The sequence below is a fragment of the Thauera sp. WB-2 genome (assembly GCF_027594845.1).
Classification (GTDB): domain Bacteria; phylum Pseudomonadota; class Gammaproteobacteria; order Burkholderiales; family Rhodocyclaceae; genus Thauera; species Thauera mechernichensis.
The window spans coordinates 3,019,569-3,244,676 of record NZ_CP088935.1 but is presented as its reverse complement, the minus strand read 5'-3'; the positions used below and the strand labels follow the sequence as shown (position 1 = coordinate 3,244,676).

The 225,108-nt window shown below is 65.7% G+C and carries 208 protein-coding genes, 4 tRNA genes, 2 other RNA genes, 1 pseudogene and 1 riboswitch (2 of these 216 running past the window's edge); of the genes and pseudogenes, 109 read left to right on the top strand and 106 right to left on the bottom strand.

Going from position 1 to position 225,108, the window contains the following annotated elements; genetic code table 11:
• The 11 genes from hisS to LQF09_RS14805 all read left to right on the top strand — a co-directional run.
• Window positions 1-1,228, top strand: partial view of a histidine--tRNA ligase gene (gene hisS, locus LQF09_RS14855; RefSeq protein WP_270068322.1) — the 3' portion only. Its footprint begins 71 nt before the window's first position; the window shows 1,228 of its 1,299 coding nt (coding positions 72-1,299); its start codon lies beyond the left edge, outside the window; its stop codon occupies window positions 1,226-1,228.
• Window positions 1,228-1,872 (top strand): tetratricopeptide repeat protein, encoded by a 645-nt coding sequence (locus LQF09_RS14850; RefSeq protein WP_002924774.1) that lies wholly within the window; start codon window positions 1,228-1,230, stop codon window positions 1,870-1,872. The genes hisS and LQF09_RS14850 overlap by 1 nt, the downstream gene beginning before the upstream one ends.
• A gap of 3 nt (window positions 1,873-1,875) precedes the next feature.
• Complete coding sequence (gene bamB / locus LQF09_RS14845) at window positions 1,876-3,018, top strand: outer membrane protein assembly factor BamB (RefSeq protein WP_270068321.1); 1,143 nt, start codon at window positions 1,876-1,878, stop codon at window positions 3,016-3,018.
• A 12-nt stretch (window positions 3,019-3,030) separates the two neighbouring features.
• Window positions 3,031-4,359 (top strand): ribosome biogenesis GTPase Der, encoded by a 1,329-nt coding sequence (der, locus tag LQF09_RS14840; protein WP_002924771.1) that lies wholly within the window; start codon window positions 3,031-3,033, stop codon window positions 4,357-4,359.
• Between the two features lie 113 nt (window positions 4,360-4,472).
• A complete protein-coding gene (gene hfq, locus LQF09_RS14835; RefSeq protein WP_002924769.1) occupies window positions 4,473-4,709 on the top strand; it encodes an RNA chaperone Hfq in 237 nt (78 codons plus the stop codon).
• Window positions 4,710-4,760: 51 nt separating this feature from the next.
• On the top strand, window positions 4,761-5,906 hold the full coding sequence (hflX, locus tag LQF09_RS14830) for a ribosome rescue GTPase HflX (protein ID WP_002924768.1): 1,146 nt from the start codon (window positions 4,761-4,763) through the stop codon (window positions 5,904-5,906).
• Between the two features lie 14 nt (window positions 5,907-5,920).
• Complete coding sequence (gene hflK, locus LQF09_RS14825) at window positions 5,921-7,219, top strand: FtsH protease activity modulator HflK (protein WP_270068320.1); 1,299 nt, start codon at window positions 5,921-5,923, stop codon at window positions 7,217-7,219.
• Window positions 7,219-8,100, top strand: coding sequence for a protease modulator HflC (hflC, locus tag LQF09_RS14820; protein WP_270068319.1), 882 nt, complete (start codon window positions 7,219-7,221; stop codon window positions 8,098-8,100). Before hflK ends, hflC begins: the two co-directional genes overlap by 1 nt.
• Before the next feature lie 6 nt (window positions 8,101-8,106).
• The gene (locus LQF09_RS14815; protein WP_002924765.1) at window positions 8,107-8,292 is read left to right on the top strand and encodes a DUF2065 domain-containing protein; all 186 of its coding nucleotides are present in this window, start codon (window positions 8,107-8,109) and stop codon (window positions 8,290-8,292) included.
• Between the two features lie 7 nt (window positions 8,293-8,299).
• Window positions 8,300-9,457: an ATP phosphoribosyltransferase regulatory subunit gene (locus tag LQF09_RS14810; RefSeq protein WP_002924764.1), complete on the top strand. Its 1,158-nt coding sequence runs from the start codon at window positions 8,300-8,302 to the stop codon at window positions 9,455-9,457.
• A 4-nt stretch (window positions 9,458-9,461) separates the two neighbouring features.
• Window positions 9,462-10,772 (top strand): adenylosuccinate synthase, encoded by a 1,311-nt coding sequence (locus LQF09_RS14805; RefSeq protein WP_002924754.1) that lies wholly within the window; start codon window positions 9,462-9,464, stop codon window positions 10,770-10,772.
• A 155-nt stretch (window positions 10,773-10,927) separates the two neighbouring features.
• On the opposite strand, the gene LQF09_RS14800 is transcribed toward LQF09_RS14805, so the two are convergent.
• Both LQF09_RS14800 and LQF09_RS14795 read right to left on the bottom strand, forming a co-directional pair.
• Window positions 10,928-11,012: transfer RNA gene (locus LQF09_RS14800), tRNA-Leu, on the bottom strand.
• A gap of 180 nt (window positions 11,013-11,192) precedes the next feature.
• Window positions 11,193-11,277: transfer RNA gene (locus LQF09_RS14795), tRNA-Leu, on the bottom strand.
• Window positions 11,278-11,538: 261 nt separating this feature from the next.
• Between LQF09_RS14795 and rnr the strand changes: the two genes are divergently transcribed.
• The gene (gene rnr, locus LQF09_RS14790; protein WP_270068318.1) at window positions 11,539-14,385 is read left to right on the top strand and encodes a ribonuclease R; all 2,847 of its coding nucleotides are present in this window, start codon (window positions 11,539-11,541) and stop codon (window positions 14,383-14,385) included.
• Window positions 14,378-15,130, top strand: coding sequence for a 23S rRNA (guanosine(2251)-2'-O)-methyltransferase RlmB (rlmB, locus tag LQF09_RS14785; protein WP_270068317.1), 753 nt, complete (start codon window positions 14,378-14,380; stop codon window positions 15,128-15,130). Before rnr ends, rlmB begins: the two co-directional genes overlap by 8 nt.
• Window positions 15,131-15,137: 7 nt before the next feature.
• On the opposite strand, the gene nirD is transcribed toward rlmB, so the two are convergent.
• Both nirD and nirB read right to left on the bottom strand, forming a co-directional pair.
• Window positions 15,138-15,476: a nitrite reductase small subunit NirD gene (nirD, locus tag LQF09_RS14780; protein ID WP_002924747.1), complete on the bottom strand. Its 339-nt coding sequence runs from the start codon at window positions 15,474-15,476 to the stop codon at window positions 15,138-15,140.
• A gap of 20 nt (window positions 15,477-15,496) precedes the next feature.
• Window positions 15,497-18,028, bottom strand: a complete 2,532-nt coding sequence (gene nirB, locus LQF09_RS14775; RefSeq protein ID WP_270068316.1) for a nitrite reductase large subunit NirB — start codon at window positions 18,026-18,028, stop codon at window positions 15,497-15,499.
• A gap of 450 nt (window positions 18,029-18,478) precedes the next feature.
• Window positions 18,479-18,671, top strand: a riboswitch (cobalamin riboswitch).
• A gap of 49 nt (window positions 18,672-18,720) precedes the next feature.
• Here nirB and bluB point away from each other — a divergent pair.
• From bluB to LQF09_RS14705, 15 genes and pseudogenes are all read left to right on the top strand, one after another.
• Window positions 18,721-19,488, top strand: a complete 768-nt coding sequence (gene bluB, locus LQF09_RS14770; protein WP_270068315.1) for a 5,6-dimethylbenzimidazole synthase — start codon at window positions 18,721-18,723, stop codon at window positions 19,486-19,488.
• A 117-nt stretch (window positions 19,489-19,605) separates the two neighbouring features.
• A complete protein-coding gene (gene pqqA / locus LQF09_RS19690) occupies window positions 19,606-19,743 on the top strand; it encodes a pyrroloquinoline quinone precursor peptide PqqA (RefSeq protein ID WP_198291826.1) in 138 nt (45 codons plus the stop codon).
• 63 nt (window positions 19,744-19,806) lie between these two features.
• Window positions 19,807-20,106: a pyrroloquinoline quinone biosynthesis peptide chaperone PqqD gene (gene pqqD, locus LQF09_RS14765; protein WP_002924738.1), complete on the top strand. Its 300-nt coding sequence runs from the start codon at window positions 19,807-19,809 to the stop codon at window positions 20,104-20,106.
• The gene (gene pqqE, locus LQF09_RS14760) at window positions 20,075-21,292 is read left to right on the top strand and encodes a pyrroloquinoline quinone biosynthesis protein PqqE (protein ID WP_270068314.1); all 1,218 of its coding nucleotides are present in this window, start codon (window positions 20,075-20,077) and stop codon (window positions 21,290-21,292) included. The genes pqqD and pqqE overlap by 32 nt, the downstream gene beginning before the upstream one ends.
• Window positions 21,293-21,400: 108 nt before the next feature.
• Entirely contained in the window at window positions 21,401-21,904 is a 504-nt protein-coding gene (locus LQF09_RS14755) for a hypothetical protein (protein WP_002943017.1), read from the top strand.
• Window positions 21,882-23,111 (top strand): 3-phosphoserine/phosphohydroxythreonine transaminase, encoded by a 1,230-nt coding sequence (serC, locus tag LQF09_RS14750; protein WP_270068313.1) that lies wholly within the window; start codon window positions 21,882-21,884, stop codon window positions 23,109-23,111. The genes LQF09_RS14755 and serC overlap by 23 nt, the downstream gene beginning before the upstream one ends.
• Window positions 23,112-23,122: 11 nt before the next feature.
• On the top strand, window positions 23,123-24,073 hold the full coding sequence (locus LQF09_RS14745) for a dihydroorotate dehydrogenase (protein WP_270068312.1): 951 nt from the start codon (window positions 23,123-23,125) through the stop codon (window positions 24,071-24,073).
• A gap of 116 nt (window positions 24,074-24,189) precedes the next feature.
• On the top strand, window positions 24,190-25,461 hold the full coding sequence (locus tag LQF09_RS14740; RefSeq protein ID WP_002924727.1) for a nitrate regulatory protein: 1,272 nt from the start codon (window positions 24,190-24,192) through the stop codon (window positions 25,459-25,461).
• A gap of 349 nt (window positions 25,462-25,810) precedes the next feature.
• On the top strand, window positions 25,811-27,118 hold the full coding sequence (locus tag LQF09_RS14735; RefSeq protein WP_270068311.1) for a CmpA/NrtA family ABC transporter substrate-binding protein: 1,308 nt from the start codon (window positions 25,811-25,813) through the stop codon (window positions 27,116-27,118).
• 51 nt (window positions 27,119-27,169) lie between these two features.
• Complete coding sequence (ntrB, locus tag LQF09_RS14730) at window positions 27,170-28,030, top strand: nitrate ABC transporter permease (protein WP_002924725.1); 861 nt, start codon at window positions 27,170-27,172, stop codon at window positions 28,028-28,030.
• Window positions 28,031-28,037: 7 nt separating this feature from the next.
• Window positions 28,038-28,898: an ABC transporter ATP-binding protein gene (locus LQF09_RS14725; protein WP_270068310.1), complete on the top strand. Its 861-nt coding sequence runs from the start codon at window positions 28,038-28,040 to the stop codon at window positions 28,896-28,898.
• Between the two features lie 13 nt (window positions 28,899-28,911).
• Window positions 28,912-30,141, top strand: a pseudogene (locus LQF09_RS14720) (NAD(P)/FAD-dependent oxidoreductase); the annotation flags it as partial.
• A gap of 276 nt (window positions 30,142-30,417) precedes the next feature.
• A complete protein-coding gene (locus tag LQF09_RS14715) occupies window positions 30,418-31,632 on the top strand; it encodes a nitrate/nitrite transporter (RefSeq protein WP_270068309.1) in 1,215 nt (404 codons plus the stop codon).
• Window positions 31,633-31,668: 36 nt separating this feature from the next.
• Complete coding sequence (locus LQF09_RS14710; protein ID WP_270068308.1) at window positions 31,669-33,417, top strand: bifunctional protein-serine/threonine kinase/phosphatase; 1,749 nt, start codon at window positions 31,669-31,671, stop codon at window positions 33,415-33,417.
• 70 nt (window positions 33,418-33,487) lie between these two features.
• Window positions 33,488-36,199, top strand: coding sequence for a nitrate reductase (locus LQF09_RS14705; protein WP_270068307.1), 2,712 nt, complete (start codon window positions 33,488-33,490; stop codon window positions 36,197-36,199).
• Here the strand turns inward: LQF09_RS14705 and cls are convergent.
• From cls to LQF09_RS14685, 4 genes are all read right to left on the bottom strand, one after another.
• Window positions 36,180-37,613: a cardiolipin synthase gene (gene cls / locus LQF09_RS14700; protein ID WP_002924711.1), complete on the bottom strand. Its 1,434-nt coding sequence runs from the start codon at window positions 37,611-37,613 to the stop codon at window positions 36,180-36,182. The genes LQF09_RS14705 and cls overlap by 20 nt on opposite strands.
• Window positions 37,614-37,794: 181 nt before the next feature.
• The gene (locus LQF09_RS14695) at window positions 37,795-40,503 is read right to left on the bottom strand and encodes a cation-translocating P-type ATPase (protein WP_270068306.1); all 2,709 of its coding nucleotides are present in this window, start codon (window positions 40,501-40,503) and stop codon (window positions 37,795-37,797) included.
• A 123-nt stretch (window positions 40,504-40,626) separates the two neighbouring features.
• Window positions 40,627-42,042, bottom strand: a complete 1,416-nt coding sequence (locus tag LQF09_RS14690; RefSeq protein WP_002924706.1) for a hypothetical protein — start codon at window positions 42,040-42,042, stop codon at window positions 40,627-40,629.
• A 29-nt stretch (window positions 42,043-42,071) separates the two neighbouring features.
• The gene (locus LQF09_RS14685; protein WP_270068305.1) at window positions 42,072-42,914 is read right to left on the bottom strand and encodes a nitroreductase family protein; all 843 of its coding nucleotides are present in this window, start codon (window positions 42,912-42,914) and stop codon (window positions 42,072-42,074) included.
• 280 nt (window positions 42,915-43,194) lie between these two features.
• Here LQF09_RS14685 and LQF09_RS14680 point away from each other — a divergent pair, with 280 nt between their 5' ends.
• Window positions 43,195-44,886 carry an AMP-binding protein gene (locus LQF09_RS14680; protein WP_270068304.1) on the top strand — a complete coding sequence of 564 codons (1,692 nt, stop codon included), beginning with the start codon at window positions 43,195-43,197 and terminating at the stop codon, window positions 44,884-44,886.
• Window positions 44,887-45,093: 207 nt separating this feature from the next.
• An RNA gene (gene ffs, locus LQF09_RS14675) (signal recognition particle sRNA small type) lies at window positions 45,094-45,192 on the top strand.
• A gap of 61 nt (window positions 45,193-45,253) precedes the next feature.
• On the opposite strand, the gene LQF09_RS14670 is transcribed toward ffs, so the two are convergent.
• On the bottom strand, window positions 45,254-46,156 hold the full coding sequence (locus LQF09_RS14670) for a ZIP family metal transporter (RefSeq protein ID WP_270068303.1): 903 nt from the start codon (window positions 46,154-46,156) through the stop codon (window positions 45,254-45,256).
• Between the two features lie 212 nt (window positions 46,157-46,368).
• Here LQF09_RS14670 and argB point away from each other — a divergent pair, with 212 nt between their 5' ends.
• The gene (argB, locus tag LQF09_RS14665) at window positions 46,369-47,271 is read left to right on the top strand and encodes an acetylglutamate kinase (protein WP_002924686.1); all 903 of its coding nucleotides are present in this window, start codon (window positions 46,369-46,371) and stop codon (window positions 47,269-47,271) included.
• A gap of 72 nt (window positions 47,272-47,343) precedes the next feature.
• Here the strand turns inward: argB and LQF09_RS14660 are convergent, their stop codons facing one another.
• On the bottom strand, window positions 47,344-47,781 hold the full coding sequence (locus LQF09_RS14660) for an Hsp20/alpha crystallin family protein (protein ID WP_002924685.1): 438 nt from the start codon (window positions 47,779-47,781) through the stop codon (window positions 47,344-47,346).
• 20 nt (window positions 47,782-47,801) lie between these two features.
• Between LQF09_RS14660 and LQF09_RS19650 the strand changes: the two genes are divergently transcribed.
• Entirely contained in the window at window positions 47,802-48,155 is a 354-nt protein-coding gene (locus LQF09_RS19650) for a cysteine-rich CWC family protein (RefSeq protein ID WP_333482870.1), read from the top strand.
• Here the strand turns inward: LQF09_RS19650 and LQF09_RS14650 are convergent.
• The 11 genes from LQF09_RS14650 to LQF09_RS14600 all read right to left on the bottom strand — a co-directional run bounded on the left by LQF09_RS14650 (window position 48,094) and on the right by LQF09_RS14600 (window position 59,747).
• The gene (locus tag LQF09_RS14650; protein ID WP_270068302.1) at window positions 48,094-48,480 is read right to left on the bottom strand and encodes a barstar family protein; all 387 of its coding nucleotides are present in this window, start codon (window positions 48,478-48,480) and stop codon (window positions 48,094-48,096) included. The genes LQF09_RS19650 and LQF09_RS14650 overlap by 62 nt on opposite strands.
• Window positions 48,477-48,839, bottom strand: coding sequence for a ribonuclease domain-containing protein (locus tag LQF09_RS14645; protein WP_002924683.1), 363 nt, complete (start codon window positions 48,837-48,839; stop codon window positions 48,477-48,479). Before LQF09_RS14645 ends, LQF09_RS14650 begins: the two co-directional genes overlap by 4 nt.
• A gap of 56 nt (window positions 48,840-48,895) precedes the next feature.
• The gene (locus LQF09_RS14640) at window positions 48,896-50,542 is read right to left on the bottom strand and encodes a tetratricopeptide repeat-containing response regulator (protein WP_270068301.1); all 1,647 of its coding nucleotides are present in this window, start codon (window positions 50,540-50,542) and stop codon (window positions 48,896-48,898) included.
• 150 nt (window positions 50,543-50,692) lie between these two features.
• Window positions 50,693-52,492 (bottom strand): aspartate--tRNA ligase, encoded by a 1,800-nt coding sequence (gene aspS / locus LQF09_RS14635; protein WP_002924681.1) that lies wholly within the window; start codon window positions 52,490-52,492, stop codon window positions 50,693-50,695.
• Between the two features lie 92 nt (window positions 52,493-52,584).
• Window positions 52,585-53,211 carry a DUF502 domain-containing protein gene (locus tag LQF09_RS14630; RefSeq protein WP_270068300.1) on the bottom strand — a complete coding sequence of 209 codons (627 nt, stop codon included), beginning with the start codon at window positions 53,209-53,211 and terminating at the stop codon, window positions 52,585-52,587.
• Window positions 53,212-53,251: 40 nt separating this feature from the next.
• Window positions 53,252-53,515: an FmdB family zinc ribbon protein gene (locus tag LQF09_RS14625; RefSeq protein ID WP_002942990.1), complete on the bottom strand. Its 264-nt coding sequence runs from the start codon at window positions 53,513-53,515 to the stop codon at window positions 53,252-53,254.
• A gap of 129 nt (window positions 53,516-53,644) precedes the next feature.
• Window positions 53,645-54,496, bottom strand: coding sequence for a prepilin peptidase (locus LQF09_RS14620; protein WP_002942988.1), 852 nt, complete (start codon window positions 54,494-54,496; stop codon window positions 53,645-53,647).
• Window positions 54,497-55,729, bottom strand: coding sequence for a type II secretion system F family protein (locus LQF09_RS14615; protein WP_002942986.1), 1,233 nt, complete (start codon window positions 55,727-55,729; stop codon window positions 54,497-54,499).
• A 19-nt stretch (window positions 55,730-55,748) separates the two neighbouring features.
• Complete coding sequence (gene pilB / locus LQF09_RS14610; RefSeq protein WP_002942984.1) at window positions 55,749-57,467, bottom strand: type IV-A pilus assembly ATPase PilB; 1,719 nt, start codon at window positions 57,465-57,467, stop codon at window positions 55,749-55,751.
• Window positions 57,468-57,543: 76 nt separating this feature from the next.
• Window positions 57,544-58,836: an HlyC/CorC family transporter gene (locus LQF09_RS14605; protein WP_270068299.1), complete on the bottom strand. Its 1,293-nt coding sequence runs from the start codon at window positions 58,834-58,836 to the stop codon at window positions 57,544-57,546.
• Between the two features lie 77 nt (window positions 58,837-58,913).
• A complete protein-coding gene (locus tag LQF09_RS14600; protein ID WP_002924665.1) occupies window positions 58,914-59,747 on the bottom strand; it encodes a cytochrome C assembly family protein in 834 nt (277 codons plus the stop codon).
• A 48-nt stretch (window positions 59,748-59,795) separates the two neighbouring features.
• Between LQF09_RS14600 and ffh the strand changes: the two genes are divergently transcribed.
• From ffh to gloA, 5 genes are read left to right on the top strand one after another with little or no spacing between them, the layout of a single operon-like run.
• Complete coding sequence (gene ffh, locus LQF09_RS14595) at window positions 59,796-61,166, top strand: signal recognition particle protein (protein ID WP_002924663.1); 1,371 nt, start codon at window positions 59,796-59,798, stop codon at window positions 61,164-61,166.
• Window positions 61,167-61,177: 11 nt separating this feature from the next.
• Window positions 61,178-61,963 (top strand): EI24 domain-containing protein, encoded by a 786-nt coding sequence (locus tag LQF09_RS14590; protein ID WP_002924661.1) that lies wholly within the window; start codon window positions 61,178-61,180, stop codon window positions 61,961-61,963.
• Complete coding sequence (locus LQF09_RS14585; protein ID WP_002924659.1) at window positions 61,960-62,709, top strand: competence/damage-inducible protein A; 750 nt, start codon at window positions 61,960-61,962, stop codon at window positions 62,707-62,709. The genes LQF09_RS14590 and LQF09_RS14585 overlap by 4 nt, the downstream gene beginning before the upstream one ends.
• A gap of 8 nt (window positions 62,710-62,717) precedes the next feature.
• Window positions 62,718-63,497, top strand: a complete 780-nt coding sequence (locus tag LQF09_RS14580; protein WP_002924657.1) for a M48 family metallopeptidase — start codon at window positions 62,718-62,720, stop codon at window positions 63,495-63,497.
• Window positions 63,498-63,526: 29 nt separating this feature from the next.
• Window positions 63,527-63,913, top strand: a complete 387-nt coding sequence (gene gloA / locus LQF09_RS14575) for a lactoylglutathione lyase (protein WP_002924655.1) — start codon at window positions 63,527-63,529, stop codon at window positions 63,911-63,913.
• 31 nt (window positions 63,914-63,944) lie between these two features.
• On the opposite strand, the gene LQF09_RS14570 is transcribed toward gloA, so the two are convergent.
• Window positions 63,945-65,024, bottom strand: coding sequence for an HD domain-containing phosphohydrolase (locus tag LQF09_RS14570; RefSeq protein ID WP_002942966.1), 1,080 nt, complete (start codon window positions 65,022-65,024; stop codon window positions 63,945-63,947).
• An 86-nt stretch (window positions 65,025-65,110) separates the two neighbouring features.
• Window positions 65,111-66,355: a nitronate monooxygenase gene (locus tag LQF09_RS14565; RefSeq protein ID WP_270068298.1), complete on the bottom strand. Its 1,245-nt coding sequence runs from the start codon at window positions 66,353-66,355 to the stop codon at window positions 65,111-65,113.
• A gap of 180 nt (window positions 66,356-66,535) precedes the next feature.
• Here LQF09_RS14565 and ssrA point away from each other — a divergent pair.
• Window positions 66,536-66,863, top strand: a transfer-messenger RNA (tmRNA) gene (gene ssrA, locus LQF09_RS14560).
• 211 nt (window positions 66,864-67,074) lie between these two features.
• On the opposite strand, the gene LQF09_RS14555 is transcribed toward ssrA, so the two are convergent.
• The 4 genes from LQF09_RS14555 to rpsU form a co-directional block, all read right to left on the bottom strand.
• Window positions 67,075-67,153, bottom strand: a tRNA-Ile gene (locus tag LQF09_RS14555).
• Between the two features lie 16 nt (window positions 67,154-67,169).
• Complete coding sequence (gene rpoD / locus LQF09_RS14550; protein ID WP_002924650.1) at window positions 67,170-69,167, bottom strand: RNA polymerase sigma factor RpoD; 1,998 nt, start codon at window positions 69,165-69,167, stop codon at window positions 67,170-67,172.
• Window positions 69,168-69,215: 48 nt separating this feature from the next.
• Window positions 69,216-71,081, bottom strand: a complete 1,866-nt coding sequence (dnaG, locus tag LQF09_RS14545) for a DNA primase (protein ID WP_002924648.1) — start codon at window positions 71,079-71,081, stop codon at window positions 69,216-69,218.
• A 136-nt stretch (window positions 71,082-71,217) separates the two neighbouring features.
• Window positions 71,218-71,430, bottom strand: a complete 213-nt coding sequence (rpsU, locus tag LQF09_RS14540) for a 30S ribosomal protein S21 (protein WP_002924646.1) — start codon at window positions 71,428-71,430, stop codon at window positions 71,218-71,220.
• 135 nt (window positions 71,431-71,565) lie between these two features.
• Here rpsU and tsaD point away from each other — a divergent pair, with 135 nt between their 5' ends.
• The gene (gene tsaD, locus LQF09_RS14535) at window positions 71,566-72,600 is read left to right on the top strand and encodes a tRNA (adenosine(37)-N6)-threonylcarbamoyltransferase complex transferase subunit TsaD (RefSeq protein WP_002924643.1); all 1,035 of its coding nucleotides are present in this window, start codon (window positions 71,566-71,568) and stop codon (window positions 72,598-72,600) included.
• 29 nt (window positions 72,601-72,629) lie between these two features.
• Here tsaD and plsY read toward each other — a convergent pair whose 3' ends face one another.
• The gene (gene plsY, locus LQF09_RS14530; RefSeq protein WP_198291757.1) at window positions 72,630-73,241 is read right to left on the bottom strand and encodes a glycerol-3-phosphate 1-O-acyltransferase PlsY; all 612 of its coding nucleotides are present in this window, start codon (window positions 73,239-73,241) and stop codon (window positions 72,630-72,632) included.
• Window positions 73,242-73,392: 151 nt separating this feature from the next.
• On the opposite strand from plsY, the gene LQF09_RS14525 reads away from it, so the two are divergent.
• Window positions 73,393-73,767, top strand: a complete 375-nt coding sequence (locus LQF09_RS14525) for a dihydroneopterin aldolase (protein ID WP_002924639.1) — start codon at window positions 73,393-73,395, stop codon at window positions 73,765-73,767.
• 217 nt (window positions 73,768-73,984) lie between these two features.
• On the opposite strand, the gene LQF09_RS14520 is transcribed toward LQF09_RS14525, so the two are convergent.
• The 9 genes from LQF09_RS14520 to LQF09_RS14480 form a co-directional block, all read right to left on the bottom strand.
• Window positions 73,985-74,347 (bottom strand): H-NS histone family protein, encoded by a 363-nt coding sequence (locus LQF09_RS14520; protein ID WP_002924637.1) that lies wholly within the window; start codon window positions 74,345-74,347, stop codon window positions 73,985-73,987.
• Between the two features lie 196 nt (window positions 74,348-74,543).
• Window positions 74,544-75,032 carry a Cys-tRNA(Pro) deacylase gene (gene ybaK, locus LQF09_RS14515; protein WP_002924635.1) on the bottom strand — a complete coding sequence of 163 codons (489 nt, stop codon included), beginning with the start codon at window positions 75,030-75,032 and terminating at the stop codon, window positions 74,544-74,546.
• Between the two features lie 75 nt (window positions 75,033-75,107).
• A complete protein-coding gene (gene xerD / locus LQF09_RS14510) occupies window positions 75,108-76,037 on the bottom strand; it encodes a site-specific tyrosine recombinase XerD (protein ID WP_002924631.1) in 930 nt (309 codons plus the stop codon).
• Window positions 76,034-76,540 (bottom strand): methylated-DNA--[protein]-cysteine S-methyltransferase, encoded by a 507-nt coding sequence (locus LQF09_RS14505; RefSeq protein WP_002924629.1) that lies wholly within the window; start codon window positions 76,538-76,540, stop codon window positions 76,034-76,036. The genes xerD and LQF09_RS14505 overlap by 4 nt, the downstream gene beginning before the upstream one ends.
• A 32-nt stretch (window positions 76,541-76,572) precedes the next feature.
• Entirely contained in the window at window positions 76,573-77,850 is a 1,278-nt protein-coding gene (locus tag LQF09_RS14500) for a glutamate-5-semialdehyde dehydrogenase (protein ID WP_002924622.1), read from the bottom strand.
• A gap of 99 nt (window positions 77,851-77,949) precedes the next feature.
• Complete coding sequence (holA, locus tag LQF09_RS14495; RefSeq protein ID WP_002924619.1) at window positions 77,950-78,960, bottom strand: DNA polymerase III subunit delta; 1,011 nt, start codon at window positions 78,958-78,960, stop codon at window positions 77,950-77,952.
• Window positions 78,961-78,985: 25 nt separating this feature from the next.
• A complete protein-coding gene (locus LQF09_RS14490; RefSeq protein WP_002924617.1) occupies window positions 78,986-79,546 on the bottom strand; it encodes an LPS-assembly lipoprotein LptE in 561 nt (186 codons plus the stop codon).
• A 12-nt stretch (window positions 79,547-79,558) separates the two neighbouring features.
• A complete protein-coding gene (gene leuS, locus LQF09_RS14485; RefSeq protein WP_270068297.1) occupies window positions 79,559-82,186 on the bottom strand; it encodes a leucine--tRNA ligase in 2,628 nt (875 codons plus the stop codon).
• 219 nt (window positions 82,187-82,405) lie between these two features.
• The gene (locus LQF09_RS14480) at window positions 82,406-82,747 is read right to left on the bottom strand and encodes a hypothetical protein (RefSeq protein ID WP_002924614.1); all 342 of its coding nucleotides are present in this window, start codon (window positions 82,745-82,747) and stop codon (window positions 82,406-82,408) included.
• Window positions 82,748-83,064: 317 nt separating this feature from the next.
• Between LQF09_RS14480 and LQF09_RS14475 the strand changes: the two genes are divergently transcribed.
• Window positions 83,065-85,287, top strand: coding sequence for a UvrD-helicase domain-containing protein (locus LQF09_RS14475; protein ID WP_270068296.1), 2,223 nt, complete (start codon window positions 83,065-83,067; stop codon window positions 85,285-85,287).
• Between the two features lie 55 nt (window positions 85,288-85,342).
• Here the strand turns inward: LQF09_RS14475 and LQF09_RS14470 are convergent, their stop codons facing one another.
• Together LQF09_RS14470 and LQF09_RS14465 are read right to left on the bottom strand one after the other, a co-directional pair.
• Window positions 85,343-86,212, bottom strand: coding sequence for an HDOD domain-containing protein (locus LQF09_RS14470; RefSeq protein WP_002924612.1), 870 nt, complete (start codon window positions 86,210-86,212; stop codon window positions 85,343-85,345).
• Between the two features lie 93 nt (window positions 86,213-86,305).
• The gene (locus LQF09_RS14465) at window positions 86,306-87,703 is read right to left on the bottom strand and encodes a phosphomannomutase/phosphoglucomutase (RefSeq protein WP_002924611.1); all 1,398 of its coding nucleotides are present in this window, start codon (window positions 87,701-87,703) and stop codon (window positions 86,306-86,308) included.
• 124 nt (window positions 87,704-87,827) lie between these two features.
• Between LQF09_RS14465 and rfbA the strand changes: the two genes are divergently transcribed.
• On the top strand, window positions 87,828-88,712 hold the full coding sequence (rfbA, locus tag LQF09_RS14460; protein WP_002924609.1) for a glucose-1-phosphate thymidylyltransferase RfbA: 885 nt from the start codon (window positions 87,828-87,830) through the stop codon (window positions 88,710-88,712).
• Window positions 88,712-89,257: a dTDP-4-dehydrorhamnose 3,5-epimerase gene (rfbC, locus tag LQF09_RS14455; RefSeq protein ID WP_002924608.1), complete on the top strand. Its 546-nt coding sequence runs from the start codon at window positions 88,712-88,714 to the stop codon at window positions 89,255-89,257. The genes rfbA and rfbC overlap by 1 nt, the downstream gene beginning before the upstream one ends.
• Here rfbC and LQF09_RS14450 read toward each other — a convergent pair.
• The 4 genes from LQF09_RS14450 to LQF09_RS14435 form a co-directional block, all read right to left on the bottom strand.
• A complete protein-coding gene (locus LQF09_RS14450) occupies window positions 89,248-90,291 on the bottom strand; it encodes a hydrolase (protein ID WP_270068295.1) in 1,044 nt (347 codons plus the stop codon). The genes rfbC and LQF09_RS14450 overlap by 10 nt on opposite strands.
• Window positions 90,288-90,716, bottom strand: a complete 429-nt coding sequence (locus LQF09_RS14445; protein WP_002938306.1) for a YybH family protein — start codon at window positions 90,714-90,716, stop codon at window positions 90,288-90,290. The genes LQF09_RS14450 and LQF09_RS14445 overlap by 4 nt, the downstream gene beginning before the upstream one ends.
• A 161-nt stretch (window positions 90,717-90,877) precedes the next feature.
• The gene (locus LQF09_RS14440; RefSeq protein WP_002924602.1) at window positions 90,878-91,078 is read right to left on the bottom strand and encodes a zinc-finger domain-containing protein; all 201 of its coding nucleotides are present in this window, start codon (window positions 91,076-91,078) and stop codon (window positions 90,878-90,880) included.
• Between the two features lie 23 nt (window positions 91,079-91,101).
• A complete protein-coding gene (locus LQF09_RS14435; protein WP_270068294.1) occupies window positions 91,102-92,022 on the bottom strand; it encodes a branched-chain amino acid transaminase in 921 nt (306 codons plus the stop codon).
• A 172-nt stretch (window positions 92,023-92,194) separates the two neighbouring features.
• Here LQF09_RS14435 and LQF09_RS14430 point away from each other — a divergent pair, with 172 nt between their 5' ends.
• The 3 genes from LQF09_RS14430 to mnmA all read left to right on the top strand — a co-directional run bounded on the left by LQF09_RS14430 (window position 92,195) and on the right by mnmA (window position 94,492).
• Window positions 92,195-92,647: an NUDIX hydrolase gene (locus tag LQF09_RS14430; protein ID WP_002924598.1), complete on the top strand. Its 453-nt coding sequence runs from the start codon at window positions 92,195-92,197 to the stop codon at window positions 92,645-92,647.
• An 83-nt stretch (window positions 92,648-92,730) separates the two neighbouring features.
• A complete protein-coding gene (locus LQF09_RS14425; protein WP_443081783.1) occupies window positions 92,731-93,381 on the top strand; it encodes a hypothetical protein in 651 nt (216 codons plus the stop codon).
• A gap of 13 nt (window positions 93,382-93,394) precedes the next feature.
• Complete coding sequence (gene mnmA, locus LQF09_RS14420) at window positions 93,395-94,492, top strand: tRNA 2-thiouridine(34) synthase MnmA (protein ID WP_002924594.1); 1,098 nt, start codon at window positions 93,395-93,397, stop codon at window positions 94,490-94,492.
• Here the strand turns inward: mnmA and LQF09_RS14415 are convergent.
• From LQF09_RS14415 to glnE, 5 genes are all read right to left on the bottom strand, one after another.
• The gene (locus LQF09_RS14415; RefSeq protein WP_002924592.1) at window positions 94,482-95,462 is read right to left on the bottom strand and encodes a hypothetical protein; all 981 of its coding nucleotides are present in this window, start codon (window positions 95,460-95,462) and stop codon (window positions 94,482-94,484) included. The two genes, mnmA and LQF09_RS14415, sit on opposite strands and share 11 nt — an antisense overlap.
• Window positions 95,463-95,514: 52 nt before the next feature.
• Complete coding sequence (locus LQF09_RS14410) at window positions 95,515-96,090, bottom strand: DUF2062 domain-containing protein (RefSeq protein WP_002924588.1); 576 nt, start codon at window positions 96,088-96,090, stop codon at window positions 95,515-95,517.
• Window positions 96,091-96,277: 187 nt separating this feature from the next.
• The gene (locus LQF09_RS14405; protein ID WP_002938286.1) at window positions 96,278-96,730 is read right to left on the bottom strand and encodes a SixA phosphatase family protein; all 453 of its coding nucleotides are present in this window, start codon (window positions 96,728-96,730) and stop codon (window positions 96,278-96,280) included.
• Window positions 96,731-96,836: 106 nt separating this feature from the next.
• Complete coding sequence (locus tag LQF09_RS14400) at window positions 96,837-98,366, bottom strand: CYTH and CHAD domain-containing protein (protein WP_270068292.1); 1,530 nt, start codon at window positions 98,364-98,366, stop codon at window positions 96,837-96,839.
• A 140-nt stretch (window positions 98,367-98,506) separates the two neighbouring features.
• The gene (gene glnE, locus LQF09_RS14395) at window positions 98,507-101,212 is read right to left on the bottom strand and encodes a bifunctional [glutamate--ammonia ligase]-adenylyl-L-tyrosine phosphorylase/[glutamate--ammonia-ligase] adenylyltransferase (protein WP_270068291.1); all 2,706 of its coding nucleotides are present in this window, start codon (window positions 101,210-101,212) and stop codon (window positions 98,507-98,509) included.
• 127 nt (window positions 101,213-101,339) lie between these two features.
• Between glnE and LQF09_RS14390 the strand changes: the two genes are divergently transcribed.
• From LQF09_RS14390 to tldD, 3 genes are all read left to right on the top strand, one after another.
• Entirely contained in the window at window positions 101,340-105,260 is a 3,921-nt protein-coding gene (locus tag LQF09_RS14390; RefSeq protein ID WP_270068290.1) for a YhdP family protein, read from the top strand.
• Window positions 105,261-105,309: 49 nt separating this feature from the next.
• Window positions 105,310-106,161, top strand: a complete 852-nt coding sequence (locus LQF09_RS14385; protein ID WP_270068289.1) for a carbon-nitrogen hydrolase family protein — start codon at window positions 105,310-105,312, stop codon at window positions 106,159-106,161.
• A gap of 76 nt (window positions 106,162-106,237) precedes the next feature.
• Complete coding sequence (gene tldD, locus LQF09_RS14380; RefSeq protein WP_270068288.1) at window positions 106,238-107,683, top strand: metalloprotease TldD; 1,446 nt, start codon at window positions 106,238-106,240, stop codon at window positions 107,681-107,683.
• 25 nt (window positions 107,684-107,708) lie between these two features.
• On the opposite strand, the gene LQF09_RS14375 is transcribed toward tldD, so the two are convergent.
• The 4 genes from LQF09_RS14375 to LQF09_RS14360 all read right to left on the bottom strand — a co-directional run bounded on the left by LQF09_RS14375 (window position 107,709) and on the right by LQF09_RS14360 (window position 111,226).
• Window positions 107,709-107,891 carry a hypothetical protein gene (locus tag LQF09_RS14375; RefSeq protein ID WP_002924553.1) on the bottom strand — a complete coding sequence of 61 codons (183 nt, stop codon included), beginning with the start codon at window positions 107,889-107,891 and terminating at the stop codon, window positions 107,709-107,711.
• Complete coding sequence (locus tag LQF09_RS14370; protein WP_270068287.1) at window positions 107,888-109,309, bottom strand: sigma 54-interacting transcriptional regulator; 1,422 nt, start codon at window positions 109,307-109,309, stop codon at window positions 107,888-107,890. Before LQF09_RS14370 ends, LQF09_RS14375 begins: the two co-directional genes overlap by 4 nt.
• On the bottom strand, window positions 109,306-109,653 hold the full coding sequence (locus tag LQF09_RS14365) for a hypothetical protein (RefSeq protein ID WP_002924549.1): 348 nt from the start codon (window positions 109,651-109,653) through the stop codon (window positions 109,306-109,308). The genes LQF09_RS14370 and LQF09_RS14365 overlap by 4 nt, the downstream gene beginning before the upstream one ends.
• Window positions 109,654-109,810: 157 nt before the next feature.
• Window positions 109,811-111,226: a sensor histidine kinase gene (locus LQF09_RS14360; RefSeq protein ID WP_002924547.1), complete on the bottom strand. Its 1,416-nt coding sequence runs from the start codon at window positions 111,224-111,226 to the stop codon at window positions 109,811-109,813.
• A gap of 371 nt (window positions 111,227-111,597) precedes the next feature.
• Here LQF09_RS14360 and LQF09_RS14355 point away from each other — a divergent pair, with 371 nt between their 5' ends.
• Complete coding sequence (locus LQF09_RS14355) at window positions 111,598-112,194, top strand: bactofilin family protein (protein ID WP_002924546.1); 597 nt, start codon at window positions 111,598-111,600, stop codon at window positions 112,192-112,194.
• A 28-nt stretch (window positions 112,195-112,222) separates the two neighbouring features.
• Here LQF09_RS14355 and LQF09_RS14350 read toward each other — a convergent pair whose 3' ends face one another.
• On the bottom strand, window positions 112,223-112,879 hold the full coding sequence (locus LQF09_RS14350; RefSeq protein ID WP_002938261.1) for a lytic transglycosylase domain-containing protein: 657 nt from the start codon (window positions 112,877-112,879) through the stop codon (window positions 112,223-112,225).
• 17 nt (window positions 112,880-112,896) lie between these two features.
• Complete coding sequence (locus tag LQF09_RS14345) at window positions 112,897-114,645, bottom strand: proline--tRNA ligase (protein ID WP_002938258.1); 1,749 nt, start codon at window positions 114,643-114,645, stop codon at window positions 112,897-112,899.
• Between the two features lie 170 nt (window positions 114,646-114,815).
• Between LQF09_RS14345 and LQF09_RS14340 the strand changes: the two genes are divergently transcribed.
• From LQF09_RS14340 to coq7, 3 genes are all read left to right on the top strand, one after another.
• On the top strand, window positions 114,816-115,382 hold the full coding sequence (locus tag LQF09_RS14340; protein WP_002924543.1) for an RNA pyrophosphohydrolase: 567 nt from the start codon (window positions 114,816-114,818) through the stop codon (window positions 115,380-115,382).
• A 101-nt stretch (window positions 115,383-115,483) separates the two neighbouring features.
• Window positions 115,484-116,014 carry a CNP1-like family protein gene (locus LQF09_RS14335; RefSeq protein WP_270068286.1) on the top strand — a complete coding sequence of 177 codons (531 nt, stop codon included), beginning with the start codon at window positions 115,484-115,486 and terminating at the stop codon, window positions 116,012-116,014.
• A complete protein-coding gene (coq7, locus tag LQF09_RS14330) occupies window positions 116,014-116,634 on the top strand; it encodes a 2-polyprenyl-3-methyl-6-methoxy-1,4-benzoquinone monooxygenase (RefSeq protein ID WP_002938253.1) in 621 nt (206 codons plus the stop codon). The genes LQF09_RS14335 and coq7 overlap by 1 nt, the downstream gene beginning before the upstream one ends.
• Window positions 116,635-116,674: 40 nt before the next feature.
• Here coq7 and LQF09_RS14325 read toward each other — a convergent pair whose 3' ends face one another.
• Window positions 116,675-117,094, bottom strand: a complete 420-nt coding sequence (locus LQF09_RS14325; protein WP_270068285.1) for an OsmC family protein — start codon at window positions 117,092-117,094, stop codon at window positions 116,675-116,677.
• A gap of 626 nt (window positions 117,095-117,720) precedes the next feature.
• On the opposite strand from LQF09_RS14325, the gene rplM reads away from it, so the two are divergent.
• From rplM to erpA, 4 genes are all read left to right on the top strand, one after another.
• Window positions 117,721-118,149 carry a 50S ribosomal protein L13 gene (gene rplM, locus LQF09_RS14320; protein WP_002924531.1) on the top strand — a complete coding sequence of 143 codons (429 nt, stop codon included), beginning with the start codon at window positions 117,721-117,723 and terminating at the stop codon, window positions 118,147-118,149.
• 11 nt (window positions 118,150-118,160) lie between these two features.
• Window positions 118,161-118,553 (top strand): 30S ribosomal protein S9, encoded by a 393-nt coding sequence (rpsI, locus tag LQF09_RS14315; RefSeq protein ID WP_002924528.1) that lies wholly within the window; start codon window positions 118,161-118,163, stop codon window positions 118,551-118,553.
• Window positions 118,554-118,749: 196 nt separating this feature from the next.
• Window positions 118,750-119,787: an N-acetyl-gamma-glutamyl-phosphate reductase gene (argC, locus tag LQF09_RS14310; RefSeq protein ID WP_002938252.1), complete on the top strand. Its 1,038-nt coding sequence runs from the start codon at window positions 118,750-118,752 to the stop codon at window positions 119,785-119,787.
• 93 nt (window positions 119,788-119,880) lie between these two features.
• The gene (erpA, locus tag LQF09_RS14305) at window positions 119,881-120,231 is read left to right on the top strand and encodes an iron-sulfur cluster insertion protein ErpA (RefSeq protein WP_002924524.1); all 351 of its coding nucleotides are present in this window, start codon (window positions 119,881-119,883) and stop codon (window positions 120,229-120,231) included.
• Between the two features lie 81 nt (window positions 120,232-120,312).
• Here erpA and LQF09_RS14300 read toward each other — a convergent pair whose 3' ends face one another.
• Complete coding sequence (locus LQF09_RS14300) at window positions 120,313-121,635, bottom strand: M23 family metallopeptidase (protein ID WP_002938251.1); 1,323 nt, start codon at window positions 121,633-121,635, stop codon at window positions 120,313-120,315.
• 90 nt (window positions 121,636-121,725) lie between these two features.
• Here LQF09_RS14300 and tyrS point away from each other — a divergent pair, with 90 nt between their 5' ends.
• Both tyrS and murI read left to right on the top strand, forming a co-directional pair.
• Window positions 121,726-122,925 carry a tyrosine--tRNA ligase gene (tyrS, locus tag LQF09_RS14295; RefSeq protein ID WP_002938250.1) on the top strand — a complete coding sequence of 400 codons (1,200 nt, stop codon included), beginning with the start codon at window positions 121,726-121,728 and terminating at the stop codon, window positions 122,923-122,925.
• 40 nt (window positions 122,926-122,965) lie between these two features.
• Entirely contained in the window at window positions 122,966-123,778 is an 813-nt protein-coding gene (murI, locus tag LQF09_RS14290) for a glutamate racemase (RefSeq protein ID WP_270068284.1), read from the top strand.
• A 42-nt stretch (window positions 123,779-123,820) separates the two neighbouring features.
• On the opposite strand, the gene LQF09_RS14285 is transcribed toward murI, so the two are convergent.
• The 3 genes from LQF09_RS14285 to LQF09_RS14275 form a co-directional block, all read right to left on the bottom strand.
• On the bottom strand, window positions 123,821-124,675 hold the full coding sequence (locus LQF09_RS14285; RefSeq protein WP_198291866.1) for a sulfurtransferase: 855 nt from the start codon (window positions 124,673-124,675) through the stop codon (window positions 123,821-123,823).
• 10 nt (window positions 124,676-124,685) lie between these two features.
• Window positions 124,686-125,054, bottom strand: coding sequence for an STAS/SEC14 domain-containing protein (locus tag LQF09_RS14280; RefSeq protein WP_002924517.1), 369 nt, complete (start codon window positions 125,052-125,054; stop codon window positions 124,686-124,688).
• A 108-nt stretch (window positions 125,055-125,162) separates the two neighbouring features.
• Complete coding sequence (locus LQF09_RS14275; RefSeq protein WP_002924516.1) at window positions 125,163-126,005, bottom strand: DMT family transporter; 843 nt, start codon at window positions 126,003-126,005, stop codon at window positions 125,163-125,165.
• Window positions 126,006-126,136: 131 nt separating this feature from the next.
• On the opposite strand from LQF09_RS14275, the gene glpK reads away from it, so the two are divergent.
• Together glpK and LQF09_RS14265 are read left to right on the top strand one after the other, a co-directional pair.
• The gene (gene glpK / locus LQF09_RS14270; protein ID WP_270068283.1) at window positions 126,137-127,633 is read left to right on the top strand and encodes a glycerol kinase GlpK; all 1,497 of its coding nucleotides are present in this window, start codon (window positions 126,137-126,139) and stop codon (window positions 127,631-127,633) included.
• On the top strand, window positions 127,606-129,222 hold the full coding sequence (locus LQF09_RS14265; protein WP_270068282.1) for a glycerol-3-phosphate dehydrogenase/oxidase: 1,617 nt from the start codon (window positions 127,606-127,608) through the stop codon (window positions 129,220-129,222). The genes glpK and LQF09_RS14265 overlap by 28 nt, the downstream gene beginning before the upstream one ends.
• Here LQF09_RS14265 and LQF09_RS14260 read toward each other — a convergent pair.
• Together LQF09_RS14260 and LQF09_RS14255 are read right to left on the bottom strand one after the other, a co-directional pair.
• Window positions 129,174-130,505 (bottom strand): ATP-binding protein, encoded by a 1,332-nt coding sequence (locus tag LQF09_RS14260; protein ID WP_270068281.1) that lies wholly within the window; start codon window positions 130,503-130,505, stop codon window positions 129,174-129,176. The genes LQF09_RS14265 and LQF09_RS14260 overlap by 49 nt on opposite strands.
• Complete coding sequence (locus LQF09_RS14255; protein ID WP_002938237.1) at window positions 130,502-131,266, bottom strand: response regulator; 765 nt, start codon at window positions 131,264-131,266, stop codon at window positions 130,502-130,504. Before LQF09_RS14255 ends, LQF09_RS14260 begins: the two co-directional genes overlap by 4 nt.
• Before the next feature lie 211 nt (window positions 131,267-131,477).
• Between LQF09_RS14255 and LQF09_RS14250 the strand changes: the two genes are divergently transcribed.
• Complete coding sequence (locus LQF09_RS14250) at window positions 131,478-132,035, top strand: Spy/CpxP family protein refolding chaperone (RefSeq protein WP_270068280.1); 558 nt, start codon at window positions 131,478-131,480, stop codon at window positions 132,033-132,035.
• 104 nt (window positions 132,036-132,139) lie between these two features.
• On the opposite strand, the gene aceA is transcribed toward LQF09_RS14250, so the two are convergent.
• From aceA to clpS, 4 genes are all read right to left on the bottom strand, one after another.
• Window positions 132,140-133,453 carry an isocitrate lyase gene (aceA, locus tag LQF09_RS14245; RefSeq protein ID WP_002924505.1) on the bottom strand — a complete coding sequence of 438 codons (1,314 nt, stop codon included), beginning with the start codon at window positions 133,451-133,453 and terminating at the stop codon, window positions 132,140-132,142.
• A gap of 328 nt (window positions 133,454-133,781) precedes the next feature.
• Window positions 133,782-134,261, bottom strand: a complete 480-nt coding sequence (gene rraA, locus LQF09_RS14240) for a ribonuclease E activity regulator RraA (RefSeq protein WP_270068279.1) — start codon at window positions 134,259-134,261, stop codon at window positions 133,782-133,784.
• 135 nt (window positions 134,262-134,396) lie between these two features.
• A complete protein-coding gene (gene clpA / locus LQF09_RS14235) occupies window positions 134,397-136,670 on the bottom strand; it encodes an ATP-dependent Clp protease ATP-binding subunit ClpA (RefSeq protein WP_002924499.1) in 2,274 nt (757 codons plus the stop codon).
• Window positions 136,671-136,979: an ATP-dependent Clp protease adapter ClpS gene (gene clpS / locus LQF09_RS19645; RefSeq protein WP_002924497.1), complete on the bottom strand. Its 309-nt coding sequence runs from the start codon at window positions 136,977-136,979 to the stop codon at window positions 136,671-136,673.
• A gap of 391 nt (window positions 136,980-137,370) precedes the next feature.
• Here clpS and LQF09_RS14225 point away from each other — a divergent pair, with 391 nt between their 5' ends.
• Window positions 137,371-137,574, top strand: coding sequence for a cold-shock protein (locus tag LQF09_RS14225; protein WP_002924494.1), 204 nt, complete (start codon window positions 137,371-137,373; stop codon window positions 137,572-137,574).
• A gap of 214 nt (window positions 137,575-137,788) precedes the next feature.
• Here the strand turns inward: LQF09_RS14225 and rpmG are convergent, their stop codons facing one another.
• The 3 genes from rpmG to radC form a co-directional block, all read right to left on the bottom strand.
• The gene (gene rpmG / locus LQF09_RS14220; RefSeq protein ID WP_002924480.1) at window positions 137,789-137,956 is read right to left on the bottom strand and encodes a 50S ribosomal protein L33; all 168 of its coding nucleotides are present in this window, start codon (window positions 137,954-137,956) and stop codon (window positions 137,789-137,791) included.
• 25 nt (window positions 137,957-137,981) lie between these two features.
• Window positions 137,982-138,218, bottom strand: a complete 237-nt coding sequence (gene rpmB / locus LQF09_RS14215) for a 50S ribosomal protein L28 (RefSeq protein WP_002924478.1) — start codon at window positions 138,216-138,218, stop codon at window positions 137,982-137,984.
• 128 nt (window positions 138,219-138,346) lie between these two features.
• The gene (gene radC / locus LQF09_RS14210) at window positions 138,347-139,024 is read right to left on the bottom strand and encodes a RadC family protein (protein ID WP_002924476.1); all 678 of its coding nucleotides are present in this window, start codon (window positions 139,022-139,024) and stop codon (window positions 138,347-138,349) included.
• Window positions 139,025-139,090: 66 nt separating this feature from the next.
• On the opposite strand from radC, the gene coaBC reads away from it, so the two are divergent.
• The 4 genes from coaBC to LQF09_RS14190 all read left to right on the top strand — a co-directional run bounded on the left by coaBC (window position 139,091) and on the right by LQF09_RS14190 (window position 142,008).
• Window positions 139,091-140,293, top strand: coding sequence for a bifunctional phosphopantothenoylcysteine decarboxylase/phosphopantothenate--cysteine ligase CoaBC (gene coaBC, locus LQF09_RS14205; RefSeq protein ID WP_002924475.1), 1,203 nt, complete (start codon window positions 139,091-139,093; stop codon window positions 140,291-140,293).
• 84 nt (window positions 140,294-140,377) lie between these two features.
• Window positions 140,378-140,827, top strand: coding sequence for a dUTP diphosphatase (dut, locus tag LQF09_RS14200; RefSeq protein ID WP_002924474.1), 450 nt, complete (start codon window positions 140,378-140,380; stop codon window positions 140,825-140,827).
• Complete coding sequence (locus LQF09_RS14195; protein ID WP_002924472.1) at window positions 140,827-141,255, top strand: NUDIX hydrolase; 429 nt, start codon at window positions 140,827-140,829, stop codon at window positions 141,253-141,255. The genes dut and LQF09_RS14195 overlap by 1 nt, the downstream gene beginning before the upstream one ends.
• Window positions 141,256-141,387: 132 nt before the next feature.
• Window positions 141,388-142,008: a c-type cytochrome gene (locus tag LQF09_RS14190; protein ID WP_270068278.1), complete on the top strand. Its 621-nt coding sequence runs from the start codon at window positions 141,388-141,390 to the stop codon at window positions 142,006-142,008.
• A gap of 114 nt (window positions 142,009-142,122) precedes the next feature.
• Here LQF09_RS14190 and LQF09_RS14185 read toward each other — a convergent pair whose 3' ends face one another.
• Window positions 142,123-143,400, bottom strand: coding sequence for an NAD(P)/FAD-dependent oxidoreductase (locus tag LQF09_RS14185; protein WP_002924467.1), 1,278 nt, complete (start codon window positions 143,398-143,400; stop codon window positions 142,123-142,125).
• A gap of 19 nt (window positions 143,401-143,419) precedes the next feature.
• A complete protein-coding gene (locus tag LQF09_RS14180; protein WP_002924465.1) occupies window positions 143,420-143,725 on the bottom strand; it encodes a c-type cytochrome in 306 nt (101 codons plus the stop codon).
• Window positions 143,726-143,920: 195 nt separating this feature from the next.
• Between LQF09_RS14180 and soxY the strand changes: the two genes are divergently transcribed.
• From soxY to LQF09_RS14155, 5 genes are all read left to right on the top strand, one after another.
• The gene (soxY, locus tag LQF09_RS14175; RefSeq protein ID WP_002924459.1) at window positions 143,921-144,388 is read left to right on the top strand and encodes a thiosulfate oxidation carrier protein SoxY; all 468 of its coding nucleotides are present in this window, start codon (window positions 143,921-143,923) and stop codon (window positions 144,386-144,388) included.
• A gap of 28 nt (window positions 144,389-144,416) precedes the next feature.
• Window positions 144,417-144,728, top strand: a complete 312-nt coding sequence (soxZ, locus tag LQF09_RS14170; protein ID WP_002924457.1) for a thiosulfate oxidation carrier complex protein SoxZ — start codon at window positions 144,417-144,419, stop codon at window positions 144,726-144,728.
• A gap of 140 nt (window positions 144,729-144,868) precedes the next feature.
• Window positions 144,869-145,123 carry a DUF4212 domain-containing protein gene (locus tag LQF09_RS14165; protein WP_002924454.1) on the top strand — a complete coding sequence of 85 codons (255 nt, stop codon included), beginning with the start codon at window positions 144,869-144,871 and terminating at the stop codon, window positions 145,121-145,123.
• Between the two features lie 12 nt (window positions 145,124-145,135).
• Window positions 145,136-146,941, top strand: a complete 1,806-nt coding sequence (locus tag LQF09_RS14160; protein WP_270068277.1) for a sodium:solute symporter family protein — start codon at window positions 145,136-145,138, stop codon at window positions 146,939-146,941.
• A gap of 138 nt (window positions 146,942-147,079) precedes the next feature.
• Window positions 147,080-147,469, top strand: a complete 390-nt coding sequence (locus LQF09_RS14155; RefSeq protein ID WP_002924449.1) for a hypothetical protein — start codon at window positions 147,080-147,082, stop codon at window positions 147,467-147,469.
• A gap of 33 nt (window positions 147,470-147,502) precedes the next feature.
• On the opposite strand, the gene LQF09_RS14150 is transcribed toward LQF09_RS14155, so the two are convergent.
• The 7 genes from LQF09_RS14150 to LQF09_RS14120 all read right to left on the bottom strand — a co-directional run bounded on the left by LQF09_RS14150 (window position 147,503) and on the right by LQF09_RS14120 (window position 154,575).
• Window positions 147,503-147,754, bottom strand: a complete 252-nt coding sequence (locus LQF09_RS14150) for a DUF4212 domain-containing protein (RefSeq protein WP_002924445.1) — start codon at window positions 147,752-147,754, stop codon at window positions 147,503-147,505.
• A gap of 44 nt (window positions 147,755-147,798) precedes the next feature.
• The gene (gene fusA / locus LQF09_RS14145; protein WP_270068276.1) at window positions 147,799-149,856 is read right to left on the bottom strand and encodes an elongation factor G; all 2,058 of its coding nucleotides are present in this window, start codon (window positions 149,854-149,856) and stop codon (window positions 147,799-147,801) included.
• Window positions 149,857-149,963: 107 nt separating this feature from the next.
• Entirely contained in the window at window positions 149,964-151,589 is a 1,626-nt protein-coding gene (locus LQF09_RS14140; protein WP_270069891.1) for a hypothetical protein, read from the bottom strand.
• 63 nt (window positions 151,590-151,652) lie between these two features.
• A complete protein-coding gene (locus LQF09_RS14135) occupies window positions 151,653-152,387 on the bottom strand; it encodes an LrgB family protein (protein ID WP_002924443.1) in 735 nt (244 codons plus the stop codon).
• Entirely contained in the window at window positions 152,384-152,749 is a 366-nt protein-coding gene (locus tag LQF09_RS14130; protein ID WP_002924442.1) for a CidA/LrgA family protein, read from the bottom strand. The genes LQF09_RS14135 and LQF09_RS14130 overlap by 4 nt, the downstream gene beginning before the upstream one ends.
• 58 nt (window positions 152,750-152,807) lie before the next feature.
• Window positions 152,808-153,743, bottom strand: a complete 936-nt coding sequence (locus tag LQF09_RS14125) for a hypothetical protein (protein ID WP_002924435.1) — start codon at window positions 153,741-153,743, stop codon at window positions 152,808-152,810.
• Window positions 153,744-153,792: 49 nt separating this feature from the next.
• Complete coding sequence (locus LQF09_RS14120; protein WP_002924434.1) at window positions 153,793-154,575, bottom strand: sulfite exporter TauE/SafE family protein; 783 nt, start codon at window positions 154,573-154,575, stop codon at window positions 153,793-153,795.
• A gap of 320 nt (window positions 154,576-154,895) precedes the next feature.
• Here LQF09_RS14120 and LQF09_RS14115 point away from each other — a divergent pair.
• Window positions 154,896-154,971: transfer RNA gene (locus LQF09_RS14115), tRNA-Thr, on the top strand.
• A 69-nt stretch (window positions 154,972-155,040) separates the two neighbouring features.
• On the opposite strand, the gene LQF09_RS14110 is transcribed toward LQF09_RS14115, so the two are convergent.
• Entirely contained in the window at window positions 155,041-155,277 is a 237-nt protein-coding gene (locus LQF09_RS14110) for a hypothetical protein (protein WP_002924413.1), read from the bottom strand.
• Between the two features lie 168 nt (window positions 155,278-155,445).
• Between LQF09_RS14110 and LQF09_RS14105 the strand changes: the two genes are divergently transcribed.
• The 12 genes from LQF09_RS14105 (at window position 155,446) to LQF09_RS14050 (ending at window position 167,101) form a co-directional block, all read left to right on the top strand.
• Window positions 155,446-155,985 carry a glycine cleavage system protein R gene (locus LQF09_RS14105; RefSeq protein WP_333482869.1) on the top strand — a complete coding sequence of 180 codons (540 nt, stop codon included), beginning with the start codon at window positions 155,446-155,448 and terminating at the stop codon, window positions 155,983-155,985.
• Between the two features lie 147 nt (window positions 155,986-156,132).
• Window positions 156,133-156,900, top strand: a complete 768-nt coding sequence (locus tag LQF09_RS14100; protein ID WP_002938190.1) for a 3-hydroxyacyl-CoA dehydrogenase — start codon at window positions 156,133-156,135, stop codon at window positions 156,898-156,900.
• Between the two features lie 168 nt (window positions 156,901-157,068).
• A complete protein-coding gene (locus LQF09_RS14095; RefSeq protein ID WP_270068274.1) occupies window positions 157,069-159,558 on the top strand; it encodes a heavy metal translocating P-type ATPase in 2,490 nt (829 codons plus the stop codon).
• A gap of 21 nt (window positions 159,559-159,579) precedes the next feature.
• Window positions 159,580-159,798, top strand: a complete 219-nt coding sequence (ccoS, locus tag LQF09_RS14090) for a cbb3-type cytochrome oxidase assembly protein CcoS (protein ID WP_002924408.1) — start codon at window positions 159,580-159,582, stop codon at window positions 159,796-159,798.
• A gap of 530 nt (window positions 159,799-160,328) precedes the next feature.
• Window positions 160,329-161,759 (top strand): cytochrome-c oxidase, cbb3-type subunit I, encoded by a 1,431-nt coding sequence (ccoN, locus tag LQF09_RS14085; RefSeq protein ID WP_002924407.1) that lies wholly within the window; start codon window positions 160,329-160,331, stop codon window positions 161,757-161,759.
• Window positions 161,760-161,774: 15 nt separating this feature from the next.
• Window positions 161,775-162,410: a cytochrome-c oxidase, cbb3-type subunit II gene (ccoO, locus tag LQF09_RS14080; protein WP_002924405.1), complete on the top strand. Its 636-nt coding sequence runs from the start codon at window positions 161,775-161,777 to the stop codon at window positions 162,408-162,410.
• 15 nt (window positions 162,411-162,425) lie between these two features.
• Window positions 162,426-162,614 (top strand): CcoQ/FixQ family Cbb3-type cytochrome c oxidase assembly chaperone, encoded by a 189-nt coding sequence (locus tag LQF09_RS14075; RefSeq protein ID WP_002924399.1) that lies wholly within the window; start codon window positions 162,426-162,428, stop codon window positions 162,612-162,614.
• Window positions 162,607-163,497: a cytochrome-c oxidase, cbb3-type subunit III gene (gene ccoP / locus LQF09_RS14070; protein ID WP_270068273.1), complete on the top strand. Its 891-nt coding sequence runs from the start codon at window positions 162,607-162,609 to the stop codon at window positions 163,495-163,497. Before LQF09_RS14075 ends, ccoP begins: the two co-directional genes overlap by 8 nt.
• Before the next feature lie 98 nt (window positions 163,498-163,595).
• A complete protein-coding gene (gene ccoG, locus LQF09_RS14065; RefSeq protein ID WP_002938185.1) occupies window positions 163,596-165,026 on the top strand; it encodes a cytochrome c oxidase accessory protein CcoG in 1,431 nt (476 codons plus the stop codon).
• A gap of 1 nt (window position 165,027) precedes the next feature.
• Window positions 165,028-165,543: a FixH family protein gene (locus LQF09_RS14060; RefSeq protein WP_002924395.1), complete on the top strand. Its 516-nt coding sequence runs from the start codon at window positions 165,028-165,030 to the stop codon at window positions 165,541-165,543.
• Between the two features lie 99 nt (window positions 165,544-165,642).
• Complete coding sequence (locus tag LQF09_RS14055; protein ID WP_270068272.1) at window positions 165,643-166,728, top strand: IS5 family transposase; 1,086 nt, start codon at window positions 165,643-165,645, stop codon at window positions 166,726-166,728.
• 226 nt (window positions 166,729-166,954) lie between these two features.
• Window positions 166,955-167,101 (top strand): DUF3149 domain-containing protein, encoded by a 147-nt coding sequence (locus LQF09_RS14050; RefSeq protein WP_002924391.1) that lies wholly within the window; start codon window positions 166,955-166,957, stop codon window positions 167,099-167,101.
• Window positions 167,102-167,170: 69 nt separating this feature from the next.
• Here LQF09_RS14050 and LQF09_RS14045 read toward each other — a convergent pair whose 3' ends face one another.
• The gene (locus LQF09_RS14045; protein WP_002924389.1) at window positions 167,171-167,614 is read right to left on the bottom strand and encodes a universal stress protein; all 444 of its coding nucleotides are present in this window, start codon (window positions 167,612-167,614) and stop codon (window positions 167,171-167,173) included.
• Window positions 167,615-167,782: 168 nt separating this feature from the next.
• Between LQF09_RS14045 and LQF09_RS14040 the strand changes: the two genes are divergently transcribed.
• Together LQF09_RS14040 and LQF09_RS14035 are read left to right on the top strand one after the other, a co-directional pair.
• A complete protein-coding gene (locus tag LQF09_RS14040) occupies window positions 167,783-169,186 on the top strand; it encodes an MBL fold metallo-hydrolase RNA specificity domain-containing protein (protein WP_270068271.1) in 1,404 nt (467 codons plus the stop codon).
• A gap of 144 nt (window positions 169,187-169,330) precedes the next feature.
• The gene (locus tag LQF09_RS14035) at window positions 169,331-170,968 is read left to right on the top strand and encodes a PHA/PHB synthase family protein (protein WP_232431577.1); all 1,638 of its coding nucleotides are present in this window, start codon (window positions 169,331-169,333) and stop codon (window positions 170,966-170,968) included.
• Window positions 170,969-170,991: 23 nt separating this feature from the next.
• Here LQF09_RS14035 and LQF09_RS14030 read toward each other — a convergent pair whose 3' ends face one another.
• Window positions 170,992-171,675: a Crp/Fnr family transcriptional regulator gene (locus LQF09_RS14030; RefSeq protein WP_270068270.1), complete on the bottom strand. Its 684-nt coding sequence runs from the start codon at window positions 171,673-171,675 to the stop codon at window positions 170,992-170,994.
• A gap of 98 nt (window positions 171,676-171,773) precedes the next feature.
• Between LQF09_RS14030 and LQF09_RS14025 the strand changes: the two genes are divergently transcribed.
• Entirely contained in the window at window positions 171,774-172,154 is a 381-nt protein-coding gene (locus tag LQF09_RS14025; protein ID WP_002924382.1) for a SirB2 family protein, read from the top strand.
• 33 nt (window positions 172,155-172,187) lie between these two features.
• Here the strand turns inward: LQF09_RS14025 and fnr are convergent, their stop codons facing one another.
• Window positions 172,188-172,928 carry a fumarate/nitrate reduction transcriptional regulator Fnr gene (gene fnr, locus LQF09_RS14020; RefSeq protein WP_002924380.1) on the bottom strand — a complete coding sequence of 247 codons (741 nt, stop codon included), beginning with the start codon at window positions 172,926-172,928 and terminating at the stop codon, window positions 172,188-172,190.
• Window positions 172,929-173,077: 149 nt separating this feature from the next.
• On the opposite strand from fnr, the gene hemN reads away from it, so the two are divergent.
• From hemN to ppa, 4 genes are all read left to right on the top strand, one after another.
• Window positions 173,078-174,469 carry an oxygen-independent coproporphyrinogen III oxidase gene (gene hemN, locus LQF09_RS14015; RefSeq protein WP_270068269.1) on the top strand — a complete coding sequence of 464 codons (1,392 nt, stop codon included), beginning with the start codon at window positions 173,078-173,080 and terminating at the stop codon, window positions 174,467-174,469.
• A 102-nt stretch (window positions 174,470-174,571) separates the two neighbouring features.
• Window positions 174,572-175,282, top strand: a complete 711-nt coding sequence (locus tag LQF09_RS14010) for a sulfite exporter TauE/SafE family protein (RefSeq protein ID WP_270068268.1) — start codon at window positions 174,572-174,574, stop codon at window positions 175,280-175,282.
• A 47-nt stretch (window positions 175,283-175,329) separates the two neighbouring features.
• On the top strand, window positions 175,330-175,539 hold the full coding sequence (locus tag LQF09_RS14005) for a heavy-metal-associated domain-containing protein (protein WP_002924377.1): 210 nt from the start codon (window positions 175,330-175,332) through the stop codon (window positions 175,537-175,539).
• 83 nt (window positions 175,540-175,622) lie between these two features.
• A complete protein-coding gene (ppa, locus tag LQF09_RS14000; RefSeq protein WP_002924376.1) occupies window positions 175,623-176,150 on the top strand; it encodes an inorganic diphosphatase in 528 nt (175 codons plus the stop codon).
• A 67-nt stretch (window positions 176,151-176,217) separates the two neighbouring features.
• Here the strand turns inward: ppa and pyk are convergent, their stop codons facing one another.
• The 6 genes from pyk to gcl form a co-directional block, all read right to left on the bottom strand.
• On the bottom strand, window positions 176,218-177,636 hold the full coding sequence (pyk, locus tag LQF09_RS13995) for a pyruvate kinase (protein WP_270068267.1): 1,419 nt from the start codon (window positions 177,634-177,636) through the stop codon (window positions 176,218-176,220).
• Complete coding sequence (locus tag LQF09_RS13990; protein WP_270068266.1) at window positions 177,633-178,067, bottom strand: GlcG/HbpS family heme-binding protein; 435 nt, start codon at window positions 178,065-178,067, stop codon at window positions 177,633-177,635. Before LQF09_RS13990 ends, pyk begins: the two co-directional genes overlap by 4 nt.
• 82 nt (window positions 178,068-178,149) lie before the next feature.
• Window positions 178,150-178,572 (bottom strand): DUF3830 family protein, encoded by a 423-nt coding sequence (locus tag LQF09_RS13985; protein ID WP_002924371.1) that lies wholly within the window; start codon window positions 178,570-178,572, stop codon window positions 178,150-178,152.
• 121 nt (window positions 178,573-178,693) lie between these two features.
• Complete coding sequence (locus tag LQF09_RS13980) at window positions 178,694-179,578, bottom strand: 2-hydroxy-3-oxopropionate reductase (protein WP_002938164.1); 885 nt, start codon at window positions 179,576-179,578, stop codon at window positions 178,694-178,696.
• Window positions 179,579-179,648: 70 nt separating this feature from the next.
• Window positions 179,649-180,428 (bottom strand): hydroxypyruvate isomerase, encoded by a 780-nt coding sequence (gene hyi, locus LQF09_RS13975; protein WP_002924366.1) that lies wholly within the window; start codon window positions 180,426-180,428, stop codon window positions 179,649-179,651.
• Between the two features lie 58 nt (window positions 180,429-180,486).
• On the bottom strand, window positions 180,487-182,262 hold the full coding sequence (gcl, locus tag LQF09_RS13970) for a glyoxylate carboligase (protein ID WP_002924363.1): 1,776 nt from the start codon (window positions 182,260-182,262) through the stop codon (window positions 180,487-180,489).
• 240 nt (window positions 182,263-182,502) lie between these two features.
• On the opposite strand from gcl, the gene LQF09_RS13965 reads away from it, so the two are divergent.
• Window positions 182,503-183,453, top strand: coding sequence for a LysR family transcriptional regulator (locus LQF09_RS13965; RefSeq protein WP_270068265.1), 951 nt, complete (start codon window positions 182,503-182,505; stop codon window positions 183,451-183,453).
• On the opposite strand, the gene LQF09_RS13960 is transcribed toward LQF09_RS13965, so the two are convergent.
• The 9 genes from LQF09_RS13960 to alc form a co-directional block, all read right to left on the bottom strand.
• Window positions 183,450-183,965 carry an AmiS/UreI family transporter gene (locus LQF09_RS13960; RefSeq protein ID WP_002938162.1) on the bottom strand — a complete coding sequence of 172 codons (516 nt, stop codon included), beginning with the start codon at window positions 183,963-183,965 and terminating at the stop codon, window positions 183,450-183,452. The genes LQF09_RS13965 and LQF09_RS13960 overlap by 4 nt on opposite strands.
• Window positions 183,966-184,101: 136 nt before the next feature.
• Window positions 184,102-184,902: a GntR family transcriptional regulator gene (locus LQF09_RS13955; protein ID WP_270068264.1), complete on the bottom strand. Its 801-nt coding sequence runs from the start codon at window positions 184,900-184,902 to the stop codon at window positions 184,102-184,104.
• 114 nt (window positions 184,903-185,016) lie between these two features.
• Window positions 185,017-185,991 (bottom strand): ABC transporter ATP-binding protein, encoded by a 975-nt coding sequence (locus LQF09_RS13950; RefSeq protein WP_270068263.1) that lies wholly within the window; start codon window positions 185,989-185,991, stop codon window positions 185,017-185,019.
• Window positions 185,988-187,022: an ABC transporter ATP-binding protein gene (locus LQF09_RS13945; RefSeq protein WP_270068262.1), complete on the bottom strand. Its 1,035-nt coding sequence runs from the start codon at window positions 187,020-187,022 to the stop codon at window positions 185,988-185,990. The genes LQF09_RS13950 and LQF09_RS13945 overlap by 4 nt, the downstream gene beginning before the upstream one ends.
• A 5-nt stretch (window positions 187,023-187,027) precedes the next feature.
• Window positions 187,028-187,936, bottom strand: a complete 909-nt coding sequence (locus LQF09_RS13940; protein ID WP_270068261.1) for an ABC transporter permease — start codon at window positions 187,934-187,936, stop codon at window positions 187,028-187,030.
• A 3-nt stretch (window positions 187,937-187,939) separates the two neighbouring features.
• Complete coding sequence (locus tag LQF09_RS13935) at window positions 187,940-188,893, bottom strand: ABC transporter permease (RefSeq protein WP_270068260.1); 954 nt, start codon at window positions 188,891-188,893, stop codon at window positions 187,940-187,942.
• A 123-nt stretch (window positions 188,894-189,016) separates the two neighbouring features.
• On the bottom strand, window positions 189,017-190,660 hold the full coding sequence (locus tag LQF09_RS13930; RefSeq protein WP_270068259.1) for an ABC transporter substrate-binding protein: 1,644 nt from the start codon (window positions 190,658-190,660) through the stop codon (window positions 189,017-189,019).
• Window positions 190,661-190,896: 236 nt separating this feature from the next.
• Window positions 190,897-191,409, bottom strand: a complete 513-nt coding sequence (locus LQF09_RS13925; protein ID WP_002924345.1) for an ureidoglycolate lyase — start codon at window positions 191,407-191,409, stop codon at window positions 190,897-190,899.
• Window positions 191,410-191,491: 82 nt separating this feature from the next.
• Complete coding sequence (gene alc, locus LQF09_RS13920) at window positions 191,492-192,541, bottom strand: allantoicase (RefSeq protein ID WP_270068258.1); 1,050 nt, start codon at window positions 192,539-192,541, stop codon at window positions 191,492-191,494.
• A 374-nt stretch (window positions 192,542-192,915) separates the two neighbouring features.
• Between alc and LQF09_RS13915 the strand changes: the two genes are divergently transcribed.
• From LQF09_RS13915 to LQF09_RS13895, 5 genes are all read left to right on the top strand, one after another.
• Window positions 192,916-193,686, top strand: coding sequence for an aspartate/glutamate racemase family protein (locus LQF09_RS13915; RefSeq protein WP_270068257.1), 771 nt, complete (start codon window positions 192,916-192,918; stop codon window positions 193,684-193,686).
• Window positions 193,687-193,855: 169 nt separating this feature from the next.
• Window positions 193,856-195,250 (top strand): NCS1 family transporter, encoded by a 1,395-nt coding sequence (locus tag LQF09_RS13910; protein WP_232433198.1) that lies wholly within the window; start codon window positions 193,856-193,858, stop codon window positions 195,248-195,250.
• A 7-nt stretch (window positions 195,251-195,257) separates the two neighbouring features.
• Window positions 195,258-196,196: an allantoinase PuuE gene (gene puuE / locus LQF09_RS13905; RefSeq protein WP_270068256.1), complete on the top strand. Its 939-nt coding sequence runs from the start codon at window positions 195,258-195,260 to the stop codon at window positions 196,194-196,196.
• Window positions 196,197-196,483: 287 nt separating this feature from the next.
• Complete coding sequence (locus LQF09_RS13900) at window positions 196,484-197,947, top strand: NCS1 family nucleobase:cation symporter-1 (protein WP_002933448.1); 1,464 nt, start codon at window positions 196,484-196,486, stop codon at window positions 197,945-197,947.
• Between the two features lie 178 nt (window positions 197,948-198,125).
• On the top strand, window positions 198,126-199,064 hold the full coding sequence (locus tag LQF09_RS13895; RefSeq protein WP_232433319.1) for a DMT family transporter: 939 nt from the start codon (window positions 198,126-198,128) through the stop codon (window positions 199,062-199,064).
• Window position 199,065: 1 nt separating this feature from the next.
• Here the strand turns inward: LQF09_RS13895 and guaD are convergent, their stop codons facing one another.
• Genes guaD through xdhA form a run of 4 tightly spaced genes read right to left on the bottom strand, consistent with a single transcriptional unit; the run spans window position 199,066 to window position 205,336 of the window.
• Window positions 199,066-200,376 (bottom strand): guanine deaminase, encoded by a 1,311-nt coding sequence (guaD, locus tag LQF09_RS13890; RefSeq protein ID WP_270068255.1) that lies wholly within the window; start codon window positions 200,374-200,376, stop codon window positions 199,066-199,068.
• A gap of 49 nt (window positions 200,377-200,425) precedes the next feature.
• A complete protein-coding gene (gene xdhC / locus LQF09_RS13885) occupies window positions 200,426-201,478 on the bottom strand; it encodes a xanthine dehydrogenase accessory protein XdhC (RefSeq protein WP_270068254.1) in 1,053 nt (350 codons plus the stop codon).
• Window positions 201,475-203,826, bottom strand: a complete 2,352-nt coding sequence (xdhB, locus tag LQF09_RS13880; RefSeq protein WP_270068253.1) for a xanthine dehydrogenase molybdopterin binding subunit — start codon at window positions 203,824-203,826, stop codon at window positions 201,475-201,477. Before xdhB ends, xdhC begins: the two co-directional genes overlap by 4 nt.
• Window positions 203,827-203,836: 10 nt before the next feature.
• A complete protein-coding gene (gene xdhA / locus LQF09_RS13875; protein ID WP_270068252.1) occupies window positions 203,837-205,336 on the bottom strand; it encodes a xanthine dehydrogenase small subunit in 1,500 nt (499 codons plus the stop codon).
• Between the two features lie 377 nt (window positions 205,337-205,713).
• Here xdhA and LQF09_RS13870 point away from each other — a divergent pair, with 377 nt between their 5' ends.
• The 4 genes from LQF09_RS13870 (at window position 205,714) to leuE (ending at window position 210,303) form a co-directional block, all read left to right on the top strand.
• Window positions 205,714-206,481, top strand: a complete 768-nt coding sequence (locus tag LQF09_RS13870; protein ID WP_270068251.1) for a GntR family transcriptional regulator — start codon at window positions 205,714-205,716, stop codon at window positions 206,479-206,481.
• Between the two features lie 250 nt (window positions 206,482-206,731).
• A complete protein-coding gene (locus tag LQF09_RS13865; protein ID WP_002933467.1) occupies window positions 206,732-208,084 on the top strand; it encodes an NCS2 family permease in 1,353 nt (450 codons plus the stop codon).
• A 68-nt stretch (window positions 208,085-208,152) separates the two neighbouring features.
• Window positions 208,153-209,055: a toll/interleukin-1 receptor domain-containing protein gene (locus LQF09_RS13860; protein WP_270068250.1), complete on the top strand. Its 903-nt coding sequence runs from the start codon at window positions 208,153-208,155 to the stop codon at window positions 209,053-209,055.
• A 576-nt stretch (window positions 209,056-209,631) separates the two neighbouring features.
• Complete coding sequence (gene leuE, locus LQF09_RS13855) at window positions 209,632-210,303, top strand: leucine efflux protein LeuE (protein WP_270068249.1); 672 nt, start codon at window positions 209,632-209,634, stop codon at window positions 210,301-210,303.
• Between the two features lie 31 nt (window positions 210,304-210,334).
• On the opposite strand, the gene LQF09_RS13850 is transcribed toward leuE, so the two are convergent.
• Window positions 210,335-213,361: a bifunctional diguanylate cyclase/phosphodiesterase gene (locus LQF09_RS13850; protein ID WP_333482868.1), complete on the bottom strand. Its 3,027-nt coding sequence runs from the start codon at window positions 213,359-213,361 to the stop codon at window positions 210,335-210,337.
• A gap of 199 nt (window positions 213,362-213,560) precedes the next feature.
• Between LQF09_RS13850 and LQF09_RS13845 the strand changes: the two genes are divergently transcribed.
• On the top strand, window positions 213,561-214,550 hold the full coding sequence (locus LQF09_RS13845; protein WP_270068248.1) for an ABC transporter ATP-binding protein: 990 nt from the start codon (window positions 213,561-213,563) through the stop codon (window positions 214,548-214,550).
• Window positions 214,547-215,308 (top strand): ABC transporter permease, encoded by a 762-nt coding sequence (locus LQF09_RS13840; RefSeq protein ID WP_002930261.1) that lies wholly within the window; start codon window positions 214,547-214,549, stop codon window positions 215,306-215,308. The genes LQF09_RS13845 and LQF09_RS13840 overlap by 4 nt, the downstream gene beginning before the upstream one ends.
• Before the next feature lie 137 nt (window positions 215,309-215,445).
• Here LQF09_RS13840 and LQF09_RS13835 read toward each other — a convergent pair whose 3' ends face one another.
• The 3 genes from LQF09_RS13835 to ccoG (LQF09_RS13825) are packed head-to-tail and all read right to left on the bottom strand — an operon-like array spanning window position 215,446 to window position 219,038.
• Complete coding sequence (locus LQF09_RS13835; protein ID WP_270068247.1) at window positions 215,446-215,985, bottom strand: DUF934 domain-containing protein; 540 nt, start codon at window positions 215,983-215,985, stop codon at window positions 215,446-215,448.
• Entirely contained in the window at window positions 215,957-217,627 is a 1,671-nt protein-coding gene (locus LQF09_RS13830) for a nitrite/sulfite reductase (RefSeq protein ID WP_270068246.1), read from the bottom strand. The genes LQF09_RS13835 and LQF09_RS13830 overlap by 29 nt, the downstream gene beginning before the upstream one ends.
• A 13-nt stretch (window positions 217,628-217,640) precedes the next feature.
• Window positions 217,641-219,038, bottom strand: a complete 1,398-nt coding sequence (ccoG, locus tag LQF09_RS13825) for a cytochrome c oxidase accessory protein CcoG (RefSeq protein ID WP_270068245.1) — start codon at window positions 219,036-219,038, stop codon at window positions 217,641-217,643.
• Window positions 219,039-219,206: 168 nt separating this feature from the next.
• On the opposite strand from ccoG (LQF09_RS13825), the gene LQF09_RS13820 reads away from it, so the two are divergent.
• Window positions 219,207-219,842 carry a cytochrome c oxidase subunit 3 family protein gene (locus tag LQF09_RS13820; protein WP_443081764.1) on the top strand — a complete coding sequence of 212 codons (636 nt, stop codon included), beginning with the start codon at window positions 219,207-219,209 and terminating at the stop codon, window positions 219,840-219,842.
• 2 nt (window positions 219,843-219,844) lie between these two features.
• Window positions 219,845-220,153 carry a hypothetical protein gene (locus tag LQF09_RS13815; RefSeq protein WP_002930251.1) on the top strand — a complete coding sequence of 103 codons (309 nt, stop codon included), beginning with the start codon at window positions 219,845-219,847 and terminating at the stop codon, window positions 220,151-220,153.
• Here LQF09_RS13815 and LQF09_RS13810 read toward each other — a convergent pair.
• Complete coding sequence (locus LQF09_RS13810) at window positions 220,148-221,560, bottom strand: aminotransferase-like domain-containing protein (RefSeq protein ID WP_270068244.1); 1,413 nt, start codon at window positions 221,558-221,560, stop codon at window positions 220,148-220,150. The genes LQF09_RS13815 and LQF09_RS13810 overlap by 6 nt on opposite strands.
• A gap of 261 nt (window positions 221,561-221,821) precedes the next feature.
• Between LQF09_RS13810 and acuR the strand changes: the two genes are divergently transcribed.
• Genes acuR through LQF09_RS13795 form a run of 3 tightly spaced genes read left to right on the top strand, consistent with a single transcriptional unit; the run spans window position 221,822 to window position 224,058 of the window.
• Window positions 221,822-222,397: an acrylate utilization transcriptional regulator AcuR gene (gene acuR, locus LQF09_RS13805; protein WP_002930246.1), complete on the top strand. Its 576-nt coding sequence runs from the start codon at window positions 221,822-221,824 to the stop codon at window positions 222,395-222,397.
• 49 nt (window positions 222,398-222,446) lie between these two features.
• The gene (gene acuI, locus LQF09_RS13800) at window positions 222,447-223,430 is read left to right on the top strand and encodes an acrylyl-CoA reductase (NADPH) (RefSeq protein WP_270068243.1); all 984 of its coding nucleotides are present in this window, start codon (window positions 222,447-222,449) and stop codon (window positions 223,428-223,430) included.
• A 49-nt stretch (window positions 223,431-223,479) separates the two neighbouring features.
• Window positions 223,480-224,058 carry a peroxidase-related enzyme gene (locus LQF09_RS13795; RefSeq protein WP_002941838.1) on the top strand — a complete coding sequence of 193 codons (579 nt, stop codon included), beginning with the start codon at window positions 223,480-223,482 and terminating at the stop codon, window positions 224,056-224,058.
• Window positions 224,059-224,139: 81 nt separating this feature from the next.
• Here the strand turns inward: LQF09_RS13795 and LQF09_RS13790 are convergent, their stop codons facing one another.
• Window positions 224,140-225,108, bottom strand: the 3' portion of a protein-coding gene (locus tag LQF09_RS13790; protein ID WP_270068242.1) for a sensor domain-containing diguanylate cyclase. The gene runs 279 nt beyond the window's last position; only the last 969 of its 1,248 coding nucleotides appear in the window; the start codon falls outside the window, past its right edge — the gene reads right to left on this strand; the stop codon is at window positions 224,140-224,142.

The following is a 225,108-nucleotide window of genomic DNA, read 5'->3' as shown; positions in this document are numbered from 1 at the left end:
CTTCGAGAACATCGTGCGCGACTGGCTGCAGAGCTACGGCTACCGGCCCATCCGCATGCCGCTGGTCGAGCCGACACCGCTGTTCAAGCGCGCGATCGGCGAGGTCACCGATATCGTCGAAAAGGAGATGTACTCCTTCGAGGACGCCCTGAACGGCGAGCACCTGACACTGCGCCCCGAGGGTACGGCGTCCTGCGTGCGTGCGGCCATCCAGCACAGCCTGATCGCCGCGGGCGGCCCGCAGCGTCTCTATTACTACGGCCCGATGTTCCGTCACGAGCGTCCGCAGAAGGGGCGCTACCGCCAGTTCCACCAGATCGGCGTCGAAGCGCTGGGTTTCGCCGGTGCCGACACCGATGCCGAGTTGATCCTGATGTGCGCTCGCCTGTGGGACGACCTCGGCCTGGAGGATGTCGCGCTCGAGATCAATTCGCTCGGCGCTCCCGAAGAGCGCGCGCAGCACCGCGCGGCACTCATTGCCTATCTCGAGCAGCATCAGGACAAGCTCGACGAGGATGGCAAGCGCCGCCTGCACACCAATCCGCTGCGCATCCTCGACACCAAGAACCCTGAGCTGCAGGCCATCGTCGAGGGCGCGCCCAGGCTTGCCGACTACCTGGGCGACGAATCCAAGGCGCACTTCGAGGCCGTTCAGGTCTTCCTCAAGGATGCAGGTATCCCGTTCCGCATCAACCATCGCCTGGTGCGCGGGCTGGACTACTACAACCGCACCGTCTTCGAGTGGGTGACCACGCGGCTGGGCGCGCAGGGCACGATCTGCGCCGGCGGACGGTATGATGGTCTGTTTGCGCAACTCGGTGCCAAGCCGCAGCCTGCGGCTGGCTTCGCCATCGGCATCGAGCGCCTGTTGCTGCTATGGCAGGCCTGCGGTGGCGAGAGCGAGCGTGCTGCGCCCGACGCCTATGTCGTCAGTGTCGGCGAGGCTGCGCAGCGCCTGGCGATGCGGGCGGCAGAATCCTTGCGCGAGCATGGCTTCGCGGCGCTCATGCATTGTGGCGGCGGCAGCTTCAAGTCGCAGATGAAGAAGGCCGATGCCAGTGCAGCGCCGGTCGCGGTGGTCATCGGCGAAGAGGAGGCTGCCGCAGGCGAGGTTGGCCTCAAGCCGCTGCGCGGTGGTGGTGTGCAATTGCGTGTCAGCCTCGAGGCCCTGCCCGAGGCGATGGCGGCGCTGCTGTATTCCGACGAATCAGTACAAGAGGATCAATGATGGCGGTATACGATCTCGAAGAGCAGGAGCAGATTTCCGAGCTCAAGGCGTGGTGGGCGCAGTACGGCAATCTGGTCGTCGCCCTGGCCGTGGCTGCCGCGGTGGCTTCGGTCGGCTGGCAGGGCTGGCAGTGGTACCAGAACCGCAGTGCAGTTGCCGCCGGCGGGCTTTACTACGCCGTGCAGCAGGCTGCCGAGCAGCAGGATGCGCACAAGGCGCGTGAGGCTGCGGGGCGCTTGATCGGCGAGTATCCGGGGACGGTGAGCGCGCAGCTGGGCGCCCTGTTGTCTGCCGCGCTGCAGTTCGAAGCGGGCGACCTGGTCAATGCCCGCGCGCCTCTCGAGTGGGCAGCGGACAAGGGCAAGGACCCTGCGCTGCGCGATCTCGCGCGCCTTCGACTGGCGGCCGTGCTGCTGCAACAGGGGGAACTGGACGCCGCCCTTGCCCGCCTGCAGCCGGCACCGTCAGCGGCCTACAAGGCCCGCTTCGACGACCTGCGCGGTGACATCCTGGCCGCGCAGGGCAAGCTGGTCGAGGCCCGTGCCGCCTATCAGGGCGCGATTGACGCACTTGCCGGCGACGGTGACGAAGCCGTCACGCTGCGCGAGGTCGTGCGTGTCAAGCTTGAATCCCTTGGAGTCTGATCGATGAAGCTGTCTTCGCTGCGTGTTGTTCCGCTCATCGCCGCAGTGGTCTTCGCCACCGGCTGCTCTTCGCTCAATCCCTTTGCGAGTTCGGCAGCAAAGCCCGCGCCGCTCGTCAGTCTCCAGCCGAGCGCGCAACTCGTCAGCCAGTGGCGTGCCGATATCGGTGATGCAGGCATCTACCGTTTCCAGCCTGCGGTCTGGAGCGACAGCGTCTATGCCGCAGCGCATCGTGGCGATGTCGCTCGTTTCCAGGGTGGCGCGGCGGTGTGGCGGGTGCAGGCGGACAAGCGCCTGTCTGCGGGTGTCGGTACCGATGGTCGCCAGGTTGTTGTGGTCGCGACCGACGGCACGGTGATCGCGTTCGATGCTGCCAACGGCAGCGAGCGCTGGCGTGCGGCGGTTGGTGCCGAGGTGCTCGCGCCGCCGGCAGTGGGGTTCGAGATCGTTGTCGTGCGCGCTTCGGACAACCGCCTGATTGCGCTCGACGCGCGCGATGGCAGCCGGAGGTGGGTGTACCAGCGTAGCAACCCGCCGCTGGCGCTGCGCAGCTTTTCCGGTGTGGTGCTCGAAGGGTCGGTGGTGCTCGCCGGCTTCCCCGGTGGTCGCCTGGTCGTCATCAATGCGGCCAATGGTGGTGCGATCACCGAGCTCAACGTTGCGATGCCGCGCGGCGCCACCGAGCTTGAACGCGTGGCCGACGTTGCCGGCACGCCCGTGGTCGGGCGGCGCGAGGTGTGCGCGGTGAGCTACCAGGGGCGCGCGGCCTGCTTCGACAGCACCAATGGCAACGCCCTGTGGGCGCGCGATTTCTCCAGCAGCGTGGGCATGGACCGCGACGCCCGCTTTGCCATGATCACCGACGACAACGACGCCGTGCATGCACTCGATGCCTACAGTGGCGCAAGCGTGTGGAAACAGGACGCGCTCGCTCGCCGCAAGGTGTCGCGTCCGCTCATCGTCGGCGACTATGTGGTCGTGGGCGACCTGGAGGGCTACGTCCATGCCCTCGAGCGCGAGAGCGGCCGCTTCGCCGCGCGCGAACGTGCCGGCAGCCGCCCGATCGAGGCCGATCCCGTTGCCTTTGGCCGGGGCTTCGTCGTCCAGGGCAGTGGCGGCGACATTACCGCGTACGAAGTACGCTGAGGCAAGGATTCAGTGAAACCCACCATCGTTCTGGTCGGCCGCCCCAATGTCGGCAAGTCGACCCTGTTCAACCGCCTGACGCGCACCCGCGATGCGCTGGTCGCCGACCAGCCCGGCCTGACCCGCGACCGCCATTACGGTATCGGTCGTGTCGGCGAGCGCGACTATCTTGTGGTCGATACCGCCGGCTTCGATCCCGTCGCCAAGGACGGCATCATGCACGAGATGGCGCGCCAGGCCGAGCAGGCGATTGCCGAAGCGGACGTGCTGCTGTTCCTGGTCGATGGCCGCGCCGGGCGCACGCCGCACGACGAGAACATCGCCGCGCGCCTGCGCCGTGCCGGGCGCCCGGTGCACCTGGTCGTTAATAAGGCCGAGGGGCTCGATCGCGCCATGGTCGCAGCCGATTTTCACGCGCTCGGCCTGGGTGACCCGCTGCCGGTATCCGCCGCTCATGGCGACGGCGTCAAGCAGTTGGTCGACATCGTGCTCGCCCCCTTCCCGGTGGATGAGGAAATCGAGGCGCGCGAGGATGAGGGGCCCAAGGTTGCCATCGTCGGTCGCCCCAATGTCGGCAAATCCACCCTGGTCAATACGCTGCTCGGTGAGGAGCGCGTGATCGCCTTCGATCTGCCCGGCACCACGCGCGACGCGATCGCGATCCCCTTCGAGCGCGCCGGCCGGCGCTACACCCTGATCGATACCGCAGGCCTGCGGCGCAAGGGCAGGGTGTTCGAGGCGATCGAAAAGTTCTCGGTGATCAAGACCCTGCAGGCCATCCAGGAGGCCAACGTCATCGTGTTGGTGCTCGATGCGGCGCAGGATATCTCCGACCAGGATGCGCACATCGCGGGTTTCGCTCTCGAGGCCGGGCGCGCGCTGGTGGTGGCGATCAACAAGTGGGATGCGGTCGATGAATACCGTCGCGACCGCCTCAAGGCCGATATCGCACGCAAGCTCGCCTTCCTGTCCTTTGCGCGTTTCCACCAGATTTCGGCGCTCAAGGCCGAAGGCATCAACGGCCTGTTGAAATCGGTCGATGCGGCCTATGCGGCGGCGACCGCCAACCTGGCGACGCCGCGCCTGACGCGTACCCTGCAGCAGGCCGTCGCCCGCCAGGCCCCGCCAAGGCATGGCATGGCGCGTCCAAAGATGCGCTACGCGCATCAGGGGGGCATGAACCCGCCGGTGATCGTCATTCACGGCAATGCACTCGATGACATTCCGGCGTCCTACGTGCGCTACCTCGAACGCTGCTTCCTGGAGGCGTTCAAGCTTCAGGGCACGCCCTTGCGCATCCAGTTCCGCACCACGCACAATCCGTTCGCGACGCGGTCCTGAGCATTTTTTCGATGCACTTCTGCTTTCCACACCCGGATTTCGTTGCATACTGCAATGCCGCAGTGCAACAAGAATCCCGCATTCTTATAAACACAATATAAAGAGGTTCAACGATGAGCAACAAAGGGCAACTTCTACAAGACCCCTTCCTCAATACCCTGCGCCGCGAGCACATTCCGGTGTCGATCTATCTCGTCAATGGCATCAAGCTCCAGGGCCAGGTCGAGTCCTTCGACCAGTACGTCGTTCTGCTCAAGAATACTGTGACGCAGATGGTCTACAAGCACGCCATCTCCACCGTCGTGCCTGCCCGCCCCGTGGTCATCCAGCAGGACGAGGGCAGCAACTGAGAGCCGTGTCCAAGCGCTGCGGCCGGCGCATGACGGTCGCGGGGAACATGCATGTTTGAGCGTCCGGCATCGGGCGAGCGTGCCATACTCGTCCAGCTCGACCTTGGTCAGGGTGCGATCGAAGAGCGCCTGTCGGAGCTCAAGCTGCTGGTCGGTAGCGCGGGCGCCAGCGTCGAGGGCGTGGTGCAGGGCAGGCGCGCCTCGCCCGACCCCAAACTCTTTGCCGGCAGCGGCAAGGTGCAGGAGATCGCCGAGGCCCTGCGTGCGAATGCAGGCGACATCGTGGTGTTCAATCACGCCTTGTCGCCCGCCCAGCAGCGCAATCTCGAGCGCGAACTGCAGTGCATGGTCATCGACCGTACGGCGTTGATCCTCGACATCTTCGCGCAACGCGCACGCAGCCATGAAGGCAAGCTCCAGGTCGAACTGGCTCAGCTCGAGCACCTGGCGACGCGGCTCGTGCGCGGCTGGACCCACCTCGAGCGCCAGAAGGGCGGCATCGGCCTGCGAGGCCCGGGCGAGAAACAGCTCGAGACCGACCGTCGCCTGCTCGGCAACCGCGTCAAGATGCTCAAGACGCGTCTTGCGCTGATCGAGAAGCAACGCAAGGTCAGGCGACGAGCCAGGGAACGCCGTGACGTTCTGTCTGTCTCTCTGGTCGGTTACACCAATGCGGGCAAGTCGACGCTGTTCAATGCGCTGACGAAGGCGGGGGCCTATGCGGCCGACCAACTCTTCGCCACGCTGGATACCACGTCGCGACGTCTCTACGTAGGCGGAGCGAATGTGGTGCTCTCGGACACCGTTGGCTTCATCCGCGACCTGCCTCATGCGCTGGTCGCGGCATTCCAGGCAACGCTCGAAGAGACTGCGCAGGCCGATCTGCTGCTTCACGTGGTGGATTCGGCCAGCGAGGATCGCGACGCCCAGATCGAGGCGGTGAACCAGGTCCTGGCCGAGATCGGTGCCGCCGAGGTGCCGCAGATCCTGGTCTGGAACAAGATCGACCTCACCCGAGCCGCTGCGGCGGTCGAGCGGGGCGACTGTGATAAACTCAGGCGCATTTTTTTGAGCGCCCGAACGGGGGAAGGTCTCGACCTGCTTCGCGATGCGCTCGCCGAAGTAGCCTCGCAGACCTTCGGTGACGACGCCGGCCGGGCAACCGGCGCGGCAGACGAACGGTCAGAACAATCGTGATAACAGGCATCCTCATGTCACTCAATGACCCACGCTGGGGTGGTCAGGGCGGAAGCGACGGCGATCGCGGCCGCGATGACGGCAACCGCAACGACGACAATCGCGGTGACCGCAACCGCGGCAACAATCAGGGACCGCCCGACCTCGAAGAGGTCTGGCGCGACTTCAATCAGCGCCTGACGGGCATGTTCGGTGGCAAGCGCCCGAGTCGTGGCAACGGCAATGGTGGTGGCAGCGGCGGCGGCAGTGGTCCGCAGATGCCGAGCTTGTCGCCGCGGCAGTTCGGCGGCGGCATGGTCGTACTGCTCGTGCTGGTCGCCTTGGTGTGGCTGGCGAGCGGTTTCTACACTGTCGATGCGAACCAGCGCGGCGTCGTGCTGCGCCTGGGCAAGTACGTGGAGACCACCGAACCCGGCTTGCGCTGGAGGTTGCCGGCGCCATTCGAGACGCACGAGATCGTCGACCTGACCGGGGTGCGTACCGTCGAGGTGGGCTACCGTGGCTCCGAGCGTAACAAGGTGCTGCGCGAGTCGCTGATGCTCACCGACGATGAGAACATCATCAACATCCAGTTTGCCGTGCAGTGGGTGCTGAATGCACCGGAGAACTACGTCTTCAACAACCGCTTCCCGGATGAAGCTGTCGCGCAGGCGGCCGAGACCGCGATGCGCGAGATCGTCGGCAAGAGCCGCATGGACTTCGTGCTGTACGAAGGGCGCGAGGAGATCGCCACCACGGCGCACGAGCTGATGCAGCGCATCCTCGATCGCTACCAGACCGGTATCCAGGTCAGCCGTGTGACCATGCAGAACGCCCAGCCGCCGGAGCAGGTGCAGGCCGCGTTCGACGACGCGGTCAAGGCCGGTCAGGACCGTGAGCGGCAGAAGAACGAGGGTGAGGCCTACGCCAACGACGTCGTGCCGCGTGCCCGTGGTACGGCCTCGCGACTGGTTGAGGAGGCGAATGCCTACCGCGACCGCGTCGTCGCCAACGCCGAGGGTGAAGCCAGTCGTTTCAGTCAGGTGCTGGCCGAGTACCAGCGTGCGCCCGGCGTGACCCGCGAGCGCCTGTATATCGACACCATGCAGCAGGTGTTTTCCAGCACCTCGAAGGTCATGATCGATGCCCAGGGCAATGGCAACCTGATGTTGCTGCCTCTCGATAAGCTGATGCAGCAGAGCGGTGGTCGTGCCCCTGCGGCGGCACTGCCCGATTCCCAGTCCGCGGCCGGTCTCAGTGCGAACGCACCGATGCCGTCGTCGGATCCGCGCGCCCGTGGTGGCGTACTCACTCGTGAGCGGGGAGAGCGTTGATGCGTGACAAGATGTCCCTGTTTGGCGGCGCGCTGCTGCTCGCCGTGATGATCGCCTCGATGTCGCTGTTTACCGTCGACCAGCGCCAGTATGCGATCGTGTTCCAGCTTGGTGAGGTCAAGGAGGTCATCTCCGAGCCCGGCCTCAACGTCAAGCTGCCCTTCATCCAGAACGTGCGCTACTTCGACAAGCGCATCCTCACCATGGATACGCCGGAGCCGGAGCGCTTCATCACGTCCGAGAAGAAGAACGTGCTGGTCGACCACTTCGTCAAGTGGCGTATCGTCGATCCGCGCCTCTACTACGAGTCGGTGGCGGGTGACGAAGCGCGGGCGCGTACGCGCCTGAACCAGACCGTGAATGCCGGGCTGCGCGAGGAATTCGGTCGTCGCACGGTGCATGACGTTGTTTCCGGCGAACGCGACAACATCATGGAGCAGATGCGCGAACGTGCCGACCGCGACGCCCGCACGATTGGCGTGCAGATCGTCGATGTGCGCCTGAAGCGGGTCGACCTGCCCAACGAGGTTTCCGAGTCCGTGTATCGGCGGATGGAGGCCGAGCGCAAGCGCGTCGCCAACGAGCTGCGCTCCCTCGGTGCGGCAGAGGCCGAACGCATCCGTGCCGATGCCGACCGCCAGCGCGAGGTCATCGTCGCCGAAGCCTATCGCTCCGCTCAGGAGATCATGGGTGAGGGTGATGCCCGTGCAACGTCCATCTATGCCGAGGCCTTCGGGCGCAACCCTGACTTCTATTCCTTCTATCGCAGCCTGGAGGCCTATCGGGCCAGTTTCGCCGGTCGCGAAGACGTCATGGTCGTCGATCCGAGTTCGGACTTCTTCCGCTTCATGAAGGATTCGGGAGGCGCTTCGCGCAACTGATCCCGCATGGGTAGCTCGCTATTGATCGCCTTCGCGCTGATGCTCATCATCGAAGGCATCCTTCCGTTCATCGCGCCAGCCGCCTGGCGCGAAACTTTTTTGCGTCTCGCCAGCATGGGCGACGGTCAGATCCGCTTCATCGGGCTGACCTCCATGCTGGTCGGGGTGATCCTGCTATTCATCTTCCTCTGACACGCACATGCGCTGGGTACTCCCCGACCACATCCAGGACGCCCTGCCGTCCGACGCACACCAGCTCGAGACCTTGCGTCGCAGGCTGCTCGACGCTTTCCGCGTGCGCGGCTATCAGCTGGTCATGCCGCCGTTGCTCGAGTATCTGGATTCGTTGACCACGGGGGCCGGGCAGGATCTCAAGCTGCGCACCTTCAAGCTCGTCGACCAGCTCTCCGGGCGGACGATGGGCGTGCGTGCCGACATGACGCCGCAGGTCACGCGCATCGACGCGCATCTGCTCAACCGCCAGGGCGTTTCGCGCCTGTGCTATTGCGGCAGCGTGCTGCACACCCTGCCGTCCACGCTCACCGCCACGCGCGAGCCGCTGCAACTCGGTGCCGAACTCTACGGCCACGCCGGGATCGAGGCCGATGTCGAGATCCTGCGCCTGCTGGCGGAGGTGCTGCGCCTGGCCGAGGTGCCCGCCTCGCGTATCGACATCGGTCACGTGGGCATCTTCCACGCGCTGGCGTCGCGTGCGGGCCTGGTGCCTGGGCGGGAGGAAGAGCTCTTCGATCTGCTGCAGGCCAAGGATGTGCCCGAGCTGCAGAACATGCTTGCCGACGTTGCCGAGCCGGTGCGCGGGGCGCTGCTGGCCCTGCCAACGCTTTACGGTGGCCCCGAGGTGCTTGCCGAGGCGCGTGCGCGCCTGCCGCAGGATGCGGGTATCGGCGCCTTGCTCGGCGAACTTCAGCAACTGGCCGACGCGCTTGCCGACCTGCCGATCAGCTTCGATCTCGGCGACCTGCGCGGCTATCACTATCACAGCGGTGTCGTCTTTGCCGCATACGGTGCGGATTCGCCGGCGGCGCTCGCGCTCGGCGGGCGCTACGACCGCGTGGGCGAGGCCTTTGGTCGCGCGCGGCCAGCGACCGGCTTCAGTCTTGACCTGCGCGAACTGGTGTGGCGGCTGCCGGCCGCGTCGGCGATGGCCGGCGGTGTGCTTGCGCCGTTGGAAGGCGATGCCGGGCTGGCAGAGGCAATCGCGCACTTGCGCGCGCGTGGCGAGATCGTCATGAGCGCCTTGCCTGGGCATGAAGGAACATGGAAAGAGGCCGGCTGCGACCGGCAACTGGTGAAGCGGGACGATCGCTGGGCGGTCGTGCCGTTACAGGGAGAGTAAGAAAATGGCAAAGAACGTCGTCGTCGTCGGCACCCAGTGGGGTGATGAAGGCAAGGGCAAGATCGTTGACTGGCTGACCGATCACGCCAAGGGCGTGGTCCGCTTCCAGGGTGGTCACAATGCGGGTCACACGCTGGTGATCGGCCAGAACGAGTACAAGCTCAATCTGGTGCCCTCGGGCATCGTACGGGAAGGCGTTGCCTGTTTCATCGGCAATGGTGTGGTGCTCGATGCGCATCATCTGCTGTCCGAGATCCGCACGCTCGAGGCGGGTGGTATCAAGGTTCGCGAGCGCCTGCGCATCAGCCCGGGCTGCCCGCTGATCCTGGGTTACCACAGCGCGCTCGATCGCGCGCGCGAGGCGGCCAAGTCCGCCGACGACAAGATCGGCACCACCGGCAAGGGCATCGGCCCGACCTACGAGGACAAGGTCGCTCGCCGCGCGCTGCGGGTGTACGACCTGTTCGACCGCGAGCGTTTCGCGGCCAAGCTCAAGGCCAACCTCGAGTACCACAACTTCGTCCTCACCCAGCACCTGGGTGCAGAGGCGGTGGACTTCCAGCCGGTGTACGACCAGGCCATGGCGGATGCCGAGGAGCTGCTGCCGATGGTGGCCGATGTGTCGGCCGAGCTTTACGCGATCAACAAGTCGGGTGGTTCGCTGCTGTTCGAGGGCGCGCAAGGCACGCTGCTCGACATCGACCACGGCACCTATCCCTTCGTGACCTCGAGCAACTGCGTGGCCGGCCAGGCTGCGGCCGGTTCGGGTGTGGGCCCCAGCCGCCTGCATTACGTGCTCGGCATCACCAAGGCCTACTGCACCCGCGTTGGCGGCGGCCCGTTCCCGACCGAGCTCGACATCGAGACCAAGGGCGTGCCCGGCGAGCAGATGTCGACCAAGGGGCGTGAGTTCGGTACCGTCACGGGCCGCAAGCGTCGTTGTGGCTGGCTGGATCTTGCCGCACTCAAGCGCTCGATCATCATCAATGGCGTCACTGGCTTGTGCATCACCAAGCTCGACGTCCTGGATGGTCTCGAGGAACTCAAGCTGTGCACCGGCTACATGCTCGACGGCAAGCGCATCGACCTGCTGCCGATGGGCTCGGAAGAGGTGACGCGCTGCGAGCCCATCTACGAGACCATGAAGGGGTGGAGCGGAACGACCTTCGGTGCGCAGAGCTGGGATGCGCTGCCGCAGGAAGCGCGTGCCTATCTGCACCGCATCGAGGAGATCTGCGAGATCCCGATCGATGTGATTTCGACCGGCCCCGAGCGCGACGAAACCATCTTGCGCCGTCATCCGTTTGGCGCCTGATTTCTGCGCTACCCGGCAGGGGGGCGAACTGCGCCGTCCTGCCGGCATCCTGGCTGCACGTACTGTTCTGGTGCGCGACGGGGCGATGTTCCGGGCAGGCGGTGCTGGCGCCGTGAACGAAAAAAGCCGGCTGTCAGCCGGCTTTTCCCTGCAACTGGTGCCCAGAAGAGGACTCGAACCTCCACGCCTCGCAGCGCTAGTACCTGAAACTAGTGCGTCTACCAATTCCGCCATCTGGGCAGGGAGGCGCATAATAGCAAACAGTTCGCGGCAAGGCAAACGCAAAACATCTGCAGTCTCCTTGCGGCAAGCGTTGGGCTCTCGGGCGTGTCCTCTGTCTTTCGTTGCGCCGTGTCATCGCGAGCTGCGCGGACGGCAAAAACAAAAAAGCCGCTCCGAAGAGCGGCTTTCCTGTGAAACTGGTGCCCAGAAGAGGACTCGAACCTCCACGCCTCGCGGCGCTAGTACCTGAAACTAGTGCGTCTACCAATTCCGCCATCTGGGCAAGAAGACGCGCATTATAAGCATGAAAAGAAGATTGTCAATGACTCGTAAAACGAAAAAGACCGAAAAGAAGAAGACAGCCAAGGCTGTTCCGCAGAGCGGGATGTCCAGAGCCAGTGCTGCATCAAGCAAGACGAAGGTGGCGACGAAAGCGCCCCGGCGGGGTACGGAGCCGGCTGCAGCGCCCCGCCACGACCCCGCTGGGGCGGGCAGCCCCGTCAAGGGGCCGGGGCGCAGCCGTGCGGCACGCAAGGCCGCCGCCGTGAACGCAAGTGCGGTCAGGCAGGCCGACCCCTTCTACGCCCGAGAGCTGGCGCAATACGAGCATCCGCTGCCCAGCCGTGAGTACGTGCTGCAGGTACTGGCCGAGCGAGGCGTGCCCCTGTCCTTTGCCGACCTCGTCGCCGCACTTGATGTCGCGCCTCACGAGCTCGACTTCTTTGACCGTCGCCTGCGTGCGATGGAGCGCGATGGCCAGATCATCCGCAACCGCCGCGACGCCTACCTGCTGCCAGCCAAGGTGGACCTTATCAAGGGCCGTGTGGAGGGCCATCCCGACGGCTTCGGCTTCCTGCGTCGTGACGACGGTGAGCCGGACATCTTCCTCGGTCCCAAGGAAATGCGCGAGCTGCTGCACGGCGACCGCGTCATCGTACGCATTGCCGGCCAGGATCGTCGTGGCCGGCCCGAGGGCAAGCTGGTCGAGGTGCTCGAGCGTGCCAACAAGCGCGTGGTGGGCCGTGTCATCAACGAGCACGGCGTGATGATCGTCGTGCCCGAGAACCGCCGCCTGGCGCAGGACATCCTGGTTGCGCCGGGTGGGCGCAAGAAGCCCGAGGCCGGGCAGATCGTCACCGTCGAACTGGTCGAGCAGCCCACGAAGTTCGCACAGCCGATCGGCCGCATCGTCGAGGTCCTTGGCAACTACGCCGATCCGGGGATGGAGATCGAGATCGCGCTGCGCAAGCACGACCTGCCCTTCGAGTTCTCGTCCGAAGCCAAGGCGCAGACGCGCAAGCTGCCTGATGTGGTGCGCAAGAAGGACTGGGCCGGGCGCGAGGACCTCACCAAGCTGCCGCTGGTCACCATCGACGGCGAGACCGCCAAGGACTTTGACGACGCGGTTTACTGCGAGCGCCAAGGCAAGGGCTATCGCCTGATCGTCGCCATTGCCGACGTCTCGCACTACGTCGACGCCGCCAGCGCACTCGACAAGGATGCCTTCGACCGCGGCAATTCGGTGTACTTCCCGCGTCGCGTCATCCCGATGCTGCCGGAAAAGCTCTCCAACGGCCTGTGCTCGCTCAACCCGCAGGTCGAGCGCCTGGCCATGGTGGCCGACATGAACATCTCGGCCACTGGCGAAATCAAGAACTACCGCTTCTATCGCGCGGTGATCTGGTCGCACGCGCGCCTGACCTACAACAAGGTCGCCGCCGCCCTGTACGACAAGGACCCGGCGGTGCGCGCCGAGCTGGCCGCGCTGCTGCCCCATCTCGAGAACCTCGACACGCTCTTCCGTGTGCTGCTCAAGGCGCGCGCCAAGCGCGGCGCGATCGACTTCGAGACCACCGAGACGCGGATGATCTTCGACGACAACGGCAAGATCGCCCAGATCGTGCCCGAGGTGCGCAACGATGCCCACCGCCTGATCGAGGAGTGCATGCTCGCTGCCAACGTGTGTGCGTCCGACTTCCTCGCCAGCCGCGAGCACCCGGCGCTGTACCGAGTGCACGACTCGCCCTCCGAGGACAAGCTTGCCAAGCTGCGCGAGTTCCTCAAGGAGTTCGGCCTCGGCCTGGGCGGCGGCGACGAGCCGCGCGCGAGCGACTTCGCCACGCTGCTCGAGCAGGTCAAGGACCGTCCCGACGCCCAGTTGCTGCAGACCGTGATGCTGCGCTCGCTCAAGCAGGCGATGTACAGCCCCGACAACGTCGGCCACTTCGGTCTCGCCTATGAGTCCTACACCCACTTCACCTCGCCGATCCGGCGTTATCCCGACCTGCTGATCCACCGCGGCATCAAGGCCGCGCTGGCGGGCGAGCAATACCGCCCCGGAGACTGGGAACAGATCGGCCTGCACTGCTCGATGACCGAGCGTCGCGCCGACGATGCCACCCGCGATGTCGTCGCCTTCCTCAAGTGCTACTTCATGCAGGATCGCGTCGGCGAAGAGTTCACCGGCAGTGTGTCGGCAGTCGTGCCCTTTGGCCTCTTCGTCGCCCTCGACGACATCTTCATCGAGGGCCTGCTGCACATCTCCGACCTGGGCAGCGACTACTTCCACTACGACGAGATGCGCCACGCCCTGATGGGTGAGCGCTCCGGCAAGCAGTTCCGTCTCTCGGACCGGGTCAAGGTGCAGCTCGTGCGGGTCGACATGGCGACCAACAAGATCGACTTCCGCCTCATCGAAGGCCCGCTGCCGGTCGAGGTGAAGACGCCTGTCACGCCCGCCGATGTCGTGCCTGTTGCGGTCGGCGGCGAGGCAGGAGAGAGGGTGCGCAAGCCGCGCGCGAAGAAGGGCGAGGCGGCGTCTGCGCCTGCCATCGAGATGTCGGTCGTGGCTGCGGAGACCGTCGAACCCAAGGTCCGCAGCAAGCGTGCCAAGAAACCCGCCACCGAACCAGTTGTCGAGGCCGCGCCCGTGCAGGTCGGCGAAGCGCAACCGGCGGTGACCGATCCGGCTGCGCCAAAGTCGCGTACCACGCGCGCAAAGAAGGTGGCTCCCCGCCCGGAGCCCGAGCAGGTGCCCGAGGCTGCAGCCGTGCCTCCGGCCGCCGAACCCAAGCCCCGCAGCGCGCGTGCGAAGAAGACGGCCGTCACTCCGGTTGTCGAAGCGCCCGTCACTGTGGTGGCGGTCGTCGCGCCCGCGCCCCGCAAGTCACGGGCAAGTAAGGCCGCCGCCGAGCCGGCCGCCGCCCCCGTGGCCGCGCCTGCAAGCCCGGAGCCCGTCGCACCGAAGCCGCGCAAGACGCGCGCGAAGAAGGCGGTCGCCGAACCCGCTGCCGCACCTGCAGCCGAAGCGTTAGAATCCGCGCCCCCGACTGCGGCCCCGGCGCGACGTGCCGCCCGCAAGACCACCACCAAGGGCACCGACCGTGGCTAAAGCACCTGAGAACACCCCCACCAAGCTGATCTACGGCTTCCATGCCGTCTCCGCCAAGCTGCGCCACGCGCCCGATGCGGTGCTCGAGGTCTATCTGTCGGCCGACCGCAAGGATGCGCGTGTGCGCAAGTTCCTTGCCCAGGCCGAGGCCGCCGGCGTGCGCATCAGCCAGGCCGAGGGCGACAAGCTCGACGGCCTGGTCGGCACCCGCCGCCACCAGGGCGTGGTGGCCAAGGTGGACGCCACCCGGCGCGACATCAAGCTCGCCGACGTGCTCGACAGCCTGGACGAGAACGCGCTCATCCTGGTGCTCGACGGTGTGCAGGACCCGCATAACCTCGGCGCCTGCCTGCGCGTGGCCGATGCTGCCGGGGCGCATGCGGTGGTGGCGCCCAAGGATCGCGCGGTGGGGCTGAACGCCACCGCGGTCAAGGTCGCCAGCGGTGCGGCCGACACCGTTCCCTATATCACCGTCACCAACCTCGCGCGTGCCCTGCGCGAGATGCAGGAGGCCGGCGTGTGGGTGGTCGGTGCCGCCGGCGAGGCCGACAAGACGCTCTACGACATCGACCAGAAGGTGCCGGTCGCCTGGGTGCTCGGCGCCGAAGGCGACGGCCTGCGCCGGCTCACCCGCGACACCTGCGACGAGCTCGCGCGCATCCCGATGCATGGCAGCGTCGAGAGCCTGAACGTCTCGGTGGCGAGCGGCATCTGTCTGTTCGAGGCTCGCCGCCAGCGCGGCTGAGGCCGCGTCAGGCGAGCGCGACCCACACCTCGTCGCCGCACACCCTGACGTGGTGCGCGCGCACCGAGTGCTCGGGTGCCTCCAGGCATTCGCCGGTGCGCAGGTCGAAGTGGTTCTTGTACAGCGGCGAGGCGACGACGATGTGTTCGCCGAGGTTGCCGACCAGGCCGCGCGACAGCACGCTCGCGCCCGAGCGTGGGTCGATGTTGTCGATGGCATGGACGCCGGCGTCGCCGATGCGGAAAACGGCGACGTGGCGCTCATCGACGAGCGCGCACACGCCGGTGCCGGGCAGGATGTCGCCGAGCTTGCACACGGCGGTCCAGTTCAGTTCTTCGCTGCTCATGGGGGCTGTCCTCGCGGGGCTCATGCTTCCACCTCGGCGTTCTCGATTGCGGGGCGTTCCTCGGCGCGCGCCGGGCGGATCTGTCCGCGCTCCTCGACGAAGACGATGCGCTGATCGGCACGCGGATCGTTGACGAAGGTGCGGAAGCGCTTGCGCACAGCCGGGTCGGTGATCGCCGTCTTCCATTCGCACTGGTAGGTGTCGACCACGTGCTGCATCTGGCGCTCGAGCTCGTCGCCGATGCCCAGCGAGTCGTCGATCAGTACGGCCTTCAGGTAGTCGAGGCCACCCTCCAGGTTGTCGCGCCAGGTACTGGTGCGCTGCAGGCGGTCGGCCGTGCGCACGTAGAACATCAGGAAGCGGTCGATCAGGCGCACCAGGGCGGCCTTGTCGAGGTCGGAGGCGATCAGCTCGGCATGGCGCGGCTTCATGCCGCCGTTGCCGCACACGTAGAGGTTCCAGCCGCGCTCGGTGGCGATGATGCCGACGTCCTTGCCCTGGGCCTCGGCGCATTCGCGCGTGCAGCCCGAGACGCCGAACTTGATCTTGTGCGGCGCGCGCAGCCCCTTGTAGCGGTTCTCCAGTTCGATCGCCAGCCCCACGGAGTCATCCACGCCGTAGCGGCACCAGGTGCTGCCGACGCAGCTTTTGACCGTGCGCAGCGACTTGCCGTAGGCATGGCCGGACTCGAAGCCGGCGGCGATCAGTTCTTCCCAGATCGCTGGCAACTGCTCGACGCGGGCGCCGAACAGGTCCACCCGCTGGCCACCGGTGATCTTGGTGTACAGGCCGTACTTCTTCGCCACCTGGCCGACTGCGATCAGCCCCTCCGGCGTGACCTCGCCACCGGGCATGCGCGGCACCACCGAATAGGTACCGTCCTTCTGGATGTTGCCGAGGAAGTAGTCGTTGCTGTCCTGCAGGCTGGCAAGCTCGCCCTTGAGCACGAAGTCGTTCCAGCACGAGGCGAAGATCGACGCCGCCGTCGGTTTGCAGATGTCGCAGCCCAGGCCCTGGCCGTGGTGCGCGAGCAGGTCCTCGAAACTCCTGATTTCGCCGACGCGGATCAGGTGGTAGAGCTCCTGGCGCGAGTAGGGGAAGTGCTCGCACAGGTGGTTGTTCACCGACAGGCCGAGGCGGGCCATCTCGGCCTTCATGACCTGGGTGACCAGCGGCACGCAGCCGCCACAGGTGGCGCCGGCCTTGGTGCAGGCCTTGATCTCGCCGATGGTGGTTGCGCCTTCGCCGACCGCCGCGCAGATCTGGCCCTTGCTCACGTTGTTGCAGGAGCAGATCTGCGCGCTGTCGGGCAGGGCGTCGGCGCCGAGACCGGGTTTGGCCTTGCCGTCGCTGGCGGGCAGGATCAGAAACTCGGGGTCGGCCGGCAGCGCGATGCTGTTGAGTGCCATCTGCAGCAAGGTGCCGTACTCGTCGGCGTTGCCGACCAGCACCGCGCCGAGCAGGTGCTTGCCGTCGGCGCTGACGACGATCTTCTTGTAGACCTGCTTGCATTCGTCGGCGTAACGGAAGCTGCGGCAGCCGGGCGTCCTGCCGTGGGCGTCGCCGATGCTGGCCACATCCACGCCCATCAGCTTGAGCTTGGTGCTCATGTCCGCACCGCCGAAGGCGGCCTGGGCGTCACCTGCCAGCTGGCGGGCGGCGATGCGCGCCATCTCGTAGCCCGGGGCCACCAGGCCGAAGGTCTGGTCGCGCCAGGCCGCGCACTCGCCGATGGCGAGGATCGCCGCATCGCTGGTGCGGCAGTGGTCGTCGATCGCGATGCCGCCACGGGCGCCGACGGCCAGTGCGTTCTGGCGCGCGAGCTCGTCGCGCGGACGGATGCCGGCGGAGAACACGATCATGTCGGTCTCCAGGTGGGTACCGTCGGCAAACACCATGCGGTGGCGGGCGCTGCGGCCGTCGGTGATCTCGACCGTGTTGCGCTCGGTGTGTACCTGCACGCCCAGGGCCTCGATCTTGCTGCGCAGGATGCGGCCGCCTTCGTCGTCCACCTGCACCGCCATCAGGCGGGGCGCGAATTCGACGACGTGGGTCTCGAGGCCGAGGTCGCGCAGCGCCTTGGCGCACTCCAGGCCGAGCAGGCCGCCGCCCACCACGACGCCCTTGCGCGAGATCGTGCCGGCCGCCTTCATCGCCTCGAGGTCCTCGATGGTGCGATAGACGAAGCACTGGTCGCGCTCGCTGCCCTTGACCGGCGGCACGAAGGGATAGGACCCCGTGGCCAGCACCAGCTTGTCGTAGGGCAGGGTGACGCCGTCCTGCGTCGTCACCGTGCGTGCGCGGCGGTCGATCGCCGCCGCGCGGCTGCCCAGCCGAAGCGTGAAGCCTGCCTCGGCGAAGAAGCCGGGGGCGACCAGCGAGAGGTCTTCCGCCGTCTTGCCGGCGAAGAATTCGGAGAGGTGCACACGGTCGTAGGCGACCCGCGGTTCCTCGCACAGTACGGTGACTTCCGCACCGGGGATCTGCAGTTGCCGGAGTTCCTCGAGGAACTTGTGGCTGACCATGCCATGGCCAACGAGAACGATCTTCATGCTGGTATCACTCATTCGGCCCCGCGTTGGACCTGGCGATACCTGGGCACGGGGTGAGCCCGGCTCAAGCATGACGGCCTCCGCGGGACGCGGTTCGACATCGGATGGAAATGGCCGGCGACATACGTATTCGTATCCGCCGGCCCCCACCTGCGTTGGCGGAGGCAAGCCCTGTTCGCATCCTTGCGTGCTGGGCTGGTTTGCAATAAGCACGGACCGTGCCATGCACTTCAACGCCTTGAAAACCCCGGATTGACTGGATCTGCCGCGATGGCAGATGCACCGGGCGCACTGTGTTGGTGCGCTTGTCACCAAGCTGGTGCACCGTGCCGGGCGGCGAAGGGGGGGAAGGGAGGAGTGAAGGGGGGGGAAGGGGAGGGGGGCAGGTGTAATACCGCGGCACGAGCCAGCGCACAGGTGTCGCGAGATGGAGGGCATGTGGCTAGAATCTGGCCCTCTCGACTTCGAGGTGCCTGCGCTTTGCGCGGGAGAATCGGGAAGGCGGTGCCAATCCGCCGCGCGCCCAGCGCCGTGAAGGGGATTGTCCGGGCAAGGTTCGCCCAGCCACTGGTCGTCAGGATCGGGAAGGCGTCCGGACGAGATGATCCGCAGCCGGAAGACCGGCCTCGAAGTGTTTCCTGCAGCCGTCTGGTCGGCGGCTGCCCACTGCTCGTCGACAAGGGGACTACTTCATGAGCAGCCAGACCCAGGTGCATTGCGCACCGCCGCAGGACACCCGTTTCCAGACCAACCCTCGGTTCAGCAGCGCCGAGCGCGACGCGGTGTATCGCGCCATCCACACCCGCCGTGACGTACGCGGCGAGTTCCTCCCCGACCCGATCCCGGATGACGTGCTGGCGCACGTGCTCACGGCCGCCCATCACGCGCCCTCGGTCGGCTTCATGCAGCCGTGGGATTTCATCGTCGTGCGCGCGCGCGCGGTGCGCGAGAAGATCCATGCCGATTTCCTCGCCGCCCATGCCGAGGCCGAGCAGATGTTCGAGGAGGGCAAGCGCGCCACCTACCGCAATCTCAAGCTCGAAGGCATCCTCGAGTCGCCGGTCAATATCTGCATCACCTGCGATCGCAGCCGTCACGGCCCGGTGGTGATCGGCCGCACCCACATCGGCGCCATGGACGTCTACAGCGCCGTGTGTGCAGTGCAGAACCTGTGGCTCGCGGCACGGGCCGAGAACCTCGGCGTAGGCTGGGTGAGCATCCTGCACCCGCCGGCGCTGCGTGAGGCACTCGGCATTCCGCCCGAGATCGTGCCCATCGCCTACCTGTGCATCGGCTACGTCCGCGACTTCCATGCCCGCCCCGAACTGGAGGCGGCCGGTTGGCTCAGGCGCGTGCCCTTGCCCGAACTGCTGCATTTCGATGGCTGGCAGGGCAGGGCAGATGCCGCGGGTGAGCGCTTGGTCGAGGCGATTGACCAGGTCGTGCCGGTTCTGCGTTGATCTGCATCAAAACCGGCCCCAGTGGCGGAAGAATCATGATATTCGCCAGTTCGCGCTGGTGATCGCGTCGATGGCGGGGTCGCGATCCTGCGGATCCCGCCGGCTGCTGTCACCGGGATGATGGCCCCTGAGCCGGCAAACAAGCCGGTTCAGCCACCATCATTCAAGAGGAGACACATCATGCAGTGGACCGACCCCGCTTATTGCGACATCCGTCTCGGCTTCGAAGTCACCGCCTACGTCTACGTACGCTGAAAGTCCGGCCGCCCGGCCTGCCTGCGGGCGGCCGGCCGGCGCTTGCCCGGAGCGGATGCCCGCATGAACGACTCAGCCGTCAGCCCGCCTGCCGCGGGCGAGCGCTACGCGCTCAACCCGATGTATCTCTTCCGCTGGGAGCCCACTCAGGACGCCCATGTCCTGCTCTACCCGGAAGGCATCGTCAAGCTCAACCAGACCGCCGGCGACATCATCGAGCGCTGCGACGGCAAACGCACCGTCGCCGAACTCGTCGCCGAGTTGCAGCAGCGCTACCCGGGCGACGAGGAACGCGTTGCCGAGGGCGTCTACACATTCCTGGAGGTGTTCCGTGCCAAAGGATGGATCCGTCGTCAGGCTTGATGGGCAGGGCAAGCCCCTGTGGCTGGTGCTCGAGCTCACCTACCGCTGTCCGCTGAAGTGTCCGTGGTGCAGCAATCCGGTCGATTACGCCCGCGACGAGACCGCCGAGCTGTCCACTGCCGAGTGGAAGCGCGTGCTGCGCGAAGGCCGCGAACTGGGCGCGCTGCAGCTCGGTTTTACCGGTGGCGAGCCCCTGCTGCGCGACGACCTCGAGGAACTGGTCGCCGATGCGCGCGCACTGGGCTACTACACCAACCTGATCACCTCGGGTGTCGGCCTGAGCGAGGCGCGCCTCAGCGCGCTCAAGGCCGCCGGCCTCAACCAGATCCAGCTTTCGCTGCAGTCGAGCGAGCGCGAACTCACCGACACCCTGGTTGGTGCGCGGGCGCACGACCTCAAGGTGAAGGTCGCGCACATGATCAAGGCGCATGGCTTCCCGATGGTGCTCAATGTGCCGGTGTTCCGCCAGAACATCGGCCAGGTCGAGGACATCCTGCGCCTGGCCGAGGAAATCGGCGTCGATTACCTCGAGTTCGCCAACATCCAGTACTACAACTGGGCGATGGTCAATCGCGACGAACTGCTGCCGACGCGCGAGCAGCTGCAGGCCGCCGAACGTGCGGTCCAGGCCGCGCGCGAACGTCTTGGCGACCGCATGACGATCTACTTCGTCATCCCCGACTATTACGAGGGCCGCCCCAAGGCGTGCATGAACGGCTGGGGCTCGATCCACCTCACCATTGCACCCGACGGTGTTGCCATGCCCTGCCAGGAGGCGCGCGTCATCGAGGGGCTGGAATTTCCCAGCATCCGCGACAAGAGCCTGGCGTGGCTGTGGAACGAGTCGCCGACCTTCCAGAAATTTCGCGGCGACGAGTGGATGAGCCCGACCTGCCGCAGCTGCGACGAGAAGGAGAAGGACTTCGGCGGCTGCCGCTGCCAGGCCTTCCTGCTCACCGGCGACGCAGCAAACACCGACCCCGCCTGTTCGCGCTCGCCGCACCACCACCTGATTGCCGAGGCGATCGCCAAGGCGCACGCACCCGGGCGCAGGATCCAGCCGCTCGTGCTGCGCAACGATCGCAATTCGCGCCTGCTCGGCGAAGGCAGCGGCACGGGCGGAGGTTGTGGGGCTGCCGGGCGCGCGGACCTTGCCGTTGCCGTCGTGGAGCCGTCCGATGTCTGACCTGCTGCTGCGTGCGTTCGACTCCTCGGTGGTGACGGTGGCGTATGGCGTCGTGCTCACTGCAGTGCTGACGCTGCTGCTGCGCGTGTCGGGCTAGGCGAGATGACGATGGAGATCCTGTTCGAGACGGTGGCGCGCTGGCTGCATGTGCTTGGCGCACTGGTGTGGGTCGGACACAACTACGCCACCGCGGTCACGCGCGCGCGCTACGTCCCGCTCACCGCCGCCGACCTGTCCGACCCGGACAGCCCGCGCCAGCGTGCGCTCATGCAGCGCGAGCACGGCACCTTCCGCCATGGCTCGCTGGTGGTGCTGGGAACCGGCCTGGCGATCCTGTGGGAGCGCGGCTGGTTGTTCGATGCACTCAGCCTGCAGGGCAGCCTGGCGCCGCTCGGGCTGGGCGTCTGGCTGGGGGTGATCATGGTGTGCAACCTGTGGTTCGTCTTGTGGCCGCACCAGAAGCGCGTACTCGGCTTCGTCCCCGCGCCGCTGGACGAGCGCTTGCGCTGCTCCCGCGTCACCTTCCTGTCGGCACGGGTCAACACCATGCTGTCGATCCCGGTGGTCTTCCTGATGGGGGCTGGAACGCATGGGATCGCGCTCTTCTCCTGACCCGCAGCTGTCGACATCAGCGTCCGGGCGCGTCCCCACCGGCCTTGCGGCCTGGCGTACGCGGCCCGGGTTCAGCTTTTCCGCGGCGGCGGGACCGCTGCCCACGGCGGTTGCGGACGAGGTGGCCGAGGCCTGCCGGCCGGGGCCGGGATCGATCCTGAGCCTGCCCTTCACCACATCGGCCTATCGCAGCCTGCAGGCCGAGACCGAAGCATGCCTGCGCCGGCTGCTGGCGATCCCGGATGAGTTCGTGGTCCTGTTCATGGCGGGCGGTGCGAGCACGCAGTTCGCCCTGGTGCCCATGAACCTGTACGGCGCAGACACTGGAGCGCGGGCAGTCTATATCGACAGTGGGCACTGGTCGCGGCGGGCCATTGCCGAGGCGCGGCGCCACTGCCCGGTGCATGTGTGCGCGTTGGCGGCGCTGACGGCGGCGTGGGGGGGCGGTGGCGTGCCTGAGACTGCAGCTGCGCAGGCGCGTGTCGGCATGTCCGTTCTGGAGGACGCGGTTGGCTACCGCCCCGCCTACGTCCATGTCACGCCCAACGAGACTGCCGACGGCCTGCAGTTCGCCCGGCTCCCGGTTACGCAGGCGCCGCTGGTGGCCGATCTCACGTCCGAACTGCTCACCCGCGCGATCGACTGGCAGCGGCTCGACGTCGGCTATGCAGGAACGCAGAAGACGATCGGCACACCGGGGCTCACCCTGGTGATCATCCGCCGTTCCCTGCTCGGACATGCCCGAGCAGGTACGCCGCGGGTCATGGACTACGGCGCCCAGGCCGAGGCGGAGTCCCGCCTATGTACGCCGCCGGTGCTGCCGGTCTTCGTCGCCCACCGCATGTTGCACTGGATCGAGGCGGCCGGTGGCGTGGCGGCCATGGCGGTCCGGCTCGCGCACCGCCATGCCTTGGTGACCGCGGCCATGGCCGCCGGTGAGGATGTCGGTCTCTATCGCTGGAGCGCGCCCAGCGCCTGGCGCTCGCAGGTCAATCCCTGCTTCCAGCTGCCCGACGAGGAGACCGCCCGGCGCTTCTTCGCGGCTGCGGACGCGACGGATTTGCACGACCTGGGTGGCCATCCCGAACGCGGCGGTGTACGCCTGAGCCTCTATAACGGACTTGCCGACGACGCGGTGGCGGCGCTCGCAGGCCTGCTGAGCGGATTCGCCTGCAGCGAGGCTGGCCGGTGCCACCAGGCACCTTGAGTAGCGCGTGGATGACGCTTCCGGCCCTGAGTCCACGCGCTTTGCGCACACGCTGGTCGCTACTGCGGCTGGCGCGTCATGGGGTTGAGCCGGCCGAGTGGGTTGCGCGCGCCGACGGCGTCGTGCATGGCCGAGGCATGACTGCGTCCGTGGTCGAGGTGATGGGGTTGCGGTTCGGTTCGCCGCTGCTGCTCGCGGCCGGCTTCGACCGCCATGGCGTGCTGCTGGAGAATGCGTCGCGACTCGGTCTGGGCGCCGTCGAGACGGGGAGCCTGCGGACATCGTCAGCCTGTCCGTCGCCCCGTGTGCGGGTGGCTGCGGCGCGCCGGCATGTGGCAGCGGGCGGCGGCCGGATGGGTGTCTGCCTGCATGGTCTGAGTCTGCTCGTACCGCGTCTTGAAGGGAAGGGCGACACCAGGCGCGGAGGGCACGCGCTGGAACGGCTGCAAGCCCTTTTTGCAGCCTGCCATGCCACGGCCGACTATGTCGTGCTGAACCCGGGGCGCAGTGGCGCCACCCCAGCCCAGTGCGTCGAGTTGCTGGCCGCACTGGCCAAGGTACGCGACCGCCTGGCGCGTCCCATCCGCCTCGCCCTCGTGGCCAAGCTGCCTGCGCCCTGGCTGGCTGCTGCGGGGGGCGTGCGCTGGGCACACCATATGATCGACGCGGGTGCGGATGGCCTTCTGCTGTCGGCTGAAGGGGATTCGATGCCAGCGGCGCTTCGCATCGCCAGGGTCGCTGCGGAAGTGGGCGAGCGCACGGCCCTGATCAGCGTGGGGGGTGTCGGCTCGGTGCGCGAGGCGGCTGCGCGTCTGGCTGCGGGAGCCGACCTGGTGCAGGTGCATCGCGCCCTGATCGCTGCGCCGCGACGGGCGCTGTCCCTGAGCCTGGGCATCGCCGGGCTGGGTGTGCGGCGGGGGCGTCGGCAGGGCGCCTGTACGGGGGCTTGCGCGCAAGGCTGAGGTCGGCGGCGGCTGTCGCGTGTGGGTATGGCCGGGCGTGACGCGTGCATTGCACGGTTGTTGCTTGTAGTCTCTCCGCCTTCTGGCCTGCCAACAGCCCTTTGCTGGAACCGCTCATGAACTCGACGCTTGCCTTCCTCGCCGCTGCCCGACAGTGCGAGATCCACGACCTCGAACACCTTGCCCGCAGTTGCGACCTCGTCCAGGCCGTGAGCGAACTCGTGCATCGGCTGCAGGGCGAGCGTGGCGCTTCCAACCTGTTCCTGGCTTCCGGTGGCGAGGTGTTCGTCTCCCAGCGCGAAGCCTGCGTTGCCCTCAGCGCACAAGCAGAGGCTGCACTGCGCAGCTGGCTCGCTCAGGTCGAGGGCGGTCAGGATGCGCCCATCGTGGCGGTGCCCGGTGGTGCAAGGCTGTTCACGCGGATTGCGGTGGCGCTGCATGCGCTCGACGGCTTGGCCGAACTGCGCGCGGAGGTCGCTGCCCGGCGCTGCAAGGCCGCAGATGCCACACTGCGTTTCAACCGCATGGTTGCAGCCTTGCTGGCGCTCGTGTTCGAGGCGGCCGATGTCGCGGCCGATCCGGCAGTGTCACGCTTGCTGGTGGCGCTGTTCAACCTCATGCAAGGCAAGGAGCATGCTGGTCAGGAGCGTGCAGCCGGCGCCGCGGCGTTCGCGGCTGGTGCGGCGGCTGCGAGCACGGCGGCCGCTGGCGGCCAGGACCTGCTCCACCTGATCGATGCCCAGGAGGCCTGCTTCGAGCGCTTCGAGGCCTTCTGTCCGACTGAGCTGCTCGGCACCTGGGCCCAGGCCAAGGCCGCGATGCCGATGGGCGAACTCGAACGCATGCGGCGCAGGTTGCTGGCTGCCGCCCAGGGCGCGGTGCTCGATCCCGCGCAGGCACAGGCCTGGTTCGCCTGCTGCTCGCAGCGCCTGGAGCTGATTCGTGACACCGAGGCGGCGCTTGCGCAGGGCTTGCGCGCCGCCTGCCTGCAGCGCATCGCCGCCTTGCAGGCCGATCCGGACGATCCGCAAAGCCTGTTGCGCGCACTCGCAGCGCAGCCCGAGCCGGTGTCGCCGAGCGGTGTGCTGCCCACGGAGGATGGGGTGGAGGCCCTCGGGCCGCGCCTGCGGCGTTCGATTGTAGATGCCTTGCATGCGCAGGCGCAGCGTCTGCAAGCGATGAACGACGAGCTGGCTGCGGTGCGTACTGCGCTCGACGAGCGCAAGCTCATCGAGCGCGCCAAGGGGGAGCTGATGCGGCACCAGGGCCTGGCTGAGGATGAGGCCTATCGCCTGCTGCGCCGGACCGCGATGAACCAGGGGCGGCGCCTGGTGGATGTGGCCCAGGCCGTGCTGGCGATGTCCGACCTGCTTCCGCCGCGCAGCTGAACCTGCGTGTTGCGTAAGGCGTCCGGCCTGCAGGGGTACTCGTGGTGCGCAACGCACTGCGGCTGTGCGCCATGTCCATCTGTTGCACTGCAGCAGTGCGTGGATGTATGACTCGGCACTCCAGTAGTATTGCTTCAAGTCCATGATTTAAAAAAGATAGGGGCCTTATTCAAGAGCTGGCACGAGTCCTGCAATAGCTTGATCGAGGCGAAACCAAAGGCGGTTCGAGACTCAAGGCGCAGCCCGGCGGCTGTCGCATCCCGGACAAAGGCGTCCATCCATTGCCAATACCAATTGGGCAGGGATGGGCGCCTTGTTGCTTTCAGTGGTTCATAGTCAGGAGTCGATCATGGGCAGCAAGACAATCAAGCAGGCAGCGGTCAGTCGTCGTCACTTCATCCGCGGTGCCATGGCGCTCGGCGGCGCAGCGATGATGGGCGGACTGTGGACAGGTACGGCGCGGGCTGCGGGGGGCGCGCTCGAGACAAAGAAGGCCAAGCTCGGCTTCATCGCGCTCACCGACGCCGCGCCGCTCTTCGTCGCCGACGAGAAGGGCTTCTTCGCCAAGCACGGCATGACCGAGGTCGAGGTGCTCAAGCAGTCGTCCTGGGGCACCACGCGCGACAACCTGGTGCTGGGCTCGCAGCGCAACGGCATCGACGGCGCCCACATCCTCACCCCCATGCCCTACCTGATCAGCAGCGGGGCGATGACGGCCAACAACGTGCAGGTGCCGATGTACATCCTCGCCCGCCTGAACCTGGCCGGGCAGTGCATCTCGGTGGGCAACGAGTACAAGGATCTCAAGGTCGGCACCGACACCACCGCGTTCAAGGACGCGCTCGCCGCCAAGCGCGCCAGCGGCAAGGCGGTCAATGCGGCGATGACCTTCCCCGGCGGTACCCACGATATGTGGATCCGCTACTGGCTGGCCGCAGGCGGCATCGACCCCACGCGCGACATCTCGACCATCGTCGTGCCGCCGGCGCAGATGGTGGCCAACATGAAGGTCGGCAGCATGGACACCTTCTGCGTGTGCGAGCCGTGGAACCGCCAGCTCATCAACCAGGGCATCGGCTACACCGCCAACACCACCGGCGAGTTGTGGCACAACCACCCCGAGAAGGCCTTCGCCATGCGCGCCGATTATGTCGACGCACATCCGAACTCGACCAAGGCGCTGATCAAGGCGGTGATGGAGGCGCAGATGTTCTGCGAAGACCCGGCCAACCGCGAGGAAGTGGCGCGCATCTGTGCCAAGCGGCGCTGGATCAACGCCCCCTTCGAGGACATCGTCGATCGCATGCGCGGTGACTTCGATTACGGCACCGGCCGCGTGGTCGAGAACAGCCCGCAGCAGATGCGCTACTGGAAGGACCAGGCCTCCTACCCCTTCCAGAGCCACGACCTGTGGTTCCTCACCGAGAACATCCGCTGGGGCTACCTGCCGCGTGACTTCGACATGAAGGCCTGGGTGGGCAAGGTGAACCGCGAGGACCTGTGGCGCGAAGCCGCGCAGGAGCTGGGCGTGGCGGCGAGCGACATTCCGGCATCGACCTCGCGCGGGCTGGAGACCTTCTTCGACGGCAAGGTGTTCGATCCCGAGAACCCGATGGCCTACCTCGACAGCCTCGCCATCAAGACCGTGCGCAGCTGAGACCGAACCGACCGGGCCTGGACACAGGCCTGACATCCACAGGAGCCCGTCATGGACAACACCCATTCCATCGCCGCCCCGGCGCCGGCCAGCGCGCCGCCCTCCATGCTGCGCGTGCGCGCCGGTGCGGCCTACAGCCACTTCATGAACCACGTCCTGCCGCCGCTGGTCGTCATCGGCCTGCTGTGCGCGGTGTGGGAGCTGCTGTGCTCGCGCCCCGGCGCGGCGCTGCCCGCGCCCAGCCAGGTGGTCAGCGAGACCTGGGAGCTCATCACCCAGCCCTTCTTCGACAACGGCGGCAATGACGTCGGCCTGGCCTGGCAGATCCTCGCCAGCCTCGAGCGCGTGGCCTACGGTTACCTGCTCGCGGTAGTAGCCGGGGTGAGCCTGGGCGTGCTGGTGGGGCAATCGACCTGGGCGCTGCGCGGGCTCGATCCCCTGTTCCAGGTGCTGCGCACGGTGCCGCCGCTGGCCTGGCTGCCGATCTCGCTGGCCGGTTTCCAGGACAGCAACCCGTCGGCCATCTTCGTGATCTTCATCACCGCGATCTGGCCGATCATCATCAACACCTCGGTGGGCATCAGGAACATCCCCGAGGACTACCGCAACGTCGCCCGCGTCATCCGCCTCAATGGCGTCGAGTACTTCTGGAAGATCATGCTGCCGGCGGCCGCGCCCTACATCTTTTCCGGGCTGCGCATCGGGGTTGGCCTGTCCTGGCTGGCGATCATCGCCGCCGAGATGCTGATCGGCGGCGTGGGCATCGGCTTCTTCATCTGGGATGCGTGGAACTCGTCGCTGGTCAGCGACATCATCCTCGCCCTCGTCTATGTCGGCATCGTCGGCTTCCTGCTCGACCGCATGGTCGCCTGGGTCGGCAAGCGCGTCACCCGTGGCACCAGTCCCGCTTAAGGAGCATATGATCATGAGCCAGCCCTATCTCAGCATCTCCCGCGTCGACATGGACTTCAGCCGTGGCGGCGTCACCAACCCGGTCCTCCGGGACGTCAATCTCGACGTCCAGCGCGGCGAGTACATTTCGCTGATCGGCCATTCCGGCTGCGGCAAGTCGACCGTGCTCAACATCGTCGCCGGCCTGCTGCGCGCCACCTCGGGCGGCGTCATCGTCGATGGCCGCGAGGTCAACTCGCCGGGGCCGGACCGCGCCCTGGTGTTCCAGAACCACTCGCTGCTGCCCTGGCTGACGGTGTATCAGAACGTCGAGATCGCGGTGCAGAAGATCTTCAAGGGCAAGCGCAGTGCGGCCGAGCAGCGCGACTGGATCCTGCACAACCTCGACATGGTGAGCATGAGCCACGCGCTCGACCGCCTGCCAGCGGAGATCTCCGGCGGCATGAAGCAGCGCGTGGGCATTGCCCGTGCGCTGGCGATGGAGCCCAAGGTGCTGCTGCTGGACGAACCTTTCGGCGCGCTCGATGCCCTTACCCGCGCCCACCTCCAGGACGAAGTCATGCGCATTCAGTCCGAGCTGCAGAACACGGTGATGATGATCACCCACGATGTGGACGAGGCGGTGCTGCTGTCCGACCGTATCGTGATGATGACCAACGGCCCCTCGGCCACCATCGGCCAAGTGCTCGACATCGACCTGCCGCGCCCGCGCGACCGCCTGGCGCTTGCCGACGATCCACGCTACACCCACTACCGCCACGAGGTGCTGAGCTTCCTCTACGAGAAGCAGCGCAAGGTCGAGTCCATCGCCAACGCCCGTGCGCGCGGGGCGGCGGGCACCCGCGAGGCGGCGGCCCTGCGGGCCTGAGCGGAGCAAGGCCATGGAGAAGATCAAGCTCGTCCTGGTGGGAAACGGCATGGCCGGGGTGCGCACGCTCGAGGAGTTGCTCAAGCTCGCCCCCGAGCTCTATGACGTCACGGTGTTTGGCGCCGAGCCGCAGGGCAATTACAACCGCATCCTGCTGTCACCGGTGCTTGCAGGTGAGATGGACCTGCCCGAGATCATGCTCAACGACCTCGACTGGTACCGCGACCGGGGCGTGACGCTGCATGCGGGCAAGCGGGTGGTGAAGATCGACCGCGTCGGGCGCAAGGTGGTCGCCGAGGACGGCACCGAGGCGCGCTACGACCGCCTGCTGCTGGCCACCGGTTCGACGCCCTTCATTCCGCCGATTCCGGGCAGCGCGCTGCCGGGGGTGCTCGGCTACCGCGACATCGCCGATACGGAGGCGATGATTGCGGCGGCCGGCCGCTACCGCCATGCGGTGGTGATCGGTGCCGGCGTGCTTGGCCTTGAGGCCGCCAACGGCCTGATGCGGCGCGGCATGGCGGTGACCGTCGTGCACAAGGGCGACTGGATCATGGAGCGCCAACTCGACAAGGCCGCTGCCGACATGCTCCAGGCCGAGCTCGAGGCCCGCGGCATGAAGTTCCTGCTCGCATGCCAGACCGAGGCGCTGTTGCCTGCCGCCCAGGATGGCGGCGAGGGGGGGCGTGTCGGCGCGCTACGCCTTGCCGACGGGGCGGAGATCCCTGCCGATCTGGTCGTGATCGCAGCCGGTATCCGCCCCAATGTCGCGCTCGCCGAAGCTGCCGGCCTGTACTGCGGCAGCGGTCCGGTGCGCGGTATCCACGTGTCGGACACCTTGCAGACCGTCACCGACCCGCGCATCTACGCGGTGGGCGAGTGTGTCGCCCATCGTGGCGTGGCCTATGGCCTGGTTGCACCGCTGTTCGAGCAGGCTCGGGTGTGTGCCAGCCATCTCGCCAATGTGGGGGTTGGCCGTTACACCGGCTCGGTGACCTCCACCAAACTCAAGGTGACCGGTATCGATGTGTTCTCCGCGGGCGACTTCAGCGGCGGCGAAGGGACCGAGGAGATCGTGCTGCGCGATCGCCAGGGGGGTGTCTACAAGCGAGTCGTGCTTCGCAACGACCGTATTGTCGGTTCTGTGCTGTATGGCGATACGGCGGATGGCGCCTGGCACTTCCAGCTCATGAAGGATGGTGAGGACGTCAGTGCGTTCCGCGATCATCTGCTGTTCGGACGTCCTGTTGCCGCTGCTATGGCGTAGCCCGGACCGCGGCGAATGCACCGTTGTTGTGCGCGATGACGCTTGGCGATGCCCCGAAGTCGTGCGCAAGCCGTGGTCAATGAAACCGTCAAGCTATTGAAAAGCATCTGTTTTATGTTTGGCACGATGCTTGCTTTGTGTTTTTGAAACAGCGTCTGGCCCGCCATCGAGGGCGGGCCTTCGGGCAACGGAGTCATGCGCTGGGGTTTATTGCGCCAAAGCGGCGCGTGATCAAGAACTCTGGAGCCCGAAATGGATAAGAAGTCCTTCCTGCAGGCCGGCCATACGCCGACCCTCATTGCCGCATTCCTGTACTTCGACCTCGCCTTCATGGTGTGGGTGTTGCTTGGCCCGCTGGCGGTGGGCATCTCGGCTGACCTTGGCTTGTCCCATTCCGAGAAGGGCCTGATGGTGGCGACGCCGGTGCTGGCCGGGGCGCTGCTGCGCATCGTCATGGGCGTGGCGGTTGATCGCCTGTCGCCGAAGAAGGCGGCGATCATCGGCCAGATCATCGTCATCGCCGCGCTTGCCTATGCCTGGGTTGCAGGCGTTCATTCCTTTGCCGAGGTGCTGGTGCTGGGCGTGTTCCTCGGCGTCGCCGGTGCATCGTTTGCCGCCGCGCTGCCGCTGGCTTCGCGCTGGTATCCGCCGGAGCACCAGGGCACGGCGATGGGCATCGCCGGGGCGGGCAACTCCGGCACCGCCTTTGCTGCGCTGTTCGCCCCCGGCCTGGCGATGGCCTTCGGCTGGCACAACGTCTTCGGCATTGCGCTGATCCCGCTGGTGATCGTGCTCGTCGCCTTCTGCTTCATGGCCAAGGACGCGCCGGACGCGCCGCCGCCCAAGACCTTCGCCGAGTACCTGAAGGTGCTCAAGGACAAGGACGCGTGGTGGTTCATGTTCTTCTATGCCGTCACTTTCGGTGGTTTCGTCGGCCTCGCGTCCTCGCTGGTGATCTACTTCAATACCCAGTACGGGCTGGACCCGAAGATGGCGGGCTTCTTCACCGCGGGTTGCGTGTTTGCCGGTTCGCTGGTTCGACCGATTGGCGGCAACGTGGCGGACCGCATCGGCGGAGTCAAGTCGCTCAGCGTGATGTACGTGTTTGCGGCGATCTTCCTTGCCATCGTCAGCATCGGCCTGCCCGAGGCATGGATGGCGCTGGTGGTGTTCGTGTGTGCGATGCTGGCGCTGGGCATGGGCAACGGTGCGGTGTTCCAGCTCGTGCCGCAGCGCTTCCGACGCGAGATCGGCGTCATGACCGGCCTGGTCGGAATGGCGGGCGGTGTCGGCGGTTTCTACCTGGCGTCATCCCTCGGCTACTCGAAGCAGGTCACCGGCAGCTACCAGATCGGTTTCCTGGTGTTCGCCGCGCTTGCCGTGTTCGCACTGATCGGCCTGACCGCAGTGAAGACGCGCTGGCGCACCACCTGGGGTGCAGCGCACCTGACCTCGGCAAAGATCTGAGCCCGGCCCGTCCGCCAGATCCGTAACGGAGGCATCGTGCGCACGCTCAATGCAATCACACAACCCGCCGTGGCGGGCAGCGTGTCGCCGCCGGCACGTGCTGCGTCCGCCCTGCGGGTCAGCCTGGGCCACGCCAGCGCGCAGGGGCCGCGCCCGCGCAACGAGGATTTCGTCGGTGCTGCCACGCCCGAAGGCGAGGAGCTCGAGGCCAAGGGCATGCTGCTGGCCGTGGCCGACGGTGTGGGCGGTCATGCCCACGGCCGCGAGGCCGCCGAGCAGACGGTGCGCAGCCTGCTCGCCGACTACTTTTCGACGCCGCAGACCTGGAGCGTCGACAAGTCGGTCGATACCGTGCTCGCTGCGGTCAATCGCTGGCTGCTCGGCCAGTCGGCGAAGGCGCGCGAGTATGCCGGCATGGCGACCACGCTGACGGCCGTGGTGCTGCGCGGTCGGCGCTATCACGTCGCCCACGTGGGCGATTCGCGCGCCTACCGCTGGCGGGCGGGCGAACTGCTGCGCCTGACCGAGGACCACACCTGGGCGCACCCCGAGTTCGACAACGTGCTGCGCCGTGCGATCGGTCTGGAGGCACGCCTGCTGGTCGACCACGACGATGGCGAGCTGGCTGCCGGCGACCGCTTCGTGCTGGCGACAGATGGCGTATGGACCACGCTCGGCGATGCCGGCATCGCCGCCGTACTGCAGGCGCAGCCGGATGCCCAACGGGCTGCCGATGCGCTTGCCCAGGGTGCGCTGCGCCGCGGTGCCACCGACAACGCCACTGCGCTGGTGGCCAATGTCGACGCGCTGCCTGCCGACAACCTGCGCGACCGCCTCGCCGACAGTCACCGCCTGCCCTTGCCGCCGCGGCTCAAGCCAGGGCAGGCGATCGACGGCCTGCGTGTGGAAGAGGTGCTGCACGAATCGCGCGTGACGCTGCTCTACCGGGTCACGCGCTTGAGCAGCGGTGAGGCCCTGGTACTGAAGACGCTGCGCCCGGAGGCGGACGACGACGAGGCGGTGAGCGCGCTGGTGCGCGAGGAGTGGCTGGCCCGCCGTGTCCCGGGCAAGGGCTTTCCGCGCGTGTGCGACCATGCGCGTGCGCACCTGTACTACCTGATGAGCTGGCATGAGGGCGAAACGCTGAAGGCCAGCCTTGCCCGTGGGCACCGCTATGAGGCGCATGAACTGGTCGGCATCGGCCGTGCCTTGCTGCGCAGGGTGGCGGTGCTGCACCGGCTCGGCATCGTGCACCGCGATATCAAGCCCGACAATGTCCATATCGACCGCAGTGGCGAGTTGCGCCTGCTCGACCTCGGTGTGGCCGCGACCGACGCCGAGGACCTCGCCGAGATCAACAACCCGGGCACTCCGTCCTACATGGCGCCCGAACTGTTTGCCGGCGCTCAGGCAAGCGAGTCTTCCGATCTCTACGCCTGCGGTGTCACGCTTTACGAGCTGCTGACGCGAAAGTACCCCTACGGCGAGGTGGAGCCTTTCCAGCACCCGCGCTTTGCCGCCCCGGTACCGCCGACACGTTACCGGCCCGATACACCCGAGTGGCTCGAGAGCGTCTTGCTGAAGGCCTGCGCGCGCGAGGCGCATGATCGCTTCGAGACCGCCGAGGAGTTCCTGCTCGCACTCGAACGCGGTGCGAGCCGTCCGCTTGCCACCCGCCGCCGCGTGCCCTTGCTCGAGCGCAACCCGCGCCTGGCGCTGAAGATCGTCGCCGCGCTATCGCTCGCACTCAACGTCGTGCTGCTGTACCTGCTCAGCCGCCACTAGAACCAAAGGCTCCATCATGACTTCCGATCTGCCAGCGAAGACCACAGCCCCGTCGCCATCCCCATCTCCGATGCAGACCCGCGCGGCCTGTCCCTATTGTGGCGTCGGCTGCGGTGTGTTGATCGAGCACGACGGCGAACGCATCACCGGCGTGCGCGGGGACCCCGCGCATCCGGCCAACTTCGGCCGCCTGTGCACCAAGGGTTCGACCCTGCACCTCACTGCACGGCCGCAGACACGGCTGCTGCACCCGGAGCTGCGGCGTACGCGTGGCGAGCCACGCCAGCGCGTGGGCTGGGATGAGGCCATCGCCACCGCGGCGAACCGTTTCGCCGAGGTCATCAACACCCATGGCCCGGACGCAGTGGCCTTCTACATCTCCGGCCAGTTGCTGACCGAGGACTACTATGTCTTCAACAAGGCGATGAAGGGCCTGATCGGCAGCAACAACGTCGATACCAACTCGCGGCTGTGCATGTCGAGTGCGGTCGCTGCCTACAAGCAGACCCTGGGTGCGGATGCGCCGCCTTGCGCCTACGAGGACTTCGACCACGCCGACTGCATCCTGATCGCCGGTGCCAATCCTGCCTATGCCCATCCGGTCGCCTTCCGTCGCATCGAGGATGCGAGGAAGGCGCGCCCGCACATGAAGCTGATCGTGGTCGATCCGCGCCGCACCGACACCGCCGCCAGTGCCGACCTGCACCTGGCCATCCTGCCTGGCACCGACATCTGGCTGTACAACGCGATGCTGCATGTGCTGCTGCGCGAGGGCCTGGTCGACGCCGCTTTCATCGCCGCCCATACCGAGGGCTTCGATGCGCTGCGCACGCATGTGGACACGATCACGCCGGCTGTGGCGGCCGGCGTGTGCGGCGTCGCCGAGGCCGACATCGTCACCGCTGCGCGCTGGTGGGGGCAGTCGCCGGCGGCGCTGTCGCTGTGGTGCCAGGGCCTCAACCAGTCCACCCACGGTACCCACAACGGCGCGGCGCTGATCGCGCTGTCGCTCGCTACCGGCAAGATCGGCAAGCCGGGCTGCGGACCGTTCTCGCTCACCGGCCAGCCCAACGCGATGGGCGGGCGCGAAGTGGGCGGGCTGGCCAACCTGCTGTCCGCCCATCGCGACCTGGCCAACCCGGCCCATCGCGAAGAAATCGCCCGTCTGTGGGGCGTCGATAGCGTGCCCGCCACGCCGGGGCTGACCGCGGTGGAGCTGTTCCAGGCCGTGCGCGAAGGCCGCATCAAGGCGCTGTGGATCGCGTGCACCAATCCGGCGCAGTCGATGCCCGAACTCGAGCGGGTGCGAGAGGCCTTGCAGCGCTGCGACTTCGTCGTGCTGCAGGAGGCGTTTCGCAGTACCGAGACCGCAGCCTTTGCCGATCTCATGCTGCCGGCGGCGACCTGGGGCGAGAAGGAGGGCACGGTGACCAATTCCGAGCGCCGCATCACGCATGTGAAGCGGGCCTTGCCGCCGCCCGCCGAGGCGCGGCCCGACTGGCACATCGTGTGCGACTTCGCACGTGCGCTCGGACCGTTGATCGGCAAGCCGCAGGCTGGGCGCATGTTCGCCTATGACGGCGTCGAGGCGATCTTTGCCGAGCACGTGGCGAGCACCGCCGGACGTGATCTCGACATCACCGGCCTCGACTATGCCCTGCTCGACAGCGCGGGGCCGCAGCAATGGCCGCTCACGGCCGCGATGCGCGCGGCAGGGGAGGCGGGCAGGGGGCGTCTGTATGCCGACGGGCATTTCCCGACCCCGAGCGGCCGCGCACGTTTCGTGGTGCCTGTGCAGGCGAGCACGGCGGAGCAGGTCGATGCCCGCTATCCGTTGCACCTCACCACCGGCCGCCTGCGCGATCAGTGGCACGGCATGAGCCGCACCGGCAAGGTCGCACGCCTGTACAGCCATGTGGACGAGGCCCGCATCGATCTCAACCCCGCCGACCTGCAGACGTATGGCGTGCGCAGTGGCGAGCTGCTGCGGGTGTCGAGCCGGCGCGGCGAGCTGGTGCTGCGTGCGCATGCGTCGGAGGAGGTCGGGCGCGGCCAGGCCTTCGTGGCCATGCACTGGGGGCGCAACGTACTCGACTCGGGCGGGATCAACGTACTGGTTGGTGGCGACGTGGACCCATTCTCCAGACAACCCGAGCTCAAGCACAGCGCGATTGCCATCGAGCGCGCCGAGCTGCCCTGGCAGATGCTGCTGATGCGTGTCGAGCGTGACGAATGCGCAGCCATCGAGCAAGCCGAGTCCCTGGTGCCGTGGCTCGAACGTTTCGCCTATGCCTCGCTCGCGCTTGCCGGTCGCGATACCGCTGCAGTCGTGATGCGGGTCGCGCATGACCAGCCGATCCCGCCGGCCTGGCTGGCCGAGCTCGATGCCCTGCTCGGGTTGGACGACGACTGCGTGCTGAGCTTCGAGGATCGGCGGCGGGGCATCAGCAAGCGCGCGCGGATCGACAACGAATGCCTGGTCGGCGTGCGCCTGGCTGGAGACACGGTGGCGGGCGCCTGGCTGCGCGAACTGATGGTGGAGGCGCAGTCCACCGCCGAGCTGCGGCGCTGGCTGCTGGCGCCGCTGTCGGTGCCGCCCACGGCGGCAGCCGGACGGGGTCGGATCGTGTGCAACTGCCTGAACGTGTCCGAGAACGAGATCGCCGCCGCCATCGGCGCCGGCGCCGATCTCGATGCCTTGCAGGCGAAGTTGGGCTGCGGCACGTCTTGTGGGTCCTGTGTGCCCGAGATCCGGCGCATGCTCACAGCACCGGTGCGGTGAGATGGGCAGCGCGCGAGGCGGCGCGGAACCACCACGGCTGGTCGAGCACCTCGGCCAGCGTCATCTCGCGCGAGCGCGCGAAGTCCGCCTCGAACATGGCCGCCACGTCGCGGCCGAAGCCCTCGTCCAGCACCCAGGCGGTGATCTCGAAGTTGAGGCGGAAGGAGCGGTTGTCGAGGTTGACCGTGCCCACTGCCGCGGCGCCGTCGTCGATGAGCATGGTCTTGCCATGCAGGAAGCCCGCCTGGTAGCGATGGATGTGCACGCCGGCCTCGAGCAGCGGCCCGACGAAAGCGTAGGCCGCGAGCCAGGTGAGGATGTTATCCGGACGCTCAGGGATGAGGATGCGAACGTCCACCCCGCGCAGCGCGGCGAGCTTGAGCGCGTTGAGCACCGATTCGTCAGGTACGAAGTAGGGGCTGGCGATCCAGGCGCGGTGGCGCGCCGATGCGAGCGCATGCTGCACCATCAGGCTGGCGGTCTCAAAGCGGTCGGCGGGGCCGCTCGGCAGCATCAGGACCGGCATGCCACCGTTTGCCGCCGTGGCCGGTTGCCAGTCGAAGTCCAGAATTTCGCCGCTCGCCCAGTGCCAGTCTTCGAGGAAGGACAGCTGCAGGCTGAACACGGCCGGGCCGATGAGCTTCATGTGGGTGTCGCGCCAGGGACCGATGCGGCGGTCGCGACCCAAGTACTCGTCACCGACGTTGAAGCCGCCTACCCAGCCCACGCGGCCGTCGGCGACGATGATCTTGCGGTGGTTGCGGAAGTTGAGCTGAAAGCGATTGCCTGAGCCCTGGGTGGAGTGGAAGGGGCGCACCTCGACACCCGCGGCCCGCAACTCCTGCACATAGCGCCGCGGCAGCCGGTAGCTGCCGATCTCGTCATACAGGAAATGCACCTTCACTCCCGCACGCGCTCGGGCTTCGAGGCGGCGCTTGAGTTCGCGGCCGAGGGCGTCGTCGCGCACGATGTAGAACTGCACCAGCAGATAACGCTCGGCTGCATCGATGCCGGCGAACATGCTGGCGAACGCGGCCTCACCGTCGATCAGCAACTCGGCTTCGTTGCCGCCGAGCAGTGGCAGCTTGGCCAGGCGCTCCATGACCTGCAGTTGCTGCTGGGCGTCGGGCGGCGCGATTGCGTACTGTCCCACGTGTGACATCTTCTGCGCGAGCTCACGGTAGAGCAGGCTGTCGTCCTCGCGACGGCCGATCACGTAGCCGTTGAAACGGTTCCGCCCGAAAACCCAGTAGGCCGGCACGGTGACGTAAGGGAAGGTGCTCAGCGACACGATCCAGGCCACAGCGCCGGGTGCGGTGCGGGTGGACATCAGGGCGTCGATGGAGGACAAGACGCCGAGCGTGTGGGCGACGAAGACCGCCGCAAACACGGCGCGCTTGCGGGTGATCGGCATGATGTGCTCTGCAAGGGTGGGCGCGCTTGGACTCTACTAGCGCGTGGGCCGGCATGCAAAGGTCGCCGGACCCGACCTCCTCCCCTCCCTCAGGAACGAGGGATGACACTGCACCTGAGGTTCACGAATTGGCCTGGACTCTTGTCACAAACTCGATGGCCCGGTACCCCCCGGCGGCGGCTTAACCCTGGGCGTTGAGCCGCCTGACCCAGGCCTTCTCCGCCTCGATGAGCAGGAACACCACTAGACCGATGCCGAGCGGTACCAGCCAGTGGCGCAGTTCGAGCGGCGCAGTGCCGAACCAGGTGTTCATGAACGGCAGGTACACGAAGCCCAGTTGCAGCAGCACCAGCACGCCCACCGCGAGGAGCGCGGCGCGGTTGGTGAACAGCAACTCGGCGCGCAGGCTGGAGGCGACCAGGAAACGGCTGTTGAAGAGGTAGAAGGCCTGCGCGATGACCAGGGTGTTGACCGCCATCGTGCGCGCCACGCCGAGGTCCATGTCGAGCATCAGCTCGACCTCGAACATGGCGATGGTGGCGCCGCCGATCAGAATCGACACGATCGCCACCCGCCACAGCATCACCCGGCCCATGATCGGCGCTCCCGGCTTGCGCGGCGGGCGCTGCATGACGCCGGGCTCGGCCGGCTCGAAGGCGAGCGCGAGCGCCAGGGTGACCGCCACCACCATGTTCACCCACAGGATCTGCACCGGAGTGAGCGGCAGCGTGAGGCCAAGCACCACCGCGGCGAGCATGACCAGGCCCTGGGCGCCGTTGGTGGGCAGGATGAAGAGGATGGCCTTGCGCAGGTTGTCGTAGATCGTGCGGCCTTCCTCGACCGCGCGCTCGATGGTGGAAAAATTGTCGTCGGCGAGCACGATCTCGGCGGCCTCCTTGGTGGCCTCGGTGCCCTTGATGCCCATCGCCACGCCGACGTCGGCGCGCTTGAGTGCGGGCGCGTCGTTGACGCCGTCGCCGGTCATCGCCACCACCTCGCCGCGCGCCTGCAGGGCCTTGACCAAGCGCAGCTTGTGCTCCGGGCTGGTGCGGGCAAAGATGTCGCAGTCATGGGCGATGGCCTTGAGCGCTTCGTCGCTGGCAGCCTCGATCTCGGCGCCGGTGATCACCTTGAGGCTGTCGGCCGTGCCCAGGCCCATTTCGATGCCGATCGCGCGTGCGGTGCCGGCATGGTCGCCGGTGATCATCTTTACGCGGATGCCGGCCTCGTGGCAGGACTTGATGGCGGTGATCGCCTCCGGGCGCGGCGGGTCGATGATACCGATGAGGCCGAGGAAGACCATGTCCTCCTCCAGGTCCTCGATCTCCAGCGCGAGCTTGCTGTCGGGAACGTCGCGCGCGGCAGCGGCCAGCACGCGCAGGCCTTCGGCGCTGAGCGCATCGATCTGTGCCTCCCAGAAGCTGCGGTCGAGCGGTTCGAGCTCTCCGCTGGCGCCCAGTTCGTGGTGGCAGCGCTCGAGCAGGCGGTCGGGTGCGCCCTTGAGCAGGATTCGGCGCTGGCCAGCGGGGGTGGTGTTGAGCGTGGCCATGAACTTGTTGGCCGACTCGAAGGGGATGCTGGCGTGGCGCTCGTGGGTGTCGGCGTCGAAACCGGCCTTGTGCGAAAGCGTGCGCAGCGCGCCTTCGGTCGGTTCGCCGGTAACCCGCCACTGGCCGTCTTCCTCGGCGACGTGGGTGTCGTTGGCCACTGCGACGACCTCGATCACGGCGTGCAGGTGACCGTGGCTGTCGATACTGGCGGCGCGGCCCTCGAGGGTGATCTCGCCCTCGGGGCGGTAGCCGGTGCCGCTGACGTCGTAGAAGCCGCCGCGGGTGACGACGTGGCGGGCGGTCATCTCGTTCTTGGTCAGCGTGCCGGTCTTGTCCGAGCAGATCACGGTGACCGAGCCCAGGGTCTCGACCGCGGTGAGTTTGCGCGTGATGGCGTTGCGCTGTGCCATGCGCTGCACGCCGAGGGCGAGCGTGATGGTGAGGATGGCGGGCAGGCCCTCGGGAATGGCCGCCACCGCGAAGCCGATCGCGGCCAGGAAGACCTCGGCCAGCGGGAAGTCGTGCAGGCTGACCCCGATCACCAGCATCAGCAACGCAAGGGCGACGATGACCACGGACAGGACCTTGCTGAACTGCGCCATCTGCCGGGTGAGTGGCGTCTGCAGGGTCTGCACTTCGGCAATCATGCGATTGATGCGGCCGAGTTCGGTGTTGGGGCCGGTGGCGGTGACCACGCCGATACCGCGTCCGGCGGCCACCAGGGTGCCTGAGTAAGCCATGCCGAAACGGTCGCCGACGCCGGCATCGGCGGCCACCGGCGCGGTATTCTTGTCTGCTGGCACGGACTCGCCGGTGAGGGCGGACTCCTCGATACGCAGATTGGTGGCCTCGATCAGGCGCAGGTCGGCGGGTACGCGGTCGCCCGAGCGCAGGCGCACGATGTCGCCCGGCACCAGGCCGTCGGCCTCGACCTCGGACCATTGGTCGTCACGCCGCGCGTGGGCATGCACCGACAGCATCTTGCGGATGCCTTCGAGGGCTTCCTCGGCCTTGCCTTCCTGGATGAAGCCGATGATGGCGTTGATGACCACCACGCCGAGGATGACGCCGGTGTCGATCCAGTGCCCGAGCAGCGCGGTGATGCCGGCTGCGGCGATCAGGATGTAGATGAGGATGTCGTGGAAGTGCTTGAAGAAGCGCTTGAGCAGCCCGTCCTTGGGTGGCTGGGGCAGGCGGTTGGGACCGACCTCGGCGAGGCGGCGGGCCGCCTCCGCGTTGCTCAGGCCCTTGCCTCTGGCGCCGAGCTGGTCGAGGACGGCATCGGCTTCGAGGGCGTGGGGGCGGTCGATCTGCAGTTGGACGGGGGGATTGAGGCTCATGCGCTTGCTCGCGAGTTAGCCCGTTGGGGGGCGGTGTTGATGTTGCGGCGCAATAAAGAGCATGCCGTTGTCGCGAAAGTTCCGCAAGCGCGCAGCGCGGTTGGCGTGTGCGCGGCCGCCGGGCTATTCGGTGTCGTAGCCCAGCAGTCGCGATTCGATGATGCGTTTTGCAACGCCCTCGGGCACATCGGCTTCCCACTCGCCGCGACCGCGGCGCAGGCCGGCGAGTACCTCGGCGATATCGATGTGGAGATGGCTGTCGTCACGCGGCTGCACGGCCACCAGCTTGTCGTTCGCCTTCAGGTAGGCCAGCAGGTGGCGCAGGTTCTCCGGTACCTGCACGTTGTCGAGGGTGACGGTGGCGGCGGCGTCGGTGCCGCGCGGACGCGAGGGGTAAACGTACACGTGGGTGTTGTCAGGGAAGAGCTTGCCGAAGGCCTCCAGGATGCCGCCCTCGAGACCTTCGTAGTACTTTTCGTCGAACAGGAACTGGAAGTCGCGCACGGACAGCACGATGCCGATCGGCTTCTGCGTGTAGCGTCGCAGGTAGGCGCGCAGGCGGAAGAAGCGCACGTAGTCGGAGATCATCACCGTGTAGCCCTGCGAGGCGAGCAGGTCGATGCGGGCGAGGAAGTCGGCACCGTCAACGTTATCGCCGCTGATCAGCGAGTTCATCGTCACTTCGGCCAGCGACAGGATCTCGTTCTCGTCCACCGCGGCGAGCTGGCTGAACTGGCGCAGGCCGGCGCTCATCATGTCCACGTTGACGTAGGTCACCGGTTTGAAGCTGCCGCGCATCACCATCACGGGCTTGCGGTAGAAGAGCTCGCCCGGCACCACCACCTCGCCCTGAGGGTTGAACACCACCGCCCGCGTGAGCCAGCTGCGGATCAGGTGCAGGTTCATCAGGCGGTTCTCGACTTCCTCGAAGTAGGGGCCGGAGAAGTGGATGAGGTCGACCTCGATGCGCTCGGAGCCGAGCCCGTCGGCCAGACCCTCGACGATCCACTCCGGATTCTGGTGGTGGAAGAAGGCGCCGTGGATGAGATTGACGCCAAGAATGCCGAGCGCTTCCGACTGCAGCGCGTTGTCGTTGTCGAGCATGCGCACGTGCATGATCACGTCGCTCGGCTCGGCGCCCGGGTGCAGCTGAAGGCGGATGCCGACCCAGCCGTGACATTCGTTCTTCTGCTTGAAGCTGCGCGCGGTGACGGTGGCCGCATAAGCGAAGAAGGTGGTGTTCTTGGCGCGCACGTGGGCGAGGCGGGCGACGACCTGGGTGAACTCCTTGTCCAGCATCTGCAGCAGGCGAGCGCGGCTCACGTAGCGGTCGACATGGCCGTAGATGTCGTCGCTCACCGCCATGTCGTAGGCCGACATGGTCTTGGCGATGGTGCCCGCAGCTGCGCCGACCTGGAAGAAGCGGCGCGCCACCTCCTGGCCGGCGCCGATCTCGACGATCGAGCCGTACTTGTACTTGTCGAGGTTGACTGCGAGGGCCTTCTGGTCGGTGGTCAGGGAAGTGTTGCGGCTGCGCATGGCGTTCTCCGGCGAATGCGGGCGGGGGATTACTTGAGCTTGAAGCCGAGTGCGTGCAGGGCCTCGACCAGGCGGTCGCGCCCGGAGAGGCTCTCTGGTCCCGCGATGCGCTTGGCGGAATGGACGTCCCAGGTGCCATGCACTGTCATCTGTTGTGCTTCGTAGAACCGCGCCATCGCCTGGTTGTAGGCTTCGATCCCGGCGTCCAGCGGGTCCTGGCGATAGCGTTCGTGATGCAGCACCACCGACTGCGCGGGGCGGGGCTTGACCGCTGCAGGCTTGGTGGGGTCGGGCCTGCCGACGCACATGCCGAACACTGCGAACACTTCGCTCGGTAGTCCGAGCAGCGTTGCAACCTGCTCGGGCTGGTTGCGCATGCCGCCGATATAGACGGTGCCCAGACCGAGCGACTCGGCAGCAGCCGCCGCGTTTTGCGCGGCCAGCGCGGCGTCGATCACCGCGGTCAGGAATAGCTCGGTGTAGTCGAGTCCTGCCGAGGGGCGTCCGAGCTGGGCGGCAACGTGTCTCAGGCGGGCGAGGTCCGCCAGCCACACCAGTTGCAGTGGGGCCTCGCGGACATGAACCTGGTCGCCGGCACAGTGCGCCAGCTGCGCGCGGGTGTCGGCGTCACGCACCGCCACCACCGACCACAGGTTGAGGTTGGACGAACTCGCGGCCGATTGCGCCGCGGCGATGATGGCGGCAAGTTCCGCCTCGCTGACCGGGTCGGGCAGATAGGCGCGCACCGACCGATGCGACAGGAGCTGCTCGATGAATGGGTTCAGCGCGTCGGCGGCAGGGCATGCTGTGCTGCCATAGCGCGCCTCCAGGCCTGGATGAGGTGCGCGATGGGGGCCAGGTGTGACGGACATGGGCGCTCCGCTCGAGTGGGCAAACCATGCGAGTATAGCGACTCTGCCGCGGCAGCCGAAGATTACTCGGCGCTCGTGCGCGTGCCGTGGATACGGCCGCTTGCGGTGTAGGGCAGAAATCCGGGCGCGATTTGATCTCGGTCGTTGCATTACGTTAACGTCAACGTAAAATTCCGGCCCTGGAGGCCGGCGTGACGACAGTGGATGCCCCTGGCGCAGGGGGTGACGCCGCCCCGGTCACGCAATATCGATTTCAATGACGTCCTGGAGAGGAGAGCACATGAGCGCTGTTACCGAGTTCCTGGCTGCACGCGACTTCCTGCTGCAGCATCGCAGCGACTACGCCACCGCCTATGCCGGCTTCAAGTGGCCGCAACTCAAGGAGTTCAACTGGGCGCTGGACTACTTCGACACCATGGCCAAGGGTAACGACAGCCCGGCACTGTGGATCATCGAGGAGGACGGCAGCGAGTCGAAGCTGTCCTTTGCCGAGATGTCGGCGCGCTCGAACCGCGTCGCCAACTGGCTGCGCAAGCAGGGCGTCAAGCGCGGCGAGCGCATCCTCATCATGCTCGGCAACGAAGTGCCGCTGTGGGAGACCATGCTTGCCGCGATCAAGCTCGGGGCAGTGGTGATCCCGGCGACCACGCTGCTGACCCCGGATGACCTGGTGGACCGCGTCGAGCGCGGCCAGGTCAAGCATGTGGTGATCGGCAAGGCGCACACCGACAAGTTCGAGAATCTCCCTGGCGCCTTTGGCCGCATCGCAGTGGGCGGCGCGCCCGCTGGCTGGAAGGCCTTCGAAGAGGCCGCGGCCGAATCCGACCAGTTCACCCCGGACGGCGTGACCCGCGTCGACGACCCGCTGCTGCTTTACTTCACCTCGGGTACCACCTCCAAGCCCAAGCTGGTGCTGCATACCCACCAGTCCTACCCGGTCGGCCACCTGTCGACGATGTACTGGATCGGCCTGAAGCCCAACGACCGTCACATGAACATCTCCTCGCCGGGCTGGGCCAAGCACGCCTGGAGCTGCTTCTTCGCGCCCTGGAACGCCGGTGCCTGCGTGTTCCTGTACAACTACAACCGCTTCAACGCCAAGGCCCTGCTCGACGTGCTGGTGAAGTACGAAGTCACCACCATGTGTGCGCCCCCGACCGTATGGCGCATGCTGATCCAGCAGGATCTGGCCGCGGTGAAGACCAAGCTGCGCGAACTCATCGGCGCCGGCGAGCCGCTCAACCCCGAAGTGATCGAGCAGGTGAAGAAGGCCTGGGGCATCACCATCCGCGACGGCTTCGGCCAGACCGAGACCACCGCGCAGATCGGCAACACGCCCGACCAGCCGCTCAAGCCTGGCTCCATGGGCCGCCCGCTGCCCGGCTACAGGATTGCCCTGCTCGACGCCGACAGCAAGCCTTCGGTCGAGGGCGAGGTCTCGCTGGTGATGGGCGAGCATCGTCCGGTCGGCCTGATGGTCGGCTACTCGGGTGATCCGGCCAAGACCGCCGAGGTCATGCGAGACGGCCACTACCGCACCGGCGACGTTGCCAGCATCGACGAGGAAGGCTACATCACCTACGTCGGTCGCGCAGACGATGTGTTCAAGGCCTCTGATTACCGCATCAGCCCCTTTGAACTCGAGAGCGTGCTCATCGAGCACCCGGCGGTGGCCGAAGCCGCAGTGGTGCCGAGCCCGGATCCGGTGCGCCTGGCTGTGCCCAAGGCCTTCGTGATCCTGGTCGCCGGCCAGGAGCCCAGCAAGGAGCTCGCCAAGGACATCTTCGCCTTCACCCGCGAACGCCTGGCCCCGTACAAGCGCATCCGCCGCCTGTCCTTCGCCGACCTGCCCAAGACCATCTCGGGCAAGATCCGCCGGGTGGAGTTGCGCAAGGCCGAAGAGGCGCGTGGCGAGGCGGCTCGCGGCGAGCTCGAGTTCTTCGAAGAGGACTTCCCCGAGCTCAAGGGCTGACAACGCCTGTGGCGAGCTTCCCCTAGCGCCCCCCGCGGCGCGTGCCGCCTTCAGACCCTCGCGGCTCGCGCCGCTCCCACCGGGGTAAGCGCGAGGCGAGGTGCTGTAGGAGCGGCGCGAGCCGCGAGCTGTTCAGCCGGGGAGAATCTCGCTGCCGTACATTGGCGGTCGCCCGGCGCGGCGTTGTGCTGCTACAATGCCGGCCGTGGCGGGTCTCCCCGCATTGCAGCGCGGTGAACCTGGTCAGGGCCGGAAGGCAGCAGCCACAGCCGTTTCCTGCAAGTGCCGGGGGTCAGGCTCGCCACCCTCATTTCTGAACGACGAAGGGCGCCCATTGCGGCGCCCTTCGTTTTTTTCGTGCCCGTGCTCAGCCGAGCAGCGTGTCCATCACCATCATCAGCACGAAGCCCACCATCAGCCCGGCCGTGGCGAGTGTCTCGTGGCCACGGCGGTGCGACTCCGGGATGATCTCGTGGCTGACCACGAACAGCATCGCACCTGCTGCGCCTGCCAGCCCCCAAGGCAGGATCATCGCCGACAGCGACACCATCATCGAGCCGGCGATGGCAGCAATCGGCTCGATCAGCCCGGACATCGCGGCGACGCCGAAAGCCAGCCAGCGGCTGTAGCCGGCCGAGACCAGGGCGATTGCCACGATCAGACCTTCGGGGACGTTCTGCAACGAGATCCCTGCGGCCACTGCGTCGCCCGAACCGACTCCACTGCCATTGAGGCCTGCGGCCACGCCGATGGCCAAGCCCTCGGGGATGTTGTGCACCGCGATCGCGAACACGAACAGCCACACCGCGCCGGCGCTGCGGCGGCCTTCGGGGGCATGGGTGTGGGGCAGGGCGCGGTCCATCGCCAGCAGCCCGCCAGCGCCGAGCAGCACGCCGAACGCGACCAGGGTGATGGCGCTGAGCGCCGACCCGGTTTGCGCCTGGGCAGCCTCGAAGGCAGGCAGCAGCAACGAGAAGATGCTGGCCGCAAGCATCACACCCGCCCCGAAGCCAAGCAGCATGCCCTGCACGCTCGCGCCGATGCGCCGCACCACCAGCAGCGGTGCGGCGCCGAGCGCAGTGGCGGCTGCGGCCATCGCGCCACCGGAGACGGCACCGGACACCGGGAGTTCGAAGCCTTCGATGCTGCGCACGAACTGCGCGACGATCAGGGCAAGGCCGGTGAGGGCGATGAGCCAGCCACTGAGCGCGCGCAACGCGCCGGCCGGGCTGGCTGGCTGGAAATGCAGGCGGGCAACTTTGTCGACCATGATCGGGCTCCTTCACGAGGCGGTGAACGCCCCACACAGAATCAGTATGGAATTGCTGTGTCGATAGCTCCAATTAAATGATTTCAATCTGTCGATTGCTTCAGGGTATGCGGAGGGGGGTGGCGACTCGATTTGTGCACTGCGGTTACGTGCTGCTTTCGGTTCGCACGGCGGGCCACTAGAATCCGGCTGTTCGCTCAAGGAGTTTCCCGATGACCCAGACCGCCCTCCAGCAAGACGTAACCCCCGCCCGCAAGGCCGAGATCCTGGCCGAGGCCCTGCCCTACATCAAGCGCTTCTTCGACAAGACCATCGTCATCAAGTACGGTGGCAATGCGATGACCGACCCTCACCTCAAGGACTGCTTCGCGCGCGACGTCGTGTTGCTCAAGCTGGTCGGCCTGAACCCGGTGGTGGTGCACGGGGGCGGCCCGCAGATCGAGAACCTGCTTGCCCGTGTCGGCAAGAAGGGCGAGTTCATCCAGGGCATGCGCGTGACCGATGCCGAGACCATGGAAGTGGTGGAGATGGTGTTGGGCGGTCAGGTCAACAAGGAGATCGTGAACCTGATCAACAAGCACGGTGGCAAGGCTGTGGGCCTGACTGGCAAGGACGCCGGCTTCATCCGTGCCAAGAAGCTGCTGATGCAGAAGAAGGACGCGCCCGAGGGAGATCTGATCGATGTTGGCCAGGTGGGTGAGATCACTGGCATCGATCCCAGCCTCATCGCCTTCCTGGACCAGGGCGACTTCATCCCCGTCATCGCGCCGATCGGTGTCGGTGAGGAGGGCGAGACCTACAACATCAACGCTGACGTGGTCGCGGGCAAGCTGGCCGAGATCCTCAAGGCGGAGAAACTGGTGCTGCTCACCAACACTCCCGGCGTGCTCGACAAGGCGGGCAACCTGCTCACCGGGCTGACGCCGCGCCAGATCGACGATCTGGTGGCCGACGGCACGCTGTCGGGCGGCATGTTGCCAAAGATCGGTTCGGCGCTGGATGCGGCGCGCAACGGCGTGAAGTCGGTGCACATCATCGACGGCCGCGTGGAGCATTGCCTGTTGCTCGAGATCCTGACCGACCACGGCGTCGGCACGATGATCAAGAGCAAGTAAGCGCTCGCTTCCAGGTCAGCAAGAAAAACGGCGGCCTTGGCCGCCGTTACCTTACTCGAGACGCCGTGACGCTCAGTCGATGGTCAGCCGCTTGGCCTGAGCCTCGGCCTTCTTCGGCAGCTTGAGTTCGAGCACACCATCGTTGAACCGGGCCGAAGCCTTGGCTTCGTCGATCTCCTGGCCAAGCTGGAAGCTGCGCGAGACCTTGCCGAAGTAGCGTTCGGTGCGCAGCACCTTCTCGCCGTCCTTGACTTCCTTCTCCTGCTTGCGCTCGGCACTGATCGACACCACAGGGCCGTCGATATGAACGTGGATGTCTTCCTTCTTCATTCCCGGCAGTTCGGCATGGACCTCGTAGGCGTCGGTGTTCTCCCGGACGTCGACCCGCATCTGCGGGGCGTCGGCACTCACGTTGGCGACGTTGCTGCCGCCGAAGTCGACCGGGCGAACGAAGAAGCCACGGAAGAAGTCCTCCAGCGGGTCGGGACGGCGGGTGAGGTTGTTGCTCATGGCGCGATCTCCTGTGTTCGATGTTTGCCGGTCGATCCCGGCCTCAACACGAATATAGGTGCTCGCGATCGCATTTCAAGACCGGCGAGTCCCCCAGTTGCAAGCCGCTATTCAAAGGCGCTTCGAGCATGAATTCAAAGCCTGCACTTTCGACCAACCGCTGTCCGCGCTGCGCTGCGACGTTCACCTGCGGCATGCAGGCGGGCGAGGCGGCATGCTGGTGCGCAGCCTTTCCGTCGGCATTCGCGGTGCCTTCCGTGGGCTCTGTTGATCCGGCCTTGGGGTGCTACTGCCCGCGTTGCCTTGCTGAGCTCATCGATCAGAAGCGGGCGCTGCAGGGTGGGGCGGCGCAGACTCCGGTGCAAGATCGCTGAACACCACTTCGAAGGTGATGCCTTCTTCGGCCCACCACGCGGCGGCGGTGTCGAGGACCTCCACCGCGGTCGCCAGCGTTTCGGGGTCGGCCGCACGCAGTGCCTCGGCGTGGGTGAGGACGATTCGATAGCCGGGTGCCGGCAACCATGAAAGGTCGGTCAGGCAATCTGCCAGTGCATCCCAGTTGTGACCGAACCAGTCCGGGAACTGCAGCGCGCTGGCGAGGCGTGCGAGCAGCGTTGCCTTGTCCCTGCAGTCGTTGAGGTCGATGCGGCATTCGAGGGCCGCATCGGCGGCGTTGAAGCTTGGGGCGTCGGCTGTCATGGCAGTGCTTCGATCTGGCGGAAACTGCGGTAGTGGTCGGCGGTGTAGTAGAACACTTCGGGTGGGTCGCCGCCGGTGACGATGCGGCGCGCGCCGCGATCGCGTGCGCCGGGCGTGGGGACTGTGTATTCGCGATAGTAGCCGCGTGGCTTGATGGGCAGCAGGCGCTCGCGATTCTGGAAGGTGGTGCCATCCTTGCGATACGGGAAGGGGCCGCCGCGCTGAATCAGGGCAAGCGTCTCGATTGCCTCCGCTGGCAGTCCGGCGTGCGAGGGCAGGGTGCTGCGAGAGTCGGCGGGTGAACAGGCGGTGAGCAGGCCGAGCAGGCCAAGCAGCAGGAGCAAGCGACGAATCAGCATCCGGGTTACCTGATGGGGCTGCAAAAGGGGTAAGGAAAGGGGCAAAGAAAAGTGGGTCAGGCGGTGCGCGTCTTCTGCATCACGCGCTCGGGGCGGATGCCGTAGCGCTTGATCAGTTCGTGCATGAAGGCGGTGATGGCCGCTAGGCGCGGATTCGCGGGGGACAGGCGCTGGGCACGCTGAATGAGGTTGCGGGCCTGGACGGCGAATGCATCATTCCAGCCGCGGTGCTCGATGTGGCGCAGTAGCGCGAGGGCGGCATTGAACAGCACATGCGGATTGCCCGGCATCTTGCGGGCGGCGTTCATCATCTCGCTCACCGCGCCTTCGTAATCACCAGCGTGGGCTTTTTCTGCGCCCGTGGTGACAAGCGACTTCACCTCGGCCTGTATCTGAGCCTCGATTTCACGGGAGAGCTGGTCGAGGCCACGTGCCTTCAAGGCCGCGCGCGTCGTCTCGAGCGTGCGATCATCGGCCGAGGTGCGCATCAGGTCGGCGAGCAGGGCGCTGCCCTGGTCGTCGAGCTGCTGGTCGAGGCAGGAACTGATCAGATCCTGGCGCAGTGCGACCGACAGTTCGCGAATACGGTCGCCGTGGCGCAGGGCGCTGACCATCGCCTGGCGGGCGGCGGCCTTGTCCTGCTGGTGCGCGTGCAGCAGGGCGTTGCCAACGGCGGCGCACAGCTCGCCCTTGGCCTGCCTGCCCATGTTGCGTTCGAGGTCGTTCAGCGTGCTGCGTGCATCATCCACCTTCTGCTGTGCGAGCTGGGCCTGGAGCAGGCGGATGTGATCCTCGGGGTCGCGGAACTCCGAGTACTTGCCGCGCTGAACGACCTCGGCCAGGTTGCGCTCCGCGCTTGCCGCATCACCGGTCGATAGTGCAAGGGTACCCAACTGGCGCAGGCGGCGGCTGCGGTAGGGCGACAGGCTGGTCGCCTTCTCGAGGGTCGTGCAGGCTTGTTCCGGACGGCCGGTTTCCTCGTAGAGGCGCGCGAGCAGTTCGTAGGCCTCGATGAAGCGCTCGTGACGGGCGAGAACCTCGTCGAGCACGTGCTCGGCCTCGATGTAGGCCTTCCTGAGCAGCAGCATGCGGGCGAGGCCGAGCACCGCCCAGGGGATGCTGCGTGCAGACAGGATCTCGCGGTAGCGCGATTCGGCCTCCGCGACCTGGCCGATGCTGGCGTGCAGCTCTGCCTCCAGTCGCATGAAATCCACCAGAAGCGTCGGATGTTCGTCGCGCGCGATGCGGCAGTATTCGATTGCGCCCACCGGGTCGCCGATACGCATCAGTTGCCACGCGGGCAGGAAGGCATCGCGTTTTTCGAGTGCGCGCAGCAGCCGCACGCGAAGCGTCTCCGCGTTCAGCGGCTTGAGGATGTAGTCGTTGGGTAGCAGCTCGCAGGCGCTTGTGACGCGCTCGTAGTTGCGCTCTCCGGTGATCATCACGAACAAGGTGTCGAGCGGGATGATCTCGTGCTGGCGCAGGTCTTCGAGCAGGTGCTGTCCATCCTGGCCGTCGCCCAGGTTGTACTCGCACAGGATGAGGTCGAAGCGCTGCTCGCGCAGCTTGCGCATCGCCATCGTCGCCGACACGGCGAATTGCGGTGATTCGACGCCAATGGAGTTCAGCATCGTGCGCAGCTGCGTGCGCATCGTCGCCTGGCTCTCGACGACGAGAACATCGATCTCGTGGGGCAGCAGCATGGGGTGCTCGGTCTCGCGGTCAAAGGCACGATTGAGCGTGCAATGACCATAGATTACGGCAGCCGACGCAAAGGCTGAAGCCCCTGCGGCGGGAAATCGGGGACTTCCTCGCCGCAGGGGCTTGCGGTGGTGCTGTTGCGGCCTGTCGTCTCAGTCGCGGCTGATCTCGACATCGGTCTGCACCTTCTGGCGCAGGCGGATGTGCAGTTCGCGCAGCTGCTTCTCGTCCACGCTGCTCGGCGCGTCGGTGAGCAGGCACTGGGCGCGCTGGGTCTTGGGGAAGGCGATCACGTCGCGGATGGATTCGGCGCCGGTCATCATGGTGACGATACGGTCGAGGCCGAAGGCCAGCCCGCCGTGCGGGGGCGCGCCGTACTTGAGCGCGTCGAGCAGGAAGCCGAATTTGGCCTGCTGCTCCTCGGCGCCGATGTTGAGCGCCTCGAACACGCGCGCCTGCACGTCGGCGCGGTGGATACGCACCGAGCCACCGCCGATTTCCCAGCCGTTCAACGCGAGGTCGTAGGCCTTGGCCAGGCACTCGCCAGGGTTGGACTCGAGCAGGTCGATGTGCTCGTCCTTCGGGCTGGTGAAGGGGTGGTGGCAGGCGGTCCAGCGCTTGTCGTCCTCGTCGTACTCGAACATCGGGAAGTCGACCACCCACAGCGGGCACCAGGCTTCGCCCGTCACATAAGCCTTCTCGTGGCCGAGCTTGATGCGCAGCGCACCCATGGCGTCGTTGACCACCTTGGTCTTGTCGGCGCCAAAGAAGATGAGGTCGCCCGACTGCGCACCGGTGCGCTCGAGGATGGTACGCAGCGCGGTCTCGTGCAGGTTCTTGACGATCGGTGACTGCAGGCCCTGCTCGTTGGGCTGGGTGACGTCGTTGACCTTGATGTAGGCCAGGCCGCGGGCGCCGTAGATGCCGACGAACTTGGTGTACTCGTCGATTTCGCCGCGGGTGAGGCTGTTGCCGCCGGGAACACGCATGGCCGCGACGCGGCCGCCCGAGGTGGCGGGGCCGCTGAAGACCTTGAAGGCGACGTCCTGCACCGCGTCGGTGACGTCGGTGAGCTCGAGCGTCACGCGCAGGTCGGGCTTGTCGGAGCCGTAACGGCGCATCGCCTCGGCATAGGTCATGCGCGGGAAGGGCGCGGGCAGCTCGACCGCCATCGCTTCCTTGAACACGAAGCGGATCATCTCTTCTACCAGGGCGGTGATCTCGTGCTCGTCCATGAAGGACGTCTCGAGGTCGACCTGGGTGAACTCGGGCTGGCGATCGGCGCGCAGGTCCTCGTCGCGGAAGCACTTGACGATCTGGTAGTAGCGGTCGTAACCGGCCACCATCAGCAACTGCTTGAAGAGCTGCGGCGACTGCGGCAGGGCGAAGAACTGGCCCGGGTGCACCCGCGACGGTACGAGGTAGTCGCGTGCGCCTTCCGGCGTGCTCTTGGTGAGCATCGGCGTCTCGACGTCGATGAAGCCGGCTGCGTCGAGGAAGCGGCGGAAGGCCATCGTGGTCTTGTAGCGCAGCATCAGGTTCTTCTGCATCTGCGGGCGGCGCAGGTCGATGACGCGGTTGGTCAGGCGCACCGTTTCGGACAGGTTGTCGTCATCGACCTGGAAAGGCGGCGTGGCCGCGGCGTTGAGCACCTCGATGTCGTGGCACAGCACCTCGATCTCGCCCGAAGTGAGGTTGGCGTTCTCGGTGCCGGCCGGGCGGCGACGTACCTTGCCGCTCATCTTGAGGACGAACTCGCTGCGCACCGATTCGGCAGTCTTGAACATGTCGGCGCGGTCGGGGTCGCACACGACCTGAACCAGGCCCTCGCGGTCGCGCAGGTCGATGAAGATCACGCCGCCGTGGTCGCGGCGGCGATGCACCCAACCGCAGATGGTGACGATCTGGTCGAGTTCGGCAGCGGTGACTTTGCCGCAGTAGTGAGTTCGCATGTGAAGATTCCGGGCAGGTTGTGCGGCGCAGGGCGCCGCTTCGATTCAATGGCTTGTGTTCGCTTCGGGGGGGCGGGCCTATCCCGCGCTCATCATTCGTTGAGCAGGGCGGCACGCGTCTGCGGCCTGCGCGGCGGCGGTGCGACCACCCCCATGGAGATGATGTACTTGAGCGCTTCATCCACGCTCATGTCGAGCTCGATGACGTCGGCGCGCGGCATCATCAGGAAGAAGCCCGAAGTCGGGTTGGGCGTGGTTGGAACATAGACGCTGACGTAGTCTCCGACCAGGTGCCTGGCCGCATCGCCGCCGGGCTGGCCGGTCAGGAAGGCGATCGTCCATGCGCCCTGGCGCGGGTACTGCACCAGCAAGGCCTTGCGGAAGGCCTGGCCGCTGCTGGAAAACAGCGTATCGGAGACTTGTTTGACGCTGTAGTAGATCGACTTCACCACCGGGATGCGGGCGAGCAGCGCCTCCCACAGCTTGACCAGCTTCTGGCCGAGCACGTTGGCAGCCACCAGTCCGGTGAGGAACACGATCAGCAGGCTCGCGACCACGCCGACGCCGGGGACGTCGAAGCCCATGTAGTCACGCGGCTGGAAGCCGTTGGGCAGCCAGAGCAGGATTGCGTCGAGGGTGCTGACGATCCAGGCCAGCACCATGAAGGTGATTGCTAGCGGGATCCAGATCAGCAGCCCGGTGATGAAGTATTTTTTCACGTCGTGACCGTATCGATCCCGCTGTCTTGAGCGCGTGCGCTCAGTGGCAGGCGCAGCCACCGCCGGCACAGGCCGGTGCGGCGGGGGTTTCGGTCGCGGATGTCGCTGCCGGGGCGGTGCTGCCGCCCTTGAAGTCGGTGGCGTACCAGCCCGAACCCTTGAGCTGGAAGCCGGCTGCGGAGAGCAGTTTGGCATAGCCCTGGCTGCCGCAGGACGGGCAGGTGCTCAGCGGTTGATCGCTCATTTTCTGCAGGTGTTCCTTCTGGAAACCACAGCTCGGACAACGGTATTCGTAGATGGGCATGACGAGCTCCCGAAAACAAGTGCGCAAGTCTAACGCAATGCAGCATAAGGAAAAAGCGCGCCGGGTAAGCCGCAGCGCGCTGTTGATATGGGGGTGCCCGCAGTGTCTTTCAAGCGCGCCGCGGACGCCTCAGAGCAGACCCAGATAGTGGCTGGTGAGCCGTTCGCCCCAGAACAGGGCGATCAGCCCTGCGGCTGCCAGGTAGGGGCCGAAAGGGATGGGGACGTTGCGGCCGTGGCGGGCGAACAGGATGAGCACGATACCTACCGCCGCGCCGACCAGGGAGGAGAGCAGGATGGTCAGAGGCAGTACCTGCCAGCCGAGCCAGGCACCGATCGCGCCGAGCAGCTTGAAGTCGCCATAGCCCATGCCCTCCTTGCCCGTGGCGAGCTTGAACAGCCAGAACACCGACCACAGCACCAGGTAGCCCGCCATGGCGCCCACCACGGCATCGGCAAGCTCGGTGTAGGTGCCGGCGAGGTTGAAGGCCAGGCCGAGCCAGAGCAGGGGCAGTGTGATGTCGTCGGGAAGAAGCTGGGTGTCGAGGTCGATGAAGGTGAGCGCGACCATTGCCCAGACGAAGAGCAGGGCGCCCAGCGCGGCGAGTCCGAATCCGAAGTGCCATGCCGCATAGCCCGACAGCAGCGCCGTACAGGCCTCCACGATGGGGTAGCGCTTGCTGATGCCGGCGCCGCAGTGTCGGCAGCGGCCACGCAGCAGGACGTAGCTGACCACGGGGATGTTCTCGAGTGCGCTGATCTGGTGGCCGCAATGAGGGCAGCGCGAGCGCGGCGTCGCGAGGTTGAAGCGCTCGCCTTCAGTGGCCGCCTCCCCGCGTAATTCCGCCGCCTGGGCATGCCAGTCGCGCTCCATCATCTTTGGCAGGCGGTGGATGACGACGTTGAGGAAGCTGCCCACGAACAGGCCCAGCAGTGCAGCGAGGCCTGCGAATACGAGCGGGTCTTGCAGCAGGGCCTCCATCTAGCCGACCACCGCGCCGATCTTGAAGATGGGCAGGTACATCGCGACCACCAGGCCGCCGATCACCGTGCCCAGGAATACCATGATCAACGGTTCGAGCAGTTGCGACAGGCCGGCGACGGCGTCGTCCACCTCCTGTTCGAAAAAGTCGGCGACCTTGCTCAGCATCGAATCGAGCTGGCCTGACTCTTCGCCGATCGACACCATCTGGACCACCATCGTTGGGAAGACCTCGGCGTTCTGCATGGCAATGGTCAGGCTGGTGCCGCTGCTGACCTCGGCCTGGATCTCGCGCGTCGCAACCAGATACACATGGTTGCCCGAGGCGCCGCCCACCGAATCGAGCGCCTCGACAAGCGGCACCCCCGCGGCGAACATGGTCGACAGCGTGCGCGTCCAGCGTGCGACCGTTGCCTTGCGGATGATGGGGCCGATCACCGGGAAGCGCAAAATGGCCTTGTCCAGTGCGATCTGCATGGCCGTCGAGCGTTTGTAGCTCCAGGCGATCGCCGCAATGGCTGCGAACAGGCCGCCAAAGATGAGATACCAGTAGGCAACGAAGGCATCCGAGATCGCGATCACCATCTCCGTTGGCGCCGGCAGGTCTGCACCGAAACCGGCGAACACGTTCTTGAACTCGGGAATGACGAACAGCATCATGATCGAGATCACCAGGCCGGCAACCACGACCACCGCAGCGGGGTAGAACAGCGCCGACTTGATCTTGCTCTTGATGGCGAGAATCTTTTCCTTGTAGGTCGCGATGCGGTCGAGCAGGGAGTCGAGGATGCCCGCCTGTTCGCCAGCGGCGACGAGATTGCAGAACAGCTTGTCGAAATGCTGAGGGTGCTTGGCAAAAGCCTGCGACAGGTTGGAGCCGGTCTCGACGTCGTTGCGGATATCGTTGAGCAGGCGCGAAAGCGCCGGGTTGGCCGAACCCTTCATGCCGATATCGAAGGCCTGCAGCAGCGGTACGCCGGACTTCATCATGGTGGCGAGCTGGCGGGTGAAGAGCGCGATGTCCTTGTCGCTGATGCGGCCACCACGAGACATCTTCTGCTTCTTGACCTTGCTGACCTGGATGCCCTGGCGGCGCAGCATCGCCTGGACCATGGCGTCGCCGTTGGCACGGATCTCGCCGCGAACGACCTTGCCAGTCTTGTCCTTGCCCTCCCAGGTGTACAGGTCTTCCTTGGGACCCTTGGCACGTGGTGCCCGGCTTGCTGTGGCCATGAGATCGGATGTCCTTGTTCTATTCGTTGGTCGTCGCCAGGACTTCTTCGAGCGAGGTTATACCCTGCTTGACCTTGAGAAGCCCGGACTTGCGCAGGTCGCGCACGCCTTCGCGTTCCGCCTGCGCCGCGATGTCCATCGAGTTGCCGCCGGTCATGATGATGTGGGCGATCTCCTCGCTGATCGGCATGACCTGGTAGATGCCCAGGCGCCCCTTGTAGCCACTGCCCTTGCAGCGGTCGCAACCGACCGGCCCCATGGGTTGCCAGCTGCCGTCCAGTTCCTCGGCGCTGAATCCCGCCTCGATGAGCGCCTCGAAGGGAATGTCCGCGGCCTTCTTGCACGAGCATAGCCGGCGCGCGAGGCGCTGTGCCGTGATGAGGATCACCGACGATGCAATGTTGAACGGCGCCACGCCCATGTTCTTGAGTCGCTCGAGCGTGGTGGGGGCGTCGTTCGTGTGCAGGGTCGACATCACCAGGTGGCCGGTCTGCGCCGCCTTGATCGAGATCTCCGCGGTCTCGAGGTCGCGAATTTCACCGACCATGATGATATCGGGATCCTGGCGCAGGAAGGCCCTGAGTGCGACCGAAAAGGTGAGCCCCGCCTTCTCGTTGACGTTGACCTGGTTGATGCCGGGCAGGTTGATTTCGGCCGGGTCCTCTGCCGTGGAGATATTCACGCCCGGCTTGTTGAGCAGGTTGAGGCAGGTGTAGAGCGACACGGTCTTGCCCGAGCCCGTCGGGCCGGTGACGAGGATCATGCCGTAGGGGCGCTCGACCGCTGCGAGCAGCGCCTTGCGCTGGTCGGGCTCGTAGCCGAGCGCATCGATGCCGAGCATCGCCGAGCTCGGGTCGAGGATGCGCATGACGATCTTCTCGCCATGCAGTGTCGGCAGGGTCGATACGCGAAAGTCGATGGCCTTGTTCTTTGACAAAACCAGCTTCATGCGGCCGTCCTGAGGGACGCGTCGCTCGGAGATGTCGAGGCGCGAGATCACCTTGATGCGGGCAGCGATCTTCTCCTTGAGTACCAACGGCGGCTGGGCGATGTCGCGCAGGATGCCATCGGTGCGTACGCGGATGCGATAGAACTTCTCGTAGGGCTCGAAGTGGATGTCGGAGGCCCCCTCGTTGATTGCGTCGATCAGGACCTTCTGGATGAACTTGACGACGGGGGCGTCATCGACCTCTGAGGCCTCGTCCTCGTCGCGCTGCTGCTGCGCAGGCGTGTCCTGCTGCAGCAGGTCCATGTCGAAGGCTTCACCCGTGAGGTCGCGCAGCGTGTCCGCCGCGGATTCGACCAGCGCATCGATGACGCGCTTGAGCTTGTCGGCCTCGGCGATCACGAGGTCGAGCTGCATTCCGGTCTGGAAGCGGATCTCGTCAAGCGCCCGCATGTTCGACGGATCGGCGGTAGCCAGCGTGAGGCGATTCTGGCGTTTGGCCAGAGGTGCGATCTGGTGCTTCTGTATCAGCTTGCGATCGACTGCGTCACGTGCGTACGAGGAGGCGTCGACCGCTGCGATGTCGAGCAGGGGGTAACCGAAGGTCTCGGCCGCAAAACGCGCCATGTCGGCGCACTTCATCAGGCCGCGGCTGGCGACCTCGAGGATGAATGCGTTGCTGCCCTCGTTGGCATGGGAGGAACAGGCCTGCGCATCTGCTTCCTGCAGATGTCCGTGCTGTATCAGTGCCCTGGCGAACCCGCTCAGGGTCGGTTTTGTCGCTGCCGCCATGCCATGCTCTTGTCCGGAGTGCGGCGGATGTTGCACCGCGCACCCGCCCTTGTAAAGGTTTGCGAGGTGTCGAGCGTCATGGTCCGTTCCTTTCTGCCTGTGTCGGAGCGAGGGGGCGGAACAGTCGCGCCGTGCGGATCATGCGGTCCTGGGTCTGCACGACCTCGATCGGCGTGTCGGCAATCTTCATCGATACGCCGGCTTCCGGGATGTCCTGAAGGTACTCGATGATCAGCCCGTTGAGTGTCTTGGGACCGTCAGTGGGCAGCGCCAGGTCGAGGCGGCGGTTGAGCTCGCGCAGGTTCGCCGAGCCGTCCACCAGCACGTTGCCTTCCTCGCTCCAGGCCATGCGGTTGCCGGCATCAGGGATGCTGGTGGTGAATTTGCCGATGAGTTCCTCGATGATGTCCTCCAGGGTGATCAGGCCGAGGATCTCGCCATACTCATCGACAACGAAGGCCAGGCGCTGCTGGTTTTCCTGGAAGAACTGGATCTGCGAATAGAGTGGGGTGTCGGCGGGAACGAAGTAGGGACGGATGAGCAACTCGCGGATGCGCTCGACCGAGAAGGTGTCCTGCAAGGTGCCGCTGAGCAACCGGCGCTGGTGGAGTACGCCGATCACGTGCTCGCTGTCACCGTCGTACACCGCGAGGCGGGTGTGGAAGCTGGTGGCAATCTGGCGGCGGAGCTGTTCCTCCGGGTCACTGAGGTCGATCGCCTCGATGGCGCCGCGCGGCGTCATCACGTCCTCGACCGTGATGTTCTCGAGGTCGAACAGGTTAACCAGCATGCTGCGGTGCTTGTGCGGTATGTACTGGCCGGAGTCGATGACCATGGCGCGCAGTTCATCGATTGATAACGCGCCGTTGTCGCCTTCCTTGGGCTGCAGGCGTATCGTCCATAGCAGACCGCGGGAGAACAGGTTGACGAACCACACCACGAAATAGAACGCGCGCAGCAGGCCGGCGAGCGGGTAGGCCACGATGGGTGCGAGGCGATCGGCGTAGGTTGCACCAATGACCTTGGGCGTGATCTCCGCGAAGACGAGGATGGCGAAGGTGACGAGCAGGGTGGCGACGCCGAGCGCCCAGCGCTCGTTGCCGAACAACTCGAGCGTGATCACGCTCACCAGTGTTGCGGCAGCGGTGTTTACCAGGTTGTTGAAAAGCAGGATGACGCCTAGCAGGCGGTCCGTCTTCGCCAGCAGGTCAAGCGCCAGTGTGGCGCCGGTGTTGCCCTGGCTGGCCAGGGAGCGCAGCCGGTAGCGGTTGGCTGCCATCATGACCGTCTCGGACATCGAGAAGCAGCCGGAGAGAACGAGCAGCACAACCAGGGCTGCGGCCTGCAACGTCAGGGTGAGATCCGACACGGAGCGGTAAGGGAGTGGAAAGCGTCCGAGTATTGGTGCCGGCTAGGACGCTGTCAACCTGGGGCCGACCTTGATGCTCAGTACGGGCTCTTGAGTACGACCTCGATCACGAAGCGGCTGCCGACGTAGGCCAGCATGAGGGCCACGAAGCCAGCGAGCGTCCACCGCAGCGCGATCCGGCCACGCCAGCCCCACAGCCGGCGGCCGACCAGCAGGCTGCCGAACAGCAGCCAGGAGATGAACGCGAAGATGGTCTTGTGATCCACGCGCAGGGCCTGGCCGAACAGGGACTCGGAGAACAATACGCCGCTCGCCAGCGTCAGCGTCAGCAGCACGAAAGCGATGCTGATGAGCCTGAACAGCAGGGCCTCCATCGTGAGCAGCGGCGGCAAGCCCGACAGCAGACGGCTGAAGCGTGCGTTGTGCAACTGGCGGCCGGCGACCGCCATCAGCATCGCGTGCAAGGCTGCAAGCGTAAACAGGCTGTAGGCCAGCATGGCGACGACGAAGTGTGCGCGGAATGCTGGGGATGCCGCGTTGGTGAGCACGTGCTCGCCGGGGAAGACTAGCGGCACCAGGCTGGCCACCGCGCCCGCCGGCATGACCACGGCGTGGAGCCCGTCGAGTCGCGTGTACAAGGTCTCGACCCAGTAGAAGCAGACGGCCAGCCACACCATCAGCGATAGTGCGACACCGAAACCGAAACGCATCTCGTTGCCCGGGAAGATCCCCACATGCAGGGCGAAGCCGTGTGCGAGCAGCGCGAGCAGCAGCAGGCCGCGTTCTCGACCGCTCATGCATTCGCGACGGGTGCCGGGGGTGGCTTTGCCGAGCATGCACTGGCGCCAGAACAGGACGCCGATGCCGGCATAAAGCGAGGCGGGAAGCAGATGAAGTAGAATTGTGCGCATACGTAGCTGCAGTTTACTCCAAGTCACGCGCCCAAGGCCTGCCCCAGAATGCTCGACAATCTCACTCAACGCCTGTCCAAAGTCGTCAAGACGCTGCGCGGCCAGGCCCGCCTGACCGAAGACAACATCCAGGACGCGATGCGCGAGGTGCGCATGGCCCTGCTCGAGGCCGACGTCGCACTTCCCGTGGTCAAGGATTTCGTCGCCCGCGTCAAGGAAAAGGCCGTCGGCCAGGAGGTCGTCGGTTCGCTGACGCCCGGCCAGGCGCTGGTGGGCGTGGTCCACGACGAACTGAAGGCGCTGATGGGCGGGGCCCACGAGGGCCTGAACCTGTCGACCCAGCCGCCGGCCGTGGTGCTGATGGCCGGCCTGCAGGGCGCAGGCAAGACCACAACCACCGGCAAGCTTGCCAAGCTGTTGCACGAAGAGCACAAGAAGAAGGTGCTGGTGGTGTCGGCGGACGTCTATCGACCGGCGGCCATCGAGCAGCTGAAGACCGTGGCCGCGCAGGCCGGCGTGGGCTTCTTCCCGTCTTCGGCCGAGCAGAAGCCGGTGGATATTGCGCTTGCCGCGCTCGATCACGCGCGCAAGCACCACATGGACGTCCTCCTCGTCGACACCGCGGGCCGGCTGGCGGTCGATGAGGCGATGATGGCCGAGATCAAGGCCTTGCATGCGGCGGTGACGCCGATCGAGACCTTGTTCGTGGTCGACGCCATGCTGGGCCAGGATGCTGTCAATACTGCGCGTGCCTTCAACGAGGCCTTGCCCCTTACCGGCGTCGTGCTCACCAAGCTCGATGGCGATTCGCGCGGCGGTGCAGCCCTGTCGGTGCGCCACGTCACCGGCAAGCCGCTTAAGTTCGCTGGTGTCGGCGAGAAGCTTTCCGGGCTCGAGCCCTTCCACCCCGACCGTATGGCCAGCCGTATCCTCGGCATGGGCGACATTCTCGGGCTGGTCGAGGAAGCCCGGCGCGGGGTCGACGAAGAAAAGGCCCGTGCTTTCGCGCAAAAGCTCAAGACCGGGAAGGGCTTCGACCTCAACGACTTCAAGGAGCAGATCGCCCAGATGCGCAAGATGGGTGGCCTGGCTTCGATGATGGACAAGCTGCCCGCGCAGTTTGCGGCGGCCGCCGACAAGCTTCAGGGCGGGGCAGAGGAAAAGGCGATCAGCCGCATCGAAGGCATCATCAACTCGATGACGCCGCTCGAACGCAGCAAGCCCGAACTGCTCAAGGCCAGCCGCAAGCGTCGTATCGCCGCGGGTGCGGGTGTGACGGTGCAGGAGGTCAACCGCCTGCTCAACCAGTTCGAACAGACGCAGAAGGTGATGAAGCAGTTCTCCAAGGGCGGCATGGGCAAGATGATGCGAGCCATGAAGGGCATGATGCCCGGCGGCTTCCCGGGGCTGCCGCGCTGAGTGGAGGAGCCATGAAGGACATCGTGCTTGCCTTCGGCCGCGCTGGCCGCAGCCTGCTGAGGCGGGACATCTTCTGGCACCTGGTATGGCCGGGCGTGCTGGCGACGGTGCTGTGGTCCGTACTTGCGGTGCTGCTGTGGACGCCGGTTACCGAGGGCGTGTTCGGCTGGGTCAGCGGCTGGGCCTTCGTCGGTAGCTGGCTGTCGGCATCCGAGGCAGCGGCGGCGGTGATGCTGGTGCTGATCAAGTTTGCGGTTGCGCTGCTCCTCGTACCCCTGATTTACGTGACAGCGGCACTGCTGGTGGCCACGATTGCGCTGCCGCTGATGCTCGAGCGCATCGGCCGCAGCGACTATGCGGACATCGAGCTGCGTCGTGGCGGCTCGAACCTTGGCAGCGCCTGGAACTCGATCGTCGCCGGGGTGCTCTTTCTCGTGGCCTTGATCGTCTCCTTGCCGTTCTGGCTGATCCCCGGTGTCGGCCTGCTCGCCTCGGTGGTGCTGACCGGCTGGCTCAACCAGCGTGCGTTTGGCTACGACGCTCTCATGCTGCATGCCGATCGCGACGAGATGCAGCGCCTGCGCACCGACTGGCGGCCGCAGATGCTGCTGGTGGGCGGCGGCAGTGCGCTGCTGGCCTATGTGCCGGTGATCAACTTGGTGGCGCCGGCCTTTGCCGGCCTTGCCTTTGTCCATTACATGCTGGAAACCCTGCGTAAGCATCGGCTGCAGCACGGCGTGACCGTGCTCGATGCCGAGCCAGGTGCTCGGGGATCCGGTTCGCGGGAGCTGTCATGAACTTTGGCGCACTCATCATCGGTGACGAGATCCTGTCGGGGCGCCGCAGCGACAAGCACCTCGCCAAGCTCATCGAACTGCTCGGCGCGCGCGGGCTCAAGCTGTCGTGGGCACGTTACGCGGGAGATGACCTCGATCGCCTTGTCGACACCCTGCGCCAGACCTTCGCCACCGGCGATGTGGTTTTCAGCTTCGGTGGCATCGGCGCCACGCCAGACGACCGCACGCGTGAGGCCGCCGCTGCGGCGCTCGGGCTGGATCTCGCCCTCCATCCCGAGGCAGAGCGCGAGATTCGCGCCCGCTTCGGTGACGAGATCACCGCCGAGCGTCTGCAGATGGGTGTGTACCCCGTGGGAAGCGACATCATCCCCAACAGCTTCAACCGTATTCCCGGGTTCTCGATCCGCCGCCATTACTTCGCCCCGGGCTTTCCGGTGATGGCCTGGCCGATGGTCGAGTGGGTGCTGGACACGCACTATGGCCACCTGCATCACGCCGAGGACTATGTCGAGGCGGCCGTCACCGTGTGGGATGCCTATGAGGGCCAGCTCATCGGCCTGATGCGCAGGATCACCGCGGACTTCCCCGATGCGACGCTGTTCAGCCTGCCGACGATCGCCTCGGAGGGTCAGCGGCGATCGATCGAGCTCGGCATGAAGGGCACGGCGGCACGCGTGGCCGAGGCGATGGCCTGCATCAGGGCCGATCTCGATGCGCGTGGCGTGGAGTGGGAAGACAAGGCTTGAGCGGGGCATTGGCGGCGGTCGCGGCGCCTTCGTCGCAGCACCAGGCCTACCACCTGGTCATCGATGGCACACCGGTGGCCCTCGTGCTGCGACGTTCCGCGCGACGTTCGATGGCGCTGCAGGTCGACCACCGTGGTGCGCGTGTTGCCGTACCATTGCAGATGCCCCTGGGCGAGGTCGAGCGCTTCGTGCGCGGCCATGGCCGCTGGTTGCTCGACCGGCTGCGGGCGCATGCCGGTGCACCAGCCCAAGTGCGCATCGAGATCGCAGACGGGGTGCAACTTCCCGTCCTCGGCAAGCCGCTGACCTTGCGGCTCGTGGCGGGGCGGGGCGTGCGCTGGCGTGTGGGCGAGGACGGTGGCGAGGAGCTTTTGCTGCCGGCCGCCTGCAGCAGTGCCCAGAAGGCACTTCTGCGCGCCCTTCAGGCACGGGCGCTGGGCTGGTATCGTGCCCGTGTCGAGGAGTACTGCCTGAGGCTCGGCCGCGCCGTGCCCGCGGTGCGACTGTCCAATGCGCGCACGCGCTGGGGGAGCTGTAGCCAGCGCTCCGGCATCCGCCTGCATTGGCGACTGATACACCTCGTCCCCGAGCTGATCGACTATGTGGTCGCCCACGAGGTGGCTCACCTGGCCGAGATGAACCATTCGCCGCGCTTCTGGGCGGTCGTCGAACGGCTGTATCCGGACTGGCGCGAGGCGCGTGCCGCATTGCGGCGGGCCGCGGCGACCTTGCCCGTCATCGGTCCTGAGGCGCCGGCGGTGGGGGTGCCGCTCATGCAGGAAGACTGAACCCAACCCAAGCACAAGGACAACAAACCATGCGAATCCTTCACACCATGCTGCGCGTCGGCGATCTCGATCGCTCCCTTGCCTTCTACACCGAAGTGCTCGGCATGCGCTTGCTGCGCCGACAGGACTACCCGGACGGAAAGTTCACGCTCGCCTTCGTCGGCTATCAGGACGAAATGGACGGCGCGGTGCTCGAGCTGACGCACAACTGGGGCGTAGACCGCTACGAGCTCGGCAACGCCTATGGCCACATCGCGCTCGAGGTCGAAGATGCGCGCAAGGCCTGTGAGGACATTCGTGCGCGCGGCGGCAAGGTGGTTCGCGAGGCAGGGCCGATGAAGCATGGCACGACGGTCATCGCCTTCGTCGAGGATCCGGACGGCTACAAGGTCGAGCTGATCGAGCGCCGCAGCTGAGAGTGAGTGACTCTTGCGGGCCCGCTGGGGGTCAGGCAACCGCCGCGCTTTCGTGCTCGTCCTGGAAGCGCTGGCGGATGAGCTGGACTTCGTCCCATGACTGCAGGAAGACGTCGACGCAATTGGGGTCGAAATGGCTGCCGCGACCCTCGCGCAACAGGCCGATCGCTCGTGCGAGCGGCCATGCGGGCTTGTAGGGGCGTTCCGAGGTGAGTGCGTCGAACACGTCGGCCACCGCGACGATGCGCCCTTCGAGGGGGATGCTGTCGCCTGCAAGGCCTCGCGGGTAGCCGCTGCCGTCGAACTTCTCGTGGTGAGTGAGCGCGATGGTGGCGCCCAGGCGCAAGATGCTGGAGGACGACTCCTTGAGAATGTCGTAGCCGATCTGCGGGTGGCGTTTCATGACTTCGAATTCATCGGTAGTCAGCCGCCCCGGCTTGAGCAGGATCGTGTCGGGGATACCCAATTTGCCGACGTCGTGCATCGGTGCTGCCATCAGCAGGTCCTGGGCAAAGGCGTGGCCGTGCCCAAGGCGCTCGGCAATGAGCGCTGAGTAGTGCGACATGCGCTGGATGTGGGCGCCGGTTTCGGGGTCGCGGAACTCGGCGGCGCGTGACAGGCGGGTGATCGTCTCGCGTTCGCGGTCTACGATTTCGGCAGTGGCTTTGCGCACCTCCTCTGCCAGGGTCTCGGCGCGCTGGCGGGTGGCAAGATGCGCCTCGCGCAACTTGAGCATGTTGCGCACACGAGGCTCGAACTCGTGCCCGTCGATCGGCTTGGTGAGAAAGTCGTTGGCGCCGCATTCGAGCGCTTCGTAGCGCACGCTGCGCTCGTGGCTGGCGGTGACCATCAGGATCGGCAGGTCGTCGGCGCGGCGGTTGGCGCGGATGCGGCGGATGAATTCCACGCCGTCCATCGCCGGCATCATGTAGTCGACGATGATCAGGTCGGCCTCGTTCTCGAGGCACCAGGTCAGCGCCTCGATGGGGCGCTCGAAGGTGTGGGCCTGCGTGCCCGGCAGACGGTCGACGAGCTTGCCCATCAACACAAGGTTGAGCGGCGTGTCGTCGACGACGACGACTTTCATCGGAGCGGATTCGCGACTGTCCATGGTGGCAGTATTGGTCTCCACAGCCGTCCTGCCGAGGAATTAGTTCGCACCGCGGGCATCGTCAAGGCGACTGCCCGCGCGTACGCTCAGTCCGGCAGCGCGACCCTGTTGTCAGTGCTGTAGAGATAGTCGTTGAAGACGTGCTCGGCACTGAGCAGGCGGTAGTCTCCATTGTCGTCCAGCGAGGACGTGTCCTTGAGCCTGTAGGTGTAATGACCACAGGTCCAGCAGTCGAAGTTGCGCATGTGGGTGCACAGACAGGTCTTGTCGAACACCTTGACCTTCTTCGCGTCCGGGTGAGCAGCCACCTCGCGGTTGTAGGCCTCGATGTACTGGCAGTTGCCGCTGGAGTCGAGCAGGTAGCCGTAAGCCTCACAGTTGGGGCGGATACCGGAGCCGATTGCCGGACTACTCTTGAGCATCCGCATCGGATAGCCGGTGGGCGAGATCTGGTTCACCTCGATCTCGTCTTCCTTGGCCTTGAAGTAGTCCTGCTTGACCTCGTCGGGCAGGCCGCACTCCTTGGTTACGGTGAAGCGGGTCGCGACCTGGACCGCGCTCGCTCCGGCTTCGAGGAAATTCACTGCGTCCGTGCCAGTGAAGATGCCGCCGGCTGGGATCAGCGGGATGTCGAGCTGCTGTTCGCGCAGCCAGTCGGTGATCTCGGCGACGATGGCAGCAAGGTCGTATTGCGCCCAGTCCATGCCAAAACCGAGGTGGCCGCCGGCGAGCGGCCCCTCGACCACTACGTAGTCGGGCATGCGGCCAGTGCGTGCGCTCTTCTTCAGGAACAGCTGCAGCGCGCGCAGCGAGCTGACGATGATGCCGAGCTTGACGTCCTTGAAGCGGGGATGGTCCTCGATCAGCGCAAAGGACCCCAGGTGCAGGCCCGCCGCCAGGGTGATGCCGTCGATGCCGTGGTCCATGGCCGTGCGCAGGCGCACCCGGAGGGTGTCCTTGGGCGCGTTCATGGTCAGCTTCTCCATGCAGTTGATGAACACCATGCCAGGTCCGCGCTTGCGTTCCATGGTGCGCGCGACATGGGTGGCGGTGGCTTCGGCAATCAGGCCAAGATCGAACTGCACCACCGACTTGTCGGCGTTGGCAACGTTGAACTTGTACTGCTGCAGCTTGTTCTTGACGTACTTGGTGTTGTAACGACGATCGGACACGGTCGGGAGCATCGCGTCCGAAATATGACCGACGCCACCTAGCCGGGCTGTTTCGAGCGCGAGGTCGGCGGTGGAAATGTCCACGCCCATGCCGCCCACCATGATCGGTACCAGTTCATCGGCGCCCAGTCGCAGGCGAAAGTCATCTACGCGCTTCATCGAATCGTGTCCGCTTTGTCGGAAGTCCGCCATTATCGCTCTTCCCGGCCTCCGGGCCCAGCGTTGCGTGAGGCTTCCGATGCGCGACGTAGCGGCGGTTTGGCCGCGAGCCCGTGTTTCCCGCGTCCGCCGTGCTGCGGGCGGGGTGTGGCATCCGCTTACAAAAGCGTGAGGCATTGAGCGGGCTCAGGCATTGAATGCGTGAGCCGAACTGCGTACCATCACGGTCATGGTTGTAATCCCGGCAATCTGGAGGCGTTCTGGACAGGGGTTCGATTCCCCTCACCTCCACCCAAGGGCATTCGGGAGTGCGTTTGGGTGGGGGTGTACTGGTTTCGACAGGGCGGGCAAAGGTGAGCAGGCAACCCGAGAGGCGACGGACGTAATCCGCGCAAATCCATAAACGCCAACGATGAGCGTTTCGCACTGGCCGCTTAAGGTCTATGCCGAGGCTGCTTGAGCCTTGTTACCAAAGAAAAGCCGGTGGGGACTTCGGTCCCCATCGTCACGTCTACGACACGGCTTTTCGCGTCGGCGCCGACCGGTGTGTCGACGCCTTCGACATCACGGCCCTTCGTGTCGATTATTCGCGGTTACGACGACAGGTCTGTGCGCTGGCATTGCGAACGGGCGCACTTGCCCTGCGCGCGAACGAGGCAATGGTGCGCCGAAAAGCAAAACGCCAGCCCCGAAGGGCTGGCGTAAGTGCTTGATGCGATTGGTGGGCCCCCTGGGAGTCGAACCCAGCACCAACGGATTATGAGTCCGCTGCTCTAACCAGGCATGAGCTAGAGGCCCGGTGCTACTGGAACCTCTACGCGTCGCTGTCGAGGAAGCTGCGCAGCTTCTCCGAGCGGCTCGGGTGACGCAGCTTGCGCAGCGCCTTGGCTTCGATCTGGCGGATGCGTTCGCGGGTGACGTCGAACTGCTTGCCGACTTCTTCCAGCGTGTGGTCGGTGTTCATCTCGATGCCGAAGCGCATGCGCAGCACCTTGGCTTCGCGCTGGGTCAGCGAGTCGAGCACCTCGCAGGTGGCGTCGCGCAAGCCGGAGTACATCGCTGCTTCGGCCGGGGCAAGGGTAGCCGTGTCCTCGATGAAGTCACCCAGGTGGGAGTCATCGTCGTCGCCGATCGGCGTCTCCATGGAGATCGGCTCCTTGGAGATCTTCATGATCTTGCGGATCTTCTCCTCGGGCATCTCCATCTTCTCGGCCAGCGTCGCCGGATCCGGTTCCTGCCCGGTTTCCTGCAGGATCTGGCGGCTGATGCGGTTCATCTTGTTGATCGTCTCGATCATGTGCACCGGGATGCGGATGGTGCGTGCCTGGTCGGCGATCGAGCGCGTGATGGCCTGGCGGATCCACCACGTCGCATAAGTCGAGAACTTGTAGCCGCGGCGGTATTCGAACTTGTCCACCGCCTTCATCAGGCCGATGTTGCCTTCCTGGATCAGGTCGAGGAACTGCAGGCCGCGGTTGGTGTACTTTTTGGCGATCGAGATCACCAGGCGCAGGTTGGCCTCGGTCATCTCGCGCTTGGCGCGGCGCATCTTGGCTTCGCCGGTGGACATCTGGCGGTTGATGTCCTTCAACTCCTTGAGCGGAATGCCGATCCGGTCCTGCAGGTCGATGAGCTTCTGCTGCTCCTCGAGCACCGCCGGGTGGATTCGCATCAGGCCTTCGGCGTAGTTCTTGCCGGAGGCAATCTCGTCCTTGAGCCAGTCGAGGTTCACTTCCTGGCCGGGGAAGACCTTGATGAAGTGCTGGCGCGGCATGCCGGCGCGGTCGACGCACAATTGCAGGATCTGGCGTTCGTGGCTGCGCACCTGCTCGACCATGTGGCGGACCGAATCGCACAGCTTTTCGATGGCCTTGGCGGTGAAGCGGATGTTGAGCAGTTCGTCCGAGATCTGCTGCTTGAGCTCGAGGTAGGCCTTGTCCTGCGAGTCCTTCTTGTCGAGGACCGTCATCTTGCGGGCATACAGTTCGCGGATGACGTCGAAGCGGGCGAGCGCATCGTTCTTGAGCTGGAGCAGCGAGGCGGCGTTGGCGCGCTCGGCGCTGTCGGCATCGTCTTCCTCGTCCTCGCTGTCGTCGGCGCCATCCTCGTCTTCGCTGTCTTCGTCCTCCTCCTCGGCGCTGGCTGCGGCGTCGTCGTCCGCGCCTTCTTCGCTGCTGGCGTTGGGGTCGATCAGACCGTCGACGAGTTCATCGATCTTGGCTTCATCGCGCGCGATGCGGTCGACGATCTCGAGCATCTCGGCGATCGTGGTGGGGCAGGCGGAGATGGCCTGCACCATGTGCTTGAGGCCGTCCTCGATGCGCTTGGCGATCTCGATTTCGCCCTCGCGGGTGAGCAGCTCGACCGTGCCCATCTCGCGCATGTACATGCGCACCGGGTCGGTGGTGCGGCCGAACTCGGAGTCGACCGACGACAGTGCCTGCTCGGCCTCCTCTTCGGCGACGTCCTCGTCGACGTTGGTCGCGACGCTGTCCGACATGAGCAGGTCTTCCGCGGCCGGAGCCTCGTCGTAGACCTGGATGCCCATGTTGTTGAACGTGGCGATGATGCCTTCGATTTGCTCGGCGTCGGCGACGTCGTCGGGCAGGTGGTCGCTGATCTCGGCGTAGGTGAGGTAGCCACGTTCCTTGCCGAGCGTGATCAGGGTCTTCAGGCGCGTGCGCCGCACCTCCGCATCCAACGGGGTGGCTGCGGGGCTTTCGACGACCGGTGATGCCTTGTCCTTCGCCTTCGAGGGGCGGCCCTTCGTGGCGCCGTCCTTGCGCGGATCCTTGGCTTTTTCGCGTGCCATAGCACTCCTCAGGTGAGGGTGTAAGAAAATGAGAAACCCGAAATTGTACTATAAATCTGAGACTTTGCCGCTGCTGGCGAGGTTCCGTTTCTCGATCAGCAGTTCGCCGAGCCGGTGGCGTCCGGCGGCGTCCAGGCCGGATTCACGATCTCTTTGTAGCAGGGCGGCGATCTCATTGCCGACGCTGTCGGCGTGCAGCTTGCGCAATGCGTCCTCGAAAAGCGTCTCGACCACGGCTTCGTCAAATTCGGATTCGACGAGTTCCGCCGCGACGCGGGAGAGGGTTTCGGCGTGCGGAGTGTCGCGGAAGCGCTCTATCAGGGCGCCCAGGCCGCCCGCGGGGATGGGTTCGCCCAGGCTCAGCATGTCGATGATGGCGATCAGTGCAAGGCCTTCGGGGCTGCTGTCGGGTACCAGGCTCACGGGCAGGCGAGCGGCCCAGGTCGGGTGCTGCAGGACCAGGCGCAGCAGCGTTCCCGTCGTCGACGGCGGCTTGCGGCGGCCGTGCGGTCGCGAACGCTGGGTGGGCTGCGGGCTGCGGCGCGGGCGCGGCGGTGCAGCGCTCGGCTCGTCAGGCGAGGTGGTGGTCGATGCCTTGGGGGGTGCGTCGGGTGTGGCGCGTCGGCGCGGCGTGCGCGCCGCCAGTTCGCTCAGCGCCAGTTCGACCTCGGCTTGGGTCAGTCCGCTTGTTTCCGCCACCGACTTCACGACCTGCAGGCGTAGCAGCGGGGCTCCGATCCGGTTCACCAGCGGGGCGGACTCGTGCACGAAGGCGGCCCGCCCCTCGGCGGTGTCGAGTGGGTGGCGGCCGGCAAGCTCCTGGATCAGGAAACTTGCCAGTGGCGTGGCCGCGGTCGCAGCGGTGCGGAAGCTGTCTGCGCCATGGGCGCGCACGAAGGAGTCCGGGTCGTGCTCGGCTGGCAGGAACAGGAAGGCAAGGGTGGCGTCGTCGCGCAGTGATTCGAGCGCGTTCTCCAATGCACGCCAGGCTGCACGACGGCCTGCGGCGTCGCCATCGAAGCAGAATACGACCCGGTCGGTCTGGCGGAGCAGGGTGTGGATGTGCTGCGGCGTGGTTGCCGTACCAAGCGTGGCGACCGCGTTCTCGATGCCGTACTGGGCCAGGGCGACGACGTCCATGTAGCCCTCGACCACCACGGCGAAGCCAGTGTCGCGGATGGCCTTTTGTGCGAGGAAGAAGCCGTAGAGTTCGCGGCCCTTCTCGAACAGCGGCGTTTCCGGCGAGTTCAGGTACTTGGGCTCGCCCTTGTCGAGCACGCGCCCGCCAAATGCGATGATGCGCCCACGGCGGTCGTGGATCGGGAAGATGATGCGACCGCGAAAGCGGTCATATCGCCGTCCCTGGTCGTTGTCGATGACGAGTCCGGCATCGGCAAGGGTCTTGGCGTCGTAGTCGGGGAAGATCTTCTGCAGTGCCTGCCATTCGTCGGGTGCGTAGCCCAGCCCGAAGCGTGCGGCAACCTCGCCCGACAGGCCTCGGCGCTTCAGGTAGTCGACCGCGTTGCGCGCAGGCTTGAGCTGGTCGCGGTAGAAACGTGCGGCCAGTGCTACGGCTTCGTACAGGCGCTCGCTGGCGTCGTCATGGGTGTTAGCGTTGCGACCGTCGTCGGGTACCTGCAGACCAACCTGGCTGGCGAGCTCCTTGACTGCATCGACGAAGCCGAGCCCGCTGTATTCCATCAGGAAGCCGATGGCGCTGCCGTGCACGCCGCAGCCGAAACAGTGATAGAACTGCTTGGAGGGGCTGACCGAGAACGAGGCGGACTTTTCGCCGTGAAAAGGGCAGCAGGCGAAGTAGTTCGCGCCGCTCTTCTTGAGCGGCAGGTAGCGCTCGATGACGTCGACGATGTCGATGCGAGACAGCAGTTCCTGGACGAAGGACTGGGGGATCATCGAGCGTAGGCGTCTGTCCGTGCAGGCCTGGCCGCGTGGCCGTGTCGCGACGGACGTGAAAAAGCACTACGCCGGGCGAGGATCGGACGATCTTCGGCCGGCGTGCATGCAACCCGCAGGGCGGGTGCGAGACGAATCAGTACAGCTTCGGCGGCAGCGTCTGGCTGCGCAGGCGCTTGTGATTGCGCTTCACTGCGGCGGCCAGCTTGCGCTTGCGCTCGGCGGTGGGCTTCTCGTAGAACTCGCGCGAGCGCAGTTCGGTCAGCACACCGGTCTTCTCGATGGTGCGCTTGAAGCGGCGGATCGCAACTTCAAACGGCTCGTTTTCCTTGACGCGGATACCGGGCATTGCGGACTTCCTTGGGTGTCTGGTGGGCAGAAAGACCGCGAATATAACTGACTCGGGACGTTGTCGCAAGGGGCATTTTTCGATCGGCTGTCGACTGCGGTTAGAATGCCGGCCTGGAACCCTGAGGTGCAAGACATGAAAGTGCTCGGTATCGAGACCTCCTGCGACGAGACCGGTGTGGCGATCTACGACACCGAGGCGGGCCTGCTGTCGCATTGCCTGCACTCGCAGATCGACCTTCACGCGGCCTATGGTGGCGTCGTGCCCGAGCTCGCCTCGCGCGATCACATCCGGCGCTTGCCCTTGCTGATGAAGGAGGCCGTGAGGCAGGCCGGGCTGGGGCTCGGTGATATCGACGCCGTGGCTTATACCGCAGGGCCCGGATTGGCCGGGGCGCTGCTGGTCGGTGCCAGCGTGGCGGAGTCGTTTGCGCTTGCGCGCGGGATTCCCGCCTTGCCTGTGCATCACCTCGAAGGGCATCTGTTGTCGCCGCTGTTGTCGGCCGATCCGCCGGCCTTTCCATTCGTCGCTCTGCTGGTGTCGGGCGGGCATACCCAGCTCATGCGCGTGCGCGGGGTGGGTGACTACGCCTTGCTGGGGGAGTCGGTCGATGACGCCGCGGGCGAGGCCTTCGACAAGACTGCAAAATTGCTTGGTCTGGGCTATCCGGGCGGGCCGCAGCTTGCCGCGCTCGCAGCGCAGGGGCAGTCAGGGCGTTTTCGTTTGCCGCGTCCGATGCTGCATTCGGGCGATCTGGATTTCAGCTTCAGCGGATTGAAGACGGCCGTGCTCAATGTCGTCCAGGGGGCTGACTGGCAGCCGGCTTACATGGCGGATCTGGCTGCCGACTTCCAGTTGGCTGTGGTGGAGGTCCTGTGCGCGAAGTCGATCGCAGCGCTCAAGAAGGTCGGACTCAAGACGCTGGTCGTGGCTGGTGGGGTCGGTGCCAACCGTTGCCTGCGTGAGACGCTCGACGCCGCGCTCGCCCGGCGCGGCGGGCGGGTTCATTACCCCGAGCCGGCGCTATGTACCGACAATGGCGCGATGATTGCGTTTGCCGGTGCGATGCGCCTGGCTGCGGGTGAGCGTGGGGCGGTTGCCCGCGCGGTGAAGATTCGTCCGCGCTGGCCGTTGGTCGAACTGGCGCCGCCGAATATGTCTGCCGCCTGAGTAGGGGCTTGCGGTTGCGGCAATGGTGTTCAGTTTGCGTTGCCCGCGTCCTTTTTTTTGCCGCCGATGCGGCCTTCGGTACCCGCGCGCAGGCGGGCGATGTTTTCCTTGTGACGCCAGATGAGCATCGCCGACATTGCCGCCAGTACCCCCGTCGCCATGCCTGGTCCGACGAAATGCAGGCTGGCCAGCGGCGCCGCGATTGCGGCCGCGAGTGCCGCGGCCGAGGAGTAGCGCGTCGTGTAGGCGATCATCAGCCAGATGATGGCACTGAAGATGGCAATCCGGGCGTCAACGCCGGCCAGTACGCCGAGCGCAGTGGCGACGCCTTTGCCGCCATTGAAGCGCAGGAAGATCGTGAACACATGGCCGAGAAAGGCCGCGAGCCCGGCAAGGGCAGCTTCGCCCGGCTCAAAGCCAAGCCGCATCGCCAGCCATACCGCAAACCAGCCTTTAAGGCTGTCTCCGAGCAGCGTCAGTGCGGCCGCAGCCTTGTTGCCGCTGCGTAGCACGTTGGTGGCTCCTGGATTGCCCGAGCCATACTGGCGAGGATCCTGCAGGCCGAATAGCTTGCTGGTGACGATGGCAAACGGGATCGAACCGAGCAGGTAGGCTGCGACGATCAGCAACAGGAGCGACATCATGATTCCTCGGATGGGCGACGACAGGGCGCCCGCCTTGGTGGGGGCGGATGAGCGCCGCGTGGGCGCTTCGGGGCGGCAAATGCGATGCGGTCCGGCCGTCCGACATGGGGGCAGGCTAGAATTGCAGGGATTCTAAACGGGAAGCAGCATGGATTTCATCTTCATCGAAGAGTTGCGCGTCAAGGCCTGGGTCGGGATCTACGAGCGCGAGAAGACAGGGCCTCAGGTTGTCGAGCTCAATCTTACTTTCGGCGTTCCGGAGGCCGCGACAGCGCATGATGACATTGCCGACACGATTGATTATGCGGTTGTCACTGCCCGTATCCGGCAGGAGCTCGCGGAGCGTCATTTCAATCTTATTGAGAGCCTCGGTGAGTTCATCGTGAATCTGCTGTTCGACGAGTTTCGCGCTCCTTGGGTCAAGCTCAAACTGGCCAAGATCGGGGTGATGAAGGACGTGAGGCGCGTCGGGGTGTTCATTCAGCGCAGCCGCGATGGCGTCGTCGTGCCGCCGACCGCCTGAATCCTCAGCAATGCCCTGATTCGCCGCTGTGCGGCAATGGCGTCATTGCATGGCGGCTATTGAAGGGCGCTGTTGATGGCGCCCGGATATGAGCGCTGAGTGAACGCAGTGCATGGCCTGCGTGAAAATGCCGTAATGGCCTGGACGTGTTGACCAGGCGATCACGGCATTCTTCAGATTGACGCTTGCGGCCTGTGCCGCTTGAGCTGGAGAAGCGTCAGGCGGCGAGTTCTTCAAGCGGCTTGCCTTGGGCGATCCAGTCAAGGGCCCATTGCGGCTTGCGCCCGCGCCCGCTCCACCCTTGTTCCGGGTTGGCAGGATTGCGGTACTTGACCACGGGAGCTGGCTTGGCCTTCTTGGCCGTGCCGCGTGCCGCGCGCTTGGCTGCCGGTTTGGTTTCGGCGGCGGGGGCAGGAGCAGCTTCGAGCAGATCACCCAGCGTCAGACCTTCGTCTGCTGCCATTTTCTGCATGCGCTTGAGCAAGGTGCGGCGCGTCGTATCGCTGCGGCGACGGATTTCGGCCTCGATCTTTGCTTGGAGTTTGCGCAGCTCGGGCAGGGTGTAGGTGGATAGGTCCATGAGGTCTCCGGGTATGTTCAATGGTGAATCGAGGCCCTTGAATTGAGCGCTGAGAAATACTGGCGCTCAGTTCTGGCTGTGCTTCATTGAGTGATTCACGTGCAATTCGAATTGTGCCATTTACCGAAGCGAATTGAAATTGCCAACATGGGATTGCTTGAGGGATTTCACAACGTGGTCGACTGGGTCAATCCGCTCAGTTTGCAACCTGCACCAGCACCGGCTTGAGCACGCGCAACAGGTCGTGCGGATGAATGCCAACGAGGAAGCCGCGGCGTCCGCCATTGATATAGACGAGCGGTAGATCGAGAATGGTGCGTTCCATGTAAATGGGCATTGTCTTGCGAGTACCGAACGGCGACGTGCCGCCGACGAGAAAACCCGTGTGTCGGTTGGCGGTTTCGGGTTTGCAGGTTTCGACATGCTTGCATGGAATCTGGCGCGCGAGTTCCTTGGTGGATACCTTGCGATCGCCATGCATCAGTACGATCAGCGGTTGGGCGTTTTCATCCTCCATGACGAGGGTTTTCACCACTGCATGTTCGCTCACATTGAGTTCACGCGAGGATACGGCGGTCCCGCCGTGCTCTTCGTATTCGTAAAGGTGGCTCGAGAATGCGATGCCGTGCTGGCGCAGGAACCGGGTTGCCGGCGTCTCGGGTGCGCGGGTGTCTGGTTTATGCATGGTCGGACTCGTCTGCTCGGGATCGGGTTGCAAATATTTGCGCTGTTACCCTGATTGTATTCCGCCGCGCCTTGCTCAGGCACGTGGGTGATGTTTTGAATGCAATTGCTTCAGGCGCTCCCGTGCGACGTGTGTGTAGATCTGCGTCGTCGAAATGTCGGCGTGCCCGAGCAATAGCTGCACCACACGCAGGTCGGCGCCGTGGTTGAGCAGGTGCGTTGCGAAGGCATGGCGTAGGGTATGCGGTGAGATTCGCTCGCTGGGAATGCCTGCATGCACGGCGTACTGCTTGATGATTCGCCAGAACATCTGGCGCGTCATTCCGCTACCGAGGCGTGTCACGAAGACCTCGTCGCAACTGCGTCCGGCAAGAAGTGCTGGCCGTGCTTCGAGCAGGTAGCGCCGGAGCCAGTCTGCGGCAAGCTCGCCCATCGGCACCAGGCGTTCCTTGCTGCCCTTGCCCATGATGCGCAGCACGCCGTCATTGAGGCCGACTGCGAAGACCTTGAGTCCAACCAGTTCCGACACGCGCAGGCCCGCAGCGTAGAGCACCTCGAGCATGCAGCGGTCGCGCACACCCTGCGGATTGCCGTCGTCGGGCGCCGCAAGCAGGGCTTCAACCTGGGCTTCGCTCAAGGTCCGTGGAAAGCGTTCGGCGGCCAGTGGCGAGTCGAGCAGCAGGGTGGGATCCTCGGCGATCTCCCGGTTGATGAGCAGCATCCGGTAATAGCGCCGGCAGGATGCCAGCAGCCTGCGTTGGCTGGCAGGGCGGGCGCCACGGCTGAACTCGCCGATGTAGGCGGTGAGTTCGGGCGGGCCGGCTGCGGGAAGGCGCTGGCCACGGACTTCGAGCCAGGCGGCGAAGCGAGCGAGGTCGCTGCGATAACCGGCAAGCGTGTTGGCGGCAAGGCCGTGTTCGAGCCACAGCGCGTCGACGAAGCGGTCGAGTTCGCGTCGGTGCTCGGGCAGCAGGCCGGCTTCCACCGCCGGTGTGCGCCCGCTCACCGGGCGCCTTCGAATGCGAGCAGCCAGCGTTTGACGTCGAGCAGCCAGCCGCCGCGGGCGTTTGCGAATCCACCCAGCCCGGTGGCCGAGGTCACACGGTGACAGGGCACGACGAGTGGGAAGGGGTTGGCGCCGCAGGCTTGGCCGACGGCCCGCGGGGCGCTGCCGAGGCGGGCGGCAAGCTCACCATAGCTGCGGGTCTGGCCGCGTGGGATCGCGCTGATCTCTGCCCATACGCGGCGGCGAAAGGGCGTCCCATGGTCGGCCAGGGGGACCGGGAAGGGGAGCTCGGGGTCGTCGATCCAGGCCCGTAGCGCGTGTGCTGCGGCGCCTGCGATCGCTGTTCGTGGCGTCACGAGGGCGGTGCCGGGCGGCAGGAACACCAGTTCGCGCACGGCGCCGTCATCACAGCGGATGCCGAAGGGGCCGAAGGGCAGGGCGATGACGGCATCCAGGTCGGCGGCAAGGTCCTGCGCCCCCGCCTCGAACGTGTGCTTCACCATTGTCCCTGCGTGTCCGGCCACGGCGCAGCTGCTCAGCGCCGGATCTCGCCGTTGCCGAATACGATCCACTTCTGGCTTGTCAGGCCCTCGAGACCTACCGGGCCGCGGGCGTGGATCTTGTCGGTGGAGATGCCGATCTCCGCACCCAGCCCGTACTCGAAGCCATCGGCGAAGCGCGTGGAGGCATTGACCATCACGGACGACGAGTCCACCTCGCGCAGGAAGCGCATTGCGTGGCTGTAGTTCTCGGTGACGATGGCCTCGGTATGGCCGGAGCTGTAGGTATTGATGTGGGCGATCGCCGCCTCCAGTCCGTCGACCACCTTCACCGCGATGATCGGGGCGAGGTATTCCTCGCGCCAGTCGGCTTCGGTGGCGGCGACGAGCTTGCCGGCATCGACGCCCGCTTCCGTCAGCAGGGCGAGCGACTCGGCGCAGCAGCGCATCTCGACGCCCTTGGCTGCGAGCATGCGGCCGATTTCCGGCAGGTAGATGTCGGCGACGTCGCGCGCGACGAGCAGGGACTCGGCGGTATTGCAGGTGCCGTAGCGCTGGGTCTTGGCGTTTTCCACGATCGGCACGACCTTCGCGGGGTCGGCCTCGTCGTCGATATAGACGTGGCAGTTGCCGTCGAGGTGCTTGATCACCGGCACGCGGGCGTCCCTGGCAATGCGCTCGATCAGGCCTTTGCCGCCGCGCGGAACGATCACGTCGACGAACTCGGGCATCGCGATGAGCGCGCCCACAGCCTCACGGTCGGTGGTTTCCACCACCTGTACCGCGTGCTCGGGCAGGCCGGCCTGGATGAGGCCCGCACGCACGCAGGCTGCGATGGCGCGGTTGGCGTTGATAGCTTCCTTGCCGCCACGCAGGATCGCCGCGTTGCCCGACTTCAGGCACAGCGCAGCAGCGTCCGCGGTGACGTTGGGGCGGGCCTCGTAGATGATGCCGATGACGCCCAGGGGGACCCGCATCTTGCCGAGTTGGATGCCCGAGGGGCGACGCTTGATGTCGGTCATCTCGCCCACCGGGTCGGCCAGGGCAGCGACCTGCTCGAGGCCGACTGCCATGGCTTCGACGCCCTTGTCGTTCAGGGTCAGGCGATCGATCAGTGCCGGCTCCAGACCCGCGACGCGTGCCTCGGCGAGGTCTTGTGCGTTGGCGGCCAGGAGTTCGGCGCGACGGGCGCGGATCTCGGTGGCCATCGCCAGCAGGGCGGCGTTCTTGGCTTCAGTGGAGGCGGCGGCGAGCACGCGCGAAGCGGCGCGGGCCTGGCGGCCCAGAGTCTGCATGTAGTGCTGGATATCCATTTGGGGCTCTTCGTCGGCGATGGTTGCGGCAATGTCGGTTGCCGCAGGGCAAGCGCGCATTAAAGCACCGAATGGCGCGCGCATGAACCCCGGCGGGACTCAGTGTCGACCCGCGAGGCGCAGTGCAAGCTGGAGGAATTCGTCCCACACGTCGCCGCTGGCGAGGCCCTTGATCATGCGGTCGATACGAGCGGCATGCATCAGCGCAGCGCGCAGCCCACCCTGGCTGAGGCGACCCAGCGCCCGGCCCAGGGCCTGCTGGCGGCGTGGTTCGAAGATGCGCTCGGCCTTGAATACGGCGGGCAGCGCCTGGCCGGTGTCGCGTGCGGCGCACAGGCTGGCGAGGGTGCGCGTCTCGTTGGCGAGTGCCCACAGCACCAGCGGCGCTGCGGCGCCTTCGCCCTTGAGCCCTTCGAGCAGCCGGGCGCAGCGTGCCGGATCACCCTCGACCACTGCCAGACGCAGCTTGTCGATGTCGTAGCGGGCGACGTTCAGCACCGCGTCCTGCACTTGCTCCAGGCTCAAGCTGCCTGCACCGTGCAGCAGACCGAGCTTGAGGATCTCCTGATGGGCCGCGAGCAAGTTGCCTTCGACATGCTCTGCAATGAAGGCCAGCGCCTCGGGGGTTGCCGACTGCTGCTGCGCAGCGAGCCGGCGGCCGACCCATTCGGGCAGGCGTTCGCGCTCGGGGGCGTTGAGCTCCAGCGTGGCTGCCGATTCGGAGAGGGCCTTGAACCAGGCCGTCTTGCGTGTCGCCCAGTCGACTTCGGGCAGGGTGATCAGGGTAAGGGTTTGTGCGGGCAGATCGGCCACGTAGCGCTGCAGGGCGTCGCCACCCTCGCGCCCCGGCTTGCCGGTAGGAATGCGCAGGTCGATCAGCTTGGCGCCCCCGAACAGCGACATGTTGCCGGCGGCAAGGGTCAGCGCATCCCACTTGAAGCCCTGGCCGACAACGAGTGTTTCGCGCTCGTCGTAGCCTTGCGTGCGCGCCGCGGCGCGGATCGCATCGGCGGCTTCGATGACCAGAAGGGGCTCGTTGCCGTGCAGCAGCCAGAGCGGCGCGAGCGGCTTGGCGAGACTGGCGGCGAGCTGGTCGGGCCGGATGTTCACGCGCGACGCGCCTCGTTCGGGCGCTTCAGCCTGCCGGGTTGGCGGCAGCCAGGCGGCGCATGAGCTGCTGCAGGAGGTCGGCCTGCATGTCCCGATAAAGCAGCGCCTCCTCCTGCTCCTTGCCCAGGGCCTGCGAGTCGTCGAACGTGTATTCGCGGCGCGCCGACAGGGTTGTCGGCGGTACCAGGCTGCGGCCTTCGCGGTCGATCATCTGGAAGCGCAGGCTTTGCGTGAGCTGGTATTCACGGACCTTGCCGGCCCCGGTCAGGCTGAGGATCTCGCGGCCGCGGTTGTTTGCAAGGATCTGCAGCCGCGCCGACGCCTGTTCGGCGTCGTCTACGACGGTGGTGGTGCCGGTCGTGGCGATGAGGCGACGCAACTGGGCGCCAAGCTCGGTTTGCGCCGGCGCATTGACATGCAGCGTCGACACGCCGAGCGCTTGAGGGCCACGCAAGCGGAATCCGCAGCCGGATGCTGCAAGTGCGACGATGCCGCAGGCGCCCAGCAGCAGACTGCGGCGCTTGTGCGCGCAGTGCTGGGCGTTCGCCTGAGGGGCAGTGGCTGCTGCTGGGCGGCGGATCTGCATGGGCGTGTTCCGTCAGGCGACGATGTTGATCAGGCGGCCGGGCACGACGACAACCTTCTTCGCCGGCCTGCCTTCCATGAACTTCTGTGCAGCTTCCGAGGCCAGCGCTTGCGCCTCGATGTCGGCCCTGGCAGCGTCTGCGGCAACCTTGATGCTGCCGCGCAGCTTGCCATTGACCTGAACCATGAGCTCGATCTCGTCCTGCTTGAGTGCCTCGGCGCTGACCTCCGGCCAGTTCGCGACGAGGATGTCGCTGCCGAAGCCGCAGTCCTGCCACAGTGCATGGCAGATGTGCGGCGTGATCGGCGACAGCAGACGCAGCAGGATGGAGAAGCCTTCCTCAGCGACCTCGGCATGCGCGGCCGGCTCGCCGGCGGCCAGGTCCTTGTGCGCCTTCTCGAGCGCGTTGAGGATCTTCATCGCGGCGGACACCACGGTGTTGAACTGGTGCTTGCCGAAGTCGTAACTCGCCTGCTTGAGATGGATGTGGATCTCGCGACGTACATCAGCGGCTGTAGCGGGGAGCGCGTTGGCCGCGAGCTTGCGCTCGGCCGGCAGCGCGGCGCGCGTCTCGCTGGCAAAGGCGTGGCCGTAGTTCCATACCCGGCGCAGGAAGCGCGAGGCGCCCTCGACGCCGGAGTCGGACCATTCGAGCTGCTGGTCGGGCGGGGCAGCGAAGATGATGAACAGGCGCGCGGTGTCGGCGCCGTACTGGTCCACCAGCGATTGCGGGTCGACGCCGTTGTTCTTCGACTTCGACATCTTCTCGGTGCCGCCGATGACCACCGGCAGACCGTCGGAGTCGAGCTTGGCGGCGACGATGCGGCCGCGCTCGTCACGCTCGACCACTACGTCGGCCGGGTTGATCCACTGCTTCTTGCCGCCGTCGAGCTCGCGGTAATAGGTCTCCGCCACCACCATGCCCTGGGTGAGCAGGGCGCTGAAGGGCTCGGAGACATTGACCAGACCGCAGTCGCGCATCGCGCGGGTGAAGAAGCGCGAGTAAAGCAGGTGCAGGATGGCGTGCTCGATGCCGCCGATGTACTGGTCGACCGGCGCCCAGTAGTTGACGCGCTCGTCCACCATCGCGGTCGTGCTGTTGGCGCAGGCGTAGCGCAGGAAGTACCAGGACGACTCGACGAAGGTGTCCATGGTGTCGGTTTCGCGCTTGGCCGGCTTGCCGCACTTGGGGCAGGCGCATTCGTAGAATTCGGGCATCTTGGCCAGCGGAGAGCCGCGACCGGTGATCTCGACGTTCTCGGGCAGCACCACCGGCAGTTGCTCGTCCGGCACCGGCACGTCGCCGCAGTCGGCGCAGTGGATCATCGGGATCGGGCAGCCCCAGTAGCGCTGGCGCGAGATGCCCCAGTCGCGCAGGCGGTACTGTACGCGCTTGGCGCCCAGGCCCTTGGCGGCGAGGTCGGCGGCGATCGCATCGACCGCGCCCTGGAAGTCCAGGCCGTCGTATTTGCCCGAATTCACCAGGCGGCCGTACTCGGCGTAGGCGTCCTGCCACGGGGCGACCGTGTCGGTGTAGGCGTCCGAGCCCACTACCATGCGGATCGGCAGGGCGTACTTGGTGGCGAACGCAAAGTCGCGCTCGTCGTGCGCTGGCACTGCCATCACCGCACCTTCGCCGTAGCCCATCAGCACGTAGTTGGCGACCCAGACTTCGAGCGGCTCGTCGGTGAGCGGGTGGCGCACCTTCAGGCCGGTGGCCATGCCTTTCTTCTCCATCGTGGCGATGTCGGCTTCGGCGACGCCGCCGCGCTTGCATTCCTCGATGAACTCGGCGAGTGCCGGGTTGCTGGTGGCGGCTTGAGTGGCGAGCGGGTGCTCGGCTGCCACGGCGACATAGGTCGCGCCCATCAGGGTATCGGCACGGGTGGTGAACACCTTCAGTGTGCCTTCGTGGCCGATGCTGGAGACATCAAAGGGGAAGCTGATCTCCACGCCTTCAGAGCGGCCGATCCAGTTCTTCTGCATCAGCTTGACCTGTTCGGGCCAGTTCGGCAGGTCGTCGAGCGCGGACAGCAGTTCGTCGGCGTAGGCGGTGATCTTCATGTAGTACATGGGGATCTCGCGCTTCTCGACCAGCGCGCCCGAGCGCCAGCCGCGGCCGTCGATGACCTGTTCGTTGGCGAGTACGGTTTCGTCGACCGGGTCCCAGTTCACCGTGCCGAGGCGCTTGTAGATCAGGCCCTTCTCGAACAGGCGGGTGAACAGCCACTGCTCCCAGCGGTAATACTCGGGGGTGCAGGTGGCGAGCTCGCGCGACCAGTCGATGGCGAAGCCGAGGCGCTTGAGTTGCGCCTTCATGTACTCGATGTTGGCGTAGGTCCACTTTGCCGGCGGCACGTTGTTCTGGATCGCGGCGTTCTCGGCCGGCATGCCGAAGGCGTCCCAGCCCATCGGCTGCAGCACGTTGAAGCCCTTCATGCGGTGGAAGCGCGCGAGCACGTCACCGATGGTGTAGTTGCGCACGTGCCCCATGTGCAGCTTGCCCGAGGGGTAGGGGAACATCGACAGGCAGTAGTACTTCGGACGGCTGGTGTCCTCGGTCACACGGAAGGCGTCGGTGGAGTCCCAGTGCTGCTGGGCGGCCGTTTCGACGGCGGCGGGCTGGTATTTGTCCTGCATGAGCGTGCGTGCGGGCTTCAGGGCGTTGAAAACACGCCAGTATACCTTGAAGGGCGCGTTAGCGCGGAGTCCAAGCCAAGGTGCGAGCGCTGCAAGCCGCTGTACGGGGCACGGTCGGTTCGAAAAAAGGCACTCTGCCCGAGGGGCAGAGTGCCGAACTCCATTTAAGGAGGGAGGGAGACGGTGAGGCCGGGGTGGCCTGGAGGGCTAGCGGTGCGCTCAGGCCACGCGGCAGGCGTTCTTGCCGCTGGAGGCAGCATGATTGCGCTGCCAGTTTGCATGCACGGCCGAAATCATGTCCTCCATGGCCAGTAGCGGCAGGCGCCACATGCGGTTCTGGCTACGGACGTAGGGCAGCATCTGCGGTGCGCACAGGGTATTGCGCTCTTCCTTGAGCAGGCGCTGGAAGTGATCCATCGCCGCACCCCAGTATTCGGCGTTGCCAACCCAGCCGGTTTCGCTGGTCGCTTCGCGCACGGCCTTGCGCCAGAGGGCTTCGGCTCGCTCCAGGGGGACGCCGGCCTTGCGTGCGTACCAGGGCAGTAGTTTCGGGGTCTTCATGTCAGTTCTCCTGTCGGGCCGGGTAGGGCTCGAAAAATCATGGCCTGCCTTCTGGGCTCGCCACCACGCTTCGTATGCTGTGGTGCAATATGCAGGGCAGTCCTGTAGTTTTCCTTGATTGTGCGCAAATTAGGCGCTGACGTCTGTGAAAAGTTCCACGGTACGCCAGCCGTTTGTTGCAATGCACAATTCAAATCTAGCGCAAAAGGAACGCTGTGCAAAGGTGCTGTTGTTGCGGCGCAACATCCATCTTCGCGGCAGCTTCCGGGCAACGCCCGGGTGTCGCCGATACAATGCCGGCTTGCAGAGGAACCACGATGTCCACGCTCCTAGACAACTTGAATACCGAACAACTGCAGGCTGTGAGCCTGCCGCCTCAGCACGCGCTCATCCTTGCCGGTGCAGGCTCAGGCAAGACCCGGGTGCTCACGACTCGCATCGCATGGCTCGTCCAGTCCGGCCAGGTCGATCCCGCCGGCATTCTTGCTGTTACATTCACCAACAAAGCCGCCAAGGAAATGCTTGCCCGTCTGTCCGCGATGTTGCCGGTCAGTACGCGTGGCATGTGGATCGGTACCTTTCACGGCCTGGCCAACCGCTTGTTGCGAGCGCACCACCGGGATGCCGGGCTACCTCAACTTTTCCAGATCCTCGATTCGGGGGATCAGCTCGCCGCCATCAAGCGTCTGTTGAAGACGCTCAACGTCGACGACGAGAAGTTCCCGCCGCGTGAGTTGCAGCATTTCATCAATGGTCAGAAGGAAGCAGGCAACCGGCCGCACGCGGTGGAGGCCTGGGACGACTACACCCGCCAGCGCGTTCAGCTGTACCAGGAGTATGAGTCACAGTGCCAGCGCGAGTCTGTTGTGGATTTTGCGGAGTTGCTCTTGCGCAGCTATGAGTTGCTCGAGCGCAATGAGCCACTGCGCCGCCATTACCAGCGCCGTTTCCGCCACATTCTTGTCGACGAATTCCAGGACACCAACCGCCTGCAGTATCGCTGGTTGAAGCTTTTCGCCGACGAAGGCCGCGAAGGCGGTGCTGCGATGTTCTGCGTCGGCGACGACGACCAGAGCATCTACCGCTTCCGTGGCGCCGAGGTCGGCAACATGCGTGACTTCGAGCGCGAGTTCCGCGTGCACAACGTGATCCGCCTGGAGCAGAACTATCGCTCGCACAGCAATATCCTGGATGCTGCCAACGCGATCATCCGCCACAACAGCAACCGTCTGGGGAAGAATCTGTGGACCGACCAGGGGGCCGGCGAGCCGATCCGCGTGTTCGAGGCCTACTCGGACGGTGATGAGGCGCGCTGGGTTGTCGAGGAGATTCAGTCCCTGGTGCGTGACGGTGCATTGCGCAGCGAGATCGCGCTGTTGTATCGCTCGAATGCGCAGTCGCGGGTGCTGGAGCACCAGCTGTTCTCGGCCGCGATTCCCTATCGCGTGTATGGCGGTCTGCGCTTCTTCGAGCGCCAGGAGATCAAGCACGCGCTCGCCTACCTGCGCCTGATCGCCAACGCCGACGACGACACTTCATTCGCACGCGTGGTGAATTTTCCTACCCGCGGCATTGGCGCGCGTTCGCTCGAGGTATTGACCGACGCCGCGCGCGTCTACAGCACCAGTCTGTATGCCACCGTGCCGCATCTGACCGGCAAGCCAGGCACTTCGCTCGCCCAGTTCGTGCGCTTGATCGAGGACTTGCGTCGCGACACTGCGGGTTTGCCGCTGCCGGAGCTGGTCGATCACGTGCTCGACATGAGTGGTCTGCGTGCTCACTACAAGGCTGACAAGGAGGGGCGAGAGCGCCTGGAGAACCTCGACGAGTTGATCAACGCTGCGGCCAATTTCCTCGCTGAGTCGCAGGCTCAAGCGGGCGCAGGCGATGCGCTCGCCCAGGCGCATGCGCTGTTGGCCGACTTCCTGGCCCATGCCTCGCTCGAGGCGGGTGACCACCAGGCTGACCAGGGGGCTGATGCCGTACAGCTGATGACGGTGCATTCGGCCAAGGGGCTGGAATTCAATGTCGTCTTCCTGTCCGGCTTGGAGGAGGGGCTGTTTCCGCACGAGAACAGCATCCTCGAGACCGATGGCCTGGAAGAGGAGCGCCGGCTGATGTACGTGGCCGTCACGCGGGCGCGTGAGCGCTTGTACCTGAGCTTTGCCCAAAGTCGCATGTTGCACGGGCAGACGCGCTACAACCTGCGTTCGCGCTTCCTGGAGGAGATTCCGGCGGAGCTGACCAAGTGGCTGACGCCGCCAAGCGCGCGTTCCGTGCAAGGCGGCGCGTCTGGCGGCATGGGGGGCGGCTATTTCAAGCCGTCGGCCAAGGCGCAGGTGGCGCGGGCGCCGCGGCCTTCATTCGCTACGCTGCCTAACGGTCTGCGCATTGGTCAGGCTGTCAATCATGCGAAGTTCGGCCAGGGGGTCATCGTTGCCGCGGAGGGTAGCGGTGCCGATGCCAAGGTGCAGATCAACTTCGGGCCTGCGGGTGTGAAGTGGTTGCTGCTCGGTGTCGCCAAGCTGGATCCGGCCTAGGCGGCGTGCCTCGCTCGCCGGTCGGGTGAGGCACGCTGCCTGCAGCGCAAGACGCTCAGGCGGTCTCGGCGCTGCGCTGGCTCTCGAGCGCCAGCAGGACGTCCTCGGCGAGGTCCTCGATGTCCGTCAGCGGCATGCCGAGGAAGCAGGCCACAGCATCGCGGCCCTTGTCCCACTCGGCATCCTGCCGGGTGCGCAGGTGGGTGCCGGCCACGTACTCGCCGATCACGTTGATCGCGATCAGCGCACGCGCTTCGTGGTCGAGTCCGGAGTCGCCGGCGAGCACCGAGTAGTCATGGTGGCACAGGATCGCCTGGGTGATCGCTTCGCTCAGGCCCCAGGAGCGGGCAAGGATGTAGCCGATCGTGGCGTGGTTGGTGTTGAAGGCTTCGTCCTCGACGGCGGTGAACCAGCGGTCGGTCGTCTGGTTGGCGACGCCCAGGATGCGCTTGTAGTCGGGAAAGCGCTTGACCAGCAGCGGGATGCCGCAGTCGTGGAACAGGCCGAAGGTATAGGCTGTTTCAGCCCGAACGGCGCCGGTGCGGCGCGCGAGCAGGGCGCTGGCCGCAGCGGTGTAGCGCGAGTTGTCCCAGAAGCGCTCGAGGGTGGCGCTGCTGTCCGGGATCGCGTTGCGCAGCATGGCTTCCTGCACGATGTTGGTCAGGGAGCCGAAACCGAGCATGCGAATCGCGTCGTCGATCGAGTCGAGCTTGCGCGCCGCACCGAAGAGGGGCGAATTGGCCGATCGCACGACCGCTGCCGCCAGCCCCACGTCCCTGCCGATGAGGGTGGAAATCTGCTTGCCGCTGACTCCGGGGTCGCGCAGTTCCGTCATCAACTGCATGAGGATATCCGGGCAGGACGGAATCCTCACCCCCTTGAGTGCCAGTTCGACATCCTTGTCGTTTGCCACGGCTGTTTTCATTCGTATCCTCAGCTCATACCGGTTCAAGCGCGAGAAAGTGGCACGGCTCGGTACGGGGGCGTTTGCGCGCCCTGTGCCATTGCCGTGCGTGCCTCAGAAGGGGAGCGCCAGTCCCGGCCAGGCGGCGTCGATGGCGTGCCTGAACGCGCTCTGGATGGCGGTCAGCGCAGCAGCGTCGTCGGCTTCGAAGCGCAACACCACCACCGGCGTGGTGTTGGAGGCGCGCGCAAGGCCAAAGCCGCGTGCGAACTCGACTCGCACGCCATCGAGGGTGATCACTTCGTTTGCGTCAGCAAAGCACGAGGGCGTAGCGAGTGCGGCCTGCTGGAGGCGGCGGACGAGCTCGAAGGGCTCGCCCTCCTTCATCTTGATGTTGAGTTCCGGTGTGCTGACCGCATCGGGCAGCGCCTTCAGTGTGGCGTTGGCATCTGCGCGGGCCGACAGGATCTCGAGCAGACGGGCGCCTGAATACAGGCCGTCATCGAAGCCGAACCAGCGCTCCTTGAAGAACATGTGGCCGCTCATCTCGCCGGCCAGTGGGGCGCCGGTTTCCTTGAGCTTGGCCTTGACCAGCGCGTGGCCGGTGTTCCACATCGTCGGCTTGCCGCCGCGCGCACGGATCCAGGTGGCGAGGTTGCGCGTGCACTTGACGTCGTAGATGATCTCGGCGCCCGGTACGCGGGAGAGCACGTCTTCGGCGAACAGCATGAGCTGGCGGTCGGGGAAGATGATCTCGCCATCCTTGGTCACCACGCCGAGGCGATCGCCGTCACCGTCGAAGGCGAGTCCGAGTTCGGCGTCGGTCTCGCGCAGCACGCGGATGACGTCCTGCAGGTTCTCGGGCTTGGAAGGGTCGGGGTGGTGGTTGGGGAAGTTGCCGTCGACTTCGCAGAACAGCTCGATGACTTCGCAGCCCAGGCGGCGGAAGAGCTCCGGGGCGATGCCGCCGGCCACACCGTTGCCGCAGTCGAGGACGATCTTCATCGGTCGCGCGAGCTTGACGTCGCCGACGATACGTTCGAGATAGGCAGCATCCACGCTGGCGTGGCGGAGTTCGCCGTCACCGTGCACCAGATCGTTCTCCGCGATGCGACGGCGCAGGGCCTGGATCAGTTCGCCGAACAGCGTCTGGCCGCCGAGTACCATCTTCAGGCCGTTATAGTCCGGTGGGTTGTGGCTGCCGGTGACCGATACGCAGGAGTCGCAGCCGAGTTGATAGGCGGCGAAGTAGGTGAGTGGAGTGGGTACGCAACCGATGTCGATGACATCGATGCCGGCGGCGCGGATGCCCTCGCCGAGCGCGCCTGCCAGCGCCGGGCCGGACAGGCGTCCGTCGCGACCAATCGCGATCGCCTTCTGGCCGCGGACTGCGGCCTCGGAACCGAGTGCATGGCCGATTGCGCGCACGGCGTCGGGGGTGAGCACGGTGTCGACGATGCCGCGGATGTCGTAGGCCTTGAAGATCTCTGGGGCGGGCAGGGCGTAGGTCATGAATCGGTCCGGTAGGCGAATGCTGTAATGACGGGTGGCAAAACCGACATTCTATGTCGGCGCGCTGGCGTCTACAATGCTGCAACGCCAGTTTGGCCGCCATCAACAGGACCGTAATCGCGCCATGACGACTCGCAAGGGCATCATTCTCGCCGGGGGCTCCGGCACCCGTCTCCATCCGGCCACGCTTGCCGTCTCCAAGCAGCTGCTTCCGGTCTATGACAAACCTATGGTCTATTACCCGCTCAGCACGCTGATGCTGGCGGGCATTCGCGACATCCTGCTCATCTCCACGCCGCAGGACACGCCGCGCTTCGAGCAGTTGCTGGGTGACGGTAGCCGATGGGGCGTGCAGTTGAGCTACGCTGTGCAGCCCAGTCCCGACGGGCTGGCCCAGGCCTTCCTGATCGGCGAGGACTTTCTCGCGGGCGCGCCCTCGGCGCTGGTGCTGGGCGACAACCTGTTCTACGGTCATGACCTGGCGGCCGAGTTGCGCGCAGCAAGTTGCGCAACTGCGGGTGCAACGGTGTTCGCCTATCCGGTGCAGGATCCCGAGCGCTATGGTGTGGTCGAGTTCGACGCCGCCGGGCGCGCGATCAGCCTGGAGGAGAAGCCGGCGCGGCCCAAGAGCCGTTACGCGGTCACCGGGCTGTACTTCTACGACGAACGCGCGGTCGATATCGCGCGCGGCCTCAAGCCAAGTCCGCGTGGCGAACTCGAGATTACCGATCTCAACCGCGCCTACCTCGAATGGGGCGAGCTCGACGTGCAGGTAATGGGGCGTGGCCACGCCTGGCTGGACACCGGCACGCATGAAAGCCTGCTCGAGGCAGGGATGTTCATCCAGACCATCGAAAAGCGCCAGGGCCTGAAGATCGCATGTCCCGAGGAGATTGCGTGGCGTGCGGGCTGGGTCGATGACGAGCAACTTGGTGCGCTCGCGGCGCCGCTCGCCAAGAGCGGCTACGGCCAGTATCTGCTGCGTCTGCTCGAGGATAAGGTGTTCTGATGAAGGTCAGTCGATGCGCACTTCCCGAGGTCCTGCTGCTCGAACCCCGCGTGTTTGGCGACGAGCGCGGCTTTTTCCTCGAGAGCTACAATGCCCGCCAGTTCGCTGAGCTGACCGGTCTCGACGTCGATTTCGTGCAGGACAACCATTCGCGGTCCGCCCAAGGGGTGCTGCGCGGCTTGCATTACCAGTTGCTACAGCCGCAGGGCAAGCTTGTTCGCGTCGTGCGTGGCCGCGTGTTCGACGTCGCCGTGGACCTGCGCCGCAGTTCGCCGCGCTTCGGCCAGTGGGTCGGCGTCGAGCTGTCCGAGCACAACCACCACCAACTCTGGGTGCCGCCGGGCTTCGGGCACGGCTTTCTGGTGCTCAGCGAGTCCGCTGACTTCCTCTACAAGACCACCGACTACTATGCGCCGCAGCACGAGCGCTGCATTGCCTGGAACGATCCCGACATCGGCATCGAGTGGCCGTTGCCGTCGCCTCCGGTGCTGTCGGACAAGGATGCGCGCGGTTCTTTGCTCGCAGACGCGCAGACCTACGACTGAGCGGGGTGTGGCCCCGCGTGGCGGGTGAGCCAGGTGATGATCCGATGCGCAAGCCAGTCCTGCGTGCCTGGCCAGGGTGGGGCGAGAAAGCCGACGTGGCCCCCGCCGGCGGGCAGCTCCTGGCAAATCGCCGCCGACAGCTCTGCTGGCCGCGGTAGCGCAGGCGCAGGAACGAAGGGGTCGTTGGCCGCGTTCAGGAGCAGTGTCGGCACACGGATCCCGCCCAGCCAGGGGCGTGCCGAGGCGCGTCGCCAGTAGTCGCCGACGCCGGCAAAGCCATGGGCGGGGGCGGTGTAGGCGTCATCGAAGGCTTCCAGGGATCGCGCGCCTGCGATCCGTGCAGCGTCGAACGCGCCCGGGTGGGCCGCGCATTTGGCCAGCGCCTTGCGCCGGAGCGTGGCCAGGAAGTGCCTGGCATAGACGCGGTTGAAGCCGCTCCCGAGGGCCTTTCCGGAGATGCTCAGGTCGAGGGGGGCGCAGATCGCTGCACAGGCGGCGACGAGTTCGCAGCTTTCGTGTTCGCGTTCGCCGAGCCACTTCAGCAGGGCATTGCCGCCGAGCGATACGCCGACGGCCAGCATCGGCGCGCTGCCAGCAGCGCGCTTGAGGTGGCGCAGGATCCAGTCGATCTCGGCGCTGTCTCCGGAGTGGTAGGCACGGGCGAGGCGGTTGGGCGCGCCGCCGCAGCCGCGAAAGTGCGGCACCACCGCGCGCCATCCTGCCTGTGCTGCAGCGCCCATCAGCGTGCGTGCGTAGTGCGAGTGGCTCGAGCCCTCAAGTCCGTGGAACAGGACCAGCAACGGCGCCGATGCCGCAGCCGTCGGCCTCGCTGCCCAGTCGAGCTCGATGAAGTCGCCATCGGGTGTGCTTATGCCTTCGCGCCGATAGCGGGGTAGCGGAGCCTTGCATGCCAGCGGCCAGATTGTTTGCAGGTGGCCGCCAGGCAGCCACCACGGGCTGTGGTAGGGGGCGCTTGCGGCAGGGGCGGTGCCGGCCTGGCTTTCTGGGGAGTGTTCGATCGCGGAGGGCGTCAATGTACGACCCGCGGCGAGAGGTCGCCGAAATCGCTCAGGTCGGGCACCGGTGAAGCATGGTGTAGCACCATGTGCCAACCGTCGGCGCCGCGCGTGAACACGTTGGTGACGGCCAGCGTGGCTGAGCGCTGCTCGCGGCTCTCGAGGGCAACCTGTTCGAACACGCAGTGCATCGCCATCGCCGCGCTGGCGGTGATGACCGGCTGGCTGACTTCGATCTGCAGCCGGTTGCCGCCGGCCAGGATCTGGCGCCAGGTCTCGCGGATGGCGGCAAGGCCGACGATGCGCGGGCCGCCGGGATGGATGCAGACGACATCCTCTTCTTCGGACCAGACGGCCATCAAGGCGTCGAGATCGCCCTGGGCGAGGGCCTGGTAGAAGGCGGCCTCGGCTTCGAGCGCAGTGGTGAAGGTAGGTTTGCTCACGGGTACGTTCGGATCGATTGAGTGATGAGCCCAGCGTTGGCGATCATGCGGAAGGTGGTCAAGGACTCAGCTGCCACGGCGCACGCGCAATGACGAAGGGGGCCGAAGCCCCCGTCGAATGCAACTCGGCAAACCGGCAGACCACGCCGGACAGCCTGGGTTCAGTGGTGACCCTTGGGGCGCTCGCCGGCAAAGACGTAATGCGCGCTGCAGTACGGGCAAACTGCTTCGCCCGTCTTCAGGATGTCCAGGAAGACGCGCGGGTGACGTGCCCACAGTGGTGCGCCCGGTGGCGGGCAGTGCAGGGGCAGGTCCTTGGCGCTGATCGCGACGGCCTGGGTCTTGTCGGTGTTCTCAACCATGACGTGTTTCCTCTCGCAGGGAATCAGACGTAGGCCAGCCACTGGTCGTATTCGGGCGCGCGGCCGTTGACGACGTCGAAGAAGCGAGCCTGGATCTTCTCGGTGAGCGGGCCGCGCTTGCCTTCGCCGATCTTGCGATCGTCGAGTTCGCGGATGGGCGTGACCTCGGCTGCGGTGCCGGTGAAGAAGGCTTCGTCGGCGAGGTAGATGTCGTCACGGGTGATGCGCTTGGTGGTCACGTCGTAGCCGAACTCGCGGGCAATGGCGTGGATCGAGTCGCGGGTGATGCCGGTCAGCGCGGAGGCGATCTCCGGCTCGTAGATCTTGCCATCCTTGATGATGAAGAGGTTCTCGCCCGCCCCTTCGGCAACGAAGCCCTGGTTGTCGAGCAGCAGCGCCTCGTCATAGCCCATGCGGGTCACTTCGAGGTTGGCGAGGATCGAGTTCGGGTAGGTGGCGGCGACCTTGGCACGCGGCATCGTCGAGTTGACGTGGTGGCGAGTGTAGGACGAGGTCTTCACGCGGATGCCCTTCTCCAGGCCTTCCTCGCCGAGGTAGGCGCCCCAGGGCCAGGCGGCGATGGCGACATGCACGGTCGCGCCCACGGTGGAGATGCCCATCTTCTCCGAGCCATAGTAGGCGATCGGACGCAGGTAGCAGGATTCGAGCTTGTTCGCGCGCACCACCTCCTTCTGGGCCCCCATGAGCTCATCCTTCGAGTACGGGATGTCCATCATGTAGATCTTGCCGGAGTTGATCAGGCGCTGGGTGTGCTCCGCAAGACGGAAGATCGCGGTGCCCTTGACGGTGTTGTAGGCGCGCACGCCCTCGAACACGGCGAGACCGTAGTGCAGGGAATGGGTGAGCACGTGGGTGGTCGCCTCGCGCCACGGAATGAGCTTGCCGTCCTGCCAGATGAAACCGTCGCGGTCAGCCATGGACATGATGAAGATCTCCGCCTCTAAGTGTGTTCGAGAGTAGTCGTGGGGCCCCGATGTAACCGAGCAAGGGCCAAAGCCTGACAATTCTAGCGTAAAGGCGGGTCGCGGCGGGCGGTCGTGGGTGTTGCCCGCCGCACGCGGTAGAATACGGGGCTGCACCGGCGTGGAGCTGAAAGTGAAGGAACGCATCTGGAAACCCAACGTCACTGTTGCCGCGGTGGTCGAGCGCGATGGCCGCTTCCTGCTGGTCGAGGAGGAGACCGATGAAGGTCTGCGGCTGAACCAGCCGGCGGGCCATCTCGAGGAAGGCGAGACCCTGGTCGACGCCGCGGTGCGTGAAACGCTGGAGGAGACGGCGTGGGGCTTTGCCCCCGAATACCTCGTCGGCATTTACCAGTGGACGCGCCCGCAGGGTGATATCACCTACCTGCGGTTCGCGTTCGGTGGCCGGCTGGGGGGCGAGGAGGCGGGGCGGGCGCTGGATCAGGGAATCGTGCGTGCGCTGTGGATGACGGCCGACGAGGTGCGCGCAAGCACGGCGCGTCACCGCAGCCCGCTGATCCTGCAGTGTGTGGAAGACTGGATTGCGGGCCGGCGCTTTCCGCTCGCGCTGCTCAGCGCATCCTGAGCGTGGTGCGACGGATCTCGCTTGCGGGCGGGCTCGGCCGCAGGGAGCTGGCCGGGCTGCTGTGTGCCGGACTGCTGGCGGGGATGGTCCCGGTGGTCGGGGCCGATTCAGCAGGCGTCCGCCATTCCCCGGCCGTGGTCATGGTGTGCCACAACTACGGCTGTGCCAAGCAGGCTGCCGTACGCGTCGACACCAGCACGCTGTGGTGGATAGATGACGTCCTGCAGGCGTCGGCAGATGCCGCCGCCGAGCGGGAGGCGTTGAGCAGGGTACTGGCACAGCTGTATCGGCTGGCGGCGCGGCAGTCGCCGGTCGGCAATGACCGCGCCGGCAACTTTCTGGACGATGGCGTGGAAGGACGCATGGACTGCATCGATCACGCCACCACCAGTACGCGCTGGCTGGCCTTGCTAGAGGCGCGCGGCATGCTGCGCTTTCATCGCGTGCTCGAGCCGGCACGGCGTACGCGCTTCATCCTGCAGCACTTCAGCGCGGTGGTCGAGGTCCTGGCGCAAGAACCGGCCGCGGATGCGCCCGCCCTCGAGCCTGCCATGCTCGCCGCTGCAGAGCATGGCGCAGCGCGCTACGATGTCGCGCCTGAGCACGCACAGGCACCGGCGACTGTCGCCGGAGAACGTTTTGCGATCGACGCATGGTTCGTCGATCACGGCGAGCCGGCGGTGGTCCTGCCGCTCGACGAATGGCTAAAGGGAGGCGGACCGAATGTCCATTAAGGACCCGAACGGGATGAAGGTGGTCGTCGGCATGTCTGGCGGGGTGGATTCGTCGGTGACGGCGCTGTTGCTCAAGCAGCAGGGTTATGACGTTACCGGGCTGTTCATGAAGAACTGGGAGGACGACGACGACTCCGAGTACTGCTCGAGTCGCCAGGATCTCGTCGATGTCGCTTCGGTGTGCGACGTGATCGGCATCGAGCTCGAAGTCGTGAACTTCAGCAAGGAGTACAAGGACCGCGTGTTCGCCGACTTCCTGCGCGAGTACGAGGCGGGCCGCACGCCCAATCCGGACGTGCTGTGCAACTCCGAGATCAAGTTCCGTTGCTTCCTCGATCATGCCATGCAGATGGGCGCGGATCGGATTGCAACCGGGCACTACGCGCAGGTGCGCGAGTGGACGAACGACGGGCGTACCGAGTTCCAGCTGCTCAAGGCCGAGGATGGCACCAAGGACCAGAGCTACTTCCTGTACCGCCTCGGTCAGGCACAACTGGCAAGAACCTTGTTTCCGCTCGGTACGCTCTACAAGCGAGAGGTGCGCCGGATTGCCGAGCAGGCCGGGCTGCATGTGGCGGCGAAGAAGGACTCCACTGGCATCTGCTTCATCGGCGAGCGCCCGTTCCGCGAGTTCCTGATGCGGTATCTGCCTACGCAGCCGGGCGAGATCCGTGCGCTTGACGATGGTCGACTGCTCGGAGAACACCAGGGCCTCATGTACCACACCATTGGCCAGCGCAAGGGGCTGCACATCGGCGGCATCAAGGGTAACCAGGATGAGGCGGGCGAGCACGATGCCTGGTACGTCGCCAGCAAGGACATCAAGGCGAACGTGCTCTACGTGGTGCAGGGGCATGCGCATCCCGCGCTGCTCAGGGAGCGTTTGCTCGCGACCGATCTCAACTGGATCGCCGGCCGCGACCCTCACACGAACTGGGTCTATACCGCCAAGCCCCGTTACCGCACGCCCGACCAGCCCTGCGAGATCGACCGCATCGCTGATGGTCGAGCCGAGATCGCCTTTGCCCAGCCGCAATGGGCGCTGACGCCGGGTCAGAGTGTGGTCGTCTACGAGTCGAAGGTCTGTCTGGGCGGCGGCATCATCGTCTGAGCACCGCCGGGGCGGTCGGCCCGCGCTTGCGCGGGCGACTGCCGACCACTGCCAGCGCGGGCCGTGCTGCAGCCTGGGCGAGTGCCGCGTAGGTCTCGCAGCGCTCGATGTACTCACGCGCACTCTTGGGCATCGTCACGCGTGCCCGCGTGATGTCGGTGAGCAGATTGCGCCCTTGCAGGATCAGGCGAAGGCCGTCGGCGGCAAGCTGGTGCTCTGCCGGCGTGGAGGTGGGCGACAGACAGGGGGCAACGGCGCCGAGGCGCTCCGATGCGACCACGAAGTCGGCCCAGACCTCGAAGATGTCCGGATCGGTGCGCAGCGTCTCGCATTTGACCTTCGCGATGCGGGCAAATTCGAGCACCAGGGGGTCTATGCCCTGGAAAAGCGGCGACCCGGCAAAGGTGGCCGCCATGACGGTGGCGATGCGGTCTATCTCGCGCAGGGCCTGCGCGATCTTGATGTAACGGCTTTCGTAGAAAGCCTCCACCGGGATCGAGAACGCGCGGAAAGGCTCGCCCCAGAGCTCGTCGATGCCCTCGTCCCCGCTGCGATGCAGTACCAGGCGTCCAAGGTTCAGCGCTTCCTGCAGGCATAGCCCGCACTCGCGCATGAGCGCGTTGTCGGTGTCGATTTCGATGCCGAGTTCCTGCAACTCGACCAGTTTGGTGAAAATGTCGGTCGCGCGGTTGAACAGGGCGCCGGCGAACATGGCCCCCTTGACGCGTTTGCGCGCGGGCTCGGTCTCGGCTTCGTAGGCGCGGCGTGCGTCGTCCAGGCGTTTGCCGGGGATGTTGATGCCGTGCTCGACGTGATTGAACAGGCGCCGCGTCAGGGCCTGGATGAGCTGCTTCTTGGCTTGCAGGGAATCAGCCGGCGGATCGTAGACCTTCAGCCAGTAGCCGTCGTGGTGGATGCGCCGCACGCCCTCGATAGTGGCGAGGGTGCCGTCGGGGATGGGCTCGTCCATGATCGGGCTGTTCGCTCTGCGGTTGACCGGGCTGGTAAGGATACGCCGCGCTTCAGGCGCTTCCAAGCGGCCTTCTGGCTGCAGATGCCGCGCGCGCCCGGCGTTCGCGATGCAGGCGGCGCCATTTGTTGACGACCTTGAAGCGCCAGAACAGCTGCGCCCCCCAGTAGGCGATGAGCGAGCCGGTGACTGCCATCATGACCATGCCTACCAGTAGCGGCTGGCCGATGCCCGATACCCAGGCCCATGCCTGTGCCAGGGAGTCGATCATGCGGATGGGCGCCTCGACATCCTCGGGCGTCAGGTCGGGCGGCGTACGGGTGCCGATGACGCCTGCGCCGAGGCGGTAGGCAAAATAGTAGATGGGCCCGTAAGTGAGCGGGTTGCTGACCAGCGTGGAGACGGCGGCGATCCAGAGATTGCCGCGCAGGACGAGCGACGCGATGGCCGCCGCAGGAATCTGCGCGATCGGGATCATCAGGCCGAAGAACACCCCCATCGCCACCCCGCGTGCGACTGCACGGCGGTTGATGTGCCACAGCAGCGGATCATGAATACGCGGCCCCAGCCAGCGCAGCATGCGGCTTTGCGTGATGGCTTCGCGAGAGGGCAAAAAGCGTTCGAACATGTTCCGTTCCGGGCCGAAGACGGCATCTTACGCATTGCGCGGCAAAGCACAAGCGTCCGCCCGCAGGCCGCGCAGGCGGCGGCCATGCTCCGGCGTCGTACGATTCTGAACCCTTCAGACCGCGGGTGCCGTGAGGAATTCACTCCTTGCCGTACACTTGCGTCGGCTGGCACCGGCGCTGCTGCAGTCAAGCGAAATCGCTCGGGATCACCGCTCTCAGCACGGTCTGGCTTTCGCCCTCGCGGACGCGGTTGGTGAACCACCACAGCGCGCCTTTCTTGATCGTCCAGTCGGCCTCCTGCCCGGCCAGCAACAAGGCGGCAAGGCGGCCTAGAGCCGGTTGGTGGCCGACTACCAGTGCGGCGCCACTCGCGTCCGGCCAGCCCGTGGCAGCGAGCAGGTCGGCGACGTTGCCATCGGGCCCCAGGCTGGGCACGACCTGGAAGCTGTCGGTGAAAGCGGTTGCCGTCTGGCGGGTGCGCACGGTGGGGCTGACGAGGATCTTGAGTTGTTTTGGACGGTGCTCATCCAGCCAGGCAGCGACCTTGCGCGCCTGTTTGTGACCGCGCGCGGTGAGTTCCCGAGTGTGGTCGGGGCTGCCGTCCACGGCTTCGGCGTGACGCCACAGCAAGAGATCCATGTCTTCCTTCCGGGATGGTGGGGTCGGCATCATTGCGTAGGCATGTTGCAGCGGCGTGACGGCTTGTCATGCCGTTGCGCGCAGCATCGCGCCGGGCAGGTGTCGTTCACCATGGTTTCTTGCCCCACAGCAGGGGCTCGCAGTCCTGCAGCACCCGTCGGCGCAGGCGTGCGTAACGGGACGCGTGCCAGCCCAGTACGAAGGCCGCGCCGCTGGCCGTGGCCGGGGTTTCCTCTGCCCACAGACGCAGGCGCTGATGTGCGGTGTCGACGTCTTGCAGGAAGCCGAGTGTGCTTTGCGCCCGAACCATGCCTTCGAGGTAACGCCCCATCGTCTTGGCCTGGAACAGCGGGCCGAAGAACTCGACCCCATAGCGCAACTGCTTGAATCCGATGCGCAGCGCGTGCAGACGCTCCGGGACAAGGGCCGACGCCGCCTCGAACTGGCGCCGTGCGCGCTTGCGCAGGCGGTCAAGGCGCAGCCGGGCGAAGGTGCGCAGGTCTGCTGCGATGGCAAGGCTGTTGGTGGGCAGGCGCATCAGCGCGGCGCTGAACTCGAGCAGCAGGCGTCCCTGTGTGGCCATGTCGAGGCTGTGGGACGCCTTGCTGCGTGCCTCGTCGCGGGCGCGATGAGCCTTCTCCAGCAAGGCTGCGAGCGCAGCGGCATCGGCCAGACCTTCGGCGCTGACGGCGTCGAGCAGTTCGGTGCAGAACACGTCGAGGTCGCGGGCATCGCCGAAGCGGCTGGCATTGTCGCGCAGGCGTGCGTTCCACTCGCCTACGAAATCCGTGGGCAGCGCCGGCGCGAAAGACTTGAGCAGCGCGCGCAGGCGGCGCTGCGAGACGCGCAGCTGGTGGATGAAGTCAGGGTGGATGCTGTCCGGGTCCGGGTGCGCCAGTGCAGCGGCGGCGTTGGCCTGCCACTGGCGTACGCAGGACTGGGCGAGGCAGCGGAAGGCTTCGACCACGTTCTGTCCGGACCTGATCGGCGAGGGTTCGGAACGCACCACGTCAACCGGGGTGCCGAGGAACAGCCTGTAGCCGCGTTCGGCCTTGGAAATGTCCGAAGGCATGAGGGGAATATCCTGCGCGAGTGTGCACGCCAGCTCGAGCAAGTCCTGGGCGCGCCCCTCCTCGAGCTCGAGTTCCAGTTCGCAGATAGGGGTGCTGCGTTGCTCACCGTCGGCAGTGCTCAGCAGCACATCGCCGGTGTCGATCATGAGCAGGATGCTCAGCCCCGGGCGCGGGGCATAGCGCCGGGTCTCGCGGCGGAAGCGGGTGGTGAATACGGGCACCAGGGCTTCGCCGTGGCGGTGCAGCAGCTTTGCGGCCTCGGGGGCATCGACCGCAGAAAAATCGAATGCCCCGGAATAGGCTTGTTCCCACTCGGGGCGCTGCGACAGGCCGCCACTGGAAACTGCCGCGCACTTCACCGTCTGCAGAAGCTGTCGCCCCTGGCGCCGGATGCGGACCGCCACGCGACGCGATTTGAGGCTTAGTTCGGGGGTGTCGAAATAGGTGTTGTCGAGGGTGACGGCATTGCCCAGCTTGTCGCATTCACTCACCAGCGGGTGGCGGCGAAGGGCTGCGAGTGCCCGTTTGGGCAGCGTCAGCTTGAGTTCGATTTCCTGGTTCATCGAGTGCAGTCCCTTGGCGGGGCGAGAAGTGATATCCGGCCGATTCTAGTCGCCATGACGCGGTGCGTCATGCTTGCTTTCATGACATGAAATATTTCATCTCTCATCTCCATGTGCGGCGCCGGGTCAGGGGGGGCGCCTCACTCGTCGAAGATGTGTCGCCACAGCGCCTGCACGGGTTCGCGCGCGGTCTCGGCTTCTTCGGGGTGGATGCGCGAGGGCCGGTCGTTGAGGCGCTGGCGGTGCTGCAGGCGGCGCAATTCACGGTAGCTGTCGGCGCAGGCGGCGGCGAGGGGGGGCGGGATCAGACCGAGTTCGCCGGCGATGCGCAGCAATGCGATGTTGCCGAGGTTGCCGGTGAGTTCGGGGTGGCGGTGGGCGTGGCCGAGCACGAGATACTGGATCAGGAACTCGACGTCGATGAGTCCGCCGCGGTCGTGCTTGAGGTCGAACAGCTCGCTCTTGCCCGAGTGTGCGTCCCGCATCTTGTGGCGCATTCCGAGCACCTCGGCGCGCAGCGTGCCGAGGTCGCGGGGCAAGCGCAGCACCTCGCAGCGGATGCGCTCGAAGGCCTCGCCGAGTGCTCGATCGCCGGCCGAGAAGCGCGCTCGGGTAAGGGCCTGGTGCTCCCACACCCAGGCCGATTCGAGCTGGTACTTGCGGAAGGCCTCCAGCGAGGTCGCGATCATCCCCGACTCGCCGTTCGGGCGCAGGCGCAGGTCGGTGTCGAAGAGCTGGCCGGCGGCGGTCTGGCTCGACAGCCAGGTGTTGGTGCGTTGCGCGAGCCGGGTGTACATCTCCGCCGCTTCGGGGGCTTCGTCGTCGTAGAGGAACACGATGTCGAGGTCCGAGGCGTAGCCAAGCTCCTTGCCGCCGAGCTTGCCGTAGCTGATCACGGCGAAGCGTGGCGTGTCGCGGTGGCGGATCTTGATCCGTCGCCAGCACAGCGGCAGGGTCAGGTCCAGCATGATGTCCGCCAGTTCGGATAGGTGGTCGGCGAGCTTCTCCACCGTGAGCAGGCCGGCGATGTCCTGCGTCAGCAGGCGGAATACCTGGGCGTGGTGCTGTTCGCGCATCACGTCCATCTGGCGCTCCATGTCGGGTTCGAGGGCCTCGAGTTCGCTGCCGAGCGCGGCGCGGAAGGCTTTCCAGTCGGGGGCGGTGTCGAGGTTGCGGGCGTCGAGCATCTCGTCGAGCAGGATCGGGTGCCGGGTCAGGAACTGTGCGCCCCAGCGCGAGGCGCTCATCAGGTCGGCGACACGGCGCAAGGCCTGAGGGTATTGCTGCAGCAACGCCAGATAGGCGCCGCGGCGGCCGATCGCCTCCATGAGGTCGAGGCAGCGCGCCAGCGTGTCGTCGGGGCCCGGTGTGGAGGCTGCGGCTTCGATGACGCGGGGAATGAGCGCATCGAAGCGGCCCTTGATGTTGTTGGGCAGTTGCCGGTAGCGCGGGCTGGCATGGATCGATGCAAGGCGCTCGGCGCCGCTGCGCGGGTGCCGGTAGCCGAGTTCGCCAAGCACCGGGGTGACGGTCTCGATATCCTCGGCGCCCTGCCAGGTTGCGTCCAGGCTGTGGTCTTCGTCCGAGGGGTCGCCGAACACACTGTCGAAGTGCTGGCTGACGATGCGACGGTGTGTGTCGAGCGCCGTCATGAGCTCGGCATGGCTGCCGAAGCCCATGGCCTCGGCGATCAGCTGCTGGTCGGCTGCGCTCTGCGGCAGGTCGTGGGTCTGTGCGTCGTCAAGGTACTGCAGGCGGTGCTCGAGGCGCCGCAGGAAGACGTAGGCGGCGCCGAGTTCCTCTACCGCGGTGGTCGCAAGGATGCCGCGTTCGGCGAGCAGGGCGAGCACCTTCTGCGTCGGGCGGACCTGCAGCGCGCTGTCGCGGCCGCCGCGGATGAGCTGGAAGACCTGGGCGATGAACTCGATCTCGCGGATTCCGCCCGGGCCGAGTTTGACGTTGTGCGCGCGGTCGCGGCGCGCGACTTCGCGGCGGATCTGCGCATGCAGGTCGCGCATGGCGTTGATGGCGCCGAAGTCGAGGTACTTGCGGAACACGAAGGGGCGGGAGAGCTTCTCGAGCTCGGTCCAGCGCTCACCGAGCATGACGCGGGCCTTGATCCAGGCGTAACGCTCCCATTCGCGCCCCTGGGTGATGAAGTAGTTCTCCAGCATGTCGAGGCTGCCCACCAGCGGGCCCGAATCGCCGTTCGGACGCAGACGCATGTCGACGCGGAAAACCTGGCCGTGCTCGGTCACCTCGGCGAGTGCCTTGATCAGCTGCTTGCCGAGGCGCTCGAAGAACTCGAAGTTGCTGATCACCTTGGCACCGCCGGTGTCGCCGTCCTCGGGGTACAGGAAGATGAGGTCGATGTCGGAGGATACGTTGAGCTCCCGCCCTCCCAGCTTGCCCATGCCGATGACGAGCAGTTCCTGCTCCCAGCCGGTGGGCGACAGCGGCTGGCCGTAGCGTTGCACCAGGGCCGCCCGCAACACGTCGTGGGCGTGGCGCACGGCGACCTCGGCGAGCACGGTCATCGTCTCGGTGACCTCGGCAAGGGGGGCGCCCAGGCGCAGGTCGCGGACGATGAGATTGCACATCACCCAGCTGCGCAGTCGGCGCAGCGTCGGTCCGAGCGCGCTTTCGGCGTCGCTGAACGCCGTTTCGCGCTCGGCGATGAAGCGCTGCATGTCCTCGGCCCTGAGTGGCTGGCCCAGGCTTGCCGCCAGTGCGGGTGCGAGCCAGGGCTGGCTGTCGAGCATGCGGCTGAGATAGCGCGAGTACCTGCGCGCCTCGACGACGGCGGTTTCGTATTCGTTCGCGGGGGCGGGTGACGAGGCAAACATGGCGAAGCTCCGCTGCGGGCGCAGTGTTCGTTGGTAAAATGCGCGCTGGGTCGGCCCTGAGGCGAGGGGCGGCAGACACACATTCTATCCATGCCGGCTATCGCCCGGCAGGCCAACACCCCTTTTCATGAGCGATGCCCTGACCCCCGGCAGTTCCGATTTGCCGCCCACGCCGCGTGCCCCGGCTTCCGGCTGGCGCCGCCTCGTCGCGTGGTGTCTCAGGCTGATCATGCTGGCCTGGCTGTTGGGTGCCGGGGCGGTGTTGGTGGTGCGCCATGTGCTGATGCCCGCAGTGGGCGATTTCCGCGACGACATCGCGGCGGCAGTGACGGCCAGCCTCGGAGTCGAGGTGTCGATTGCGGCCGTCGAGGGGCGCTGGGCCGGATGGCGGCCGAGGCTGCTGATCGAGAACCTTCGCATCGCAGATGCCGATGGGCGTCCGGCGTTGGTGCTGCCAAAGGTCGATGCCACCCTGGCATGGTCCTCGCTGTTGCGTTTGCAGCCCCACTTCCATCGCCTCGATATCGCCGCGGCCGAGCTCGATGTGAGGCGCGAGGCCGATGGAACGATCCTGGTCGCCGGCCTGGTGGCGGACACGAGCGGGGGCGAGGAGGGCAGGGGGCTCGAGTGGTTGCTCGCTCAGCGCCAGATCGTCGTCCACGATTCGCGACTGCGCTGGACCGACAAGGTCCGAGGCGCGCCTGTGCTGGAGCTCGATCAGCTCGAGTTCCGCCTTGATCAGCGCGCCTCGCCAGCCCGTTTCGCCCTGCAGGCACGGCCGCAACAGGCGCTCGCCTCGACTCTGGTCGTGCGCGGAGAACTCGACCGGCTCGAGCTGCCTGGGGCGGCGCAGGCCGGTGAGCTCGAGGCGCGCATGTACGTGGAGCTCGAGCGCGCCGACCTCGGTGCATGGACGGCCTGGATCGATTACCCGCTTCCGCTTGCCGGGCATGGAGGGGTGCGGGCCTGGTTCGAGGCCTCGGCCGGTGGTGCGCTCGACATGACCGCAGACGTCGTGCTCGATGGCGTCGTGGCGACACTTGCGCCCGGCCTGCCGGAGCTTGCGGTGAGCCATCTCGACGGCCGCCTGTCACTTCAGCGCAAGCTGGGCCTGCTGCGCTTGAGCGGGCAGCAGCTCGCGCTGCGCACGGTGGCGGGCCTTGCCGTGGCGCCAACCGACTTCGATGTGCAGCTGCGAAAGGCGCCCGATGGCGCGCAAGCTGGCGGCAGCGTGACGGCGAGCCACCTCGATCTCGCCGCACTGGCAGGGCTTGTCGCTTACCTCCCGGTCGATGAGGGCGTGCGTGCGCGCCTCGCGGGGTTGGCTCCCCATGGCCGTGTCGACGATCTCAGCCTGAGCTGGGACGGCGACTCCTCGGCTCCCCAGGCGTGGCGCGTGAGGGCGCGCTTTGCCGAGCTCGGCCTGCTCGCGCGCGATGGCTTGCCGGGCCTGGGCGGGGTGTCGGGCACGATCGACGGCGACCAGCGCGGAGGCCGTTACCGAATCGATGCGCGTACGGCGCACCTGGACCTGCCGGATGTGTTCGAGTCGGGCCGCCTGGCGTTTGACCGCTTGCGCGCCGAGGGGAGCTGGCTGCGTCGCGAGAGAGGGCTTGAAATCGCACTCGATGGTGCGGAGTTCGACAACATCGACGCGGCTGGTACGGCGTCCGGGCGGTACTGGCCGGGCCGCGAGGGGCCGGGCGAGATCGACCTCCAGGCCAGGCTCAGCCGCGCCGAGGGCACGGCGGTGTGGCGCTACCTGCCGCGCGTGGTCAATCGCCACACTCATGACTGGGTGCGCACCGCCATCCGCGCCGCCGTGGTGCCCGAGGCGCGCCTGCGCCTGCGCGGCCGGCTGGCCGACTTCCCCTTCCGGGATGGTGATGGCACCTTCCTGGTCAGCGTTCGGGTGGAAGACGCCCTGCTCGACTATGCACCTGGCTGGCCGTCGATCGAGGGCATTCATGGCGAGGTGCGCTTCGAAGGGCCTGGCATGCGCATCCTTGCCGAGCGCGGGCGTGTCCTCGGCGTCGACTTGGCGGGGGTGGTGGCCGACGTGCCGGACCTGGACCAGCGTCCCACCGAACTCATGACCATTACCGGTCAGGCGCGGGGGGCGACGGCCGATTTCCTGCGCTTCGTGTCCGCCAGCCCGGTGTCGCGGCGCATCGGAGGTTTCACCGACGGCATGCGCGCAGAGGGGAAGGGAGAGCTTGAGCTCAAGCTGGTGATGCCGTTGCGTAGCGTGGTCGATACCACGGTGGAGGGCGAGTACCGCTTTGCGGCCAACCGCATTGCGCTGGTCGAGGGCCTGCCGGCGCTCGAACGCGCGGCCGGGCGTGTGCGCTTCACCGCTGACAGCCTCGCCATTCCCGAGGCGCGCGCGCAGTTGTTCGGGCATCCGCTACGCCTGAGCGCGCGGACCGCCACCGACGGCAGCGTGCGCTTCGAGGCAGCAGGCAAGGCCGACGCAGCGGCGCTCAGGGCCGCCTACGACATTCCCCTGCTCGATGGTCTGTCGGGAACGGCAGCGTGGTCGACCAGCGTCCTGGTCGGCAAGGACGGTACGCGTCTGGAAGTGAGCTCCGATCTGTTGGGGGTAGCTTCCAGCCTGCCGCCGCCGGTGAACAAGCCTGCCAGCGAGAGCTGGCCGCTGAAGCTGGCGGTCAGCTACCCGGCAGGGCAGGCGCACAGTGAGCTCGTGCTCGGGCTCGGCGGGCTGGTGCGTGCCGAGCTCCAGCGTTCCGACGGGCAGTGGACGAGCCTGAGCGGTGGGGTCGCACTGGGCCGTGCGACGGCTGATGCGGTGCCGCGATCGTCCTCCGGGGTGGCGGTCGCGGGCGTGCTCGATGGCCTCGATCTGGATGCATGGCGGCGTGTGCTCGACGCCGGTGACGATGACGGGACCGATGCCGTGGCCGAGCGTGGCGGTGATGGCCTGGCGGCTTTGCCGCTGGCCGCCGTCGCGCTTGCGGCCGATGAGCTTACCGCCTTCGGTCATCGTCTGCGCGCGGTGGACCTGCGTGCAGTGCCCGACCAGGGGGGCTGGACGGCGCGCATCGACAGCGATCTCGCTGCCGGCGAGCTCGACTGGCGCAGTGCGGGCAGTGGTGCGCTGGCAGCGCGGCTGCGCTTCCTGCGCATTGGTGCGGCGGATGCGCAGAGTCGTGCCAGTGGCACCGAGGCTGCGGAGGCCCGGATCGGGGATACACCCCCCCGCCGTTTGCCTGCCCTGGATGTGGTGGCTGAACGCTTCGAGCTGCGTGGGATGGATCTCGGTCGCCTCGAGGTTCTTGCCCGCAACCGTGGCGGTCTATGGGAGCTGGACCGCTTCGCGATCGCCAATGATGATGGGCGGCTGTCCGGGAGCGGGCAGTGGCTGGCTGCAGGGCGCCAGCGCACGCGCATGGAGTTCAGTTTCGATACCGCCGACGTCGGACGCTTCTCGCGTCGTATCGGCTACCCTGACGTCGTACGCGGTGGTCAGGCATCGCTGAGCGGCGAGCTTGGCTGGCAGGGCGCGCCGACCGCGATCGACTACGCGTCGCTGGCCGGTCGTCTGCAGCTTGAGGCCGGGGCCGGCCAATTCAACAAGCTCGAGCCTGGAGTCGGGCGCTTGCTCGGCATTCTCAGCCTGCAATCCTTGCCGCGGCGCATTACACTCGATTTTCGCGACGTGTTCTCGGAAGGATTCGCCTTCGATCGCATTTCCGGTAGCATCGACGTGACCGCGGGGGTGATGCGCACCGACGACCTCGAGATCCGCGGGCCGGCGGCGCGGGTGCGGATGAGCGGTACGACCGACCTCGTTGCCGAGACCCAGGACTTGCGTGTGATCGTACAGCCGACGCTGTCCGAGTCGATCGCCATCGGTGCGGCGGCGGGCTTGCTCAATCCGGCCGTGGGGGTTGTCACCTATCTCGCCCAGAAGGTGCTCAGCGACCCGATCGAGAAGCTGTTCGCGTTCGAGTATGCCGTTACAGGCAGTTGGGTAGACCCACAGGTTGCCAAGCGTGGCAACGTCGAGTTGCCGCCCGCTCAATGACGTGAATGGGGATCCTGCCAGCCCTGCGACTTGTCCTCGAGTACGCTATATGACCATTACCAAGCCTGCCGAATCTGTCGAAGCCGCCCTGCCTGAGGCGCCCGTCCGCATCGCCGCCGTGCAGACCGTGTCGGGCCCCGATGTCGACGCCAACCTGAAGGCCGTGGATGCGTTGATTGCCGAGGCCGCGGCCGAGGGCGCGTGTCTGGTCGCCCTGCCCGAGTATTTTCCGCTCATCAGCAGCGACGAGATGGCCAAGGTGCGCATCCGTGAAGCCGAGGGTGAGGGGCCGTTGCAGTCCTTTCTGGCCGATGCCGCGCGTCGCCATGGGATCTGGCTGGTCGGCGGCACGGTCCCGCTGCAGGCCGAGGTACAGGACAAGGTACGCAACAGCACCCTGGTGTTCGATGCCCAGGGCCGGCTTGCCGCGCGCTATGACAAGATTCATCTGTTCGGCTTTCAGCGTGCCGAGGAGCGCTACGACGAGGCTGCCACAATCGAGCCGGGCAGCACGCCGTGCTGCTTCGACTCTCCAGCCGGACGCACGGGCTTGTCGGTGTGCTACGACCTGCGCTTCCCCGAGCTTTTTCGTGCCATGGGCGAGCTTGACCTGATCGTCCTGCCTGCCGCCTTCACGTACACGACAGGGAGAGCGCATTGGGAGGTTCTGTTGCGCGCGCGCGCGATCGAGAACCAGTGCTACGTCATGGCGCCGGCCCAGGGCGGTCGCCACCCCAACGGGCGCGTCACCTGGGGGCACAGCATGATCATCGACCCCTGGGGCGAGGTGCTCGCCTGTCGCGAGGTCGGCGAAGGGGTCGTTGTCTCCGAACTGGATCCTGCGCGCATCGCTGCGGTGCGCGAGAGCCTGCCTGCGCTGCGTCACCGCCGCCTGGGCTGAGCATGCACTCCTTTAATCCCGAAGATCGTTTTGGTGTGGGGCCGGTCAACGCTGGCGACACCTGCAAGGAATTCCAATGAGCAAGTCCCAGAATCCACTCAAGGTCGCCGACCGTTACCTGCTCTCGCCCTATGGCTTGGGCGAGGCCGAGCTCGAGAAGACCTTCCGCAAGCTGATGCGCCACGATATCGACTTTGCCGACCTGTACTTCCAGTATCAGCGCTCGGAGGCCTGGAGTCTGGAAGAGGGTATCGTCAAGTCGGGCAGTTTCGACATCGGGCAGGGCGTGGGTGTGCGCGCGATCAGCGGCGAGAAGACAGCGTTCGCCTATTCCGACGACATTTCGCTTGATGCCCTGGTCGGCGCTGCCACGGCTACCCGTGCCATCGCCGCCGCAGGCGAGCGGCGCAAGGTGGATATGCGTGCGCACAAGCTCAAGCGCCGCCTTTACCGCGCTGACGACCCGCTCGACTCACTTGACGACACCGCCAAGGTGCGCCTGCTCGAACGCCTCGAGCGCTTTGCTCGTGCGGAAGATCCCCGCGTCACCCAGGTCATGGCCCATGTTGCCGGCTCGTGGGAGGTGGTGATGGTGGCGCGCAGCGATGGCCATATGGCTGCGGACGTTCGGCCGCTGGTGCGGGTGTCGATCACCGTCATCATGGAGGAGGACGGTCGCCGCGAGCAGGGTAGCGGCGGCGGCGGCGGCCGTTACGATTACGGTTACTTCTGCGACGATCGTCTGCACGACTATGCGCGCGCGGCGGTGCATCAGGCCCGCGTCAACCTTGGCGCCGACCCGGCACCGGCCGGCACCATGCCGGTGGTGCTGGGGCCGGGCTGGCCGGGCATCCTGTTGCACGAGGCCATCGGCCACGGTCTGGAGGGGGACTTCAACCGCAAGGGCAGTTCGGCCTTCTCGGGGCGGATCGGCCAGCAGGTGGCGGCGAAAGGCGTTACCGTGGTCGATGACGGCACGCTGCAGGACCGGCGCGGTTCGCTGTCGATCGATGACGAGGGCAACCCGACCGAACGCACGGTGCTCATCGAGGACGGCATTCTTACCGGTTACATGCAGGACATGATGAATGCGCGCCTGATGGGCATGCCGCTAACCGGCAACGGCAGGCGCGAGTCCTTCGCCCATCTGCCCTTGCCGCGCATGACCAACACCTACATGTTCAATGGCGACAAGGACCCCGAAGAGATCATCCGGTCGGTGAAGAAGGGGCTGTATGCCGCAAACTTCGGCGGCGGCCAGGTGGACATCACCTCGGGCAAGTTCGTGTTCTCGACCGCCGAAGCCTACCTGATCGAGAACGGCAAGGTGACGCGCCCGGTCAAGGGGGCGACTCTGATCGGCAACGGTCCGGATGCGCTGACCAAGGTCAAGATGATCGGTAACGACATGATCCTCGACCCGGGCGTCGGCACCTGCGGCAAGGATGGCCAGAGCGTGCCGGTGGGCGTCGGTCAGCCGACGCTGCGGATCGACGGTCTTACCGTGGGCGGCACGGCCTGAAGCGGGCCGCCCACGGTTGGAGCGTTCAGGTCGAGGTCGGCTTCTGCGGCGTGCTGCCGTCGGCGCCGGCCTTCTTGTCGTCGGCGCAGCTATTGGCGGTGACTTGTGGCGCTGCCGCCTGCGGGCCTGCCGCGATCACGGGGCTATGCACCGACCAGGCCAGTGCGGTGGTGGCGAGGATGGTGGTTACGGTCTGACGCATGCTCATGCGGGTCTCCTTGAAGGGCTGCGGGTTTGTTCTTCGTCTGGCTGGTTCTCGGCGCGGAACGGTTCCGGGCTGAGCCCATGGCGCTGCAGCAGCCGGTAGAACTCGGTGCGGTTGCGATCTGCCAAGCGTGCAGCATCGGTGACGTTACCCGCGGTAAGTTTCAAAAGCTGTATCAGATAGTTTCGCTCGAAGCGCTGTTTGGCCTCGGCATAGCTCAAGGCTTCGATCGGTTGTGCGCGCAACGCGCGCTCGACGAGGCTGCGCGGGACCAGGGGCGTGGTGCTGAGGGCACAGACCTGCTCGACCACGTTGTGGAGCTGGCGCACATTGCCCGGCCATTGGCTGATGGCCAGTGTCTCGAGCGCGTCGGCGGCGAATCCATTCACGTCCTTGCCATAGCGCCTCGCCAGCGTGCGCAGGAAATGCTCGGCGAGCAGCGGGATGTCCTCGCGACGCTCGGTAAGCGGCGGAAGGTCCAGGCTGACGACATTGATCCGGTAGTAGAGGTCCTCGCGAAACTGGCCGTTGCCCAGCGCGTCTTCCAGATTGCGGTGCGTGGCCGACAGGATGCGAAGGTTTACCGGACTCGCCTGCGTGCTGCCGACCGGCCGTACTGCGCGCTCCTGCAGGACACGCAGCAGCTTGATCTGCAGTGCGGGCGGCATGTCGCCGATTTCGTCGAGGAACAGGGTGCCGCCGTCTGCCGCCTGGATCAGGCCGGCGTGGGTTGAGGTGGCGCCGGTAAACGCCCCGCGTACATGCCCGAAAAGCTCGGATTCGAGCAGTTGGTCCGGGATTGCCCCGCAGTTGATCGCTACGAAGGGGCCTTGCGCGCGTGCGCTGGCGTTGTGGATTGCGCGTGCGAGGAGTTCCTTGCCCGTGCCGCTCTCACCCAGGATCAGGACGCTGGCGTCGGAAGCCGCGACCAGTCTCGCCTCGGCGAGCAGTGCGCGCATGCGGCTGCTGCGGCTGATGATGGCCTTGCACCAGTCGGCCCGGTCGCCTTCGGCAATGCTTGTCGAGGAGGCATTTCCGAGCGCTTTGGCAATGCGGTCGAGCAGGGCCTGGCCGTCGAACGGTTTGGTCAGATAGTCGGCGACGCCGCGTGTCGTCGCGTCCACCGCGTCCGGGATGCTTCCGTGTGCGGTGATCATGATCACCGGCAGCGCGGGGTGGTGGCGCCGGATGTCTTCGAACAGCGTGAGGCCGTCGCCGTCGGGCAGGCGGACGTCGCTGAGGACGAGGTCGAAGGTCTCCATGGCCAGGCGCGCGTGCGCCGAGGCGATGCTGCATGCCGTGCTTACCCGATAGCCGTTGGCCTTGAGCCGCATCGACAGCAGGCGCAGCAGATCGGTGTCGTCGTCGATGAGCAGCAGGCGTGCGGCGGCAGGGATCGGAGCTGTCGCCCTGGCGCTCATCGCGGAGCGAGGCCATTCTGACCGTAGGGTGGAACGCTCGAGGGCGCAGGCAGCGTGCGCTCTATTGCAGTCAGGGCGTCGAGTTTGCGCTGCAACTCGGCCGCGTGCCTGCGGCTCGTGGTGAGCTCGCCCTTGTGCGTTTCGATTTCGCGCTCCAGGCGCTCGAGCTGGGCGGCCTGGCGTTGGCGTTCGCGGATCTGGGTGAGCAGAGCGCGTGCAAAGGGGTGATGGGCGCGCGCCTCGGTGCTGTCGTCCTCCAGCAGGTGCTCGAGCTGGCGGCGTGCTTCATTGAGCCGCGCGCGGTCGGGCTGGCTGGCCTGTACTGCTGCGTGCAGCCGATTCATGGCTGCCTGCTCGGATGGGGGCGCCTCCTCAGTGACCGTTGTTGCGTGCGGTGCGTCCCGGCCCGGAAGGTTCGTGCAGGCAGCAAGGGCAATGCATGCGAGGACGAGTGAGAGTGCGTGCCGTAGGCGCGCAGTCGGGTGTCGGTGCGGGTGTGCATCATGCATGGGGGAGCTCCAGCTGGAAGTGTGCGCCCTGCGGACTCGGCAGGGCCCTGGCGTACCCGCCATGCGCGGCGACGAACTCGCGCACGATGGCCAGCCCGATGCCGCTGCCCTTGGTGCTTGCGGTGCTGCTGCGGCTGCCGCGGAAGAAGGGTTCGAAGATCCGCTCAAGTTCCTCTTCGGCGACGCCCGGTCCGTCGTCGCGGCAGTCGATGATGACTTGAGGCTCCTGGACCTGGACATCGATGCGGATGAGGCCGTGCTCGGGACTGAAGCGGATTGCGTTGGCGATGAGGTTCGACAAGGCGATGCGCAGCTTGCTGACGTCGGCCGAAAGGATCGGCGCGTCACCCTCGATCCGAACCTCCAGCTTGTGCGCCTGGATGAGGAGCTGATGCTCGCTTACGACCTCGGACAGCAGCGGCAGCAGGGCAGTTGGCTTGCGGTCCAGGCGGCGCGCATCGAACTGGGTGGCGTTGTAGTGCAGGAGCTGTTCGATGCGCTCCTGCAGTGCGCGTGCACTGCTGTCCAGGATGCCGGCAACTTCGCGCTGTTCGGCGTTGAGTCGACCGAGGATGCCGTCGCTGAGCAGGGCGACCCCTTCGCGTAGGGACGCGAGTGGGGTCTTGAGCTCGTGCGAGACGTGGCGCAGAACCCGATTTCGGTTGGCTTCGAGTTCGGCCAGCCGCTGGCGCAGCCAGTCCAGGTGCTCGCCGAGTTGGCGCAGGTCGGCGGGACCGCCGATGCGGATGGGCGATTCGAGATGGTTGTCGCCGAGTGCGGCGATGGCGCGTTCCATACGCGCGAGTGGACGCAGCAGCCACCATGATGTGAGCGCCGCGAGTACGCCCGCAAGTGCGACCGCCGCGAGAATGTGCTGGGCGAGAAGGTGCCGACGGTACTCGAGCTCTGCCAGGAGGTCCTCGCTCTCACGCGCAAGACGCGCCTGGATGGTGCGCTCTACAGCCTCGCTCACCTGGCTCAGGGCGAGGAAGTCGGCGCTGAAGTCCGCTGCGGCTTGAGCGCCGCTCCCGTCGGGGGTGGTTTCGAGGCCTCGTTCGATGGCGGCTGCCAGGGCACGCCATTCGCCGACTGGCGCAGCAAGCCCTTGCGCACTGGCCTCGAGCGTGTCCAGAGCAAGGTGCGCTTCACTGAGGGCGTCGTCGAAGCGCTGCCGCAAGGCAGGTTCGCCCAGCACGAGGTACTGGCGGGCGCTGCGTTCCAGGTCCACTGAGCGCTCGCCGAGTACGCGTGAGGCGGCGGTGAGCGCCAGGGCGTTGCGCTTGCCGTCGTGGATCGAGCGCGCAAGCGCCTCCAGACTCAGCCATCCGCTCACTGCCGCGGCAGCCAGCACGCCCGCGATCAGCAGGAAGGCGGTGAGCATGATGCTGCGAAACGAAGGGCGGAACATGGGCAGGCGGTCCCGGGAGGCTGAAGGGGGAGATGCCGTCGGCAAACGCGGCAGTGTAGGTCAGTCAGCCGAGGGCGGCGCGGACGCAAATGCAAGGTGAAGTAACGTCCGGCGCAGGACGGCCTGCCGGTTGTCGCCTGCAAGCGACAGGGAGATTCCTTGCGCAATCAGGGGGATGGCGCTGGCAGGAGGGCATCGTGTCGGGCTGCAGCGACGCCGGCGCAGCTGCCCTGGGGTGGGAATGGGCTCGGGAATGAGCTGCAGGTTATTGAACTGCCTGCGGAAAGTGCCTGTGGTGAGGAGCCCGGCACGTTCCATGCTCATGGCTGACGATGGCAGCACAAGGACTGCATCAACCTCAAGGAGTCAGCATGTTCAACAAGCCCAATCTGTTTCATAAGACAGCCGAGATGCCTGCAGCCCGCAGCCCGCGTCCTCTTGGTGGCGCGGTCAGCGCACGGCCAGTGAGCCCGGAGATGCCGGCGACGCCAGCGGCTGCCGATGTCGCCGCAAGCGAGGCGGTCTCGGCAGCTCAAGGTAACGCGGTCGAGGCGGTGACGGCAGTGCCGACGGAGCGCAGCGGCGAGAGTCGCTTGATCGTCGGCCCCGACGTCAAGCTGAAGGGGGCCGAGATCCTTGATTGCGACACGCTCGTCGTCGAGGGGCGCGTCGAGGCCACCATGGACAGCCGCGTGCTTCGCATTGCCGAGGCGGGCGCCTACAAGGGCACGGTTGGTATCGACATTGCCGAGATCCATGGGCACTTCGAAGGAGAGCTGACCGCGCGCGTGCAGTTGCTGATCCACTCGACCGGACGTGTCAGTGGCAAGATCCGCTACGGCAAGATCCTCATCGAAGAAGGGGGCGAGATCTCGGGCGACGTGCAGTCGCTGGTTGCGGGTGCGAAGGACGGGCTGCGCGCAGTGGAACGCACGGCCGATATGCGGCCCTTGGCCGCCGCTGGTTGACGCCGGCAGGCCCCGGCCGGTCCGGGGCTCAGCGCACTGCTGGCGTACCCGTATCCTGTCCGGCGGCAGCGAGTTGTTGCGGGTTCCAGCTCCAGTGCTGTTCCCACGCCGCGCGGACCAGGTTGGGATACTGCGCCTTGCCCAGGCTGCCGTTGTAGCGGCCCAGCGCGCGGAACAGGTCGCCCTTCTCGATGTCGAGGTAGTGGCGCAGGATGGTGCAGCCATAGCGCAGGTTGGTGCGCATGTGGAAGAGGTTGTCGTCCTCGCGGCCGATGACCTTGATCCAGAACGGCATCACCTGCATGTAGCCGCGTGCGCCCGCCGAGGAGATCGCGTACTTGCGGAAGGCGCTTTCGACCTGGATCAGGCCGAGCACCAGCTGGGGGTCGAGCCCGGCGCGGGTCGCCTCGTAGTGGATGCTGGTGAGGAGTTCCGTGCGGTAGACCTCGTCCGGGATCCGCCTGGCCAGCCGGCGCGACATCTCGGCGAGCCACTGTGCGCGTTCGCCGGCGTCCGGAATCGGCAGCATGGGGGCGGCAGCGTCGCTCACCGCGGCGTGCAGCGCAGCGCGGACACTGGCCGCCATGGGCTCGTACTGTTGTGCGCCGGCCTGCGCGCCGCCCGCTGCGAGCGCGAGCAGGCACGCGGCGGCAAGCTGGCGGAGCGGGGTGGGCAGGCGGCGCATTGCGGGCTCCCGGAGGCTCAGCCCTGCTTGAGGCGGTCGAGCACGTGGCCGAGCACCTCGCCGACCGCCAGCTTGGCGGCGTCGGCATCGCGCCGGCCCTGGTATTCGACCACGCCTTCCTTGAGCCCGCGGTCGCCGATGGTGACGCGATGCGGCACGCCGATGAGCTCCCAGTCGGCGAACATCACGCCGGGACGCTCGTCGCGGTCATCGAGGATGGCGTCGACACCGGTGGCGACGAGCGCGTCGTAGAGCTTTTGGGCCTCGTCGCGCACCGCCTGCGACTTGCCCCAGCCGACGGGGCAGATGACGACTTCGAAGGGGGCGATCGCGCGCGGCCAGATGATGCCGCGAGCGTCGTGGTTCTGCTCGATCGCGGCGCCCAGGATGCGGGTGACGCCGATGCCGTAGCAGCCCATCTCGAAGTGCTTGGGCTTGCCGTCCTCGTCGAGGAAGGTGGCGTTCATCGCCTTGGAGTACTTGGTGCCGAGATAGAACACATGGCCGACCTCGATGCCGCGCTGGATGGCAAGCACGCCGCCGCCGTCGGGGCTGGGGTCGCCCTCGATCACGTTGCGGATGTCGGCCACCAGGTCGGGCTCGGGCAGATCGCGGCCCCAGTTGACACCGGTGAAGTGGAAGTCGGCGTCGTTGGCACCGCAGATGAAGTCGGCCATGTGGGCGACGGTACGGTCGGCGATGACCTTGACCGGCTTCTTCAGCCCGATGGGGCCGAGGTAGCCCGGCTTGCAGCCGAAGTGCTCGAGGATCTCGGCCTCGGTGGCGAAGCGGAAGCCGGACTTGAGGCCCGGAAGCTTGCCGGCCTTGACCTCGTTGAGCGCGTGGTCGCCCCGCACCAGCAGCAGCCACACGGTGACGCCGGCCGGCTTGCCCTTGTCGTCGATGTCGTCGGTCGCCAGCACCAGCGACTTCACCGTGGTGGCCAGCGGCACCTTGAGCAGTTCGGCAACGTCCTCGCAGGTGGCCTTGCCGGGTGTGGGGGTCTTCTCCAGCGCCTTGGCAGGTTCGGCACGGCGCGCGATCAAGGACACTGCTTCGGCGAGCTCGATGTTGGCGGCGTAGTCGGAGTCCGGGCAATAGACGATGGCGTCCTCGCCGGTGTCGGCGATGACCTGGAACTCGTGCGAACGATCGCCGCCGATCGCGCCGGTGTCGGCGGCCACCGCCCGGTATTCCAGGCCGATGCGGTCGAAGATGCGCTTGTAGGCGGCGAACATGATGTCGTAGCTGCGCCCGGCGGCTTCCTCGCTGCGGTCGAAGGAGTAGGCGTCCTTCATGGTGAATTCGCGCCCGCGCATGACGCCGAAGCGCGGCCGGCGCTCGTCGCGGAACTTGGTCTGGATCTGGTAGAAGTTCTTCGGCAGCTGGCGGTAGCTCTTCAGCTCCTGGCGCGCGATGTCGGTGACGACCTCCTCGGAGGTGGGCTGCAGCGCGAAATCGCGTTCGTGACGGTCCTTGAAGCGTAGCAGCTCGTCGCCCATCTTGTCCCAGCGCCCGGTCTCGTTCCACAGTTCGGCGGGCTGCACCATCGGCATGGTCAGCTCCATGGCGCCGGCGCGGTCCATCTCCTCGCGGATGATGGTCTCGACCTTGCGGATGGCACGCAGGCCCATCGGCATGTAACTGTAGATGCCGGCGGCGACCTTGCGGATCATGCCGGCGCGCAGCATCAGCTTCTGGCTGACGACTTCGGCGTCCGACGGGGCTTCCTTGAGGGTGAACAGGTGGAACTGGCTGGCGCGCATGAGGGTCTTTTGGGTAGAAGGCGTTGTCGAGCGCGGGATTCTAGCGCATGGCGTGCATGACGATCGCGCGCTCGTCGTTCAGCGTAGGTGATGCACGGACATGGTGCGCTTTCAAACGGGGCGCAAGTGTGAAAAAATTGCCGTCAATAAACCGAATTTGAAGGTTCGACATGCTTGACCGTGAAGGCTTTCGCCCGAACGTCGGCATCATTCTGGTCAATTCGCGCAACGAGGTGTTCTGGGGCAAGCGCATTCGCGAACATTCCTGGCAGTTTCCGCAAGGTGGCATCAAGCACGGCGAGTCGCCGGAGCAGGCCATGTACCGGGAGTTGTTCGAGGAAGTCGGGTTGCGCCCGGAGCACGTCAAGATCCTCGGCCGCACGCGCGGCTGGCTGCGCTATGAGGTGCCGAAGCACTGGATACGGCGTGAATGGCGCAACACCTATCGTGGACAGAAGCAGATCTGGTTTCTGTTGCGTTTGGTGGGGCGGGATTCCGACGTGTGCCTGCGCGCGAGCTCTCATCCGGAATTCGATGCCTGGCGCTGGAGTGACTACTGGGTGCCGCTCGATGCGGTGATTGAATTCAAGCGTCAGGTCTACCAGATGGCGCTCATCGAGCTCGCTCGCATTCTCCATCGCTCGCGCGCATTCGAACTGCCCGAGCCCTACCGTCTGCCGGGCCTTGCAGAGCCGGCAGAATTGGGGTCTCAAGGCTTGAGTGGGCCGGGCGCATAGATGTTGAATGCAGGCGTCGCTTGCGGGAAGCCTAAGGGGTGTGGCACCTGCCGGCTTGCATGCGGGGCAGGCTGCTTGGTCCCAATGTGGAGATTGCACGTTTGAACTCGATTCTCCGTCGTATCGCCCCTGTGGGCCTGCTTGCCCTGGGCTGCTTTTCGGGGGGTGTTTCTGCAGGCCTGCTTTTTGACGCCGACCCGAACTGGAAAGAGAGCGAGGTGGTGATGCCTCCGCCCGTCGAGGAGTCGCGCCTCAGGGCGTTCTACGTCAGTGCGGCCACGCCCAATGCTTTTTTCGTCGACGAGGCCAGTCTCGCTGTTGGTGATGACGGCGTAGTGCGCTTCACGCTGGTCGTACGCACGCCTGGTGGGGCGCAGAACGTGACTTTCGAGGGAATCCGCTGCGCGACTGGTGAGCGTCGCCTGTACGCCACAGGCCGCGCGGATGGGTCTTGGGTGCCGGCGAGGAACGATGCTTGGCAGCCGATCTCCGATAACACGTACAACCGCCCTCGCGCTGCCCTGGCGCAGGATTACCTGTGCGATGGCCCGGCCGCGCCCCGTAGTCGGCAGCATGCCTTGCAGCTGCTGCAACAGCGGCGCGACGTGATTCAGCCCTTCGGAGTCAGATAATGCTTGATCGTGCCATCATCGAGTTCGACAAGGCTTTGCGTACCGTGCTCGCACCGGCACGCAGCGTGCGTCCCGTGCCTGGTGAGGGAGTGCCGGATGCAATGCTTGACGACGCCGAGCGTCGGCACGCCGCAGCCCTCATGCGCATCAATCATGTTGGCGAGATCTGTGCGCAGGCTCTCTATCAAGGGCAGGCCATGATGTCGCGTGATCCGGCGATCCGCGACACCTTGCGTCAAGCTTCGCAGGAAGAGACCGAGCACCTGGCCTGGACCGAGCGCCGTATTGCAGAGTTGGGCGGGCGCAAGAGTCTGCTCAATCCGGTGTGGTACGGCGGGGCGCTCGCCCTTGGTCTGCTTGCCGGGCGTTTCGGCGATCGCTGGAACCTCGGTTTTCTGGCCGAGACCGAGCGCCAGGTGGAGCGCCATCTCAAGGGGCATCTGGAGACGCTGCCGGCTGACGATGCGCGTTCGCGTGCGATCGTGGAGCAGATGAAGGTCGACGAAGCCGAGCACGCGGACATGGCCGTGCGGCTGGGCGCGCATGAACTGCCCGCGCCGGTGAAGGGGGCCATGAAGTTCGCAGCCAGGCTGATGACCACCGTGACCTATCGCGTTTGAGTCCGCTGTGGACGCGTGGTGAGCGTCCACCCCATGGCGGTCAGTCGGCCTCGACGAGTTCCAGTTCGTGACTGATCTCGGCAGTCTTGCCGAGCATGATCGAGGCTGAGCAGTACTTCTCGGCGGAAAGGTGGATTGCGCGTTCGACGCTTTCGCGCTTGAGGTTGCGCCCGCTCACGGTGTAGATGAAGCGGATGCGGGTGAATACCTTGGGGTCGGTGTCTGCGCGTTCGGCCTCGAGGCGCACGGTGCAGCCGCGCACGTCGTGCCGCCCACGCTTGAGGATCAGCACGACGTCGAAGGCCGTGCAGCCGCCTGCGCCCGCGAGCATGAGCTCCATCGGTCGAGGAGCGAGATTGCGGCCTCCCGCCTCAGGGGCGCCGTCCATCGTCACCATGTGCCCCGTTCCGGTCTCGGCGACGAAGCTCATCCCATCAAGCCATTTGATCGTGCATTCCATTCGATTTGCTCCTGGGGCTGTGCGCCCGATGTGTCCTGTCTGGCGGTAGTTGGGCCGCGATTTTATCGCAGTGCCGCAGGCTTGCGCGGTGAGCTTGGTCCTCAGCGGGGTTCCCTGTTCCGTCAGTGATTTGGATATGAGTGGTGCGGGGAGAGCAGGGGCGTGCCAGTGGCCAGTACGGCACCGTATTCATGCGGTGCACAAAAATAGACCGCACTGGAATCATGGACTAGAGGCTCGAGCGCTTTGGCTAGGCCGGGATGGGGTGAAAATTTGATATAAAACAATATACTGCTTTGCGATAAGGATGCTCTATCGAACAATCAAAACAATTGTAGTGCAATGCACAAAAACTGCTTGCGCGAGGGGGTTCGTCTCGCCATAATTCGCCTCAGTCGGATCGCTGACGCGGCATCGAAGACGACGCGCCGATCCAAATGGTGTCTCCTCCACCCTCCTCCTTTGGTGTGGATTTAACGCAGTCCTAGCGGACTGCGTTTTTTTTGCTTGTTGTGCTCGCGTCAATCTGCAAGTTGAGATTGACACGCGGGCCATGTTCGCATTAGGATTGCGAGCTTTCCGTTTGACGGCCAAATCCAAGGGCCCGACAAAGATCGAGGATTCACATGAAGACGTTTTCCGCCAAGCCGCACGAGGTCAAGCGCGACTGGTTCGTTGTCGACGGCACGGATAAGGTGCTTGGCCGTCTCGCCGCCGAAGTCGCCCGTCGCCTCCGTGGCAAGCACAAGGCTATCTACACCCCGCACGTCGATACCGGCGACTTCATCGTCGTTGTCAACGTCGACAAGCTGCGCGTGACCGGTAACAAAGCGCAGGACAAGAAGTACTACCGTCACTCGGGTTACCCGGGCGGTATCTACGAAACCAACTTCACCAAGCTCCAGCAGCGCTTCCCCGAGCGTGTGCTCGAAAAGGCGGTGAAGGGCATGCTGCCGAAGGGCCCGCTGGGCTACGCCATGCTGAAGAAGCTGAAGTGCTATGCGGGGCCGTCGCATCCGCATACCGCTCAGCAGCCGCAAGTTCTCGAGATCTGAAGGAGCCGACAATGGCTGTGACTTACAACTACGGTACCGGCCGCCGCAAGACCGCGGTCGCTCGTGTGTTCATCAAGCCGGGTACCGGCAACATCGTCGTGAATGGCAAGCCGGTCGACGAGTTTTTCTCGCGTGAAACCGGTCGCATGATCGTGCGCCAGCCGCTGATCCTCACCGGCAACGAAGGCCGTTTCGACATCATGGTGAATGTCACCGGCGGTGGCGAGTCGGGTCAGGCTGGTGCTGTGCGCCACGGCATCACCCGTGCCTTGGTTGACTACAACGCCGAGCTCAAGGGTGATCTGCGTGCAGCAGGCTTCGTAACTCGCGATGCTCGTGAAGTCGAACGTAAGAAGGTCGGTCTGCGCAAGGCGCGCCGCGCGAAGCAGTTCTCGAAGCGCTGATCGTCTTTTTGTTGCCGTGTCTGCAGGAGCCGCCCCATGGGGCGGCTTTTGTGCTTTCTGCGGCACGCTTGACCCTGCCCGGTGCAGGGGCTTCGGGAAGAGCTTTGCCGGACGTTGTGACGTCGTCAGGCATGCGCGCACCGCAGCCGGCAGTGCGATAATCCGGCCCTGAGGTCTTTCGTTGCGAGGAGCAAGCATGATCAAGGTTGGAGTCGTTGGCGGTACCGGATATACCGGCGTCGAGCTGCTGCGTCTGCTGGCGCGGCATCCAGGGGTGGAGCTCACGGCGATCACCTCGCGTGGCGAGGCCGGCATGGCCGTGTCGGACATGTTCCCCAGTCTGCGTCGTCGGGTGAGTCTCAAGTTCGTCACGCCGCAGGATGCGGGCCTCGAGAAGTGCGACGCGGTCTTCTTTGCCACGCCGAACGGCATTGCAATGAAGCAGGCTGCGGAGCTCGTCGCCGCGGGTGTGCGTGTGATCGATCTGGCGGCGGATTTTCGTATCCGCGATGTTGCCGAGTGGCAGAAGTGGTACGGGATGGATCACGCCTCGCCCGAACTCGTCGCCGAGGCCGTGTATGGACTGCCGGAGGTCAATCGTGAGCAGATTCGCAGTGCGCGCGTGCTGGCCAACCCGGGGTGCTACCCGACTGCTGTCCAGCTGGGTTTTCTGCCGCTGGTCGAGGCGGGGCTCATCGATATCGGTCACTTGATCGCCGATGCCAAGTCGGGCGTGTCGGGCGCGGGGCGCAAGGCCGAGGTGCATACCCTGCTGCCTGAGGCAGCGGATTCATTCAAGGCCTACGGCGTGCCGGGTCATCGCCATCTGCCCGAGATCCGTCAGGGCCTCTCGCTCGCGGCTGGGCAGCAGGTCGGCCTGACCTTCGTGCCGCATCTGACGCCGATGATCCGTGGCATCCATGCCACCTTGTACGGGCGGCTCATGCCGGGTGTCGATGCATCTGACCTGCAAGGGCTGTACGAGCGGCGCTATGCGGGCGAGGCTTTCGTCGACGTGATGCCGGCGGGCAGCCATCCTGAAACCCGCTCCGTGCGTGCGTCGAACCTGTGCCGGATTGCCGTCCATCGGCCGCAGGGTGGTGACACCGTGGTGGTGCTATCGGTCATCGATAACCTGGTCAAGGGTGCGGCCGGGCAGGCGGTGCAGAACCTAAACATCATGTTCGGCTTCGACGAGGACGCCGGCCTGGACATCGTTCCCGTCAGCCCTTGACGGGAACTTGGTATTCGGACGACGATCCGATTTGCACGGTAGCGTCGCGAAGAGCGCATCATTCGCGGCACACCCCCCAACAGAGGAGAAAACATGAGCGCAGAAGTTGAAACCCCCGATATCCTGGTCTTCACCGATAGCGCAGCGAACAAGGTCCGCGAGCTGATCGAGGAAGAGGGCAATCCGCAGCTCAAGCTGCGCGTCTTCGTCTCGGGCGGTGGCTGCTCGGGCTTTCAGTACGGCTTCACTTTCGACGAGGAAGTGAACGAGGACGATACGACCTATGAGAAGAACGGCGTGATGCTGTTGATCGACGCCATGAGCTATCAGTATCTCATCGGTGCAGAGATCGACTACACCGAAGGTCTTGAAGGTTCGCAGTTCGTCATCCGCAACCCGAATGCGACCAGCACCTGCGGCTGTGGTTCGTCTTTCTCGGCGTGAGACGTAGGCACTGCAAAATAAAACGGGGCGCCGCGGCGCCCCGTTTTATTTTGCAGCCCGCGCGCGGGCTGCGATCAGCATTCATTCAGCGCTGGCAAGCTCGTAGTTGAGCAGGGCGAAGCGATTGCGCAGCGGCGCGGTGTCGCGCTTGAAGGCGGCGAGTTCGCGCGCATTCAGCGTGTCTGCCATCGGCAGCGCCACGGTCATCGGATCTTGCGGCACCTTGTTGATGTGCACCTCGTAGTGAAGGTGGGGGCCGGTGCACCACCCAGTGCAGCCGACATAGCCAATCAGGTCGCCCTGGCTGATTGGCTGGCCTTTGCTCAGGCCCTTGGCGAAACCATTGAGATGGGCGTAGTGGGTGGTGATGCCATTGCGGTGCTTGAGCACGATGAGGTTGCCAAAGCCGCGCTGGCTGCCGACGAACTCGACGGTGCCGTCCGAGGTGGCTTTGATCGGAGTGCCGGTCGGTGCGGCAAAGTCGGTGCCGTTGTGGTTTCGCCAGCTGCGGTGGATCGGATGCAGGCGGCGGCCGAAGCTCGAGCTCACGCGCGAGAATTCCAGCGGTGAGCGCAGGAAGCCCTGCTGGAGGCTGCGGCCGTCGTCGCTGTAGTACTGCTCCTTGCCGCTCGGGCCGCGGTGGAGGACGACGGCGTGGCGCTCGCCCTTGTTGATGAATTCGGCGGCGACGATGCGGCCAGCGCGAACAGGGTTGCCTTCTTCGTAGATCGCTTCGTAAATGACGTTGAAGCGATCGCCCTTGCGCAGGTCGGTATGGAAGTCGATCCAGGTGCCGAAGATCGTCGCCAGTTGGGTGGCGACGTTGTCGGGTAGGCCGACCGCGTCGGTGGCGCCGAACAGGGAGTGCGTGATCGTGCCTGAACGCATCTCCGTCATCGTGACCTGGGTTTCCCCGCTGGACTCACGCAAGGCAAGCCCCTGATCGTTGCGCTCGAGCACCAGCTGCGTGCCGCTGTTGCCCATCGGCACGCTGAATGATGCGATGCGGCCATCGGGGGAGACGATGGCGGTGACCGAGCGCCCGGCGCGCAACTGGCGCACGGCCTGCTTGCCCTCTGCCGAGGCCGACAGGTGTGCGAGTGCCTCGGCGTCGTCGATATGCAGGCGGCTGAAAATGGACTGCAGGGTGTCTCCGGCCTGGATGCGCTCGCTGTACACGAAGGGGAGGTCGTTCTCCGCTTCGATCACCGCAACCGGCGCGGGCAGGCTTTCGACTACGCGCGCGAACTGGATGTCGGCCGTGTCGCTGCCCGGTGCAACTGCGGTCGCAGCCACAACGCCGAGCAGCGATGCCCCGGTGATGCCGGCGAGGAGCCAGCTGCGGGGGCGAAGAAGGAGCTGGGCCGGTAGATCGGCTAGAATTCGGGTCTTTCTGGCCTTCATGAGCGCTGTCCGCTGGAATGGGCGAAAAAAATTTGCCGAAGTTTAGCAAACTAATACCCTTGTTCGGGAAGGTATTTTTGGAGAAATTGAATGACTGATGTCCAGGCGGCGATCGAGCTGATCAAGCGCGGTACCGATGCACTGCTGATCGAGGCCGAGCTGGTCGAGAAGCTCAAGAGCGGCCGCCCGCTGAGGGTCAAGGCTGGCTTCGACCCGACTGCCCCCGACCTGCATCTTGGTCACACGGTCCTGATCAACAAGCTGCGCCATTTCCAGGAGCTCGGCCACCAGGTCCAGTTCCTGATCGGCGACTTCACCGGCATGATCGGCGACCCCAGCGGCAAGAACACCACGCGTCCGCCGCTGTCCCGTGAGCAGATCATGGAGAACGCCAGGACCTATCAGGACCAGGTGTTCAAGATCCTCGATCCCGAGCGCACCGAGATCTGCTTCAATTCGGCGTGGATGAACGATCTCGGCGCTGCAGGCATGATCCGCCTGGCCTCGCAGCAGACCGTGGCGCGCATGCTCGAGCGCGACGACTTCGCGCGCCGCTATGGCAACAACCAGCCGATCGCGATCCATGAGTTCCTCTATCCGCTGTGCCAGGGCTACGACTCGGTGGCGATGAAGGCAGACGTGGAGTTGGGCGGAACCGACCAGCGCTTCAACCTGCTGATGGGGCGCGAACTGCAGAAGCACTACGGCCAGGAGCCGCAGTGCGTGGTGATGGTGCCGCTGCTCGAGGGCCTGGACGGCGTCAACAAGATGTCGAAGTCGCTCGGCAACTACATTGGCATTGCCGAACCGGCGAAGGAGATTTTCGGCAAGACCATGTCGGTTTCCGACACGCTGATGTGGCGGTATTACGATCTGCTGTCCTTCCGCTCCAGTGCCGAGATCGCGCAACTGCGCGCCGACGTGGACGGCGGGCGCAATCCGCGTGACGTCAAGGTGATGCTGGCGATGGAGTTCGTCGCTCGTTTCCATGGCCAGCGCGCGGCTGACGAGGCGCTGGCCGACTTCGAGGCGCGCTTCCAGCGCAACGCGATCCCCGACGACATCCCGCAGGTCAATGTCAGCGTCGGCGCTGACGGCATGCCGCTGTTCCAGGTGCTCAAGCAGGCGGGGCTGACCGCCACCACGTCCGAAGCGATGCGCATGATCGGCCAGGGCGGGGTGCGCATCAACGGTGAGCGTGCCGAGGACAAGGCGCTGGTCTTGCGTGCGGGAGAAACGGTGGTGCTGCAGGTCGGCAAGCGCAAGTTCGCGTCGGTTGTGTTGTCGTGAGCTGCGCGTACCGCGCCGTGGCCGCAGCTGGAGCACGCTTTTGAGCAAGCCTGAGGCTGCGCGTCCGATCGGCGTGTTCGACTCCGGGGTCGGTGGCTTGACCGTGGTGCGCGCCCTGATGGAGCGCCTGCCGCTGGAGAGCATCGTGTACTTCGGCGATACGGCGCGCGTGCCCTACGGCGTGAAGTCGGTTGCCACCATCGAGCACTTCACGGCACAGATCACCGAGTTCCTGCTCCAGCGCGAGGTCAAGATGCTGATCATCGCCTGCAACACGATGGCGGCGGTGGCGGCCGAGGTGGTGCATCGCCTCGCGGGCAGTGTCCCGGTGCTGGATGTAATCGAGGCCGGCGCGCGTGCGGCGGTGGCGAGCTCGACGGGGCGCCGCATCGGCGTCATCGGCACGCCGACGACGATCAACAGCAATGCCTATGCTCGGCGCATGCACGAGCTCGACAGTTCGGTGCGCGTGTATTCGCAGGCCTGCCCGTTGTTCGTGCCGCTGGTCGAGGAGGGCTGGCTGGACCACGAGGTGACGCGGCTGACGGCGCACGAGTACCTGCGGCCTGTGCTGGCGGAAGAGGTCGACAGCCTGGTCCTTGGCTGCACCCACTACCCCTTGCTCAAGCCGCTGTTGCGAGATGTCGCGGGCCCGTCGGTGCGCCTCATCGATTCGGCGGTGACCACCGCCGAACTCGCGGCCGAGCGCCTGCAGCAGGCAGGCCTGATGCGCAGTGCCGGCGCGCGCGCGGGGTATCGGTTTGTCGTCAGCGACGTGCCGCTGCGCTTCCAGACCATTGGCGAGCGTTTTCTCGGGCGCTCGCTCGGCGCGGTGGAGAAGGTCGACTGGTGAAGCATGCGATGTCCGCCCGCCTGCGCAGGCATGGCTTCGGCATCAAGCGCTGCCGCGCGCTACCGGTCGGCTGGGGTCCGCACACCACTCGCTCCAGGATCCGGCATACAGGCGCGAGCCGGGCAGGCCTGCCGCCTCCATTGCGAGAGCATTGACGCACGCGGTCACCCCAGACCCGCATTGGTGGACCACCTGTCGCGGTCCGTGGGCGCCGAGCAGCGCGCCGAACTCTTCGCGTAGCACGGACGGCTGCTTGAAGCAGCCCTTGCTGTCGAGGTTGTCGCGAAAGAAGCGATTGATCGCGCCCGGGATATGGCCTCCCACCGGATCGAGCGCCTCGTTCTCGCCGCGGAAACGGTCCGGGCTGCGCGCGTCGATCAGCACCATATCTGCGCTGCCAAGGTGTTCGAGGACGTAGTCGGCGTCCACGCGCTCCGAACGCAGCGACAGGGTATAGGTACGCTGTTGCGCTTCGGGCAGGGTGCTGTCCAGGGGCTGGCCGAGGCTCAGCCAGGATTGAAGGCCGCCGTCGAGAACAGCCACGCGGTGGTGGCCCAGCCAGCGCAGCAGCCACCACAGGCGGGCGGCGAACATGCCGCCTGCGTCATCGTAGGCCACCACCTGGCTGTGGTTCGAGACGCCGCATGCGGCCAGCCTGGCGGCCAGCCGGGCCGGATCTGGCAGGGGGTGGCGGCCGTTGCGTCCGGTCTTCGCGCTCGACAGGTCGTCGTCGAGGTCGAGGAAGAAGGCTCCCGGCACATGACCATCGAGGTAGGCCTGGTGGCCGAATGCCGGGTTGGCAAGGTCGAAGCGGCAGTCGAACACCACCCAGTCAGGGTCGTGCAGGCGTTGAGCCAGGTCGAGCGCCCCGATCAGGGTCGAATACGACGCGTTCATTGCACGGCGGTCAGGAAGCCGCTTCTGCGGCTGCATCTGCCTCCAGCCAGGCGCGCGCCTCGCCTTCATCGTCGAAGACACGCACCTCGGCATCGACGAAGAGCTGCGAGACCCACGCGCTCCAGGTCAGCCACTGGTCCTCGGTCAGCACTGCGATACGGCGGAAATCGTGCGCATGCTGGCGCGAGAACTTGATCTCCTCCCAGGCCACGTCGAGGGTGAAGCCTGCCATCTCACGCAGGTCGAAGAGCAGGTCGACCGTGCCGGAGAACTGGATCTTGTAATTGACCAGTTCCTCGAATTCCTTGTAGTCGGCCAGCGTGAATTCGCCGAAGACGGCGACTGCCACCATCTTGTCGGTATGCTCGGTGTTGATCATCACTGCCTCCTTGCTATGGCTCGGGGATGGCTCAACTATAGTCCCGAGCAGGCCCGGGCTCAATCGTGACGGCGCGCGGATGGGGCCTTGCGAGTCTCGCTGCCGTGTTCAGCGCGCCTTGCGGGTGGCGAACGAGATGAGTATGGCGCTCGAGATGATCAGTGCGATCGCCAGCCACGAGGAGGGCGGCATCAGTTCGCCCCAGAAAAGCATGCCGAACAGGCTCGCAAACACGACCGTTGCGTAGCTCAGGTTGGCCGACACCACGGTGCGGCCGAAGCGGTACGAGCGCGTCATTGCCAGCTGGGCAAGGCCGCCGAACACGCCGACGCCGAGCAAGGTCAGCAACTGCATGCCGTCAGGGCGGTGCACGCCGCTGGCCAGGGCCCAGCCGAGGCCGATCAGCGTGGTGGTGAGTGAGAACCAGAATACCGTTCGCACCTCCGGTTCGCCCACGCGTCCGAGCTCACGTACGCTGATATAGGCGAGGCTGGCGACTGCACCCGAACCCAGGCCTGCGGCGGCGCCCAGCCACTGCGCCGGTTGCAGGGTGGGGCGCAGCAGGATGACGACGCCGGCAAAGCCGACCAGCACTGCAACCAGGACCGGCCAGCGCAGGCGTTCGCCGAAAAAAGCAGCCAGCAACAGGGCGACGAAGATCGGCGAGGTGTAGTTGAGCGTGACCGCCGTGGCCAGCGGCAGCAAGCCGATGGCGAAGAAGTAGCAGCACAGTGCGAGCGAACCCGACAGGCTGCGCGAGAGGTGCATGCGCCAGTGCGGCGTGGTCAGGCGCTGCCCCTGCAGGGCCGCCAGCGCCACCATCATCAGCATGCTGACTGCGCCGCGGTAGAACACGATCTCGCCGGTCGAGAAGCTGCCCGAGCTGAGCTTCACGCACACGCCCATGCAGGCGAACAGGAAGCAGGAGACGATCATCCAGATGGCGGGCATGGCGGGTGTTGCGCTGCAGCGATACGGTGGCGCATTGAACCATATCGTGGCTTTCCCGGGGTGGTCGCCTTGGCGCAGCGGGGTTAGTCTGTCAGCCAGGGGTGACGGCAAACCTAGCGTGCGGAGGCGACATGGCATATCTCCTTGCCCTGGACCAGGGGACGACGAGCTCGCGGGCGATGGTGTTCGATGCGGGGGGCCGGGTACGCGGCGTGGCGCAGGCCGAGTTCGTTCAACATTTTCCGGCGCCCGACCGCGTCGAACACGATGCCCAGGACATCCTGCGCAGCCAGTTCGACTGCGCGCGCGAGGCGCTCGCCAACGCCGGTATCCGGGCCGGCGAGGTGGCGGCGATTGGCATCGCCAACCAGCGCGAGACGACCGTGCTGTGGGAGCGCGCCAGTGGCCGCGCACTGGCGCCGGCAATCGTGTGGCAGGACCGGCGCACGGCCGCCGAGTGCGAACGCCTGCGCGCCCAAGGCTGGGCGGACGACCTGCGCGCGCGCACCGGCCTCGAGCTCGATCCCTACTTCTCGGCGACCAAGCTCGTCTGGCTGCTCGATACGCTGCCCGGCGCGCGTGCGCGTGCGGAGCGGGGTGAGCTGGCCTTCGGTACCATCGACAGCTGGCTGGTCTGGCATCTTACCGGCGGCCGGCTGCATTTGACCGACCCCGGCAATGCCGCGCGCACGCTGCTGTTCAACATCCACACCCTGGACTGGGACCCCGTGCTGCTCGAGCGCTTCCGCATCCCCGCCGCGTTGTTGCCCAGGGTGGTGGCGAGCAGTGGCGTATGCGGCGAAACAGATGCCCGCGTGTTCGGAGCCCCGATCCCGATCGCCGGCATTGCCGGTGACCAGCAGGCGGCGACGATCGGTCAGGGCTGCCTTGCACCGGGCATGGCCAAGAACACCTACGGTACGGGGTGCTTCCTGTTGATGAACACCGGCGCGCATGCAGTGGCCTCGCGCAACCGCCTGCTGACCACGGTGGGCTGGTCGGGGGTCGGGGGGAGCGGGGTTTGCTACGCCCTGGAGGGCAGCGTGTTCATGGGCGGGGCGATCGTGCAGTGGCTGCGCGACGGGCTCGGGATCGTACGCCGCTCGGACGAGGTCGAGGCTCTCGCTGCCAGCGTGGCCGACAGCGGCGGGGTGGTGATGGTGCCGGCCTTCACCGGCCTGGGGGCGCCGTATTGGGATGCGAATGCACGCGGCACCCTGCTCGGGCTGACGCGCGGCAGCGGGGCAGCGCACATCGCACGGGCTGCGCTCGAGGCCATTGCCGCGCAGACCGCCGACCTGGTCGAGGCCATGGTGCGGGACGGTGCCGCGCCCCTGTGCGAACTGCGCGTCGATGGCGGGGCGGCGGCCAACGACCTGCTCATGCAGATGCAGGCCGACCTGCTCGGCGTACCGGTGCTGCGTCCTCGCCTGCTCGAGACCACCGCCTACGGTGCAGCCTGTCTGGCGGCGCTCGGCTGCGGGCTGTGGGCGGATGCCCACGAGATCGAGGCTGGGTGGCGGCTCGACCGTCGCTTCGAGCCGCGTTGGGGGGCGGACCGCCGCGGTGCGGCGCGTGCGCGCTGGGCGCGCGCGGTTACATGCGCGCGCGGCTGGGCGGGGAGCTGAGCGGGGTGGGGTACACGCAGTCGCGCGAAAACGGAGAGGTCTTCGCACGCGCGTCATTGCTCGCCAGGCTGAACGCATCGTCGACCTGGGACTTCGTGGTCATCGGCGGCGGTGCGAGCGGCCTCGGCTGTGCACTGGACGCGGCCGCGCGTGGGTACTCCATCCTGCTTGTGGAGGCGCGTGACTTTGCGGCCGGCACCAGTTCGCGGTCGAGCAAGCTCATTCATGGCGGCGTGCGCTACCTGGCCCAGGGCAGGCTGGCGCTGGTGCGCGAGGCGCTCGTCGAGCGCGGGCGCCTGCTGTGCAATGCCGCAGACCTGGTGCACCCGCTGCGTTTCGTTGTGCCGACGCAGCGCTGGAGCGAGCGGGCGTGGATGGGGCTCGGCCTTGGTCTCTACGACCTGCTCGCCGGCGCCAACGGCCTTGGGCGCTGCAGGCTCATGTCCGCGGCCGATGTCCGCACGGCCATGCCCACCTTGCGCGCGGAGCGGGCGCTGGGTGGCGTTGCATACTGGGACGCGCAGTTCGACGACGCGGCGCTCGCCGTTGCGCTCGCGCGCACAGCCATCCTGCATGGCGCGCTGGTGCTCAATCACTGCGCGCTCGAATCGTTCGCGCTCGATGGCAGCAGGATAGGCGGCCTCACCGTACGTGAGCGGGAGAGCGGGCGAACGTATCGGCTGGGCGCACGCGCGGTGATCAATGCCACCGGCGTGTGGTCCGACAACGTGATGCGCATGCTCAGGCCCGATGCGCCGCAGCAGCTGCGTCCGAGCCAGGGCGTCCATATCGTGATCGACGCGGACTTCCTGTCCGGAGCGGACGCGGTGCTCGTGCCGCATACCGATGACGGCCGGGTGGTCTTCCTCATCCCCTGGCAGGGCAGGGTCCTCGTCGGCACCACCGACACCCCGCGTGACGACCTGCCTGCGGAGCCCGAGCCGATGGCGGGCGAGATCGACTTCCTGCTCGAGACGGTCGGACGCTACCTGCGACGCGCGCCGACGCGCGCGGACGTGCGCAGCGTTTTCGTCGGCCTGCGCCCCCTGCTCGGAGGTGGTGCCGTGGCCGCCACGGGTAGCCTGTCGCGTGAGCATCGGGTCGATGTGTCGGAGCACGGGCTGGTCAGCGTCCTGGGCGGGAAGTGGACGACTTACCGCAGCATGGCCGAGCATGCCGTAGACGTGGCCGAGGAGGTCGCGGGCTTCGCCCATCGACCCTCCGTCACCGACAGGCTGAGACTCGACAGCGGTGGGCTGTGGCGGCCAGATATGCACGGGGAGGCCGCTCTGGGGGCCGAGGACGGCGTCTGCGCATCGCCCTTCGTGCCGTCTGCCGAAGAGGTGCGTCATGCCGTGCGAGCCGGGTTGGCGCTTGGGGTGGAGGACGTACTGGCCCGACGCAGTCGCTGCCTGTTCCTGGATGCCGAGGCAGCACGTCGTGCCGCGCCCGGCGTGGCTGCAGTCATGGCGCGGCAGCGGGGCTGGAGCCAGGCCCGTACGGATGCCGAGCGGAGCGCCTTCGAAGCGCTGGCGGCCCGCTACAGGGCGCGCAGCGCCACAGTGGCGACCAGCCCGCCATCGGGGTGATTGTGCAAGCTGACCTCGCCACCCTGACCCTGCAGCAGGTTGCGGGTGATGGCCAAGCCGAGCCCGGTGCCACCGGTTTCGCGGTTGCGCGAGGCCTCTGTACGGTAGAAGGCTTCGAACACCTTTTCCAGCTCCGCTTCTGGCAAGCCCGGGCCATGGTCGCGGATGGCGATGGCGACTCTGGCAGAGGCGCCCGATGGGTGTCTGGTGAGTGCGATGTCGACCGTGCCGCCGAACTTGATACCGTTCTCGATCAAGTTCCACAGCGCCCGACGCAAGGCCGAGGGGTTGGCTTCCACACGGACACAGGGCGAGTCGGGGACATTGACCGTCCAGCCCATGTCCCGGGCGTCCTCGGCCAGGGCATGGAGCAGCGGCAGGAGTTCGACGGCTTGTGCCGGTGCGCGTTCGTCCAGGCTGCGGGCATAGGCCAGGCCTTCGCGCACCAGGCCCTGCATCGCGTCGAGGTCTGACTGGATGCGGCTGCGCAGGGCCTCGTCGTCGACCATCTCCGCGCGCAGTCTCAGGCGGGTGATCGGTGTCTGCAGGTCGTGTGAGATGGCTGCAAGAATGCGGGTGCGCTCGGTGACGTGTTCGGCGATGCGCTGCTGCATCTGGTTGAAGGCCGTGGCCGCCTGCGCCACCTCGGTCGGGCCGCGCGTGTCCATGGGCGCGCGTGCGGGGTCTTCGCCGAGTGCGCGCGCGGCGGCGGCCATGCGCGACAGCGGACGGGTTGCGAGACGGACGGCAAGCCATGTCAGCAGGCCGACGCCGACGACGAGCGCAGCCAACGCTGCGAACAGGCGTCCGGGCTGAGGGGTGTGGAGCGGCGGCGCGGGGGGGATGTTGGGAAGGCGCACCTGAACGTGGCCGCCGTCGCGAAGCTGCAGGCTGACAAGCAGCATCGGGTGCGGTCGGTCGCCCCTGGACACGGTGAGGATGGAGAACGGGCGGTCAGGCATGGCCGTGCGCAGGGCAAGGTGCAAGGGGTGGTCGGTAGCCAGTGACCGCAGTCGATCGTCGCTGACGGGCCGCAGGCTCAGTCGCAGGCGGCGGCGGCCGAACTCGTCGATCCAGCGTTCGCGCTCGGGGGGCGACATGCGGTCGAGCAGGTCGGCCGCGGCAGCTATTTCCTGGGCAATGCCCTCGAACAGGGCGCTGCGCCCGATGCGCTCGCGCTCGCCGACGAACAGCGCGAGGCTGACCGCAAGCACCAGCGTCATGCCCACCAGCCAGATCAGCATCAGGCGGGCGAAGAGGCTGCGCGGCCAAGGCATCTTCATGCCTTTGCGCTCGTCGTGCCGGCGGCGATGCTTACCTCGGTCGCGAGCACGTAGCCTTCGTTGCGCACGGTCTTGATGATGCTCGATTCGCGGGCGTTGTCGCCCAGGCGTTGGCGTAGCCGGCTTACCAGCAGGTCGATCGAGCGATCGAAGATGTCGGCCTCTCTCCCCTGAGTGAGTTCCATCAGTTGGTCGCGTGACAGCACTTTCTGCGGGTGAGACAGGAACACGCTGAGCATCCGGTACTCTGCGCCGGACAGTGGCACCACGGTGCCGTCAGCGTCGACGAGGTGGCGGTTGACCGTATCGAGTTGCCAGTGGGCAAAGTGCAGCGCACGCGCATTGGCGGGAGGCGATGCGTCGAGATTGGGCGGCAGCGCACGGGTTCGGCGCAGCACGGAGCGCACGCGCGCGAGCAGTTCGCGCGGCACGAAGGGCTTGGGCAGGTAGTCGTCAGCGCCCATCTCCAGGCCGATGATGCGGTCCATGTCCTCGCCGCGCGCGGTCAGCATCAGTATGGGGGTGCCGGCATGCGCTCCGCCGCCTGCGCGCAGGTTGCGGCACAGCGTCAGGCCGTCGTCGCCGGGCATCATCACGTCGAGCACGATGAGGTCGATGCGGTGTTGTTCGAGCGCGGCCTTCATCTCGCGTCCGTCGGCGGCAGTGGTGCAGCGCAAGCCCTGTTTCTCGAGGTAATCGGCAAGCAGGTGGCGGATGTCGCGGTCGTCGTCGACGATCAGGATATGGTCTTGCTGGCTCATCTTGGCTTCTCCAATGCGCGCATCTTAAGGTCTCGGGCGCTTCGTTTTGTATCCCAGCGTATCTGCTCCGGCCTCTGAGACATGAGGCTGCAAAACCCCGGTGCCTGGACAAACGCCGCTTACACGCGGGTGCTGTAATGGCTCCGTCGCCCGAACGGATGGGCGCCCTCAGAAGGGCAAGTCCCTTCCCGAACCTTATTGGAGATTAATCATGAAGACCTGGATCAAGAACTCGCTTGCTGCTGCCCTCATCGCGACCGGTGCGCTTGGAACGACCGCCGCCCTGGCCTGGGGAGGCGGGCAGTGCATGGGGGACGGTCCCCGCGGCGGCAAGGCCGGCTGGTCACAGATGGCGCCTGAGCAGATGAAGGCGCGGATGACCGAGCGTGCCGAGCTGCACATGGCTCGTCTTGAGCTTGCACTTGCACTCACCGCAGAGCAAAAGCCGGCATTTGTCACCTTCAAGAACGACATGAAGGTGCGCGCCGAGCGCATGGCAGCCCAGATGGCAGAGCGTCGCGCTACCGAGCCGCCGAAGACGGCGATCGAGCGCATGCAGCGCATGGAAGAGATGAGCAAGCTGCGCCAGGTCGAACTGGCCGAAGCGCGCAAGTCGGTCGAGACGTTCTATGCAAGCCTGAGCGATGCGCAGAAGACCGTTTTCGATGCCGAGTTCGAGAAGATGGGGCGCAAGGGCGAGCGTGGCATGAAAGGGGGCATGCAGGGCGGTCCGCGTGACGGTAGCGGCATGGGCCCGGGACGCGGCTGAAGATTCGGTCACCCTGCGGCAGAAGCGCAAAGGCCACCGCGAGTGCGGTGGCCTTCTCGTCATGCCTGCCCGGCGCCGCGAAGGCGCCGGGCGCGCACGGCCTTTTAGTGGAACTGCTCTTCTTCGGTCGAGCCAGTCAGCGCCTTGACCGAGGACGAACCGCCCTGGATCACGGTGGTGACTTCGTCGAAGTAACCGGTGCCGACTTCCTGCTGGTGGGACACGAAGGTGTAGCCCATTTCGCGAGCAGCGAATTCCGGCTCCTGGACCATCTCGACGTAGTGCTTCATGCCTTCGCCGCGAGCGTAAGCGTGGGCGAACTTGAAGGTGTTGTACCAGTTGACGTGGATGCCAGCCAGGGTGATGAACTGGTACTTGTAGCCCAGCGCCGACAGCTCTTCCTGGAAGGAAGCGATCTGCGAGTCGTTGAGGTTCTTCTTCCAGTTGAAGGACGGCGAGCAGTTGTACGACAGCAGCTTGCCCGGGCAGGCGGCCAGCACGGCCTGGGCGAACTCGCGGGCGAAGCCGATATCGGGCACGCCGGTTTCGCACCACACCAGGTCGGCGTAGGGGGCGTAGGCCACGCCACGGGAGATGGACTGCTCCAGACCGTTCTTGACGCGGTAGAAGCCTTCCTGGGTGCGCTCACCGGTGAGGAAGGGCTTGTCGTTGGCGTCGTAGTCGGAGGTGATCAGGTTGGCGGCTTCGGCATCGGTACGGGCCAGGATCAGGGTGGGCACACCCATCACGTCGGCGGCGAAACGCGCGGAGATCAGCTTCTCGATGGCTTCACGGGTCGGCACCAGCACCTTGCCACCCATGTGGCCGCACTTCTTGGCAGCAGCCAGCTGGTCTTCGAAGTGAACGCCTGCGGCACCCGCGGCGATCATGTTCTTCATCAGTTCGAAGGCGTTCAGCACGCCGCCGAAACCGGCTTCGGCGTCGGCCACGATCGGCAGGAAGTAGTCGATGAAGCCTTCGTCGCCCGGGTTGATGCCACGCGACCACTGGATCTCGTCAGCGCGCTTGAAGGTGTTGTTGATGCGGCGAACCATGGTCGGCACCGAGTCGTAGGCGTACAGCGACTGGTCCGGGTACATGGTTTCGGAGGTGTTGCCGTCGGCGGCGACCTGCCAGCCGGACAGATACACGGCTTCCAGGCCAGCCTTGGCCTGCTGCATGGCCTGACCGGCGGTGATGGCGCCGAAGGCGTTCACGTAACCCTTCTTGGCGCCGCCGTTGACCTTCTCCCACAGCACCTTGGCGCCACGCTGGGCCAGGGTGTACTCGGGCTGCAGGCTGCCGCGCAGGCGGACCACGTCGGCGGCGGTGTAACCGCGCTTGACGCCCTTCCAGCGGGGGTTTTCAGCCCAGTCTTTTTCGAGGGCGGCGATTTGCTGTTCGCGGGTCAGAGTCATGATGCTTCCTTTAGAGAGCAGAAGGGTTCAACCATCGGGGGCCGGCTCAGGCACCGGGCTCCTATCCGGACTGCGGGCGTCTTCGAGGGAGAAAGGGCCGTGCAGATGGAGTGGAAGTATAGGCGGCATTCTGCGCAGCAGCAATATGTCTTATATAAGACATAAGAAAAAAGTTTATACTTTAAATACAGTGCGTTGTGAAGTATGTTTCGTGATGTGAAAAGAAGATCGGTACAGTGAAATGGGTTCATGTCCATCCTGTGTTGCGCTGCAAGCCGATTCACGGTGCCTGTGAGCCGCCTCAGTCAGGAGGCGGCTCACTCAGCGCTCAAAGCAGGGCGTTTGGCGACAGGACGACCCCGTCCTCATCCGCATAGACATGGTGGCCGGGTACGAAGGTGACGCCGCCGAAGGTGACGGGGACGTCGACCTCGCCGACGTCACGTTTTACCGTCTTGCGCGGGTGGGTGCCGAGCGCGAATACGCCGAGATCCATCTGGCCGATCGCGGCCGAGTCACGGATGCAGCCGTACACGATGATGCCTGCCCAGCCGTTCTTCACGGCAAGCTCGGCGAGCTGGTCGCCCACCAAGGCGCAGCGCATCGACGCGCCACCGTCTACAACGAGGACGCGGCCGGCGCCGGGGCTGTCCACTGCCTTGCGTACGAAGGAATTGTCCTCGAACAGCTTGAGGGTGGCGATCTGGCCGCCGAACGACTTTCGTCCGCCGTAGGACGAGAACATCGGTGCGACCACTGAAAGCGCGTCGCCGTGGGTGTCGCAGAGATCGGTTGTCTGGATGTTCATGCTAGCTCCCGGAAGAAGTGTCAGGTGGGCGAGGCAGCGCAGGCTGCATTCCGGGCGGCATCATATACAAAAAAGCGAGGCCGCCCCGTTACCGGAGCGGCCTCGCAGTCCTTGCCGAGGGGGCGGCGGTGTCGATCAGGCCGTTGCCGTCTCGGTCTCTTCGAACACGAGCTTCACCTTGTCGTCGTCATCGAGATCGATGGTGACCTTGCCGCCATTGACCAGGCGTCCGAACAGCAACTCGTCGGCCAGGGCGGAGCGGATCGTGTCCTGGATGAGGCGTGCCATCGGACGCGCACCCATGAGCGGATCAAAACCCTTCTCGGCGAGCCAGGCCTTTAGCTCGTTGCTGAAGTGGGCCTCGACCTTCTTCTCGTGCAACTGTGCCTCGAGCTGCATCAGGAACTTGTCGACCACGCGCAGGATGATGCCGTTGTCGAGCGCCTTGAACGAGATCATGGCGTCGAGCCGGTTACGGAACTCCGGCGTGAACATGCGCTTGATCTCGTTCATCTCGTCACCCGCCTCACGTTTGGCGGAGAAGCCGATCACCGATTTCTGCATGGCTTCGGCACCCGCGTTGGTGGTCATGATGACGATCACGTTGCGGAAATCCGCCTGGCGGCCGTTGTTGTCGGTTAGCGTGCCATGGTCCATGACCTGCAGCAGGATGTTGTAGATGTCCGGGTGGGCTTTCTCGATCTCGTCGAGCAGCAGCACGCAGTGCGGCTTCTTGGTGATCTGCTCGGTGAGCAGGCCGCCCTGGTCGAAGCCGACGTAGCCCGGGGGGGCGCCGATCAGGCGGCTGACTGCGTGGCGCTCCATGTATTCCGACATGTCGAAGCGCACCAGCTCGATGCCCAGGGTATAGGCGAGCTGACGGGCAACCTCGGTCTTGCCGACGCCGGTGGGGCCGGAAAAGAGGAAGGAGCCGATGGGCTTCTGAGGGTTGCCCAGGCCGGAACGCGACATCTTGATCGCCTTGGCGAGCGCCTCGATCGCGGCGTTCTGACCGAAGACGACGTTCTTGAGGTCGCGCTCGAGTGTCTTGAGTGCGGTCTTGTCGTCATTGGACACGGTTCGGGGCGGAATGCGGGCGATCTTGGCGACGATCTCCTCGATCTCGTTCTTGCCGATGGTCTTCTTCTGCCGCGACTTGGGCAGGATGCGTTGCGCAGCACCTGCTTCGTCGATGACGTCGATCGCCTTGTCGGGCAGGTGGCGGTCGTTGATGTAGCGTGCAGACAACTCTGCTGCGCTCGACAGCGCCGAGCTCGAGTACTTGATGCCGTGATGCTCCTCGAAGCGGCTCTTGAGTCCCTTCAGGATCTCGACCGTCTCCGCGACCGAGGGCTCGACCACGTCGATCTTCTGGAAGCGCCGCGACAGCGCGTGATCCTTCTCGAAGATCTGGCGGAACTCGTTGTAGGTCGTCGCTCCTATGCACTTCAGCTGCCCCGATGACAGTGCGGGCTTGAGCAGGTTGGACGCGTCCAGCGTGCCGCCCGAAGCTGCGCCGGCGCCGATCAGGGTATGGATCTCGTCGATGAACAGGATTGCATTCGGGTTCTCGACGAGTTGCTTGAGCACCGCCTTCAGGCGCTGCTCGAAGTCGCCGCGATACTTGGTGCCTGCGAGCAAGGCACCCATGTCGAGTGCGAACACCTGGGCGTTCTCGAGGATCTCCGGCACGCGCCCCTCCACAATGCGACGCGCGAGCCCCTCGGCGATCGCGGTCTTGCCCACGCCAGCCTCGCCGACCAGCAGCGGGTTGTTCTTGCGTCGGCGGCACAGCGTCTGGATGACACGCTCCACTTCCTTCTCGCGGCCGATCAGCGGGTCAATCTTGCCGACCAGGGCCTGCTGGTTGAGGTTCTGAGTGTAGCTGTCGAGGGCGCCGCCTGATTGCTTGTCCTCCTGGTCCTGCTCGGGCGACTCGCCCTCGCTGCGGCTCTGAGGTGCTGCACCCTGGGGGGGCGCCTTGGCGATGCCATGCGAGATGAAGTTGACGACATCCAGGCGCGAAACGTTCTGCTTCTGCAGGAAATAGACGGCGTGGGAGTCCTTTTCCCCGAAGATTGCCACCAGTACGTTGGCGCCTGTCACTTCCTTCTTGCCGGAGGACTGGACGTGCAGGATGGCGCGCTGGATCACACGCTGGAAGCCCAGGGTGGGCTGGGTGTCGATCTCGTCGCTGCCCTCGATACGTGGTGTGTGCTCGTTGATGAACTCGGTCAGTTCGCGCCGCAGTTCGTCCAGGTTGGCGGCGCATGCACGCAACACCTGCGCGGCCGAGGGATTGTCCAGCAGTGCGAGCAACAGGTGCTCGACCGTGATGAACTCGTGCCGCTTCTGTCTGGCCTCGACGAAGGCCATGTGCAGGCTCACTTCAAGCTCTTGCGCGATCATTCAGTTTTCCTCCATCACGCATGCCAGCGGATGTTGATGCTGACGAGCAAACGAGGCGACCTGCTCAACCTTGGTCGTCGCGACGTCTCTTGGGAAGACGCCACATACCCCCATGCCCTCTCTGTGGACTTGGAGCATGACTCGCGTGGCACGTTCGCGATCCATGCCGAAATATTTCTGCAGTACGAGCACTACGAAATCCATTGGTGTGTAGTCGTCGTTGAGCAGAAGCACCTTGTATAACGGCGGCGGACGGGTGCGCGTCCGCTGCGCCTCCAGGACTAAATCGTCACGTTTCTGGGTACCCATGAAACTCATTCTAATGAAGTCGGGGCAGAGTGCAACAGCCGTATCCAGGGCGGAATCCTGCGCTTCCCGGGGAACCAAGTGTGTGGTTTCGGAGTCACGCGCGAGTACTCGATAGTGCGCCGCGACACCGGTGCAAGTGCATGCAGCGCCTTGAATCTCTGCTGTTGTCCGGTTTTGAATGGGGGTGAGGTTGCTGCGTTGCGCAATCGAATGGGCCTGCAAGGCCGTTGACGCTCCCAGTTCGAATGCGTAAAAGTTTGCTTGCGCACTGGGCTGAAGCTTGTTCCCGAGCGGCATCAGGGGCTTGTGCAGGTCTTTGTCGGCGTCGCAACAGACCGAGGGTGCTTCGGCGTCGCGGTCTAATCAAGCAACTTTGAGGGATTCAAGCAATATGGCAACTGGTACCGTGAAGTGGTTCAACGATTCCAAGGGCTTTGGGTTCATTACACCCGATGACGGGAGCGAGGACCTGTTCGCACATTTTTCCGCCATCAACATGAGTGGCTTCAAGAGCCTGAAGGAAGGCGAGAAGGTCTCCTTCGAGGTCACGCAGGGTCCGAAGGGCAAGCAGGCGTCCAACATCCAGCGCGCTTGAGTTCCTCATGAGCGGAGGTCCGCCAATGGCGAGGAGAGATCCTCGATCGAGGTGGGGAGTGACAGCGAAAGTGTAGTAACGAAAACGGCCATTGCTGATGCAATGGCCGTTTTCGTTGCAGCTGGAGTCGATCTGCCGTGACTTTTCGATCCTGCCGCGGACGGTATGTCCGGCGGCGGATAGCGCCTCGCTGGCTTGCCCGCGAGGCTTGGTCTTACTTCAGCTTCACTTCCTTGTACGGGACGTGCTTGCGCGCGACCGGGTCGTACTTGTTGAACTCGAGCTTGTTCGGGGTGGTGCGCTTGTTCTTGGAAGTCGTGTAGAAGTGACCCGTACCGGCGGTCGATTCCAGCTTGATCTTCTCGCGGATGCCCTTGGCCATGGCGTTCTCCGTTCAGTTCGGTTGCTTACAGCTTCTCGCCGCGGGCGCGAAGCTCGGCAACGACGACGTCGATGCCTTTCTTGTCGATCGTGCGCAGACCGGCGTTGGAAACGCGCAGGCGGATCCAGCGGTTCTCGCCTTCGCTCCAGAAGCGGCGGCTCTGCAGGTTGGGCAGAAAACGACGCTTGGTCTTGTTGTTTGCGTGGGAAACGTTATTTCCCACCATCGGTGCTTTACCGGTCACTTGGCAGACGCGAGCCATACGATGCTCCAGGGAATTCTGATTGCGGAAAACGTGCGAGGATAATGCACGCAGCCATCCAATGGCAAGCCCTGTGAGACAAAAAACGCCGGTTCGATGCGTGCTTACCGTTGCGCGGGGGCGAATACCTACAGCAGGCCGCGTTCAGCGAAGGAGACGGCCTGGCCGTGGGCAGGTACGACGAAATGATCGAGTACGCGGACGTCGACCAGGTCGAGGGCGTCTTTCAGGCTGCGGGTGAGCAATTCGTCTGCCGTGCTCGGTTCGGCGGCGCCAGATGGGTGGTTGTGTGCAAGAACGACCGCGGCGGCGTTATGGGCGAGGGCCAGCTTGACGACCTCGCGGGGATAGACCGAGGTCTGGGTGAGTGTGCCGCGAAACAGATCGACCGCGACGATCAGGCGGTGGCGGGCGTCGAGCAGCATGACGCAGAAGGTCTCGTGCGGCAGATGCCCCAGTCTCAGTCGCAGCCAGTCGCGTACGGCCTGTGGCGAGTCGAACAGGGCGCGCTCGCTCATGGTCTCGGCAAGGGCCCGGCTCGAGAGTTCCATCACTGCCTGCAGTTGGGCATACTTCGCCAGCCCCATGCCGGGCAGGGCCGAGAATTCCGTTGCGCTTGCCGAGCATAGCCGGGTGAGGCTGCCGAAGTGGTTCAGCAGTCCGCGTGCGAGATCGACAGCGCTTTGGCCTGGAATGCCGACGCGCAGGAAGATGGCGAGCAGCTCGGCGTCGGACAGTGCCGCTGCGCCGCGGGCGATGAGTTTTTCGCGTGGGCGCTCGTCGGCTGGCCAGTCGGTGATCGCCATCGTGGGCCTTTCCTCAGGTTGGGTGCTGCAGTATATGTGTATCGGGTTTTATTATAGGCGAATGGCATGATCATGTTGAAGGGTCGAAGGATCGTCGTCGGTGTCACCGGGGGGGTGGCGGCGTACAAGGCGGCCGAATTGGTGCGCCTGCTCGGCAAGGCCGGGGCGGACGTCCACGTGGTGCTGAGCGAGGGCGGGGCCCGCTTCGTGACTGCCGTCACCTTCCAGGCGCTGTCGGGCAATACGGTGTGGACGGACTTGTGGGATGCGCGCATGCCCAACAACATGGCGCACATCGACCTTGGCCGTGATGCCGATGCGATCCTGGTTGCGCCAGCTACGGCTGACTTCATTGCCCGGCTCGCGCAGGGCAGGGCAGACGATCTGCTCAGCACCTTGTGCCTTGCACGCGATGTGCCGCTCATCGTTGCCCCAGCGATGAACCGCCAGATGTGGGAGTCTCCTCCTACTCGCCGCAACCTTGCTCAGGTGCGCGAGGATGGCGTCGAAGTGTTCGGCCCTGCCGCCGGCGATCAGGCCTGTGGCGAGGTCGGCATGGGGCGCATGCTGGAGCCCGAGGAGATCGTGGAGCGTCTAGAGGGCTTTTTCGTGCCCCGTGTGCTTGCCGGGCGCAAGGTGGTGCTGACTGCAGGCCCGACTTTCGAGGCGATCGATCCGGTGCGTGGCATCACCAACATCAGCTCGGGCAAGATGGGCTACGCGCTTGCGCGCGCCTGTGCCCAGGCAGGTGCGGAGGTTGTGCTGGTGAGCGGGCCTGTCAGCCTGCCGGTGCCCGCGGGGGTTCGCCGGGTCACCGCAGGGAGTGCCCTGGGCATGCGCGAGCAGGTGTTCGCCGCCCTGCCTGGAGCCGACGTGTTCATTGGCGTTGCGGCCGTGGCCGATTACCGCCCGCTGGAGGTTGCCGAGCACAAGATCAAGAAGAGCGGCGAGACGCTCGAGATTGCGCTGACGCCGAACCCCGACATTCTTGCCGAGGTGGCTGCCAGGCAGGACGCCCCTTTCTGTGTAGGCTTCGCGGCCGAAAGCCGGGATCTCGATGCGTATGCGGAGGGCAAGCGGCGCAGGAAGGGTTTGCCGATGCTGGTCGGCAACCTGGTGAGTGACGGCATGGGCGGTGATGAGAATACCGTGGTCCTGTATGACGACGCCGGCCGCCATCCGCTGCCACGTGCGCCGAAGGCAGAGCTTGCGCATGGGATTGTTTCGCATCTTGCGCGCCTGCTCGATGGCTGCAGACCGCAGGCGTGACCGGCGCGGGGGCTGGGCGGACGGATCTTGTGGTGAATTGACGCTCACCCGGCCGTGGGCTGGCGGTGGGCAGGGAGAATGGATATGCATCGAATCGACGTGAAGCTGCTCGACGAGCGCCTCAGAACCCATCCGCCTGCTTATGCGACCGAGGGTGCTGCGGGCCTCGATCTGCGTGCCTGCCTGCCGGCACCGATCACCCTCCATCCGGGAGAAACGACGCTTGTGCCGAGCGGCCTGGCGATCCATCTCGCCGACCCGGGGCTGGCTGCAATGGTGCTGCCGCGCTCCGGACTGGGGCATAAGCATGGCATCGTGCTTGGCAACCTGGTCGGGCTGATCGATTCCGACTACCAGGGGCAGATCTTCGTGTCGGTGTGGAACAGGGGGCGGGCGAGTTTCACTATTCAGCCCATGGAACGCATCGCTCAGCTGGTCGTGGTGCCGGTGCTGCAGGTTGGCTTCAACCTGGTCGAGCAGTTCGCCCAGAGCGAACGCGGCGCCGACGGATTCGGCAGTACCGGGAAGCACTGATGAGGCATGCTGGCATTCCCGTGGGTGTTCATGTGATCTGCGAGGATGCAGGAGGGATCCTGCTCATGCGGCGCGCGGGCACCGGCTTTTTCGACGGTTTGTTCAGTCTGCCGGGAGGGCATGTCGAGCCGGGTGAGTCCATCGGCGAGGCGGCGAGGCGAGAGTTGCTTGAAGAAACAGGGCTCAGGGTCGAGTTGGGCGATCTGCGTCACGTCGGTACTGTCCACCGACGTTCGGATACCAACCGGATCGATTTCTTCGTCCGGGCCGACGCCTTCGCTGGCCGACCCGAGATCCGCGAACCGGACAAGTGCGATGCGCTGGACTGGCATGATCCGCGTTGCCTGCCGACGCAGATGGTGCCTTATGTGCGCTCGGCACTGGCTCAGGGCGGGAGTCCGTGGTTTCTCGAGCTGGGTTGGGACTGACCGTCCGCGCCCGGAGCGGCTCTCGGTCTCTTAAGCCGGTCTGAGGCGTTCTGCACGTTTGACGCTTCTGCTAACCTTGAACCATTGACAGGCTGCCGATGGCCGTCCTGTCGCGAACAGGAGAGTGCAGGAATGAGGGCAGGCAGAAGCATCATGGTCGCGGCGTCAATGTTCATGTTCGCCTCGCTCGCCACGGCGGCTGGGGAACTGCCACAGGTCGATCTCGAGCGCGCCGCCGCGATCAATGCGGGGCGTTGCATGTTGTGCCACGGGCCTGAAGGCGATAGTTCTTCGCCGCTCTATCCGCGCCTGGCGGGCCAGCATCACCAATATATCGCCAAGCAACTGGCGGACTTCAAGTCCGGCCGGCGTGCCAGCGACACCATGGGTGGCATGGTTCAGGATCTTGCCGAGGACGAAATGCTCGCGCTCGGTGTGTTCTTCGAGACCAAGCCGACCAAGCCGCGCGAGGCACGAGACAAGGATCTCGCATCGGTAGGGCGCTTCATCTTCCATCGCGGCAATGAGTTCTCCGGGGTGGCGGCCTGTGCCGGCTGCCACGGCGATCGTGGCTTGGGTACCGAACAGTTGCCGCGCCTCGCAGGGCAGGTGCCACGCTACACCGAGGCCCAGCTCAATTCGTTCAACAAGCGTCAGCGCACCAACGACAACGAGATCATGCACTCGATCGCCTCGAAGCTCACCGAGCTAGAGGTCAAGGCGGTGTCGCTCTACATCAGTACGCTGGACTGATAAAGGCGACGGCCTCGGGGCGGAAACGAAGGGGGCGCACGGATCCAGGATCCGTGCGCCCCCTTCGTCATGACAGCGCGGCGCCGCGGAGGCGCCTGCAGCGGCGGGGACTCGTCAGGCGAGCATGTCGGCCCAGATGTTGCGCGCCCAGCCCATCGCAAACTTGCCTTCGAGCTCATTGGCTGCAGCCGAAACGCCGCCCGCGCCTTCCACTGGCAACGGTTGCTGCTTTTCGGCGTTGTACTGGTGAACCGAAGCAACATGGATGACGTTCTTGTCATCGACGAAGCTGTAGCAGGTGTTCATCAGTACGGGGGCGGCGTTCGGAGCCTTGCCTTCGAGCAGGTTCAGAATGGCTGCAGCGACCAGCTTGCCATGCTGGTTGGCCATGTGACCGGACTTCGGCATCGTGGGCGCGGGGAAGATCGCGTCGCCGATCACATGTACGCCCGGCACGCCCTTGGCTTCCATCGACAGCCATTCGACGTCGACCCAGCGCTCGTTGATCAGCGGCAGGCCGGCCTGAGCGGCGATATTGCCTGCACGCATCGGCGGGATGACATTGAGCACGTCGGCCTTGATCTCGTCGAACTCCAGCCGTGCCTTGCGGCTGGCCGCATCCACGCCCTCGAGCTTGCTGCCGGGCACGTATTCGAGAAGCGCGCCGTAGCTCTCGAACGCCTTGGTAAACAGGCCCTTCTTGGACTGGATCTCGTCGTTGGCGTCGAGCACGAGCACCTTGGACTTCGGCTTGGTGTCGCGCAGGTAGTTGGCGACCAGGCAGGCGCGCTCGTAAGGCCCCGGCGGGCAGCGATAGGGTGCGCGCGGAATGGTGAGCGCGAACACGCCGCCATCGGGCATGTCCTCGAGTTGCTTGCGCAGCAGTGCGGTCTGCGGGCCGGCCTTCCAGGCGTGCGGCACGAGTTCCTCGTTGCCGTCGAGGCCTGCGACTGCGCCTGGGATGAAGTCGATGCCCGGCGACAGCACGACGCGGTCATAGCCCAGCGTGCCATGCCTGGCAGTGGTAACCATGCGCTTGTCGGGGTCGAGTGCGGTCACCTCGTCCGTGATCACCTTGACGCCCCAGTTTTCACGCAGGTTGTCGTAGCTGACCGTGATGTCGTCCATCTGCTGCAGGCCGCCGATCACCAGGTTGGAGATCGGGCAGGAGACGAAGCGCGTGTTGCGCTCGATCAGTGTCACATCCACGCTGCCCTGGCTCCACATGCGCAGGTACTTGGCGACGGTGGCGCCGCCGAAGCCGCCGCCAACGACGACGATGTGCCCTTTTGCAGTCGAGCCTGCCGCATTGGCCAGCCCGGAGAGACCGGTCAGCGTGGTGCCACCCGCAGCGATGCCGATGGCCTTGATGAAGTCGCGTCTGTTGATCATCGTTGTTCCCCTGTGAGCCTTATTTCTGCGCGGCGAACCATTCGCTGATCAGCGCCAGCTGTTCCTCGGTGTAGCCCTTGACGATCTGGTGCATGATCGTTGCCGGCGCGTCGCCCGAGCGGAAGTCAGCGAGCTTTTTCATGATTTTCTCGGCCGATTCGCCAGCGAGTGACGCCATGCCCTTCTGTGCGTTGCCGTTCGTGCCGTGGCAGTTCGCACACGTCGCGGCAAGGTTGCGGGCGAGATGGGGGTCGGCGTCCTGCGCCTGTGCCGTGCCGACGAGGCCGGCCAGGCCGAGTGCGGCGATTGCGATCCTGAGTTGCACTGCGTTGTTCCTCCGTTGGGTTGCCGTTCAAGTCTTCTGATGGGGCGCGAGCCGCTTTCGGGTCCTGGGGCCTGGGCCGTAACAGGCCAGAGTATATCCAATCGGCCGAGGAGGAAATCCTCGGCTCAGGGGTGGCGCAGCCAATGCCGAAGGGCCTGGGTACAATGAAAGGCTTGGTCGACAAGGAGTGAAAGGATGAATCATCAACGCAGGGACGCCCTGAAAGCTGCAGGGGGCTTGGGTGTTTTCGGCTTGCTTGCGGCCATCGGCTTCATCAGGCCGGAGCTTGCGCACGCGGCCCGAAATGAGGCGGCCTTCAGCGCAAAGAGCCTGGATGCGGTCGTCGCCGCGCTTGGCGCCACCACGCCGGCCGAGAGTGGCGGCATCCTGATTTCCGCCCCTGACATTGCCGAAGATGGTGCGGCGGTGCCGGTCGGTGTGCTCAGTACATTGCCCGGCACCGATCAGATCGTGATCATGGTCGAGAAGAACCTGAACATGGTCGCCGCCTCCTTCGTGATTGCGTCGGGCACGATGGCCGACGTGCAGACAAGCATCAAGATGGGGCAGACATCCAATGTGCTGGCCATGGTGCGGGCTGACGGCAAGTACTTCGTCGCCAAGCGGGAAGTCAGGGTGACCCTCGGCGGCTGCGGCGGCTGAGTGTGCATTGGAAAAGGAGAGCAAGGCTATGACAAATCCGACGCGTATCCGTGCCATCGCCAAGGACGGCATTACCGAAGTTCGCATGCGGATGTCGCACGACATGGAAACCGGTCAGCGCAGGTCGGCGTCCGGCGAGCTGATTCCCGCGCACTTCATTACCTCGGTCACCGTCAGGCACAAGGACAGGGTGGTGCTGGCCGCCGAGTTCAGCACTTCGGTGTCGGCCAATCCCAGTCTGGCGTTCAGGTTCGAGGGCGGCGCCAAGGGCGATGAGCTGAGCGTGAGCTGGGTCGACAACAGGGGAGGGGGGCGCTCCGACACGGTGCAGATCGCTTGAGCGGCCGGAGCCTGTTGTAAGGCGCTGTAAGGGATAAGTAAGACTGATGTTTCTATAATGCGCCCGCAGTCGTGTGGATCAGGCCGTATTGCGGCCGGAGAAGGACGGCGCGGGAGTTTCACTTCAGACGAGGAGACGTTATGGAAAACAATGCAGCAGGCTACTGGAAAGCCACGCTGAGCCTCCTGACCAAGATCATGATCGTATGGTTCCTGGTCTCGTATGGCGCCGGCATCCTTTTCGCCGATGTGCTCAACACGATCCACCTCGGCGGCTACCCGCTGGGCTTCTGGTTCGCGCAGCAAGGCTCGATCTACGTGTTCATCGCGCTGATCTTCTTCTACGCGAAGAAGATGGGTGAGATCGACCGCAAGTTCGACGTCCACGAAGAATAAACAGGGGGAGACATGGAACTTCAGACTCTGACTTACCTGGTGGTGGGCGCGTCCTTTGCCCTCTACATCGGTATCGCCATCTGGGCGCGGGCCGGCAGCACAAGCGACTTCTACGTCGCTGGTGGCGGCGTGCATCCGGTCACCAACGGCATGGCAACTGCGGCTGACTGGATGTCGGCGGCGTCCTTCATCTCCATGGCCGGCCTGATCGCCAACATGGGTTACGGCGGCGGCCTGTTCCTGATGGGCTGGACCGGCGGCTACGTGATCCTCGCCATGTGGCTGGCCCCCTACCTGCGCAAGTTCGGCAAGTTCACCGTGCCGCAGTTCATCGGCGACCGCTTCTACTCGAAGTCGGCCAGCACGGTGGCGGTGGTCTGCCTTCTGATTGCCTCGATCACCTACGTGATCGGCCAGATGACCGGCGTCGGCGTGGCCTTCTCGCGCTTCCTCGGCGTCAGCAACGAGACCGGCATCTACCTCGGCATGGGCATCGTGTTCGCCTACGCGGTGTTCGGCGGCATGAAGGGCATCACCTACACCCAGGTGGCGCAGTACATCGTGCTGATCTCGGCCTACACCATCCCGGCCGTGTTCATCTCGCTGAACCTCACCGGCAACTTCCTGCCGCAGCTCGGCCTGGGCGCCAACCTGGTGGGTACCGACGTGTCCCTGCTGGATCGCCTGAACCAGGTCGTCACCGACCTTGGCTTCGCCGAGTACACCACCTCGGTGCCGGGCAGCAAGCTCAACATGTTCGTCTACACCGTGTCGCTGATGATCGGTACTGCGGGCCTGCCGCACGTCATCATCCGCTTCTTCACGGTGCCGAAGGTGGCTGACGCGCGCTACTCCGCGGGTTGGGCGCTGGTCTTCATCGCCATCCTGTACACCACCGCGCCCGCTGTTGCCGCGATGGCCAAGTACAACCTGCACGCTACGGTCAACACCGCGATCACCACCAACGGCGATCTGTACGCGGAAGAGTCCAGCCTCAAGTACGACGAGCGTCCGGACTGGATGTCGCGCTGGGAAAAGACCGGCCTGCTGAAGTGGGAAGACAAGAACGGCGACGGTCGCATCCAGTACTACAACGACAAGACCAAGAGCGCCGATGTTCTGGCCAAGGCCGAGCAGGCTGGCTGGAAGGGCAGCGAGCTGACGGTCAACGCCGACATCATGGTGATGGCCAACCCCGAGATCGCGCTGCTGCCCAACTGGGTGATCGCGCTGGTCGCGGCGGGTGGCGTGGCTGCGGCGCTGTCGACCGCTGCCGGTCTGCTGCTGGCGATCTCGTCCGCGGTGTCGCATGACTTGGTGAAGAACGTGTTCGCACCCAACATGTCGGACAAGAACGAGCTGCTCGTCGGCAAGTTCGCGATGGCAGGCGCCATCGTGCTCGCCGGCTGGCTCGGTCTGAACCCGCCGGGCTTCGCGGCCGGTACCGTGGCCTTGGCCTTCGGTATCGCGGCGTCCACGCTGTTCCCGGTGATCATGATGGGCATCTTCTCCAAGAAGATGAACAAGGAAGGCGCCATCGCCGGCATGCTGGCAGGCTTGGCCGTCACCCTGTTCTACGTGTTTGCTCACAAGGGCATCTTCTTCATCAAGGGCACCGAGTTCGTCGATCTAATCGGTGGCCCGAACAGCTTCTTCGGCATCACGCCGGAAGCCTTCGGCGCGATCGGTGCGGTGGTGAACTTCATCGTCGCCTTCGCGGTGGATAAGGTGACCAAGGAGCCGCCGGAGCACATCCAGCACCTGGTTGAAGAAGTGCGTATCCCGCGTGGCGCCAAGGCGGTCGACGGCGCGCACTAAGCTTCGAGTCTGGTACTGAGGCTCCCTCCCAGAGGGCCTCCCGAGAACCCCGCCAGCGGATTCCATGGCGGGGTTCTTTCTTTTATGGCACCTTGCGGGCTGCGGCCTTTTTGCCGTCAGCCGTGACTGGAGCAGTGAATGGTTCTGGATGTAAGCACCGTATTGACCTGGATTCTCTTTGTGGCCCTGTTCCCGATCGCCTTCTTCTGGCTGCGGCGGGCCTGGCGCATCGTCTTCAAGCGCGATTTCTCCGAGGTCGCGCTCAAGCGCGGCATGCCGCCAGCGAACCCGGCGAAGTTTGCGCCCTTCTCCGCGGTGATCAACTTCGTGTGCGGCATCATCATCCTGATGGTGATCTACGGCGTGCTGGTGCTTCAGCTCGAGTATGAGACCTGGAGTTCGACCGCCGGCGTGACCATCTGGAGCAAGTTCCTGCTCGACTTCATGCTCAGCCGCCACGCGCACCCGATCGCCTGGGGGCGCAAGAAGAAGGCAGCGGACGAGTCTGCCTCGGGTTCCGGCAAGTAAGGAGCTGGGCTGCGGGCAGTGCTACGCCGGGCCTTATTTCACTCGGTAGCGGCGGTCGAGACGGTTCATCACCGTGACGTAGATGGCGATGATCACCAGATAGGTGATCATCGAGCCCTGGGCGAAGATGTAGAAGCCCAGCGGAAAGCCCATGAACTGTAAGCTGTTGAGCTCGTTGGCGTAGTAACCCGCGACAAAGGTCACGCCGAACCAGATCAACAGCAGGCAAAACGTCAGCAACAGGTTGCTGCGCCAGTAGGCGCGTTGGCGTTCGCTCAGCTTCATGTCAGTGTTGCGGCCCGGCGCCTGCACGCCGGGCCTGGGGGCGCTCAGTGCGCGCCGTTGCCGTTGCCGCCGCCGGTGTGCTGGCGGGCCAGTTCGGATTGTACGTCCTGCGGCGCCGGCTCGTGGCCGCCGGCTTCGAGGACGAATTCGCTTTCTCCTGCGCAGATTGCCTTGAGCCTGCCCTCGAAGCCGTCCAGGCCTGCCATCGGAACGCGCGCTGAGATCAGCGTCCAGCCTGCGGCGGGGCTGTCGGTGGCGGTCAGGCGGCCGCGGCGGCTGGCGAGTTCGGCACTGACTTCGCCGAACAGGGCATCGGCCACCTTCACCTGGATGTCGAGCAGGGGTTCGAGCACCAGCGGACGCGCGGCAAGCACGGCTTCGATGAGCGCGTGGCGGCCGGCGGTGACGAAGGAGACTTCGTTCGAATCGACCGCGTGATGCTTGCCATCGGTGATAACGACGCGGATATCCTGGATCGGAAACCCGGCCAGGGCGCCTTCCTCCAGCGCCTGGCGGACGCCTTTCTCGACCGCGGGCATGAAGTTGGTCGGGATGGTGCCGCCTTTCACCTCGTCGGCGAGTTCGATGCCGCTGCCGCGCGCGAGCGGTTCGACGCGGAGCGCCACCTCGCCGAACTGGCCTGCGCCGCCGCTTTGTTTCTTGTGTCGGTAGCGCGCCTCGGCCGTGATGGCGATGGTCTCGCGATAGGGGATGCTCGGCGTGGCCGTGTCGAGCTGCAGGTTCCAGCGCGCCGACAACTCGTCGAGCACGATCTTGAGGTGCTGCTCGCCGAGGCCCCGCACCACGGTGCGCCGGTTGCGCGGGTCGAAGCTCACCTCGAGGCAGGGGTCCTCCTCGAGCAGGCGCGTGAGCGCCTCGGAGAGCTTCTGTTCGTCGGCGGGCTTGCGCGTCATCAGTGCGAGGCCGAACACCGGCTGCGGGTAGGTGGCGGGGGCGAGGTGGTAGTAGTCTTCATCGTGCGAGTCATGCAACACGGCGTCGCGCTGCAGTTCATCCACGCGGGCAACGGCGCACAGGTCGCCGGGCACGGCGAGCGTGGTTTCGATCGCGTTGCGCCCATGCATGCGCAGCAGGTGGGCAACCTTGAAGGGCTTGCGGCCGTCGCCGATGAAGAGTTGCGAGTTGGGCGTCACCTGCCCCTGATGGATGCGGAACAGGCCGAGCTTGCCGCGGTAGGGGTCGTTGGCGATCTGGAATACGTGCGCGACGGCGTGGCGCTCGGCGTCGAGCATGACCTCGACCGCTTCGGCGGCGCTGCCTTCGCCCTTGAGGAACTGGGGCGGGTTGGCTTCGGTGGGGTCGGGCGCGAGCTTGCCAAGGATGTCGAGCAGTTCGCGCACGCCCGCGCCGCTGCGCGCGGAGACGAAGCAGACGGGGATGAGGTGACCTTCGCGCAGGGCCTGCTCGAAGGGGGCATGCAGCTGCTCGGGCGCGAGCGACTCGCCTTGTTCGAGATACTGCGCCATCAGCGCTTCATCGAGTTCGACGACCTGATCGACGATGGCATCGTGTGCGGCGCTCACGCCGGAGAACGCGGTCGCGGCGGATTCGTCGGGCGCGAAGAAGCAGTCGATTACCTGGCTGCCGTCCGATGCGGGAAGGTTGAGCGGCAGGCATTCGCGGCCGAAACTTGCGACGATGTCGTCCATGAGGGCGCCGAAGTCGATGCCAGGTGCATCGATCCGGTTTACGATGATCATGCGGCACTTGTCACGGCCGGCTGCCATCATGCGGCGGGTGCCGCTTTCGACGCCGGCGGCGGCATTGATAACCACTGCAGCGGTGTCCACCGCTGGCAGGGTCAGCAGAGCGCGACCGGCGAGATCGGGCAGGCCCGGGGTGTCGAGCAGGTTGATCCAGTGGCCGGCCCACTCCAGATGCACCAGTGCGGCGTGCAGCGAGTGGCCCATGGCTTTTTCCTGGGGGTCGAAATCGGACACCGTGTCGCCGCGCTCGACGCTGCCAGCGGCGCCGATCGCGCCCGAGGCCAGAAGCAGCGCCTCGACCAGCGTGGTCTTGCCGCTGCCCGCGTGGCCGAGCAGGGCAAGGTTGCGAATGTCGTGTACCGAGCTGGGTGTCATGTTTCGCCTCCCTTGGGGTTGAATGGCCTCAAGTGTCCGCCCGCGGGCGCTGGAAGGCAATGCGCAAGGTCAACATGCATGCAGGCGCCCGGCCTGCCGCTGCGGCCTCACGCGCTGCGCAGGCCGGCGCTCCGCGTGAGGCCGATCGCGACCAGCGGCAGCAGCAGACCGAGCGCCGTGACCGTGACCAGCAGCATGCCGAGTTCGCTGTAGTCGGCGGGTATCGTGATTGCACCAGTCGAGGCGTCGCGCACCTCGCGGGTTACCGTGTAGAGCTGATTGAGGTATTTGGTGCCCAGTTGCGAGGCCGACAGTGCAAGGTTGGCGAAGGAGCTCATCACCGCGAAGAAGGTGGCCTTCAGGTGCGCCGGGGCGGAGTTGGCGATCCACGCCAGCATCGGCACCATCGAGATCTGGCCGAGCGGCGATTCGAGCGCCGTGTCGATGACGGCGATGAAGCGCGCATCGACGATACCGCCCGTGCGTGCCGCGGTCCATTCGTGCAGGCCGTGGTACATGCCGATGATCGGCAGTGACAGCACTGTGGTGGCGAGCGTCAGGAAGACGACGATGTAGACGATCGAGCGTTCGGCCATGAAACGCCGGAACAGGAACAGGCCGAGCAGGGTCAGGCTGCTGGCGATCAGCGCCAGTTTGGCGAGGAAGGACTGGTCGAAGCCGAGTTCGTCGATCATCCACCACGTCGACCCCGCGCCGGGAGTGGGGATGGCGCGGAACACGAAGATGATGATGGCGGTGCCGAGCAGGGTGTTGCGCGCAGTGGGCGTGAGTTCGCGCAGCAGCCGGCCCATCATCACTGCGATGACGGTGAACGAGCCTGCGAAGATGATCTCCTGGCCGTAAGGCATGCCCGACAGGCCGACGCTGAGCGTGAGCGCGACGAACACCGCGCTGCCGCCCAGGATCCACCAGTTGGGGCTTGTGCGTTCCTGGGGCTCGTGCAGCAGGCGGTCGATCTCGGCGCGGTCACGGCCGAGCGCAGCCAGGCGGCGCGCCTCGCGGCGCTTGAGCCAGCCGGCGAGCAGCACGCCGCTGACCGACAGCAGCGGAATAAGTAGCGCCAGTTCGTAGATGTGCAGGTAGATCGCGACCTTCTCGGCCTCGGGCAGTGCGTCTGCGCCCTTGAACAGCACCACGTTGGCGAGCGACACCATCACGCTGCCGCCGATGATGGCCACCCGGCCCAGGGTTTGCATGGTGGTGTGCATCAGGCGTACGGTCGCCTCGTCGAGCGGCTGGCCGTGGGCGTCCACCTGGGGAACGGCCTCCACCGTCATCGCGTCGGCAACGGCGTCCTGCATCACGTAACCGACAGGAGCGAGCAGCACCGACAGCACGAACCAGGCTTCGGCGGGCATGATCGCGCGCATCGTGTCGGGGTTGCCGATCAGTCCGATCATGATGAAAAGGCTGGCGGCGATCAGGCTGGCGCCGAGATAGACGAGGCCGGCCTTGTAGCGCCACAGCAGGTCGACCAGATGGCCGATCGGCATCTTGAGCGCCCACGGAATGCCGGCCCAGAACCCCAGCGCGGCAAGGAAGGCGGCCGACAGGCCGAGGTAGTCCTTGACGAAGAAGGTGCCGACGATGCCGGTGAGTCCCGAGATGCCGGCCGCACAATACACCATCAGCGGCGGCAGGTAGGACAGCCGCATTTCGCGGCCGAGTTCGAGCAGGTTACGGTCGATCCAGCGGTAGATGGCGTGCAGCACTCTGTCGGCCTTGTCGTCGGGTCGGTTCATGGAGGTGGCGGCGAAGCTTTGCCGAGGGGGCCGTCAACCTGCGAACAGGCGCTCCACCCAGGGCATGATCCATGGCAGGGACAGCGCGGTGATGAGACCGTTCAGTCCCATCGCGAGTGCGGCGAAGGCGCCCGCCTGCTCACTGACCTGGAAGGCGCGCGCGGTGCCGATGCCATGCGAGGCAATGCCGATCGCGAAGCCATGCACGGCATGGTCGCCGACATGCAGTCGGCGCAGGATGGCGCGCCCGAACACTGCGCCGATGATGCCGGCGCTGATGACCAGCACCGCCGTGAGCGAGGGCAGGCCGCCAATACGCTCGGCCACGCCCATCGCGATCGGCGTGGTGACGCTCTTGGGCGCGAGCGACATCAGTGACTCGCGGCTGGCGCCGAGCAGGGCGCCGATGCCCCAAGCCGACAGTGCTGCGGTGAGCGAGCCCGCGACCAGCGCGATCAGGAGTGGGCCCGCCATGGCCTTGAGCCGCGGCCATTGTGCGTAGAGCGGAATCGCAAGCGCGACCGTCGCCGGCCCGAGCAGGAAGTGCACGAACTGGGCACCATCGAAATAGGTTTGGTAGGGCGTGCCGGTGGCGAGCAGCAGGGTGGCAAGGATGGCCACGCTGATCAGCACAGGGTTGGCGACCGGATGAAAGCCCGCGCGTTTGTAGATCCAGAAGGCGGCCTGGTAGGCGAGCAGGGTCAGCGTGAGACCAAGCAGCGGTGTCGCCGACAGGTAGACCCAGATTTCCTCGAGGTCCGGACTCATTGTTCGCGCTCCGCGGCCGTGCGTGCGCGGTTGCGAGTGAGCGCCTTGAGCACGAGCGCGGTCACCGCGATGGCGAGGAAGGTGCTGAGGAAGAGTGCGACCAGCAAGGGCAGCCATTCGGCGGCGATGCGATCGCCGTAGAGCACGATGCCTGTGCCCGCAGGCACGAACAGCAGCGACAGGTGCTGCAGCAGGGTGCCGGCGGTCTGGCGCAGGTCGTCGCCCGGGCCGCCGCGCAGCATGAGCACGAGAAAGAGCAGCGCCATGCCGATCACCGGTCCGGGAATCGGCAGCGCAAAGCCGCGGGCGATGACTTCGCCGGCGAGCTGGAAGACGAGAAGCAGGGTCAGGGCGGCGATCATCGTGGTGACTGTCGAGTGGGCTGCGAGGGGGCGGGCGTCGGTGTAACGCCCAAGCCTACTACAGTAGCCCGTGGCCGATCGTACGCACTGCAATGCCGACGACTGCGCCGAGCGCGGCAGGCTTCCATACCGCCGCCACCCGGCGTCCTGCCGAGATCAGGACGGCCACGCCGGCCACATCGAAGGGGTGGATCAGGAAGCCAGCACTCGCGTTCAGGGTCGCGACGGAGGTGCCGCCGCTCTTGAGCATCTCATCCATGACGCCCATCATCGCCGTGCCCCCAGCGATGTATTTCGTGAGCGTGAGCAGTATGAGCGCCGGGTCGAGATCGAACAGGCGCAGCAGCGGTGTGAGCAGGCTGGTCAGCAGATCGATGCCACCGCTGGCGCGCAGCGCCATCACGGCCACGAGGGCGAGGACCAGCATCGGAATGGCGCCGATCGAAATCTTGAAGGCCTCGGCGCCAGCGCGGTTGATGACGTCTAGCACGCCCTTGGTGTCGTCGGCGACTGGGTGGCGCAGTGTCTCGTCTAGGGGGCCTTCGATGCTCGAAAGACCGCGCCCGAACACATGGTAGGTCGCCGCCGCGGCCGCCAGGCCGCCGACGCAGGACAGCAGCAGTGCTGGTCCGAAGGAGAGCCCCATCGCCGCCATCGGGAAGGTGACATTGGCTTGCGCCATGGCCATCACCATCGCCAGTGTGGCTGCAAGGTGGCGGTCGGAGGCCCCACGGCCCTCCATCATGGCCAGCGTGGCGACCGGCGCGGCGAAGCTGACGAAGTTGATCTGCAGGGCTGCGAACACGCCTAGCCCGGTCAAGCCCGCCGGGCGCAGCAGGGGAGCCAGGCGCGCGACCACCCAGTCGATTGCGCCGCGCGCCTCCAGCATGCGCATCAGCGACAGCATCACCACCATGATCGGCAGCAGCACGAAGAGCGCGAGCTCCACGGCCGAACGACCGGCCTGGAGGATGATCTGGGTCAGCAGGTCCATATGCTGCGGCCGCTGTCGGTCAGGGGTGCGAGGAGGGAATGCATCGCGCTCAGGCCGACTTGCCGAAGTAGTAGAGCGTGAGCAGGCCACCGACGGCGATGATGAAGCGCCGCAGCCAGATTGCCGGCAACCGGCGTGCCATGGTGGCGCCCCAGTATCCACCCAGCGTGGCGGTGAGCAGCATGATCACCGTGTGCGGCCAGGAGACGGCATTGGCGAGCACGAAGGTTGCGACCGCGACGCTGTAGATGATTGCCGACAGCCAGTTCTTCAGCGCGTTGATCTCGTGTACGTCCTTGAAGCCCTGGATGGCGAGCGCGGCGATCATGAGGATGCCCATGCCGGCACCGAAGAAGCCGCCGTAGATCGACACCAGGAGCTGGAACACATAGCCGCCTGGGCCGATGTGGCGTTCATCTCGTCCGGCCGGCGCAGGTTTCCATCTCTGCACCAGCGTTGAGATCTGGCTGCTGAAGGCGAACAGCACCGTCGCCAGCAGCAACAGCCAGGGGATGAGCGCGGAGAAGGCCGCATTCGAGGTCTGCAACAGCAGCAGCCCGCCGCCGATGCCACCCAAGAAGGCAACCACGGACAGTGCCGGCAGGCTCCTGGAGAAGCGCTTGAGTTCGCGACGGAAGGCCCAGGCGCCGGCCAGGCTGCCCGGCCATAGCGAGACCGAGTTGCTGGCGTTGGCCATTACGGGTGGCACGCCGACGGCAAGCAGTGCAGGAAAGGAGAAGAATGTACCGCCGCCTGCAACGGAGTTGACTGCGCCGGCTGCAAACGCGGCAACGCCGATGAGGACGATGTCAAGGAAGTCGAGGCCGAGCATGAGGGGCGTCTTGGAGGGCAGGCTGCAAGGTGCAGTGCGGCGGTGGCGCTGCGACAGCGTGGGGTGGGCCCGTGGTGTTGCGCGAGCTGCCGCGGAGTCAGATGCCCCGCGGCGCCGCGTTCTGGTTCGGGCTGTCTCCTCCGCCCCGAATTGCCGCGAAGTTTAGTCGACTCCCGATATAAACAGAAGATGCGGCCAAAAGTTTTTTGTATTGACGCGCGTCTTCCGGCGGGGCATCCCATGCCGGACCGTTCGGTGCGACGCGATCGCTAGCGCATGGTTGCCGTTGTGTGGGGCCTGTTGTATGATGCGCGCCCTTAGCCGGTGTAGCTCAGTTGGTAGAGCAGCGCATTCGTAATGCGAAGGTCGGGGGTTCGACTCCTCTCACCGGCACCAGTGATTCAGGCAAAAGGCCAGCCCCATGGGGCTGGCCTTTTGCCTTCATGCGTCTGTGGTCCCTTGTTTTCAGGCAGTCTGGCCGTGGAACAGGCGAAGCAGGCTGTTGAAGGCCTGTGCGCTCACGCTCGGGTCGTAGCGTGCGAAAAGCGCCTGCTGGCGCTTGCGCATGTCCGGCGGCAGGGTGTCGAGGATATGCTCGCGCTCGGCAAGAATCTCTGCGCACATCCGTTCGGTCACGAACAGGAATGCGATTGGTTGGTAAAGTCCATCACCCTTGCGGGCATGGAACTGCGGCACCTTCATTCGGGGGTCTCCTATGCATCCGTCGCCTGTGCGGCGACGCCTCCTTGCGCAGCGGCATCTATATCTGGTGCGCCGCTTGCGTTCATAATTATTGCAGTTCCCCTGGCCCGAGTATTGATATAGCGCAGATCACCATCAAGTGCTTGTGGGTCGGGGGCTTTTGCAGCAATGCGCCGACGGAGAAATGGAATGAAGACGTCCCTGGTTCTGACCCTTATCGGCCCAGACCGTCCCGGTCTGGTTAATGCGGTTTCGCGGTGTGCCAGCGAGTGTGGTGCGAACTGGCTGGAGAGTCGAATGGCCCACCTGGCCGGGCAGTTCGCCGGCGTGGTGCGACTCGAGGTTGACGCAGGGCAGGTGGATAAGCTCGAGGCCGCATTGCAAGCGCTCGAAGGGCAGGGGCTGCGCATCGCGGTTGCCCGTGGTGCTGCCGGCCCAGCTGCGAGTGTCCGCAAGGTCGGCCTGGATCTCGTCGGCCATGACCGGCCGGGTATCGTGCGTGATATCTCGGCGGTGCTGGCCCGGCATGGGGTCAGTATCGAGTCGCTCGAGACGGCCTGCGAAAGTGCGTCGATGAGTGGTGAGCCGCTGTTTCGCGCGCGTGCGGAGCTGGCTGTGCCGGCGACGCTGGAGCTTGGGCCGGTGCGCTTGGATCTTGAGGCGCTCGCCAACGAGTTGATGGTCGATCTCGACTTCGCCGACGCATAGCGCGCGCGGGTGGGCGAGTGGTTTCCCGCGCCACGCTCTGATGTTGACGTTTACGTTAACGATAACTATGGTTCGCGCTGATGTCGGCAGCCGAGTCTTGCGCAGGCCGGGCCGAGTTCCAAGAACCCACTGAACAGGAGAAGTGCGATGCAGATCGAGAATGGCGTTTTCGTGGTGACCGGAGGTGGGTCGGGGCTGGGGGCTGCGACCGCTCGCATGTTGGTGGAGGCGGGCGCCAGGGTAGTGCTGGCCGATGTCAACCGCGAGGCGGGCGAAGCTCTGGCGACCGAGCTGGGCGCTGGGGCAGTGTTCGTGGCCACCGACGTCACCGACGCCGATAGTGCTCGCGCCGCGATCGATGCTGCCGGCGCGCGTTTTGGCCGGCTCACGGGCCTGGTCAACTGCGCAGGCGTTGCGCCTGCAGAAAAGGTGGTTGGCCGTGAAGGTGCTCACGCGCTCGACAGCTTTGCACGCACGGTGAGCATCAATCTGGTGGGGACCTTCAACATGCTGCGCCTGGCCGCAGAGGTGATGAGCAAGTCCGAGCCCGATGCGGGTGGCGAGCGTGGCGTGATCATCAATACCGCCTCGGTTGCGGCTTTCGATGGCCAGATCGGACAAGCCGGCTATGCCTCGTCCAAGGCTGGTGTCGTCGGCTTGACGCTGCCCGTGGCGCGTGAGTTGTCTCGGTTTGGCATCCGTGTAATGGCGATTGCACCCGGCATCATGGAGACGCCGATGCTGATGGGCATGCCGCAGGAAGTCCAGGACGCGCTCGGCAAGATGGTGCCGTTCCCGTCGCGGCTTGGCCGGCCTGCCGAGTTCGCGGGCCTGGTCCGCCATATCATCGAGAATGCCTATCTCAACGGCGAAGTCATCCGTCTCGATGGGGCCATCCGCATGGCGGCAAAGTAAGCGCTGTCGGCTTCGGACAGGCGGCGATGGGGGCGCGCTCAGGGCGCGCAGGCGGGCCTCGATGGTGCAGCGCAATGGCCCGAGCGGCGGGATTGTGATAAAAAAGCCTCTCCTTCCCCGACCGCCCCGGCTGGCGCTTCCCGCCGGGGCGGCTTTGTATCGCCGCCGATGACCTCTGCAGAACTGCCCGCCGCGGACGCCGCCGCACCCGATGTCGATTGCTATCACTGTGGCCTGCCGATTCCGGCCGAGACGCAGCATTACGTCAGGATCGAGGGGCGATCGCGGCGCATGTGTTGCGTTGGCTGCGAGGCGGTGGCGCAGTCGATCGTCGATAACGGTCTTGTAGATTACTACCGCCACCGCGATGCGATGCCCGAGTCGCGACGCGAGGCGATGCCGGTCGAGCTGCAGGAGCTCGGCCTGTTCGACCACCCCGATTTCCAGAAGAGTTTCGTACGCCCGGTGGGTGAGCACGAGCGTGAGGCAGCCCTGATCCTCGAGGGCATCACATGTGCGGCCTGTGTATGGCTGAACGAAAACCATGTCGCCCGCCTGCCCGGGGTGTCAGCCATCGAGATCAACTACGCCACGCGGCGCGCGCGCGTGCGCTGGGACGAGCAGCGCATCAGGCTGTCCGACATCCTTGCCGCAATCCAGGCCATCGGTTATCGCGCCTACCCTTACGACGCCGAACGTTCGGAGCAGATCGCCAACAAGGAGCGGCGGTCGATGCTGTGGCGGGTCTTCGTGGCCGGCTTCGGCATGATGCAGGTCATGATGTACGCCTTCCCCGTCTATGTGGCGGGCGAGGGCGAGATGACCTGGGACATCGAGCTGCTGTTGCGCTGGGCCAGCCTCCTGCTCACCCTGCCGGTCGTGCTCTATTCGGCCGCGCCATTCTTCCAGCGCGCCTGGCGTGACATACGTCTGCGCCGCCTGGGCATGGACGTACCGGTCGCGCTGGGTGTGGGCAGTGCATTTCTTGCCAGCCTGTGGGCCACGCTCACTGATGGTCCCGAGGTGTATTACGACTCGGTCACCATGTTCGTCTTCTTCCTTCTGGGTGGGCGTTACCTGGAGATGTTGGCAAGGCAGAAGGCGGTGCGCGGTGTGGAGGAGCTCGGTAAGGTGCTGCCATCCTTTGCCGAGCGGCTGGCCGGTTGGCCGCAGTCCGCAGCCAGCGAGCGCGTGCCGACGGCGCAGCTCGCGCCGGGTGACATCGTGCGCGTGCGGCCGGGCGAAGTCGTGCCCGCCGACGGTGTCGTGGTGGAGGGGGTTGGCGAGGTCAACGAGGCCTTGCTCACCGGCGAGAGCTTGCCCGTTGCCAAGCGCATTGGCGCGCGGCTCACGGGTGGCAGTATCAATGTGTCCTCACCCTTGTTGCTGCGGGTCGAGCAAGTGGGTGACGCGACGCGCCTGGCGGCCATCCGTCAGTTGATGGAGCGGGCCGCGAGCGAGAAGCCCAAGCTTGCCACGCAGTCCGACAAGGTGGCCGGCTATTTCATCGTCACCTTGCTCGTGCTGGCGGGCATCACCGGTGTTGGCTGGTACTTCATCGATTCCGAGCGCGCGTTGTGGGTGTTCGTTTCCGTTCTGGTGGTGGCATGTCCGTGCGCCTTGTCGCTGGCGACACCGACCGCGCTCACCGTGGCCACCGATGCCCTCGCTCGAATGGGGGTGCTGGTGACGCGCGGGCATGCGATCGAGACCCTGGCCAATGCCAATCGGTTCGTGTTCGACAAGACCGGAACGCTGACCCATGGGCGCATGAGCCTGGAGCGTGTGTTGCCTCTCGGTGCCGCGGACGAGGCTGCCGTGCTGGCGATGGCTGCGGCGATCGAGCAGGGTTCCGAGCATCCGGTGGCGACCGGTCTGCGTGAGGCTGCCGCCGGGCTCGAGTTGCCGCTGGCAAGCGAAGTCGAAGCCGAGACCGGGCAAGGCATGCACGGGCTCATCGACGGCCAGACCGTGTTTATCGGTCGTCCCGAGTATGTTTCCGGCGCGACGGGGCTTGCAATGCCATCGGCACTCGAGGGTTTTGCGTCCGAGGGTGGAACCGTGATTGCGCTGGCATCGCGGTCGGGCTGGCTGGGCTTGTTCAGGCTGGCAGACAGCGTCCGTGAGGAGGCGGGGATGCTGATGCGCCGTCTCGCCGGCGAGCAGATCCCGACGAGTGTGCTGTCGGGTGATGCCCAGCCAGTGGTGGAATCCGTGGCTGGGGCGCTGGGTGTGCAGGATGCCCGCGGTGGCATGAGCCCGCAGGGCAAGCAGCAGGTAATCGCCGTCTTGCAGGAAGATGCTCGGGCCGTCGTCGCGATGGTGGGCGATGGCGTGAATGACGCCCCCGTGCTTGCGCAGGCCCACGTGTCGGTCGCCATGGGTGGGGGGACGGATCTGGCCCGCAACCAGGCTGACATCGTGCTTCTCAACGAGAATCTTGCCAGCCTCGGACGGGGTATCGACCTGTCGCGCAAGACCTTGAAGATCATTCGCCAGAACCTCTGGTGGTCGTTTACATACAACTTCACCTCCGTCCCGCTCGCAATGGCCGGGCTGGTGACGCCCTGGATGGCAGGGGTCGGCATGGCGGCGAGTTCGCTGCTCGTCGTTCTCAATGCGCTGCGCCTGCAGCGCGTGCCGCGGGGCCGAGCCTGAGGCTTGCATAGGAGAGCTGGCATGGAGAGCCTGTACCTGTTGATCCCGCTATCGGTGCTGCTGGTGTTCGTGATCGGTGTGATCTTCTGGTGGTCGCTGCGCAGTGGTCAGTACGACGACATGGAGGGGCCAGCCTATCGGCTGCTGATGGACGACCGTGACGAGCCGGCTCCGGACGCCCGGGAGCGGGAGGGGGGTGACGCGAAGCGGACCGCAGGGCGTGACGAGGGTGAGCGCTGACATGTCGCTTCGGCGCTTGCTCCAGGGGTGGTGCAGATGCGGACAGGTTGACCTAGGTCAACACGCGCTTTGGCGGCGTGGCGATAATTGTGCCGTGGTTGTCGATCGGGCTTGGAAGACGGTGGGCAACGAGTGTTTTTATGTCTCTCTGTTGGGGTTGGGGGTGCGTTGATACGCACCCTTTTTTTTTCGTCTGTCATTCTCGATTTCGGCGTTTTGGGTATGCGGCCCGTGGTTGCTGCGGTCGGTCCGATATGGGGGCGAAGGCGCTCCTGTTGCGTGCGGCGCTTGCCCGCAAACGCCCGTCTGACTGCGCTTTCAGCCTTGTGACGAGGGTCTTGCCTGATCGGGCACATGGATCTGGATTTCGTCCAATTTTTGCTTCCTCGCCCCCCTCGGCTGCAATACAATGTTGATCTGTGTCAAATTGGGATTTACGCCAACGCGTATTCTCGGCCGGTCTTCAGGAAGTGCGCCGCAGTCGTCGCGCGTCGTGCTCGCAAAGCTTTCAAAACAAAGAGGTGACTCACATGCAATCGCAAGCGACTTATAACTATAAAGTCGTGCGTCAGTTCGCCATCATGACGGTGGTGTGGGGCATCGTGGGCATGCTGGTCGGTGTCATCGCCGCAGCACAGCTCGTGTGGCCCGAACTGAACGTTCACGAATTCCTGCACTTCGGCAGGTTGCGCCCGCTGCACACCAATGCCGTGATTTTCGCGTTTGGCGGCTGTGCACTTTTCGCCACCTCCTACTACGTGGTCCAGCGTACCTGCCACGCTACGTTGTTCGCGCCCAAGCTGGCGGCCTTCACCTTCTGGGGCTGGCAACTGGTCATCGTGCTCGCGGCGATCACGCTGCCGCTGGGCTACACGACCTCCAAGGAATACGCCGAGCTGGAGTGGCCGATCGACATCCTGATCGCTGTCGTGTGGGTCTCTTACGCGGTGGTGTTCTTCGGTACCATCGTCAAGCGCAAGATTTCGCACATCTACGTCGCCAACTGGTTCTTTGGTGCTTTCATCCTCACCGTGGCGCTGCTGCACATCGTCAATAGTGCCGCCATCCCGGTGTCGCTGTTCAGCATGAAGTCCTACTCCGCCTACGCCGGCGTGCAGGACGCAATGATCCAGTGGTGGTATGGCCACAACGCGGTGGGTTTCTTCCTGACCGCGGGCTTCCTGGGCATGATGTACTACTTCGTGCCGAAGCAGGCCGATCGTCCGGTGTATTCCTATCGTCTGTCGGTGGTGCACTTCTGGGCGCTCATCTTCACCTACATGTGGGCTGGCCCGCACCACCTGCACTACACCGCGCTGCCTGACTGGACCCAGTCGGTGGGCATGGTCTTCTCGCTGATCCTGCTTGCGCCGTCCTGGGGTGGCATGATCAACGGGGTTCTGACCCTGTCCGGCGCCTGGCACAAGCTGCGCACCGACCCGATCCTCAAGTTCCTGATCACCTCGCTCTCGTTCTACGGCATGTCGACCTTCGAAGGCCCGATGATGTCGATCAAGACGGTCAATGCGCTGTCGCACTACACCGACTGGACGGTTGGTCACGTGCACTCCGGTGCGCTCGGCTGGGTGGCGATGATCTCGATCGGCGCGGTGTACTTCCTGCTGCCCCGCCTGTATGGCCGGAGCGAGATGTACAGCGTCAAGCTGATCAACGCTCACTTCTGGATCGCGACCATCGGCATCGTGCTCTACATCGCCTCGATGTGGATTTCCGGTGTGATGCAGGGCCTCATGTGGCGTGCGACCAACCCGGATGGCACCCTGACCTACTCCTTCGTCGAGAGCGTCAAGGCCAGCTACCCGTTCTGGACCATCCGTTTCATCGGCGGCGCGCTCTTCCTCGGCGGCATGTTCATCATGTTCTACAACATGGTGAAGACCATCGCCGGCCAGAAGGCCTATGACGCCCCGGTGCTTGCGCCTGCGGCTGCCCACGCCTGATCGGAGAACAACAACATGGCTCAATCGAAACACGAAAAAGTCGAACGCAACGTATTCCTGATGATCGTCCTCACGCTGCTCACTGTCAGCGTGGGTGGTCTGGTCGAGATCGTGCCGCTGTTCTTCCAGCACTCGACCACCACTGCAATCGACCACAAGGGCAATGCGCTCGACGTCAAACCCTATGATCCGGTGCGCCTGGTCGGCCGTGACATCTATGTGCGCGAGGGCTGCTACAACTGCCATTCGCAGATGATCCGTCCGTTCCGCGCCGAAACCGAGCGTTATGGCCACTACTCGGTGGCGGGTGAGTTCATCTACGACCACCCGTTCCAGTGGGGTTCCAAGCGCACCGGTCCGGACCTGGCCCGAGTTGGTGGTCGTTACTCCGATGAGTGGCAGCGTGTCCACCTGATCAACCCGCGTGATGTCGTGCCTGAGTCGAACATGCCGGCCTTCCCGTGGCTGGATCGTCCTGTCAAGGCGGACGACATCCAGGCGAAGATGCGTGCGCTCAACAAGGTCGGCCTGCACAAGTACAGCGAGGAGGAAATCGCCGCGGCGCCTGCAGCGCTCGAGGGCAAGACCGAACTCGATGCGATCGTGGCCTACCTGCAAGGGCTCGGCACCGCGATTTCGAACTTCAGGTAAGGAGCTGGGCGCGCCATGGATATAAATGACTTCAGAAGCCTGATCACGGTGCTTGGGTTCCTGTGCTTCCTCGGCATCTGCGCCTGGGCGTACAGCAAGCACGCCAAGGCCGGCTTCGACGAGGCGGCGCGCCTGCCCCTGAGCGACGACGACCTGCCGGCCCAGGGGGGGCGGCAAGACCAAGAGGGAAAAGCAAATGGCTGACTTTATCAGCGGTTTCTGGAACATGTATGTGATGGTCCTCGTGGCCCTCTCCATCCTGTTCTGTGTGTTCGTGCTGGTGTCGAACATGACCAAGCGCGAAAAGGGGCCGGTCGAGCTTCACGGCCACGTGTGGGACGAGACGCTCGCCGAGTACAACAACCCGCTGCCGCGCTGGTGGATGTACCTGTTCTGGATCACGATCGTGTTCGGTGTGGTTTATCTGGCGATCTACCCGGGCTTCGGCAACGTCAACCAGCACCGTGGGCAGTGGGCGCAATACGACGCCGAGATGCAGGCCGCGGAAGAGCGCTTCGGCCCCGTCTTTGCCAAGTATCGCGACATGGACGTCATGGCCGTGGCCGCGGATCCCGACGCCCGCGCCATGGGGCAACGCATGTTCCTGACCTACTGCGCGCAGTGTCACGGTTCGGCTGCCCAGGGTGCGAAGAGCTTCCCGAACCTTACCGACAGCGCCTGGCTGTGGGGCGGCGAGCCGGACAACATCCGCGAGACGATCACCAACGGCCGCAACGGCATCATGCCCCCGTTCGGACCGGCGCTTGGTGCAGAGGGGGCGAAGGATGTCGCCAACTATGTTCGTTCGCTGAACGGCCTGGCGCATGACTCCCTGCGGGCGCAGCGCGGCAAGGAAGGTTTCGAGACCAACTGCGTGGCCTGCCACGGTGCCGATGCAAAGGGCAACCCGATGCTTGGCGCGCCCAATCTGACCGACAACACCTGGCTCTACGGTTCGTCCGAGGCCGTCATCATCGAGACCATCACGCACGGCCGTAACAACCGTATGCCGGGCTTCGGTGAGTTCCTTGGCGAGGACAAGGTCCACATCCTGACCGCTTACGTACTGAGCCTGAGCAAGAAGTAACAGTCGCACCGCAGTTTGCAGTTCCATCTCCGGGGGAATGGGGGTTCCCCCGGGGTTACCATAACAACAATAACAACACTTCATCGGTACACTAGGCCATGAGCAGCACGACCCCAGAACCCCGCAAGCCGGCGCAAGCCAACTCCGACGCCAGTTTCGATACGCTTTACGCCGCACGCAAGAAGCTCTACGTGCGCGCAGTCACCGGCCTGTTCGCCAATTGGCGCTGGGCCCTGGTGTGGTTCACCCAACTCGTTTTCTACGGACTGCCCTGGCTCAGCTGGAACGATCGGCAGGCCGTGCTGTTTCACCTCACCGAGCGCAAGTTCTACATCTTCGGCTGGGTGTTCTGGCCGCAGGATGTCTTCTTCCTCGCCATCCTGCTGATCATCTCCGCATACGCGCTGTTCTTCTTCACTGCGGTGGCCGGACGACTCTGGTGCGGCTACGCCTGTCCGCAGACGGTCTACACCGAGATCTTCATGTGGATCGAGCAGAAGATCGAGGGTGATCATGTCAGGCGGCAGAAGCTCGACCAGGCTCCCATGAGCGTCGGCAAGGCCGTGCGTCGTGGCAGCAAGTTTGCGGCCTGGGGGCTCGTCGCGCTGTGGACCGGCTTTACCTTCGTCGCCTACTTCTCGCCGCTCGACGAGCTCCTCGCCTCCCTGCTTACGCTTGGCTTCGGCCCTTGGGAGCTGTTCTGGATCCTCTTCTACTCAGGCTTCACCTACCTCTTCGCCGGGGTGTTGCGTGAGCAGGTCTGCAAGTACATGTGCCCTTACGCGCGTTTCCAGGCCGTCATGTTCGACCCGGATACGCTCGTCATTACCTATGACGAGGAGCGTGGCGAGCCGCGCGGGACGCGCAAGAAGAACATCGACCCGCGCAGCGTCGGCAAAGGGGACTGTATCGATTGCGGCATATGCGTTCAGGTTTGTCCGACCGGTATCGACATCCGCGATGGTCTCCAGTACGAATGCATCGGCTGCGCAGCCTGTATCGATGCCTGCGACCAGGTCATGGACAAGATGAACTATCCCCGTGGGCTGATCCGCTACTCCACGGAGAACGCGCTCAAGAAGCATTGGGGGCGCAAGGAGATCCTGCTGCATGTACTGCGGCCGCGGACATTGATCTATGGCGCCGTGCTGGTACTGGTCTCTCTTGCCTTCGTCTGGGGGCTCGCGGCGCGCGATCCTCTGCGTGTCGACATCATTCGTGACCGCTCGTCGCTTGGTCGTGAGATCGAAGGCGGCTTCATCGAGAACGTCTACCAGCTTCAGGTCATGAACATGACCGAGGCGCCGCGCGCGTTCCAGCTCGCGGTGTCCGGCATGCCCGGGGTGCGTATCGGTGGTGTCGAGCGCGTCGAGGTGCCGGCGGCGTCTACCCAGGCGGTGACGCTTCAGGTCTTGGTGCCCTACGACGCGGGTGCTCCCGGTGCCAACACGATTGCTTTCCGCATCACGGCCGAGGACAACCCGGCGCTGAGCGTGAATGAAGAAACCACTTTCCTGATCCCGAGGTGACATGAGTACTGCTGCGTCCGACAAGTCCCCCCCTCCGCCGTGGTATCGGCAGGGCTGGCCCTGGTTTCTGATCACGTTTCCGGCAATTGCAGTGATTGCCGGCATCGCAACCTTCGTCATTGCCGTGAAGACTTTCGATGGCATGGTTGTTGACGACTACTACAAGGAAGGCCGGGCGATCGTTCAGACCATGGGCAGGGCCGAGCACGCCCGCGACCTTGGTCTGAAGGCCGACCTCCGGATTCGTAGTCAGGAGATCAGGATCGAGCTGGGCGCGACCAACGCGGTCGATGTGCCAGAGCGGATCCGGCTCACGATCTCGCACCCCACACGGGGTGGTCTGGACCAGGAGTTGGTTCTCACCCGCAAGGGCGAAGGGTTGTATGAAAGTGCGATTGCGCCCCTTGGTACCGGGCGCTGGTTGTTCCTGATAGAAGATGAGTCCCGCAGCTGGCGCATGAACGGGGCCGCGTTCCTCCCTGCAGAGATGGAGATCACCATTGATCCGAATGCCTGATTTTTCTGCTAACAGGCTGTTGATTTAATCAGACCCCTGCAGCGGCAAGGGTTTTCTGGGCGTTACAATACGTTCTGCATTATCACTGCAATTAATCCGATGCGCGGCACCGACCATAAACAGAGCCCCCTGTTCAGCTACGTCAATCTCGAGGATCGAATTCCCCGAGACCACCCGCTGCGCCGCGTGAAGGTGCTTGCCGATCTGGTTGTGCGCTCGATGTCTGCGCAGTTCGATGCGCTTTATGCCGAAGGCGGACGCCCCTCGATTGCACCGGAGCGGCTGCTGCGCGCCTCGCTGCTGCAGTGCCTGTTTTCGATCCGCTCGGAGCGCGCGCTGGTCGAGCATATCGATTTCAACATGATGTACCGCTGGTTCGTGGGCCTGACGCTGGACGAAGCGATCTGGGATCACTCGACCTTCTCGGCCAACCGCGATCGTCTGCTCAAGGAGAGCGTGATGCGCGAGTTCTTCGGCGGTGTGGTGGCGATCGCCGAATGGGCCGAGCTGGTGTCCGACGAGCATTTCAGCGTCGACGGCTCGCTGCTGCGGGCGTGGGCCTCGCACAAGAGCATGGTCGCGCGCGACGGATCGGACGAGCCACCGGGACCGGATCAGGGCCGCAATCCCGAGGTCGATTTCCGGGGTAAGAAGCGCTCGAACGCGACGCACGTTTCGCGCACCGACCCCGAGTCGCGGCTGGCGAGCAAGGGCGGCGGCATGGCGTTCCTGAGCTACACCACGCATGCCCTGGCGGAGAACCGGCACGGGCTGATCGTCGATGTGCACACGACCCCGGCCACCGGGACCGCCGAACGTGAGGCTGCGCTGGTGATGGTCAAGCGCAGCGTCAAACCCGCTCGCGGGACCCGCAAGCCGACGGTGGCAGCGGATCGGGGTTACGACACCGCCGACTTCGTGGGCGCCCTGACGGCCTTGGGGATCGCCCCGCATGTGGCCGCCAAGACCCAGGGCAGCGCCGTGCCCGCGCACATCAAGACCACCGAAGGCTACGCGGTCAGTCTGCGTCGTCGAAAGATGATCGAAGAGGCCTTCGGCTGGGTGAAGGATATCGGCACGCTGCGCCGTTTGATGGCACGCGGCCTGGACAAGATTCGCGCGCATGCGCTGCTCAATTTCGCCGCGTACAACCTGACGCGATTGGGCAATTTGCTGGCGCCGTAATTCGTTGGCGCTCGCGCGCCTATCGGATTGCGATATTGAATAGAAAACGACGTCCTTGCAGCGACGGGAGCGCTGCTGAATTGCGGTAGCAAAATCGGCTTGAAAGACGACTGGAAACTGCTTCATGGCGAACCACGCCGGGACTTTTCAGAGTCGATTTTTTCCGGCCCAGCCGGAAACCGAAGGTGATGATCCAATTTTCAACACCCTGCTAAGGAGGTATGTCATGGCCTGGGAGTTGTTGTTCACCAGTGATATCGGCTTGCTGAGTCTGTTCACCATCCTGTTCGTAGTCGTGATGGCGATCTATCTGTATCGCTTCGCGCGTCGGCACATGGCCGAAGACGAACGCAGGGCGAGCGCCGGGCGCTGATCAGCACACCGGTAAACAAAAAAACGGCCCGTGAGGGCCGTTTTGCATAAGCGCGGGTTCCTGTCCCTTTCAGCGATAGACCAGGACGGGCGTCTTGCTGTGGGTGAGCACCTTCTGTGTTTCGCTGCCCAGAAGCAGACCTGCGATGCCACGCCGGCCATGGGAGGCCATGAAGATCAAGTCGCAGCCATGGCGATCGGCTGCATCGATGATTGCCTCGTAGGGGACTTCGTTGACGGCAGTGTCCGTGTCCGACGCCACGCCAGCCTCATCTGCGCTGGCCTTGGCCTTGGCCAGGATGGCGCTTGCCTCGGACGCGGCCGATTTTGCGAACTGTTCCGGCGTTGTGGGGTCGATCAGTGCGCCTTCGCCATAAATGGGCATGGGAAAGTCGGGCTGGGCGTAGAAGAAGGTGATGCGCGCTCCGGCGTCCTTGGCGAAGGAGACGGCGCGGGCCACCGTGCTTTCGGACAAGGCCGACCCATCGGTCGGGACCAGGATGTGCTTGAACATGACGGAGACTCCCTGTTGTGTGTCACGATCCGATTATAGCCAGCGCCACGTGCTGAGGGCGCTTGATCGCGATCAAACAGCCTGCGGATTGCTCCGTGATTCTTGTGGCGTGCGTGTAAGGTGCATGCGGGGCGTTGCAAGCAGTACGCATAGGGAGGCTTGTTGACGATGCAACTGACTTTCTACGGCGCCGCTGGAGAGGTGACGGGGTCCTGCCTCAAGGTGGATCATTCTGACGGTGCATTCATCGTCGATTGTGGCTTGTTTCAGGGTGGCAGGCAGGCCGATCGCAAGAACCGGGAGGCGCTCGAATTCGATCTGCGCGAGATCCAGTTTGCGCTCCTTACCCATGCGCATCTAGATCATAGCGGCCTCGTCCCACGGCTCGTTGCCTTGGGTTACCGGGGGCCGATCTACGCTACCGCTGCCACTGTCGACCTCCTGGGCGTCATGCTGATGGACTCGGCCTTCATACAGGAGAAGGAGTCCGAGTGGGCCTTGCGCAATGCGCGCTCGAGGAAGGCGCAGCGGTACAGGGAGCTTGCGCCGTTGTATACGGTCGAGCAGGCGCGGGCGAGCCTGGGGCGCCTGCGTGCGATCGCATATGATGTCTGGTTTGCGCCCGCGCCTGGTGTACGCTGCCGGTTTCGCAATGCCGGTCATATCCTGGGCTCGGCGATCATCGAGATCGAGTTCGTCGGGAGCGGGCGCCGCATGGTCGTCTCGGGCGATCTGGGACAGCCCTTGCGGCCTGTCCTGCAGGATCCCGTGCGGGTTACGCGCGCCGACATCGTTTGCGTGGAGTCGACCTACGGTGATCGCGCTCATCGCTCGGTGGGTGACACCTACGAGGAGCTTGCCGATGTGCTCAACACCACGCTCGCACATGATACGGGCAACGTGATCATTCCGGCCTTCGCAGTGGGGCGAACCCAGGAGATGCTGTTCGTGCTCGCCGATCTTGTCCGTTCCGGGCGGGTGAGCCGGCTCGACGTTGCGGTTGATTCGCCGATGGCCACAGCGGCGACCGAGCTCACCGTTCGCCACCGCGAGCTCTGGGATGACGAGACGCGGGAGCTGTACGACTGGGTGCAGGCCAATGGCGAACGTTTTCGCTTGCGCTTCGTCCAGGATGTCGAGGAATCGATCGCGTTGAACGCCGTGCGTGGCGGGCGCGTGATCATCTCGGCGAGCGGCATGTGCGACGCCGGGCGAATCAAGCACCATCTACGTCATAACCTGGCGCGTACGGAATGTGCGATCGTGATCGTCGGTTTCCAGGCTGCCGGCACGCTCGGTCGCCGGTTGGTCGATGGTGCCAGGCAAGTCACGCTGTTCGGGGAGCGAGTACCCGTTCGCGCGCGCGTGCACACCATCGGTGGCCTGTCCGCGCATGCCGACCGCCCGGCCTTGCTCGACTGGCTGCGCGGCTTCACGCCGCCGCCAACGAGGACTTTCGTCGTCCATGGCGAGGTGCTTGCCGCTGCCGGCCTGGCTTCGGCAGTGGAGGGTGAGCTAGGCTGGAGCGGTGTCGAGGTGGCTGTCGCCCGACATCCGTACCAGCTCCGATGAATCGTTGCGAGGAGAGCGAAATACATGACTACACCGGACCGCAGGAGTCGTCCATCGTCGCACCCGAGGGCGACGCGCGGGCGTGCCAATGAATTGCTGCGTCGACTGCACGACAAGGTGGAGGGGTCTGTCGATCCGCTCGGCATGACCGCGCCCATAGTCCACGCGCAGCTTGCCTGGATGGCGCATCCACAGGAGCTGAGCGAGCACCTGCTGAGTCTCTCGCGCGACCTTTTCCGGCTGCAGATGCACACGTGGGATCGCATGCGCGGCATTCCGAGCGAGGATCCGATCAGCCCGAATGCCGATGATGCGCGCTTCTCAGATCCTGCCTGGACCGAGCGCCCGACCTGGGACCTGATCAAGGAGTGGTACCTCGCCTTCACCCGCCATACGCAGGACATGCTCTACGAGACGCCGGGGCTGTCGAACAAGGAGCGCAGGCGCGCAGCCTTCTGGTGGCGGAAATGGCTCAATGCGGTTGCGCCGACCAACTTCTTCTGGACCAACCCTGTTGCGCTCAGGCGCGCGATCGAGACCAATGGCGACAGCCTGAGGCGTGGCTTCGAGAACTGGCTCGCCGACCTGCAGGCCGGCAACGTTCGCATGACGAGCCCGGATGACTTCCGTGTGGGCGAGAATCTCGCTACCACGCCTGGTGCCGTGATCTACCGCAACAGGTTGCTCGAGGTGATCCACTATGCCCCGACCCAGAAGCGCGTGCGTGCCGAGCCCGTGGTGATCATCACGCCCTGGATCAACAAGTTCTACGTGCTCGATCTGGTGCCGCGAAAGAGCATGATCCGCTTCCTGCTCGATCAGGGGCTCGACGTGTTCATCACCAGCTGGAAGAACCCTGATGCCAGCATGAGCGAGGTGGGCTTCGATGACTACCTGATCGAGGGCATCGACGAGATCGTCCGTCAGGCGCGCGCCTTCACGGGCGCCGCAAAAGTGCATGCCGCCGGCTATTGCATTGGCGGCACCGCACTGGCGATGTACATGGCGTGGGCGAACCGGCGCTATGGTGAGGCCGAGATGCCGGTCGCCGACTGGACCTTGTTTACGACGCTGGTCGACTTCCACAAACCAGGCGACATCGAGGTCTTCATCGATGAGAGCAGCATCCGCTACCTGACCGAGCAGATGGCTCGCAAGGGCTACCTGGACGGCAAGGAGATGGCCGCCTCGTTCAGGCTGCTGCGCTCCAACAGCCTGATCTGGCATTACGTCGTGCATGGCTGGCTGTACGGAGAGTCACCGCCGCCATTCGACGTGCTGTTCTGGAACATGGATACCACCCGCATGCCGTACCGCATGCATGCCTGGTATTTGCGCGAACTCTACCTGCACAACAAGTTGATCCAGCCAGGGGCCTTGCAGGTCGCCGGTGAGGCGCTCGACCTCGCGGCCGTTTCGCAGCCGCTCTATGCGGTTGCGGCCGAGGACGATCACATCGCGCCGTGGCTGCAAACCTTCAAAGTGGTGCACCACGTTGGCGGACCGGTGCGGCAGGTATTGTCGAGTTCCGGGCATATCCTGGGCATCGTCAATCCCGTCGTCGATCCGCCCAAGCGCCACTACTGGGTCGAAGCCAGCACACGCGACGATACGCCGGAAACCTGGCGTCAGCGCGCCAAGCGTTGCGAGGGGAGCTGGTGGGAAGATTGGATGCGCTGGCTCAAGCCACGCTGCGGCGCGCTCGTGGCGGCGCGCCCGGTGTCGACCGAGGCTTTTCCCGCGCTTGCCGATGCGCCAGGGCAGTACGTGCTCGAGCCCTGAACGGCTACCGTGCTGCAACGGCCTCAGGCGTTGTGCCGTGCCAGGCGTGCAGGGTCGTGCAGGGTGATGCGCTTGCCCTGCACGCTGATCAGGCCTGCTTCGCTGAGGTCATGGAAGATTCGCGACAGCGTCTCGGGGGTCAGGTTGAGGCGCGAGGCGATCACCTGCTTGCTGGTGGGAAGCGCAATCTCGCATGGCGTGTCGCTGTCCGCCACCTGCAGCAGGTAGCCGATGACGCGCTGCATGCTCGAGCGCAGCGAGTAGGTTTCGACGTCCTGGATCAGGCTGTGCAGACGAATCGCCATGCCGGCCAGCAGTTTGTGAGCGAAGGTCGAATCCTGGTCGATGAGTTCGGTCACGACCGCATGGCCGACATGGATCAGCACCGTGTCGCACAAGGCCTCCGCAAAGACCGGGTAGGGGTGGTTCATGAACATCACCGCCTCGCCGAAGCTCTGCATCGCACCCACGATCTCGACCACCTTCTCGGTGCCCTGTGGCGACGAGAAGGCCAGCTTGATCTGGCCCGATACGACGAAATAGAAGCCGTGGGGCTGGTCGCCGCGCTGGAACAGCACTTCGCCCCTGCCGACATGCCGATCGCGGGTGTAGCGCGACACACGCTGGATATCCGACTCCGACAACTCACTGAACAGCGGGATGCGATGCAGCAGGGCAGGGATGTCGACATGGGGGTGCTGGGACATTGCTTTGGCTCCGGAACGATTCGTAATCTTACCCGAGACGGGCGACAATACCTGTCGCCCCGAGACCGGCAGCTTGCCAGCCCTTGCAAGGAGAAAGGATGTACTACGCGATCAAACACCTTCACGTCGTCTGCGTCGTGCTCAGCGCAGCGGGTTTCCTGCTGCGCGGCATGTGGATGCTGACGGGCAATCCGATGCTCTCGCACCGGCTCACCCGTGTGTTGCCGCACATCATCGACAGCCTGCTGCTGCTGTCAGCGATCACGCTGGCGGTCATGATCGCGCAGTACCCGTTTGCCGCCGACTGGGTGACCGCCAAGGTCGGTGGCCTGGTTGCATACGTGCTGCTTGGCACGCTTGCACTCAAGCGCGGCCCGACCAAGCCGGTGCGTGCGGGCGCCTTTGCGGCCGCCCTGTTCGTGTACGTATGGATCGTGTCGGTCGCCTTCACCAAGAATCCCGCAGGCTTCCTTGCCTGAACAATGGCGGCCGTCGAGGCGGAGCGGCCAGCGTCAGCGCGCGCCGTGCTGGTGCTGGATCAGGCGCTTGAGCCCGGTGGGATCGAGCAACTGCACGTGCTTCTGTTGTACCGAGATCAGCCCTTCGTCCTGGAAGCGGGAGAAAGCGCGAGACACCGTCTCGAGCTTGAGCCCCAGGTAGGAACCGATCTCCTCGCGCGTCATGCGCAGGTGGAATTCCTGCGCCGAGAAGCCGCGCGCATTGAAGCGCTGCGACATGTTGAGAAGGAACGCCGCCAGCCGTTCCTCGGCGCGCATCGAACCGAGGAGCATCATCACGCCGTGGTCGCGCACGATCTCGCGGCTCATCACCTTGTGGAACTGCAGTTGCAGGCCTTCCACTTCGTGTGACATCTGCTCGAGCTTGTCATAGGCGATCACGCAGACCTCGCTGTCCTCGAGGGCGATCGCATTGCAGGTATGCGACTCTGCACTGATGCCGTCGAGGCCGAGAATCTCTCCGGTCATCTGGAAGCCGGTCACCTGATCGCGGCCGTCTTCGAGCAGCACGTCGGTCTTGAACGAACCGGCGCGGATGGCGTAGATCGCCTCGAACGGATCGCCCGCACGATACAGGCTTTGCTGGCGCTTGACCTTGCGCCGCGCGCCAACGAGTTCGTCCAGGCGGTTCAACTCGCTGTCGGACATCCCGAAGGGCAGGCACAACTCGACCAGGTTGCACTGCGAACAGGCAGACTTGAGCCCGTTCACGGTAATTGGCACGCTCGCCCTCATCTGCACGATAATCCTGCTTCCCCGACAAAAGACGCCAGACCTGGCTCAGGAGTGGTTCGATCGGGCAACACATCACGCCCGTTGACCCACGTCAACCAAAAAAACGCGGCGATCTGCCATTGTTTGGCACACACTGCCGCAGCAAGATCATGACAAGCCAGAACCAACTCATCTTCGATCCGCAACTCATCCGCCGATTCGACATCAACGGACCGCGCTACACGTCCTATCCGACAGCGGACCGCTTCGTCGAGGCCTTCAACGCCGATGCGCTCAAGGCCTGGCTCGCAAAAAGGGCGGTCGGCGGCGTCAGCAAACCGCTCTCATTATACTTCCACATCCCCTTCTGTAACACGATCTGCTATTACTGCGCCTGCAACAAGATCATCACCAAGGATCATGGGCGCTCGGCCAAGTATCTGAAATACCTGGCCAAGGAGGTCGCGATGCAGGCGGAATGCCTGGAGGGCAGCCGCCAGGTCACGCAGCTCCACCTCGGTGGGGGAACGCCGACCTTCCTGTCGCATGACGAGATGCGCGAGCTCATGGCCGCGGTGCGCGAACACTTCACGCTCGTTCCCAATGGCGAATACTCGATCGAGGTCGACCCGCGCAAGGTCGACTTCGACACCGTGAAACTGCTCGCCGAGCTTGGGTTCAACCGCATGAGCGTTGGCGTGCAGGACTTCGCCGAAGATGTGCAGGCGGCGGTAAACCGCATCCAGAGCTATGACGAGACCAAGCTCGTCATCGACGCGGCACGTGCCACGGGCTTCAAGTCCGTGAGCATGGACCTGATCTACGGTCTGCCCAAGCAGAACGTGATCAGCTTCAACCGTACCCTCGAGCAGGTGCTGGAGATCTCGCCCGATCGCATCTCTCTCTACAGCTATGCCCACCTGCCGGGCCTGTTCAAGCCGCAGCGCCGCATCAACAGCGGCGACATGCCCACTGCAGACACCAAGCTGCAGTTGCTGCAGCTCGGCATCCGCCGCCTTACCGAGGCCGGCTACGTCTATATCGGCATGGACCACTTCGCCAAGCCGGATGACGAACTCACCGTTGCCCAGCGCCAGGGCCGTCTGCACCGCAACTTCCAGGGCTACTCCACCCAGGCCGAGTGCGATCTGCTTGCCTTCGGCGTATCGGCAATCGGCAAGATCGGTCCGGTATACGCGCAGAACGTCAAGACGCTCGACGAGTACTACGATGCGCTCGACCGTGACGAGCTGCCGGTCCTGCGTGGCATCGAACTTACCGCCGACGACCTGTTGCGGCGTTCGATCATCCAGGCGCTGATGTGCCACTTCGAGCTGTCCATGCAGTCGATCGAGATCGCCCACCTGATCGACTTCCGCTCCTATTTCGCCGAGGAACTTGCCGACCTGCAGGAGATGCAGAAGGCCGGGCTGGTGAAGATCGAGGGCGACTGGATCAGCGTCGAGCCTGCTGGTCGCCTGCTGGTGCGCGGTGTCGCCATGGTGTTCGACCGCTATCTGCGCGCAGACCGTGAGCGCGCGCGCTACTCCAGGGTGATCTGAGTCACGCGATCGCGAGGGCGGGGCGATTTGTCGCATGCGGTTGCGGGCGTGCAGGCGTAAAATGCGCTTTTGCCTCGCGCCGCACCGGATCGCTCTTCTCCCATGCCCGAAACAGGTTACCTGGCCGTCTTCCTGATCGGCCTGCTCGGCGGCACTCACTGCGTGTCGATGTGCGGCGGCATCGTCGGCGCCCTCACCATGCAGGTTCAGGTGCCCGGCGGGAAGCCGCAGTGGCCGCTGCACCTCGCCTATAACCTGGGGCGGATCGGCACCTATACTGCGCTCGGCACCGCTGTGGGCTTTATCGGTTCGGTCGGCATGCTGTACGACGGCATGCTGCCGGTGCAGATGACGCTCTATGTGCTGGCCAACCTGATGCTGGTTGCACTCGGCCTTTACCTCACCGGTTTTACCCGCCCGCTTGCGCCGTTCGAGCGCGCCGGCCATGTGCTGTGGCGGCGCATCCAGCCGGCGACACGTCGTTTCCTGCCAGCGCGGTCGCCCAGGCAGGCCTTGCCGCTTGGCATGCTGTGGGGCTTCATCCCCTGCGGACTCACATACTCCATTCTGGCCACTGCGCTCGTCACCGGTTCGGGTGTGCGCGGCGCCGGGCTCATGCTCGCCTTCGGTCTTGGGACGCTCCCCAACCTGCTGCTGGCCGGCATGCTGTTCAAGCGTTTCCGCGACTTCACCCGCAATCGCAAGGTGCGCATCGCTTCGGGGCTGCTCGTGCTTGGCTTCGGGCTGTTCGGCCTCTACCACGCGCCCACGCTCGGCGGCGACCTGTGGAGCGGCGTGGTGTGCATTACCTGAGGCCCTGGCGCGGCGGGCCGTCAATCAATGATGAGGAGAAGTGCTGCATGAGCGAAGTGACGATCAAGGTCGAAGGCATGAGCTGCGGCGGCTGCGTCAGGAACGTGACCGGTGTGCTCAAGGGCATTGCCGGTGTCGAGGACGTGCAGGTGTCCCTCGAACAGGGCAGTGCGACCGTGCGCTTCGATCCAGCGCAGGTTTCGGTCGACGCCATGCGTGCAGCGGTGGAGGATGCCGGGTTCGATGCGCCGGCCTGAGCGTGGCCGGTGGGCGTGGTGCAGTGCAAGACATTGTGGTTTCCCCCTATAATCCGCGCACAATTTTTCCACGGGAGGGATGTATGGGTTTCGATCTGGTCAGCGCCGGCAAGGACGTGCCGAACGACATCAACGTCATCATCGAGATCTCCGCTCAGGGTGATCCGATCAAGTTCGAGGTGGACAAGGACAGCGGCGCCGTCTTCGTCGATCGCTTCATGGGTACCTCGATGCGTTACCCGCTCAACTACGGCTATGTGCCGCACACCATCGCTGGCGACGGTGACCCGGTGGACGTGCTGGTCGTCACCCCGTTCCCGCTCGCGCCCGGCGTCGTGATCCGTTGTCGCCCGGTCGGCGTGCTGAAGATGGAAGACGATGGCGGCGTCGATGCCAAGGTCGTCGCCGTGCCGGTGTCCAAGCTGACCCCGCTGTACGACAAGGTGCAGAGCACCGACGATCTGCCCGAGCTGCTGATGAAGCAGACCGTGCACTTCTTCGAGCACTACAAGGACCTCGAGCCCGGCAAGTGGGTCAAGATCCTGGGCTGGGGCACGGTCGAGGAAGCCAAGCAGGAGATCGTCAACGGCTTGGCCGCAGGCAAGAAGTAAGCTGCCTCGCAGTACTGATGAAAAAAGCCGCGGTCACCCGCGGCTTTTTTCATGCTGCGTGCGGTGCTCAGTCGGGAATGCGGGCGATATGCAGCAGGTTGGTGCTACCGCTACGCCCGAACGGCAGACCCGCAATCACCACCACCACGTCGCCGGGGGCCGCGAAGTCGTGCGCCACCGCGGCGCTGGCGGCATGGTCCACCATCTCGGCGACGTCGTGTACTTCCTCGAAGGGCACCGCGTGCACGCCCCACACCAGAGCCAGGCGTCGTGCCGTACCGACATGCGGCGTCAGTGCCAGGATCGGGGTGGCAGGGCGCTCGCGGCTGGCGCGCAGGCTGCTGAAGCCGGTCGTCGTGTAGGCCACCGTGGCAGCGGGCTCGAGCAGTCCGGCCACGCGTCGCAGCGCGCAGCAGATCGCGTCCGGGGTGTTGGCCGCAGCTGGCGTGTGGCTCGCCTCCAGCCCGCTGCGCCAGGCCGGGTCGTGCTCCACCTCGCAGATGATGCGGTGCATGATCGATACCGCCTCGACCGGATACTGGCCGGATGCGGATTCGGCCGACAGCATCACCGCATCGGCGCCGTCATAGATCGCCGTTGCCACGTCCGAGGCTTCTGCGCGGGTCGGTACCGGCGCACCGATCATCGACTCCAGCATCTGCGTCGCGACCACAACCGGGCGGCCAGCGGCACGTGCCGCACGTACGATGCGCCTTTGCAGCACCGGCACCTGCTGCGGTGGCATCTCGACGCCAAGGTCGCCGCGCGCGACCATGATGCCGTCGGCCAGGGCGACGATGGGCTCGAGTTGCTCGATGGCGGCCGGCTTCTCCAGCTTGGCCATGATCCAGGCCTGGTCGCCGATGATTTCTCGCGCCTCGCGGATGTCCTCCGGGCGTTGCACGAAGGACAGTGCCACCCAGTCCACCCCGAGCGCCAGGCCGAAGTCGAGGTCGGCCCGATCCTTTGCAGTGAGTGGCGAGATCGGAAGCACCACGCCGGGCACGTTGACGCCCTTGCGATCGGACAACACGCCGCCCACCAGCACGGTGGTATCGGCGAAGTCGGCACCGAAGGCGTCCACCCGCAAGCGCAGCTTGCCGTCGTCCAGCAGCAGTTCGGTACCCGTCTCGAGCGCGGCGAAGATCTCGGGGTGGGGCAGGTTGACGCGTACGGCGTCGCCCGCCGTCGGGTCGAGGTCAAGCCGGAAGCGCGCGCCCGGGCCGAGTGTCACCCGGCCTTCGGCGAAGCGACCGACACGCAGCTTTGGCCCCTGCAGATCCATCAGCACGCCGATCGGGCGGCCGAGCTCGTGCTCGACCTCGCGGATCTGCTTCATCCGCTCGGCATGGTCCTCGTGGCTGCCATGGCTGAAGTTCAGGCGGAACACGTCCGCGCCGGCCAGCGCCAGTTCACGGATGCGCTCGCGACTGGCGCTGGCCGGGCCCAGCGTGGCGAGGATGCGGGCACTACGTTCGCGTTTCATGCGGTTTTCTCCAGGGTGGCGGGCTCGGCGCGGATTGCAAGTGCAGCAACGCCGGCACGGGCGACCTGTGCGTCCTCGCCGGCCTTGACCCCGGAAACACCGACTGCGCCGATCACGCTGCCGTCTACCAGGATGGGTTCGCCGCCTTCGAGCGGCACCACCGGCATTGCCAGCGCCGCGTAGCGGCCGTTATTGACCATCTCTTCGAAGGCCTTGCTCGGCTTGCCGCTGAGCACGCTGGTGCGCGCCTTCTCGGGTGCCACCATTGCGCTCATCAGCGGCGCGCCATCCATGCGCTGAAGCCAAAGGGCATGCCCGCCGGCGTCGCAGATGGCAATGCTCACCGCCCAGCCGTGGGCGCGTGCCTCTGCCTCGGCCGCGGTGGCGATGGAGCGTGCATCCTCAAGGGTGAGGGCGTGGGTTGATCTCATAGTCGTTGTCTCTTGGTCGTTGCAGTCGAGCGCGATCATGCCCGCGCCCTTGGCGGCGCCTGGATGCCGGCGAGGCGCTCCGTCAGCGCTCTCCCAGGTCGGTGAAGCGGATCCACTGCGCGCCCTTCCACAGCACCGTCCGCCCCATCTCGTAGAGCTGGTCCATGCCCTCGACCACGGTCAGGAAGTGGTTGCCCGCGAGCTGGCCCATCTTGCTGGCGAAGCAGCTGCTGCCGTACGCGAACAGGATTTCGGTCTCGGAGAAGCCGCCGGGATAGAGCAGGATGTCGCCGCGCGAAGGATGGCTGGTGTGGTTCTCGAAACCCAGGCCGGTATCGAACTCGCCCAGCGGCACCCATACGGCCTCGCCGCTCCAGCGCGAGTGGATCACCTGGTTCGAGAACGGCAGCAGGTCCAGGAAGGCGGCGCAGGTCTTGGGCGCGGCAGCTTCTTCCAGGCGGGCGACGAAGCGGAACGAGCCGACGTCGATGGCGAGGTGGCGCATCGGAATCTCCTTCGGTGGGTGGGTGGCACGTCGGGGAGAACGTGCCACCCGGGTTACGCCGATCCGTGCCGGCGCTTTGTGATTATGGGCTGTAAGGGGTTGGGGGCGGACCGGCGAGCGTTTACTGCCCGATCTCGAAGTTGGCCATCTTCTCGAGCGCGCGCACCATCGCCGAGTGGTCCCACTTCGCGCCGCCGTGCGCGCTGCAGGCGTTGAACAGCTCCTGCGCGGTGGCGGTGTTGGGCAGCGACACGCCGAGCTGGCGGGCGGTGGTGAGCGCCAGGTTGAGGTCTTTCTGGTGCAGCTCGATGCGGAAGCCCGGGTCGAAGCTGCGCTTGACCATGCGTTCGCCATGCACTTCGAGGATGCGCGAATTGGCGAAGCCGCCCATCAGCGCCTGGCGTACCTTGGCCGGGTCGGCACCGGCCTTCGCGGCCAGCAGCAGGGCCTCGCCCACCGCCTCGATGTTGAGTGCGACGATGATCTGGTTGGCGACCTTGGTGATCTGGCCGTCGCCGTTGCCGCCGACCAGGGTGATGTTCTTGCCCATCAGTTCGAACAGCGGCCTGACCTTGTCGAATGCCGCCTCGCTGCCGCCGACCATGATGGTCAGGCTGGCTGCCTTGGCGCCGACCTCGCCGCCGGAGACCGGGGCGTCGAGGTATTCGCAGCCGAGGGCGTTGATGCGCTTGGCGAAGTCCTTGGTGGCAACCGGTGAGATCGAGCTCATGTCGACCACGATCTTGCCCGCCGACAAGCCGGCCGCGACGCCTTCCGGGTTGAACAGCGCGTCCTCGACGTGCGGGGTGTCGGGCACCATGGTGATGATGATGTCGGCCTTGCGTGCGACCTCTGCGCCGTTGGTGCAGGGCTGGGCGCCGGCTTCGAGGAGTACGGCGGGGGTGTCGCCGTGGGTGTGGGTGAAGACGGTATGGCCGCCCTTGATGAGGTTGCCCGCCATGGGGGTGCCCATGATGCCGAGGCCGATGAAGCCAATGTTTGCCATGATCTTGTTTCCTGGATGTGATTGAAGCTGGGTCATTCTTTGCAGGAGCGCCGCAAGGCGCGAGCCTGTCTCAACCCGCGAGTGCCTGGATCCAGCCCAGCCCCTCGCGGGTGCCTGCGGCGGGCTTGTATTCGCAGCCGATCCAGCCGTCGTAGCCGAGCCGGTCGATGAAGCCGAACAGCCAGGCATAGTTGATCTCGCCGCTGCCGGGCTCGTTGCGGCCGGGGTTGTCGGCGATCTGCATGTGGGCGATCCGCGGCAGGTGCTTGGCGATCGTGTTGGCGAGTTCGCCCTCCATGCGCTGCATGTGATAGATGTCGTGCTGCAGGTACAGGTTGCTTGATCCGACTTCATCGATCAGCGCGATCGCCTGCGCCGTGCGGTTAAGGTAGAAGCCGGGGATGTCGAAGGTGTTGATCGGCTCGACCAGGAGGCGGATGCCGGCCTCTGCGAGCTTGCCAGCGGCAAAACGCAGGTTGGCGACGAAGGTCTCGTGCACCTTGCCGCTATCCACGCCGGCCGGCGCAATGCCAGCGAGACAGTTCAGTTGCCTGCAGCCGAGCGTGGTGGCGTAGTCGAGCGCACGGCCGACGCCGTCCTGGAACTCTCCGACCCGGTCCGGATGGCAGGCGATGCCACGTTCGCCGCCTTCCCAGTTGCCGGCCGGCAGGTTGTGCAGGACCTGCACCAGGCGGTGCTTGTCCAGGCGCTCGGCAAGCGCGTCCTTGTCGAACGCATACGGGAAGAGATACTCCACGCCCTTGAAGCCCGCTTCCGCGGCCGCCTCGAAGCGGTCGAGAAAGGGCACCTCGTTGAAGAGCATGGTCAGGTTGGCGTTGAACTTGGGCATGTCGTGTTCTCCGTGGTTCGCTTGCGCCCCGCGGCGGCGGGGCGGGGTGAGGCAGGGGTCAGTCGAGCATCGAGATCGCGGTCGGCGCATCCGCGCCCTTCTCGGCGAGTTCCTCGAACTCGTTGATGGCGTTGATCTCGGTACCCATCGAAATGTTGGTGACGCGCTCGAGGATGATCTCGACCACCACCGGCACGCGGTACGTCTCCATCCACTGCTGCGCCTTGGCGAAGGCGGGCTGGATCTCCTCCGGCGTGCGCACGCGGATCGCCTTGCAGCCCAGACCCTCGACCACGCCCACGTGATCGACGCCGTAGCCTTCGGTCTCCGGTGCGTTGATGTTCTCGAACGCGAGCTGCACACAGTAATCCATGTCGAAGCCGCGCTGCGACTGACGGATCAGGCCGAGGTAGGCATTGTTCACCAGCACGTGGATGTAGGGCAGCTTGAACTGTGCGCCGACCGCCAGCTCCTCGATCATGAACTGAAAGTCGTAGTCGCCGGAGATCGCCACAACCTTGCGCTGCGGGTCGGCTGCGCACACCCCGAGCGCGGCCGGGATGGTCCAGCCGAGTGGGCCGGCCTGGCCGCAGTTGATCCAATTACGCGGCTTGTAGACATGAAGGAACTGCGCGGCGGCGATCTGCGACAGGCCGATCGTGCTGACGTAGCAGGTGTCCTGGCCGAAGACGCGGTTCATCTCCTCGTACACGCGCTGCGGCTTCATCGGCGTGTTGTCGAAATGCGTCTTGCGCTGCATCGTGCGCTTGCGCTGCTGACATTCGGCGGTCCAGGCGCTGCGGTCGGGGAGCTGGCCAGCAGCCTTCATCTCGCGCGCCACTTCGATCAGGCGGTCGAGTGCCGCGCCGGCGTCCGAGACGATGCCGTAGTCCGGCCCGAAGACACGACCGATCTGGGTCGGCTCGATGTCCACATGCACGAACTTGCGGCCCTCGGTATAGACCTCGACCGAGCCGGTGTGGCGGTTGGCCCAACGGTTGCCGATGCCGAACACGAAGTCGGACGCCAGCATGGTGGCGTTGCCGTAGCGATGTGCGGTCTGCAGGCCCACCATGCCGGCCATGAGCGGATGGTCGTCGGGGATCGTGCCCCAGCCCATCAGGGTCGGGATGACCGGCACGCCGGTGAGCTCGGCGAACGCCTGCAGCTTGTCGGCGGCGTTGGCGTTGATCACGCCGCCACCGGCGACGATCAGCGGGCGTGCGGCGGCGTTGAGCATGGCCATCGCCTTCTCGGCCTGGGCGCGAGTGGCGGCGGGCTTGTAGGCGGGCAGTGGCTCGTAGGTGTCGATGTCGAACTCGATCTCGGCCATCTGCACGTCGAAGGGCAGATCGATCAGCACCGGGCCGGGACGGCCCGAGCGCATGATGTGGAAGGCCTGCTGGAACACGCGCGGAACCAGCGCCGGCTCGCGCACCGTCACGGCCCACTTGGTCACCGGCTTGGCGATCGACTCGATATCGACCGCCTGGAAGTCTTCCTTGTACAGGCGGGCGCGCGGCGCCTGGCCGGTGATGCACAGGATGGGGATGGAGTCTGCCGAGGCCGAGTACAGCCCGGTGATCATGTCGGTGCCGGCCGGGCCCGAGGTGCCGATGCACACGCCGATGTTGCCCGGATTGGCGCGGGTGTAGCCTTCGGCCATGTGCGAGGCGCCCTCGACGTGGCGACCGAGGATGTGCTGGAAGCCGCCATTCTTCTTCATCGCCGAGTAAAGCGGGTTGATCGCGGCGCCGGGCACGCCGAACACCGTGCTCACGCCTTCCTTGCGCATCACCGCGGCTGCGGCATCGACTGCTCTCATGCGGGCCATTTTCGTCTCCTGGGGTGGATGTCGTTGAAATCGATGGCTGAAGCATACGAGCCTTCGCCAGCTGCCTGAATTGGGCTGGCGGTCGGTTCTGTCGATATGTAAAGTATCGACAGAGGGCTTTGACGGGTTCTCGCGCGCACTATCTACGGGCCTTTATGGGCTGTATTCGAAGTGAACATGACTCGAATGTATGTTCCGCCAGGGGCTTGAGCACCCCGCGTCCGAGTATCTGGAGGAGACATGGATCGCTATACCGAAATCCGCAGCTTCGTGCTGGTGGCGGAGAAGGGCAGCTTTGCAGCGGCTGCACTGGTCGAGGGCGTCACGCCGGTCGTCATGGGACGCCGCCTGGATGCGCTCGAGCGCCGTCTTGGCGTCAAGCTCATGCACCGATCGACGCGGGGTCTCACGCTCACCGAGCTCGGCGAGCAGCTCGTCGACCAGGGCCGCAGCCTGCTGCGCGAGTTCGACGAGATCGAGCGCGCGCTCAGCGCGGGGCGCGACGTGGTACGGGGCCACCTTGTCGTCTCCGCGCCTGCCGCCTTTGGCCGTCGCCACGTGGCGCTGCATGCAACGGCGTTCAAGGCCTTGCACCCGGAGCTGCGCATGTCGTTCAACTTCACCGACAGCCTGGTCGACCTGGTGCGGGAGGGTTACGACATGGCGATCCGCATTGGTGAGGTCACGGATCCCAACTATGTTGCGGTACGCCTGTTCCCCAACCGACGGGTGGTATGTGCCACCCCGGACTACTTCGAACGCCATGGTATTCCGCGCCAACCCGAGGATCTCGCCCGTCACAACTGCCTGGCCTTCAACCTTGCCGGTGGCCAGCAGCGCGGGTGGACCTTCCAGCGCGACGACAAGCTGTTTGCGGTGCGGGTCGAGGGCGACCTGGCCTGCAACGACGGCGAGCTCCTGTTCGACTGGGTTCGCCAGGGGCTCGGGGTGGGTTGGCGGTCGACCTGGGAGATCCAGGCCGAGCTCAAGCGCGGTGAGCTGGTCACGGTGCTCGACGAGTTTGCCGTGCCCAGCTACGACATCCAGGCGGTGTATCCGCAGCAACGCCACTTGCCGGCGAAGGTGCGTCGATTCATCGACCACCTGAAGGCGATCTATAACGCGCCGGGCTACTGGGAGGCGCCGCGCGCAGCAGAAGGGGGCGTGCGCAGCGGAAAGGGCGCCGCCTAGTGCAGGGTGCCGGTCAGCAGCAGGTAGCCCGGCAGCCAGCCCGTGAATATCCCCTGGCCGATGGCGACGGCGGCGGTCAGGCGCACGATCCGCTTCTGCAATGCGAGCAGCAGGAAGAACAGCAGCCACAACACCGCCCACGCGGCCCAGGACAGGCCGAGCCACCAGTCCCGGGCGCTCGCCGCCTGGCCCAGGCTATCGATCGCCACCGGTACGGCTGTGATCGCAACGAACAGGCTGAACCATCCAAGGCCGCGCCCGTCTGCACCGGTGAAGCGGTTGTAGGCGACCCACAGGTAGGTGAATGAAAACAGCAGGGATAGTGCAGCTGCCCGAATCGAAGCGCTGTCGGCATCGGCACCGAAGGCAAGCCTGAGGGCCACCAGCAGCGTCAGCCCGCCGGTAAACAGGTTGATGATCGAGATCTCGCGATCACCGATCCGTTCGAGCATCCACAGGCCGTTCAGGATCAGTACTGCGCCGACATAGAACAGTGAGAGGCCGAGGAGCATGAGGCTTGGGCGTTGGTTTCGAAGGCCGTTGTCGCCGGTGCGCGGCGACGCTGGACGCGAAGTTTAGGCCCGAGCTCCCGGGGCAGGGTGCGCGCGTGCCTATAAGGCACATCAGCGACTGCGTATCTGCCCTTGTTCAGGCCTTCAGCAAGGCCTCGAATACCGACTCGAGATCGAAGTGCTCATCATCGTCGTCCAGTCTCAGCGTCTGCTCCACATGCTTGAGGTGCACCAGCAACTGTTCGCGCGCGCCCTCGCCGTCGCCCCGGCGGATGTGCTCGACGATGTCGAGGTGCTCGTGGTCCTTGCAGGCGCTGGCGTCCGGGGAGTCGTACAGCGAGATGATCAGGCTGCTGAGCGCAACCAGGCGACGGGTGATGTCGATGAACAGGCTGTTGCCCGTGAGCTCGGCCAGCAGCAGGTGGAAATCCCCGGTCAGCCGGGTAAGGGCGGCGTGGTCATGCGCCAGGCGTGCGGCACCCTCCTGGGCGAGATGCGCCTCAAGGCGCTCGAGCGCCTCGGGCGTGATTCCCTGGGCAAGGGTCTCGACCACCGCAGTCTCGATCGCGCGCCGCGCGGCGAAGACCTCGCTGGTCTCGCGTGCGCTCGGACTCGCGACATAGGCGCCGTGATTGGGCTTGAGGGTGATGATGCGGTCCTGCGCAAGACGGAAGAAGATCTCGCGCAGTCGCGTGCGGCTGACACCGAACACCCGGCAAAGACGCTCCTCCGACAGCTTGGTGGCGGGGGGCAGCTTGCGGTGCGCGATGGCCTCGAACATCAGGTCGTAGATGCTCTGGTTGTCGAGGGCTGGCGCAGCCGAAGTGCCCCCGGCATCGCGGGCGCGTGGTGCGCGCCGGCGTTCGGATGCCTCGTCGGCAAGGACGACGGGTGTCTCGGGCGACTTGCGGGGGCGGGCCGGGCGGGTTGTGGGCATGTGGCAACACTGGGTTTATCGCACAACCCTCATTTTCGTGGGCTCTGCGCGCGACGTAAACGGATAAGGTGAGGATCTCATGCCGATTGCGCACAAATAGTTTGTGCACGCCTCTCAGCGAGCGCTTGCCGGCTGTATGCAACGCAGCAGGCGGTCGCCGTCCATACGTGCAGGGGGCAGCGGATCGTGGCAGCTCGCACTCGCGAGAGTGCAGCGCGGTGCGAATGCACATTCGGGAATGCGCCGCGTCAGCTGCGGGGGTGAGCCGGGGATCGCGTTCAGCGCCTGGCGGCGGTCCATGCCCGGATGCACCGTCGCCGCCAGCAGGCCCTGGGTGTAGGGGTGCCAGGGCGCGCGCATGACGGTGTCGATCGGCCCCTGCTCGATGACGCGTCCGGCGTACATCACGGCCGTGCGGTCGGCGACCTCGATGGCGACGCCGACGTCGTGGGTGACGAAGATCATGCTCATGCCCATCTCGCGCTGCAGTTCCTTGAGCAGCAGGAGTACCTGGATCTGCACCGTGGCGTCGAGCGCGGTGGTCGGCTCGTCGGCGAGCAGCACCTTTGGCCGGCACGACAGCGCGAGCGCGATCATCGCGCGCTGGCGCATGCCCCCGCTCATCTCGTGCGGATAGGCGTCCAGGCGCTTGCGCGCCGAAGGGATCTGCACGCGCTCGAGCATCTCCAGCGCGCGGGCGCGGGCATCGGCCCGGCTGCAGCCCTCGTGACGGCGTACTGCCTCGCAGATCTGTTCGCCGATCGTGAACACCGGGTCGAAGGCGAGCATCGGCTCCTGGAACACCATCGCCACCGTCTTGCCGCGCAGGCGCGACAGCGCGCCGGCGCTCATCGCCAGCACGTCCTCGCCGGCTATGCGGATGCTGCCCTCGATGCGGGTCTTGTGCGCCGGGTGCAGCCGCATCAGCGACTTCATCGTCACGCTCTTGCCGCAGCCCGACTCGCCGAGCAGGGCGAGCGTCTCGCCGGGCGCCAGGTCCAGATCCACGCCGTCGACGGCATAGATCGGCCCTTCCTCGCTGCGGAAGGTGACACGCAGGTCACGGACTTCAACCATTGGGTGGCTCATGCGGGCAGCTCCTCGAGGGTGATCACGCGGCTGTAGCCGGAGTCCGGCTGCAGGCGATGGCAGGCGGCGACCTGCTGGCCGGTGACCCGGCGCAGCGCGGGCACCTGCTGTGCGCACACCGGCTCGGCATGCGGGCAGCGCGGGTGGAAGCGACAGCCCGTGGGCGGCGCGATCGGGTTGGGCGGATCGCCTTCGAGCACCGCATGCTGGCGGCGCTCGCCCGGCGTCTGCGCCGGCACCGATTCGAGCAGGGCGCGCGTGTAAGGGTGCAGCGGGTGCGCGTAGAGCTCGGCCACCGGGCCGGATTCGACCACTTGGCCGAGGTACATCACCATCACCTCGTCGCTGACGTACTGCACCACGTTGAGGTCGTGCGAGATGAACAGGTAGGTGAGGTCGAACTCGCGCTTGAGCTCGGCGAGCAAGTTCAGCACCTGGGCCTGCACCGATTTGTCGAGTGCCGACACGGCCTCGTCGAGGATGACGATCTCCGGCCGGATCGCCAGCGCGCGCGCGATGTTCACCCGTTGGCGCTGGCCGCCCGAGAGCTCGTGCGGGTAGCGACGGATGAACACGTCCGGCTTGAGGCCGACGCGGTCGAGCAGGTCGCGCGCCAGCGCCCGTGCGGCATTGGTGGCGACACCGTGGATCTGCGGCCCGAAGGCGATGCTGTCCTCGATGGTCAGGCGCGGGTTGAGCGAGGCGTAGGAGTCCTGGAACACCATCTGCATGTGCTTGCGCAGCGCCGTCAGCGGGTGGCGGCCGACGCCGTGGCCGAACGCCTGGCCGCGGATGCGGATGCGGCCTTCGTCGGGCTCGATGAGGTGCATCAGCAGGCGCGCGGTGGTGGATTTGCCGCAGCCCGATTCGCCGACGATGCCCAGCGTGCGCCCGCGATGGACGTCGAAGCTGACGCCCTCGACGGCGCGCACCCACTGGCGCGGGCGGCCGAAGAAGTCGCGCCCGGCGGGGAAGTGCTTCTTCAGGTCCAGGACCTGGAGCAGGGGGGCGGAGGGGGTTGGAGTGTTCATGGCGTTCACCGCTTGATGTCCATGGCGCTGCGCAGCCCGTCCGAGAGCAGGTTGAAGCACAGCGAGGTGATGAAGATCATCAGGCCAGGCAGCACCGAGATCCAGGGCTGCAGGTAGATGGACTGGCGCAGGGTGTTGAGCATCAGGCCCCACTCCGGTACCGGTGGCTTCACGCCCAGGCCGAGGAAGCTCAGGCCGGCGGCGAGGATCATGCATACCGATACCAGGCTGGTGGCGTAGATGAACACCGGGCCGAGCACGTTGCCCAGCACATGCACGCGGATCAGCGTGAATGCGCCGGCGCCGGTCGCGCGTGCCGCGTCGACGAAGTCGAGGTTGCGCACCGAGGTGGTGATGCTCTCGGCCACGCGCGCGATCGGTGGGATGAACACCAGGGTCAGCGAGATGATCGCGTTGGCGAAGCCGGCGCCGAGCGCACCCGAGATCGCGATCGCCAGCAGCACCGCCGGGAAGGCGAAGAAGACGTCGGTCGTGCGCATGATCACGCTGTTGAGCCAGCCGCCGAAGAAGCCGGCCACCACGCCCAGGCCGGTGCCGACGACGAAGGCGATGAACACGGGCAGCAGCCCCATCACCAGGCTCATGCGGCCGCCGTGCATCAGGCGCGACAGCATGTCGCGGCCCAGCTCGTCGGTGCCCAGCCAGTGTCCGGGGGTGCCGATCGGCGCCAGGCGCTGGCTCATCACCCCTTGCGCGGGGTCGTGCGGGGCCAGCCAGGGTGCCAGCAGCGCCATCAGCATCAGGCCCAGCAGCAGCCCGGCGCAGCCCATCGACACCTTGTCGCGGCGCAGGCGCAACCACACCGTGGCCCAGTAGCCGCGCGAGCGCAGCGGCGCCACGACCGTGGCCTGGGCCGCAGCGGCGGCGGCCGTGGTGGAAGACGCGTTCGTCATCGTTCAGCTCCTCTTGATGCGCGGGTCGAGCAGGGTCTGCACGACATCCACCAGCAGGTTGAGCGCGACGAAGAACATCGCCAGCACCAGGATGATGCCCTGCAGCAGCGGGATGTCGCGCTGGAAGATCGCGGTGTTGAGCAGAAAGCCGGTGCCCGGCCAGGAGAACACCGTCTCCACCAGGATCGAGCCGCCCAGCAGGTAGCCGAACTGCAGGCCCATCACGGACAGCACGGTGGGGGCGGCGTTCTTGGCCACGTGGCGGGTGATGGCCAGCGCGCCCAGGCCGCGCGCGCGCAGTGCGCTGACGAACTCGGCGTTGAGGATCTCGGCCACCGTGGCGCGCACGGTGCGGGTGACGATGCCCATGGGGATGAAGCACATCGTCACCGCCGGCAGCACCAGGTACTGCAGGTGGGCCCAGTCCCAGCGCCATTCGCCCGAGCCATCCGCGCCCGCGCCCATCGAGGGTAGCCAGTCGAGCTGCACCGAGAACACGATCACCAGCACCAGGCCGAGCCAGTAGTGCGGCACCGATACGCCGGTGATCGCGATTGCGGTGGCGAGCTTGTCGATACAGCGCCCGTTGAAGAAGGCGGCCAGCGTGCCGAGCACGATGCCGCCGCCAAAGCCGATCACTGCCGCGGCGACTGCCAGCAGCAGGGTATTGCCGAGGGCGAGCGCGATGTCACCCATCACCGGGCGTCCGGTGGCCACCGACAGGCCGAGGTCGCCCTGCAGCGCGCGCTGCACCCAGGCCCCGAACTGCACCACCAGCGGGCGGTCCATGCCGTAGGCCTGCTTGATCGCGGCCACCACCTCGGCCGGCGCGTCGGCGGGGATCACCGCCGTCAGCGGGTCGCCAGGGGCGAGGTGGACCAGCGAGAAACACACTGCGGCCACCGCGAGTGCAATCGGAATCGCATACAGGATGCGCTTGAAGATGAATGCGAACATGCTTGCCCTCCAGTCCGGGAAGCGGCCGGCGTACGCCCCCCCCCCTTTCGAGCAGGGGCGCTCAGGCGCGGCCGGTGGATGGCCGGCGGGGCGTGCCTAGCGCACACCGCCGCCGGTGTCGGATCACGGCTTCATGTGGACCGGGGTGAGGTCCTGGAACCAGCTCTTGGCCTGCACGAAGCCCTGCACGCGGCTGCTCATCGCGCGCGGACCGACGTCATGGCCGACGAACAGGAAGGGCGCATCCTCGACCAGGGTTTCGTGCAGCGCGGTATAGACGCGGCGGTTCTCCGCGGGGTCGAAGGCGGTCTGCAGCTCACCGATCAGGGTGTCGACCTTCGGGTTGGCGTAGTAGCCCCAGTTCAGCGACACCGGCGCCACGTTGCGGCTGTCCATGAAGCGGATGATCGCGGCGAAGGGGTCGTGGGTGGCGAAGGTGATGTTGGTGGCGTGGGCGCCGAGCGAGGCCGGGTCCTTGGCACCCTGGCGCCAGTTGTTGAACAGGGTCTCCCACACCAGCACCTCGAACTCGACCTCGATGCCAACCGCCTTCAACTGCTGCTGGATCAGCTCGTTCATCGGCAGCGGCTGCATCTGCCCCGAGCCCGAGGCCGAGATCAGCACCTTGGCGCGCAGCGGCTTGTCCGGGCCGTAGCCGGCTTCGGCGAGCAGGGCCCTGGCAGCCGCGGGGTCGTGGCGGATCTCGAAGGCGGGCTTGCCGAAGGCCGGGTCGTCCGGCAGCAGCAGGCCCTGCGCCGGCACCATGTTGCCGCCGAGGAGCTGGCGAATCGCCTCGCGGTCGACCGCCAGGTTGGCGGCCTGGCGTACGCGCTTGTCGAGCCAGGGCGAGCCCTCGGCGAAGCTGAACTGCCACGGCCAGATGTGCGGATAGCCGTTGCTGGTGACGGTGAAGCCGCGGCTGCCGAGCATCGGCAGCATGTCGGCCGGCGGGTTCTCCACCCAATCCACCTGACGCGACAGCAGGGCATTGGCACGGGTGTTGCCCTCGGGGATGGGGATCAGCACCAGGCGGTCGGCCTTGGCGCGGCGCGCCGGGTTCCAGTAGTCGGTATTGGGGACCAGCACCGCACGTTCGCGCGGGGTCAGGCTCTCGAGCTTGAACGGGCCGGTGCCCGAGGGCTGGGTCTCGAAGGCATTCCAGTCACGGCCGAGCTTCTCCCACTGCGCCGGGCTGGAGAAGAACATGAAGGGCAGCTGGTTGAGCAGCATCGCGTTCGGCGTCTTGGTGGTGATCTCCACCGTGTAGTCATCCACCTTGCGGATGCTCTCGTAGGCCGGCAGGCGAGCGACGACCTGTGCGGCCTGCTTGGCATCGAACTGCGGCGCGGTCTGGTCGAAGACCTTGGCGAAGTTGAACACCACCGCGTCGGCGTTGAAGGTCGAGCCGTCGTGGAAGCGCACGCCCTCGCGCAGCTTGAAGGTCCACTTGCGCGGATCCTCCTTCGACACGCTCCATTCGGTGGCGAGCTGCGGCACCAGCGGCGCGGCGCGGTCGGCGCTCGACAGGTCCCAGCTCACCAGTGCGTCGTAGAGCGTCATGCCGGTGAAGCGCACGCCCTCGAAGCCGGAGTTGGGTGCGCCCGAGGTGAGCGGAATGTCGGAGGCGGTCATGCCGATGCGCACGGTACCCTGGGCGAGTGCAGTCGAAGGTAGGGTGGCGCCGATGGCGAGCGCAGACAGCAGGCCTGCGCCAAGGACCGTGTGGCGCAGTGCGCGCGGGGCGCGGAGGGCGGCGAGAGGCTTCATGAAGATCTCCTGTGGGTGAGGTGATCTTCTCTAAGCATCTCTCGTGCCAGATTGTAAAAATCGCTGTATCGATTTAAGAATACAAAAAATAATCAGTAAAAACAGTTTGTTGGGATTGTTTGATGGTTTGCTGATAGGTGTGCTCACGGCCCTGTCTGTGGCGTGCATGCACCGCATTCGTGTGCGGTCTGGGGCTTGCGCACTGTCCTGGCGCATGGCAGCCCCGAGGTGTGACTTCAGCCCGGCGCTGCGATCCTGCCCGGGGTCTCGAGCTGGATCTCGTCGCAGTTGTGCCCTGGCCCGCTGCGGTCGATGACGATGAAGTCGCAGATTTCGTCGAGTGCGAGCAGGGGGTGGTGCCAGACGCCGGGGGCGTAGTTGACGCCCTGGTCGCCGCGGGCGAGGAAGACTGTCAGGTCTTGTGCGGTGGGCGGTGCGCCGGCGGGGGCGACGACGACCAGATAGGGCTTGCCCGACATGGGGATGAAGGCCTGTGAGGCGAGCGGGTGGCGCTCCATCATGTTCACGGTGAAGGGCAGGGCGCGGGGCTGTCCGCGGAAGATGGAGACGATGACGCGGCCCTCGGGCCCGGGCTCGATGCGAGCGAGGTCGTGGTAGCGCTCGGTGTTGCCGGCGTTGATGGTGAAGTGCGGTGCGGCGTCGCGGGCCTCGATGAGCTGGCCGAAGGGTGCGAAGGCCTCGTGGGTGAGGGGCTCGACGGCGAGGGGGAGGGCGGGGTGCGCGGTCATGGTGTGCTCTCGGGTGAGGAAGGGGGCGACACGCTGGTCGGGCGCCCGGGCGCAGGGCTGCGCCCGCGCAGCGCCGGTCTTCTTATTTGGCCTCGACCTTGCCCCACAGGCGCAGTCGCGAGACGCCGCCGTCGGGGAAGATGTTCAAGCGCACGTGGGTGATCGGCCCGAGTTTGGCAACCTGCTCCGTGAAGGTATGGATCGCATCCATCTCCAGTTTCTGCTCGGGCAGCAGGGTGTGCCAGAACATCGACTGGGTGGTGATCGAGCGGTCGGTGCCGCCGGTGACATAGGCGGCCTGGATCGAGCAGCGATCGGGGTAGTTGCCCTTGAAGAAGGCGGTGTCGACCTCGATGCGCTCGACCGTGCCGGGGGCGCCGAGCTCGAGCACGCACCAGTCGTTGCCCGGTTCGCGGCGGCGGCGGGTCTCCCAGCCATCGCCCATGTTCATGCCACGGCCCGGCAGCAACAGCGCGGCGGCCGAAGAGCCGAAGCTGGCGTCGTTCCACGACACGGCGCGGCCGCCATTTTCCATCGCCACCAGATCGACGAGTTCGCCCGCGGCGGCCTTGGCCGCGAGCGAGCCCACCGGGCGGCCATAGACGCGCAGGCGCGCGATGCCGCCGTCCGGATACATGTTCACGCGCAGGTGGGTCCAGGCCGCGGTGCTGGCGCACTCGAGGAGGTGATGGCTGTTGGGTCCCATCGGGGTGGCCGGAAGGATCTCGGTCCAGGTCGCGGCCTGGAGCGCGGCCACGTCATCGGCGTCGGAGACGCAGGCCTCGATCGAGACGGCGGGCGGGTAGTTGCCGGTGAAGTGAGAGGTGTCGACGTCGAAGCCGCGGATGACGCCCTTGACGCCGAGTTTGACGAGTGCCCAGTCGTGCCCGGCGACGCGCTTGCGGCGCGACTCCCAGCCATCCATCCACTTGCCGTTGGTGTCGAACTTGCCGGGGACGAACTGTGCGGGCTCGGGGTTGAGCATGCGTGCGACCTCGGCGAAGAAGTCGTCGGAGGCGGCGATTGCCTTGGCGCCCAGGCGCGGGTTGGCGAGGTCGACCGAGCGCAGCGCCCAGTCGGGCAACTCGGCAGGGGGGGCGAAGACGGGGGCGCCGGGAGTGTGGCTGGCCATGGGGGGCTCCTGGTTGAGTGTGAGGAGAGAGGTTCTCAAAAATTGTATGCGAAGACAAAAAGAATCGTATACAAAACATTTTGAATCGACTTTTGAGTGGTTCTGCCTCATATCAGCGCGCTGATCCGCCCAATAAGCGTTCAAGAATGAGGCCGAGGGGCGGGCGGAATCCCTCGCGATATCGCCGTTTCCGTGTCGCAGCGAGCAAGACCTTTCCTGAGGCGCGGCTGCAGCCATAGGGGGGCGTCTGCCGGTGTCGTTGCGATGGCTTCATCAAATGTTTAAATGAACACAAAAAACTATTTGTTTTGTGTACAAAAGACGATTAATGTTTTTGTAACGGCAGCGTTCAGGATGTCGGTACGCATCACAGCATGAAGAATCGAGAGGACACCATGCACATCAGGCTCATCAACCCCAACACCACTGCGTCGATGACCGCCAAGATCGGCGTGGCTGGGGCGCGCGTCGCCGCAGCCGGTACCCAGGTCTCGGCCACCAATCCGGATGCCGGTCCCGTCTCGATCGAGAGTCACTTCGACGAGGCCGTCAGTGCGCTGGGCGTGCTGGACGAGATCCGTCGCGGTGAACGGGAGGGCACGGATGGGGGCGAGCGTGTAGACGCCTATGTGATCGCCTGTTTCGGCGACCCGGGCCTGCTTGCCGCACGCGAGCTCACCACCGCGCCGGTGATCGGCATTGCCGAGGCCGCCTTTCATCTCGCCACGCTCATCAGTACGCGCTTCTCGGTGGTCACCACGCTCGGACGCACCTGCACCATCGCCGAGCACTTGCTGCAGAACTACGGCTTTGCTCACCACTGCCGCAAGGTGCGTGCGGCCGAGATCCCCGTGCTCGACCTGGAGGACGACGGCGCCTGCGCGCTCGGCCGAATCATTGACGAATGCCGTCGTGCCAAGACCGAGGATGGCATCGGCGCGATCGTGCTCGGGTGTGGCGGCATGGCAGACCTCACCGACGAGATTCGCGAGGCCGTCGGCCTGCCGATCGTCGAAGGCGTGACTGCTGCCGTGAAACTGGCCGAGTCGCTGGTGAGCCTGCGCCTGGGGACCAGCAAGCATGGCGATCTCGCCTTCCCGCGCGCGAAGACCTTCACCGGCCGCTTCGACTACCTCGGCAGCTGAGCGTCCACCACCCCGGACTTACTGGCCGCCCCCAACCCCCCCCCAACCCCAACCCCCCACCCCAAGCAGGACAAGCGCTTCATTTCCCCGCCGGGCGGCAGTGCCCGGAGCCCAAACCATCGAGCGGTCGCCGAACCGCCGGTCCAGCACCCCTGGAGGAGCAAACGAAATGACAAGCAAGGCACATGACGTCACCCTGGCCGGCACTGCCGGTACAGGACGTACCGGCGCGCAGCCCCATCACGAGACTCACTCAAAAGCCCTTGGCGAGGAGTCGCTCGCGCCCCAGCAGACTCGAATCATGGGCAAGTGGTCGTATCTGCTCGCCTGGTTCGGCGGCTGCGTGTCGATCGGCACCTTTGCCATGGGCTCGAGCGTGGTCGGTACGCTCAACCTGTTGCAGGCGACGATGGCGATCGCCATCGGCTGCTTCGTGATCGGCATCGCACTCACCCTCAATGGCGCGGCCGGCCTCAAGTACGGCATCCCCTTCATGGTCCAGGCCCGCACGGCCTTCGGTTTCGCCGGCACGCGCTTCCCCGGGCTGGTACGGGCAGTGCCGGCCATCGTCTGGTACGGTTTCCAGAGCTGGGTCGGGGCGGGCGCGCTCAACCTGGTGTCGGCCTCGCTGTTCGGCTTCGACAACCTGGTGGCCTGGTTCATCATCTTCCAGATCCTGCAGATCGGTCTGTCGGTGCTCGGCTTCCAGGGTATCAAGTGGCTGGAGAACATCGGCAGCGGCTTCATCCTGGTATCGCTCACCTACATGTTCTTCAGCGTCATCGACAAGTATGGCGAGGAGATCAGTGCCAACCTGGTGAACATCGAAGGCACCTGGGGCCTGCCGTTCTGGGGGGCGACCATGCTCTTCCTGGGCATCTACAGCACCATGATGCTCAACGTCAGTGATTACTCGCGCGAACTCGAGAAAGGCATCCGGCGCGGGCCGCTGACAACGCTCTATGCGATGTCCATCCTGCCGTGCACGCTGTTCATGGGTCTGATCGGGCTGATGGTGTCGGGCGCCACCGGTGTGGCCGACCCGATCCAGGTGTTCTCGAGCGCGGTGGACAACAAGCCGCTGCTCATCATCACGCTGCTCTTCATCGCCTTCGCCCAGGTTACGACCAACGTACTCAACAACGTCGTACCACCGACCTACGTGCTGATGGATGTGTTCAAGCTCTCGTTCCGCAGCGCGGCCGTCATCGTCGGCCTGCTCGCCTTCGGCACCTTCCCCTGGGAATTGGTTAAGGACGAGTCCGCCGCCGGCTTGCAGGTCTTCGTGCAAACCTACTCCGCCTTCCTCGGCCCGATCTTCGCCGTGCTGGTGGTGGATTACTACCTGATCCGCCGCCGCAACCTCGATCTCGGCAAGCTTTATGACGAGAACGGCCCCTATCGCGGCGTCAACTGGGCGGGCATCGTTGCCTCGCTGGTGGGGGCGGCGGTCGCGCTCAGCTTCTCCGCGGTGTCCTGGTACGCCAGCCTGATCCCGGCCGGCCTCACCTACTGGCTGCTGATGAACCACTGGGGCGCCTGCAAGCGTTTCCTGCAGAACTGAGTCAGTCATGACCTCGAATACTGACTATCCCCGCGACCTCGTCGGCTACGGCCGCAACCCGCCGCATGCCGACTGGCCGGGCCGCGCCCGCATCGCCGTGCAGTTCGTGCTCAACTACGAGGAAGGCGGCGAGAACTGCGTGCTGCACGGCGACGCCGGCAGCGAGCAGTTCCTGTCCGAGCTGTTCAACGCCGCCAGCTACCCCGAGCGCCACCTGTCGATGGAGGGCATCTACGAGTACGGCTCGCGCGTGGGCGTGTGGCGCTTCCTGCGCGAGTTCGAGCGCCGCGGCCTGCCGATGACGATCTTCGGGGTGTCGATGGCGCTCGAGCGCCACCCCGAGCTCACCGCCGCGTTCAAGGAACTGGGCCACGAGATCGCCTGCCACGGCTGGCGCTGGATCCACTACCAGAACGTGCCCGAGGAGATCGAGCGCGAGCACATGAAGATCGGCATGGAGATCATCGAGCGCCTCACCGGCGAGCGCGCGCTGGGCTGGTACACCGGCCGCGACTCGGTGAACACCCGGCGCCTGGTGGCCGACTACGGCGGCTTCCTTTACGACTCGGACTACTACGGCGACGACCTGCCGTTCTGGACCGAGGTGCGCAAGACCAACGGCGACACCGTGCAGCACCTCGTTGTGCCCTACACCCTCGACACCAACGACATGCGCTTCGCGCTGCCGCAGGGCTTCTCGCACGGCGACGAGTTCTTCGAGTACCTGAAGGACGCCTTCGACGTGATGTACGCCGAGGGCGAGGAGCGCCCGGCGATGATGAGCATCGGCATGCACTGCCGCCTGCTCGGCCGCCCGGGCCGCTTCCGTGCGCTGCAGCGCTTCCTCGACCACATCGAGAAGCACGACCGCGTATGGGTGTGCCGCCGCGTCGACATCGCCCGCCACTGGATCGAGCGCCATCCCTGGCAGCGACGCGACGTGTAGAAACACACCGCCCCATGGCGGGGGCGCGCCTGGCGTTTCCCCGTAGGCGCGGCGCCAGCCGCGAGCCTTTTTTGGCCAGGCCCCCAGCCGCATCGTCTTCAACTCCTCGCGGCTGGCGCCGCTCCTACAGGATGGGGCTGAGCGCGGCGCTGGTCGGCGGGTCAGGCGAATCCGACACCATTGATACCCAACGAATCGTCCGTTGCGGAGCGGGCGAGGGGTTTTTGCTTCCGCAAGTAGTACCGACCCCCATAACCAGAAGCCGCGCGGCGGCAATGGAGCCACCCATGGAAAGCGAAAAGATCGACCTCAAGATCCAGCATATGGACCCCAGCCTGTACAACTCGGATCTCGCGCCATTGCCGCCGGACAAGCGCAAGTGGGGCTGGTTCGAGATCTTCAACGTCTGGTCCAACGACATCCAGAGCCTGTTCGGCTACACGCTGGCCGCGACCCTGTTCATCTCCTACGGACTCAATGGCTGGGCGGTATTCGCCGGCATCATCCTCGCGGGCATCATCGTCAATGTGCTGGTCAACCTCACCGGCAAGCCCGGTGTGAAGTACGGCATTCCGTACCCGGTGATCGCACGCGCCTCGATGGGCGTGCATGGCGCCAACTTCCCCGCACTCATCCGCGGCATCGTCGCCATCTTCTGGTACGGGGTGCAGACCTACTTCGCATCGACTGCGCTCGCGCTGCTGTTCAATGCGCTGCTCGGCAACCCGGGTGGGGGGACCTTCCTCGGCATGACGGCGGTGGACTGGTTCTCCTACGCGGTCGTGTGCGTGTTCCAGCTTGCACTCTTCCTGCGCGGCTTCGACTGGATCACCAAGTTCCTGAACTGGGCGGGGCCGCTGGTCTACCTGGTGATGATCGCGCTCCTGGGGGTGATCTGGTACAAGGCCGGCGGCGGCCTGCTCAACGAGCTGGGCACCATCTTCGATGGCAAGGGTGAGCACCCGGGCGGCCCGGTCGCGGCCTTCGTCGCAGTGGTCGGTACCATGGTCGCCTACTTCGCCGCCGTGGTGATCAACTACGGCGACTTCTCGCGCTTCGTGAAGAACGAGTCGCAGATGAAGTGGGGCAACTTCCTCGGCCTGCCGGTGAGCCTGGCCCTGTTCTCCTTCCTCGCGCTCTTCATCACCGCCGGCACCGCCGTGCTGTTCGGCGAGATGATCACCAACCCGGCCGAGATGGTGGGCAAGGTCGACAACCTGGCGCTGACCATCATCGCTGCGCTCACCTTCTTCGCTGCCACCGTCGGCATCAACCTGGTGGCGAACTTCATCCCGGCGGCCTTCGGCCTCGCCAACCTCGCCCCTGCGAAGATCAGTGCACGCACCGGTGGCATCATCACCGCAGTCATCTCCTTCTTCATCGGTGGCTTGTGGGTGGCCTTGATCAGCCATATCGGCATCGCCGGCTTTGTCGATACGCTGGGTGCAGTGCTGGCGCCGCTGTACGGCATCGTGGTTGCCGACTATTACCTGGTGCGCAAGCAGAGGCTCAACGTGCAGGACCTGTTCTCGGCCGAGCCGGGATCGACGTACTACTTCGACAAGGGTTGGAACAAGCGCGCACTGTTTGCCTTCTCGGTCGCATCGCTGTTCTCGGTGGCCTCGGTGTGGACGCCGGCACTCGCCTCGTGGGCGGGTTTTGCCTGGCTGTTCGGCGCGCTCCTCGGCGCCGTGCTGCACCTTGGCCTGATGCGCATGCGTGCCCCCGCGCCGGTGGCGGAGGCAGCCTGAGCCTCTTGCTAGTGTGCTGATCCTGCGTATCACTCCGCCCATATGTCGGGCGGGCGCGCAGGGTGGATAATCAATTTGCACTGATACTCGTCACCGAGCTCCCCGGTCGACACTCAGCTGTTTTTTTCGCCGCGGTTCCCCGTCAGGGGCGCCGCGGCATTTTCCTTTTGGAGTACCCATGTCTTCCCCCGCGACACAGGCTGCCGCCCCATCCTCATCGCCATCCCGTACCTCCCGGCTCGCCTTGTGCGCGCTCGCGGTGCTGTCCCTGATCTGGGGCTACAACTGGGTGGTGATGAAGCAGGTGATCCAGTACGTTGATCCCTTCGATTTCTCGGCCATCCGCACCGTACTCGGCGCTGCCACCCTGTTCCTGGTGCTTGTCGTGCTGCGCAAGCCAATGACCCTGGTGGCGGCGCGCCAGGTGATGCTGCTCGGTGTGCTGCAGACCGCTGCCTTCACTGCGTTGATCCAGTGGGCGCTGGTGGCGGGTGGCGCCGGCAAGACCGCGGTGCTGGTCTACACCATGCCGTTCTGGGTGATTCCGATGGCGTGGTGGGCGCTGGGCGAGCGGGTACGCGGGCTGCAATGGGGGGCGATTGCGATCGCGGGCCTTGGCCTCGTGCTGATACTCGAACCCTGGGCTGCGGGCGGCAGTGCCTTCAGCAACCTGCTTGCGGTCGGTGGCGGTCTGACGTGGGCTGCTTCGGCGGTCGTTGCCAAGCGCATGCGACTTGCGCGTGAGTTCGACCTGCTTGCGCTCACGGCTTGGCAGATGCTGTTCGGGGCTCTGGCGTTGTGCATCGTGGCGCTGGCGCTGCCCTCCAGGCCGATCGATCCGACGCCGTACTTCTTCGCTGCGCTCGCCTTCAATGCCGTGTTTGCCACCGGGCTGGCCTGGCTGTTGTGGCTGTACATCCTGCAGCACCTGTCGACCGGGATGGCGGGCCTGTCTGCGCTCGGGATCCCGATGATCGGTGTGCTCGCCGGCTGGATTGAACTCGGCGAGCGCCCCAGCGCGGCCGAGTTCGCCGGCATGCTGCTGATTGGCGGCGCGCTGGCGATGATCAGCCTGTGGTCGCTGTGGAACGCGCGCCGCGCCAACGGCGGGCGCTGACTCACCCAGGCCTTTGCCAGCGCGCTTCGCCCATCACGTGGGTTGCCGCCACCGCGCGGTCGTCGCCCAGCATCATCAGCACGAAAAGGCGCTCGTCAAGGCTCCGTGCGCAGGCCATGCGGCGTGCCAGCAGCGGTGTGGCCTGCGGGTCGAGGACGACGAAGTCGGCCTCCTTCCCGGGCAGGAAGTTGCCGACGCGATCGTCCAGATAAAGGCTGTGCGCCCCGCCCAGTGTGGCGAGGTGGAAAGCGCTTGCGGCAGACAGCTTCTGGCCCTTGAGCTGCAGCACCTTGTAGGCCTCATTCAAGGTCTGCAGCATCGAGAAGCTGGTACCGGCGCCGACGTCGGTGCCCAGGCCCACTCGCAGGCCAAGCTCGTTGGCGCGCCCGAGATCGAACAGACCCGAGCCGAGGAAGAGGTTCGAAGTCGGACAGAAGCTGATCGCCGCGCCCGTCTCGGCCATCCGCCTGCGGTCGGTGTCGTCGAGCCAGATGCAGTGCGCGTACACCGAGCGCATGCCGAGCTGGCCGTAGCGGTCGTACACGTCGAGATAACTGCGCGCCTCGGGATAGAGCCCGGCCACCCAGGCGACTTCGCCCTGGTTCTCGGCCACGTGCGACTGCAGATAGATCCCTGGATGCTCAGCGTAAAGGCGGCCGGCGAGCGTCATCTGCTCGGGCGAGGAGGTGGCCGCGAAGCGCGGCGTCACCGCGTACTGCAGGCGGTCGCGGCCATGCCAGCGCTCGATCAGTGCCTTCGACTCGGCGTACCCGCCCGTCGCGGTGTCGCGCAGGAAGTCGGGGCAGTGGCGGTCCATCAGTACCTTGCCCGAGATCATGCGCATGCGCCGCTCGAGCGCAGCCTCGAACAAGGCGTCCACCGAGGCAGCGTGCACGGTGGCGAAGGCGAGTGCGGTGGTGGTGCCGTTGCGCAGCAGTTCGTCGCAGAAGAAGCTGGCGACGTTGCGCGCGTGTGCCGGGTCGGCAAAGCGTGCTTCGGCCGGGAAGGTGTACTTCTCGAGCCAGGCCAGCAGCTGCTCGCCATGGCTGGCGATGATGTCGGTCTGGGCGTAGTGGATATGGGTATCGACGAAGCCGGGCAGGATCAGCTTGCCGCGGTAGTCGGTCAGCGGCAGCTCGGCTGGCAGGCGGGCGAGCAGCTCCGGCGCTGGCCCGAGCTCGGCGACGTGGCCGTCGCGCAGCACCAGCACGCCGTCGGCGAAGTGTTCGAGGGCGGACTCGCCGGCACTGGCAGGGTTGGCGATGAAGTGCAGGATTTCGCCGCGGACGGCATGCAACTGGGGCGTGTTCATGTCGGGAGTGTCTTGTGGTATGCGAAAGGGGGGTAGGGCAAGGGCGTGTTCATGCGGCACAGTCGCGCAGGGCGGGCCGCGCGGCGAATGAGGCGCCGCGCAGTTGCAGCACTTCGGCAGCGATGGCGACCGCGATGACCTCGGGCTCCTTGCCACCCAGGCCAGGCGTGCCGATCGGGCAGTTGAGGCGGGCGATGGCCTGCTCGCCATAGCCGCGTGCGCGCAGGCGCTGCTCGAAGCTGGCGCGCTTGGACTGCGAGCCGATGAGGCCGCAGCAGCGGAAGTCGCCGCGGTCGAGGATCGCGCGCACGAGGTCGAAGTCGAGTGCATGACTGTGGGTCAGCACAAGGAAGACGGCGTCGGCCGGCGCGGCGCGCACTTCGGCTTCGGGCACGTCGGTGCAGCGGACCTCGATGTTCGGCGCGACCACGGCGGGGAATTCGTCCTCGCGTGGATCTACCCAGCGCACCTGCATCGGCAGGCGCCCGAAGAGTTCGGCGAGGGCGCGGCCGACGTGACCGGCGCCGAACAGTATGACCTGAAGCTCGGGCGGCAGGCTGACGTCGAGCAGCGCGTCAGCGCCGCGTGCGGGCATGCTCGCCAACAGCGCGGCATCGTCGGCGCGGCCGGCGAGCAGGCTGCGCGCGCGTTCGAGTTCGCGCGCATCCGCAAGCTCGGCCTCGGGGTGCTCGCCGAACACATGCACCGCGGGGCGATCGCCAGTGAGGTCGACGATGCGGCCCCAGGGGCGTGCGGTGGCAGCGTATGCGCGCGCGGCCGCAAGCCAGTCGCACTGGCCCGCGCCGACCGGCTCGAAGGCGAGCTGCATGACACCGCCACAGCACTGGCCAACACTGGCGCCGAGCGGGAAACGCACCAGGCTGGGGCTGCGTGCGCCATCGGCAAGGAGCTGACGGGCCACGGCGATCGCACGCAGTTCGAGTTGGCCGCCGCCGATCGTGCCGTGACAGGTGGTGGCGCTGACGATCATGCGCGCACCGGCTGCGCGCGGTGTCGAGCCACGGGCGGCGGCCACCGTCACCAGCACGGCGCGCTCACCGGCGTCGATCAGGCGCGCAAGCTGTTCCACCCAGGTATTCATGATTGCGGCTCCGCTGCCGTGTGTGCGCACGCTGCACGCACGGCGTCGATCGCGTCGAGGATGGCCTCCGGTGTCGCCGGCGCACGCAGGGGCGGAGCGCTGCGGCCGTCGCCGACGGCGGCGACGGCGTCGCGCAGCGCGAACAGCACCGCAAAGCCGAGCAGCAACGGCGGCTCGCCGACCGCCTTCGAACGCAGGATGGTCTCTTCGTGGTTGCTGTTGCGGAACAGGCGGGTATGGAACTCGGCTGGACAATCATGCGCGGCGGGGATCTTGTAGGTCGATGGGGCGTGGGTCATCAGCCGGCCGTCCTTGTTCCACCACAACTCCTCCATCGTCAGCCAGCCCATGCCCTGGATGAAGGCGCCCTCCACCTGGCCGACGTCGATTGCCGGGTTGATCGAGTTGCCGGCATCGTGCAGCAGGTCGGCGCGCAGCAGGCGCCACTCACCGGTGAGGGTATCGACCAGCACCTCGGCCACCGCTGCACCGTAGGCGAAGTAGTAGAACGGGCGGCCGGTCAGCGTGCTGCGGTCCCAGCTCAGGCCGGGGGTGGTGTAGAAGCCCTCCGACCAGAGCTGGACGCGGGCCTGGTAGGCCTGCTGCACGCACTCGGCAAACGGGATCGCAACAGCGCCGGCGTGCACATGGTCGTCGGCAAAGCGCACCGCGTCTGCGTCGATGCCGTGGCGCTGGGCGACGAAGTCGGCGAGACGCTGGCGGATGCGGCGTGCGGCATCCTCGGCCGCCTTGCCGTTGAGGTCGGCGCCGGTCGAGGCGGCGGTGGCCGAGGTGTTGGCGACCTTGCTGGTGTCGGCGGCGGTGGCGCGTACCTGCGCCAGCGCGATGCCGAGCGTGTGCGCCACCACCTGGCAGACCTTGGTGTTGAGGCCCTGGCCCATCTCGGTACCACCGTGGTTCACCAGCACCGAGCCGTCGGTGTACACATGCACGAGCGCGCCGGCCTGGTTGTAGTGCGCGACGTTGAAGGAGATGCCGAACTTCACCGGTGTCAGCGCCAGGCCCTTCTTGAGCACCGGGCTGCCGGCGTTGTAGGCGGCGATGGCCCGCCGGCGCTCGCGGTAGGCGCTGTCGGCCTCGAGTTCGGCGACCAGTTCGTGGATCACGTTGTCTTCGACGCGCTGGCCGTAGGGGGTCAGGTCGCGGCCAGCGCCGCCGTAGAAATTGAGCTTGCGCACGTCGAGCGCATCGCGGCCCAGCTCGCGCGCGATGCTGTCGATGATGTACTCGATCGCCACTGCGCCCTGCGGCCCGCCAAAGCCGCGGAAAGCGGTGTTCGACTGGGTGTTGGTCCTTGCGCACAGGGCGCGGATGTCGACATCGGCGAGGTAGTAGGCGTTGTCGAAGTGGCAGATCGCGCGCGTGGCCACCGGGCCCGAAAGGTCGGCCGAGAAGCCCGCGCGCGCCACCATCTCGATGCGCGCTGCAAGGATGCGGCCTTCGTCGTCGAAGCCGACCTCGTACTCGTAGTGGAAATCGTGGCGCTTGCCGGTGATCATGAAGTCGTCGTCGCGGTCGGGGCGCAGCTTGACCGGGCGGCGCAGGCGCGCCGCGGCCAGCGCGGCGACGCAGGCGAACAGGGCCGACTGCGACTCCTTGCCGCCAAAGCCGCCGCCCATGCGGCGCATTTCCACCACCACCTGATTGGCCGCCAGGCCCAGGGCATGGCTGACGACGTGCTGCATCTCGGTGGGGTGCTGGGTCGAGCACCACAGGTGGATGCAGCCGTCTTCGCGCGGCACCGCGTAGGAGATCTGGCCCTCGAGGTAGAACTGCTCCTGTCCGCCCACCTGCCAGCTGCCCCTGAGCCGGTTCGGTGCGGCGGCGAGGCGGGCAGCGGGCTCGCCGCGCACGAGCTGCATGGGAGGCAGCACGAAGCTGTTCTGCGCCTTCGCCTGCAGTGGGTCGAGCACCGCCGGCAGCGGCTCGTAGCTCACCTTGGCGCGGCGTGCGGCGCGGCGAGCGTGCTCGTGGCTATCGGCCACCACCGCGAACAGGGGCTGGCCGACGTAGTGCACCACGCCGTCGGCGAGGATGGGATCGTCGTGGATGATCGGTCCGCAGTCGTTGGTGCCGGGGATGTCGGCAGCGGTAAATACCGCGATCACGCCTGGCATGGCGCGCACCGCGTCGAGCTCGATGGCGACGATGCGCGCATGAGCCTGGGTCGATAGCCCGAGCGCCGCGTGGGCCGTGCCGGCCAGTTCGCGGATGTCGTCGACATAGGTCGCCTCGCCGGCAACGTGCAGGCGGGCGGATTCGTGCGGGTGGCCGTGGTGGGCGGCCGGAGCGGCCTGACGTGCCTGGGTGAAGGATTGGGCTTTCATGGGGGCGACCTCAGGGCTGGGCGGCGAAGCTGTCGAAGGCGGCGAACACGCGCGTCTGTTGCGCGTCGAGCGGGTCTTGCGCCCGCGTCTCGAGGTAGAAGCGGCGCAGCAGGGCTGCAGCGGTGCGGCGCCGGTAATCGGCACTTGCGCGCAGGTCGCTCAGCGGTGCGTAGTCGTCGGCCAGTGCGCGCAGCGCCGCGGCCAGCGTGTCCTCGTCCCAGCGCCGGCCGTCGATAGCGGCCTCGGTGCGCAGGGCGCGGCGTGGGGTGGCGGCCATGCCGCCGAAGGCGATGCGCGGGCCGCGCACGACGCCGTCTTCGAGGCGAAGCGCAAAGGCGCCGCATACGGCCGAGATGTCCGAGTCGAAGCGCTTCGACAGCTTCCAGCTGCGAAAGCGCAGTGCTGATTCATGCACCGGCACTTCGACGGCCTCGACGATCTCGTCGGCGGCGAGATCCTTGCGCATGTAGTCCAGGTAGAAGGCTTCGAGCGGCAGGCTGCGGCGGCCACCCGGCCCGTGCACCACGACCTCGGCGCCGAGCGCGATCAGCGCCGGCATCGAATCGCCGATTGGCGAGCCGTTGGCGACATTGCCGCCGAGCGTGCCGGCGTTGCGCACCGGCGGTGAGGCGAAGCGTTCCCACAGTTCGCCGAGCTCGGGGTAGGGCAGGCAGAGCGCTGCGAAGGCGTCGCTGAGCGAGACCGCGGCGCCAATGCGCAGCCGTCCGCGTGCCTCCACGACCTGTTGCAGGGCCTCGACCTGGCCGATGTAGAGGAGGTCGCCGACGTCGCGGAACTGCTTGTTGACCCACAGCCCGATGTCGGTACAGCCTGCGAGCACGGTTGCCTGGGGATGGCGGCTGCGCAGCTCGATCAGCGCTTCAAGCGTACGCGGAGCGAAGAAGTGCGTGCCGTCATGGGCATAGTCGAGCGCCTCGCTGCGGCGCAGGCGGAGCAGTGCGGCACGAACCGCCTCGCGATCCAGCGCCTGCGCAGGGTGTTCGAACATGCGTTGGCCGGCCTCGAGGATGGGCCGGTAGCCCGTGCAGCGGCACAGGTTGCCGGTAAGCTGGCTACTGATGCGTGCCGCGTCCGGGCGCGTGCCGTCGGGAACGCAGGCGTTGTAGAGGTCCCACAGGGACATCACGAAGCCGGGCGTGCAGAAGCCGCACTGCGATCCGTGGCAATCGACCATCGCCTGTTGCACCGGATGCAGCCGATCGCCGGCCTGGCGGCGCAGGTACTCGACCGTAAACACGGCCTTGCCGTCGAGCGCGGGCATGAACTGGATGCAGGCATTGACGCTGAACAGACGCAGGCTGTCGGTGTCGCCTCCCAGTTCGCCGACGACGACGGTGCAGGCGCCGCAGTCGCCTTCGGCGCAGCCTTCCTTGGTACCCGTCAGGCCGCGGTGGATGCGCAGCCAGGCGAGCAGGCTGGTGGTGGGCGCGATGCCGGTCACGTCGACCGGTTCGCCGTTGAGCAGAAGGCGGATTGCGTCTGTGTTCATCGTCTCGTCCTGATGGGGTGTGCCGTGCGAGCGGCTGTCATTCGTTCTACGCCGGCCTGCCCGACTTGTCCAAGAGCGCCAAGTGGTTGGGAGCAGCGCGGTGATTTGATCGTGGATTCTGATTACAAAATTGTCAACAATCGATCGGGCGACTGCTCCGGAACAAGCCCTTGCCGCTTATCGTGCCCCGGTGCGCAGCCGCGAGCCTGTAACGCCCGGCCGCATTGGGTTTGCTCCCGAGCGCCGGGGGCGCCCCATGGCCGCGAGTCGGCGCCAGAGCCAATATGGGGAATCACGATCCCGTTATAATCCTGCCGCCCGTCTGGAGGGCAGAACTGGCAGCATGACGAGCAGCAGGGTGCGGACGGAGGTCGGGAATGAGCGAAGGGCAAGACGATGGCCGCATGGCGGCAGGCAAGGCCGGCCGGACGCCATCGTCGGAGGAGATCCAGCGCGTGTTCGAGTCGTTGCGCAACGCCGTGCTCGACCAGCGCTTGCCGCCCGGTCTGCAGCTGAAGGAGCAGGGTCTGGCCGACGCCTTCGGCGTCAATAGAGCGGTGGTGCGCCAGGCGCTGGCCCGTCTGGAGATCTACCGCCTGGTGACGCACGCCCCCAATCGCGGCGTATTCGTCGCAAGTCCATCGGCGGCCGAAGGGCGGGATCTGTTCTGCGCGCGGCGCTACGTCGAGGCTGCGATCGTCGAACTCGCCGTGGAGCGGCTCGACGAGGCCGCGCTGGCGCGCTTGCGCGCCTTGGTGCAGCGCGAGCGTGCCGCCTACGCCGGGGGCGATGTGCGCAAGGCGTTGCGCATGTCGATCGACTTTCACCTGCAGCTCGCCGAGAGCGTCGGAAATACGGTTCTCGCGGCCTTCCTCGACGAGATCATCACTCGCACGCCGCTCGTTGTGCTGGCCCATCGTCGTGAGTCGCCGCCGGCTTGCATGCTGAGCGATCATGAAGACATCCTGGATGCCATCGCGGCACGCGATGTGGAGCGCGCGCGCGCGCTCATGAGCGAGCATGTCGCCCACCTCGAGGGGCGCCTCGCGCTCGATCGTGGTGAGTCGCCCGAGGACGACGATATTGCCCGTCTGCTTGCGCTGGACGGCCTGGGGGCCGAGGACGGCGGGCGGGGACCGCGCTGAGGGCGTGCGCACCTGCAGCTGTCCGGCCAGCTATACGGGCAGGCTGATGCAAGGTATTTGGTGATCCATATGGTCACCGCCGCACCTCGCTATCTAAACTGCAATCTCTGTCGTTGCCAAAATCGTTAACAATATCGGCGACGCAGTGCGAGAGTGCATCGGGCGCGTCCGCTGTGGCCGCGCTCGGCTTGCATCCAGCCAGAACCCGGGCCCATGCTGGCGCTCGCCCGGTCACGAGGAGACATCGCTCATGCAACCCCATTCTTCCACTACGGTCGCGGCGCCCGAGGGCGTACCGGTCGGTCCCGACAGCTGGCTGGAGCGACGCTTCGGCCTCACCGCGCATGGCACGACCGTGCGCACGGAGCTGTTTGCCGGGCTCACCACCTTCATTACCATGGCCTACATCATCTTCGTCAATCCGACGATCATGGCCGCGGCAGGCATGGACCAGGGGGCGGCCTTCGTTGCCACCTGCATCGGTGCCGCCCTCGGCTGCCTGCTGATGGGCTTCTATGCCAACTGGCCGGTCGGGCTGGCGCCCGGCATGGGTCTCAACGCCTTCTTCACCTACACCGTGGTTGGCGAGATGGGCTATAGCTGGGAGGTCGCGCTGGGTGCCGTGTTCCTGTCCGGCGTACTGTTCATGGCGATGAGCTTCACCCGCTTGCGCCAGTGGTTGCTCGACAGCATTCCGCGCAGTCTGCGCTTTGCGATGGGGGCGGGCGTTGGCCTGTTCCTTGGGCTGATCGGGCTGAAGATCGCCGGTATCGTGGTTCCGAGCGATGCAACGCTGGTGACCATGGGCTCGATGCTCGAGTTGCCAGCCGCGCTTGCGGGCCTGTGCTTCCTGATGATCGGCGTGCTCAGCCACTACCGCGTATTCGGCGCGATCCTGATCAGCATCCTTGTTGTGACCTTCATCGGCTGGTTGGTGGGCATCGTCGACTACGGCGGACTGGTGTCGATGCCGCCGAGCCTGGCGCCCACGCTACTGGCCATGGACGTGGCTGGCGCCTTCGATGTCGCGATGATCAGCGTCATCCTCGCTTTCCTGTTCGTGAACATGTTCGATACCGCCGGCACGCTGATGGGTGTGGCGCATCGGGCCAAGCTGACCAAGGCTGACGGCAGCATCGAGAACCTGCCGCAGGCGCTCAAGGCCGACAGCAGCGCGAGCGTGATCGGTGCCTGTGTCGGCTGCCCGCCGGTGACGAGCTACGTCGAGAGCTGTTCGGGCGTAGAGGCGGGCGGGCGCACGGGACTGACGGCAATCACCGTTGGCGTGCTGTTCCTGGTGGCGATGTTCTTCGCCCCGCTGGCCGGCATGATCCCGGGCTATGCCACCGCCGGCGCGCTGATCTATGTGGCGATGCTGATGACTACCGGACTCGCCCACATCGACTGGGAGGACTACACCGACACCATCCCGGCAATCGTCACCGCGGTGATGATGCCGCTCACCTTCTCGATCGCGAACGGTATCGCGCTGGGCTTCGTGGCGTATGTGGTGCTCAAGTTCTGCACGGCCCAATGGCGTTCCATCTCGCCCGCACTTTACGCACTGTTCGTGCTCTTTCTGGCGAAGTTCGTCTTCCTCTAGGCATACGCCTGGCGGCGGCTGAAGCGGCGTGCTTGAATGAAGGACCACGCCGCAGGGGCCGATCGTTCATGCCTTGCCTGTTCGTTTCCTACCGCCGAGAAGATAGTGCGGGCTTTGCCGGCCGCCTCACCGATGCGCTCGAGCAGCGCTTCGGCGTGGGGAGCGTGTTCCGCGATGTGGACGACATCCAGCCGGGTGAGGATTTCGAGGCGGTGATTGAGCGCCGCCTGCACGATGCCAAGGCGGTTCTGGTCCTGATTGGTCCTGGCTGGCTGGCCGCCTCGGCCGCGGGCGAGCGCAGGCTCGATCACCCGCAGGACTTCGTGCGCCGCGAGATCGAACTTGCGCTCGGCTCGGGGCGGCCCGTGGTGCCGATCCTGGTCGGTGGCGCATCGATGCCGGAAGCTGCGGTGCTGCCCGCGTCCATCCGTGGGCTGTCGAACCGGCATGCGCTCAGTCTTGGTGACGCTTCGTGGGCAGCCGACCGCATGCGGCTCGAGGCTGTACTGGCGCAATGGGTGAAGCCCGCCGATGCCGCTCGCTCGCGTGGAGCGGGGCGCTTGCTTGGGGCCGCGGCCGCGACGCTTGCCGCAGTGGGCTTGGGCGCGTGGCTGTGGGGGGCGAGCGCGCAGGATGAGGCGCAGGCGATCGTCGGTTCCTGGCACGCCGAAGTCCGCTACCCCTGGAATCTGAGCCTCGAGGAGACTTACGATTTCGAGCTCAGGGACGGTCGCATCGAAGGCCTGGCGAGTTTCCTCGGGATGCCGCGTGTGGTCGAGGCGGTGGAGTGGCGGGACGGTCGGCTGCACTTCCTCACGCGCAGCGAGGTGGTGGCTGGCGAGGCGCAAGCCAGCGAACTGGTCCAGCACTACGAGCTCACCCCGGACGGCGGTGAGCTGCAAGTACGCCTGGAGATCCAGCGCAACGGTGGTCGGGATCCGCCGCTCGAGTTCGTCGCCAGGCGCCGCTGACTGACCAAGGCTTGCCGTAGGAGCGGCGCCAGCCGCGAGCTTTTTGTCGTCCGCCCAACGCTCATCGCCCTCAACCCCTCGCGGCTGGCGCCGCTCCTACGGCGGGTGACGCGCGTGTTGGTTTTCGGTAGGAGCGGCGCCAGCCGCGAGCTTTTTGTCGTCCACCCAACGCCCATCGCCTTCAACCCCTCGCGGCTGGCGCCGCTCCTACGACGGGCGACGCGCGTGTTGGTTTTCGGTAGGAGCGGCGCCAGCCGCGAGCTTTTTGTCGTCCGCCCAACGCCCATCGCCTTCAACCCCTCGCGGCTGGCGCCGCTCCTACGACGGGTGACGCGCGTGTTGGTTTTCGGTAGGAGCGGCGCCAGCCGCGAGCTTTTCGTCGTCCGCCCAACGCTCATCGCCTTCAACCCCTCGCGGCTGGCGCCGCTCCTACGACGGGCGACGCGCGTGGTGGTTTTCGGTAGGAGCGGCGCCAGCCGCGAGCTTTTCGTCGGCCGACAGCCACCTGGACCCTGGCGGGGCGCCGGTCGGCGTGGCAAAGTGAGCACCGGTTCACACTTGCGTGCGAGTACCCAAATGTTCTACGGCATCACCGACCTCACCACCTTCATTCTCGGCACCATCTTCATCGTGCTGCTGCCCGGGCCCAACTCGCTCTACGTGATGGCGGCGGCCTCGCGTTGGGGAACGCGCGCCGGCTACCAGGGGGCGGCTGGCATCTTCGTCGGCGACACCATCCTGATGCTGCTGGCGGTGATGGGCATGGCTTCGGTGCTGCGTGCCACGCCCGAGCTGTTCATGGTGATCAAGTATGCAGGTGCGGCCTACCTGGCCTGGGTGGGCATCAGCCTGCTGCGCGGTGCATTTGCCACCTGGCGGCGCGGGGACGAGACGGCGGAGCAGGTTGGTGACGGTAAGCCGGATTACCCGCCGGTGCGCAGTACTCCGCACCCGTTCCGCACTGCGCTCGTCATCAGCCTGATGAACCCGAAGGCGATCCTGTTCTTCGTCTCCTTCTTCATCCAGTTCGTCGATCCGACCTACGCACACCCTGCGCTGTCCTTCGTGATCCTGGGCGTGATCGTGCAGATCTGCAGCGTGCTCTACCTGTCGGTGCTGATCTTCGCCGGCGCGCGCCTGGCCGCGCAGTTCCGCCGCCATCGCCGCGTCGCCGCAGGGGCGACCGCGGGCGTGGGCGGGGTGTTCATCGGCTTTGGGGCAAAGCTGGCGACGGCGACGCTGGGCTGAAGGGTAGCGCTGCCGGCATTCCGCCGCGCGCTCAGCCCACCGGCCAGGCCTCGATCGGCACCGGTTTGCCGAACAGATAGCCCTGGAACATGACACAACCGCGTTGAAGCAGCCGTTCGTGCTGGGCACTGGTTTCCACGCCTTCAGCCACGACCTCCAGGTCGAGCGACTGGCTGATGGCCAGGATGGCACGCACGATCGCATCGCTGGAGTTGCCGTCGTCCATGTCGCGCACGAAGGCCTGGTCGATCTTGAGCTGGTCGAAGGGCAGACGTTTGAGGTAGGACAGGGACGAGTAGCCGGTGCCGAAATCGTCGAGCGCGAAGCGGACGCCGAGCGCCTTGATCTGCTTCATGCGTGCCACCGTTGTTTCGATGTCGCCGATCACCACGCTCTCGGTGAGTTCGATCTTGAGCAGGCCTGCATTGACGCGGTGGCGCTCGATTGCCGCGGTGACCTTGGCGACGAAATCCGGCTGGTGAAACTGTTTGGCGCTGACGTTGATGGACAGGCTCAGGTCGCCTGTCGCCACGTGTGCCTGCCAGACCCGCAACTGCGCGCAGGCTGCCTGCAGCACCCAGTCGCCTATCGGTACGATCAGCCCCGTTTCCTCGGCCAGGGGGATGAAGCTGGCCGGCGAGATCATGCTGCCGTGCGTGTCGAAGCAGCGCAGCAGGGCCTCGGCGCCGATCAGGCGACCAGTGCTGTCGAGTTGCGGTTGGTAGAACAGGCGGAACCGGTTTTCGGCCAGGGCCGCGCGCAGCTTGAGCTCGAGGCTCGCACGTTCGGCAACGACGGCCTGCATTGCCTCACTGAAGAAGCGGTGCAGGTTGCGTCCGTCGTGCTTGGCGCGATCGACGGCGACCTCGGCCTGCTTGAGAACGGCTTCGGCGGGGTTTGCGCGCCCATGAAAGAGGGTGAGGCCCAGGCTAGCCGTGCCATGGTAGGGGCCGCTCGGCAGGCCAAGGTCGAAGGGTTGTGCAATGCAGCCATGAAGGTGCTCGGCGATGCGTCCGGCATGGGCAATGGCGTCGTCGCGCTCTGCGCCCAGACCCTCAACGACGATTGCGAAGTCGTCGTCGCCCAAGCGCGCAACCGTGTCCTCCTCGCGCAGCGCTGCGCGCAGGCGCTGCGCCACTTCACGCAGCAAGGCGTCGCCGGCCTTGTGCCCCTGCGTGTCGTTGAGCAGCTTGAAGTAGTCGATGTCCAGCAACAGCAGCATGCCGTGCATGCCGCTGCGCTCGCTGGCGACGATGGCGTGGCGCAGCCTGTCCCACATCAGACTGCGATTCGGTAGCCCGGTCAGAGAGTCGTAGTACGCCAGTTGCCTGATGCGCGCCTCTGCGGCACGCCGTTCGGTGATGTCTTCCTTGATCGCCACGTAGTGGCTGACGCTGCCGTCGGGCTGCTTGATGGGAGCGATCGTGGCAAGTTCGATATACGTGCTTTCGTCCTTGCGCGAGTTGATGAACTCGCCGCGCCAGACCTCTCCGCGCTCGAGCGTCGCCCACAGGTCGGCATAGGTGGCCGGCGGTGTCTTGCCGGCATTGAGCAGACGCGGATTCTGTCCCAGCACCTCGTCGGCGGCGTAGCCGGTGGTGCGGGTGAAGGATGCATTGACGTACTCGATCTGCCCCTGCGTGTTGGTGATGACGATGGTGTTGGGGCTTTGCTCGACTGCAAGTGCAAGCTGACGCAGGCGTAGTTCGTTTTCCTTCTGCGCGGTGATGTCCTGGCCGATGGAGCGGATTTCGACGCAGCGCCCCTCGCTATCGAGAACGGGCAGATCCACCCAGCGGATCCACCGTATGCTGCCGTCGCTGTGGCGCATGCTGCGGTCGGTTGCGAGTGCGCCGGCGCCGCTGGTGAGGTGTTCGATTGCCGCGGCTGTTGCCGGGCGCTCGTGTTCGGGCAGGTAGTCGAGCCAGCGGTGACCTTCCAGTTCGCTGGGCGATCTACCTACAAGGGCAGCATAACGCGCGTTGCAGGACAACAGGGTGGTGTCTGGCTGCCAGGTGCAGCTTGCCTCGCGCCGACTCTCCACCAGCGCGTCGAAGTCCTGCTCGCTGCGTGCCAGGCGGGCGCGGCTGCGGCGCAGGCCGGCCTGCATCGCCAGCAACAGGGTCAGGGTGGCGGCTGCGATCGCCATCGCGGCCACGCCGGTTCGCCTCCAGACCGTGAATTGCTCATCCACCGAGCGTCCGACGATCACGAAGAAGGGGTAGTCCTGCAGTGCTTGGAAGGCGAAGATGCGGTCGACGTCATCCACTGCGCTTGCGTAACGTACGACACCGCGGCGTTTGCCGTCGAGGATCATCCGGTAGGGTGGAATCCACGGGTCGGCCGTGTTGATCCTGGCCGGTGCGGCGGGCCTGCGCATGACCAGGCGGCTGTCATCGCTGCGGCGCACGGCGACCACGCCTCGCTCGCCGGCATCGATGCGGTCCAGAAACGCCTCGAAGCTGGCGAGGTTCAGGCCGACGGCTACCACGCCGGCGAAGCTGCCGTCAGCGCGCAGGCGGGCGCGGTACGCGACCACGGTGGGGGTGGGGGCGGCCTTGCTGGTGAGGACGTTGGAGAACTGCAGGGCGGCGGTTGGGGCAGTGCGTGCGTGCTGGAAGTAGTCCCGATCGCCGATGCCCCAGGTGGGCAGTTCGTCATAGCTGCTCGCGATCACCCGTCCTTCGGTATCGGTGACGAGGATGACGAGCGCTTCGGGGAAGTGTCTCGTAAGCTGTGCGAGGTTGAGGTTCAGCGGCGCCACCGTCGCGGCCCAAGAGGCCGAACCGACGCGGTCGTGCGCACCGGGCTCTACGGCATTGTCGGCCGCGAAGGCCGCGCTCATGTCGACGCGGCGCAAAGCGCCTTCGATCTTGGTCGCCAGCACGCGCGCCTCGTTGCTGGAGGCGGTTGCAGTCGTGGCAACGGTGGAGCGGAAGGTGAATACCAGGAAGGCGACAAGCAGCCCAAGTACAAGCGCGGTGGCGAACAGGGCCTGTGCCAGCGGGTGCGCGAGCCAGGTCGATGCGTGCCTGCCGAGGCTGCTCACCTTGGCCAAGTGGACACGATGGGCATGCGTTGCCGTCGGCCATGCATTGAAGCGGGGGCGCAGAGTGGGCTGTTCATGCGGGTCGTGATCGCAGGGTCCTGTGAGTGCCCATTATGGGGCGTTTCGGTATGGCTGCTCTGACATAGATCAGAATGAGCACACGTTCATCCGCGTTTGCCTGCGATCTCGATCTGTTATCTTCGACGCCATGGACTCCATCATCTCGATCTCGGCGCTCTCCAAGACCTATGCATCCGGATTCACTGCGCTGAAAGGTGTAGATCTCGACATCCGCCGCGGCGAGATCTTCGCGCTGCTTGGGCCGAACGGTGCGGGCAAGACCACGCTCATCAGCGTGGTCTGTGGACTGGTCAACGCGACGGCCGGCAGCGTGCGGGTCGATGGCAACGATATCGTGCGCGACTACCGTGCCGCACGCGCGCAGATCGGCCTGGTGCCCCAGGAGCTCACCACCGAGGCGTTCGAGACGGTGTGGAACACCGTCTGCTTCAGCCGCGGGCTGTTCGGCAAGCCGCCCGATCCGGCCTACCTCGAGCGCCTGCTCAAGGCGCTGTCGCTGTGGAGCCGGAAGGACAGCAGGATGCTGACCCTGTCCGGCGGCATGAAGCGCAGGGTGCTGATCGCCAAGGCCTTGTCGCATGAGCCCAAGGTGCTGTTCCTCGATGAGCCGACCGCGGGCGTCGACGTCGAGTTGAGGCGTGACATGTGGCAGCTCGTGCGCCGTTTGCGTGACGAGGGCGTGACGGTGATCCTGACCACCCACTACATCGAGGAGGCCGAAGAAATGGCCGACCGCATCGGCGTGATCGCCAAGGGCGAGCTCATCCTGGTCGAGGACAAGGCGGTGCTGATGGACAAGCTCGGCGGCAAGCAGCTCACCCTGCAACTGGTGGTGCCGATCACCGAGATTCCGCCCGCGCTGGATCGTTACGGGCTGACGCTGGGCAAGGGGGGCAGCACGCTGGTGTATCGCTACGAGACGGGCCGGAACGGTGAGTCCGGCGACAGCGCGATCGCCGGCCTGCTGCAGGACCTTGCCGGCGCGGGCATTGCCTGCGCCGACCTGCACACCACCCAGCGCTCGCTCGAAGATATCTTCGTCAGCCTGGTCAACGAGCCTGCGCTTGGGGGCGAAAACGGCAGCGAGGCCCGGGCGGCCGCGGAGGGCGCACGATGAACTGGCACGCCGTTCGCGCGATATACCTGTTCGAGATGGCTCGCACCAAGCGCACCCTGCTGCAGAGCGTGCTGGCGCCGGTGATCACCACCACCCTGTACTTCGTCGTCTTCGGTTCGGCAATCGGCGCGCGTATCCCCGAGGTGGAGGGGGTGAGCTACGGCGCCTTCATCGTGCCCGGGCTCATCATGCTCAACCTGTTGACGCAGAGCGTGTCGAACGCCTCCTTCGGCATCTTCTTTCCGAAGTTCTCGCGCACGATCTACGAGATTCTGTCGGCCCCGGTTTCGCACTTCGAGATCGTGCTCAGTTTCGTCGGGGCTGCGGCGACCAAGGCGGTCATCCTGAGCGTGATCATCCTTGCCACCGCGACCCTCTTCGTTCCGCTGCGCATCGAACACCCGGTATGGATGATCGGCTTCCTGCTGCTCACCGCGGTCAGCTTCAGCCTGCTCGGCTTCATCCTCGGCATCTGGGCGGACAACTTCGAGAAGCTTCAGCTCGTCCCTTTGCTGATCATCACGCCGCTGACCTTCCTCGGCGGCAGCTTCTACTCCATCGACATGCTGCCTGCGGCGTGGCGCACGGTATCGCTGTTCAACCCGGTGGTGTACCTGGTCAGCGGTTTCCGCTGGAGCTTCTACGGCAGCGGCGACGTGCCGGTGGGCGTGAGCCTGGCGATGACGCTGCTGTTCCTCACGGTGTTCGTGGCGCTCGCGACGTGGATGCTGAGGACGGGATATCGGTTGAAGCCCTGAGCCGCCGGGCAGGCTGCGCCATCTGCCATCTTCGTGCAGGACACGGGCAAGGCAGACTGGGGCAGCCCTGAGCGCCACTGGGGCGACAGCGGGGGGGCCGCGAGCCGAGCCGCGTGCATTTGCGATGTCAACACCGATCACTTGTCTGCGGCAGGATCTCGAAGTGGGAGGGAGCCCTTGGGGGCGGTGCGAGGAAGAGCGCCGAAATCGGGCGCCCACGCATAGTCGTCGAAGGCACTCAGTGCGGCGTTAACATCCTGGTCTGCTCGCAGCGAGAATGCATCGAAGCCGCAGCGGTGCAGGAAGTACAGCTGGTCGCGAAGGATGTCGCCGACCGCGCGTATTTCGGCTGAAAAGTTGAAGCGGACTCTCAACAGACGCGCCGTTGAATAGCCTCGCCCATCGGTGAAGCTCGGAAAATGGATGGCGACGAGAGCGATGTCCGCCAGATACGGCGCCACGGCGTCGGGTTCATCATCCGGGCCGAGCAGGATCGCGATGCGGTGCCCTTGCGTCCGCAGCACTTCGGCGTGCGTGCGGTAGTGCGCAAGCGGTACGATCTGCCGAGGGCCGGCGGGGGTCAGGTCGATGTCGTCGAGGGCCTCGTGCGAGAGCAGGCTCCATTCGTCGGCGACGATGCGCCCATCCTTAATGAGCGGCTTCATGGCGTTCTCCATAGACGGCAAGCTTGAAAGGAGTGAGGCCGATACGATCGAGCGTGTCGATGAAGCACTCTTCGGCGAGGCGCTCGCGCAAATAGACTTGCAGGATTCGTTCGATGACGTCGGGAATGTCGCTGGCCGCGAAGGACGGCCCGATCACGCGCCCGAGGCGGGAGTGCTTGCCTTCGCTGCCGCCCAGCGTCACCTGGTACCACTCCTCGTTGTTCTTATCGACGCCGAGGATGCCGATGTGTCCGATGTGGTGATGGCCGCAGGCATTGACGCAGCCGGAGATGTTCAGCTCCAGCGGGCCGAGGTCGAACAGATAGTCGAGGTCGTCGAAGCGCGCCTGGATTGCGGCGGCGACCGGCAGGGATTTTGCGTTGGCCAGCGCGCAGAAGTCGCCCCCAGGGCAGCAGACAACGTCGGTCAGCAGGCCGATGTTTGGCGTTGCGAGCCCGCTTCTCCGCGCGATCTCCCACAACGCATACAGGTCACGCAGCGGCACGTTGGGCAGGATCACGTTCTGCTCGTGGCTGACGCGGATCTCGCCGGCGCTGAAGCGTTCGGCCAACTCGGCGACCCGGTCCATCTGGTCGGCTGTCGCATCGCCCGGCGGCACCCCGGTCTTCTTCAGCGACAGGGTGACGATGCCGTACCCGGGGTGCCGATGCGGTGCCACGTTACGCTCGACCCAGCGCGCGAAAGGGCGATTCTCGGCGCGAGGGGCAACGAAAGCCAGATCGGTTGCCCGCGCGTCGGCGTACGCAGGTGGCGCGAAGAACGCTTCCATCGTTGCGAAGGTGGATTCCGGGATCAGGCTTCCCGCGCCGCGCGTATGACGCCATTCCGCGTCCACCTCGCGTGCGAAACCTTCGACGCTCAGGTCCTTGACCAGGATCTTGATCCGCGCCTTGTACTTGTTGTCGCGACGTCCATAGCGGTTATAGACACGCAGGATCGCCTCGAAGTAGTTCAGCAACTCGGCGCGTGGCAGAAAGGGCTTGATGCAGTGCCCCACCATCGGCGTGCGACCGAGACCGCCGCCGACGAAGATCTCGAAGCCGGGCTCACCTTGGTCGCTCCGACACGCCTTTGCGCCAATGTCGTGGAATCGCACCGCCGCGCGGTCCTCCTCACCGCCGGCGATGGCGATCTTGAACTTGCGCGGCAGGAACTGGAACTCGGGCGCCAGCGCCGACCACTGGCGGACGATCTCGCAATAGGGGCGAGGATCGAGGATCTCGTCGCGTGCAACGCCGGCGAACTGGTCGGTCGTGATGTTGCGGATGCAGTTGCCCGAGGTCTGGATTGCATGCATCTGGACCGTGGCTAGCAGGGCCAAGATGTCCGGCACATTGGCAAAGCGGACCCAGTTGAACTGGATGTTGCTGCGCGTCGTGAAGTGCCCGTAGCCGCGGTCCCAGGTGCGTGCGATGTGTGCAAGCATGCGCAACTGCATGCTCGACAGCGTGCCGTAGGGGATGGCCACGCGCAGCATCGGCGCATGGCGCTGCAGGTACAGCCCGTTCTGCAGGCGAAGTGGGCGGAAGTCGTCCTCGCTGAGCTTGCCGTCGAGGTGGCGCTGCATCTGGTCGCGGAACTGGCGGACGCGGTCATCGACCAGGCGCTGATCGGTTTCGTTATAGCGGTACATGATGGCTGACTGTTCAGTGGGTGGGCAGGATGAAGGTGCTCTTCTCGCGCACGGCAAGGCTTTGGTCGTGCAGTGCCACCGTCTCGAACACGATCGGCTGCACGCCTGACGGCATGCCTTCGAGCGGGGACGACAGGGTGAGCGTGACGGTATGGACGCGCCCCGGCTCGACCATGAACTCGCTGGTGCCTTCGATTCGCAGCCCCGGCAGGCCGCTCACACCGATGCGGAACTGGTGGGCCGCCTCCTCCATGTTGATGAGCTTGAGGATGTAATTGTTTTCGATTCGTCCCTCGGTGCTCTCCTGCATCAGTGCACCGCGATCGCGGTGCACTTCCACCCGCAGCAGCACGCGCTCGTTCAGTGTCCACAACCCGAGCGCAGCGAACACGAGCAGCAGGCCGACATAGACCAGAGTCCGCGGCCGCCACCGGGCCGCTGCAGCCTGCGGTCGGCCGGCAAGCTCGCGCGCGCTCGTGAAGCGAATCAGGCCGCGCGGCGCGCCGATCCGGTCCATGACCTCGTCGCAGCCGTCGATGCACAGGCCGCAGTTGATGCACTGGTATTGAAGACCGTCGCGGATGTCGATGCCGGTCGGACACACCTGCACACAGATGCCACAGTCGACGCAGTCGCCCTTGTTGGTGGATTGCCGCAGGGCACCACGCGGTTCGCCGCGGCGGCTGTCATAGCTGACGTTTGCAGTATCCGGATCGATCATCACCCCCTGGAAGCGCGAGTACGGACACATGTGCTGGCAAACGGCCTCGCGTGCCAGCCCCGCCTGCAGATAGGTGAAGGTCGCGTAGAAGATCAGCCAGAAGGTCTCCCAGGGGCCGGTCTGGAAGCCGGCGATCGCCGGCAGCAGTTCCCGGATCGGGGTGAAGTAGCCGACGAAGGTGATCGCGGTCCACGCCGCCACCAGCGCCCAGATGCCATGCTTGACCGACTTGATCAGCAGCTTGCGCGCCGACATCGGGCTCTGGTCGAGGCGCAGGCGGGCAAGGTGGTCGCCCTCGACCTTGCCCTCGATCCACACGAAGATGGACGTATAGACCGTCTGCGGACAGGCAAAGCCGCAGAACAGGCGCCCCGCCATGGCGGTGGTGAAGAACAGCGCGGTGGCGGCCAGGATCAGGATGAAGGCGAGCAGCAGCGCGTCCTGCGGCCACAGCACCAGGTCGAAGAGATAGAGCTTTTCGTCGACGATGTCGAACAGGATCGCCTGCCGCCTGCCTGTCGCCGTCGTCCATGGCAACCAGCACGCACCGTAGAACACGATCTGGGTAAGCCAGACCATTGCCCAGCGCAGGCCGTTGAAGCGGCCCTGCACCGCCTTGGCGTGGACCTTTCCCTTCTTGCGATAGAACTCCAGCCGGGCTTCGCGCGCCTTGCTGACGGGTGGGTTCATGGATGTACTCCGGCTTCAAAGATGGCCGGAAGTACATCATCCCGGGTGGGATAGGTGCAGATTCAGATTGTTTGATTTAGAACAGGTACAGATTCTGGCTGGCTGTCTTGCTGTGCCGGATGACTATCGGCCCGACTGTTCCTGTCTGCGCATCGGCAGGCGGTGACAATGAAGGTGTCGAGTCAGGAGTTGAGTACCGTGATTGCCAATACGATGAGTCTTCCCAATGCAGCGGATCTGCCCCCCAGTGCGGGTAGGGTGCCCGGCAACAAGGGTATCTGGGTCGGGATCTGCTGCGAGTTTGTCGAGTTTCTGGTGCTGTTCATCGTGTACTTCGTCGCTCGCGCGCACTTCCCGGAGGATTTCCATGCGGGGGCCGAGCGTCTTTCGCAGACGGCGGGCGTGCTCATCACGCTGCTGATGGTGAGCAGTAGCTTCTTCATCGCCTGCTCGGTCACCCGCCTGCGTGCCGGGCGCAGGCGCGAATCGATCGCTTGGCTGATTGCGGGCCTGGTCGCCGCACTCGGCTATCCGTTGGTCAAGTACTTCGAGATCCAGTGGAATCTTGCGCAAGGGATCGATGGGCAGTCGGGGATCTTCTTCACCGTCTATTACTACCTGACTTTCACCCACATGGTGCACGCCTTCTGGGGCATCCTCGGCATCCTCTGGGTCCTCACCCGGCACGGGTTCGGGATCTACACTGCCGACGAACACGGCGGTCTGGAGGCGCTTGCCAGCTACTGGCATGCCACCGACATCATCTGGCTGGTCATTTTTCCCTTCTGCTACGTTCTGGCCTGATCATGGATACCTCCGCACGCAAGCCCGCCACCTCGCTGCAACCCCTGGTCCTGGCCTGGCTGGGGCTGGTCGGCCTTACCCTCGTCAGCCCGCAGCTCGGCGCCGGCCTCGGTGGGCAGGACACCGTGCAGCTCATCGTCGCCGCGATCATCTGGATCAAGGGCCGGCTGGTCGCACGCTACTTCATCGAGGCTGAGCTGGTGCACCCCTTCCTTCGCAATGTGCTGCGTTTCTTCATTGCCTTCACCCCGATCGCGATCGTGCTGACGACCTTGTTCGGCGACAGCTTCACCCGTCTCGCCAGCCTATAGCTGGCGTTTGATCAGCCTGCCGAGCGTGGCCAGTGCATCGTCCTGGCGTGCCGTGGCGGGGTGGCCGAAATTGAGTCGGAGGTAGCTGGAGAACTCGCGTTTCGCCGAGAAGATCGGCCCTGGCGCGGTGCTGATGCCGTGTGCGAGCGCTGCCTCGTGCAGTTGCAGCGTGTCGACCCGGGCAGGTAGCTCCAGCCACAGGAAGTAGCCGCCGTCCGGCCTGGCCAGGCGGATGTCGTGGGGCAAGTGCGTCTCGATGCCGGCCAGGAGTTGTGCCTCTTGAGTGGCAAGCTGCCTGCGCAGCTGACGCAGGTGGTTGTCGAAGCCGCCGTGCTTGAGGTAATCGGCCAGCGCGATCTGCACCGGCACGGCAGTCGCCAGGCTGGTCGAGTATTTCTGCCGCTGAACCTTCTTGGCGAACCGCCCCGCTGCGACCCAACCTACGCGGTACCCCGGGGCGAGGCACTTCGAGAACGAAGATACGTGCAGCACCAGTCCGTCGGTGTCCATTGCCTTGCTGCACAAGGGGGCCTCGCGGCCGAAGTACAGCTCGGCATAGACGTCGTCCTCGATCAACGGAACCTGGTACTTGCGCAGCAGCTCCAGCAAGGCGCGCTTGTTCTCGTCCGCTACGCGGCTGCCCGTCGGGTTGGCGTAGTTGAGCATGAACAGGCAGGCCTTGACCGGATGATGGCGCAGCGCATCGGCCAGCGCATCCAGGCTCACGCCCTCGCGCGGGTGGCTCGGGATCTCGATCACCTTGAGTCCAAGGCGTTCGCTGGCCTGCAGCCCGGCGTAGAAGGTGGGTGATTCGATGGCAACCAGGTCGCCGGGCTGGGTCAGGGCCTGCAGGCAGAGGTTGAGCCCTTCCATCGCCCCTGACGTGACGACGATCTCCTGTGGCGACACCGAGGCGCCATGCGCCAGGTAACGCAATGCGATCTGTCGGCGCAGCTCCTCATTGCCCGGAGGCAGGTCGGTCACCGTGGCCAGCGGGTCCAGGTGACGTGCGGCCGCGGCGAGGAAGCGCCCGAGCTTGTCGAGCGGATACAGCCGCGCGTCCGGAAAGCTCGATCCCAATGGGACGATCGCAGGATCGCGAACGCTGTCGAGGATCTGGAAGATGAAGTCGCTGACCTCGAGCGCCGTGGAGCCGCCCACAGGGTGCGTCATCTCGGGCTCTGGCAGCTTGCGGCCGAGCCGGGCGCGCACGAAGTAGCCCGACTTTGGTCGCGCCTCGATCAGGCCCCGGCTTTCGAGCAGGTGGTAGGCCTGGGTGACCGTGATCGGGCTGACGCCATGGGTCTTGCAGGCCTGTCGCACGGAGAGGAGCTTGTCGCCGGGACGTAGTACGCCCGATGCAATCAGTACTGCAGTTCGCTCGGCAAAGTCTTGGTAGAGGCTCATGGGGCGATGCTAGCAGCGGGTTGCCCGCAGCGCCTTGGCATGGATCATTCCTCGCAGCTGCGCTGCGGCTGGCGCAGGTTCAACTCCTGGTTGAGGTCGGTGCCTGGGTCTCGTGTGTTGGCGGGCCAGCGGTGCGTGCCGAGGGTGTCGTCGGGAGTTTCCTTGCATTTATAAAGACGATCGGTCTAATATCTGCCCATGGTTCCGGAACAGCAGACTCCCCGTCGGCGCGGCAGGCCGCCCAGACAGCGCGCAGACCTGATGGAGACGCGCGAGCTGTTGCTGCGTGCGGGCCTGGAGGTGTTCACCGAGAAGGGCTTCTCGGCCACCGGCATCGAGGAGATCCTTGGCCGCGTAGGCGTGCCCAAGGGCTCCTTCTACCATTACTTCGACAGCAAGGAAGACTACGGCCTCGAGGTGATCGGACGCTACGGCGTGTTCTTTGCCCGCAAGCTGGATCGCCATCTGCTCGATCCGGCACGCCCACCGCTGGCGCGCCTGCGCGCTTTCGTCATCGACGCGGCAGAAGGCATGGCACGCCATGAATTCCGCCGAGGTTGCCTGATCGGCAACCTCGGGCAGGAGATGGGCGCATTGCCGGAGAGCTTTCGGGTCCGGCTCAGGGATACTTTCGAGGATTGGCAGGCCCGTTTTGCGGCCTGCCTGAACGAGGCACAGCGGGCAGGGTGGCTGGCACCACAGGCCGACTGCGCGGGACTCGCTGCAGTGTTCTGGATTGGTTGGGAAGGCGCAGTCCTGCGTGCCAAGCTCGAGCGCAGTGCGAGGCCGCTCGAGCTGTTTGCCGATTTCTACTTCGCCGGGCTGCCCAAGGGCTGACTTTTTTCGTGTTTTTATAGACGTTCGGTCTAAATCTGGAGGGGATGACATGTTCAAGGGCGTACTGATCGAGAAGGACGATGCGGGTTACCGCGCGAGCGTCAAGACGCTTGACGAAGCGCAGTTGCCCGAGGGCAACGTGACCGTGCGCGTCAGCCACTCGACGCTCAACTACAAGGACGGGCTGGCGATTACCGGCAAGGGGCCGGTGGTGCGCAAGTTTCCGATGGTCCCGGGCATCGATCTGGTCGGGGTGGTCGAGGACAGCACCCATCCGGAATACAAACCCGGGGACGCAGTGGTGCTCAACGGCTGGGGTGTGGGCGAGGTGCACTGGGGCGGCCTGGCGCAGAAGGCGCGTCTGAATGGCGACTGGCTGGTGCCGCTGCCCGCGGCCTTCACGCCGCAACAGGCGATGGCGATCGGCACCGCGGGCTATACCGCCATGCTGTGCGTGCTGGCGCTCGAACGCCACGGGGTCCAGCCCGGGGACGGCGAGATTCTGGTCACCGGCGCTGCCGGCGGTGTCGGCAGCGTCGCCATCGCGGTGCTCGCCAAGCTCGGCTACACGGTGGTGGCGGCGACCGGCCGCACGCAGGATGCCGACTACCTCAAGGCGCTCGGGGCGGCGGAGGTGGTCGACCGTGCGCTGTTCTCGTCGCCTGGCAAGCCGCTGGGCAAGGAGCGCTGGGCCGGCGCTGTCGATGTGGTCGGCAGCCATGTGCTGGCCAACGTCTGCGCCACCACCAAGTACCGTGGCGTGGTCGCTGCCTGCGGGCTGGCGGCGGGCATGGACCTTCCGGCGACGGTCGCGCCCTTCATCCTGCGCGGCGTCACCCTGGCCGGCGTCGACAGCGTGATGTGCCCGCGTGCGGACCGGCTGCTGGCCTGGCAACGCCTGGCAAGCGATCTGGATCTGGCCAAGCTCGGGCAGATCAGCCGCGAGGTCGGACTGGCCGAGGCCATCCCGCTCGCCGACAGCTTGCTCAGGGGCGAGGTCCGCGGCCGCATCGTCGTGGACGTCAATCGCTAGAGCCGTCCCGTCAGGATCAACCGTTTCATCATTCCAAGGAGAAGAAAGCATGACCCAGGCACAGCAATCCGCAGTGAGCCGTTTCCCTGTCCCCGAACTGAAGGACATGCCCGAAGACATCCGCGCGCGCATCGAGGCCGTTCAGGAGAAGTCCGGTTTCATCCCCAACGTGTTCCTTACGCTCGCCCACCGGCCCGATGAGTTCCGTGCCTTCTTCGCCTACCACGACGCGCTGATGGAGAAACCGGGCAACCTGAGCAAGGCCGAGCGCGAGATGATCGTGGTGGCGACCAGCAATGCGAACCAGTGCCAGTACTGCGTGATCGCCCACGGCGCGATCCTGCGCATCCGCGCCAAGAACCCGCTCATCGCCGACCAGGTTGCAGTCAACTACCGCAAGGCCGATCTGAGCGCTCGCCAGAAGGCGATGCTCGATTTCGCCATGAAGGTCTCGCAGACCTCGCATCTGGTGGGCGAGGCCGATTTCGAACTGCTGCAGGCGCACGGCTTCACCGAGGAGGACATCTGGGATATCGCCGGCATCGCGGCCTTCTTCGGCATGTCCAACCGTCTTGCCAACGTGACGAGCATGCGGCCCAACGCGGAGTTCTATGCGCTCGGCCGCTGAGCGCAGGGCTTGCCAGCCCCGCGCGGTGCATGCGAGCGCGGGGCGGTGATGAGACCTTGTGCAGCCTGAGTGCGGTCGCGCTCAGGCGAGCGACAAGCGGTTGCGGCCATTGCGCTTGGCCTGGTAGAGCGCAGCGTCGGCGCGTGCGAAGAGGGCATCCGTCGTCTCGCCTGGCTTCCGCAGCGCAAGGCCAAACGACACCGTGCATGCACCGACCTGGGTATCGCGATGGGCGGCGACGCGCAACCTGATGCGTTCGGCTAGCTCGACGGCTGCCGCCTGGGGGCAGTCTTCGAGCAGGATCAGGAACTCCTCGCCTCCCCAGCGCATCACCTTGTCGCGACTGCGCACCGAGTGGCGGAGGATGTGTGCGATGTCGCGCAGTACGCGATCGCCCGCGGGGTGGCCGAAGCGGTCGTTGATCTGCTTGAAATGGTCGATGTCGCAGACCAGCAGGGCCAGCGGCGTGCCCTGCACCTGCGCTCTACGCTGGGCCTCTTTCAGCAGTTGCTCACCGTGTCGCCGGTTGTGCAGGCCGGTGAGGGTGTCCTCGGTCGCGGCCTGGCGTAGCGCATGCTCGATGTCGACGCGCTCGGAGATGTCCTTGCTTACGCTGACGTAGTGGCTGATGCGGCCGGCGTCGTCGCAGATCGGCGAGATGCTTTGCTCGGCGTGGTATAGCGAGCCGTCGCGCCGGCGGTTGGTGAAGGTGGCGCGGAAGTCACTGCCGCTGGCCAGAGAGGTGTGCAACTCGGCATAGAACTTTTCGTCGTGCTCGCCGGAGCGGAACAGGGCCGGCGTCATGCCGATGACCTCGTTGACCGCATAGCCGGTCACGTTGGCGAAGGCGAGGTTGGCGAAGATGATGCGCTTAGCGGTGTCGGTGATGATGATCGGATCGCTGGCGGCATCGAGCGCGCGCGCGAGCAGGCGATTCTCGCGGTCGGCGCGGACATGCTCGGAGATGTCCTGCTGTATCGACACGAAGTGCGTGAGCTTGCCCTCGTCGTCGCGGACGGGGGTGATGCTCCAATGCACGGTGTAGGGCGT

Coding starts and splice junctions, on each gene's coding strand:
- LQF09_RS14850 (WP_002924774.1), top strand. CDS start 1,228: ATGGCGGTATACGATCTCGAAGAGCAGGAGCAGATTTCCGAGCTCAAG.
- bamB (WP_270068321.1), top strand. CDS start 1,876: ATGAAGCTGTCTTCGCTGCGTGTTGTTCCGCTCATCGCCGCAGTGGTC.
- hfq (WP_002924769.1), top strand. CDS start 4,473: ATGAGCAACAAAGGGCAACTTCTACAAGACCCCTTCCTCAATACCCTG.
- hflX (WP_002924768.1), top strand. CDS start 4,761: ATGTTTGAGCGTCCGGCATCGGGCGAGCGTGCCATACTCGTCCAGCTC.
- hflK (WP_270068320.1), top strand. CDS start 5,921: ATGTCACTCAATGACCCACGCTGGGGTGGTCAGGGCGGAAGCGACGGC.
- hflC (WP_270068319.1), top strand. CDS start 7,219: ATGCGTGACAAGATGTCCCTGTTTGGCGGCGCGCTGCTGCTCGCCGTG.
- LQF09_RS14815 (WP_002924765.1), top strand. CDS start 8,107: ATGGGTAGCTCGCTATTGATCGCCTTCGCGCTGATGCTCATCATCGAA.
- LQF09_RS14810 (WP_002924764.1), top strand. CDS start 8,300: ATGCGCTGGGTACTCCCCGACCACATCCAGGACGCCCTGCCGTCCGAC.
- LQF09_RS14805 (WP_002924754.1), top strand. CDS start 9,462: ATGGCAAAGAACGTCGTCGTCGTCGGCACCCAGTGGGGTGATGAAGGC.
- nirD (WP_002924747.1), bottom strand. CDS start 15,476: ATGAGCAGCGAAGAACTGAACTGGACCGCCGTGTGCAAGCTCGGCGAC.
- nirB (WP_270068316.1), bottom strand. CDS start 18,028: ATGAAGATCGTTCTCGTTGGCCATGGCATGGTCAGCCACAAGTTCCTC.
- bluB (WP_270068315.1), top strand. CDS start 18,721: ATGAGCAGCCAGACCCAGGTGCATTGCGCACCGCCGCAGGACACCCGT.
- pqqA (WP_198291826.1), top strand. CDS start 19,606: ATGATGGCCCCTGAGCCGGCAAACAAGCCGGTTCAGCCACCATCATTC.
- pqqD (WP_002924738.1), top strand. CDS start 19,807: ATGAACGACTCAGCCGTCAGCCCGCCTGCCGCGGGCGAGCGCTACGCG.
- LQF09_RS14755 (WP_002943017.1), top strand. CDS start 21,401: ATGGAGATCCTGTTCGAGACGGTGGCGCGCTGGCTGCATGTGCTTGGC.
- serC (WP_270068313.1), top strand. CDS start 21,882: ATGGGATCGCGCTCTTCTCCTGACCCGCAGCTGTCGACATCAGCGTCC.
- LQF09_RS14745 (WP_270068312.1), top strand. CDS start 23,123: ATGACGCTTCCGGCCCTGAGTCCACGCGCTTTGCGCACACGCTGGTCG.
- LQF09_RS14740 (WP_002924727.1), top strand. CDS start 24,190: ATGAACTCGACGCTTGCCTTCCTCGCCGCTGCCCGACAGTGCGAGATC.
- LQF09_RS14735 (WP_270068311.1), top strand. CDS start 25,811: ATGGGCAGCAAGACAATCAAGCAGGCAGCGGTCAGTCGTCGTCACTTC.
- ntrB (WP_002924725.1), top strand. CDS start 27,170: ATGGACAACACCCATTCCATCGCCGCCCCGGCGCCGGCCAGCGCGCCG.
- LQF09_RS14725 (WP_270068310.1), top strand. CDS start 28,038: ATGATCATGAGCCAGCCCTATCTCAGCATCTCCCGCGTCGACATGGAC.
- LQF09_RS14715 (WP_270068309.1), top strand. CDS start 30,418: ATGGATAAGAAGTCCTTCCTGCAGGCCGGCCATACGCCGACCCTCATT.
- LQF09_RS14705 (WP_270068307.1), top strand. CDS start 33,488: ATGCAGACCCGCGCGGCCTGTCCCTATTGTGGCGTCGGCTGCGGTGTG.
- cls (WP_002924711.1), bottom strand. CDS start 37,613: ATGCCGATCACCCGCAAGCGCGCCGTGTTTGCGGCGGTCTTCGTCGCC.
- LQF09_RS14695 (WP_270068306.1), bottom strand. CDS start 40,503: ATGAGCCTCAATCCCCCCGTCCAACTGCAGATCGACCGCCCCCACGCC.
- LQF09_RS14690 (WP_002924706.1), bottom strand. CDS start 42,042: ATGCGCAGCCGCAACACTTCCCTGACCACCGACCAGAAGGCCCTCGCA.
- LQF09_RS14685 (WP_270068305.1), bottom strand. CDS start 42,914: ATGTCCGTCACACCTGGCCCCCATCGCGCACCTCATCCAGGCCTGGAG.
- LQF09_RS14680 (WP_270068304.1), top strand. CDS start 43,195: ATGAGCGCTGTTACCGAGTTCCTGGCTGCACGCGACTTCCTGCTGCAG.
- LQF09_RS14670 (WP_270068303.1), bottom strand. CDS start 46,156: ATGGTCGACAAAGTTGCCCGCCTGCATTTCCAGCCAGCCAGCCCGGCC.
- argB (WP_002924686.1), top strand. CDS start 46,369: ATGACCCAGACCGCCCTCCAGCAAGACGTAACCCCCGCCCGCAAGGCC.
- LQF09_RS14660 (WP_002924685.1), bottom strand. CDS start 47,781: ATGAGCAACAACCTCACCCGCCGTCCCGACCCGCTGGAGGACTTCTTC.
- LQF09_RS19650 (WP_333482870.1), top strand. CDS start 47,802: ATGTTTGCCGGTCGATCCCGGCCTCAACACGAATATAGGTGCTCGCGA.
- LQF09_RS14650 (WP_270068302.1), bottom strand. CDS start 48,480: ATGACAGCCGACGCCCCAAGCTTCAACGCCGCCGATGCGGCCCTCGAA.
- LQF09_RS14645 (WP_002924683.1), bottom strand. CDS start 48,839: ATGCTGATTCGTCGCTTGCTCCTGCTGCTTGGCCTGCTCGGCCTGCTC.
- LQF09_RS14640 (WP_270068301.1), bottom strand. CDS start 50,542: ATGCTGCTGCCCCACGAGATCGATGTTCTCGTCGTCGAGAGCCAGGCG.
- aspS (WP_002924681.1), bottom strand. CDS start 52,492: ATGCGAACTCACTACTGCGGCAAAGTCACCGCTGCCGAACTCGACCAG.
- LQF09_RS14625 (WP_002942990.1), bottom strand. CDS start 53,515: ATGCCCATCTACGAATACCGTTGTCCGAGCTGTGGTTTCCAGAAGGAA.
- LQF09_RS14620 (WP_002942988.1), bottom strand. CDS start 54,496: ATGGAGGCCCTGCTGCAAGACCCGCTCGTATTCGCAGGCCTCGCTGCA.
- LQF09_RS14615 (WP_002942986.1), bottom strand. CDS start 55,729: ATGGCCACAGCAAGCCGGGCACCACGTGCCAAGGGTCCCAAGGAAGAC.
- pilB (WP_002942984.1), bottom strand. CDS start 57,467: ATGGCGGCAGCGACAAAACCGACCCTGAGCGGGTTCGCCAGGGCACTG.
- LQF09_RS14600 (WP_002924665.1), bottom strand. CDS start 59,747: ATGCGCACAATTCTACTTCATCTGCTTCCCGCCTCGCTTTATGCCGGC.
- ffh (WP_002924663.1), top strand. CDS start 59,796: ATGCTCGACAATCTCACTCAACGCCTGTCCAAAGTCGTCAAGACGCTG.
- LQF09_RS14590 (WP_002924661.1), top strand. CDS start 61,178: ATGAAGGACATCGTGCTTGCCTTCGGCCGCGCTGGCCGCAGCCTGCTG.
- LQF09_RS14585 (WP_002924659.1), top strand. CDS start 61,960: ATGAACTTTGGCGCACTCATCATCGGTGACGAGATCCTGTCGGGGCGC.
- gloA (WP_002924655.1), top strand. CDS start 63,527: ATGCGAATCCTTCACACCATGCTGCGCGTCGGCGATCTCGATCGCTCC.
- LQF09_RS14570 (WP_002942966.1), bottom strand. CDS start 65,024: ATGGACAGTCGCGAATCCGCTCCGATGAAAGTCGTCGTCGTCGACGAC.
- LQF09_RS14565 (WP_270068298.1), bottom strand. CDS start 66,355: ATGAAGCGCGTAGATGACTTTCGCCTGCGACTGGGCGCCGATGAACTG.
- rpoD (WP_002924650.1), bottom strand. CDS start 69,167: ATGGCACGCGAAAAAGCCAAGGATCCGCGCAAGGACGGCGCCACGAAG.
- dnaG (WP_002924648.1), bottom strand. CDS start 71,081: ATGATCCCCCAGTCCTTCGTCCAGGAACTGCTGTCTCGCATCGACATC.
- rpsU (WP_002924646.1), bottom strand. CDS start 71,430: ATGCCCGGTATCCGCGTCAAGGAAAACGAGCCGTTTGAAGTTGCGATC.
- tsaD (WP_002924643.1), top strand. CDS start 71,566: ATGAAAGTGCTCGGTATCGAGACCTCCTGCGACGAGACCGGTGTGGCG.
- plsY (WP_198291757.1), bottom strand. CDS start 73,241: ATGTCGCTCCTGTTGCTGATCGTCGCAGCCTACCTGCTCGGTTCGATC.
- LQF09_RS14525 (WP_002924639.1), top strand. CDS start 73,393: ATGGATTTCATCTTCATCGAAGAGTTGCGCGTCAAGGCCTGGGTCGGG.
- LQF09_RS14520 (WP_002924637.1), bottom strand. CDS start 74,347: ATGGACCTATCCACCTACACCCTGCCCGAGCTGCGCAAACTCCAAGCA.
- ybaK (WP_002924635.1), bottom strand. CDS start 75,032: ATGCATAAACCAGACACCCGCGCACCCGAGACGCCGGCAACCCGGTTC.
- LQF09_RS14505 (WP_002924629.1), bottom strand. CDS start 76,540: ATGGTGAAGCACACGTTCGAGGCGGGGGCGCAGGACCTTGCCGCCGAC.
- LQF09_RS14500 (WP_002924622.1), bottom strand. CDS start 77,850: ATGGATATCCAGCACTACATGCAGACTCTGGGCCGCCAGGCCCGCGCC.
- LQF09_RS14490 (WP_002924617.1), bottom strand. CDS start 79,546: ATGCAGATCCGCCGCCCAGCAGCAGCCACTGCCCCTCAGGCGAACGCC.
- leuS (WP_270068297.1), bottom strand. CDS start 82,186: ATGCAGGACAAATACCAGCCCGCCGCCGTCGAAACGGCCGCCCAGCAG.
- LQF09_RS14480 (WP_002924614.1), bottom strand. CDS start 82,747: ATGAAGACCCCGAAACTACTGCCCTGGTACGCACGCAAGGCCGGCGTC.
- LQF09_RS14475 (WP_270068296.1), top strand. CDS start 83,065: ATGTCCACGCTCCTAGACAACTTGAATACCGAACAACTGCAGGCTGTG.
- LQF09_RS14470 (WP_002924612.1), bottom strand. CDS start 86,212: ATGAAAACAGCCGTGGCAAACGACAAGGATGTCGAACTGGCACTCAAG.
- LQF09_RS14465 (WP_002924611.1), bottom strand. CDS start 87,703: ATGACCTACGCCCTGCCCGCCCCAGAGATCTTCAAGGCCTACGACATC.
- rfbA (WP_002924609.1), top strand. CDS start 87,828: ATGACGACTCGCAAGGGCATCATTCTCGCCGGGGGCTCCGGCACCCGT.
- rfbC (WP_002924608.1), top strand. CDS start 88,712: ATGAAGGTCAGTCGATGCGCACTTCCCGAGGTCCTGCTGCTCGAACCC.
- LQF09_RS14440 (WP_002924602.1), bottom strand. CDS start 91,078: ATGGTTGAGAACACCGACAAGACCCAGGCCGTCGCGATCAGCGCCAAG.
- LQF09_RS14435 (WP_270068294.1), bottom strand. CDS start 92,022: ATGTCCATGGCTGACCGCGACGGTTTCATCTGGCAGGACGGCAAGCTC.
- LQF09_RS14425 (WP_443081783.1), top strand. CDS start 92,731: ATGGTCCCGGTGGTCGGGGCCGATTCAGCAGGCGTCCGCCATTCCCCG.
- mnmA (WP_002924594.1), top strand. CDS start 93,395: ATGAAGGTGGTCGTCGGCATGTCTGGCGGGGTGGATTCGTCGGTGACG.
- LQF09_RS14415 (WP_002924592.1), bottom strand. CDS start 95,462: ATGGACGAGCCCATCCCCGACGGCACCCTCGCCACTATCGAGGGCGTG.
- LQF09_RS14410 (WP_002924588.1), bottom strand. CDS start 96,090: ATGTTCGAACGCTTTTTGCCCTCTCGCGAAGCCATCACGCAAAGCCGC.
- LQF09_RS14405 (WP_002938286.1), bottom strand. CDS start 96,730: ATGGATCTCTTGCTGTGGCGTCACGCCGAAGCCGTGGACGGCAGCCCC.
- LQF09_RS14400 (WP_270068292.1), bottom strand. CDS start 98,366: ATGAACCAGGAAATCGAACTCAAGCTGACGCTGCCCAAACGGGCACTC.
- glnE (WP_270068291.1), bottom strand. CDS start 101,212: ATGTTTGCCTCGTCACCCGCCCCCGCGAACGAATACGAAACCGCCGTC.
- LQF09_RS14390 (WP_270068290.1), top strand. CDS start 101,340: ATGAGCGATGCCCTGACCCCCGGCAGTTCCGATTTGCCGCCCACGCCG.
- LQF09_RS14385 (WP_270068289.1), top strand. CDS start 105,310: ATGACCATTACCAAGCCTGCCGAATCTGTCGAAGCCGCCCTGCCTGAG.
- tldD (WP_270068288.1), top strand. CDS start 106,238: ATGAGCAAGTCCCAGAATCCACTCAAGGTCGCCGACCGTTACCTGCTC.
- LQF09_RS14375 (WP_002924553.1), bottom strand. CDS start 107,891: ATGAGCATGCGTCAGACCGTAACCACCATCCTCGCCACCACCGCACTG.
- LQF09_RS14370 (WP_270068287.1), bottom strand. CDS start 109,309: ATGAGCGCCAGGGCGACAGCTCCGATCCCTGCCGCCGCACGCCTGCTG.
- LQF09_RS14365 (WP_002924549.1), bottom strand. CDS start 109,653: ATGAATCGGCTGCACGCAGCAGTACAGGCCAGCCAGCCCGACCGCGCG.
- LQF09_RS14360 (WP_002924547.1), bottom strand. CDS start 111,226: ATGTTCCGCCCTTCGTTTCGCAGCATCATGCTCACCGCCTTCCTGCTG.
- LQF09_RS14355 (WP_002924546.1), top strand. CDS start 111,598: ATGTTCAACAAGCCCAATCTGTTTCATAAGACAGCCGAGATGCCTGCA.
- LQF09_RS14350 (WP_002938261.1), bottom strand. CDS start 112,879: ATGCGCCGCCTGCCCACCCCGCTCCGCCAGCTTGCCGCCGCGTGCCTG.
- LQF09_RS14345 (WP_002938258.1), bottom strand. CDS start 114,645: ATGCGCGCCAGCCAGTTCCACCTGTTCACCCTCAAGGAAGCCCCGTCG.
- LQF09_RS14340 (WP_002924543.1), top strand. CDS start 114,816: ATGCTTGACCGTGAAGGCTTTCGCCCGAACGTCGGCATCATTCTGGTC.
- coq7 (WP_002938253.1), top strand. CDS start 116,014: ATGCTTGATCGTGCCATCATCGAGTTCGACAAGGCTTTGCGTACCGTG.
- LQF09_RS14325 (WP_270068285.1), bottom strand. CDS start 117,094: ATGGAATGCACGATCAAATGGCTTGATGGGATGAGCTTCGTCGCCGAG.
- rplM (WP_002924531.1), top strand. CDS start 117,721: ATGAAGACGTTTTCCGCCAAGCCGCACGAGGTCAAGCGCGACTGGTTC.
- rpsI (WP_002924528.1), top strand. CDS start 118,161: ATGGCTGTGACTTACAACTACGGTACCGGCCGCCGCAAGACCGCGGTC.
- argC (WP_002938252.1), top strand. CDS start 118,750: ATGATCAAGGTTGGAGTCGTTGGCGGTACCGGATATACCGGCGTCGAG.
- erpA (WP_002924524.1), top strand. CDS start 119,881: ATGAGCGCAGAAGTTGAAACCCCCGATATCCTGGTCTTCACCGATAGC.
- LQF09_RS14300 (WP_002938251.1), bottom strand. CDS start 121,635: ATGAAGGCCAGAAAGACCCGAATTCTAGCCGATCTACCGGCCCAGCTC.
- tyrS (WP_002938250.1), top strand. CDS start 121,726: ATGACTGATGTCCAGGCGGCGATCGAGCTGATCAAGCGCGGTACCGAT.
- LQF09_RS14285 (WP_198291866.1), bottom strand. CDS start 124,675: ATGAACGCGTCGTATTCGACCCTGATCGGGGCGCTCGACCTGGCTCAA.
- LQF09_RS14280 (WP_002924517.1), bottom strand. CDS start 125,054: ATGATCAACACCGAGCATACCGACAAGATGGTGGCAGTCGCCGTCTTC.
- LQF09_RS14275 (WP_002924516.1), bottom strand. CDS start 126,005: ATGCCCGCCATCTGGATGATCGTCTCCTGCTTCCTGTTCGCCTGCATG.
- glpK (WP_270068283.1), top strand. CDS start 126,137: ATGGCATATCTCCTTGCCCTGGACCAGGGGACGACGAGCTCGCGGGCG.
- LQF09_RS14265 (WP_270068282.1), top strand. CDS start 127,606: ATGCGCGCGCGGCTGGGCGGGGAGCTGAGCGGGGTGGGGTACACGCAG.
- LQF09_RS14260 (WP_270068281.1), bottom strand. CDS start 130,505: ATGAAGATGCCTTGGCCGCGCAGCCTCTTCGCCCGCCTGATGCTGATC.
- LQF09_RS14255 (WP_002938237.1), bottom strand. CDS start 131,266: ATGAGCCAGCAAGACCATATCCTGATCGTCGACGACGACCGCGACATC.
- LQF09_RS14250 (WP_270068280.1), top strand. CDS start 131,478: ATGAAGACCTGGATCAAGAACTCGCTTGCTGCTGCCCTCATCGCGACC.
- aceA (WP_002924505.1), bottom strand. CDS start 133,453: ATGACTCTGACCCGCGAACAGCAAATCGCCGCCCTCGAAAAAGACTGG.
- rraA (WP_270068279.1), bottom strand. CDS start 134,261: ATGAACATCCAGACAACCGATCTCTGCGACACCCACGGCGACGCGCTT.
- clpA (WP_002924499.1), bottom strand. CDS start 136,670: ATGATCGCGCAAGAGCTTGAAGTGAGCCTGCACATGGCCTTCGTCGAG.
- clpS (WP_002924497.1), bottom strand. CDS start 136,979: ATGGGTACCCAGAAACGTGACGATTTAGTCCTGGAGGCGCAGCGGACG.
- LQF09_RS14225 (WP_002924494.1), top strand. CDS start 137,371: ATGGCAACTGGTACCGTGAAGTGGTTCAACGATTCCAAGGGCTTTGGG.
- rpmG (WP_002924480.1), bottom strand. CDS start 137,956: ATGGCCAAGGGCATCCGCGAGAAGATCAAGCTGGAATCGACCGCCGGT.
- rpmB (WP_002924478.1), bottom strand. CDS start 138,218: ATGGCTCGCGTCTGCCAAGTGACCGGTAAAGCACCGATGGTGGGAAAT.
- radC (WP_002924476.1), bottom strand. CDS start 139,024: ATGGCGATCACCGACTGGCCAGCCGACGAGCGCCCACGCGAAAAACTC.
- coaBC (WP_002924475.1), top strand. CDS start 139,091: ATGATCATGTTGAAGGGTCGAAGGATCGTCGTCGGTGTCACCGGGGGG.
- dut (WP_002924474.1), top strand. CDS start 140,378: ATGCATCGAATCGACGTGAAGCTGCTCGACGAGCGCCTCAGAACCCAT.
- LQF09_RS14195 (WP_002924472.1), top strand. CDS start 140,827: ATGAGGCATGCTGGCATTCCCGTGGGTGTTCATGTGATCTGCGAGGAT.
- LQF09_RS14190 (WP_270068278.1), top strand. CDS start 141,388: ATGAGGGCAGGCAGAAGCATCATGGTCGCGGCGTCAATGTTCATGTTC.
- LQF09_RS14185 (WP_002924467.1), bottom strand. CDS start 143,400: ATGATCAACAGACGCGACTTCATCAAGGCCATCGGCATCGCTGCGGGT.
- soxY (WP_002924459.1), top strand. CDS start 143,921: ATGAATCATCAACGCAGGGACGCCCTGAAAGCTGCAGGGGGCTTGGGT.
- soxZ (WP_002924457.1), top strand. CDS start 144,417: ATGACAAATCCGACGCGTATCCGTGCCATCGCCAAGGACGGCATTACC.
- LQF09_RS14165 (WP_002924454.1), top strand. CDS start 144,869: ATGGAAAACAATGCAGCAGGCTACTGGAAAGCCACGCTGAGCCTCCTG.
- LQF09_RS14160 (WP_270068277.1), top strand. CDS start 145,136: ATGGAACTTCAGACTCTGACTTACCTGGTGGTGGGCGCGTCCTTTGCC.
- LQF09_RS14155 (WP_002924449.1), top strand. CDS start 147,080: ATGGTTCTGGATGTAAGCACCGTATTGACCTGGATTCTCTTTGTGGCC.
- LQF09_RS14150 (WP_002924445.1), bottom strand. CDS start 147,754: ATGAAGCTGAGCGAACGCCAACGCGCCTACTGGCGCAGCAACCTGTTG.
- fusA (WP_270068276.1), bottom strand. CDS start 149,856: ATGACACCCAGCTCGGTACACGACATTCGCAACCTTGCCCTGCTCGGC.
- LQF09_RS14135 (WP_002924443.1), bottom strand. CDS start 152,387: ATGAGTCCGGACCTCGAGGAAATCTGGGTCTACCTGTCGGCGACACCG.
- LQF09_RS14130 (WP_002924442.1), bottom strand. CDS start 152,749: ATGATCGCCGCCCTGACCCTGCTTCTCGTCTTCCAGCTCGCCGGCGAA.
- LQF09_RS14125 (WP_002924435.1), bottom strand. CDS start 153,743: ATGGACCTGCTGACCCAGATCATCCTCCAGGCCGGTCGTTCGGCCGTG.
- LQF09_RS14120 (WP_002924434.1), bottom strand. CDS start 154,575: ATGCTCGGCCTCGACTTCCTTGACATCGTCCTCATCGGCGTTGCCGCG.
- LQF09_RS14110 (WP_002924413.1), bottom strand. CDS start 155,277: ATGAAGGTGCCGCAGTTCCATGCCCGCAAGGGTGATGGACTTTACCAA.
- LQF09_RS14105 (WP_333482869.1), top strand. CDS start 155,446: ATGCGCCGACGGAGAAATGGAATGAAGACGTCCCTGGTTCTGACCCTT.
- LQF09_RS14100 (WP_002938190.1), top strand. CDS start 156,133: ATGCAGATCGAGAATGGCGTTTTCGTGGTGACCGGAGGTGGGTCGGGG.
- LQF09_RS14095 (WP_270068274.1), top strand. CDS start 157,069: ATGACCTCTGCAGAACTGCCCGCCGCGGACGCCGCCGCACCCGATGTC.
- ccoS (WP_002924408.1), top strand. CDS start 159,580: ATGGAGAGCCTGTACCTGTTGATCCCGCTATCGGTGCTGCTGGTGTTC.
- ccoN (WP_002924407.1), top strand. CDS start 160,329: ATGCAATCGCAAGCGACTTATAACTATAAAGTCGTGCGTCAGTTCGCC.
- ccoO (WP_002924405.1), top strand. CDS start 161,775: ATGGCTCAATCGAAACACGAAAAAGTCGAACGCAACGTATTCCTGATG.
- LQF09_RS14075 (WP_002924399.1), top strand. CDS start 162,426: ATGGATATAAATGACTTCAGAAGCCTGATCACGGTGCTTGGGTTCCTG.
- ccoP (WP_270068273.1), top strand. CDS start 162,607: ATGGCTGACTTTATCAGCGGTTTCTGGAACATGTATGTGATGGTCCTC.
- ccoG (WP_002938185.1), top strand. CDS start 163,596: ATGAGCAGCACGACCCCAGAACCCCGCAAGCCGGCGCAAGCCAACTCC.
- LQF09_RS14060 (WP_002924395.1), top strand. CDS start 165,028: ATGAGTACTGCTGCGTCCGACAAGTCCCCCCCTCCGCCGTGGTATCGG.
- LQF09_RS14055 (WP_270068272.1), top strand. CDS start 165,643: ATGCGCGGCACCGACCATAAACAGAGCCCCCTGTTCAGCTACGTCAAT.
- LQF09_RS14050 (WP_002924391.1), top strand. CDS start 166,955: ATGGCCTGGGAGTTGTTGTTCACCAGTGATATCGGCTTGCTGAGTCTG.
- LQF09_RS14045 (WP_002924389.1), bottom strand. CDS start 167,614: ATGTTCAAGCACATCCTGGTCCCGACCGATGGGTCGGCCTTGTCCGAA.
- LQF09_RS14040 (WP_270068271.1), top strand. CDS start 167,783: ATGCAACTGACTTTCTACGGCGCCGCTGGAGAGGTGACGGGGTCCTGC.
- LQF09_RS14035 (WP_232431577.1), top strand. CDS start 169,331: ATGACCGCGCCCATAGTCCACGCGCAGCTTGCCTGGATGGCGCATCCA.
- LQF09_RS14030 (WP_270068270.1), bottom strand. CDS start 171,675: ATGTCCCAGCACCCCCATGTCGACATCCCTGCCCTGCTGCATCGCATC.
- LQF09_RS14025 (WP_002924382.1), top strand. CDS start 171,774: ATGTACTACGCGATCAAACACCTTCACGTCGTCTGCGTCGTGCTCAGC.
- fnr (WP_002924380.1), bottom strand. CDS start 172,928: ATGAGGGCGAGCGTGCCAATTACCGTGAACGGGCTCAAGTCTGCCTGT.
- hemN (WP_270068269.1), top strand. CDS start 173,078: ATGACAAGCCAGAACCAACTCATCTTCGATCCGCAACTCATCCGCCGA.
- LQF09_RS14010 (WP_270068268.1), top strand. CDS start 174,572: ATGCCCGAAACAGGTTACCTGGCCGTCTTCCTGATCGGCCTGCTCGGC.
- LQF09_RS14005 (WP_002924377.1), top strand. CDS start 175,330: ATGAGCGAAGTGACGATCAAGGTCGAAGGCATGAGCTGCGGCGGCTGC.
- ppa (WP_002924376.1), top strand. CDS start 175,623: ATGGGTTTCGATCTGGTCAGCGCCGGCAAGGACGTGCCGAACGACATC.
- pyk (WP_270068267.1), bottom strand. CDS start 177,636: ATGAAACGCGAACGTAGTGCCCGCATCCTCGCCACGCTGGGCCCGGCC.
- LQF09_RS13990 (WP_270068266.1), bottom strand. CDS start 178,067: ATGAGATCAACCCACGCCCTCACCCTTGAGGATGCACGCTCCATCGCC.
- LQF09_RS13985 (WP_002924371.1), bottom strand. CDS start 178,572: ATGCGCCACCTCGCCATCGACGTCGGCTCGTTCCGCTTCGTCGCCCGC.
- LQF09_RS13980 (WP_002938164.1), bottom strand. CDS start 179,578: ATGGCAAACATTGGCTTCATCGGCCTCGGCATCATGGGCACCCCCATG.
- hyi (WP_002924366.1), bottom strand. CDS start 180,428: ATGCCCAAGTTCAACGCCAACCTGACCATGCTCTTCAACGAGGTGCCC.
- gcl (WP_002924363.1), bottom strand. CDS start 182,262: ATGGCCCGCATGAGAGCAGTCGATGCCGCAGCCGCGGTGATGCGCAAG.
- LQF09_RS13965 (WP_270068265.1), top strand. CDS start 182,503: ATGGATCGCTATACCGAAATCCGCAGCTTCGTGCTGGTGGCGGAGAAG.
- LQF09_RS13960 (WP_002938162.1), bottom strand. CDS start 183,965: ATGCTCCTCGGCCTCTCACTGTTCTATGTCGGCGCAGTACTGATCCTG.
- LQF09_RS13955 (WP_270068264.1), bottom strand. CDS start 184,902: ATGCCCACAACCCGCCCGGCCCGCCCCCGCAAGTCGCCCGAGACACCC.
- LQF09_RS13950 (WP_270068263.1), bottom strand. CDS start 185,991: ATGAGCCACCCAATGGTTGAAGTCCGTGACCTGCGTGTCACCTTCCGC.
- LQF09_RS13945 (WP_270068262.1), bottom strand. CDS start 187,022: ATGAACACTCCAACCCCCTCCGCCCCCCTGCTCCAGGTCCTGGACCTG.
- LQF09_RS13940 (WP_270068261.1), bottom strand. CDS start 187,936: ATGACGAACGCGTCTTCCACCACGGCCGCCGCCGCTGCGGCCCAGGCC.
- LQF09_RS13935 (WP_270068260.1), bottom strand. CDS start 188,893: ATGTTCGCATTCATCTTCAAGCGCATCCTGTATGCGATTCCGATTGCA.
- LQF09_RS13930 (WP_270068259.1), bottom strand. CDS start 190,660: ATGAAGCCTCTCGCCGCCCTCCGCGCCCCGCGCGCACTGCGCCACACG.
- LQF09_RS13925 (WP_002924345.1), bottom strand. CDS start 191,409: ATGACCGCGCACCCCGCCCTCCCCCTCGCCGTCGAGCCCCTCACCCAC.
- alc (WP_270068258.1), bottom strand. CDS start 192,541: ATGGCCAGCCACACTCCCGGCGCCCCCGTCTTCGCCCCCCCTGCCGAG.
- LQF09_RS13915 (WP_270068257.1), top strand. CDS start 192,916: ATGAAGAATCGAGAGGACACCATGCACATCAGGCTCATCAACCCCAAC.
- LQF09_RS13910 (WP_232433198.1), top strand. CDS start 193,856: ATGACAAGCAAGGCACATGACGTCACCCTGGCCGGCACTGCCGGTACA.
- puuE (WP_270068256.1), top strand. CDS start 195,258: ATGACCTCGAATACTGACTATCCCCGCGACCTCGTCGGCTACGGCCGC.
- LQF09_RS13900 (WP_002933448.1), top strand. CDS start 196,484: ATGGAAAGCGAAAAGATCGACCTCAAGATCCAGCATATGGACCCCAGC.
- LQF09_RS13895 (WP_232433319.1), top strand. CDS start 198,126: ATGTCTTCCCCCGCGACACAGGCTGCCGCCCCATCCTCATCGCCATCC.
- guaD (WP_270068255.1), bottom strand. CDS start 200,376: ATGAACACGCCCCAGTTGCATGCCGTCCGCGGCGAAATCCTGCACTTC.
- xdhC (WP_270068254.1), bottom strand. CDS start 201,478: ATGAATACCTGGGTGGAACAGCTTGCGCGCCTGATCGACGCCGGTGAG.
- xdhB (WP_270068253.1), bottom strand. CDS start 203,826: ATGAAAGCCCAATCCTTCACCCAGGCACGTCAGGCCGCTCCGGCCGCC.
- xdhA (WP_270068252.1), bottom strand. CDS start 205,336: ATGAACACAGACGCAATCCGCCTTCTGCTCAACGGCGAACCGGTCGAC.
- LQF09_RS13870 (WP_270068251.1), top strand. CDS start 205,714: ATGAGCGAAGGGCAAGACGATGGCCGCATGGCGGCAGGCAAGGCCGGC.
- LQF09_RS13865 (WP_002933467.1), top strand. CDS start 206,732: ATGCAACCCCATTCTTCCACTACGGTCGCGGCGCCCGAGGGCGTACCG.
- LQF09_RS13860 (WP_270068250.1), top strand. CDS start 208,153: ATGCCTTGCCTGTTCGTTTCCTACCGCCGAGAAGATAGTGCGGGCTTT.
- leuE (WP_270068249.1), top strand. CDS start 209,632: ATGTTCTACGGCATCACCGACCTCACCACCTTCATTCTCGGCACCATC.
- LQF09_RS13845 (WP_270068248.1), top strand. CDS start 213,561: ATGGACTCCATCATCTCGATCTCGGCGCTCTCCAAGACCTATGCATCC.
- LQF09_RS13840 (WP_002930261.1), top strand. CDS start 214,547: ATGAACTGGCACGCCGTTCGCGCGATATACCTGTTCGAGATGGCTCGC.
- LQF09_RS13835 (WP_270068247.1), bottom strand. CDS start 215,985: ATGGAGAACGCCATGAAGCCGCTCATTAAGGATGGGCGCATCGTCGCC.
- LQF09_RS13830 (WP_270068246.1), bottom strand. CDS start 217,627: ATGTACCGCTATAACGAAACCGATCAGCGCCTGGTCGATGACCGCGTC.
- ccoG (WP_270068245.1), bottom strand. CDS start 219,038: ATGAACCCACCCGTCAGCAAGGCGCGCGAAGCCCGGCTGGAGTTCTAT.
- LQF09_RS13820 (WP_443081764.1), top strand. CDS start 219,207: ATGAAGGTGTCGAGTCAGGAGTTGAGTACCGTGATTGCCAATACGATG.
- LQF09_RS13815 (WP_002930251.1), top strand. CDS start 219,845: ATGGATACCTCCGCACGCAAGCCCGCCACCTCGCTGCAACCCCTGGTC.
- LQF09_RS13810 (WP_270068244.1), bottom strand. CDS start 221,560: ATGAGCCTCTACCAAGACTTTGCCGAGCGAACTGCAGTACTGATTGCA.
- acuR (WP_002930246.1), top strand. CDS start 221,822: ATGGAGACGCGCGAGCTGTTGCTGCGTGCGGGCCTGGAGGTGTTCACC.
- acuI (WP_270068243.1), top strand. CDS start 222,447: ATGTTCAAGGGCGTACTGATCGAGAAGGACGATGCGGGTTACCGCGCG.
- LQF09_RS13795 (WP_002941838.1), top strand. CDS start 223,480: ATGACCCAGGCACAGCAATCCGCAGTGAGCCGTTTCCCTGTCCCCGAA.